We start from the raw sequence: 230686 nt of genomic DNA, 5'->3' as shown, positions 1-230686 counted from the left end.
CAGTCTGTTGCAAAGGCCAGAGGCGCCCATCCGGTCTGCGGACGAAGCTTTTCCTGTCCGACATAATGGGACCAGCCGCCGCCGGATTGTCCAATGCAGCCGCAAAGGATGAGCATGTTCATCACGGCGCGGTAGTTCATGTCCATATGGTACCAGTGGTTCATGCCGGCACCGATAATTACCATGGACTTGCCATTCGTTTTCTCGGCATTGGTGGCAAATCCCCGCGCCGTTGCGATGATATTGTCACGCGGGACCGAGGTGATGGCTTCTGCCCAGGCCGGCGTGTAGGGCGTCATGTCATCATAGGAACTGGCAAGATGTTCGCCGCCATACCCCTGATCCACGCCATAATTGGCCATGAGCAGGTCATAGACACAGGCAACCAGCGTTTCGGTGCCGTCCGCCAGTTTCATTTTCCTGACCGGTACATTCCGGATCAGCACATCCGGATGGTCGGTGGTGGCAAAACCATTGGAGGCCGTATTGGCAAAATAAGGGAAGCGGACCCTTGCCACCTCGTCTTCGGCGCCTTTCAGGCCCAGCCGGAGTTTCGTCTCGGCGCCGCCGCTCTCTTTCTCCTCCAGGTTCCACTTTCCCTTGTCGCCCCACCGGAAGCCAATGGAGCCATTCGGCACCACGACCTTGCCGGTCGTCTCGTCGATCCCGACCGTCTTCCAATCGGGATTGGCATCTTCGCCGAGGGACCTGTCAAAGTCGGAGGCTCGCAGCAGGCGTTCCGGCACGAACCCGTCTTCCTGGGGTACGAGACGGACCAGCAGCGGAAGATCTGTGTACTGGCGCACATAGTCGCGGAAATACGGCACGTCCCTGTCGCGGTGATACTCGGTCAGAATGACATGACCGAAGGCCATGCCGAGGGCAGCATCCGTGCCCTGTTTGGCGGCCAGCCAGAGGTCTGAAAATTTCGAGGCTTCCGAATAGTCTGGACAGATGACGACCGACTTGACTCCCTTGTAGCGCGCTTCGGTATAGAAATGCGCGTCAGGTGTGCGGGTCTGGGGCACGTTCGATCCCCATAGAATCAGGAAATTCGAATTGTACCAGTCTGCGCTTTCGGCAACATCGGTCTGCTCACCCCATGTCTGCGGGCTCGCTGGCGGCAGATCGCAGTACCAGTCATAGAAGGATCCCGTCACTCCCCCAATAAGCTGGAGGTACCGTGCACCCGCTGCGTAGGAGACCATTGACATGGCCGGGATCGGAGAGAAGCCAAACACCCGGTCCGGTCCCCACTGTTTGACAGTATGGGCGTTGGCCGCAGCAATGATCTCATTAACTTCCTCCCATTTCGCCCGGACGAAACCACCCATGCCACGTTTGGAAGTATAATCTTCCCGTTTGGCCGGATCATCCTGAATGGATTTCCACGCGGCGACGGGCGTCAGGGTCTTGCGGGCCTTACGCCATGACTTGAGCAGGCGCGCCCGGATCAGCGGATATTTCACACGATTGGCCGAATAGAGATACCAGCTGTAGCTCGCTCCGCGCGCGCATCCACGTGGTTCGTGGTTGGGAAGATCGTCGCGGGTCCTCGGATAGTCTGTCTGCTGCGTTTCCCAGGTAACGATCCCGCCTTTGACGTAGATTTTCCATGAACACGAACCCGTGCAGTTCACACCATGGGTCGAGCGCACGATCTTGTCATGCCGCCACCGGTTCCTGTACGCCTCCTCCCAGGTCCGGTCCTCATCATTGAGCACCCCATGCTTGTCGGAGAAAGTCTCTGTTTGACGCCGGAAGAAGGTCAATCTGTCGAGTGTATGGCTCATGGGATAATCCTTTTAGGCTGCAGCTGTCGCAGGGTCGGTTCTTTTGCGGTTCTCGATGTCGAAGAGAAGACCGCCGGGCCGCGCATAGACGAACCAGGTTATGAGGAGGCAGGACACATAGAAGGCAAGGAAGCCATAAAGCGCCGGGGCGGCACTCCCCGAAGCCGCGAGCGACATGCCAAAACTCTTTGGAATGAAGAATGCTCCGTAGGCCGCTATTGCACTGGTGAACCCTGTGATGGCGGCACTTTCCTTTTCAGACTGGCGCAGGCGGTCCGACGTACTCATCTGCGGCTCCAGCCGGTCTATCTCCTTGCGCATGATGGCAGGGATCATCTGGAAGGTGGATGCATTTCCGACACCGGTTGCGAAGAAAAGAACGATGAAGGAGGTGAAGAAACCAGCGAAAGCTCCCGGTGCATCCTTGACCGCAAGGGAGTAGAGCACTCCGCCCGTGCCAATCATCATCAGGAGGAATACCACCAGCGTCACACGGGCCCCGCCGAACCGGTCTGCTATCCAGCCGGTAAAGGACCGTGACAATGCGCCGACCAACGGCCCGAGGAAGGCAATCTGCAGGACGTTCACGTCCGGAAACTGTGTCCTTGTCAGCAGCGGGAAGGCCGCCGAGAAGCCGATGAACGACCCGAACGTCCCCGTATAAAGCCAGCACATGATCCAGTTGTGCTTGCGTTTGAAGATGATGGCCTGATCAGAGAAGGATGCTTTCGCACTCGACAGATCGTTCATGCCGAACCACGCGGCAAATGCGCTTGCAATGATGAACGGCACCCAGATGAAACCGGCGTTCTGCAGGAAGAGTTCCTCTCCTTCCCCGGTCAGCTGCGGCTTGCCGCCCAGAAAGCCGAACACGCCGAACGTGATGACCAGCGGCACGATGAACTGCATCGCGCTGACGCCAAGGTTTCCAAGTCCGGCATTCATGGCCAGCGCATTGCCCTTCTCGCGTTTCGGATAGAAGAACCCGATATTGGACATGGAGGATGCGAAGTTTCCGCCTCCGAAGCCGCATAGCAGTGCGAGGGCGAGCATGATCCAGTACGGCGTTTCAGGGTTCTGCACCGCAAAACCGATTCCGAGTGCCGGCGCCAGCAGCGACCAGGTGGTCAGCGTGGTCCAGAGCCGTCCACCAAAGACCGGCACCATGAAACTGTAGAATATGCGCAGCGTTGCGCCTGACAGACCTGGCAGGGCTGCCAGCCAGAACAGCTCGTCAGTCGAATAATCAAATCCGATCTGCGGAAGCTTGGCGACAACGACCGACCAGACCATCCAGACCGCGAAAGACAGAAGCAGCGCCGGGATGGAAAGCCAGAGATTGCGGCTTGCGATCTTCTTGCCCGTCGTGTCCCAGAACTCCGGGTCTTCCGGTCGCCAGTCCTGGATCAGCTTCGGCGCAAGCGCGCGCGCTTCCCGCTCGCCATGGATGGGTTTCATCTCCGGCAATTGCGGTAGCGAGTCGAGTGTCTCGCCAACGGCTTCGCGTTCCATATGACGGATGGCGAGGTGCATCCAGATCAGCGAGGCAGAGACGATCAGGAACAAAAGCATGAAGCAGCTCGTCCAGATCCCGGTCAAATCGTTGAGCAATCCGAACAGAATGGGCAGGATGAATCCGCCAAGTCCGCCCATAAGGCCGACCAGGCCTCCAACAGCCCCAACATCTTTTGGATAGTAGACAGGAATATGTTTGTAGACGGCTGCCTTGCCGAGGCTCATGAAAAATCCGAGCACGAAGATCGCAACGACGAAAGCGACAGGTCCCGTGGCCAGATGAAAGCTGATCGGGCCTTTGACACCTTCGATCACATAGGAGGTTGGCGGGTAGGCCAGGAAAAAGGTCACCGCGACCGAAACCAGGAATGTCCAGTACATGACCGTTCGTGCACCAACCCGATCAGACAATTGCCCTCCATAGATCCGGAAGACGGATGCCGGGATCGAATAGGCTGCGGCCAGCATGCCTGCTGTCTTGATATCGAAGCCGTAAACGCCGATCAGATAGCGCGGCAGCCACAATGCAAGCGCCACAAAAGAACCAAACACGAAGAAGTAATAGAGCGAGAAACGCCACACCTGCACATTGCGCAGAGGCTCAAACTGAGACGCGAAACTGCGCGGCTTGGTGCCAGTGCGCCGCCGTTCGGCGAGCTCCGGATCATCCGAGGTCAGAAAGAAGAAGATAAGCGCAACAATGACAAGACCGATCGCCCAGACATTGGCGACCCCCTTCCAGCCCAACGACGCCATGACGATCGGGGCTGCAAACTTGGTCACGGCCGCGCCGACATTTCCCGCACCGACGATCCCAAGCGCCGACCCTTGCTTGTCCGGTGCGAAGAATTTCGAAACATAGGTGATCGAGACCGAAAATGACCCGCCCGCGATCCCGATACCGAGCGCAGCAACAAGGAATTGCGGATAGGTCGTCGCGAAGGTCAGAAGCCAGGTTGCCAATGCCGACAGCAACATGACCGCAAGATTCACAATACGGCCACCATACTGGTCAGCCCAGATCCCCAGAAACAGTCTGGACAGCGACCCAGTCAGGATAGGCGTGCCGACAAGTAGCCCGAACTGGGTCTCATTCAGTCCGAGTTCCTTCTGGATCTGCAGTCCGAGGATGGCAAATATTGTCCAGACGGCAAAGCAGGCCGTGAAGGCGAAAGTGGTCAGTCCCAATGCGCGATTGGCGCCTCTTACGGACATATCGGTCGATCGTGACATAGTTCGCCCCCCATTCGGGCATCAGTTCATTGGTTAGAGTCACACCGGTGTCATCTGGAACAAAGCTTCGCCTTGATATATGTAAAGCGATCTCTTGCCGGATGTTCGCTGGTGCGCGCTGTTTGAAATCAATCTTCGGCGGACTGACGAAGCTCTGGCTCCGACGTGACGCCTGTAGGTGACAGACCCGACATGAACCGGGCTTTAGCTTGACATTAATCAAGTTGCGATTAAGCCTGACGAGGGATTTCAGCAGAGACCGAGCGACGCTGATTTCAATAAATGACTCAATTTTAGCGTCTCTGGAGGACGCATGGCTATTAGAAACGCTGACGCCGAACGCGTCCGAAACACATCATTTTTCAGAGACGCCGACGACGAGACCTTCAACACGGCAATCAATGGCGCATTCCTCCAGCGATTTCCCGCCAACACGACCTTGTTGATGGAAGGCGACACTGTTGATTTCCTTTACATCCTGCTGGAAGGCTCCGTCGAACTGGGCGCCGGCTGGAAGTCCAAGGACACAACGCTGGCCATCCTTCGGCCCGTCTCAACATTCATTCTCGCAGCCGTGGTGCTCGAGTCCGATGCGCTGATGAGCGCGGTCACGCTGGAACGCTCGGAAATCCTCATGGTGCCAGGCGACTCGCTTCGGCGCGGTATGAAAGAAAATGCGGCCTTCGGATTCGCCGTGTCGGAGGAACTTGCAGGTTGCTACCGCGGCCTGGTCCGGTCGATCAAGAATCACAAACTGCGCGACTCAACAGAGCGCCTTGCCAATTACCTCCTTACGCAGCGAGCCCGGCAGGGCGGCAAGGACGAAATTGTGCTCCCCCATGAAAAGCGGGTGCTCGCTGCCCTTCTCGGCATGACCCCGGAAAACCTGTCCCGCGCCTTTTCGAAACTGTCCGACAAGGGTGTCAGCGTTGACGGAGCCCGGGTTGGCTTCAGCAATGTCACCGTTCTTGAACGTCTGGCACGCCCAAGCCCCCTGATCGACAATCACTATGCGCAGGACCGCAACACACTCGGCAAGGCCTATACCGAGCGCCAGCAAGGTGTGCTCGACCAGGGCTAGACTAACCACCCATCTGGGCCAGATTTCTGATGTCGCCAGGGTCTGAATTGTGCAAACCATGCGCGGCAGGTTTGAATGCCAGAGCGTCAAGAATGCGATCTTTGAGCAGCCCGCTCTGATCATCAGAACAAAGCAGGTCGCGCAAAGGGCGTCCACCTTGGCCGAACAGGCAAAGTCTCAGCTGTCCGCGCGCTGTTACACGCAGGCGATTGCAACCATCACAAAAGCCCGGCGCGTAAGGCGCGATCAGACCGATACGGCCCACATAGTCCGGATGCGAGAACTCGACTGCCGGGCCATCATCCGCCCCGCGGTCTGCCGGTGTCCAGCCATTTGCCTCCAGCCACCGCCGCAACACCTGCCCGCTGACGTGCTGAGCGTCGAAAAACGCCTTGTTGTCGCCGGTCCGCATCAACTCGATGAACCGTACGGAAATCGCACGCTCGCGGACAAACCCGGTCCAGGACGAAAAATCTTCGTCCAGTCCGTCGCGTAGCAGGACCGCATTCACTTTCACCGCGTTTAGGGGAAGCGCTTGTGCGCGCTCCAAGCCGGACAGAACATCATTGAGCCGGTCATGACCGGTGATGCGATGAAAAGCCTCCCGGTCCAGGGCATCCATGCTGACATTGAGATTGGTCAATCCGGCATCGACCCACTCATCCACATGACGGGACAAATTCCAGCCATTCGTTGTCAGGGCGACCTTGTCGATCCCCGTTTGTGCTGAAACACAGGCAATCAATTGGGCGAGGTCCTTGCGGACCGTCGGCTCTCCGCCGGTCAGGCGCACTTTACGGATACCCAGCTGCGCAAACACCCGAACAAGCCGCTCCACCTCTTCAGGTGCCAGAAAATCCATTGGTCCGGATTTGCGATAGCCATCTGGCAGGCAATAGGTGCAGCGGAAATTACAGACTTCAGTGACCGATAGCCGCAAATAGCGGAACCTGCGCCCAAAATTATCCGCCACGGCAGCGCCGTGATTAGTCATCGCATGGCTCCTTTCCAAGCACGGGAGGCGACAGGGTTTCCCCTGTCGCCCTTCGGCCGGACCGCCATGGCGCTTGGGGGAAAGACGCGCTTTAGGCGGAAGGGCTCGGAGCGAATTTATGTCAGCCTATGCCCGATGGGCCTGAGCGTCTTTGATGTGCGCGCCGCCACCGATTGATTGGGGTCAAGTCACTGGTACCGACCGGTCAAGAGCCCCGTCCAGGCCTCGGCGCAGACAATCTCGGACCATAGATGATCGCAAAGAGCGCAAAGGCCCCTGACCAGAGAGCGCTCGCCACATGATTGACATGCATCTGGACCGGCGCCTCAACAAACGGGGCTGCAACACGCGCGAATGCGCCGGAATTCACAAGGATGTAGATCAGCACAGTTCCCCACCCCGCTTTCAGCACATGTCCTGTGTGGCCAAGACTTGCGCGTGTCATGACGGCGAGGGTCATCACCCCGATTGCCCCTGCTCCAGCCGCGTGAATACCTGAAACGCGAGGAACCACGGCTGGAAACAGACCACTCAGACCGAGCAGAAGAAGTGCCAGCGCTGCCCATGCATAGCCCACATGCAAAATGGTGACGAGCGGTTCGGAAAGCGTGCGCTGCACCTGCCACCGCGCAACACGAACCAAATTCAGAAGTCCCGCTCCCGCCAGCAGTCCGGAGGCGGCAGACGTATCGGCAAATATCGACCATGCCACCAGTGCGGCGAGAGACACGATCAGAGTTGCGCCATCATATCGCCCGAAAGGCACCGGCATCGCTCCGCCCTGCTTGCCAAGCCAGTTGCGCGTGAAACTTGGAGTAATTCTGCCTCCAATGACCAGAATGAGGAATATTAGCGCCGCAAGCCCAGTCCGAATGGCGACTTGCGGCAAGCCTCCCACTGTAATGTTCGCCCAGTGAAAGCCGATATTGGCAAATGCCAGTACACTGACCGCCCCTGCGACCTTCAGATTGCGAGTATTCTTGCCCGCGATCACCTCACGCCACACTAGGCTGGCAAAGGCAACAAGGAATGCGCTTTCAATCGCACCCGGCAGCCAGACAGGCCCCGGCTGGAACAGCATGGCGGCCCGCCCGGTGATCCAGAGTGCCACAAGGAGCATAAGCGGCAGGCCACAAACGGGGAGACGTCCTGTCCAGTTTGGTACTGCCGTGAGGAGGAAGCCGGCGACAATGGCCGAGCCGTAACCGAATACCATTTCATGGATATGGAAGACGAGCCCCGCCTCCACAGGCAGCGCACCCGGTCCGACCGTATAGGTGACGATCCAGAGCGGCACAGCAATTGCCGCCCAGATCGCCCCCAGCAGGAAGAAAGGGCGAAGGCCAAGACTGAACAGGGCTGGTCCCCTATAGGCACGTATTCTTTCAGCACTTGATACCATGGCTCTCGTCTTTCCTGTTTCCTAACCGCATTTGGAATGACCGCAATCAAGACAGGTATCACAACCTTCCTTGCGGATCAGCGCCTTGTGACCGCACTTCGGACAACACGCCGCATCGGAACGGCTGGTTGATATGACGTCCGTGTTTCCAGAATCGCCAAGATGCTCGGCCACAATCCGCCCGATGGCAGCGGGCAATGAGGGCACGTAACGCCCGTCCATGAACGCACCGCCCTGAGGATCGAACACCGCCTGAAGCTCTTCTGCAACGAAACTCACATCGCCGCCGCGCCGGAAGACAGCCGAAATCATACGTGTCAGCGCCAGTGTCCAGGCATAATGATCCATGTTTTTTGAATTGACAAAGATCTCGAAAGGCTGCGGCCCTAGGCCCTCATCGGTATCGTTGATCGTGACATAGACCGCATGGGCACTCGGCGGCCATTTCAGTTTATACGTCGCCCCTTCAAGCCTGCGCGCGCGCGGTATCAGCGGTGTCTCTCCCGGTCCGCCCGTGTCTGGTGCTGCATCTACCGAAAGGACCGAACCCGTGATCGCATTCGGCCGGTAGGTGGTCAGCCCCTTGCACTCCAGCTTATAACCTTCCCGGTAAACATTCTTGAAGTCTTCAAAATCGATATCGGCCGGGCAATTCACCGTCTTGGAGATCGAGCTGTCTATGAAGCGTTGTGCGCATGCCTGCATCCTCAGATGGTCCTGTGGCGCCAGTGTCTGTGCACTGACAAACACATCTTCTGGCGGCATGGCGTCACCGTAAAGGCGTTGCCAGACCCGAAGTGCATAGTCTGTAACAGGCTCTTCGAGACTGGTACCATCCGCCTGACGCACTTTCCGGGAATAGGAGAACGCAAAGACCGGCTCGACGCCGGAAGAGACATTGTCGGCAAGCAAGGAGGTCGTGCCGGTCGGGGCGATTGAGGTCAGGCAGCCATTGCGCAAGCCATGTGTCTCGATCAATGTACGCGTATCTTCGTCGAGTCCCTTGAGATTGGGGCGTTCGAGAATGGCCTTGTCATAGAGGGGATAAGGCCCCTTCTCTGCCGCAAGACCGGCCGAGGCCCGATACGCCGCACGCTTGATTGCGGCCATCCACCGCTCAGTCAAAGAAACCGCAGCGTCGGACCCGTATGCGGCACCGCAGAAAATGAGTGCGTCTGCCAGCCCCGTGATCCCGAGACCGATCCGGCGTTTGGCTCGTGCCTCTTCCGCCTGAGCCTTGAGTGGGAAGCGGGATATGTCGATGACATTATCAAGGAAGCGAATTGCGGTTTCGGTGAGCGTTTCAATTTCGCCCTCGTCGATTCCAGCCCCCTCTTCGAACGGGGACCTGACCAATCGTGCCAGATTGATCGAGCCCAGGAGGCAAGCGCCATATGGCGGCAGCATCTGCTCACCGCAGGGGTTGGATGCAGCTATCGTCTCGATATCTGCCAGGTTGTTAAGCGCATTGACCCGGTCGATGAAGATCACGCCCGGTTCGGCAGCATCATACGTGGCCTGCATCAACCGGTCCCAGAGCTCACATGCCGGAATTGTGCGGTAGGGCTGCCCGTCGAAGGTGAGCACCCAGTCACTCCCGGCTTCCAGCGCTTCCATGAAGGCGTCCGTTACCAGCACGGAAAGATTGAAATTGCGGAACCTTGCGCCATCTCGCTTGGCATCGATGAAAGCTTCGATGTCGGGATGATCGATCTGGAGGCACCCCATCATCGCCCCCCGCCGTTGGCCGGCCGACATGATGGTCCGGCACATCGCATCCCAGGTGTCCATAAAGGAGAGTGGCCCGGAGGCCTGCGCGCCCACGCCCATGACCGGAGCGCCTGACGGGCGGATCGTGGAAAAATCCATACCGACCCCGCCGCCCTGCTGCATGGTTATGGCGGCTTCCCGGAGATGGTCAAAAATGCCCGGCAGGCTGTCGGGGACAGTTCCCATGACGAAACAATTGAACAGGGTAACATTGCGTGCCGTACCGGCTCCGGCAAGGATCCGACCGGCCGGAATGAAACGGAAATCGGTTAGCGCCTCACGGAACCTGGTACGCCAGATCTTGCGGTTCCTTGGCTTTTCAGCCTTGGCCACTGCGTCTGCAACACGGTCGAGCGTGGCGGCAAGGTCGGCGTCTTCGCTGGCCTCGGAGCGGAAACGATACTTCTTGTCCCAGATTTCTTCAGCGAGCGGCGTGTCAAAGGGCATGGCAATCATCCTTGTCGTTTGTGTTCGGAAGGACGGTCAGGTTCTGTGATTCGGTGCGGCATGACGCAGGGTGCGCAGTATTCCCGGGTGTTCCGACATCTGCCGCATCCGGATTTGACAAGGATCAATCAGCAGCCGTTCACGAAGCCTTCGATACGCCGCTTGTATAGGTCGCCAAATCGAAATAATCCCGCCAGAGACTAATCTTGCCGTCACGCATTTCGAAGATACCGCAACAGGGCAGATCAACGGCACGATCTCCAAGTTTCGTTCGGTCCAGCCGCTCTGCCACCACGACATCTCCAGCGCTGACCAGGGTCAGGATATCCCACTCGGTTCCTGTCCAGTCCCTTATGAAATTCGAAATGAAGTCTTTCAGGGCCGCATGTCCCCTGACCGGTTTGAACGGCATATTGTGATAAACGCCATCTGCCGCAAAATAACTGACGATTTCACCGACATCGAGCCGCGACCAGGCAGCTATAAAGTTCCGTATGGTCCGTTCATTTTCTGTCATCGGAATCTCCTTGTTTTGAAAATCTCAGAACACCATGAACGCGACCATTGCACCGGCTGGCTCCGCTTTTGCGCCCGGCCGTCTGCGAATAAGCGCATCTGAGACGGCCAGTGACCTCTGGCTGCTGGAGTCCTGCGAATCTGCCAGGACGAGACCATGGTCAGCCCGTCGCGCACGCAGGAAGGTCTCACGATCCCCACAAGCCGGGAGCGGATCTGCGCAAATGCCTTGCTTGAACGTCATGGCTTTCGTCACATCGCCGCCGCCAAGTCCCCGAAGCAGTGGCGCAAGAAACAATCGCGCGGTCACAAGCGCCGAAGTCGGGTTTCCCGGCAGTCCCATCACCAGGCGATCGCTCACATGGGCCAGCCAGACAGGCTTGCCCGGTTTGATCGCAACTTTCGGGAACACATAATCAGGCGGCGCGGCAAAAACGGAACGGGAAAAATCACGTTCTCCGACAGACGCGCCGCCGATCATGACAACAAGGTCAGCCTCCTCCAGCGCGCGTGCGGCAGCTTTTGCCAAGACATCCGGCTCATCCGGCAATCGTTCACGGCGGACGAGGTGACCACCTTGCTGGCGCACGAAGGCGGCGATGCCCGGCGAAACGCTCTCCGGAATGGCACCTGCACGGGCATGGGCCTCTCCCGGAGCGGCGAGTTCATCGCCCGTGGCGAGGATGACAACACGCGGTTGGCGATACACGCACAGTTCCGCCCGATCGGCCGCGGCCGCCGTCGTCAGCGCCCGCCAATCGAGCTCCACACCCGCCGGAACAAGCACATCTCCGGCCTGGAAATCTGAACCGGCTGTCCGAATGTTCCGGCCGCGTCCGTGAGGGCGGACAAATGTCACACGTTCAGCGTCTCGCTCGGTGTTCTCCTGAACGATGACGCGATCTGCCCCTTCTGGCACCGGCGCACCAGTAAAAATGCGATATGCGCTGCCCTCCGGCAGAGCCTGCCCGGGCGGGGCGCCCGCTGCGCTCTCCCCTGCAACCGGCAGACTGAACGGAAGGTCCCCGAGATCGCTCTCCCGAACGGCATATCCATCCATCGCGGATACATTTGTGCGCGGCATACGAAAGCGGGCGGTGACCGGCTCGGCCAGAATCCGCCCCGGCGCCTGCCCGAATGGAACGATCTCGGAACCCAGTGGACGCGCAGCTGCTTTGACCCTGGCCAGGGCCTCCTCGAACCCAATCATGAGACTGTGCCTCCTGCAGCCCAGTCGCCGGACTTGCCGCCACTCTTCTCTTCCAGACGGATCGTCTCGATGACGATCCCCTTATCGACCGCTTTCAACATGTCGTAGAGTGTCAGTGCCGCGACACTGACCGCCGTCAGTGCCTCCATCTCGACACCTGTTTGCCCGGTCAGGCGCGCCTCAGCTGTCAGCCGAAATCCTGGCAAGTCATCATTCATTTCGATGATGACCGCGACCTTGCTAAGCGCGAGCGGGTGGCAGAGCGGGATCAGCTCATGCGTACGTTTCGCTGCCATGATGCCTGCAAGTTCGGCTGTTGTGATCACCGCGCCCTTGGGCGTGCGCCCCTCACGGACCATTGCGAGGGTCGCAGCCTGACACCGCACGCGTCCGCTTGCGACAGCGCGGCGTACGCTTGCGGCCTTGTTGCCGACATCTACCATTTGCACCCGTCCTTCTGCGTCAAGATGAGTCAGCTCAGTCATGGGCAGATCCCCCGATAACGTTCGATCTGGCCAACCAGTGAACACGGCCTGAACCGGCTGTCGAACTCCAGCGCGAACACGTTGTCCCAGGCGTCCCGGCAAGCCCCTGTTGAGCCCGGCACACAGAAAATGAAGGTCTCTCCTGCCTGTCCGGCGAAAGCGCGCGACTGCAATGTTGATACGCCGACAGTGCCAAGACTGACCTGGTGGAAAACGATCGAGAAGCCGTCCATTTCGCGCCGGAAAAGAGGCCGGATCGCTTCCGGCGTCACATCCCGTGGGGAGAATCCAGTTCCGCCGGTCGTCAACACCACATCGATCCCCGGATCAGCGATCCATCGCGTGACGACCGCACGAATGTCGGAGACCTCGTCTTTCACAATGGCCCGGTCAACAAGGGTGTGACCGGACTCTTTGGCGCGCTCGATCAGCAGCCCACCGGACGTGTCGGTCTCTTCAGTCCGCGAATCTGACACCGTCAATACGGCAATGTTCAACGGGTAAAATTCAAGGCTTTCATCAATGCCCGGTTTTCTCTTCATTCCATCTCTCCCGGTCTTCGGTGTCTCTTTGTGTCGGTTCAATCCAGCGCTCTCCGAACGGACCCTGTTCGCGCTTCCAGAAAACGGCCTCGGTTTTCAGCCGGTCCATCAGGTAATCGGCACACTGGAACGCAGCCCGGCGATGATCACTTGCTACGGCGACCAGCACGATAATCTCGCCGGGTGCCATGGCACCGGCCCGGTGCACCACCGAGAGCGCACATATATCGAACCGCGCTGCCCCTTCCCTCGCAATCCTTTCGAGCGAAGACACGGTCATACGCGGATGGTGGTCCAGAATCAGCCGGTCCAGCGGCTCGCCCTGCTTGGTGACCGGACGCACAACGCCCTCAAAGGAAACCAGCGCACCATACCCCATCGCGCGTTGACGTAACTCCTGCAACCGGGCTGCAGACTCTATGCTTGTGAAGGCAAGTTCGGCGCAAACCACCGCCCCTGTCGGAATGTCATTCATGCGTGGCTCCTTCAATAGAGTGCGCCATGGGCGCCCAGAACCGATGCCATCACTGTGACCAGGCTGAGTGCCAGCAGGACAAGGTGACCGCGCCAGACAAGCTTCATCGCTTCTGCGGGCCTGCGCCGCGCCTGCTCGGCAAACCAGCGATGCAGGAAAAGCGGTTCGAACACAAACAGAACCAATGTAAATATAAGCCAGACCGCGACCATTGAATGCATCCACCAGAAGGCAGGATCAAGAAAGCGGTTCCATGCCGCGAGGCGGTGGGTCATGTATAAGCCTGACAGCCCGGCAAGTGTTACGGAGATCTTCGCCTGCCAGGAAAACGCGCCTTCGATCTGTTCGAACAGAACCGCTCTCTCCTCCGGCGCCGCCAGCTTGCGTACACCCGGCAAAAGCACCAGCGTCACGAAGGACACGCCTCCGATCCAGTGGACAATCGCGGTCACATGTATCGCACGAGCAAGGGTCAGATCATCCATGGGGTGTCTCAACCGCCCGAAACGGGGCTCATGAACTCAACCGTATCAACCGGATACACCATATGTGTATCAAGAACGATTTCGTCATTCACGGCAGCTCGCACCGTTCGCTCAAGGATCGCTTCGGCTTCATAGCGCGCCGCCAGGAGGCGACGCAGCGTCGTGACGCTCACGCCCTCCTCCGGAACGGAAATTTCTGCCGGACCGCCAAACGGTCTTTCAATCTGTCCGTAAAATGCAATTTTCATGACTTCCTCCGATATATGGTTCAGGCTGGCAAACGCGCATTGTTGCGAGGTGACGGTAAATCACCCGGAACGCCTCCTCGCAGAATAGCCTGGCAAATAGCCTCCAGTTCAGCGAACCTCGGCGACGAACTCATGACCGGCCGTTCCATGATAGAATCCATTGCTGAAAGGCGCCGTACCACAAAGATCCCGCAAAGACGCGCCTGCCTCTTCCGCCGGCATGGCGCCATCGAGGACAGCCCGGAACGCCTGCGCCACCGCTACCATATCGATCGCTTGCGGCATGAGCCGAAGGTGAGAGACGCCGTCTGCCGCGAGCTGCCCTGTCTCGGCCAGCAGGCAGACATAACTCTCTGACTGGGTCTGAATGCCATTCACCCTCAGGATTGGTTTCCCGTCCACTGTGCCCAATGGCATACCGTCCATATCAAGCTCGCAAACAAACTGGCAATTGTCCTTGGTGCGGCCATGCGCGCGTGCGTGATAACAGCGCGCCGACACCGCGAGCGAGGCGCGGCCAAACACTTGAACTTCAACACCAAGCCCAAGTTCGCGAGCCACCTGCGCCGCAATCCGGATGGACTGGACAGGTAATTCAGTAGGCAGACAGATATGCCTCGCTCCTCTCCCGGCCATCCAGGTGATCGCCGCCTCATTATAAGCGTTCATGAATGGCCCGATACGGTGAGGACACTTACCCCGTGCGAGCAGGCCTGCCGCATTGTTGATTTCAATTTCGTGACTTTCCAGTGCCACCAGATCCTCAGTCGCCTTGCGCTCACGCTTCAGCATGACCTCCGCAAGCGAAGAGAGTACGACTTTCTTGCCGCCCCGCTCCAGGCGTGCGATCGTATCTGGCAGGTCAGGCTCGTGGAACGGTGCACGTTTTGAACAGATCACCTCTCCAAGATAGACCTCGTCCAGCGGCGCCTCATCGGCAATGCGCGCATAGAAATCACGGCGCGTTTCGGCAGACCAGTGATAAGCGATCGGGCCAAGTGTCAGTTTCGTCATGCTGCTCACCGCCATTTCTTTGATGCGAATGCGCCCTGGGTCTGTTTCTGCCCCTCCGTCAAGGCGACAAGGTCGGTGATGTTCGCAGGCCGTCCCGCACGAATGTCATCCACCGCAGTGCGGAATGCCGATACCACACTACGCACATAACTCTTCGATCTCTGCCGGCCTTCGATCTTGAAAGCATGCACGCCTGCATCGATCAATTCAGGCAGGAGCCGCGCAAGATTGAGACTCACCGGTTCCTCAAAGGCGTAATAGGGATCGGAACGATGTGGTGCCGTGTATCGGCCCTTGCAGATAGTCGGGTAGCCAGCCTTTTCACCGCAGCCGAAACAATCAATCGAAAATCCCGCAAGCCTGGATGACATGGTCCCATCACCGTGGCGAATAAATTCCACATCGGAGGCCGGCGAGCAGACCCCGTCCATATTTGTCGACTGTCCGGTCAGGTAATTGGTGAGGCTGCACCTTCCCTCAACCATCAGGCCGTGATTTCCGAAGATGAATGTCTCGATCTCGCAGGGGATTTCTTTGCGGATTGCCCGGATCTCGGGAATTGTCAGAATACGGGGGAGCACAACCCGCTTCACTCCGAAATTTTCACAATAGTAGCGGATCGCCTCCGGACTCGAAGCGGCCGCCTGCACCGAAAGATGTAACCTCATATCTGGATATGTACGTGCAATAAAATCGGCCACCCCCATGTCGGCGACAATGAAGGCATCAACACCCAACCGTGCGCCAGTATCGGCCGCCGACCGCCACAGATCCACCTTCCCCGCGGGCGGATAGGTGTTGAGCGCCAGAAGCACCTTGGCAGCTTTTGAGTGGGCATAGGCCACCGCACTGGCCAATTCGTCAGGCGTGAAGTTCAGGCCCGGAAAGTTTCGCGCATTCGTGGCATTCTGGAAGCCGCAGTAGACTGCGTCAGCGCCTGCATCCACGGCGGTGCGCAATGCTGCAGGTGTACCTGCAGGACAGATCAGTTCTCCGGGACTCATGCCTGCTGTCCCCCCTTTGCTTCACTTTTATAAGCGCGCCTGAGCCGGGCCAGAATCGCGCGGCCTGGCGCCCCCAGAACTCCAGCTGCTTCTTCCGCGATCGACCCTTCAACATCATCGAGTGCATTTCGGAGGCGCACCACGGCTTCAGTATCGCCGGAGACATCCAGATCGCGCGAGAAGAAAGCGGCGTCACCATCCCGTTCGGAGTCCACCAGTTCCAGCAGCAGCATGAACCGGCCCCGGATCCTGGCTTCAGCATGGGGCGCGCGATCACGTGGGACAGCCCGGAATGCGAGGGCTTTTGGATCGGGGCACAAATGAAGTGCGAATGGCAACTCAACCGCATCGATCAGGAAGGCACTCTGTTTGTACGACCCGAGCCGCGCGAAGACAGACGGGTGTCTGTCGCCAATCCGCCGGACAACATAAGAAAGAAGCGGCTGAATAAGCACGCAGGATAAACGCGAACCCGCGCCTCGGACGAACTTCGCCCCCTTCGGATCAAGATTGGCCCTCCAGTGCATGGTCGGCTCTTTCACTCTGTTCGTGCCGGATCTCCACCGGCGGAATAGTGTTTAGAACCCAAGCGCTTTGGAACGCATGATATTGATCAGGCCAGGTGCAGGTATTTTTAGACCGCCGGTGCAATTTTTTTCGTATGAAACGACTGAGGGCGCATCTAGCATTTGGCTATTGCCAGAAAAATCGAAGCTTTTGGTGTTATGCCCCCGCTCCTGATCGCCGCCTTCCTGATCACGGCCCTTCTTTATGCAAGCGTCGGCTTTGGCGGCGGCTCCACGTACAACGCCTTGCTGGTCTTGAGTGGAGCAGATTACCGCGTCATGCCGTTGATTGCATTGGTCTGCAATATGATCGTCGTCTGCGGCGGCATCTGGCGTTTTGCGCGCACCGGCGATCTCTCAGCAAGGCGGCTGCTGCCCTTCCTGGCCGCATCTGTCCCTGCTGCATGGATCGGCGGCCGTACCCCGATCAGTGAGACCTTTTTTGTCGGTGTTCTCGGCGGAGCGCTTCTGTTGTCAGGAATACGCCTCACCTTCCAGAAACGTGAAAGCGAGCCGGTACCGCGGCATGACAGCACACGCCGGATCCATCCGATCCTTTCGACCAGTCTTGGCGGCGCAATCGGCCTGCTCTCAGGCCTTGTCGGAATTGGTGGTGGAATCTTTCTCGCCCCGGTTCTCTATTTCATGCGTTGGGGAACACCTCGCCAGATTGCGGCCGCAAGCAGCCTGTTCATTCTGGTAAACTCGTTCTCCGGGCTCGCAGGCCAACTCATGAAGCTGCAGGATATGGCACTATTATCCGAAGCCGCACCGTACTGGAGCTTACCCATCGCAGTCCTTATCGGCGGCCAGGCAGGTTCCTGGCTTGCGAGCTATAAACTCAAACCCGACCTGATCCGGCGGCTGACGGCTCTGCTCATACTCTATGTGGCCGCACGTCTCCTCTGGAGATGGACCGGGATGATCTGAGCAATGGCACGAGCCAGGTTCTTGATGGTTCGTATACCACCTGATTACTATTCCGATGTTGGAAGGACTCGAACGAACACTCGGCCTTGCGGAAACGGTCCCTGAGCCAATCGCAAATAGTACCATCCTGTAAAATTTGTGCGGCGCTTTGGCAGCGAGCTTGTCTCCGCGCCTGACACTTCGTTACATCTGGGTGCTTATCTTCAATACCAGGCATGCACCTGCGAAGGTTTCCGAAGACAGCCTCTGACGCAGAGGTCATACCGGCACATTGAGACCTGAAACGCCATCATAACCCACTCCGCGGCCCGACGCCTTTGATGAATATGCGCGGCGCAAAAACTCCATCGCGCCGTCATATGAACTCGGGAAGGTGCACAATCCTCCACCAGACTGGCATTCGAGAGCAATCCCGCACAAAAGAGCTCGGATCGTTGCCGCCGCGCTCTTGATATCGGTTCCGGAGCGAAGCGAACCATCTGCGCTCGCCTGGCTCAATAATGCAGTGATTTCGTCCAGATATACCTGTCTCGCCGTCAGCACCGCCGTCTCGAGATCCGGCATGGAAGGAAGCGGTCCGGATGCAAATCGGAAGAATGCTCTCATCTTCACATGATGAGCGAGCGCATCGAGATGCAGGCGGCAATGTGAAACCAGCCTGTCGACCCCATTGGCTCCACGCCGACGCAAAGACCGGGCAAACCGGGCCCGCTCGGCGGACACATGTCTGACGGCCGCCACAAGTAACCCCTCCTTCGAGCCAAACCGCTGATAGGTCTGCCCCCGGCTATACCCTGCACGTTTTCCGACATCCTCGCAGGTGAGCGCTGATATTCCACTTTCCGATATGATCCGGTAGGCCGCCGTCAGAAGCTTGCGATCTGCCGTTGCGCGCCGCTCCGCCTGGGATTTTCTGACCACATACATACCGGTCCCCTCCGAGACGCCGTTACGGATGTACCCGCTGGCACCGCCGCCCTGAAGACAGCTGGCTGACATTACGAGTCGCCGCCAAAGCGAAGCACTCCTGCAACAGGAAGTGTTCGCAATGCATGCCCTTAAGCAAACGCGCACTTTCCGCTCGTTAATTCATTGCTGCTCCTTATACGGATTCTCACGGTACTTCCATCTCCCCGGATTTGCACTATGCAAAAATGACGCATCCGTCATTTTCCGTATATATCGCCCTGCCGCCAGATGCTATTCATGTATGAACCAAGACCTGCGCGTACAGGCTCGCAGGCTGGCGATGCATAGGGAGGAAAACCAAATGAAAGTACGTCTCGTCGATAGTCCGCCAACACAGCCCCGTACGTTCGAAGACCCCGGTGAACTGGCCGACAGGCTGACGCCCGAAGACGTCGAAATCGTCCGGGAAATCTTCAACACACCACTGACCGGCTCCTACAATTGGGATTATGAAAGCGCGAACGTCAAAATCCGGCGGCTCTATGAACTCGGAAAGCGGTTCAATTGGAATGCCGAACTGGACGTCGACTGGGACGTGTATTTCGACAAGTCGGAAGGCCCCTCGCAAGCCGGTCTGAACCCATTCCACGATCACCCGATCTATCTCGCCATGAGCGAGGAACAGCGCAACGAGTATGCCTGGCGCTCGCTGGCACAGGTGCTGTCGCAGTTCCTGCATGGCGAACAAGGTGCAATGATGGTCGCTTCGCAACTCGTTTCCTGCGCGCCGACCTATGACGCCAAGCTCTACGCCGCCTCGCAGACCTTCGATGAGGCGCGCCATGTGGAAGTGTTCAACAAATACCTGCGCACACGCTGCAATGTCGAATACCCGGTCAATCCCAGCCTCAAACTGTTGCTGGACAAAATCCTGACCGACCCGCGCTGGGACCTGAAATTCATCGGCATGCAGGTTTTGATCGAAGGGCTGGCACTCGCCGCCTTCCAGACGATGTCGCAGACAACGCGCGACCCGCTTCTGCGCCAGATCCTGCACCTGGTCATGCGCGACGAGGGCCGGCATGTCGCCTTCGGCGTCAATTACCTGGAAGACTGGATCAAGGCGCTGAGCGAAGAAGAAATCGAGGAACGCGCCCAGTTCGCCTATGAGGCCTGCGCCATCATGCGCGAACGCCTGTTCTCAACCGTGGTGGAAGAGGAGTTCGGCTTCGACGGCGAGGAAGCCCGCCGCATGTCGATCGACTCAAGTGGCGGACAGGCTTTCCGAAACTTCCTCTTTGAACGGATGATTCCGAACCTGAAACGCGCTGGCCTGCTGACCGAAAGCGTGAAGCCGAAATTCGAGGCGCTGGGCGTGCTGCAGTACGAACACGCGGCAACTGACGCCGAAATAGATTGGGCAGCCCTGGAGCGGCCCCTCGAGACAGGACAGATTGATCTTGCTGCAGCGGAATAACCGCGTCTGTCCTTCAGGAGCGCCGGTCCGCTTTTCCCCCAAAAGGTGACCGGTGCTCCTACCGCCCCTCCAGGAGGTGAATCCTCGCTTTGAAACGGGACTTTCCGAATTCCCGTGACAGGATGCATGGCCGGTTCAGGCAGTCTGGCACCGTCCAGTGTTGCCGTCACATTCTGCTTTCCTCGCATACGGGTCGATGGCTTGGTTTGACCGCCGAGCCGAACTTCTTTCTACGCGATTCAGGCGCTTTTGTTCACTTCGCAAAGAGACCATCACCCCATTGACGGAATTGCCACAAGACGTGTGTCACTATCTGGTTCGAGAGAACCAATCGTACCGAATGCCTCACAAGTAGTGGCCGCCCCGGAGCGCAAATGACCGCACGGATGCCCCGCATTCCTGTGGATCCGCACACTTCAAACCAACACACTTTCAGAAGTCTGGTCCCTCACGCAGGACAGTTCCGAAGCGTTGGAAATCATCGTGTCGTGGTCACAGCCCGATGCCTCTCCGCGCAAAGGCAATCGTGAACGGTACCAGGATCGTCCCCCAGAACAACATGTTGATCAAAGACCGGAAGATACCCCCATCCTCCTCAAGCGTAATGCCAACCATTCGAATGGCGGTATCCCCTGGTAGTAGGAAAACATAGAGTAAAAACTTCAAAATCTTCATGGAGGCACCCCGGTATCCAGTACGTGCCCTTCATGGAGAGATCACGCTTTCTAAAGGAGATGATCTATATTAGGCGCGGCTGTCCAAATCAATATTTAAAATATATATTTAGACACTCGCAAGATACCGGCTCGCACACCGGGCCGCCCGGCACCCATATGAAGACCGTCCCTTTATCTGCGACAACCGCCTACTGACGACCTCCGAAATGGTCATTCGTCGCCAATTTCAGAAAAGCCCTGATGAAACTCATGGACATGCCATGCAGCCGGCTTCGACCTCAAGAGACCGTGCCTGCATGGCACTTCACGTCGTTGAACACCCCGGGTTCACAGTCAGACCAGATCGAAGGTTTCACCAGGATCGGGTACACAGACACCGGATTCCCATTTCCCCCCAAGGCTGCGCCGCATGGCTTCAGCAGCAGCAGGCTCACCATGGGTTATAAAAGTACGCTTCGGGCACTCCCTGAATCCATCGGCCCACCCCAACAAGGCGGTTCTGTCCGCATGAGCCGAAAATCCGCTGATACTCCGGATATCTGCATTCACAGGCACCCTGTCCCCAAATATGTTCACATTCGAAGCCCCCTCGACCAAACGCCGCCCCAGCGTGCCGCTCGCCTGATACCCGGCAATCAGCACCGTATTTTGTGGTTTTGGTAACCCATGCCGCAAATGGTGAAGAATACGGCCTGCAGTACACATACCACTTGCAGAAAGTATGATCGCGCCCGACCTTATCAGATTGAGACTCATCGAGTCTTCGACTGACTCAGTGAATTTCAGCAGGACCGAAGACTTGCCTGCAGCATGCCAATTGGCAAGCTTTCTCGCCTCGGCATCAAAGAGATCGAGATGGCGCATGGTCAGCCGTGTGACAGCCTGGGCCATTGGCGAGTCAAGGAAGATGTTGAGATTCTTCAAGTGCCCCTGACAGGTCAGATGCTGGAAATAGTAGATCAGCTCCTGCGACCGGCCGAGCGCAAAGGCCGGAATGATCAAATTACCTCTCTTCTCCTCCAGCGTATGCCGTGCAATTTCGAGCAGATCGTACAGAGAAGGCTCAAGCGCTTTATGGTCCCTGTCTCCATAAGTCGATTCAATTACCAGATAGTCTGCCGTTTCGACTTTCTGAGGATCGCGAATGATTGGGCGGCCAGGTTGTCCCAGATCCCCGGAGAACACGAGCTTGCGTTCGATGCCTGCCTCTATCACCCAGATTTCGAGTATCGCCGATCCCAGAATATGTCCGGCGTCACGCAACCTGATGCGCACGTTTTCAGCCGGAGAAAATGCCTCATCATATTCATGGCCGACAGTTTGACTGATCGCCGTGTCGGCGTCTTCGATTGTATAGAGCGGCGTCACTTGCCCCCTTTGTTTTCTGCGTACTTTCCCGTTGGAACGGTTGGCACGCTCAGCGTCTCGCTCATGAATATGTGCGCTGTCCTTGAGCATGATTTCCAGAAGTTCGGTGGTCGCAGTGCTGGTGTGTATCGGGCCGGAAAATCCGTCTCGGCAGAGCTTTGGCAACAGTCCGCTATGGTCGATATGCGCATGGGTCAGAACAACAAAATCCAGCGACGCCGGATCAAACGGAAACGCTCGGCGGTTCTTCTCGTCAGCCTCCCGCCCTCCCTGAAACATGCCGCAATCAACGAGAAAACGAACGCCATCAGCTTCAACAAGATAGGCTGAGCCGGTCACTTCACCGGCAGCTCCGTGGAATGTCAGCTTCACGTCAATCTTCCTTTCGTATCGCCGGCGCTTTCCTCAGACTGGCGGCGTCTCATTGTAGAACTCGCAGATGACATGAATGGCTTCGGCTGCGGTATCGACGATCCGGAACAGCTCGACATCACCTGGGTCAACGAATCCTTCGTCAACCAGGAACCTGAAATCCACCACACGCTGCCAATAGGATTGGCCAATGAGGATGATCGGAATGGGATTGATCTTGCCAGTCTGAACGAGGGTCAACACATCGAACACTTCGTCGAGCGTCCCAAAACCACCCGGGAACGCAACGAGGGCTTTGGCGCGCAGCAGAAAGTGCATCTTTCGAATGCCGAAATAGCGGAACTGGAAACAGAGTTCGGGAGAGATGTAGGGGTTCGGCAGCTGCTCCATTGGCAGCTGAATATTGAGGCCAATCGAGCGCGCCCCCGCTTCATCTGCACCGCGATTCGCAGCTTCCATGATGCCAGGTCCTCCGCCCGTCACCACAACAAAGTCTGTCCGTCCCTCCGCTTGAAATCTCCGCGATACGATTCCCGAAAATCGCCGGGCTTCCTCATAGTAGGCAGACTGACGTTGCTGGCTTTCCAGATGCTCTTGAGCGGCGGCTGAGCGATCCTCCGCACTCCCGGATGCAAGTTCGGCTTCGACTTCCGCCGCAGACCTCACACGCGCACTGCCAAAAACGACAACCGTCGACTGAATACCTTCGTCCTGTTGCAGCAGGTCGGGCTTTAGAAATTCCAGTTGCAGGCGGACCGCACGTAGCGTGTCCCGCTCAAGCAAATCGGGGTCCTTCGATGCCAACCGATAGGCCGGGCTGTTAGCGAGACGATCGATACGCCCCTCTGAATCGGACTGAGATTCCGCGTCCAATCTGCCACCTTTTATCACAGACAGTCCTCGCCATTAAGAGAAAGCTACTCACACCAGATCTAATACACTCGTATCATTTTCCAATACACAAATGACATCTGATAAGGATCCTTTGCCGATAATCCGATAGAGACCCAAAACTCCCTCAATGTTGTCGGTACAATAGGTACAATTACCCCTTGAAAGATAATTTGTACACTTGTATTATTTTTATGTGATCAACACCACTCCCGCTTGGGAACGCCAATACGTCATCTTGAAAGTTGCCGCATGAAACGGTTCGTCATTTTCGCTGCAATTTTGTTTGCCCTCCTCATCGCAGGGCGCTTCGTTGTATGGCCGCGCGTCAACCCGGCCGGAAGCGACACCGACGGCGCACTAACGCTCTATGGCAATGTCGAAATCCGTCAGGTGGAACTGGCTTTCCGAGTCTCTGGCCGTCTCGAAGCAGTCAATTTTGAAGAAGGTGATGCAATTTCAGCAGGCGATGAAATTGCGAGTCTGGACACAGCTCCGCTGCGTGATGCCGTCACACAAGCCAGGGCCGAAGCGTCTGTGCGTCAGGCCGAACTGGCACGATTGAAGGCGGGAAGCCGGTCTCAGGAGATCGACAGGGCCCGCGCTCGCGTCGAAGAACTTGAGGCGACGGTTTTGGCAGCCCAGCAAGTATTTGACCGGCAGGCAAACCTGCTCAAACAAGGGTTTGCGACCCAGCAAGTCGTTGATACAGCACGCGCCGCGCTCGACACTGCGGAAAAGCGACTTGTTGCCGGGCAAAAGGAACTGGCACTCGTGCAAATCGGGCCGCGCGCTGAAGAGATCGCTGCAAGCGTGGCCGGGGTTGAGGCGGCCGAAGCATCTGTTGCACAAGCTGAATTGAGGCTCGATGACACAATCCTGCGTGCGCCTTCAGATGGGGTTTTGTTGGCACGCGTGCGCGAACCAGGCTCCATCATCAATGCTGGTACACCCGTGGCAACGCTGGCTCTGACCCGGCCGGTTTGGGTGCGCGCCTATGTGGATGAGACCGACCTCGGGATCGTCGCTCCCGGCAAGCTCGCTCAGGTTTTTACCGACAGCGCGCCGGATCGCGCCTATTCGGGACAGGTCGGTTTTGTTTCTCCTGTTGCAGAATTCACTCCCCGGACTGTTCAGACCCCCGACTTGCGCACCGATCTCGTTTATCAAGTCCGTATCATTGTCGACACGCCAGACAGCGGTTTGCGCCAGGGTATGCCGGCAACCGTGAAGCTCAGCCGATCAGCTCCAGCAGAGTGAGACAGGTGATGCTTGACAAGCCGATCCATCAGTCCGGGGGGCAGCTGTTCGTTCAGATAAGGGAGGTCACCAAACACTTCAGCGCGAAAGGCCCACCAGCGCTGGAGACCGTTTCAGGCACGATAGAAACCGGAAAAATCACAGGCCTGGTCGGACCCGATGGAGCGGGCAAGACAACATTGATCCGTTTGCTGACGGGCCTGAGCCGCCCAAGCAAGGGAGCCGTGCTCATTGAAGGTGAGGACGCATACGCATCCCAGCATTATCTACACCAGATGCTTGGCTATATGCCGCAACGTTTTGGCCTGTATGAGGACCTCAGCGTTATGGAAAACCTGGTTTTATTTGCAGACCTCAAAGGCCTGTCAGGGCCCCAGCGAGACGAAACGTTCTCTCACCTTCTGAAGTTTACCGATCTGGCCCGTTTTACCGAACGTCTGGCCGGAGCCTTATCCGGAGGGATGAAGCAGAAACTTGGCCTCGCCTGCGCCCTGCTCACACGTCCGCGACTGCTTTTGCTTGATGAGCCTTCCGTGGGCGTCGATCCGATATCACGCCGGGAGCTGTGGTCCATGGTAAGCAAGCTTGTTGATAAAAGCATGGCAGTCGTTTGGGCGACAGCCTACCTCGACGAGGCTGAAAAATGCGACAAAGTCCTGCTACTCAGTGATGGGAAGCTGTTGTACTCCGGCTCGCCCGCCAACTTGACGGACACCATGACAGGCCGTGTCTACCTGGCCCGTTTGCCGCAGGCAAAGCGGCGTGAGACAATCGCACCGCTACTGGCAGACGCGTCGGTCGCCGACGCGATCCTGCATGGAGATGCTATACGTCTGCTGACACAGAAGAGTGCAGATCTTGCGCATATACAGGGTCTCGTCGACGGAGAGCTGGTTCCTGCCGCGCCGCGCTTCGAGGATGCCTTTGTCGACCGGTTAGGCGGCGGACCCGACGGGCGTTCGCCCCTGGTTGATGCGATGAAGACCCATACCGATACAGGTGAGGCCGTCGTCGAAGCGCGCGGTCTCACAAAACGCTACGGCAGCTTTGCTGCAGCCTCGAACATCACCTTCAGCCAGAAGCGCGGGGAAATCCTTGGGCTGCTTGGTCCCAATGGCGCGGGCAAATCGACGACGTTCAAAATGCTTTGTGGTCTGACTGCGCCAAGCGAAGGCGAAGGACGGGTTGCCGGGTATGATTTGCGGACCGCAGCAGCCGATGCGCGCGGGCGACTCGGCTATATGGCGCAGAAATTTTCCCTGTATGGGGACATTTCTGTTGCACAAAATCTTTCCTTCTTTGCAGGCGTGTATGGTCTTGGTCACCGCCGCGCGAAAGAGCGAATCGACGCCATGCTCGAAGCCTTTGATCTGACGGCTTATCGAGGCACGACTGCCGGGCAATTGCCGCTTGGCTTCAAGCAGCGCCTTGCGCTCGCTGCCGCGCTCCTGCATGAGCCTGAAGTCCTGTTTCTCGACGAACCAACGTCCGGGGTCGATCCCATTACCCGGCGAGAGTTCTGGTCGCACATCAATGCCCTCACCGCGAAAAATGTTGCCGTCCTGGTTACTACCCATTTCATGGAGGAAGCCGAGTATTGTGATCGGATCAATCTGATCTATCGCGGCAAGACGATTGCCGAAGGAACCCCGGACGCACTCAAGGCAAGTTGTGCAGGGGCTGACAAATCCGCCGTCACCATGGAAGACGCGTTTATTGCGCTCGTGGCACGATCTGAACAGGCGGAGAAGGAGACCGCCGCATGACCGGGCCGATTCTTCCCGCGCCCGTCCGGCGGACCCTTTCGCTTGCGCGCAAGGAAACCTTTCAGATCATCCGCGATCCGTCATCCATCCTGATCGCGTTCATTCTGCCTTTGATCCTGCTCTTCTTGTTCGGGTTCGGTATCTCGCTCGATGCCAACTCTATCCGCATTGGTATTGTGGTCCAGGACGGACGCGCGGATGCACGCAGTCTCATACAGGCATTCGAGGCCTCCAGCTATTTTGACGTCGTCACGGCATTTGACCAGGCCGAGCTGGAGCCGGTTTTGGTGTCCGGAAAATTGCGCGGCCTTGTCATCATTCCATCCGACTTCTCCGAGCGCCTGCGTGCGCGCGATCCGACCCCGATTGAAATCCTGACGGATGGGTCTCAACCGAATACAGCGCAGTTTGTCACAAACTATGCACAGGGAGTCTTCGGCGTATGGCAGGCAAGGCTGTTCGGCGACGCTGCTGCTAAACCATCCGCGGCAATCACGCCGCAACCGCGATTCTGGTTCAACGCCGAACTGACCAGTCGCTACAATCTTGTACCAGGCTCGACGGCCGTCGTGATGACGATCATCGGGACGTTGCTGACCGCACTGGTGATAGCGCGCGAATGGGAACGCGGCACGATGGAGGCTGTGTTGGCCACACCGGTCAGCCGCATAGAATTGTTGTTATCGAAGATCCTGCCCTATTTTCTTCTCGGCATGAGTTCGCTTGTGCTGTGCGCCATTGCAGCGGTCTTTGTATTTGATGTTCCATTCCGGGGATCCGTATTTGCCCTCGTTGCGGTCGCAGCTGCTTTCCTGGTGCCCGCCCTCGGTCAGGGTTTGCTGATTTCTGCCGTGACAAAAAACCAGTTTGTGGCAGCCCAGCTTGCGCTCTTCACTGGCTTCCTTCCCGCAACGCTGCTGTCTGGGTTTATCTTCGAAATCAGCGCCATGCCTTTGCCGATCCGCACCGTCACCACGGTGATCCCGGCACGCTATTTCGTAACGAGTTTGCAAACACTCTTTCTGGCGGGCGATGTCTGGTCCGTGCTCTTGCCCGCGATAACCAGAATGTTGGCTGTCGGAACCTTCTTTCTGACATTTACCTGGCTTGCCACACCGAAGCGGATCGCCTGACATGTGGCGCCGCATCGTGTCTCTCATCATCAAGGAAATGCTTGCTATCTGGCGCGACCCCAAGGGACGGGCTGTGATTCTGGTTCCACCCCTTCTGCAACTCGTGATCTTTGCATTCGCAATGACGATGGAAGTCCGCAATCTCGATATCGCTGTTCTCAATCTCGACACCGGGAACCGGGGCAGAGAGGTCGAAGCTGGCATTCTCGGCGCGTCGCCTTTTGATGACGTAATTCGCTTGCAATCGGTTAACCAGATCAGGGAGATGATCGACGGTCAGCGCGTCATTGCCGTTGTTCATATTGGCCAGGACTTCACCCGTCGGATAGAGGCCGGCGAGTCGGCAGACGTACAGATCATTCTGGACGGCAGAAAGTCCAATGCGTCGCAGATTGTGAATTCATACCTTTCATCGATTATTTCGCGAGTATCGGCGGCGGCGTATGCGGGACATGAAACGCCTGACGTCTTGCGCGTCCGGCACTGGTTCAATCCCAATCTTGAATATACATGGTTCACACTCCCCGGACTGGTCGCGACCATTACGCTGCTGACCACGATCATTGTGACGGCCCTGTCGGTCGCTCGGGAGCGCGAGCTTGGAACCTTCGACCAGTTGCTGGTCTCCCCCCTCAGGCCGCTTGAGATCGTCGTAGGTAAGTCTGCCCCGGGCCTGATCTTCGGCTATCTGCACGGGACTTTCTTTATCCTTGTTGCAGTATTCGGATTCAAAATCCCTTTTGCGGGGTCATTGTTTGCGCTCTATGGGTCGATGTTCTTCTATTTGCTCGCAGTGATCGGAATTGGACTTTTCATCTCGGCGATTTCTGCCACGCAACAACAGGCGATATTGGGCGCATTTGTTTTCGCGTCGCCCGCCGTCCTGCTGTCAGGCTTCATGTCTCCAGTTGAAAACATGCCGGACTGGATGCAACTGGCGACGCAGATAAATCCGCTCCGTCATTTTCTTGTCGTCGCACAGGGCGTCTTCCTGAAAGACCTTCCTCTCTTTGAAGTGGCTCGCAACACATTTCCACTTGTGCTGATAGCAACCATAACGCTTCCGGCATCGGCTTGGCTGCTCAGAAAAAAGGTTTCATGAATGTCCAAACCCGACGACTCCAGAAGCATCGAAACACGCGACCAGCTAGTTCAGGCCGCCATCGAATTATTCGGTCTTGCAGGCTATGATGGAACGTCCACGCGCGCCATTTCAAGCAAGGCAGGCGCATCGCTCGGCGCAATTCCATACCATTTCAAGACCAAGGAAAATCTCTATCTCGCCGCTGCAGAAACAATTGCAGAGCAAGTGTCCAGGAAACTTGGCCCGGCACTCGATGCTTTCGAAACCCAAATCTACAGCGACAAACTTTCCCGCAAACGCGCCATCTCGCTGCTCGAAGAGATATTCACGCCCTTTGTCATGATGCTCGCCAGCAATGATAGTGAAACCTGGGCCCGTTTTACATTACGCGAGCAGGCCGTCCCAACCAAAGCATTTGAGATCCTGTACGCCAGCGATATTGGTCGCTTCTTCCGGGCGGTAGTTCATCTAACGGCAATCGCGAGCGGTGACGACGCTGCGTCCCAAACCGCGCGCATCAGAGGACTGACTCTGGTTGGCCAGGCGCTGGCTTTTCGCGCGGCCAGGGCGCTCTCCCTGCGAACACTTGAACGGGAAGACCTGGGTGCTCAGGAGATAGCCCTGATCACGACTGCAATCCGTGAAAATATCCGTTTACTGCAATATCTGTAGTCACTCGTGCATCACACTTTTCCGCGGTTCGGCATTATTCGCTCTACGAACCATTTCACTCCAAAAGATCACGCCATCGCAAGAACCTCGCAAATCACCAGGGTCGGAAAAATATTTCGGCACCCACCACATTGTCTGCCCGCACACTGCCGATGACCGGTCCTGCAAGTTTGAGGGCCTTTGGTTGAACGCGAGGCGAGTGTCCGGGAAGACCTGTCATTCTTCACCAACGCCAGTCTGAACAAATCGTTCATGACACACACCCCGTTCATATGTCGGCCCCCACCGGACTGCCAAATGTCAATAGCTCCCCGATCGGCTATTCCGGTCCTACTCCAATGTTCAAGTGGAATTTGATCGCTTTTGACGATATGAGGGAGATCAGTATCTGGCACGTATTTAGCCGATATCAATCTAATTTGGTCCGGGTCGCCTAGGATGGCCGGATGAAGCAACGGGGGGGTAAAATTCAAGTGATCAAACATGCCTTTTTTGTTGGAGCACTGGCGCTTGCTCCTTTCAGTCTTACGTCTTGTGCGCCAGCCGCACCTGTTTCACAGGAAGACATGGCAAGTCCGGACACGCTCGGCCCGAGGGTCGCACCAGCCTTTGGGTCGATCCTTTCGCTGGATTCCGCAAACCGGACCATAGAGATCACTCACACTCCGGTCAACGAAACCGGCTGGCCGATCATGCAGATGAACTTTTCCGTCGCGCACCATGTCGATGTCAGCGGATTTGCACCTGGCGACCCGGTCGAGTTCATTTTCGATTACTCGAATGAAGATGTTCCCGAGATTGTTGCCATAAGGCGCGTCAGCGCTCGCGAAGTAATCGAGGCACTGGTCCCCGACGACGAAGAGTCCTCCGGCAATGAGCCGAACTGAGTCAGACCTGAGGGTCTTGCTGCGCGAATGCGTAACAGTAGCCAACACGAATTGTTGGATACCGATATGCTTTCAAGACGACATCTGCTGCACTACACGCTGGGAGCAGGCGCTGCTCTCGGGGTAGCTGGTATGCTTCCAGCGTGGGCCCGCTCCTCCAGTGACGGAAACCTGGGAATTACTTCGGCCTCAGGTACCGCCTTCGATCTGGAGATTGCAGAGTTTCCGGTACGCATCAACGGTAAGACCGGAAAGGCCGTCGGCATCAATGGACAGCTGCCGGGCCCGCTGCTTCGCTTTCGCGAAGGCGAGACGGTGACGTTGAATGTCACCAACAAGCTTCAGGAAGACACGTCTGTTCATTGGCACGGCCTGCTTGTCCCGTTCCAGATGGATGGTGTACCGGGTGTTACGTTTCCAGGCATAAAACCTGGCAAGACATACCGCTACCAGTTTCCGGTCCGACAGAATGGCACGTACTGGTATCATTCCCATTCCGGCCTGCAGGAACAACTAGGGCATTATGGCCCGATCATCATCGAACCGTCAGAGAGGGATCCCATCGCCTACGACCGGGAATACGTTCTGGTGCTCAGTGACTGGTCCTTCACAGACCCGCACCGGATTTATGCAAAGCTCAAGAATAATGCCGAAAGCCTGAACTTCCAGCGCAGGACCCTTCCCGACTTTTTGAGGGATGCCGCCAATAGCGGATTCAGTGACACGCTGAAAGATCGCGCCATGTGGGGCAAAATGCGTATGTCCCCGCGCGATCTCGCAGACGTTGGGGCACCGACCTACACCTATCTCATAAACGGTCATTCCACCGCTGAGAATTTCAATATCGTGTTCCATCCCGGCGAGCGCGTCAGACTGCGGATTATCAATGCATCAGCCATGTCGCTCTTCAATGTGCGCATTCCGGGTCTTCCAATGACCGTTGTGCAATCCGACGGTCTGAATATTCAGCCAATCGAGACGGACGAGTTCCAGATGGGCGTCGCAGAGACTTATGATGTTATCGTTGCTCCTGAAGATGATCAGACCTACGCCTTCGTCGCCGAGTCAATTGACCGTTCTGGTCAAGCCGTCGCCACCCTCGGCCCTCGACCCGGCCTGCGTGCGGCGGTTCCGGACCTGCGGCCTGTCCCATCACTGACGATGAAGGACATGGGCATGAGCCATAAGAGCATGGCCGGCATGAGCGATATGGAAAACAGGCCCACCATGTCCGACATGTCTGGTATGTCGAGCATGGATCACATGACACATGGGGATATGCCACTTACGGCTATGGGCCCGGATCCGCACGGCCCTCCAACGCAACTGGCGAGTGTTGAAGCGTCTCTCAAAAAGGGACCTGGCGTTGCAAACATTGCGGCCATGCCCTCAAGCCGGCTTAATGAGCCGGGCATTGGATTATCCGATCAGCCGCACCGTACACTGACCTATTCTCAGCTTCGCAGCCTCGAGCCGAATCCCGACTCCCGATCACCGCAGAGAGAAGTCGTCATACACCTCACCTCCAATATGGAACGCTATATGTGGTCATTCGACGGCGTGAAGTTTTCAGAAGTCACGCAGTCCATCCGGTTTCGCGAAGGCGAACGTGTCCGATTGACCCTCATCAACGATACAATGATGCCACACCCGATCCATCTCCATGGGATGTTCTTCGACCTCGTCAACGGAGGAGGAGATCATAAGCCGCGCAAGCATACCGTGGTCGTCAAACCCGCAGAAAAGCTGAGCGTTGACGTTTCGGCAGAACATGTCGGCGACTGGGCCTTTCACTGCCACCTGCTCTACCACATGCATGCCGGCATGATGCAGGTCGTGTCCGTCCTGCCGTCCACGGACAAGATGCCAATGGACCATGACATGATGGGGCATGACATGCCTATGGAGCACGAAATGCCGATGGATCACGATATGATGGACCACTCCGCCATGGGCCATGACAAGCCTGAGGAGATGAAGTGATGCGCAAGGTGATGTTCGCAGCGCTCGCCGCAATCGCCGTTACGACAAGCGCATCAGCGCAAGCACATGATGATCAGCCGCCGTCTTCTTCTGAAAAGCCCTGGTCACAGGCCGACGCCTATTTCGGAAAGGAAACAATGGCTGATGCCCGCAGGGCGGTTCAGGCCGGAGGCGGCGCACAGAATTCCTTTTATGTTCTGTTCAACCAGCTCGAAGCGCAGTTTTCTGACGAATCGGAATCCCTGTACTGGAACGGCCAGGCCAGTTGGGGCGATGATATCAACAAGCTCTGGATAAAGTCCGAGGGACGTACTTCCCTGAATGGCGACGGTACCGAAGACGCCGAGCTCCAGGCGCTGTATTCCCGCGCAATCTCTCCCTATTGGAACCTTCAAGCCGGCGTGCGGCATGATTTCGAACCCCATGGCCTGACCCATGGCGTACTGGCGCTCCAAGGATTGGCACCCTACTGGTTCGAGATCGATGCCTCGGCTTTTCTCAGTGAAAAAGGTGACCTGACAGCCCGCTTCGAAGCAGAATACGAGTTTCTGCTGACGCAGCGTCTGATTCTGCAGCCCCGCATCGAGGCGAACTTCTCCGCGCAGGACATTGCCGAACGCGAGACCGGCTCGGGCCTGAATTCGATCGATGCAGGCCTGAGGTTACGATATGAATTCGTCCGGGAACTGGCGCCTTATGTAGGCGTCGAGTGGCAATCTGAATTTGGCGGTTCCCGAGACTATACCAGAGTAGCTGGCGGAGACCCGGACCAGGTGGTCGTGGTGGGCGGTATCCGCACTTGGTTCTGAAGCAGACCGGAGGATCGGATGGCAAACATGAATCACTGGATGCCCGGCGGTGTCGGCGGCCTCATCGTCTGGGGCGGAATCATTCTTTTTGCCGGTCTCCTGCTTCGCTCGCTCCCAGGCCGGAGGCGCGATCCCCCGTCTGATCCGGAAACACCGCTTGAAATTCTCAAACGCCGTTACGCCAGGGGCGAGATCGACCAGGACGAGTTCGAAAGGCGCAAACGCGAGCTCGATGATGCCGGGTGAGCCGGTTTCGAGGGACATGTGCATCCGGCGCGTATCACCTGCCAGAATGAATGGGTTGCCGGCCGCATGCCGAAAGCCCTGACGACCCGGCAACAAGACAGGAGCCCTTCTTGGACGGCCTCATAGAACCGAATATTCACCCCATCCTGGTCCATTTTGCCTACGCCCTCAGCATGACGGCCGCCGCATCCTACCTCCTGTGTCGCGTGTTCCCTTCCGGCCGCTGGACCCAATCCTTGCGGCCCGCGGCAGACTGGTTGCTTGCTTTTGCGGCCGCTTCGATCGTGGTGACCATCGCCGCGGGCTTCCAGGCCTATTATTCGGTCGATCATGATGAGCCGTCGCACATTGCCATGACGACACACCGCAACTGGGCGGTGCCGTCGGGATCGGCCATTCTGCTCCTTGCGGTATGGCGCTGGCGAACCCGCGCAAAATCTGCGTCGGTCCTGTTTGTCGGCGCACTTTCTGCCGCCGCCCTCGCGCTGACCGCGACAGCCTGGTGGGGCGGGAAGATCGTTTACGGATATGGACTTGGCGTGAGGAGTCTGCCCGAGGTCACAGGCCAAGGCCACGATCATCATCATGGTGGCAAGACAGATGAGGCGGCCATCGCTGCCGGGCATGATGAAATGGCGTCTGCGCCAGGCCATGAGCACTCCGATGACGAGATGGACGACGGGCACCATGACGAGATGGCGGAAGGCGGCCACATGGACGGTCCCGGCAGCAATCATGAGGCAGATGCCGGGAGGGTGTCCGGGGCAGCCCAGACCGGCCCGCCCGAATTCGTGGCCGATGCCTTCTCGGCCGCCTTGCGGTCAGGTGATGAAGATGGCTTGCGCGCCATGATGGCACCGGACGCGGTCATCGCGGAGGGCGGACAGGCCGAGCTGTCCTTCGAGGAATATGCCGGCCATCACATGAAATCCGACATGTCCTTCATGACCATGATGAATGTTCAGCTACAGGACCGGAAAGTCTTCCAGGCAGGCGACATGGCGACCGTCATTTCGCAATCGGAGATGAACGGTACATACAAGGGTGAGGCCGTCCACCTCCGGTCCATGGAAACCATGGTTCTTATGCGGAATGAGGACGGTTGGAAAATCACGCATATCCATTGGTCTTCCAGCCCCCTGGATGAAAGCCATGCGCACTGACAGGAACTCAACTCGGGGCAACCTGCCGTATCACAAGAGCTGACCCCGGAAAACTCCCATTGGGAACGGGACGAGGGCCACACGTCATGGAAGGAATGCCACAGGTGTTCCAAAGAAAGAGAAGGAGACAGCCATGAAAATCAAACCACTGGGGCATACCCTATCCATATTCCTGGCCATGACATTTACCCTATGTATTGCCTGGGGCCTCGTCACACCTGCAAGCCTTCACATGCATGCTGCATGGGAATCCCTGCTGCCCGGATTTTCCTTTATTTCCGTTCCGGGTTTCTTCCTTGGACTGATCGAGTCCTATCTCTATGGCTGGTATATCGCGCTGGTTTTTGTCCCGCTCTACAATTATTTCAATCGCGGCAATGTGCGTTCCGGCTGAGAACAACTGCGGAGACCGGAAAGATACGACACCCGTATTGCTTCCCGGTTCGAAAGACAGAGCGTGGCCATTCGCCGCCGCCTCGATTTTCTTTGGGAACACTGTAGTGTTGCGCCAAGAGAGGGTTTGAAAGGATGACGTCATGAAAAAATGGATGGGGGGCCTGTTGGGCGCCACGCTGGTTGCGCTGATTTCGGGACTGGCATGGCTGGCCATTAGCTCCGGGACCGCCAGGGCCGAAACGATGACCGTCTACAAGACACCCTGGTGCGGCTGCTGCACAGCCTGGGTCAAACATCTCCAGCGGGACGGATTCGAAGTGCGTGTAATCGAGCGGGAGGATCTCGCCCCCGTCCGCGCGTCGCTGAGCGTGCCGGACCGGCTTGCCTCCTGCCATACGGCGGAAATTGCCGGATATGCGATCGAAGGACATGTGCCGGCTGCGGACATCAGGCGCCTGATGTCAGAGCGCCCCGATGCAGCCGGCCTGTCGGTTCCCGGTATGCCTCTGGGCTCTCCCGGCATGGAAATGCAGGGCCCTCCAGATGCCTATGATGTTATTCTGTTCGGAAGCGGAACTACCCGCACCTATTCGAGCTATGTCGGACGATTCCCGGCCAGCGAGGCCAGCGAGCCATGACACCGGAGACTTATAAGGAAGGGTCGCTCAGCCTGGCCGGAACCGTTGCCATGGGCACCGGTGTGATGATCGGCGCAGGCATATTTGCCCTGACCGGACAGGTCGCCCAATATTCCGGCCCGGCCTTTCCGCTCGCCTTCCTCCTTGCGGCGGTCATCAGCGGGTTCAGCGCTTACACTTATATCAAGATGTCGGACAAATATCCCTCGTCCGGCGGCATCGCCATGATCCTGCAGAAAGCCTACGGGCCTACAACGGTCGCGGCCGCCAGCGCGCTCCTCATGACGATGTCGATGATCATCAATGAAAGCCTTGTCGCCCGGACCTTCGGCGCCTATTCGCTGCAATTGTTCGACATCGAAAATACGGACACGCTCGTCCCGGTCCTTGCCGTCGGGTTGATCGCGGTTGCATTTCTCGTCAATATTGCCGGAAATAGGATCATTGGCGGCGTCTCGAAGATTGCAGCCGTCCTGAAGGTTGGCGGCATACTGATATTTTCCGGTGCCGCCCTCTGGGCGTCTGGATTTTCCTTCGAAGCCGCGAGCTCTGCGACGGAAGACGGGACCGGTCCCGCCGGCTTCCTCGCCGGTGTCGCACTGGCGGTCCTTGCCTTCAAGGGATTTACGACAATCACCAATAGCGGTGCGGAAGTCAGGAACCCCGGCAGGAATGTCGGACGCGCCATCATGTGGTCTCTGGCGATTTGTCTTGTCGTCTATATGTCCGTCGCCTTTGCTGTGGGGTCGTCGCTGACGCTGGAAGAAATCGTCGCCGCAAAAGATTTCTCGCTCGCCGAAGCCTCACGTCCCGCCTTTGGTGATCTCGGGGTGGGTTTCACCGTGATTATCGCAATTATCGCGACGGCATCGGGCCTGCTCGCCAGCGTGTTCGCGGTTTCCCGCATGCTGGCAATGCTGACCGACATGAAACTCATTCCTCACAGGCACTTCGGCATGCCGGGCGGGATTCAGAAACACATGCTGGTCTACACCGTTGTTATCGCGGCCATTCTTGCCGCCTTCTTCGACCTCGGCCGGATCGCATCACTTGGGGCGATCTATTATCTTGTCATGGACATTATTATTCACTTTGGCGTGTTGCGCCATCTGCGCGCGGATGTTGGTGCGCGGGCCTGGATCCTTGTCTCGGCAATCCTGTTCGATGCGGCAGCGCTCGGCGCTTTCATCTTTATAAAGGCGACAAGTGATCCCGCGATTATCCTCATTGCCATCGGATCCATGACGGCGATCTTTGCCCTGGAGGCTCTCTATCTTGGCAAGGTCCGCAACAAGGAAGTATCAGGTCATGAAAGTTCGCATGCCCATTAAGCCAGCCTGCCTTTTTGATGTATTCTCCCCATGATGTTGGCCATCTTTCTTACGGCCGCAACATTTATCCTGTCCGGCGCCCTTCACTACTGGATCATGTCCCGCTCCATCCGGCATGCTGACCGCATAACGCTTTTTCCTGGCGGCAGGCTCGTGCTCGTGCTCTGTATCTCGGGAATTGCACATCTTTCAGTCGTTGCACTTTATGCGGCCACCTATGGGGCTGGACTGGCGCTGCACCTTGGCAGCTTTGCCGAACTCAAGCCCTTGCGCGCGATGGATGTGTTCTATTTTTCACTCGTCAGCTATACCTCACTCGGTCTTGGCGACATCGTCCCAACCGGTCACCTTCGGCTGGTAGCCGGCGTAGAGGCCTTGAACGGCTTTCTACTGATCAGTTGCTCGGCCGCCTACCTGTTCCTGTTCATGAGCCATCAGGGCAAGGATGGCGCCAGATGATATCCGGGATTTCATCCGCCCTGACCACGGATAAGGAAAAAATGGTCGCAGCCCGGTCTTTCCGTCTGGGGCCGCAATTGCCCCCGGATCGTACCAGGCTTGCACAGGTTTCAGGATGCCTCGTTGTCGTGAGGACGATCCAGTACCCGTTCACTCCCCAGGCGTACAGCAATCGCCGTAGGCGCTGATGGCAGATACAGTCGAAATTCGAGTAACGGCTTTTGTCAATGACGATGTGGATCGCAGTTCGCGAAGAGTTGTAAGGAAGAGTTAGATATGTGCCTGTCACCAGAAGTCAGTTTCGTCGCCGCAGCCGGCCTGATTCCCGCAGGCATGGTCAGTATGCGTCAGGCGTGGCGCACGGACCGCCATTATCTTCCGCTTGCAACCTTGCCGCTCCTCTTTGGTATTCAGCAATTGGCTGAAGGGGTAGTCTGGGTTGCCGGCGCTGGCCAGAACACGGACCTTATCCTGAACGCCTCACTCGTCTACATGTTCTTTTCCTGGCTCGCCTGGCCTGTCTGGATTCCCGTGTCGACGTTCACACTGGAGCCGCCGCGCCGGAAGCCCTTGTTCCTCATCTTCGTCATTGTCGGCGCAATGCTCGGAGCATTGCAATATGTGCCTTACTTCGCACATGATGGCTGGCTCCACACACGCTTCCTGCCACATGTGATCGTTTATGAAGGCACCGAACTTCTGGATTTTGTCGGGCGGCGCGAATTCACTTATGTTGTCTATATTTCCGTCGTCATCCTGCCGCTTCTGATCTCGTCCATCCGCGGTGTCCGGATCTTCGGTCTGCTGGCGCTCGGTGTCCTGATTACGACGTATACCTTCTTCTCCTACGCCTATGTGTCGGTGTTCTGCTTCGGCGGCGCCGTCATGTCGGCCTACCTGGTCTGGATGATGTTCAAGGGCGATGGGTCCCGGCCATGGCCTCCCGCACTCCATCCGGTATCGTAGACAAGGGACCGGCCGTGGAAGACCCACCTGTGATCATCGCGGGGGCCGGGATTGCCGGCCTGACCTGCGCGATCATCCTTGCCCGGGCGGGCCGCCAGGTAATCGTCCGGGAGTGGCACAATTCTGTCGGCCATCGCTTCCACGGGGACTTCCAGGGGCTCGAAAACTGGAGTCGCAGCGAGGACGCGATCGACTGGTTCGCGCAGACAGGGATTGAACGGAATTTCAGCACCCACGCAGTTCATGAAGGTGTAGCATTCGACGCCCAGGCAACGGCCTATCCCATTCGAAGCGCCCGCCCGCTTTACTATCTGGTTCGGCGCGGAAGCGAGCCGGGCTGTCTTGATCATGGACTGTTGCAACAGGCCCTGATGGCGGGTGTGGATGTCCGGTTTGGCGACCGGGTCACGGATGCCGGCGGCCAGGACGTGCTTGCGATCGGACCGCGGCGCGCCGATGTCATCGCTGCCGGCTATGTTTTCGAAACCGATTGCCCGGATGGCAACTACATTGCGCTCAACAATTCCCTCGCACCCGGCGGATACGCCTATCTCCTGATACGTCAGGGTCGCGGCACGCTCGCCAGTTGCATGTTTAGCGGGTTCAAGCAGCAGGCTGAATATGTTGCGCGAACGGCAGCGTTCTTTGCCGAAGCCACCGGCCTTGATATGCGCAATGCCCGCCCGTTTGGCGGGTTCGGCAATATAAGGGTTGCGCGCACCGCGATGCAGGGCAAGCGCCCCGTTATTGGCGAGCAAGCCGGATTCCAGGACGCGTTGGCCGGATTCGGCATGGGATATGCGCTTCGCTCCGGACAACTCGCCGCTCAAAGCATCCTCACCGGAGCTACTTATCGGACGCTCTGGCGCCGCGACCTTCGGCCCATGCTGCGAACAGGTATCTCCAATCGCTGCCTGTACGAACTGGCAAACGAGCGCCTGCGCCGCTGGGCCCTGAACCGGCTCAGCAGGACAGACGCCGGGCGCAAACTCGGATCGCTCTACAGGCCCTCCCTCCTGACACAGCTTGTCTATCCCGTCGCAAGATGGCGGCTCGGCAAAGCGCTGAACGATCCGAGCTGCGATCACGAGAACTGCACTTGTGTCTGGTGCCAGCATGGGCTGGGTTAGCGTTCCGGCAGATTGCAGGCTGGCCAATTGAACGCACCGCCCGGCGGTCGGCGACGCGAGTACAGCGATCCCTGTCGCAATCACGCCGCAGACAAGGTTTCATTCAGCTCCCCCTGGGGGCTGACTTAATGTCTGCGCCGTAAAATGTGATCGTGCGCCTCGGCTGCATTGAGCTCCCGCGTTGAATTACCCAGACGGACGAAATATTTCGATGTATCCGACAGAAGCAGGAAGACCGGCGTGTCCGAACGCTCAACCAGAACCCAGCAGATCGTCTTTCCGTCGATCGTCAGAAACCTGCTGCGCACGAGTGGACAGACAGCGCTGCCGAGATAGGTCCTGACGATCCCGATCAGGGCACGTTCGAATTCATCCGCCGTAGGGTTCCGAAGTGTATTCAGATCCGGATCAATCCCGAGAAGTTCGCCGTCATCCGCAACACCTATGAGCAAACGTCCGCCTTCATGATTCATGAAGCCCGCAATGGTTTTGGCGATCACCTGCTCGAGGCTTCTGTTCGTTCGCGATTCCCGGATATCCCAGCGCAAGGTCGACTTGAATTCCGTCCGTTCGTTCTCGCCTCCGGCAATCACACCGGGCAGAGCCATCTGAAGGTCTTCCAGCAAGGCTTCGGTCGTGCGCGCCTGCCGTGAAAGCGCAAGGGTCAGCACCGAAAATACGAGCCCCATAATTGCGCCCAGGGCAGCAAAAATGACATTCATGGCCATGAGGTGGAGCAAGGGCGCGCCGCTGACACGTTCCCAGGCGAACTGGCCGAACCCGGAATACCTGCCTGAAAACAGGGAAGCATACTCCATCCAGACCACGAGCGAGTTTACCGGATGCAGGACCAGAACACCGATGATCCCGCCAAGGGCGGCATAGATCACCAGGTGACGGATTTGCCGGGCTTTCTGGCTCATCCTCTCGTCCTTGAGTGATAGCGGTTCATGCGTCCTCCTTGCCGAAACAGGGATGAGGTTCCTGCAGCATGAAACTGCCGCCTGTGTGTTCCCGGACCCGGGCGCGCAACCGCCTCAATCGGAACATGCGAGGATGGCAGGCTGGCTGTGTTTTCCATGCACACCCCCGGCTTCCAGGTGAATGTCTGGCGTTGCCTGCTGATACGGCCCTGACCGCGCGCGCCCTCAATAGAAACTCCAAGCCGGTGAATTTCATGCAGGCGTGTAACGTCTCGGCATCATTCCCGTCTGTTGACCTGGCACGTACCGGGGCGACCAGGCCTGGCCTTGCCGAAAGGGTCATCGAGCAATGAGGGAACAGATGAACGAACGTCCGGATCGCACGCCCGCCCCTGCGCGGAATACACCGGAAGGCCGCAAGGGGCCTCCCCCGCCCTTCTTCGGGATATTGTCCACAGTCGCCGCATTCGGACTCGGCATGGGTGTCGCCAGCTATCTCAGGGACATCGCGCTCCTGGTCGTCCTGCTCGCCCTGACCGCGACCGTCATCGCGCTGGCGAGAATCACTCGCAGGAGCTCTCCGCGCCCCTTGTGGATGGACGGGATCTACTGGACGAGCTGGCTCATACTGGCGGGCCTCGTCATTCTGATCGCAAGAAGTATCCTGACCTGATCCGTTTGCGGTGCACTACCGGGCCAGCCGGTCGAGCCTCTGTCCCGGATTATCGATCACGACGGCCGGGTCGACCGCAGCGACTGTCTTGTCCGTCTCCGGACAGTCGATGGACCGGATAATATGTCCGAGGACGTTCAGCCTTGCTGCACGCTTGTCATCTGTACGGACCACATACCATGGCGCATGCTCGAAATCCGTCTTCAGGAACATCTCGTCGCGCGCGTTCGTATATTCATCCCATTTTTGCAGGGCCACCGCGTCGATCGGACTCTTCTTCCATTGTTTGAGCGGGTCCCGGTCGCGGTCTTCCAGCCGGGTCTCCTGCTCGGTCCGGCTTATGTCGAGATAGTATTTGAGGATTTGCATCCCGTCATGGACGAGCATCTGCTCGAACGCGCCGACCGTCTCCAGAAACGCAGCCACCTCGGCCTTCCGCGCGAATTTCATCACGCGTTCCACACCCGCTCTGTTGTACCAGGAGCGGTTGAACAAGGCGATCTCTCCATCGGCCGGCAGATGCGGCACATAGCGTTGGAAATACCAGCTCCTCGTGTCCCGGTCGGAGGGCTTGCCAAGGGCAACAACCCGCGTATCCCGCGGGCTGAGATGCTCTGAAATCCGCTTGATGACGCCATCCTTGCCGGCTGCATCGCGCCCTTCGAAAAGAATGAGGATACGATGCCCGTGCCGGATCGCCCGCCTCTGGATCTTGACCAGCTCTACTTGCAACGCCCGGAGATCATGCTTGTAGGCTTTTTTTGACACGCCCCTGGCGTCCTGTTCGTCATCGGACATTCTGGTGGCGCCTTTCCTCATTCAGGCAGGATTTCGTTCGCTTTGAAACAGGTATCGGATCTGGCTGATACAGGTAATCCCGCGTCAGCGGAACCGACTCCTGTCGCTTGCCGAGCTGGAGCTGAAACACATTGTGGACACCGTGCCGGAATGAAAGCTCGCTGCATACCAGGTAGAATTCCCACATCCGTACAAAGCGCGCATCGTGCAAGGCTTCGGCCTCAGCAGCGCGCGCCAGAAAGCGCGCCCGCCAGGCTTTCAGCGTTTCGGCATAGTGAAGGCGGAGGACTTCGATGTCGAGCACCGTCAGACCCGCTTGCTCGATTGCCGGCAGGATCTCCGACAGGGCCGGAATGTAACCGCCCGGAAAGATGTGCCTTGCGATCCAGGGATTGGTTGCACCCGGCCTGCCCGCTCGGCCGATCGTATGGACAAGGGCAACCCCGTCCGGGCTCAGGCGCGCTGCAATCTGTCTGAAATATTCCTGATAGTGGGGCACTCCGACATGCTCGAACATTCCCACCGAGACGATCCTGTCATACTCATCCGTAAGAGACCGGTAATCCTCGATCCGGAACGTGGCCTGGTCGCCGAGCCCTTGATCCGCTGCACGCTTGCGAGCTAACTCGTATTGCTCGCAGGAAAGCGTCACGCCTTCCACGCGAACGTCCTCCGACCGGCAAAGATGCAGGGCCAGGCCGCCCCAGCCGCAACCGATGTCCAGCACCCGGTCGCCAGGTCTGAGGCAAAGCTTGCGGGCGATATGTTCTTTCTTGAGTTCCTGGGCCTGCTCCAGCGTGACCTCAGCATCCGGGAAATAGGCGCAGGAATATTGCATGTCCTCATCCAGGAAGAGGCGATAGAGATCATTCCCGATGTCATAGTGATGAGCTACATTGCGCGCGGATCGCTCTTGCGGATTGAATTGCGCAATCAATCGGGCGCTCTTCCTGAACAGCGCCGGCAACCGTGCTGCCGGAAGTCCGTCTGCCAGGAAGTTCACCCAGAAGAGATCCAGCAGGTCGTAAAGGTCGCCGAATTCAATGGTCAGGCCGCCTGCCATGTAAGCCTCGCCGACCTGCAGTTCCGGATCCAGAAGGATCCGCCGAAGCCAGGCATTCGAGGCGATAGCGATCCGGACCGGCCGGACGCGATAGGATCCGTATCTCGCTGTTTTTCCATCCGGAAACCTGACCTCGATGCATCCCTTGCGGATCGCCCGTTCCAGCCTGTTTCTTGCGATCGCGCCTATGAGTGCCATGCCAGATCTCCGTTGGAGTCCACCTGCCGGTCGCCAGGCGGAACTTATTGACTGATACGGAGAAGACGCCCCGCTCCCTCAACCGTTACAGTCGGGCGGGCGCCACGGACGCCCGATAAGGGGCATGCCGGCCGGATGCGTATGAATATGCAGACTGCCCGCCGATCCCGCGAAAGGAACCAAGGGATGACATCTGACAAGGCGCCATCAAGGCAGCGCAGGCGGGCCGTTGAAGCCGCTCTGACCGAGTCGCACCAGGACCTTTACCGCTTCCTGAAACGGAAGATCGGCAATGACGCGGATGCCAGGGACGTGTTGCAGGACTTCTACGTGAAAGCCCTGACGCGCTTTTCCGACCTGAAGGATGAAGACCGCTTGCGCGGCTGGCTCTCTCAGGTTCTGCGCTCGACAATCGCGGACCATTTCCGTGACAGGAAACGTACCAGCGATTTGCTGGCCAGCTATGCTGCCAATGCGGAGCTTCTCTTCGGCGAAGAGGAACTGGACTTCGTGATCTGTGCCTGTCTCTATAAGATGCTTCCGACGCTCAGTCCCGGCTATGCAGACCTAATCTGGCGGGCAGATCTCATCGGAGAAGAAAGATCCGCCATCGCTGAAGACCTCGGCCTCAGCGAAGCCGCCCTTCGGGTGAAGCTGCACCGGGCCCGCCGGGCTATGCGCGAACGCCTTGAACAGACCTGCCATACCTGCCTCGAACACGGATACTTCCAGTGCGCCTGTCAGGGATCCGGCAGCAAGGTGCACAGGTAGGGCCTCGGCGCCTGGACCGATCATGCGCCTCCCGGTGCTGGCAACCGCCCACAAGTCCGGGCAATCGGCTTTTGAGGGGTCAGCATCGCCGACACGTATTTCTGAAAAGCAATCCGGCAACCGCCCTGCACGGGGAAACAAAGCGCATGCAGCGAAGGAAGACCATGATCATTGATCCTGAGATGTCCACACGCACCAAGCCAGGATGCAGGATTGCAACCCGCGCCTGCCGACCCTGTCCCATTACGGAAAAATAGTCAGAATCATGGACCACTCGACCCACACGCATCAGGCAGCCGCCTCTCCCGAAACGGCTAATCCTCACAGCCATCACGCTCACAATGGCGCAGGGCATGCCCATGAGGGTCACAATCACGAGGGCATGATCGCCGATTACCGCCGCAGGTTCTGGATCGTCCTGATCCTGACCGTGCCGATACTGGCTCTGGCTCCGATGATACAGACCTGGCTCGGTCTTCAGGACAGTTTACGCTTTTCCGGTGACCGGATCCTTCTCGCCGCGCTCTCAAGCCTTGTCTTCTTCATCGGCGGCTGGCCCTTCCTGAAAGGATTCTGGCAGGAAATAACCGGGCGCGGGATCGGAATGATGACCCTGATTTCGGTCGCGATCACCACCGCTTATGCCTATTCAGTCGGCATGGTCGCGATCGGCAGCGACGAGACCTTTTTCTGGGAACTTGCCACGCTGATCGCTGTCATGCTGCTGGGGCACTGGATCGAAATGAAATCGGTTCTCGGTGCCGGGCGCGCGCTCGAGAAGCTCGCCAGCCTCATGCCGGATGAAGCCCACCTCCTCGCCGACGACGGCTCTGTCAGGGACGTATCCGTGTCGACACTGCGCGGCGGCGAACAGCTGCTGATCAAGCCTGGCGAAAAGGTTCCGGCGGACGGCATCATCGTTCATGGCGACTCTTCGCTGAACGAATCCATGCTGACGGGCGAATCGAAGCCTGTATCCAAGAGCATTGATGACCGGGTGATTGGCGGGTCCATCAATGGAGAAGGCTCGCTGACCATCCGGGTCGACAAGACCGGAGACGAGACATTCCTGTCGAGCGTGATCAAGCTCGTCAAGGAAGCCCAGGCCAGCAAGTCCCGGACACAGGACCTCGCCAACTCGGCAGCGAAATGGCTCACCTTCATCGCACTCGGCGGAGGCCTGTCGACCTTCCTGTTCTGGACATTTTTTACCGGACAGGGTTTCGGGTTCGCCATGGCCCGCGCTGTCACGGTCATGGTGATTGCCTGTCCGCACGCGCTCGGCCTTGCTGTGCCGCTGGTCGTTGCGCGCTCGACGGCCATCGCCGCAGGCAATGGGCTGCTCATCCGTGACCGGACGGCGTTCGAGGAGGCCCGCAACATAGATGCCATCATATTCGACAAGACAGGCACACTGACCCGGGGCGAGTTCGGAATCACCGATACGCTCGTCTTCGATACCACCCATTCCGAAGAAGAAATCGTCGCCTATGCCGCTTCGATCGAGGCGCATTCCGAGCACCCGATCGCCCAGGGGATTGTCCGCGACTCAAAACAGGCCTGGCCGGTCGAAAAATTCCGGGCGATCCCCGGCAAGGGGGCCTCCGGCGAGGTGAAAGGACACGAGGTAAAAGTCGTCAGTCCCGGCTACCTGCGTGACCAGGGCATCGGCATGGAAGACCCGCGCTTTGAGGAACTGAGCCGGCAGGGAAAGACCGTCGTCTTTGTCCTGATTGACGACCGGCTCGCCGGGGCCATCGCGCTGGCCGATATCGTTCGCGAGGAATCCCGCGAGGCCATCCGGCACCTTCGGGACATGGGCATCAGATGTATCATGCTGACAGGGGACAACCGGCAGGTGGCTGAATGGGTTGGCCGCGAGATCGGGCTGGACGAAGTCATTGCCGAAGTCCTGCCGGAAGAAAAAGCCGCAAAGGTCCGGGAAGTTCAGTCGCGTGGCCTGATCGTGGCCATGACGGGTGATGGGGTCAACGACGCCCCTGCCCTCGCTCAGGCAAATGTCGGCATTGCAATCGGCGCCGGAACAGACGTTGCCATCGAGACGGCAGACATCATTCTCGTGCGTTCAAGTCCTGCAGACGTCGTCGCCATCATCGAACTTGCACGGGCGACCTACAGGAAAATGATGCAGAACCTCGCCTGGGCAACCGGATACAATACGTTCGCCATTCCGGCAGCCGCAGGCCTTTTCTTCCCGTGGGGCGTGATCCTGACCCCAGCAATCGGCGCCGTGTTCATGTCCGCCAGCACGGTAATCTGCGCCGTCAATGCCCAGCTCCTCAAACTGAACCGGCAGCGGGCAGGCACATGACCCAATTATTCCAGGCGATATCGCGTCGAACCGGCCGCACGCGGTCCAGTGCGCAGTCCTGATGGCAGAGGAGAAACGCCATGCAGAAGGATAATAGATCATTTCGGAACCATCACCCCCGGGGCGGACGCCTCTGGTTGCCGATTATCGCCTTTGGCGGCCTGATCGCCTTCTTCCTGCTCTATGAACACCGGGCGCACATCCCGGCCAACGCGGTCTTCTTTCTGGGGTTCCTGCTCTTCTGCGGCGTGATGCACATGTTCATGCATGGCGGACACGCCGGGCACGGAGCCGGCCATGGCCGGCATGAAGATCGTTTCCTGCCCCCATCAGACAACCAGGAAGGACCCGGCCAATGAACCCGTCCATGGCACAGTCCGAATACGGGCTCTGGTTTCTCGCCGTCCTGAACTCTTTGGTCTTCATTATCTTCGCTTTCAGTTTCGCCAAACCGTCGAGATCCAGGGACTGGACCTCTTTCGGCGCCTTCAGTGCCTTCATCATCGCGCTGTTTACGGAAATGTACGGCTTCCCGCTTTCGATCTACTTTCTTGCGCCCTGGCTTGAATCGAAATTTCCCGACATCAACTGGTTCGCCCACGAGTCCGGACATTTCTGGGAGATGATATTTGGCTGGAAGAGCAATCCGCACTTCGGCCCATTCCACTGGGCGAGCCTCGGTCTCATATTTCTGGGCTTTAGCGTCCTGTCTGCCGCATGGCCTGTCCTGCACGGCGCGCTGCGCTCTGGCACACTCGCGCAAACAGGTATCTATGCCCGTATGCGGCACCCGCAATATGCAGGCTTCGTGCTGATCATGTTCGGTTTCCTCCTGCAGTGGCCAACCGTCCTGACCCTGATCATGTTCCCCATTCTCGTATTCATGTATGTCCGCCTGGCATTGAGGGAAGAACGCGATGCCGAAGCGCAATTCGGAGAGATGTACAGCGCCTATGCGGCTGTTACACCCCGCTTCTGGCCACGCTGGGGACACCTGCAGGACATCGAGCGTGCCCGGCACGAATAAGTGTTGATCACGGCAGGCGCGAATTCATGCTTTTCGCGAAGGGACGGCGTATCAAATGGAAATCGTGACGATATTGCCGTTTTGATAGATATATTCCGGAACGGGAAGGTTGAGAGGCGCCGGTCCCTTCCGGATTCGGCCGGACGTATCATAATGTGACCCATGACAGGGACAATACCATCCGCCATAGTCTCCGACATTTCCCTGATTGGGACCAAGCGGAACGCAGCCAAGATGTGTGCAGACGCCAGAAGTTATCAGAATGGCGGGATTGAGGCCCCCATCCTGATTGGGACGCAGGCGCTCTTCGTCGGTCTCCGGGTCGCGAAGCCGCGAAATATTGACCGCACGGGCTTCGGCGATTTCAACTTCCGTCCTGTGCCGGACGAAAAATGGCTTGCCGCCGATCAGGACCCTCAGCTCGCTACCGACCCTTATCTTTGAAATATCGACATCCAGGGAACTGGAGGCTCGCGTATCCCCGGCGGGGTTCATCTGGTCGACCAGCGGCCAGGCCGCCATCGCGGCCCCACCAAACGCGACAGCACCGGTCGCCACAAAAATGAAGTTCCGCCGCTCGTCGCTTGCAGGCATCTCGTCGGTCATTCGGACCACTCCCTTATCCGGCCCGCAGACCCCTTTGCGGTGGCAGGCCTCAGGTCTTCACGATCCCGATCTCGGTTATGCTTTGCCCCGGAGGGGACGGTCCTGCAATGCACCGGGATCGTGGGGGGAAGGACGCACGGGAACATTGCAGGACCTGACGGCAATGTGTGGGACCATTGCCGCTGTCTCTGTTTTTGCGCCAAACGGTGCCTCATCTCTTGAGGACGAGGTCCGGAGCGGACGCAAGATTGCGGTCTGTTGGCCGGGCCTATTGAGTCCCGTCACCGCCCCCCTGACCCTCAGTCTTCGGACAGTGATCGGCGGGGTCATGTTCCTTTGCTTCATGCTTGGCATCGCAATCATCGGCGCCCATCTGGTTCATCTTCGTACCATCCTGGCCCATCATCATGCCATCGCCGTCCATTTTCATGCCGTCATGGTCCATCATCATGCCGTCGCCGCCCATTTTCATGGCGCCGTGATCCATCATGTTGCCGCCTTGCGTCATCATCTGGCCACCGGTCATCTGGCTCTCCATACCGGCCTTGCAATCAGGCATGCCTTCATGGCCTGTCATGCAGGAAGCTCCGCCAGCAGCACCGGATTCGGCGGCGGGCTTGTCGCCATGATCGTGAGAATCGTGACCGCCCTGAGCCAGTGCCACGGGCGATAGGGCGAGCATTGCAGCCGCTATCCAGACAGGTTTCATGAGTAAACTCCTTTTCAAACCTCGGGAACGCAAGGGGATGTGCGCTCCTGAAACGTATTACGTCGCATCTGCGTGCGCCCCTCAGGCAGACAGCCTTGCGCACTGCAAATATGTTTCCTGACCGAGCAAGGGGTTCCATGACCGGCCCACACGCGCTTGCCATCCTCGTTATGCTCCTCTGGGCCGGTTGTTATCCGTTTATCGCAATGGGCCTGTCTGATGCGCCTCATCTGACGTTCGCCGCCTTGCGCGCCCTTCTTGCAGGAGGCGGCCTTCTTGCCATTGCCGGTGCACGGAAATGCCGCCTTCCTTCCAGCGCGGCGGAATGGGGGTGGATCTGCCTGACGGGGCTCAGCATGACCAGTCTTGGCTATTTCGGCATGTTCCACGCCTCCGAATTCGTGTCTCCGGGGCTGGCCACCATGATCGAAAGCCTGCAGCCCATGATGGCGGCTATACTCGCCTTCCTGTTTCTCGGGGAGCGCCCCCGCCTCGTGAACTGGACGGGCCTCGTTCTGGGGGCTGTCGGTGTTTCCCTGGTCGCTGCCCCGAAAATCCTTGCTGCAGGGGGTGACCAGGCCCTGAACGGCATGGGCTTCGTCATGATTGCCACAGGCGGTGTGGCGGCAGGCAATATCGCGATCAAGAATGTGTCCGCCAGCGTCGATGCATCCATGGCCATGGGATTGCAGCTCGTGATTGGCGCCGTGCCTCTGGCCCTGCTTGCAGCATTCGGCCCGGACCCGCTCGCCATCACCTGGTCCGCACGCTTTGCGCTCTCCCTGACAGTCCTGGCACTTCCCGGTACCGCACTGGCCTACTGGCTCTGGCACAAGGTCCTGCAATCGCTGGACGTCTCAGAAGCGGCCAGTTTCAGCTTCCTGGTACCGCTGATCGGCGTCAGCGCCGGCGCAGCCTTCTTCGGGGAAACCATCGGAGGAAATGTCGCGCTTGGTGCGATGCTGGCCGCGCTTGGACTATATCTCGCGTCCAGCCGGAACCCACGGACGTCACCGTTACCTGGGCGGCGCGATCACTGATCGGCGGACTCGACCTGCGCCTGGAGGATTTTTCTTGCCCGGTAGACGCGCGTCTCGACGGTTTTGACCGATACGCCGAGAATATCTGCGACCTCGATCTGCGGCAGGTCCTGCAGGACCTGCAGCGTGAACGCCACCCTCAGCTTCTCCGGCAATTCGTCGATCATGGCGGACACGCGTCTCAGCTCATCGTGAATTTCAAAACCGCCCGGGATGTCCGCCCCGTGGTCCGCGATATCCGGACGGTCCGGAACGTCGAGCGGCGCGGCCTGGAAGAAGAAACTCCTTACCGCACGTTTCCTTCCGTGATCGCGCACCTTGTTGAGGGCGATATGATAGATCCATGTCGAAAACTTGCGTGACGGATCATAGCGATCGATTGACCGCCAGGCGGCCGTGAATGCGTCCTGGAGCACGTCATACGCGTCCTCATCCCCACGCATGGACCGGTGAATATAGCGATAGAGCGGCTCCTTGTAGCGGCGCATAAGCTCGGTGAAGGCGCGCTCCTCGCCTCCCGCCGCCGCAACGGCAAGTTCCGCGTCTGTTCGCTCATTATGGGCCACGCGACTATGTCTATTGCTCCTTCAGTGCCCGAACGATTTCCTTGTCGAACGCCTTAGCCTGCTCCTCATCCAGTATCTCGCGCATCTCGAACACATGCTCGATGGTGAGCTTCTGCAGCTCCCCCATGGCCTCGTGAAAATCATCAATCGCCGCCTGGACAGCGGGGGAATTCGCCTTGTCGGTCTCGATCGCGTCGGCGAGCGCGAGATTGGCCGCTCGCAACCTTGCTTCAAGCTCCTTCTTGCGCGCCGCGAACTTGCGTTCAACGACTTCAAGGCGCTGCTCCTGTGCGTCGGAGAGCTCGAGGTCCTTGTGGATCAGATCATGTAGACCTGAAGCCCGCTGGACCTCCGGCGCCGGGGACCAGTTTCCGGCAAGAAAAACGCCGGTCATGCCTGCACACAGCGCAACAAAGGCAACGATGATCCAGTGTTCAAGCCGCATAAGCTTTCCTAGCGCAATAATCCGGAAGGTCCGTACGACGCCTCAACCGAAAACACCGAAAGCTCGTTCGGTCCGGAAGTTCTGGGAACAGAGATCACCCCGACGAAGAGACCGACCGCAAGCGCAACGGCAATGCTGCGGGAGAGCACAGGCATGGCGGAAACCTGGCCATTGGTTGCAACGCCGAAAAGGCCTCCCCTTTGTGTTCCCGTGGCCCGTGCATCGACCCGGGCCCAGACTTCGGGCTCGATATGGCTGAGGTCGCGATCGGCCGGCAGGGCCTTGATCCCCGCGATGAGGGCGTCGAGATCCTTGTTCATGGCGCTCTCCTTTCAGATAGCAAGATTAGGGAGGATTACGTATTGCCCTGTACGCGGCAGTTTCAACACCCCCTCATGAATCTACTGCTAATAATTGGTATGCATCGATAAGCGTCCTTGCAATCAGCTGACTGCACGGGCTGTACCGAACCGCCAGATTGCCTGTTTGCAGGAATTTCGTCGCTTGGCGAGAGGGAGACATGACGCAAATAAGGAAAAAAATCACAGAACTCGACCCGGCCCGCAGGCCACTGCGATTTGCCCTCTCCTATGTCCTCGTCCTGACTGTCGTCAATCTCGTCTGGGAAATCGCGCAATTGCCGCTTTATACCCTCTGGACCGAAGCCTCGTTGGCCGAAAAGACTTTCGCGATCCTTCATTGCACGATCGGGGACGGGCTGATCGGATCAGCAACGCTTGCCCTGGCTCGGCTTGCCTTCGGCGGGCGGCGCTGGCCCGCGCAGCACTACTGGCGCGTTGCGCTGGCAGCGACGCTTCTGGGGATTGCCTATCTCATTTTTAGTGAGTGGCTGAATGTCAGCCTGCGCGGCAGCTGGGCCTATCGGGACGCCATGCCGACGGTCGGTCCCCTGGCCACAGGCCTTGCCCCGCTCCTGCAATGGGTCATCCTGCCACCATTGGTTTTCCTGCTGACGCGCAAGGCGCGGCTTTTCTGAACGACTGACGGTCTGCACAAGCGGCTGTTGCCTGGGAATTGCCCTGTTTTGGACCGGTACGGGCGGGATCTGGTCCGGAAGCCTTTTGCTACCCGGCATGAGGGGAAGAGGGAGACACGGCGTATGTGTGATTGTTGGCGGCGCATGAGGCGCACAAGGCAACCGGAGCCCGGTAAATCATGACAGCACATTGGCAGGACGGATATGGCCTGATCGTCCACACGGACGAAACCCGTCAGCGCCTTGCAGACATTCTGCATTCGGCCCGGCGCGGCGAGCTGGCCCTGACCGAGCCGCAGGCAGAAAGCGTGCTGGCAGCAACTGACCGCCTGGCAAATGCGGCGATGTGGCTCGTCGCGCACATGACTTACGCCTGCCGGGTCGATCTGTCCGGAACCCCTCTTTCTGCCGAGGACTTCAAGCCGTCTCCCGAAGGCCACACCGGCGGCTCCCTGAACATGGCGATCGCCTTTGCGGGCTACCTTGCAGCCAACGCCCTGAGCGGACACACACGTGCCTGGACACTTGGCCAGGGCCATTGCGTGGCCGCGATCGAAGCGGTCAACACACTCACGGGCGATGTATCCGCTTCGCAGCGCGGCCGGTATGACCGCAGCGAAGCCGGACTGACCCGGCTCGTCCGCGATTTTTACAGCTATGCCATGACGTCCGATGGAAAGCCGGCCGTTCCCCTTGGAAGCCACGTTAATCCAAATACGGCCGGCGGCCTCTCGGAAGGCGGGTACCTCGGCTTTGCAAGCCTGCAATATATCCATATGCCGTTGCCTGGGGAACGCCTGGTGGCCTTTCTGAGCGATGGCGCGTTCGAGGAGCAGCGCGGATCCGACTGGGCACCGAGATGGTGGCGCGCCTCCGACAGCGGCTTTGCCATTCCGGCGATGGTCCTCAATGGGAGGCGGATCGAACAACGAACGGAAATCTCCCAGGAAGGCGGTCTCGACTGGCTGGTTCGCCACCTTGAACTGGGCGGGTTTGACCCGATCATCCTGGATGGTCACGATCCCCTGTCCTATGCCTGGGGCATCCTTGAAGCCGAAAAGCGGCTGGTCGGACTCTCAGAGGCTGACGGCCCCTATCCGGCAAGGCTCCCCTATCTCATTGCGCCGTGCGTAAAGGGCTACGGTTTCCCGGGCGCTGGGACCAACCGGGCCCATAACCTCCCTCTCGCCGGCAACCCCCATACCGACCCCGCAGCGCGAGCGGCCTTCAATGAAGGGGCAAGGGCACTCTTCACACCACATGACGTTCTGGATAACGCAATCCGTTCACTGAGCACCCACAAGGCGCAAGGGCGAGTGCTGGAAAGCCGGAACGCCTGCGCCGTTCGGAATGTACCGGGCCCGCACCTTCCTCCACACGCGGCGGCAGGGTCTGGAAGCGAGCCCCCGGCCTGCGCCATGGACGGCATCGACCGGTGTTTCGCCGGCATTGCGCGCGCCAATCCGCACCTGCGCATCCGGGTTGCGAACCCCGACGAGCTTCGCTCGAATCACATGCCGCTCACGCTGGAACTGCTGAAACACCGGGTCAACGTCCCCGAACCCGGCACGCCGGAAGACATCAATGGCTCGATCATTACCGCGTTGAACGAAGAAGCCGTCATCTCGGCTGTGCTCGGCAACAAGGCCGGACTGAACCTGGCGGTCAGTTATGAAGCCTTCGCCATGAAAATGCTTGGCGCCCTGCGGCAGGAAATCATCTTTGCGCGCCGCCAGAAGGAACTCGGCCAGCCCCCCGGCTGGATCAGTGTCCCCCTGATCGCGACATCCCACACCTGGGAGAACGCCAAGAACGAGCAATCTCATCAGGATCCGACCCTGCCCGAAGCCCTGCTCGGCGAGATGTCCGATACGGCGCGCGTCATCTTTCCGGTCGACGCAAACAGCGCCGCGGAAGCCCTCCACAGTGTCTATCGCGGACGTGGCGAAATCGCCTGTCTTGTCATTCCCAAACGACAGGTCGGCGAGCTCCTAACCCAGGAAGAGGCCGCCGATGCTCTCAGGATCGGCGCCATCCGGATTGCCGGAGACCTCGAATCCGCACGCGTCCAGTTCGTCGCCATCGGCGCCTACCAGGCGGTCGAGGCGCTTGCGGCCCATGACCGGCTGGCCGGGCGCGGCGTGGCCTCCTGCGTCACCCTGGTGCTTGAACCCGGTCGGTTCCGTTCCGGCCGGGACCCGATCGAAACGGCCAGCACCGCACCGGATCATATTGTCCGCGCCCTGTTCCCGGCCGGCCTGCCCCGCATACTCCTGACCCATACCCGGCCGGAACCCATGACCGGCCTGCTCAGACGTATCGACGAAGGCCCCGGCCGGCTGCGGGCGCTCGGATATATCTCACGAGGCGGTACACTGGATGTACCAGGAATGCTGTTTGCCAATCGCTGTACCTGGGCCCACGCGGTCGACGCGGCCATGACGATCGCCGGTCTCCGGCAGACCGGCCTGCTCACGGAAGATGAGCGCCGCGCCATTGAAGGTAACGGCGACCCGTCCGTGCTGAAACAGGTTTTACCCATCCACCGAACGGAGACCGTGCAATGACTCTGACCCTGACGAGCCTTGGGGGAGCGGGAACCGTTACAGGTTCGCGCCACCTTCTCGAACATGACGGACAGCGCCTGCTGATCGATTGCGGCCTGTTCCAGGGATTCAAGGGCTTGCGGGAGCGCAACTGGGCGCCCTTCCCCGTCGACCCGTCCTCGATCGACGCCATTGTCCTGACGCACGCCCATATCGACCATAGCGGCTATCTGCCAAAACTGGTCAGGGAAGGCTATCGTGGCCCGATCTACTGTTCCGGGGCGACGAAGGACCTTTGCGAAATTCTTCTGCGCGACAGCGCATATATATCCGAGCGGGACGCCGAACGCGCAAACCGCTATCGCTACACAAAGCATGAGCCGGCAAAGCCGCTTTACACGGTGGCGGATGCCGAAGCTGCAATCGCGCAATTGGTGCCGGTTGCGTTCCATACAGATATCGCGCTCGACATCGGAGCCCGCGTCTACATGCGGCGCGCAGGCCATATTCTCGGCGCCTCCACGCTGGAAGTGAAATGGGGCGGGAAGACGATTGTCTTTTCCGGGGACCTCGGACGATATGATGACCCGTTCATGTTCGATCCCGAACCCGTCCGCAAGGCCGACTATGTCGTTATCGAGTCCACCTATGGGGACCGGACCCACCCGAAGACCGACCCCATGGAGCAGCTTGGCGAGGTCATCGGCCGTACCGTCAGCCGCGGCGGGACGGTCGTCATTCCGGCTTTTGCCGTCGGACGCGCCCAGCTGCTTCTCTATCATATCTGGATGCTGAAGAAGGCCGGACGCTTTGCAAACGTCGCGATCTATCTCGACAGCCCCATGGCCATCAACGCGACCGAGCTTCTTTGCGCCCACCTCGATGATCACAGATTTACACCCGATGTGTGCATGGAGACCTGCAACATTGCCAGTTATGCGCGTGACGTCGAAGCCTCCAAGGCGATCACAAGCGACCGCATGCCAAAGGTGGTGATCGCAGCGAGCGGCATGATGACCGGCGGCCGGGTCCTGCATCATGTCGAAGCCTTTGGCGGGGACCGGAAGAACACGATCCTGTTCGCGGGCTACCAGGCGGCCGGGACGCGCGGCGCAAAGATCCTCGAAGGTGCCAGGTCAGTTCGCATGTTCGGCAAGGAAGTTGAGATCAGAGCGGAAATCGCCAGCCTCCCCGCCTTGTCAGCCCATGCCGATGCCGATGAACTGATGAAATGGCTGGATGGCTTTGCGGCCCCGCCAGCCAGGACATTTATCGTTCACGGGGAACCGGAAGCCTCCAGCCATTTCCATGACAGGATACAGGAGGACCTGGGCTGGCCCAGCGATGTTGTCCGCATAGATCATACCTACGATCTCGCAGGAGGCGCTTGATCGTGCCCGGCGATCATGTTCCCGGCGGCCAGCCCCTGAAGGCCCGGCGCCTGAAATGGCACACCCAGGACGATGCCATCATCCTCATGCGCACCGACTGTCCGGTCTGCCGCGCCGAGGGCCTGACATCACGTTCCAGAATCCTTGTCACCTGTGGCACAAGATCGGTGATCGCCACGCTGCATCAGATCGAGGACGACTGGCTACCTATTTCTGAGGCGGGGCTTTCGGAAGCCGCCTGGAAGCGGCTCGGCGCTGTCCCGGGTGCAGACCTCAGCATTGCCCACGCACCGACGCTCCCATCCCTGTCCGATGTCCGCCAGCGGATGACCGGAAGACGGCTTGGCGCGGACGCTTTCGACAGGATCATCTCGGATATCGCATCGGGGAAATATTCCGATGTGCACCTAGCCGCTTTCATATCCGCCTGCTCCACCCTGAAGCTCGATCTCGGGGAAATGAAAGCCCTGACACATGCCATGGTCGGGGCGGGCGAACGGCTGAGCTGGGATGCGGACCTGGTAATCGACAAGCATTGCATCGGAGGCCTGCCCGGCAATCGGACAACGCCGATCGTTGTGGCGATCCTTGCCAGTCAGGGCCTGACAATACCGAAGACCTCGTCGAGAGCCATCACGTCTCCAGCCGGAACCGCCGACACAATGGAAACTCTCACTCGCGTCGATCTGTCGATGTCCGAGATCCGCCGGGTTGTCGAAGCAGAGGGTGGATGCCTTGCCTGGGGCGGCGCCGTCCAGCTGAGCCCCGCCGACGACGTGCTTATCCGGATCGAGAGAGCTCTCGATATCGATGCCGAAGGCCAGCTGATCGCGTCCGTCCTGTCGAAGAAGATCGCTGCGGGCGCAACCCATGTCGTACTCGACCTGCCGGTTGGGCCGACCGCCAAATTGAGAAGCCGGCCGGATGCTGAAGCATTGATCGAACACATGACGGCGGTCGCCGGGGGGTTCGGCCTGCAGACCCGGTTTGTATTGAGCGACGGCAACCAGCCCGTCGGCCGCGGGATCGGTCCGGCCTTGGAAGCATGGGATGTCCTGCACGTCCTCCAGCGGCAACCGGCCGCGCCTCTCGACCTGCGGGCGCGCGCGATTACCCTTGCCGGGGCAGCGCTTGAACTTGCAGGCCGCGTGGCGGAAGGCCAGGGCGGAGACGTAGCCCGCGAGGCGCTTGATGACGGATCGGCCTGGTCGAAATTCCAGGCCATATGCGAAGCGCAGGGCGGGCTTCGGGTCCCCCCTGTCGCGGACCACTCAGCCCCTCTCCTCCCCCGCCTTGCTGGCAGGCTGACGCGCATCGACAACCGCAAGCTTGCAAGACTCGCAAAACTTGCCGGCGCGCCGGAACGTCCTGCCGCCGGCGTTACCCTTCACAAGCGCCTTGGAGACTGGCTGAACCGGGACGAACCCATTGCCACCATCCATGCCGAGGCGCCGGGCGAACTTGCCTATGCCAGGGATTATGCCCGCAGCCACACCGACATGTTCACCATTGAAAGCTCTCCAGAATGACGCTCTATATTCCCCTTCCAGGCAACACCGCCATGGCCAGCGAGCTCGCCCGGCTGACGGGGGGTGAACTGGGCACTCTTGCGGTCCGCCGGTTTCCCGATGAAGAAACCTATGTCCGCATTGAAACCGATGTCAGAGGAAAGCATGTCGATCTGGTCTGCACGCTTGCGCGCCCCGACCCTCAGTTGACCGGGCTCCTCTTTGCCGCCGCGACGGCCCGCGAGCTCGGCGCAGAATCCGTCGGACTGATTGCTCCCTATCTCGCTTACATGCGCCAGGACCGGCGATTTTCCGAAGGAGAGTCCGTGTCAGCACGGCATTTTGCCCGGATGCTGTCGAGCGTTTTCGACCGGCTGGTCACCGTGGATCCGCATTTGCACCGGATACATGATCTGGGAGAAATCTTCCCGATCGCCACACGGGTTGTCCATGCAGCACCTGCCCTTGCCGACTGGATCTGGCAGAATGTTGAAAACCCCCTCGTGATCGGACCCGATTCCGAAAGCGAGCAATGGGTGTCCGATGTAGCTTCCCGGGCGGGCGCGCCTTACCTGGTCCTTTCCAAGACACGCCACGGAGACCGTGATGTCGAAATCGCGGCGCCTGGCCTCGCCGATTGGGCCGGACGGCAGCCTGTCCTGATCGATGACATCGTCTCTTCCGGACGGACGATGATCGAGGCCGCACGGCATTTCCAGTCGGCCGGATTTCCGAAACCCGTCTGCGTCGTGGTGCATGCGATCTTCGCCGATCAATCCTATGCGACCCTCCAAACCGTCGCCTCCCGGATCGTCTCCACCAACAGCGTCCGTCATCCGTCTGCTGAAATCTCCATCGCGCCCCTCCTGGTTGAGGCCGGCAAGGCAAACGCAGGCGCCTTCGGGTCGCACTGAAGACCGGCAGGAATTGCTGGCGGTGTCCCCCAAGGGAACGAAGCCTCGCATATGTGGAAGCTCCAGCGAGGGCGAGACGGTCCGCCGGAACGGCAAGGCGGATTGCACCAGCCATGCCGGCCGTTCGGCCGCCGCGGGCCGGGCTCTTCCGGTGGAAGGCTCTCCGCACTTTTTTTGAGGGGTCATGCCGGTAAGTGCGTAGTGGAGGCAGGTGATAACAACCTGCATTGAGGGGGTGAACCATGACCTGCGCCAAATACCGATCCATGGTCCTTGCAACAGTGGCCCTGATCGGACTGCCGGCACTTGCCCAGGAAACACAGGAGCAATCACCTCCCGATCCGCAGACAGCTGCGCTCCTGGAACGAATCGAACAGCTGGAGGCCGAGCTTGCGGATCTGCGCGGCGAGGTCCTGCAATCGGCCGAGACGGCCAGCAAGGCGGAAGCCACGGCCCAGGACGCAGTCGACCGGATTGCCGAGGTACAGGATCAGACATCTCCCGGTCCGGCCTATGCCGTCTCTCCCGGCATGCCCGACACGAAGTGGCACCTTGCCGGTTATGCCGATGTCGGGTTCGTCGGCGGTGACACGTCCGGACCGGACAGTTTTGTCAGCGGCAAGTTCAACCCCTCGTTTCATTTCCAGTACAAGGATTTCCTCCTCTTTGAAGGAGAATTCGAATACGCGACGACTGGTGATGGCGAAACGGAATCGGAACTCGAGTACTCTCAGATCGATCTTGTATTGAATGACCATGCCGTCCTGGTAGTTGGTAAGTACTTAAGCCCGATCGGCCAATTTCAGGAACGGCTTCATCCAAGCTGGATCAACAAGGTACAAGGCGCACCCGCCGGGTTCGGTCATGATGGCGTTCAGCCGGCGAGCGACACCGGTGTCCAGCTGCGGGGCTCGATCCCGGCCGGCGTCACCCGCCTGACTTACGCTCTGGCTGTCGGCAACGGTCCCCGCACAACGTCTGAGGGCGGTGTCGAACTCATGGGGATGGGGAGCGACGACAATTCAAACAAATCGATCGGTGGACGGATCGGATTTTTCCCGATGCCGGCCCTGGAGGTCGGCGGCTCCTACCTGACCGCACGCGTCGATGGCATCATGAACCCCGACATGCCTGTTCCTTCCGGCTCCGGACTTCCGCTCGATGCCCGCTTTCAATTGTGGGGCGTTGACGCGGCCTATACGAAGGGACCGCTTGCAGCCCGTTTCGAATACCTGAAATCCGAACGCGGCAAACTCTTCACGGCAACAGATGAAGAGCCTGACGGTGTCCTGTTGCCGGATCTGGAAATGGAGGCCTGGTATGGGCAAGTGTCATACCGACTGTCCGGCTTCAGTGACTCCGAAATCATCCACAGGCTGGAACCTGTCGTCCGGTACGGGGAATTCAGCATCAGCGGGCACCCCGAACTTGAGGAAGAAAACGCCCAGAACCGCCTGAACGCCGGACTGAACTACTGGCTGGCACCGACCATTGTCGCCAAAGCGGGCCTGGAGTGGCGGGATTACACGGTGCCCGGCGTCCCGGACGAAACGCTCATCCAGTTCCAGCTTGGTTACGGGTTCTGATCCCGAAGAAAGGAGGACATGATGAAGTCCTGCATATTTCCCGCCTTTACCCTGGCAACCATCCTCCTGACAGGTGGGCCAGCGGCGATCGCCCAGTCAGGGCCCGAAGAAACGCCCGCGGCGGAGAGCGCGGCCGACACCGATCCAATGCAGGATCCGATGCAGATCGTACGCGGTGCGAAAGCCTGGAACGAAACCTGTTCGCGTTGCCACAATCTTCGCTCACCCAGCGAGCTGACGGACGAGGAATGGGACGTTTCGGTCACGCATATGCGGGTGCGCGGCAACCTTCCCGCCTCCGACGTGCGGGACATCCTGGCCTTTCTGCAAGCCAGCAACAATCAATAATCCCTTCTCTTAAAGGATGCGTCTCATGCCCTTCCCCAAAAAGACCGCCCGTTTCGGCCTGTCCGCCCTGATGGCTGTCATGGTCCTTGCGGCGCAAGCAAGCGCGCAGGAAGACCCCGATCCCGCGCGTGGCAAGAGGGTCTATCGCGGGACCTGTATTGCCTGCCACGGCCCTACGGGCAAGGGCGGCATCCCGGGAACCCCCGACTTCACGAAGGGCAATGGCGTCCTGTCACAGGATGACAGTGTTCTGACCGATCACATCCGGAACGGATTCCGGAGCAAGGGGTCGACCATGCCCATGCCGGCAAAGGGCGGAAATCCGAAACTGACCGATCAGGATATCCAGAATGTCCTGGCTTACCTGCACGAGGAGTTCGGCGAGGAGAATTGATATGCGCCGGCGCGGCCTTTCCAGCGGCAAGCCGATCGCATCCGCGGCCCCGGATCTCCGGGTCCTGTCGCCGACCGGACCTATCCTCTGCCTCTGACGCTCGAGATCGTCCGTACAGAAACCCGAAAACCGGAGAAAAGGCCCCGTGAATTACAGACACCTGCTTGCAGCGCTCCTTCTGGGCAGTGCGATAGCCTTTCCAACCGGCGGCCTTGCACTTGCCCAAGCGCCCCTGACCCTCCCGGAAGCTGTCGACATCGCGCTCGGTGCCGATGATCCGAGCGTCGCAAGGCTGGAACAGGAAGCGCTTGCCTTTGACGACAAGGCGGTCGCCGAGAGCCAGTTGCCCGATCCGGTTGTCAGCGCCCAGATCGCCAATGTCCCGTTTCCCAGCCTCGACTATGACCGGGAACCGATGACGCAGCTGAAATTCGGCGTGCGCCAGGCGCTTCCAAAAGGTGAGACGCTTGCCCTGGCGCGTGAAAAACAGACGGCTCAGGCACGAAGCGCACGGTTTCACAAATCCCTGCAGGAACAGCAAATTGCTCTTGAAGTGCGCCAGACCTGGCTTGAGCTCTCTTACTGGCGAGATGCCCGCAGACTCACGCTTGAAAGCCAGCGCAAGGTCAGTGAACTTGGCGGCGTTGCCCAGGCCGACTATGCCAGCGGGCGGTCTTCCCTGCAGAATGTCCTTCGCATTGATCTGGAAACCTCTTCGCTGGACGCGCGGCTTGTCGACATCCAGCGCAATGAGGACCGGGCCAGGGCAGACTTGATCCGGCTGATCGGCCCCCTGGAAGGGGCGAGGCCGCTTGCATCAGGCGCCCCCATTCTCCCCCCGGTCACCGGTGAAGATCTCATTCGGGAACGCCTTGCCAGCCATCCCTCGCTCCGGGCTCTTGATGCCAGCGTCACATCGAAGAGCCGGGACGTCGACATTGCTGCGGAACAATACAAGCCGGGTATCAGTTTCGATGCCCAATACGGCATCCGGGACTCGCGGTCGGACTTCGGATCCGTCGGGGTCGCCGTCTCGCTCCCCCTCTTTTCGAAAAAGAACAAGGATTATGCCCTGCGCGCGACAAAGCGGCTGCGCGAAGCGGAGAGACTGGCGCGGGACACACAGGCCCTGGAACTCGAACGTGCGCTGCGCCGGGACTGGGCGCAATATACGCGCCTGGGCGAACAGATAGAGGTCTATGAAACCGATGTCCTCGATCGTGCCCGGGACACCCGCGAAGCAGCCATGGCCGCCTACGGCAACAATCTTGCCGATTTTGCCGAACTCGTCCGCGCAGAACTCGCCGTTCTGGATACGGAACTGACTCTCAGCCGGCTGAGAGTCGACCGGCTGCAGGCGCAGGCAAACCTTCTGTTCCTGAGTGGAGACTAGCATGCGCAACACAAAGCTTATCCTGCTCGCGGCCACATTCGGTCTCGGGCTTGGCGCCGGAGCCGTGGTCATGAGCCTGGCCAGCGGCAGCGCCGGTCAGACATCCGGGAAGCAGCCTTCAGCAGAAAGGAAGCCCCTCTACTGGGCCGCGCCAATGGACAAAAGTTACCGCAGCGACTCTCCCGGCCTGTCGCCCATGGGGATGGAGCTTATTCCGGTTTATGCCGATGACGAGAGTGAGGGCGACGATCGCAACCTCGTCAGGATCAATCCGGCAGTCGAGAACAATATCGGGGTCAGGACAGCGATTGTCGCCACCAGCGAAGCACTTCCCGCTGTCGAAACCGTCGGCACGGTCCAGATCGATGACGACAATACTTCCGTTGTGGACGTTCGGACCGAAGGCTGGATCGAAAACATGCCCGTCAAGGCGATCGGCGATGAGGTCAGAAAGGGACAATTGCTGTTCCAGATCTATTCGCGCCCCCTCGTCAGTGCGCAGGACGAGTATCTGCAGGCGACGCGCATGGGCAACCAGAACCTGATCACGGCCACAAAATCACGGCTGGTTTCCCTCGGCATGAGTAACCGCGCCATCGAGAGCCTGAAGGAGAGCGGCCAGTCCGAGCGCCTGCTGAATGTCTATTCTCCGAGAAGCGGCATCGTCACGCAGATGGGCGCTGGCGAAGGTGGGTTCGTCAAACCCGGCATGAACGTGCTCAAGATCGCCGACCTCAGAACGGTCTGGGCAATTGCCGATGTCTATGAAGACCAGGTCCACCAGGTCCGTCCCGGTCAGGAAGTCACCATGCGGATGAGTGGGATGCCCGGCCGCGAATGGAAAGGCCTCGTTGAATATATTTACCCGACCGTCAACGCCCGGGCTCGGACCGTTCAGGTCCGGATCAGCTTTGACAACAAGGACGGGCTGCTGAGACCGGACATGTTTGTGCGTCTCAGGATCGAAACCAGCTCCGACGTTCCGTCCGCAGACGCATCGGACAAGGTCGTCATTCCGCGCGAAGCGCTCATCCGGACCGGACGCACCGAACGCGTCATCCTGGCGCTGGGAGATGGCAGGTACCAACCGGCCCAGGTGGTGTCCGGCCGTGAAATCGGGGACGATATCGAAATCTTGTCCGGTCTGGCCGCCGGGGAAAGAATTGTCGTCTCATCGCAATTCCTGCTCGACTCTGAAGCAAGCCTGCGCGGAACCATGCTGAGGCTGACGGCCGGCCAGGACGAAAGTGCGTCCATGGATATGGGTTCGTCATCCGAAATGCGGCAGGAAGGCGCGCCAGAAACACAGCCCGCCGATACGGCGCAGACTCGCGGCATGGTCGTATCTGTCATGCAGGCGCATGGCATGGTGACCATCGAGCACGCCCCGGTCGAAGCCCTGGGCTGGCCGTCCATGACCATGGCGTTTGTGACAGATCCGGCTCTGCTGAAAGACATCGGCAAGGGAGACAATGTCGACATTACGGTCAAGGCCGCGCCGGACGACAATGGAAATTACGTCCTCTCCGACATCCGCAAGATCTCGCCGGCCCGGGTGGACGCACAATGATTGCAAGTCTTGTCCGCTGGTCCATCGGGAACCGGGTCCTGATCCTCCTGCTCGCCGCACTCCTGGCCGTCTGGGGCGGGTACACCCTTAAAAAGACGCCCCTGGATGCCATTCCGGACCTCTCCGATGTTCAGGTCATTATCAAGACCACCTATCCGGGCCAGGCGCCCCAGGTCGTGGAAGACCAGGTGACCTATCCGCTGACGACGGCCATGCTGGCCGTGCCCGGCGCGGTCACGGTCCGCGGGTACTCGTTCTTCAATGACAGTTTCGTCTATGTCATCTTCGAGGACGGAACCGATCTCTACTGGGCCCGCTCGCGGGTTCTTGAATACCTCTCCCAGGTCGCACCGACATTGCCAGCGGCCTCCCGCTCCGCGCTGGGTCCGGACGCAACCGGGGTCGGCTGGGTCTATCAGTATGCGCTGGTCGACCGGACCGGCCGGCACGACCTCTCCCAGCTCCGCTCCATACAGGACTGGTTCCTGAAATACGAATTGCAGACGATCGACGGGGTATCCGAAGTCGCAACGATCGGGGGCATGGTCAAACAATACCAAGTCGTCGTTGACCCGGAAAAGCTCCGCACCTACGACATTCCGCTGGACAAGGTCCGTTCCGAGATCATGCGCGGCAATCAGGAAACGGGTGGCCGCGTCATCGAAATGGCCGAGGCCGAGTACATGGTTCGCGCGTCCGGCTACATCAAGGGCATCAAGGACCTCGAATCCATTCCCTTGGCGGTGACCGACAAGGGCACCCCGATCCTTCTGCGGGATGTTGCCCAGATCCGCCTCGGCCCGGAACTCAGGCGCGGAATCGGCGAACTCAATGGTGAAGGCGAAGCGGTCGGCGGCGTGATCATCATGCGCTACGGCGAAAACGCCATGCGCACGATCGACCTCGTGAAAGAGAAACTGGAAACCCTGAAGGAGAGCCTGCCTGAAGGTGTCGAGATCGTGACGACCTATGACCGGTCTTCCCTGATCGAGCGGGCGGTCGATACGTTGAAGGAGAAGCTCGTCGAGGAATTTATCGTCGTGCTCCTGGTCTGCGCCCTGTTCCTGTTCCACGTTCGCAGCGCGGTTGTCATCCTGCTCAGCCTGCCGCTCGGAATACTGGCGGCGTTCATCGTGATGGACGCTCAGGGCATTAATGCCAACATCATGTCGCTCGGAGGGATCGCCATCGCCATCGGTGCTATGGTCGATGCCGCGATCGTCATGATCGAAAACATGCACAAGCACATCGAGCGAACGCCTCTGACGAATGAAAACCGCTGGGCGGTCGTGACCCAGGCGGCAATCGAGGTCGGCCCTGCGCTTTTCTTCTCCCTGCTGATCATTACATTCAGCTTTCTCCCGATCTTTGCACTGGAGGCTCAGGAAGGACGGCTCTTCCATCCACTGGCTTTCACCAAGACCTATGCGATGGCCGGCGCGGCGATCCTGTCCGTTACGCTTGTGCCCGTACTCATGGGCTATTTCATCCGGGGCCGGGTTCTGCCCGAGCACAAGAACCCGGTGAACCGGCTGCTGATGGGGGTCTACCAACCCTTCATCAACATGGTTCTCAGAGCGCCGGTTCTGATGATCGTGATCGCATTTGCGGTCATGGCCAGCGCGATCATCCCGCTCAGCCGGATGGGGTCGGAGTTCATGCCGGATCTCGACGAAGGCGATCTGCTCTATATGCCGAGCGCATTCCCGGCGGTCTCGGCCGGGAAAATGTCCCAGATATTACAGCAAACCGACAAGCTGATCATGACCGTTCCTGAAGTCGAGACAGTCTACGCCAAGGCGGGACGGGCAGAGACGGCGACCGACCCTGCACCGCTCACCATGGTCGAGACCACAATCCGCCTGAAGCCAAAAGAGGACTGGCGGCCCGGCATGACAACCGCAAAACTGAAAAAAGAGCTGGATTCTATTGTCCAGGTGCCCAGTCTCACCAATGTCTGGATCATGCCGATCAAGAACCGGATCGACATGCTTGCCACCGGCATCAAGACCCCGATCGGGATCAAGGTTGCCGGTCCTGATCTCCAGGTCATCGGCGATGTCGCCCAGCAGATTGAAACGGTGATCAAGGACGTTCCCGGAACATCTTCGGTTTATGCCGAACGGGTGACCGGCGGACGCTTCGTGGATGTTGATATCGAGCGTGAGGAAGCGGCCCGGTTCGGGCTGAATGTGGCAGATGTGCAGGACCTGGTGAAGACCGCCATCGGCGGCATGACCGTCACCCAGTCCGTCGAGGGACTGGAGCGCTATCCTGTGAATGTGCGCTATCCCCGGGAATATCGTGACTCTCTGGAACGGCTGGAAAACCTCCCGGTCGTGACGAAGACCGGAGCACAGATACCCCTCTCGCGCCTTGTCGACATTTCCATTTCCGGCGGGCCGGGCGTCATCAGGAGCGAGAATGCCCGCCTGAACGGATGGATCTATGTGGACATATCCGATGTCGACATCGGAACCTATGTCAGGAATGCCAAGAAGGCGGTCGAACAAATCGACCTGCCCGCAGGTTATTCCCTGTCCTGGTCGGGCCAGTATGAATACATGCAGCGCGCCAAGCAGCGCCTCAGCCTCGTCGTTCCGCTGACCCTGGTCATTATCCTTCTGCTGCTCTTCCTCAATTTCAGGCGGCTTGTGCCAGTCTTCATCATCATGGGGACCCTGCCCCTGGCGCTCGTCGGCGGGCTCTGGTTCCTGGACATGCTGGGTTACAACATGTCGGTTGCAGTCGGTGTCGGATTCATTGCGCTCGCCGGGGTATCCGTCGAGATCGGCGTTCTGATGATGGTGTATCTGGAGCATGCTCTGGAGGCCAGAATCGAGCAGGCGCGGGCCGAAAAGCGCGATCTGACCAGGTCTGACCTTCGCGCGGCGGTCATTGAGGGAGCATTGCTTCGCGTCCGCCCCATCATGATGACGGTCGCGGTCGTGATTGCCGGCCTCCTCCCGATCATGCTGGGTTCCGGAACCGGCTCTGAAGTCATGCGCCGCATTGCCGCCCCGATGGTCGGCGGAATGACCAGCGCAACCGTACTGACATTGCTCGTCATCCCCGCCGCATTCCTGATCTGGCAGACACTTGCCCTTAAACTCCCGAAAGAGACATTGGGGACAGAATGAACCTGGGCCATCTGCCACATTGGCCGGTCAAAGGCCTGGAAGAGGTTCTGGGCGGCCACCTTGAGCTCCCGGCCCTCGCCGTCGGTCATATCGCCCTGCACCTGCGAGGGAGGCGCCAGCAGACATAATCTTCTCGCCCCTCCCGCCTCGCCGCGCATTCTCGCCGCTACTGCGCCCTCATGCGCAATATATTGCCATGACAAGCAGCGTTCCGGGTTTGTCCGTGCCCAGATGTATGGTCAGCCCGATACCTGGCCGTTCGTGGTCGTTTTGACCTTGAGCCATCCGGCCCTGAACGCCCTTCTGCGCTGAATTCTTGGGCAATTCGCACGGCGCAGCGCACCAGTTTTTGGCAGGGACAATTTCGAGACAAAAAAATCCAAATCCCGGACTTGCAAGCTGTATAGACAGGTCTATAGTTTTCGAACAAGGTCCAAGAAACGGGGAAAGGGAATAATCAATGTCTCCAGCAAAAAATCGCATTCTGATGGGTGCCGCCATCGCGCCGATCGTTTTGTGGCTCTATGCCCAGCCTGCCGCTGCACAGGAGTCCTCCGGCGAGGACGGCGCGAAAGTCGAAGAAACAGTCACAGTCACCGGCAGCCGCATCAAACGAAAAGACCTGACCAGCGTCGGCCCTGTCACGGTCCTCGACAGCGTCCAGATCGAACAGACCGGCATTTCGAACCTCGAAACGCTGCTCCAGCGTCTTCCGTCCTCTGCCGGATTTGGAGGTAACTCCAACAGCGCCTATTGGGTCTCCAATGGCTGGGGCACGCCCCAGATCAACCTGCGCGGCCTTGGCGTCAACAGGACCCTGGTCCTTCTGAATGGCCGCAGGCTTGTCTATGGCGGAACCGGGGCGAACAGCGCGGTGGATCTCTCCATGATACCCATGTCGCTCGTATCCCGCGTCGAAGTGCTGAAGGACGGCGCGTCGGCAACCTATGGCGCAGACGCCGTTGCCGGCGTGATCAACTTGATCACCAAGGAAGGGTATGACGGGTTCGAAGCATCGGCCAAGTATGGCATGACCGATGAAGGGGACGGCGAGGAAACCCTCCTGGAAATGAGCTGGGGCAACTCAACGCCCGCCGGCGACATCATGTTCAATGTCAGCTATCAGGACAATGGAGCCGCCCCTCTCTGGGACAAGAGCCGCGCGCCTTGCCCCGGTACGCCGACGCCAAACGGCTTTGTATGCGACGGGCTGAGCTCGTCGACGATCGGCGGCCGCGGTACAGTTCCGGCCGGATATGTCATGCCGGATGGCACGGTCCTGACCGGACCGACACGGATCAATTTCAACCAGGACCCGAATGGAGATGGCGACTCTTTCCATATCTATGACGGTGCGCTGGACGGGTTCAACTACAACCGCTACTTCAATGCGTCCAATCCGCTGGAACGCCTGAGCTTTGCGACCTTTGGCACCTATCACCTGACCGAGCATGCCGACCTGTTTGCCGAACTGCTCTATACGAAGCGCTGGTCAAGCCAGCCGGCCTCTCCGGCGACGCTGGTGAATGTTGCATTCGATGCCTCTCACCCGACCAATCCAACCGGGATCGATTTTGTTCTCGAACGCCGCCGTCTGCTCGAAAATGGCGCGCGGACGTTCGAGCAGGAAACCGATACGTTCCGTATCGTTACAGGTGTCAGGGGCTCGCTCGGTGGCTCCTGGAGCTATGAGGCCGCCCTGAACTGGGGCCGCAATACCGGTTCGGACTCCATTCTCAACAATATCAATACCGGCAGACTCGCCCAGACACTCGATCCCGCAACCTGCGGAACCGGGGGCATTCCGTGTGCTGACCTGTTCGGATACGGAGACGTCACCCAGGACGTGCTGGACTATATCGTGTTCACCCAAACTGGTCTTGGCGGAAATGAGCAAAAGGCAATCAGCGCGAGCATGAGCGGCGAGGCCTTCCAGCTTCCGGCCGGACCTGTCGGCGTCGCGTTCGGTGCTGACTGGCGGGAAGACAAGGGTTGGCGCAATCCCGACTCTCTCGCGGTTGCCGGCCTGGCGCTCGGAAATCAGGAGGACCCCATCTCCGGATCCACCAAGGCAACCGAGGTCTTCGCCGAAATCGACGTGCCCCTGTTGAAGGACAAACCCTTCATCGAGGCGCTCGATTTTGACGGTGCGATCCGCTACTCCGACTATGACCTGTTCGGAAGCGACACCAATTACAAGGCCGGATTGAACTGGCGGATCAATCCCGCGCTCAAGTTCCGCGGTACCTATACAACTGCCTTCCGTATCCCCAACATACCGGAACTCTTTGGCGGGGTTTCCGAAGGCAACCTGACGACGGTCGATCCGTGCTCGAACTGGTCATCCCTGTCTCCGTCAAGCAACATTTACCAGAACTGCCAGGCTGCCGGGGTACCGACCAATTATGTCCAGCTCGGCAATACGGTCCTGACAGACGCCGGCGGCAACCCGGATCTCCAGCCGGAGTCGGCAGAATCCTTCACCCTGGGGACGGTCTTCCAGCCAATCGAAGGTCTGTCTCTGACACTCGACTATTTTGACATCCAGATCGACAATGCGATCCGGACCACGCCAGGTTCCACCAAGCTCCTGTTGTGCTACGAATCCGTCAACCTGTCGCACGAGTTCTGTGGCCCGCAGCATCACACCCGCAACCCGCTCAATGGTGACGTCAATTATCTCTCCACGCAGAACGCCAATACCGGTAGCGAGACGATGAAGGGCCTGGACATTGGCGTCGTCTACTCTTTCGAGAAGTTTGGCCTCGACCACGCGCTTGATCTGAAAGCGACCTATCTCTCCGAATATGAGACGGTCGCGTTTGATGGCGACACACCGACGGTCATCGACGGCCATATCGGCGGCGGGAATGGCGGCTATCCGAACTGGCGCGCTGTCGGATCGTGGACGACCACGGCCCGGAAATGGAGCGGAACCTATTCCGTTCAGATGATCGGCGAAGGCGATGATTTCTATGCCACCTCCGGTCCGGGCTCCAGTATTCCCGCCCAGTTCTACCACAATGCACAGCTGTCATATGATCTCAGCGACGCGCTTCGCCTGAGTGTCGGGATTGACAATATCTTCCAGAATGACCCGCCCTTCGTGGCCAGCTGGACGGACGGCAATACCGATACGATGACCTATGACCTGCTCGGTCGGCGCGGTTATCTGCGTGTGACCTACAGACGATAGCGCAGGCTTTCAGGACCCCCATCGGCAGGCTGCCTACCGATGGGGGTCCGGTTTTCCCCTTCCCATACCGGATCAATGTGAGGTGCCGGCCATGGCCAGAGCAATCGCCTTCAATGTACGCCAGTGGCACAAGTGGGTTTCGCTGTTTGTCGGAATACAGGCCATGCTCTGGCTGGCATCCGGCCTCTACATGGTGATCATCAACCTGAACTTCATTCATGGTGATCATCTCGTCCGCAACATGTCCGATACGCTACCGCCGGGCTACACGCCGGGCTTCGGATTCGAAGAGGTCATGTCAAGCTATCCGCAAGCTGAACTGATTTCCCTCGAAACATGGCTCGGCAAGCCGTATTACCGTGTCCAGACGATTGATGGCCGGGTCCTTGTTGATGCGCAGACCGGAATCCAGCGGTCTCCTCTCGACCGGACCGACGCGATCGCCGTTGCCCAATACCACTATGCCCGCCCGGGCGAGGCAAAATCCGCGCAGTTGCTCGTGGATCAGGCCAATGCGCCAAGCGAAATACAGGGCCGAAAGCTGCCTCTGTGGAGAATCGATTTCGAGGACCCGGGCAGGACGTCCTTCTACGTCTCACCGGACGATGGGGCGCTTGTTACCCGGCGGCACGATTATTGGCGGATTTTCGATTTCGTATGGATGCTGCACATCATGGACTACAAGGACAGGGCCGATGTGAACAACACACTCCTGCGCGCATTTGCCGGTCTTGGACTCATCCTCTCGATTGCAGGTATCTGGTTGCTCTGGTTCAGCTTCAAACACCGCCGCGGAGTCCGTTGACCCATGACAATCATTCGGGAAGTTCATAAATGGATTGGCCTTCTGCTCGGACTGCAGTTGCTGCTGTGGATGTTCAGTGGTCTGGGCATGGCCATTCTGCCGCACGCGAAGGTCGCCGGCGACCATCACAGGGTGGATTCAGAACCAGGCCTGCTTCTGGCGGAGGTTACTGAGCAGATCGCTGCGCCACTATCCGGCAGTGCTTCGGATGTCCGCCGGGTGGAATTGCGCCTCTTCTCAGATCGAGCCGTCTTCCAGGTCGATACCGGAGGGGGGGCATACCTTTTGGACGCAGCAAGCGGATCCCCGATTGCGATCGATGAAAGCGGTGCCCGGCAAATTGCGGCGCGCGATTATTCCGGCGATGCAGGAATCTCGACCGTCAGATATCTCGAACATCCGACGCTGGAGATCAGGGACCATGCCGGCCCCGCCTGGCAGGTCAACTTCAGTGATCCGGAACGTACAAGCCTCTATGTGTCTGCCGAAACGGGCGACATACTTGAAAGGCGGAACAATTACTGGCGAACATTCGATACGCTCTGGATGCTCCACATCATGGACTATTCCAATAGGTCGAACTTCAACAATCCACTCGTCATCCTGTCGGCCCTTATCCTTTTCTGGCTCGGCCTGAGCGGCCTTGTGCTCTGGTGGGACAGCTTCCACCGGGAGGATTTCCGCGCCATCGTCTCCCGCTTGACCGGCAAGAAACCGGTCCTCCTGTCCGTGGCAAGCCCGAGCGGGGACCTGCTGAAGACTGTCCGAACTCCGGGACACCAGACCCTTTACGCCGCACTGGAGGCTGAAGGCTATGCACTTCCCTCTTCGTGTGGAGGGGGCGGGTCCTGCGGGCTCTGCAAGATCAAGACGAGTCCTGATTCGCCGGCAACAGCCGCCGATCGCAGGCAGATACCGGAAGCGGATCTTGACCGGGGTGTCCGGCTGGCCTGCCAGCATCGTCTGTCATCTGACGTGTCCGTCACGCTTCCCGACGGCCTGCTTGACGCGAGACGCCTTGACGGCGAAGTCGTCTCTTCCAGACGTCTCACGCCGGACATGTTTGAAATTCGCATCGCCCTTCCGGCGACCCTGGGATTTCGCTCTGGCAGCTATATCGAAGTGGAAATTCCGCCCTACAGTACGGACCTGGACCAGATCAACCTTCCGGATTCGGTCAAATCGCTGTGGCGGACATCCGGAACGGGCGAGCGCATCCAGTCCGCTCGTCCGCTCGTTCGCACCTATTCCCTTGCCAATGCGCCAGGCGAGACCGGCAGCGAAGTGACGCTGATTGTCCGCCTCGTTCTGGCAGGTCCCGAACATGCCGGAGCGCCCGTCGGTCTCGGATCGGCCTATATGACCTCGCGCCGACCGGGCGATACCCTTTCCCTGAGGGGCCCGCTCGGAGATTTCCATGTGGGCGAGCACGAGGAAGAGCGTGTCTTTATCGGCGGCGGTGCCGGCATTGCCCCCCTGCGCTCGATGATCCGGGACCAGTTGCTCAACAAGGGTTCGACGTCCCGGATGTGGCTCTGGTACGGCGCAAGAACCCCGGAGGCGCTGGCATACCGGGAGGAATTCGAGCAATTGGCCACGGACTTCGACAATTTTTCATGGCAAGCCGCACTCTCGCATCTGGAGCCTCACCAGGAATGGGAAGGGCACAAGGGGTGGATCCACGAGATCTTCCGGGACAATTTTCTCGCTACACACCCGGACCCCGGGCGCTGCAGCTTCTACGTATGCGGACCGCCGCCTATGCTGGAGGCCGTTCTCAACCTGCTGCGAGGAGCGGGAATCAGGGAAGAAAAGATTGCATTTGATGATTTTGGCATCTGATCCGGCTCACTCTCCAGCCCGGGGCGGCAATATTTCGGCCCTGCAACTCCCGCAGCCCGCAGCGCCGGATTAGCCCGGCCCGACAACACATGACAGATAGCCCTGGCCTCTTCCGCGCGTGCGATCATGGCGCCTTGTGCCTGAAAGCACTTGAATCCTGACGCTCTTGGATGGAAAGGACACCTGCACTGGACACCGCGGAGGCTGTACTTGTCACATTCTTTGCTCCTGCCTGCCACCCGAAGTGTTCCCTGTCACCCGCACGCCGACGTCGATCAGCCGGCCCTTTTGAAGAACCTGGATAATACAGATGTCACCTGCCCCACTTTATGAACAGATCAAGCAGCATATCACTGATCTGATCGAAACCGGTGAACTGGGCCCGAATGACCGCCTGCCGTCCGAGACGGATCTGGCAGCGGAATTTCAGGTCGCCCGGATGACCGTTCACCGCGCCATCAAGGAACTCAAGGATTCAGGGGTCGTGACCCGAATCGCAGGTGTGGGCACATTTGTCGCTGAAACCCAGTCGAGCGGGCAATTGATTGCGGTCAACAACATTGCCGATGAGATCCGCTCACGGAACAGCGCCTACTCAGCCGTGATGGTTCAGAATGCAAGAGAGCGGGCCTCTAGAGCCGTTGCGCAACAACTGGAGATCGACCCGGGCTCACCGGTATTCCACTCGATCGTTGTCCACATGGAGAACGGGACTCCCCTTCAGCTGGAAGAGCGTTTCGTGCCGCAATGCCTGTTGCCAGGATATGGCGATGTGGATTTCAGCCGGACAACGCCAAACGAATATCTGATGAAACATGCCCCGCTCCAGAAATTCGAGCACAGGGTCAAATCCGTACTAGCCGAACCGGACGTGCGCAAACTTCTGAGGATCAACAAGGATGAACCCTGCCTAGTCCTGTTGCGCCGTACATGGAGCCGTCGGCGAGTCGTCTCCTTTGCCCGCATGACGTATCCAGGTTCGCGCTACGAATTTCTCGATCGTGTCGCCTCCGCCTGAAAGGGCTGAAGGCGATCCATCGCCGTCGTTGAGGGACCGAACCGGGCAGGCCTGCCGGGCCCGTTCAGCCCCTCCTTGCATGCCGCTTCCCGACCTGGCCGCCAAGAGTGATTGCCTACAGGATGCCAGGAAGGTCCAGCTCATACTCGCGCGCGCAGTCGAGGGCGGACTGGTAACCGGCATCGGCATGACGCATCACGCCGGTCGCCGGGTCGTTCCACAGGACGCGGGCAATCCGCCGGTCGGCGCTTTCCGTGCCGTCGCAACAGACCACCATGCCCGCATGTTGCGAAAAGCCCATGCCCACACCGCCGCCATGATGCAGCGAGACCCAGGTCGCCCCGGATGCGGTATTGAGGAGCGCATTCAGAAGCGGCCAGTCGGATACAGCATCCGATCCATCCCGCATGCCTTCCGTTTCCCGGTTCGGTGACGCGACAGAGCCGGAATCCAGATGGTCGCGGCCGATAACGATGGGGGCGGACAATTCTCCCTTTCGCACCATCTCGTTGAAGGCAAGACCTAGTCTGTGCCTGACCCCAAGCCCGACCCAGCAGATCCGCGCTGGCAGCCCCTGGAACGAAATGCGGCTTCGCGCCATGTCGAGCCAGTTGTGCAGGTGCGGATCATTGACAAGTTCCCGAACTTTCGCGTCGGTCTTGTAGATATCTTCCGGATCCCCCGACAGGGCGCACCAGCGGAAGGGCCCGATGCCACGGCAGAAGAGAGGCCGGATATAGGCAGGTACAAATCCGGGGAAGTCGAATGCAGTGGAAAGCCCCTCTTCCTTTGCGACCTGCCGGATATTGTTGCCATAGTCGAACGTCGGGACACCGGCATCCCAGAAATTCACCATGGCCTCCACATGGACCTTCATACTCGCACGTGCGGCAAGTTCGACGGCCTTCGGATCGCTTTCCTGACGTTCACGCCACTCGGCAACACTCCATCCCTGCGGCAGATAGCCATGAACCGGATCATGCGCGCTGGTCTGATCGGTTACCATGTCCGGTCGGACACCGCGGTCGAATATTTCCTGGAATATGTCGGCGGCGTTACCAATCAGGCCGACCGACTTCGCTTCACCGGCCGCTGTCCATTTCGCAATCAGGTCGAGCGCCTCATCGAGCGAATGAGTCTTGTGGTCGACATACCCCGTTCTCAGGCGAAAATCGACACGCGTCTCGTCGCATTCCACAGCCAGGCAAGAGGCGCCCGCCATGACCGCGGCCAGGGGTTGGGCGCCCCCCATGCCTCCAAGACCGCCCGTCAGGATCCAGCGCCCCGACAGCTCGCCGCCATAATGCTGGCGGCCCGCCTCCATGAAGGTTTCGTACGTACCCTGCACGATCCCCTGGGACCCGATATAGATCCACGAGCCAGCCGTCATCTGGCCGTACATGGCCAGCCCCTTCCGGTCCAGTTCGTTGAAATGATCCCAATTGGCCCAGTGGGGCACCAGGTTCGAATTCGCGATCAAGACGCGCGGTGCGTCCTCATGCGTCCGGAAAACGCCGACAGGCTTGCCGGACTGAACAAGGAGCGTTTCATTGTCTTCAAGACGCTGGAGCGTCTCGACAATGCGGTCAAAATCCTTCCATGTCCGGGCAGCCCGCCCAATCCCGCCATAGACGACAAGTTCGTGCGGGTTTTCTGCCACATCGGGATGAAGATTGTTCATCAGCATGCGCATTGGTGCTTCCGTCTGCCAGCTTCTTGCGGTGATCTCCTTTCCCGTGGGCGGAAATACATCGCGCTGATTGTGCCGGTTATTATTCATGGCTTTGTCCCATTTCGGTCGTTGCATCTTCAATGGCTCTGAGTATCCCTCTCAGATGACTGCGCAGGCGTTCCGCCTTCGCAGAGTCATATTCAAATGGCGCGCACTCGCTTTCGAGATAGTTTGACTGGGCCAGTTCGATCTGGATCGCATGGACCCCTTTGCCGGGGCGGCCATAATGGCGCGTTGTCCATCCGCCCCGGAACCGCCCGTCGCGCACAAATGTGTAGTCCCCCCCGTTCCTGCACGCATTCACGGCCGTTGCAGCAATGCGCTCGTCGCACGAAGTCCCGAGATTTGTACCAAGATTGACATCGGGGAGCACCCCCTCGAAGAGGAAGGGAATCCGGGACCGGATCGAGTGGCAGTCCACCAGGACAGCGAGACCGTGCTTTTGATGCACCCGCCCCAGTTCTCCGGCCAGCGCTGCGTGATACGGATGGTGCCAGGACACAAGGCGGCTTTCGATATCTGTGTGCCCTGGCGCCTCCGACCAGATCGCGTTCCCGTCAAAATCGGTCTTCGGAACAAGGTCGGTCGTGTTTGCGCCTTCATAGAGCCGGCTTCCGCCTGGATCCCTGTTCGCGTCGATCACGTATCTGTGAAAATTGGCTCTGACGAGTGTCACATCCGGCAAGAGATCCGCATACAGCCTATCTGCATGCCAATCGGTATCGGCAAGGGTGCGGGCCTGAGGAAGCAGGTTTGCGTAGATATCAGGCGGCAGGTAAGTCCCGCTGTGCGGTACGCCAAGTACGATCACGCCTTGCCCGGACTTGATATCGAAGGCTTTCACGCAGCAACCTCGTCGACATTTTCAGGAAGTCCTGCTGCCTGCGACAGGGCTGCGTCACGCACAAGGGTGTTCATCTCTGCAAGATCCGGCGCCAGGAACCGGTCTTCCTCCAGTCTCGGAACCCTCGCCCGGATTGCAGCGAGAACATCCCTCAATGCGGGGCTGGTCCTCAGCGGTTCGCGAAACTCCACGCTTTGCGCCGCGCAGAGAAATTCCACCGACAGGATCATGCTGAGATTCCGGTTCATCCTGCCAAGCCGGCGCGCGCCATGGGCCGCCATGGACACGTGGTCCTCCTGGTTTGCGGAAGTGGGCGTGGAATCGGTCGAACACGGATTTGCGATGTGCTTGTTTTCGCTCATGAGAGCTGCTGACGTGACCTCGGCGATCATCATGCCGGAATTCAGCCCGGGAGCCCGGGTCAGGAATGGCGGCAAGTGGAAGGACAGGGCCGGGTCGACCATGACTGCGATCCGCCGCTGCGCGATGGCGCCGATTTCGGCGATCGCCAATGCGATCATGTCCGCCGCGAACGCGACCGGTTCGGCATGGAAGTTTCCGCCCGAAACGATTTCGTTCCGCTCGACCAGGACAAGCGGATTGTCGGATACGGCGTTGGCTTCGATCTCCAGCGTCCGTCCCGCCATATCGAGAAGGTCCAGCGCGGCGCCAGTCACCTGCGGCTGGCATCGGATGCAATAGGGATCCTGGACTCGTCCATCCCCTTCGCGATGGCTGTCCCGGATTTCCGACCCCTCAATGATGTCACGGATCGCCCGCGCAACGCGCTTTTGTCCGGGATGGCCCCGCAACTCGTGTATTTCCGCAAGGAATGGCGCTGTCGACCCCATGACCGCATCTGTCGAGAGCGCGGAGGAAACAAGGGATTGCAGCAGGTTCCGTTTGGCATCGAACAATCCCGCAAGCGCGCAGGCCGTTGAAAACTGCGTTCCATTGATCAGGCCCAGGCCTTCCTTGGCACCGAATTCCACGGGCGACAGGCCCGCTGCCTCCAGGCCCACCCTGGCCGGCATCCGGCGCCCCTGAAAGAAGACTTCCCCCTCTCCCATCATCGCCGCCGCCATATGTGCCAGAGGGGCGAGATCCCCCGACGCGCCCACTGATCCCTGTTCCGGAATCACTGGCAAGACGCCTTTGCTGACCATGTCTTCGATCAACGCCACGACCTGCCACGATACGCCTGACGCCCCGCGTCCGATCGAAAGGAGCTTTAGCGCCATCATCAGCCTGACGGTGGCAGGCTCAAGAAGATCACCGACACCGCAGCAATGAGACAGAACGAGATTGCGTTGCAGTTTGGCTGTATCGGACAGCGCGATCTTGATGTTGGCAAGTTTTCCAAAACCAGTATTCACACCATATATGGCTTGATCGCCTTCGGCTGCACGTGCGACTACGCCTGCGGCACGGTCGACGGCTTTCCTGGCTCGTCCGGCAAGCCTCACTGGTTCGTCGGTGCGCCAGATCCATTCCAGGTCAGACAGGCTGCTTGCGCCCGGCTCCAGAACAATCATGTGATTTCTCCGGAATAAATGCGTTTGTACAAGGGATTGAAACCAATCCTGCTGGACAGTTCCGCTGGATGTTCCGCATCCCAGACCGCAAAATCCGCGGCCTGCCCGGCCCTCATGCGCCCGACATCCTCCAGGCCAAGCGCCATTGCGCCATTCCGGGTAACGCCGCGCAGCACCTCCTCAGGTGTCAGACGAAACAGAACGCAAGCCATGTTCATTGCGCTCAGAAGCGAGGTCATTGGCGATGACCCGGGATTGCAATCAGTCGCAATCGCCATGGGCACGCCATGTACGCGGAAGGCCGCAATGGGCGGCAGCTTTGTTTCCCTGAGAAAATAAAAGGCGCCGGGAAGCAGAACAGCGACACTCCCCTGGCGCCCCATCGCTTCAGCATCTTCCCGCGTCGCATGTTCCAGGTGGTCGCAAGACAGCGCAGAATACTCAGCCGCCAGTTGCGCACCGCCCAACCAGGACAATTGCTCGGCATGCAGCTTTACAGGTAAATTGAGCGACTGGGCCTTATCGAAAACGATCCGGATGCTTTCCGGAGCAAAGGCAATGGTCTCGCAAAACCCGTCAACCGCATCGACTAGACCTTCCACCTTGGCCGCTTCCATTGCCGGCAGGCAGACATCTGTCAGGTAAGCGTCCTGCCGGCCTTGATACTCATGCGGCAAGGCATGGGCCCCGAGGAAACTGGTCCGGATCCGGACTGGACGTATCGATGCAACCTGCCTGGCAACACGAAGCATCTTCAACTCGGCCTCTATATCCAGTCCGTATCCGGATTTTATTTCAAGTGTCGTCACTCCTTCCGCAATCAGGGCGTCCACACGCGTCAGGGCTGACCCTAAAAGTTCTTCCTGGCTTGCCGCTCGGGTTGCAGAAACTGTCGAAATGATGCCACCTCCTGACCGGGAAATCTCTTCATATGAGGCCCCGTTGAGCCGCGCCTCAAATTCCGCGGCCCGGTTTCCCCCATGAACAATATGAGTATGGCAATCCACAAGGCCGGGTGTAACCAGGCGGCCCTCAAGGTCCAGGGACTCATCTTGTCTGGCCGCTTTCGGGATACCCGCCAGGCTCCCGACCCATTGCAGACGCCCGCCCTTCATCCAGACAGCCCCATCCGGAATGAGTCCATAAGACTCACTTCCTTCGAGCGTCGCGAGATTTGCGTGCGTAAGAAGCATGATTTCCTGTTGCCTGTGAATACGGTGTGCTACATATGTATATACATAATATTTGATCAGGAAAGAAGCAATGGCGGTCATTTGGGCAAAAAAGGCGCTCTTGTCAGAGGGATGGGCTGAGGCTGTCCTCATTGAAACCAGCCCGGAAGGAACCATTCGTTCCGTCTGTTCAGACCGGCCTCCGGAAGGTTACAGAACCGGTCTGCTGCTGCCTTCGCCAGCCAACATTCATTCGCACGCCTTCCAGCGCTCAATGGCCGGGCTTACCGAGCGCCGCGGACCTGACAAGAAGGATAATTTCTGGACCTGGCGCAGCCTAATGTTTCGGTTTCTGGACCGTCTGACCCCCGGGCACATCGAAGACATCGCCGCTTTTGTCCAGATGGAAATGCTGGAAGCTGGTTACGCCGCGAGCGTCGAATTCCACTACCTCCATCACCAAGCCGATGGCACGCCTTATGACAGATTGTCGGAAATGTCCGAACGCATCGTGGCGGCGGCCGCCACGACCGGGGCCGGGCTCACGCTCCTGCCGGTTCTCTATCAGTATGGCGGGTGCGACCGGCGTCCTCTGGGGCCAGGGCAGATCCGGTTTGGGAACGACTTTGAGCGGTTCGCGCGGCTTGTTGAAGAAGTGGGAAGCAACATGGGCGGTCTGCCGGCGGATTGCCGGCTGGGCGTTGCTCCTCACAGCCTGCGGGCAGTTGCTCAAGAGGACATTGAAAGGCTCGAACGACTCGCTCCATCCGGCCCGATCCACATGCATCTGGCTGAGCAACAGGAAGAGGTCGATGAGGTGCTCGAATGCCATGGCGCGCGCCCGGTCACCTGGTTCCTCGACAATTGTCATGTCAGCCCCAGGTGGTGCCTTGTTCACTGCACACGGATGGATAAACAAGAAGCTGCTCGCCTGGCGGGGACTGGGGCTGTCGCCGGTCTTTGCCCCGTCACCGAAGCTAATCTCGGAGATGGCATCTTTGAAGCGCAACATTGGTTCGGGAACAGAGGCGCGATCGCAATCGGTTCGGATTCGAATATACGGATCTCTCTGACGGAAGAATTGAGGGCCCTGGAATACTCCCAGCGTCTCAGGGACCGCGCCCGCGCCGTGCTTTCCCAACCCGACCGGTCAACAGGAAGGTTTCTCTTCGAGGCAATATCGAAAGGCGGGGCAACGGCAGCCAAGCGGACCAGCGGCCGGATAGAGGAAGGTGTATTGGCAGACCTTCTCGCGCTCGACATTGATAGCCTCTGTCTGGCCGGTCTTGCTGGTGATAGTCTGCTGGATAGCTATATTTTTACAGGCGACGACCGTCTTGTTACGGATGTCTGGGCCGCCGGGCGTCACCTTGTGAGAAACGGACAACACGTCAAACGGGATCAGATTGTGGAGAAATATCGCCAGACAATGAGTGAGCTCAGGGACGCGTTATGACTGACACGCGGTTCAAAAGCTGGCAGTCGGTCCAGGAGGAGGTGCTGGCCCGGATACATTCGCGGAAATGGAAACCCGGCGACTTCATCCCGAACGAAGCAGATCTCGCTCAGGAGTTCGGTTGCGCCCGGGCCACCGTGAATCGTGCTTTGCAGAATCTGGCAGATGAAGGATTGCTCGACCGGCGCCGGAAGGCCGGCACACGGGTTGCGACCCACCCGGTCCGCAAAGCGACCATGTACATTCCCATCATACGTCAGGAGATAAGGGACAGAGGACTGGAATATGGCTACGAACTGATCCGCTCCGAAAAGGTCATGCCACCCCGGGAAATCGGCAAATCAATGGGGTCGGGAAAACGCATCGACGTTCTCCACATTGTCTGTCTGCACACTGCCGACGGCCGGCCCTACGTGCTTGAGGACCGCTGGTTGAACCCGAAATGGGTGTCCCGGGAAGACTTTTCAATCTTCAGTGACACCAGTCCGAATGAATGGCTCGTGACACATGTCCCTTTCACAGAAGGCAACATCGTCTTTTCTGCCATTTCTGCAGGCAAGACTGAAGCTGAGCTGCTTTCCTGCAAAGAAGGCGACGCACTATTTGTCATCGACCGCACGACGCGCGACAAGCAGGAAACGATTACGTCAGTCAGACTGACCTTCTTTCCGGGATACCGGATCGAGACAACCATCTGATTCGGCATGATCTGGTGAAAGTGGTCCGGAAAGTGTATTAGTTTTCTGGCGGATTTCCAGAAGGAGGAGTTTCGACATGAAGAAGAAACGCTATCCCATAGAATAATTCGTATCGGCTCTCAAGCAGGCTGAAGTGGGAGTGTAATATAGACCAATCAACGAGACACCTGACAGTAGGGTTATAGCCGTTCCCGGAGCGCCTCGTAAGATGTTTTTCCGCCGAATGCTCCATGTGGTCTGGCGAAGTTATAGAAACGCTCTCATTCATCGAGCTTCGCCTCCAGATCAACATCGTCTTTGCACGACGATAATTGTTAGAACTCCTGCTGGTCTGATAATCATCCCATTTTTAAGCGGCTTGGTTCCTGGACTTCACGCGGCAAGCTTCAGTTTCATGGCTGGAGTAATTCCGCCAATGCCCATGTTCGGGCATTGGTTATTGTAAATTGACCTGAGACCCTCGCGTCCCTCATTCATTTCGAGAGTCTAGCCCTTTCTGCTCTGAGACCCATGTCTGGACCACTGCCGGTTAGAGTTTTCCGGACTTTCACGATGGCGGACTGGTTACGCCTGCGTGATTGATCAGTGCGGCCGGGGGTTTGTTTCCGATCGCGCTATGAGGTCTTACCGTATTGTAGTCTCCACGCCAACACTCCAGCTTTTCGCGCGCATCTGACAGGCTCATGAACCAGTTTGCAGACAGGCATTCGGCGCGTAATCGACCATTGAACGCTTCTATAAACGCGTTATCCGTCGGCTTTCCCGGCCTTGAGAAGTCCAGTGTGACGCCGTTCGCGTAGGCCCAAAGGTCGAGATCGCGAGAGATGAACTCCGAGCCCTGGTCCACGCGGATCATCTTTGGATAACCAGTCTGAGCGCAGATCCGCTCCATCGTCTGAACGACATCTTCGCCGCGATAGCTGTATCTCGCGTCGATGGCAGGAACATATTTGGACCATGTGTCGACGACCGTCAGGATGCGGAACTTACGACCGGTCGCGAGCTGGTCATGAACAAAATCCATCGCCCAGACTTCCAGTGGCGATACAGCCTCTTTTCGGTCCCGGATGAGCTTGGCCCTGACCTTTCGCTTCGGGTGTTTGTTTCTCAGTTGCAGGCCCAATTCGTTGTAAAGTCTTCGAACTTTCTTCTGGTTCACAAACCATCCCTCCCGTCTCAGCATGACGTGGACGCGCCTGTATCCGTACCGCACGCGTGTCTCGCAGATATCCTTGATGCGCTCTTTCAACGCGGCCTGATCGGGTCGCCGAGAGCGGTAGTGGAAGGTGGACGTGTCGAGCAGCAGGTTGCTGCAGGCCCTCCGGATCGACATGCCCCATTCCTGAACCGCCTCTTTGACAAGCTCCCGCTTGCGACCAGGCCTTACGTCTTTCGTTTCAGGACGTCCTGCAGCATCTCCTTGTCGAGGGACAAGTCGGCGACAATCCGCTTCAGACGTGCATTCTCGTCTTCCAGCTCTTTCAGCCGCCGCATCTCCGACGGCATCAGACCGCCATAACGCTTCTTCCAGTTGAAGTAGGTCGCCTGGCTGATCCCCGCCTTTCGACAGATCTCTGCCACCGGAATCCCGGCTTCACCCTGCTTGATAATGAACGCCTTTTGCGCGTCCGTGAACTTCGATGCTCGCATCGTGTCGTCTCCGCCCAGCCAGGTTCCAGAATACCGGAAACTCTAACCGAAAACGATCCAGTTTCTTGGGAGCAGAGCACGTTGCGACAGACTCTCCATTCAAATGCGGGACCATTTGGGGCTCAGGTCAGCTTAAGTCGAGCAACTCGTTCCATCGTCCGACAAGACCTAGGGGGCAATACTATCGTGGTGACTGTACCCATTCCCGCAACTTTACTGGGATTGGAGGGGCTTGTCACAGCACACGAAGGATCGACTCTCTTTGTGGTTGTGAATGCTTTGCGCTTGTTGACGTATAGATATACGGAACTGATTTTATAGACAGCGATCACAATTCTGCATTGTTGATAAATACTGGGTGTGTCACATTACCTCTGCGAAGACTGCCATTCTGGAAGTGTTAGAATAAGACTTGGGCTATTGGCAGCGGTATTGCACAATAGGTCTCCACCTTCGGCCTCAATAATACAAAACGCAATAAAAAGCCTTGTCAGTGCTGACCCGCCAAATGCTTTGTTGGAAGGGAGATCAAAATCCATGAACTTTTGGATTGCGTCCAAAGTGGATTGGATGTTGCCGGATTCTATTGTGAAACAAGCACCAGGACCTACTGTGACATTTACATTCGCGCCTTCCGGACAGTTGCTAAGCAAATCGGCGACCAACAAACTTAGCGCGGCAGAAATCGCTTTATTTGAGCCAGAAAACGGGATTGGATTGTCGACTGCCAACGAAATAGATTTGCCTGTCTGTATTGCAGTCGGTGCAAGTTCGGCAACCACCTGTCGTGCAAGTGCATCGATATGCGTTGGCTGGAATCTTAGGGGCTGGTCAGATGCATAGCTACGAGAAAGCAGCAATGAGCGATCAACTTTTTCTGACAGTACACTAATCAATTTCCGTAGGAGGCGGGATTCGCTGCCTGGCAGTTGATCTATTGATAGCGAGAGAATCGCGAGAGCGTTTTTTAATCCATGGCTGGCATCGTCAGCGAAGGCTTCCTGTCGGTGGGCATATGTTGCTAGCTTCGATGTGAGATCATTGACGACGCCAGCCAACGGTCTGATTTCACAAGGAGTAAGATCTTGGGGCAGATGGAAGCGAGACGTATTGTAAAGACCATGAAAGAATAAACTATCTGTCGCCCGCAGTTGCTTGGCAATGCTACTGATTGCCAGAGCGGTGCCCGAAGCAAATAAAGTAACGAATACGAATGTTGGAAGAAGGATGTGTCGTATTAATTCTTCAGGTGGATGTTCGTATGGAAGAGGGGAATTCCCGAGCAAGCCAAATTGCCGGACAAGATCAATACAAAGGGCAGCCCCGGCTATTGCTCCGGAACCTCCCATTCCTATGATCAGCTTTGCGGTGATGGACCTCATTTGCGCTGCTACTCTGCCACTGTCCAAGAAAGCCAAGAGCGTATCATAATATACCGCGCGTTTCTATGCGTTCTGCAAGCAGGTGACGAGTGCTGCCACCTGGGGCGAACAGAATAGACCTCTTTTCAGCGGGACAAATTGCTCTGCAGCGAAGTATCATACCCCAGTAGCCGCAAAGCATTCGCAACGACAGCGAGAGTCGAGCCTTCATGAACAGCCACAGCTGGTCCAATCCCCAGCCCAAGCAAGGTTGCCGGAATCAGGAGTCCAACCACACCGAGGCTGACGAACAGGTTCTGACGAATTATTCGGCTGGTCGAACGGCTGAGACCAACCGCGAAGGGTAACCTCTCGAGATCGTCCGCCATCAGTGCGACATCGGCGGTCTCAAGCGCCACATCAGAACCTGCGGCGCCCATTGTAATTCCGACAGTTGCATTTGCGAGCGCCGGGGCATCATTGACCCCATCTCCCACCATGGCAACGCCCCCGCTTTTGCTGATCTCGGCAATCCTGACCACTTTGTCCTCCGGCATCAGATTGCCAAATGCCTCATCGAGCCCGATTTCTCCTGCGACAGCATCTGCGACCCGTTGATTGTCACCGGAAATCATCATCATCCTTTTGATTCCAAGCTCTCTCAGCCTTGCAATGACAGGCTTGGCGGCCTTGCGGGGCGTATCCATCAAGCCGATCACACCGAGATAGCGATCGCCGTGGCGAACAATCATTGTCGTCCGCCCTCTATCCACCAGGTCCTTCGAGCAAGCATCCAGATCCGCCGGAATGGGAACACCCGGGATTTCGGCGAACAGGTCAGACTTGCCTATGTGGACGGGCTTGCCATCCACAACCGCCGACACGCCGCGTCCTGTCAGGCTGGAAAACTCTGTGGCGGGACTCACCCGCGCACCAAGGCGGCGAGAGGCATCACGCACGACAGCTTCTGCCAGGGGGTGATCGCTAAGTGACTCCACGGCCGCAGCGACGGAAAGCAACTCTTCCTCACTGCTGCCTTCGTTTGAAACGATATCGACAAGCTTCGGTGTACCCTCAGTAAGGGTACCGGTCTTGTCAAAGGCCACCGCCTTAACGCGCCCCAGGGCTTCAAGGGGCGCGCCGCCCTTGATCAAAACGCCTCCGCGCGCTGCTCTCGCGACCCCTGACAATACAGCGCTCGGTGTTGCGATCGCCAGCGCGCATGGGCTTGCAGCCACAAGAACCGCCATCGCGCGGTAAAAACTGTCCGCTGCAGTTTCATCAAGGAAGAGAAACGAAAGTGATGTTGCTATTGCGAGTCCGATTACCAGGGGGACAAAGATGCGCTCAAACTTGCGGGTGAAGCTCTGTGTGGGGGACTGACGGGTCTCTGCCGAATTTACCATTTCGATCACGCGCGCTAGCGTCGTATCAGTTGAAAGACGAGACACTTCGATCTCCAGGCTCCCCGAACCGTTGATAGAGCCCGCAAACACGTGGTGCTCTGCGCTTACCTTTTCCGGATATGCCCTGGTCGCTGCGAAGTTTTCGACAGGTCGTTTGTTGACCGGTGTGCTCTCTCCAGTGATCGGAGCCTGATTGACGACGCTTGTTCCATTTGTGACAAAACCATCGGTTGGAATACGTTCATTGGAACGAACGACCACGATGTCGCCGATGTTCACGGCATCGAGGGCTACCTCCTGGATGTCGTCACCGCACTTCACCCTCGCCACGTCCGGCGCCAGGTCGCCCAGCGCAGCAATTGACTCCTTTGCCCGCGTCATGGCGTACTGTTCCAGGGCGTGGCCTATCGCAAACAGGAAAAGCAGGAACGCCCCTTCTGCCCACTCCCCTAGGGCGGCGGCACCGACAGCCGCTACGATCATCAAAAAATCTATCTGGAAAACCCCTGAGACGATCTTTGCGATGGCCTCCCGCAACGCAAAGTATCCCCCGAAGAGATAGGCTGCCAGCAGAAAAAAGAAGGCGGTACTGTCTGACATGAGACCGACTTTTGGGCACAGCCAGCCAACGGCCAGAGCCAATCCACAAACCAGCGCAAAAGTAAGTTCCGCCTGATGGCCGAACAAACGGTGCACGACACCATCGTGTGAATACCCGCCGCGGGCGCGCGCGGTTTTGGTTGGCTGCTCTCGTTCTGACACTGTATGGTTTCCTCCAAGGTTGGGTGAACTACCATTGACTTTTACGTTGCTCTCTTCGAAGAGAATTCCCGACGACCTGATCAATCGTCTGAGACCAAGAAGGATGTGTCGCGCTATCCAGCCTGGCCCTCAATTACTTGCCTCCATATCGTCGGCAGGCGATGGTTGTGATGCGCTCACAAATTTTCTCCTCTCGTATCTCCCCATGCGATTATGGTGATTTACGCTACGATTTCTCCGAATTTCCTTGGTCGGCTTTATCAAGAGCGATCGACCTAGCAGATAGAATGGCAAGCCCCATTGCAGCTGAAAGACACGACCCAATAATAACGCTTAAGTTTATACTCAGAATTAGGCCCGCCTGGCTAAATGCGAGACCGACGACGAATAGGCCCATCGTGAATCCCACTCCGGTCAGCACCGCTGCGCCGTACATTTGATACCAGTCGCACCCTGCAGGTAACTTAGAGAGTCCCAATCGCACCGCAATAAGCACTCCAAGCATCACCCCCACCTGCTTACCTACAAACAACCCAATAATCACACCGACACTTACTGGGCTTAGAATTTTTTCCGTAGTCAGATTGCTAATACTAATTCCAGAATTGAAGAACGCGAATATTGGGACTACTAAGATCGCGACCCAGGGCGCCAGCGCTTGCTCGATTCGCTCAAGAATCGGCTTATCACCCGCACTGATCGGGATCAAAAAAGCTATCAGTACACCTGCAATCGTCGCATGGACACCAGACTCTAGAATCGCCAGCCAGATGAAGAGACCTATCGCCAAATGGAGCCTGACGCGAAATATCCCAAATCTATTCAAAACTGCGAGCACGCCCAATCCCCCGCCCGCCAAGACCAGAGAAAGTGCACTCAACCCATGTGAATAGAACCCAGCGATCACAATAAGCGTACCAAGGTCATCAAATACAGCAAGCGCAGTCAAAAATATTTTTAAAGAGAGCGGGATCCTGTTCTCCAATACCGCCAGTAACGCCAAGACGAGGACGATGTCGGTTGCGACAGGAATAGCCCAGCCCCGCATCGCTTCCTGGTCTTCTTGGTTGAAATATAGGTACACCAGAGCAGGCACTAACATACCTCCAAATGCTCCGAATGCAGGTAGAGCGATCTGCGACAGCGACGAAAGTTGTCCTGTGAGGATCTCTCTTTTTATTTCCAGGCCAACCAAAAAGAAGAATATAACCATTAGGCCTTCATTGATCCACGAGATCATCGGCTTTCCAAGCTCGTAGTCCCCTATACTGACAGACACTTGAGCATGGTGAATCAACTCGTAAGAAGCTGCGAAGGGTGAATTCACCCACACAAAGGCCATCATCATTGCGGCGAGCAGGACGCCCCCTGCACCCTTAGCTGAATTCAGAAAGCCAATAACTTTATCCTTCATGACACGTTCTCTTTATGGAATGTCGTTTCGTCTAACGAATACTCAATCACATCACATCGACCTCCTTCATCCGTATGGGGATTTTTCTAGAACACACCGGAAGGTCGTGAAGAATTTACTGTCCCAGCCTAAGATGTCACAAGCGCCAGCTCACCCTAAGAGAGAACGCTCAGGCCGCGTGTTTTGATCGAACATCACGGGCTCACTCATCGCAGCTGGTCGGTGGTATCACTCCCGCAACCAGCGTGGCAGCGGGAGTGATATGAATGGGATCAAGCGCTAGTTAGAAGTCGGATGCATATGCGCAGCCTCCAACATAGAATGATGCGCATCGGGCTTGGGAGCAAACCAGCGGTGCAGAGCCGGTAGCACAAGAAGTGTCAACGCTGTTGACGAAACAAGACCGCCCATAACGACTGTCGCAAGCGGGCGCTGAACCTCCGCCCCAACCCCGGTTGCAAACAATAGTGGCGCCAGTCCAAGCGCTGTCGTCATGGCTGTCATCAGTACAGGTCTGGCCCGGAGCCCTGCCGCCTCGATGGCAAGTTCATCGCGGTCACGCCCAGCCCTTGCAAAGTCATCCATGAAGCTGACGAGCACCATTCCATTGCCCAAAGCAATACCGAACAAGGCAATGAAGCCGACAGTAGCAGGAACAGAAACCGGAAGCCCGCTGATCCAGAGTGCCATCGCGCCGCCCGTTAGGGCCAGTGGAATATTCAGCAAGATCAGGACTGCCGATTTCATTCGTCCGAATGTTATTAGAAGAATCAGGAAGACGATACCGAGCGTGACGGGTATCACGACGGCAAAGCGCCGGTTTGCTTCTTGTTGAAGTTCAAATTGGCCTCCCCATTCGATCCGATATCCAGGCGGCAGATTCAGCTGCGAAGCCACCACTGCCTGGGCATCAGCGACATAGCTGCCGATATCTCGTCCACGGACATTGAGCTGAACAGTGATAAACCGCTCACCATTCTCTCGCGTGATCTGACGCGGACCCACTAGTTCCTGAATATTTGAAACACTTTCCAGCGGAACTCGCGCTCCGCTTGCGGACTCCAGGATGATACGCCCTATAGCCTCCGGTGTGTTTCTGTCCTGTTCCGTATAGCGTACAACGACCGGAAACTGGCGCACCCCCTCAAAGACCGCGCCCGCCTCGGCTCCGCCGACACCGGATCGCAGTGCATCCAGCGCTTCTTCGATACTCAACCCATATCGTCCAAGCGCCGATCGGTTTAGTGAAACTATCAACTGGGGCGCACCGGTGATCTGATCGGCTTGAACATCAGCTGCTCCCGGGACGGATTGCAGAACAGATTGCAATTGCTGAGAGCTGTCCAGCAAAACCTCCGTATCAGGCCCAAAGATCTTCACGGCAAGCTGGGCTTTGGTACCTGTCACGAGCTCATCAATGGACATGGCAATCGGCTGGCCGACGTTCACGCGAATGCCGGGGAAAGTCGCAAGATTGTCGGAGATTGCAGCCCTGAGTTCATCCGGTCCAAGTCCTTCCCGCCATTCATTTCTCGGTTTGAGCGCGACGAAAGCCTCAATACTGTTGACCGGGTCAGCATGAGCACCGACTTCGCCTCGACCAATCCGACTGACAACCGAACTGATTTCAGAGAAGCTTTCCAGCAGGCGACGCTCAACTCTGGTGGAGGTTTCCCTCGCCTCACTCAGCGATATCGAGGGTGCCATAGTAACCCGGAGCAGAACATCGCCTTCCTCCAGCGCGGGAGTGAACTCCGAACCCAGCCGGGTTGCAGAAACACCGCCTGCAAGAAGCAGCATGAATGCCAGTCCAATGGCAACCATACGCCTTCGGATAAAAAACGCGGCCAGTGGCCGTATAATACGGGTTAGCCGATTATCTTCAGACGGCTCAGTTCGATTGGGCGGCCTCATCAAACCCAGCGCCATCGCTGGTGCGATGAGCGCTGCGTAAATCAATGAACCAGTCATTGCGAGCGCGGCTGATGCCGCAAGAGGACGAAAGGTCTTGCCTTCGGTACCCTGTAGCGAGAAGAGCGGCAGGAAAACTATAATGACAACAGCGACCGCCGCTATAAGCGGAGCGATCACTTCTGCGCTGGCGCGAGCAACTGTGCTTCTGTCATCTTCTCCCTGATCTCGCTCCCTGAAGCCGCGTTCCACATTTTCAGCAATGACAATTGCCCCATCGACCATCATTCCGATCGCAATTGCGATACCGCCCAATGTCATGAGATTGGCGCCTATGCCGAGGACATTCATCGAAATGAATGCAAATCCAACGGAAAATGGAATTGACAGCACAACGACCAGGCTGGGGCGCCAACCGCCTAAAAGCAGGAAGACAACAACCGCAACAAGCAACGCACCTTGCCACAAGGCCGTCGTAACCGTTGCCGCAGCCTTCTCGACCAGCGTTCCCTGATCATAGTATGGCACGGCCCTGACACCTTCAGGCAGGGATTCATTGATTTGATCGAAGCGCGACTTTGCAGCCTTGATCACTTCAGACGTATTGGAGCCATACAGTTTCAGGACCAGCCCTGCGACCGCCTCTCCTTCCCCGTTGGCCGTAGCCATGCCTTGGCGGACTCCGCCACCGATGGCGACATCACCCAAATCACTTACTCTGACCGTGCGTCCGTCGACAGACTTGACTGGCGTTTCCCGCAAATCGTCCAGCGTTCGGGCGAGACCGACTCCGCGGACTGTATATTGCTCGGCACCGACTTCAATAAACTGCGCGCCCGCTGTCTTATTGGCCGCTTCGAGCGCAGTTATGACATCAGACACGTTCAGCCGATAAGACGTGAGCTGATTTGGGTCCAGATGAATCTGGTATTGCTTTTCAAAGCCGCCCAGCGACAGAACTTCCGTCACGCCTTCAACTGACTGAAGCGGGTATTTGATCATCCAGTCGGCGATTTCCCGCAATTCCACCAGCGAACGTGTGCCGGTTTCATCGATCAAGCGATAATACATTATGATCCCGAGGCCGGTCGATATCGGCCCCATTTTGGGTGTTCCGAACCCTTGCGGTATTGCATCGCCCGCCTCGCCGAGGCGTTCGCCAACTACCTGCCTAGCAAAATATACATCGGTTCCATCTTTGAAGTATATGTTGACGACGGAAAGGCCGAAGTTTGAAGTCGAACGGATTTGCTCGACCTTTGGCAGGCCGGACATGGCAGTTTCGATTGGATATGTAACGTACCGTTCGACCTCTTCCGGAGAGAGCCCCTCTGTCTCAGTGAAGACCTGGACCAGAGACGGGGACGGATCGGGAAATGCGTCAACAGGAAGATTGCGGAATGCGAACAGTCCTCCAATTGACAGGGCAAGGGCGGCGATGGCGGCAAGCAGCCGCCCACCCGCGAGTCGGTGCATCAGGTTAAACATCTTGCTTTTCTCCTAGTGGGCGTGGCCGTCGCCAAAGGCGTCTTTTTCCAACTGGGCTTTCAGGGTGAAGGCCCCGTTTGAGACAAAACGCTCCCCTTCGGCCAACCCGGAACGGATCTCGCTAAATCCACGCGCACTCGCGCCAGCCTCCACCTGACGCGGCTCAAAACCGTCATCAGTTGGAACGAATACCGATGGGTTGCCCTCGACAATCACAATGGCATCTGAAGGCACACGAACAACAGATCTTGTCGCGCCGGTGGCAAGCCTCGCCGTCACAAACTGACCAGGCTTCATCCTGTGTTCAGCATTTTCAACAATAACTCGCGCGGTTGCTGTCCGGGACGTCTCGTTTATTACCGGCAAAACCGTCCAGATCTCGCCAGTCGCCAGCACCCCTCCATCGTCGCGCATTAGTTCCACGTCCATGCCCGAATCCACCTTGGACAGATCCTCTTTGTACACCGCAATATCAGCCCAGACGACCGAGTCATCGACAATCACGAATAAAGGGTCAGCATCCATCGACACCGTCTCGCCCAACGAAATATTGCGCTGTATGACTTTTCCAGAAATTGGTGAAGTGACAACAGCTTGGGAAAATGAGCCGTCCTCGGCCTCATCCAGGGCATCGAGTAATCTGTGACTTACGCCAACGGCATGCAGCCGATTCTCGGTTGCCTGTCTGGTCGCCTTGGCCGCGGTATATTCCGCCCTTGCTGACTGCACATCCGCGTCTGAAGTAATCTTCTGTTCCCAGAGTTGCTCTTCTCTATCAAGTTCAGCTCTCGATAACCGTTCTGCACTCAGCGCATTGAGATAATCTGCCTTTAAGCCGGCGAGCTCCCTGCTGGTCAGAAGTGCCAATGCCGATCCGGCGCCAACACTGTCTCCTTCGCCAACGTACAATCGCGAAACAATTCCCTCCACTTTGGATGAGACCCGTGCAACACGGTCTGCATCGAAGCGGATTTCTGCAGGTAACTCCAATGGAACGGACACATCGCCTCGTTCTGCCTCGGCAATGACAATTCCGGACGCAACTACTTCGTCAGCACTCAGTTCGACATGCTCACTCTCACCGCGGTGCTCCTCATTGTCTTCCTCATCGTGTCCCGCGTGATTTTCGTCTGATAAAACCGACGTTTCAGCCATGGCACCATTGGCCGTCCTATCGGCGCCGCATGCGGCCGAGAGCAACAGACCGGGCGCAAGCAACGCCACGTACAATAGATTCTTTTTCATTGGGAAACTCCTTCGAAGGGTGCAGCGCCTATCAGAGCGCTTAGCCGGAGCATTTCGGTTTCGAGTGCGAGCCGGGCTTCAATGACTGCAGCACGTGTCTCTATCAGGCTCCGACGCGCATCGAGCGTCGCGGTAAGGTCGAACTTTCCGACCCTGTATCCTTCTGCTGCCGCAAAATAGGCTTGCTCGGCGAGAGGAAGTGCTTCCCCTTCAAGACGGTCAAGTCGCGACGCAAAAGCCCGGCTGCGCGCCACGAGGCTTGCCTGCTGCGCCCGCAGCCTGGTTTCAACAACCTGAGCGTTCAGTTCGGCCCCCTGATATCTCAGTCGCGCCGCACGCGTTGCGTCCTGATTGCGATCGAACAGGGGCAGCGGAACGCTTACCCCCGCAAGAAACGCGTGGTCACCAGTCTGTTCGAACCTGCGGAAACCTGCAGAGAGTGTCATATTCGGCCAGGCACCAGCGCGCGCAAGATCCGTGGCCGCGCTGCGCGCCGCCGAACCGGCCTTTGCCTCTGCCAGTTTCGGGTGAGACATTCGGGCTGCATCCGTTTTCATCTCCATCCGGTCGGGCGTCTCTCCAACGGAATCGGGCAATCCAAAATCGACCCGCCCTTGTCCCCAAACAGAAGCAAGGGCAAGTGCTCTGGCCTCAACCTCACCACGTGCCGCATCTGCAGCTGCCTGAAGAATGGCTTCTTCAGCGCGTGACCGGACGAGTTCAGGAGGCGCAGAAGCGCCCGCCTCCACTCTGCGAGCGACAACGTTTGAGAATTCTCCTGCCAACGTCGCCGCTTCAGTTGCAACTTTCGCCATCTCGGTAGCCGCCTGCAGATCGAGAAACAATTCTCCAGCGAGTGTCTGGACCTCCAGACGCTGCGCCTCGCACGTAGCACTTGCCAGGGCGGCCTCAGCCCTGGCAGACCGCTGCAAAAGGCGCCGCTTGTCACCGAGCTGGAAGGTTTGCTCAATCGTGAGAGTGCTCTCAGAAGTATTGAAGCCCTTCAACGGACCTGTCCCGGAAAAATTTTCTGTCTCGATCGCGACGGACGGATTGAGCCAACGCCCTGCCTGGTCTGCGTCAGCGGAGGAGGCTCTTGCCTCCAGGGCCGCCATCAGGACTTCGGGGGTCGCATAACCGGCCCTTCGGACCGCCGCTTCAAGTGTCAGCGGGGTATTTGGGTCAGGATTTTCGGATTGGATGGGGGTAGAACCACATCCATCGGCTAGGGCTTGCCCGGCCAGAATTGGCAGAGCGAGCGCGGCAAGCATGCCGCGGGATAAGGGTTTCATTGAGTGTAATGTCCTCGGATAGATTCACTGACGGCGCAGTGGAGACTGCGCACTCCGGTTGCGGATGTCGTGATCTAGGCTCGAGGCGGTCTGTAAGGTCCGTCCGGACCGGATTGTTCCAGTACTGTCCGGTTCGGAACCGGTCGAAGCAATGAGGTCGCGCTGGCGATCAGCCTTTCACCACCTGTTTCGCCCATTATGTGATTGTGGCAGCTCCCGCAGTGATGGAACGGGTGGTCCGAACCTTCTTGCGAAGTATCGCCGGAAGGCATTTCGCCAGAATCACTGGTATCGACCGAGACTTTATGGATATCGTCGCAGGCAACAGAGATGTCGGCAATCGCACTCATCGGGGACGCCAGACAGGCCCAAACCATCAATGCGATGATGAGCTTTGAAAGATGCGTGTTGATCCGGACGAGATACATATCCCACATTGTCTATATAAGACGGCTTGCGCTAAAGTTAATTCACCTTTGCAATCTTCTACTATTTCCAGTCCACATCAGGTCAAGTGGAAATGTCATCTGAAGCTTTGGTTCCAGCTTTCTTTGTGTTCAATTTGCCGCGCGGCGCTGACCAATGCGCTGGAACGGACCGTCAAATAATAATCCGGATTCACTCTATTATTGGCGCGATAGACAAGAGCATGCTAGCCGGTCTTCTGCTTCACTCAGGCTTGCCCGGTCTCAACTCCGGCTTGACTCACCCGGCGTCTACTCCCGGCCAGCTTGGTGTATACCGTAAGCTTCTGACAGACAGAATCCCGGCCAGGGTTTCGGCCATACAATTGGATAATCTTCGGAAAACAGCCGGTCGCCTTTCATGAGGCGACCGGACAATCCGACCTGTGGGATGGCGCCCGGCCGGTCGAAATAGCGCACCTCATCCCCGCAATATCGGAACGAGACAGCCCGCCGCCAGTTACCGGAACGATTTCCTCCGGCTCCGTGAACCGTCATGACATGATGGATAAGTACGTCACCGGGTTCGACGTCGAAGGAGATGATATCATATTGGTCCGGGTTCGCCTCAATATCCGGGCAACGCTTTTCAGGAGACGACTGGATCGGCGTCTGAGAAATAAAGACATTCGGCGCATAGGTCTCGCCCCTTTTGTGAGACCCGCGGACATATTGCATGGTTCCGTTGGAGCGGCTCACTGGATCCAGAGGAATCCAGATGATGACGCACTGGTCGCCCTCAATCTGGAAATAAGCGAGGTCCTGGTGGAAGGCCGTCTTCTGGCGCGTATGCGGTGCTTTCACGAAGGTCGTGTCCTCCCAGAAATTGAGATAGTTCGCGCCAAGCAGTTCCGCCGCAATTCCAGGCAACGCCGAGTCGAAGGCCACTTTGCGCACACCCGAATCCCACTTCCAGGCGGCGACATCGTAGAAGAACAGGCCCTGCGAATTCGCCTCGTCTTCTTCCATGAGCGGCCGCGCGGCCGCATCGCCGCGCACCAGATCTTTCATCGCCTGCATGTCGAAGCGGTTCGCCGCGCCGGTCTCAACCGGCTCTGATCGGTCCCAGACCTGCCGGGCGAGCGCCTCGAAGTCGTAACCGGTCGCAGACTTTCCCAGCTGGTTCATCTGTTTTTCTACGGCCATTCGGAGATGATCGACTTCCTCCGATGTCAGGACATTCCTCAGACAGACGATACCATCGCGTTCAAACGTCCTGATATCTTCGGCGGAAACCGTTTCAGATCGCCCCTGCGTCATGCCGAAGCCCTAAGCTTCGGCACAAGGTACTCTGCAACGATCGCTTCTGCATCCCGGTACCGGTCCATCTGGCGGTCTAGCGTGGCCTTGTCGATTTTGGACACCGCCGGAATCCAGGCCCAGTCATCCCCGTCCCTGCGCGGAAGTCCGAGCGGCTCGGTCGACCAGACCCTCTGGACGAGGTTGTAGAATTTCTGGTGGGTGAGCCAGCTGAGACGCGAAACACCATGATCGAGGCACCAGACGGTGAGCCCCAGCCCAAGGCGGCACCTTGTCCGGAAATCCTCGACCGGATCTCGCATGCGCTTCCGGTCCGTCACGAAGCGGGAGCATTCCCAGACATCTGATCCGACCGGATAGGACTGGAGATCGCAATAGTCAGCGAAGAGTTCGCTCATCATGTGCGGGCGGGTCGTCGGGTTAAGCCGGGACGATGCCAACACGTCGCCATCGCGGGAGAGGACCAGGACGTAAACGGTCGCGTCCGTATCGAACTGGTCCTTGTCGTAGCCGACCCGAATGCCGGGAATGTGCCAGCCCCATTCTTCGACGACGATCCGGTAGCGCATCTCATGCATCGCGTGGATGAGATCGCGGTATTCTCCCCGATTATCTGGCGTGATGATCTTGAACATGGAACCTCCTGCCGTGCCTGATTGCAGGCGGAGGATGGATCGGCACGACCTCATCGTCATGTCCACATAAGGGGGCTTGTCAGGGAAAGATCTGGCCATGCGCGATGGCCGAGGAGACGAGATGCGCGCGATTGACGGCATCAAGTTTCCGGCAGGCCCGCTGTAGCGTTTTCTTCACGGAATCTTCCCGGATCCCCAGAATGTGCGCGATCTCCCAGTTCGACTTGCCGGCCGCAGCGAACTGGACGCATTCTGCTTCCCGCGGCGAGAGTTCTGCGAGCTTCTGGTAGGGAAACGGGCCCATCAGCTCTTCAAGGTGGTAATAGGCCGTCTGGCAGACGATCTCGAGTTCGGCGATCTGGGTTCGCGACAGGTCCGGCATCCTGTCTCCGCCGAGCGAGACGCCGCCCGATATGCTGGCAAGCGCATGCATCGGGAACATCATGCCGTCCGTGATGCCATAGTCATGCACCATGTCGACGACCATGCGCCCGATCCGCGACGCATGCGCATGTGCTTCGGCCCAGCTGAACGGGCGCTTCGAGCGGATGGCACAAAGCGCGATCGGGTCATGCAGGATGGCGAGACGGCTCAGTCGTCTCGTTTTCAGCTCTTCGGGCCAATTCGAGAGGTAGAGAATATCCTTGAGCGGAACATTGAGCGGATTGACGAGTTGACCCAAGAAGACACGGTTAAATCCATAGGGCTCGCTGAACTCGGCGAGCCGTTCGATCGCATCCGTGCCCGTCGTCGTCGCCTGTATGTCGCGGATGGCTTCCAGAACCGCTGCGCCATCATAATTGCTCATGGCCTGCCGTCTCCAAATACGTTCCGTACCAGCACTGCCGGTACCCGTACGACGTTCCTGCCCGCCCGGTCGGCCAACCCGGACTCGCTGGTTGCATCGCTCGTCTTTCTTCGCATCCTTTCGATGCGCCGGGATACAATTACCACTTATTATTGTTTTTTGTTACTCTTTATGGTTTAATATTTTCTTGCACGGGTTGGCGATGACTGCCCGCCCCGTCTTCTTGCCACGCCTTACCCGCGAGCGCCTGATCATGCCTGAGTTCCATGACAGAGACATTGCTATCGCAAGTGCGTATTTCAGGCGCGGCGAGGCTGACGCGGCCCGCGAAGTATTTGAACGGGTTCTCGGAAGCGACCCCTGCAATGTGGCGGCGTTACACGGCATTGGCCTTTGCCTGCACGCTCGTGGCGAACGAGACAGGGCGATCGCCTCTTACCTGCAGGCTGTAGCCCTTGAACCTTCCGCATGGACGTCCTGGCAGTCGATTGCCGATCTGACGCCAGATGAGCAAGAACGGCGATGTGCCATTGATCAGGTGGCAGATAGTCTAATGGCCGCCAGCCAGACAGGCACCCCCTCGACCAGAACAATCCGGAATAGCGTCCGAGCCCTGGTTTGCGCAGGTCGCAGTCAGCAAGCGGTTCAGTTGCTTCACAAGAGCCTCGGCGGCTTTGACGATAAGAATGAGGCCCATGCGCTGCTGGCCAGTATACTTTACGCCCTTGGACAATTCGAAGCCGCTGCGCATCACCAATTCCTTTCCCTCCCGAAAGGACCTGCCGCGACACCAGCTTCCCGCAAGTCGTCCTTTGAACCGGGCCACGCAATGGGCGCTCTCCTGAAACTTTGCTCCCTGCTCGAAACAGGCGGATTCAGGCCCTTCCTCGTCGCGGGAACACTGCTTGGCCTTGTCCGGTCCGGCAGTCTCCTGGCACACGACCGCGACATCGATATCGGTCTCCTGCGCGGCGACAATGGCGGCAAGGATATGGTCGATTTCATCCGGACCCATCCAGACCTGATGCTCCCTCATTCAGCAAGACCGGGTGACCGGTATGTCGGCCTGACCGTGAATGGGATCGCCGCCGACATATTTGTGTTCGACCAGACGCCTTCCGGCATGGTGTGCGGCTTTTCGAACCTGCCGGGCGACATCCAGTGGCGCCATACTCCGTTCCAGCTACATAACACACGTCTTGCCAGGGGTATGTTCTGCATCCCAACCCCCACGGAGACCTATCTCTCCGAATGTTACGGCCCTGGCTGGCGCAAGCCGGATCCCGACTTTGCTTCTGCCATCAGTTCCCCGGCGCTACACAACACCAGCCCATATGCCATCGCCTATCTAGCGCTCGCCCGCGCACGCACATGCCTGCTCGCCGGAAATGCGACGAAGGCAGCGGCGCTGCTTCAGCAACTGCCGCGAATAGACCTGCCGCAACCGGGTTCCGTGGCCCGCGAGGCAATGGCTCACACCATACCTGCCATCAAGCGGCAAACCTGAGCCCGGGGGCATTCCCCCGGCACATATACAATTCGCCAAGCGTTCCTCATCAAAAGGAGCGCAGCTGACAATTTTGCGCAACACCCTGTTTCTATTTAATTTTTAATGTTTCATCGCGTTGACTCAACCATTTTTAGATTCAATATTCTACCTGCCGTTGTTTTTGACGGCGTTCAAAACGGAAAGGAAAACACCATGACCCCGAAAGTCGAAAACCATCAGCCTATGGACGAATTCGACCCGATCGAACTCGGTTCCGTTTCTTCGGAAACCAAGGGCGCAGCTGAGGGCCCGGCCGAGCTCTCAGGCTCGCAGAATTCCCGCCCCGGAATTGGTTGAGCACCAATGTGAACAGGAGAACGAGGGCGCCAATGCGCGCCCTCGTTCTTCCTTCTCAGCGTTTACCGCAGGCCTCACGGAGAAACTCCCCCCAATGCCAGCCTTTCATCTCGCTCCGGAGATCTATTTCTGTGCGTCCGACGGGGCGTACATCTTTCTCGATGCACGCGCGGATCGTTACTTTGCCTATACCGGTGAGACTGCGCGGCTGTTCCCGGAGATCATTTCTACAGACCGGACCGAACAACTCTCTCAGGATGCAGAGCGATTTGCGGACCATCTCCTGCGCATCGGGGTACTCCTGCGTCCCGCTGCAGAAACCCGGCCATTAAAGGCCTGCACTGCAGCCCGCCCCGATACCTCCCGCTTCGAACAGGCCTGCCTGCTCGCCGCCGATGCGAAATACTCTGAATGGTCCAACATGTTGACGGCTCTTGCCCGCAGCTGGTCTCTCAAACGAATGCATTCCCTGCGCGGTGTTATTTCAGGCGCACGCCGCTGGAAGCAGAATGTCCCGTCAGGAAACGGAAGAACACTGGAGGAAGCGACGGAGCGGACGGCGCAATTTCTCTCGCTTGCCCCCTTCCTGTTCACGACAAAGGATGCGTGCCTCTTCCGCAGTCTCTTCCTGATGCGGTTCCTGGCGGGCCACGGGATCACGGCGACCTGGACGTTCGGCGTACGGCTCGCCCCTTTTGGTGCCCATTGCTGGGTCGAATATGACGGCGCCGTCCTCAACGACCATCTCGAACATGTGGGCGGGTTTGCGCCCATCCTGACGATCTGAAGGAGCGGAAAATGCCCGCAGCCTTCTTCGCCATGAGCTGGAACCCGGAAGACGAGCAAGCCGAGCAGCAGGCAGCCCGGATCCAGACGCGCCTGATGGAGGCCCCAGCGACGTCCATCCTTGTGGAGACATCCGGCTTCCTGCTTGCAGATCTCAGCCAACCAGGCTCTGCCAGCCCACCCATTATTGAAATCAGGCGCACGGACGGTCAGTTTGGCGGAGCTATCTTGGGCACGCTTTTTCCACAGAACGGTTACCTGCGCTTGACGGAGATCCGTCACGCCGCAGCCACCATGCTGCTCGATAGAGGTGGGGGCAATCTCTACAATGACTATTGGGGAAGCTATGTCGCCTTTTTCCACACGGGCGATAATCTGGCTGTCTATACCGATCCGGTCTCCTCCATCCCCTGCTTCTATTCGGCCGATGGCGGCGTCACTTGTTTCTACTCCAATCTCGAACTCTGCCCCTTCCTGGACAGGAGCCGCTTCAGCCTCAATCGCCGCTTCATCTCCACACTCATGGCCTATGACAAGATCCAGAATGGTGAGACCGGCCTCAATGAGGTGAAGGAACTGTTTGGTGGCCAGCGCCTAATGGCTCGGACGCCTGATGCTCTGCCTGAAACCCTGTGGGACCCTCGCGACTTTGCGCGCGACGTGCTGGAACCGGATCCGGAAGCAGGAGCTCGTCTCCTTCGGGAGACGGTGCAGCAGGTGGTCAGCGCCTGGGCGACCTCGGTCCCCGCACCCGCCGTCGACCTTTCCGGCGGTCTGGATTCCTCGATTGTCCTTGCCTGCCTTGCCGAGAGCGATGCACCTCTCCCACACCTTGCCGTCCACCATATCGTTGAGTCCGGAGACCCGACAGAAGCGCACTTTGCGAGAGCGGCGGCCGCCTTTCTCGGCGCCGACATTGCGGAAATCCGGTTCAGCCCTTCCAGACAATTGCCGGACGTCACGAGCCATCCCGCCTCGGCGCGGCCCTATCGGCAATTCCTTTCCCGGGACTTCAACGCCCAGCTTTCAGAAGCCACCGACAGGATGGAGCGGACCTACCTTACCGGTCAGGGCGGAGATCATCTCTTTCACGCAGCGGAAACAGCTCTCGGATTTCCGGACTATCTGCGCCGGCACGGAATGGGACCGCATCTGATTTCGGAGCTCTCCAACTCCGCTCGGCTCTCGAACTTGTCTGTCTGGCGGGTGCTCCGGGAAGCTCTTCCCAAAGCGTTTGGAAAGATACAAACATCCTCGCTCCTTGGCGCCATCGCGGCACGGCGCACGCCCCTCAATACCGCTGCGCTCGATATATTTGACCCGGTCTACGCTTTTCCGGACTGGGCCCGAACGCCAGGAGGAGTGCCTCCCGGAAAGTTCGACCAGGTGAGCGGCATCCTGCACATGATACAGGTGCAAGAACGCCTGTTTGCGGAAGATGCAAGGGAAGTTGTGAATCCACTAATGTCCCAACCGCTTATTGAACTCTGCCTGCGCCTGCCGGTCTACCTTCTGTCCCTCGCCGGTGTCAGCCGCGGCCTTGCCCGCAAGGCCTTCGAGGGACGTCTTCCAGACCTAGTTCGCCTGCGGATGACGAAAGGCGAAGCGACGCGGTATTTTGTCGACCAGCTTCGCCTCAACCTGTCCATGGTCCGGGATTGCCTGATGGATGGAGAGCTGGTTGCTCATGGGATAGTACAGCGCAGGGATGTCGAAACGTTTCTCAGAGAAGACCAGTTCCTCACCCATCCGGCCGGACGGATGATCCTTGTTTATTATGCGATCGAGGCATGGTTGCGGACGTGGAAGACACTTCGTACCAGCATGTGAGCAGAGCGCATGATAAGCAATAATATCTGGACTTCCCCTTTATCATTTGCGGTCGTGCGGCATGAGCTCACCAGGTCATACAGCGCGGAACGATCCATCCAGACATCCTGGAGTCAGCGCAGGCTTATGAGTGTGCGAAGCTCTTCGTCTCCAAATGGCCTGACCGCGGTTATGGCGATTGTCCCATATTTCTGCACATCAAAAAAAGTGGGATAAATACTTCAAATTCAATACCTGAATGCTCAATCAGTCGCTTCCCGCCGGCAGATATGTGACGCCGTACCGACATTTCCACAGGACCTCGATACCGAACCTATTCAGGTGTCGATCCAGCCACAGCTGGCATAACGCCCACATCCTCCATGAAGGCATCGAAGCGGGTCCACATGTCCCGGATATTGGCTGGGCTCGAAGGTCCGTGCCCCTCCCCCCAATAGCGGACATAGCGGGCATCCTTTCCTGCACGCAGGAGCGCTGAATACATCTCGTCGAACTGTTCCATGGAGAAGCTGTCCATGTCTGAATGCATCAGGAGGACTGGCGCATTTATATCTGGCGCGAGCAGGACCGGACTGTTGCGATAGAATATTCCCGGATCCTCGAATGGGGAACCTCCAAGGCTGAACTCGCTCCCCGCCCCGGCTTCGTAGCGGATGAACTCACTGCCAAAATAATCCGGGTCCAGAATGGAGTAGATCCCCGGCGGCCCAAAATAGTGACTGGTCAGGTCCGCCCAGCCATTCCGGGCGATGATTGCCGCGAACCGGTGGGAATGGGCCGCCACATAGAGCGCCGACACGGCCCCCTGGCTGAACCCGCTGAGGACAATCTTGTCCGGATCGACATGCCCGGTCGCAAGAAGCGCGTCGAGGCCTGCGTCTACGGCTTCGTCCATTCCCGCGATCGGGCCGTCTTCCGTTCCGATATAGTCGCGCGGCAGGGCAATGCGCGCATAAGCATAGCCCCTGCCTGCCCAGAGATAAGGAGAGTTTGGATTGGGATAAGAGAGAATGGGTGTTCGGGGCTCGCAGCGCGGCACGGTGCCGGGATAGACCTCGACAATCAGGGGCAAGGGCACCTCTGTCGTATTGGGTGGCAGCAGCAGGCAGGAGGCGACATCTTGGGCAACGCTGGCGTCGCCCGGATGTTCGAGCCGGTAGGAGACGCTATGCCAGGTCCCGAATGCGACGTCCTGTAGATGGTCGTTGATGCGCGCGAGTGGCCGGCCACGGGTGTCCGCCCCCTCCCGGACAAGAAGCAGTTCCGCCCCCGCCCTGGATCCTACGCGGAAGAGTGCGGCCGCACCTTTAAGGCTTCCAGCGATCGGGGCGGCGCCCTTTGCGGGCGATTTGACGCTCATGGTCTCCGGCAGGCCTCTTGTGGCCGGACCGATCAGGATTGCGGCTGACGCCTCGCCCTTGCTCGCTTCCACGAGCGCGCCGCCCCCCGGATCAGGACGGCTGAGCGCACCATAGGTCGAATAGGACCCGGCCGGAACAAAGCGCAGATCACCAGATGCAGAACTGATCAGCTGTTTCCGACGTCTGTCAGACCCCATGCAGTAGAGCCCCTGCCCGGCCTGTATGAGGAAGCAATCCCGCCCTGTCTCAAGCGGGACACCTGAGACATGATCTAGATCGCCGGTCAGCGCTTCATGTGTGCCGTCTGCCGACAGACGGTACCAGTCGGACCGGGCGAGCCCAGCCTCACCGATATCTTTCGGCGTGAACAGCGCTTCGCTTTCATGACCTGTCGGAACTGGCCGCGCGAAGATGGCAATGTCCTTGCCGAGGAACACCGCCCGTTCGGGACGCATGGCGAAACCCCGTTCTCGCTCGGACGCGAGATCTAGCCCGGAATGTGTATAGGTCGTCAGTTTACCGGTCGCAGTGTCGATGACACGGAACCGCCCGCTCGAAGGACCGCTGCCATCCTCCCAGGCAAAGCCGAGCAATCCATCGCCTTCTGGCGCCCAGGCGAGCGTGTAGGCGGCAAAATCCTTTCCGTCTGCGAGCTGTTCTTGTGTGCCAGCTTCCAGATCGAAGAGGACAAGCCGGTGCCGGCGCGGAATCGCCGCCTGAAGCCTGCCCGGATCGAGCGGGAGTGGTCCGGAGACGGCAAGCGCTGCCAGCTGCGTCCCGTCCGGTGACGGGCGGAGATCGGCGAAGCGTCCCTCCGCCATGATGTCTGTTTCTCCGGTCCTGGCATCTACCCGCACCAATTGCCCGGCAACGGACTCGGAAGATGTGACCGGCGGACGTGTGCGGACCTCGTCGGACGTGACCGTGTCTCCGCGCCAGGCCGCCGCCCAGGTTTTGGTGAGCCATGCACCTGTTGCCGCCCGGAGACTGGCCTGCGCCATTTCCTGTCCTGCCGGCAGCGCCGTATAGACGAGCTGATCTTCCGATACCCAGACCGGGCGGTATTCCCCGGTCCAGTCGGTCCGGGGAACTGGTTCGAACGCTTTGCACGCGCCGGTTTCCATCTCGCACGCCGAGAGAGACAACCTGCTCGCCCTATACTGCGTGACGGCAAGGCGGGTTCCGTCCGGTGAGAAACTTTCGATCCAGGCATGCGCCGATGGATCGATACCGGGCATGAGCTCCGGATCAGTCCCGGCCTGCAGGTCCACCCGCCACACCTGGTGCCCGCTGCTCCGGAAGGCATGCGTCCGGTAGCTGTAATCCGGATAAGCGTCATAGGGCCGGATCCGTTCAAATACGAGCCACCGCCCGGTGGGATCGAACCTTGCCTCGCCCAGCCCCTCCATTTTCAGAAGCGCGTCTAGGGTCAGGCCCTTCGAACGTTCCTGCGGACTGGCTGCCGCAGGCGATAAAGCCAGCGAACAGGCGGAAAGGACCAGGAGGACAGTTGCGGGCAGCAGCCGGCGAACCAGGCTCAGACATGAGCGGCAGGCCACAAGCGTCCGGGTAACGGGCCTTGCGCGACCGGGCGAAGAGGCAGCCGCCCGGATGAGGACAGGAGAAACACGCAAGGCCCGTCTCCCTCAGAAGGCCTTGCGGACTTCAAACGTGACGAACCGGCCGAGCGGCGATGCATTCGTCGGGTCGTATGCTGTCATGCTGTAGCCACCATTCGAAGGTGCGGCGGGCGGCGCCGCGTCAAAGAGATTGGTGACGGAAAGTCCGAGGCCCACGCCCCTGAGCCAGCCTGCCCCGCGAGCGTCAAAGTCATAGGAGAGCGTGGCATCCACTGTGGTCCAGGATGAAATCCCGTCCGCCCCTTCTGTCCGGTCGACCTGGTAGCTGTCGATATAGTTGACGAATGTACTCGCTGTGAGACCACCCCGGGACAGGCTCGCATGACCGCGCAGGGTAAGGTCCACCGGGTTCAGGTATGTGTTCAGGGTTTCGACTGCCGCTGTGCCGGCGGACGCCTGCTGGGTGAAGTCCAGGATATGGTTCGCATTGATCCCGGCATCGAAGTGCCCAAGCGGCGTGTCGGTTCCGTAGTCCAGCTGGAGGTCGAGCCCGCTCGTGTCGGTACGCGCGAGATTGCGGACAACATTCACATTGTTGATGACGCCGACATTATCGAGCGTCGCCCCGAAGAAGAGTGCGATCGGTATGTCAAAGCTTGCGAGCAGGTCGTCAATTTCCTGAGCCGTCGGGAAGAAGACAATACTTCCGGCCGGAAAGGCACCCGGATCGTTCCAGGCAATGCCGGGGGCCGCGATATCCAACTGCCCCTGCGGGATCGGTGTCGCCCCAAGGCGACCCTCGAAGGAAATATCGTAATATGTCGCGCTCACTGTCCAGTCATGACCTCCGCGCGACCAGGTCGCGTCCACACCTGCGGTGAACGTCTCGGAGGTTTCCGGATCGAGATCCTTGGCCGTGCCAAACACCTGGATATATCCCGTCCCGCTCAGAGACGGATCCGGCGCCTCTTGTTCAATATATTCCAGCATGAAATCATAAGGCAGCAATTGCCCGGTCCGCCCCAGGGAAAAGGCCCGCCCGAGCGGTGGCGGCGCAAAGCTCGTGCTGTAGGAACCTCGGACATTGACCCCATCCGCCGGAGACCAGAGAAGTCCTACTTTCGGATTGGAACTTGTTCCGAAGTCGGAATAATCGTCCACCCGGCCGGAAAGGTTGAGTTCGAGCCGCCGGACACCCGGTAGCGCATTTTCTTCGCCGATCAGTGGCACCTGCATCTCGGCATAGAGGGCAGAGACGTCCCGGTCGCCATCGGCCGTGATCTGCTGACCAAGAATATCATTGGTAAACGCCTCTTTTCGCAGGTGTCCGCCGATCGCGGCCTTCACCGGTCCGCCGGGAAGTCGGAAAAGGTCTCCGTCCAGCTTCAGGTCGAGAGACCAGAGGTCGGACTCCGTCCGGACATCATCTACCGGATCATCCGGCCGGATACCGTCCTCAATCCTGAAGCGCCCTTCCTTGTTCCGAATCTGGCCATAAGAGGCATCGAAGCTCGCAGCCCAGGAGGCGCCGAGTTCATAATCGACCCCAAAGGCGAGCGTCAGGCCTTCAGATTCAGTCTCATAGACATCGATCGACGTGTTCCGGTTGAACCGGGTCCGCTCGGTATCGCGCTTCGAATAGAGCGCCGAAGCCGACAGGCTGAGCTTCGGGTTCACCTGCTGGCTGCCTGAGAGGAGGAGGCTGTGACGCTCCTGCGCCGGAAGCAGGTCCAGGAAACGCGCGTCCGGCAGGATGTCCCCTTCCACCCGAGGCGCGAACAGGCCTATCTCCGGACGGTCAGCCAGGGTCAGATTGTCCCGGCTAGCATATTCATAAGTGCCGAGCAGATTACCGCTTTCCCAGGCAGACCCCAGCGTCTGGCTGAACCGGTATTCTTCCATCCCGCCTTCGGTCACACTGCCATAGCTAGCCGTGGTCTCTGCGCCTTCGAAATCGTCACGCAGGATGAAGTTGATGACCCCGGCCACAGCATCGCCGCCATAGATGGAGGACGCCCCGTCCGTGAGGACCTCGACCCGCTCGATCGCCGCCATGGGGATCAGGGACAGGTCGACAAAATCGCCGATCTCAGACGTCGGCGCCATACGGTTGCCATTGATCAGAACAAGCGTACCGCGCGAGCCCAGGCCGCGAAGGTTCGCGCTCGCCCCGGATGTGTTGTTCTGTCTGGAATTGCTGTCATTCGGCAGGCCGATTGTCGTGAACTCGGTCGAGCCGCCGCCGAAATTCTGCGGCAGGGTGCGGATGAACTGGTCGAGCGAAGTGGCGCCGGAGCCCAGCACTTCGTCCCTGCCATAGACCTGCAAGGGCGAACTCTCCGGGGCAAGACCACGCAGACTGGTCCCCGTGACAGTCACCTTGTCTGCGCGCAACACGCTGTCAGGGCTATCTTCTTTCAGCGGCTTGACCTGTGAGGGCGCTGCCTTCTCGCTTTGTTCCTTGCTAAGCGGAGGCTGCCGGCTGGAGCTCCCGGAGCTTGCAGGCACCTCGCGTATGATACGCGCACCGCCCGGCGCAGCGACCGCCTCCAGCCCACTGCCATTGAGAAGTTGCTTGAGTCCGGCATCCGGGCTGAACACACCCTCCAGGCCGGGCGCTGGCTTTCCGGAAACGACATCCTCGGAGAACAGGATCGGCGTTCCGGACTGCCTGCTGAACAGACGCAACGCATCTCCCATACCCTGCGAAGGGATGGCGAACTGACTGACCTGTTCTTCGGATTGCGGATCCGCAAATGCTGTATACGGAGCCAGAACTGGCGCGAATGAAAGTGCCGCTGCGCTGAGTAGCGCGCGTTTGAAAGATTCCTTGATTTGCATGATCCCCTCTGGAATTGACCGTGAGTCCGGCCGCGACCGTGAAGTCCGCGCGGCTCAACAGGATCAACAAGTCAGTTGTCGGATCGGGTGGAAATTATCCGGAGATGCCCCGTAAACGAAGCCTGCCGACTTACATGGGCATCCCGATCCGGGTTGTGATGAGCCAGCTCTTGACCCTCCAGCAATGGGAAGGTTTAGAAGGAATGCGTCAGACCAGGAAAGGAGCCAGGCCATGAATATTGGCGAAGCCTCGAAAGCCACCGGCATTTCCGTCAAGATGCTGCGCTACTATGAAGAGATCGGCCTCGTCCAGCCCGCGCAACGGACAGAATCGGGCTACCGCATCTATTCAGACAAGAATATTGCAACGCTCCGCTTCGTGCGGCGCGCCCGCGATCTCGGTTTCCAGGTCAAACAGATCGGCGCGCTGCTCGATCTCTGGGAAAACGGCAGCCGGGCAAGCGCGGACGTGAAATCGCTGGCGCTTGCCCATGTCAGCGAACTCGAACAGCGCCGGCGTGAACTTGATGAGATGATCGCCACACTGAACCATCTGGCGCGGAACTGCCATGGGGATGACCGCCCGGACTGTCCGATCCTGACCAGCCTCGGCGCGGACAGCGATGCTCCGGCGCCCCGCACCCCGCGCAAAAAGCGGTCCCGGAAGGGATTTGCCTCAGCGAGGTAGGCCCGGCGGGCGCTCCCGGCAGCCGGGCACCGCGCTCACCCCGGCCAGAGTCCCATCTCCCGCAGCTTCGCTTCGATGCGAGGCTTCTGATCCTCGAACGTCCCATAGGCAAACCAGTCGCCGATCTCGGTGATGGGGGCGATGCGGACGCCGAAACGCCGGCGCGCGTCTTCCATGACCGCCTCATCAGTCAGGTCCCGTTCGGTATAGGCGATGCCCTCCCGCTTCAGCCATGACTTCAGGCTGCGGCAATCCGGGCAGGTCGGCGTCGAATAGATGGTGACCGCCGCTTTCATTTAAGCACTCCCTGGTCAGATGAAGAAAAGGGCCGGGAGGCCCGGCGTAGCCGGACCTGCGGCAGGGATCAGGTCGCCGGACCGGCGCGCTCGGTCATTGGGGCCGCGAAGCGGCGCAGCCTCAGTGCATTGCCGAGCACGAAGACAGAGGAAAGCGCCATCGCGCCGGCCGCAAAGACTGGAGAGAGCAGAACCCCCGACACCGGCCAGAGCACACCGGCGGCAACCGGGATGAGGGCCGCATTGTAGGCAAAGGCCCAGAAGAGATTCTGGCGGATGTTCCGCATGGTGGCCCGGCTGAGCGCAATCGCGTTCGGCACCGCTTTCAGGTTGCCAGACATGAGGACCACATCCGCCGCCTCGATCGCCACGTCCGTGCCGGTGCCGATCGCCAGGCCGACATCCGCCTCCGCCAGCGCCGGCGCATCATTGATACCATCTCCGACAAAGGCGACCGGACCGATCTCCTTCAGGCGCCGGACCGCAGCCACCTTGCCGTCCGGCAACACTTCCGCAATCACCTCATCGATCCCCAGAGGCCGGGCAATCGCCTCGGCTGTGCGCCGGTTGTCTCCCGTGATCATCGCCACCTTCAGCCCCAGGCGATGCAGGGCGGCGATGGCCTCCGGCGTCGTCTCCTTGACCGGATCCGCCACGGCGATGATGGCGGCAAGCCTGCCACCGACGGCCGCATAGATCGGGGATTTTCCTTCACCGGCGAGACGTTCGGCCGTGCCGCTCAGGGCTTCCAGGTCATGGCCAAGCTGCGCCATGAACCGATCGGCCCCGATCTGAACAAGATCGCCGCCCGCCACCGCGCTCACGCCAAAGCCGGTGACGCTTCCGAAATCGCGAACCTCGGGCAGGACCAGGCCTTCAGCCTCAGCCGCCGCAACGATCGCGCGGGCGACCGGGTGTTCGGACTTCGCCTCGACAGCGGCGACCCGGGCAAGGACTTCGTCCCGTTCGTAACCGGGAACGGTCACCAGGTCGGTCAGGCGCGGCCGTCCTTCCGTCAGGGTGCCGGTCTTGTCCAGCGCAACGACGCGGGCATCCTGCAGGGCCTGGAGCGCATCGCCCTTGCGGAACAGGACGCCGAGTTCTGCGCCCCGTCCCGTTCCCACCATGATCGAGGTTGGCGTCGCGAGCCCCATCGCGCAGGGACAGGCGATGATCAGGACCGCCACGGCGTTGACCAGGCCGAATGTCAGGGCCGGGTCCGGCCCGAACAGGAACCACACTCCGAACGTCAGAGCGGCCAGTATCATCACGACCGGTACGAACCACATGGTGATCCGGTCCACGAGCCCCTGGATTGGCAGTTTCGATCCCTGCGCCTCCTCGACCATCCGGATGATCTGCGAGAGCATCGTATCGCTGCCGACCGCAGTGGCGCGGAAGGCAAAGGCGCCCGTCTGGTTGATCGTGCCGCCTGTGACGGTTGCGCCGATTGCTTTCGCGACCGGCAGCGGTTCGCCGGTGATCATGCTCTCATCGATCCAGCTTTCACCCTCGATGACCTCGCCATCCACCGGAATGCGCTCGCCCGGCCGGACCTCGACAATGTCGCCTTCAATGACATTCGCAACGTCGATCTCGGCAAGGGCGGCGCCGCGCCGCACACGGGCTGTCTTCGGCCGCAGGCCAATGAGACGCTGAATCGCCTCCGAGGTCCTGCCCTTGGCCCGGGCTTCGAGCACGCGTCCGAGAATGATCAGGGTAATGATGACAGCCGCCGCCTCGTAATAGACGTTGACAGCGCCCTCCGGCAACAGGGCCGGGGCGAATGTCGCGACCAGGGAATAAGTATAGGCTGCAAGCGTGCCCACCGCGACAAGACTGTTCATGTCAGGTGCCCCGCGCAGGAGCGCGGGTATGCCCTTCCGGTAAAACCTTGCCCCGGGGATGACCAGAACCAGCGTTGTTAATACGAACTGGAGAAGCCAGCTCGCAGTCATGCCGATGGTCGATGCGATCAGCTCATGAAATCCCGGAATGAGATGGCTTCCCATTTCGAGCCCGAAAACCGGCAATGTAAGGCCGGCCGCCAGCAGCAGGTCACGGATGAGGACGCGGCGTTCCTGTTCCTTGCGCAGATCGGCCCCGGCCGATGCATGACGGCCCGGATCTACCGCATGGGCCTGATAACCTGCCTCGCTGACAGCCGCGACCAGGTCCGCAATGTCGGCGCGGCCGGTTATGGTCGCGCGCTCGGTGGCAAGGTTGACAGACGCGCCGGTCACGCCCGGGACCGCTTTCAGAGCACGCTTAACGCGGCCGACACAGGACGCACAGCTCATACCCTCGATCGCGAGTTCGACAGCCGGCGACGAGACGGCATAGCCGGCATCCTCGATCGCGCGGATCGCTTCGGCCCGGACGTCAGGATCGGAAATGCGGATCTCGGCGCGCTCAGTCGCCAGGTTGACGCTGGCGTCGAGAACGCCGCGAACCTGCTTCAGCGCACGTTCCACGCGTCCGACGCAGGAGGCACAGCTCATGCCCTCAATCGGAAGAGAGAGGGTTTCAGGGATGGGTCCGGGGTGCGCAGTCATGGCAGGAATCCTTCAAAATCGGTCTGATGCGCCAGAATATGGGATCTCCCATGATGGGAGGGTCAAGCGCTGCTGTTCCGAAACATCAGTAAGGCTTTCTTCCCTTTTAGATACCTGCCGGCAAAGACCGGTAATTTCCGGTCGTTCAGATTGGCGCGCGGAAGATTTGATTTCTGGCACACTTGACCCTCCAACGCTGGGAGAGACCATCTCTCTGACTGCCACACATGAAAAGGAGGGCAGAATGCAATTGCACATCGAAAACATGACCTGCTCCGGCTGCGTCCGGACCGTGACCCGGGCGATCCACTCGGTTGACCCCGGCGCGACGGTCAATGCCGACCCCGAACACCACACGGTCGAGGTCGGGACGTCTGCGCCGCGGGCAGGAATTGAGGCAGCGCTCGCAGCTGCCGGCTATCCTGCAGCTCGCGAAACCCCCTGACCCGCCAGGGTGTTGAGCCCCCGCTCTCCTCGTTCGCCGGAGCAGTGACCCCGGCGAATGAGGCCCCTCTTCACGGCAGGGATTCAGGCCCAGCCGGTTCGTATTGCCTGCCGAGCAAGCGTGAAGTCCGAGTGTGCGCTGGCTATTACCCATAGCCAAGGATGAAAGGTAAACACACAAGACCTGCTGGCTGTTTCCAGAATTTGAGGATCGGCACACTTCAGGAGCCGACAGCGTTACCCGGAACAGGGGATCCTATTCCGCCCTGACTCGCAAAGAAGGCGTAGCAAGTCTTTGAGCTGACATTTCAATTTCATGCACTAGCTATGCCTCGCGCGGTCCCCAAAGCAGAATAGAAGCTCCGCTCAAACAGAGCGCGGCACCAATCACATCCCATCTGTCAGGTGTCCGGCCTTCCACTCCCCAAAGCCACAGAATTGATGACGCAATATAAATGCCGCCATAAGCCGCATAGGCCCTGCCCGCGTAGTCGCTATCAACTCGGGTTAACAGATAGGCGAATACCATCAGGCTGACAATTCCGGGGACGAACCAAAATATACTGCGGCCAAGACGGAAATACGCCCAGAACGCAAAGCAACCGCCGATCTCGGCGATAGCCGCACCGATGTATACCGCGACCGTAGAGATCACGATGCCAGCGTCTCCAGCACGGGGCACTCCGGCACCTCTCCGCCCGAGCACTGTGCTGCCGTGGCGGCAAGCACCTTCTCGATTTGCTTGAGATCTGCGATCTTGGTCCGCACCTCCGCAAGATGCTGCTCCGTCATGGTTTTGACTTCCGCGCAGGTCTGGGTGCCCCGATCAACGAGACGCAGCAATTCGCGCAGCTCGTCGAGGGAAAAGCCGAGTTCCCGGCCACGCAGGATGAAGCGCAAGCGGGCGACGTGCCGCTCGTCATAGACGCGATAGCGGGACGCGGTGCGCGGCGGCTCCGGCATGATGCCGATCTTTTCGTAGTAACGGATGGTTTCCAGATTGCAGCCCGTCCGCCGCGCCAGGTCCGCGCGCTTCAATCCCTTCCCGGAAACGTGATCGCCCATAACGTCATAAATCCTTTGAGTCTGTAGTTACTACAGACCTTATCACAAGGTGAGAACGAAATCGAGGATGATGGCGTATGAGCCCAACCGAAGCAGAAACCCAGCCAATGCAGGCCGTGGACGGCGCGGACGACCGGAAGCGGAAACTCTTTGCGGCAGGCGGCGTGATCGGCGCCATTCTGGCCTCGACCTGCTGCGTGGTGCCGCTGCTGTTCGTCACGCTCGGGATTTCAGGGGCGTGGATCGGCAACCTGACCGCCCTTGAGCCCTACAAGCCGTATTTCACAGGCATTGCGCTCATCTTCATCGGCCTCGGCTTCCGGCAGGTCTACTTCAAGGCCAAGCCCGCCTGCGTGGAGGGCAGCTACTGCGCCAAGCCGCAGTCGGCCGTCATCGCCAAAACTGCGCTTTGGCTTTCCACTGTCATCGTCCTGCTCGCGCTGACCATCAGCTGGTGGGCGCCGCTTTTCTATTGAACCCGAACACAGGAGCAACCGTTATGAAACGACCCCTTATCCTCGCCGCTGCCCTGCTGGCACTCAGTGGACTCGGCTGGGCAATCGCACCCGCTGTGACCCCGGCCGTCGCGCAGTCCGCTTCTCAACAGGTGGCATCCGCCCAGACCCGGACCTTCGTCATCCAGAACATGACCTGCGCCTTGTGCCCCGTCACGGTGAAGAAAGCGATGGAAGGCGTTGCGGGCGTCACATCGGTGGCGGTGAATTTCGACGCCAAGACGGCGACGGTTATCTTCGATCCGGCGGTGACGAATGCGGACGCCGTTGCCGCGGCCTCCACCAATGCGGGTTATCCGGCCTCGGTTAAAGGCTGAGCCAGACGAAGGACGGCACGATCCTGAAGACCGGCACCGTTCGCTGCCGTATGCTGCGCGCCGCCCGTGCTGGTCATTGCCCTCGGTACGCCCGGCCTGTCGGCCTGGGTCGATGGGCTGGACTACGTGCTGCTGCGCGGGCTCGCCGTCTTCCTCGGCCTGACAGACTACGCCTTGTGGCGGCGGAACCGCGCGGTGGCCTGTTGCGGTATGAGCATTCAGACAAACAAGGAAAGAGACTGACATGGCGGACTGCTGCGCCCCGACCAAATCATCGAAAACGACCTTCGACGTCGCCGTTATTGGCGCTGGCTCGGCGGGCTTCTCCGCCGCCATCACGGCCGCCGAACAAGGCGCAAACGTGGCGCTGATCGGCCATGGGACCATTGGCGGCACTTGCGTCAATGTCGGCTGCGTGCCGTCCAAGACCATGATCCGGGCCGCCGAGGCACTACATGGTGCTCGCGCAGCTGATCGCTTCCCGGGTCTGACGGGCGAAGCGCAAGTGAACGACTGGCGGCGCCTGAGCGCCGCCAAGGATGACCTTGTCTCGACGCTCAGGCAGAAGAAATACGCGAATCTCCTGCCCGAATACGACACCGTCGCCTATCTGGAAGGTGAGGCCCGACTAAACGGGGCGGGTGTCATCGTGAATGGCACCGCCATCGCCGCCGGCAAGACCATCATCGCCACGGGCGGGCGGCCCGCCGTGACGCCGATTCCCGGAATCGATAGCGTGCACTACCTGACGAGCACAACGCTTCTGGAACTGGAAGACCTGCCCGAAAGTCTGATCGTCATCGGTGGCGGTTATATAGGGGCCGAGCTCGCGCAGATGATGGCCCGCATGGGTGTCAGGGTGACGGTGGTCTGCCGCTCCCGGTTATTGCCGCAGATCGAGCCGGAAGTTTCAGCAGCCCTGGCGGAAGTGTTCCGCAACGAGGGCATCACCCTCCATTGCGGCATCGCCTATGATGCCTGCCGTGAAGATGAGACGGGTGTAACCGTCTGCGTCAGGGAAGAGGGCAGACTGATCGAGCTGAAGGCCGAGCGGCTGCTGGTCGCAACAGGGCGCACGCCCAATACCGAAGCGCTGGGCCTCGCCGACGCCGGCATCGAACAGGACAGTCGCGGCGCCATCGTCATCGATGACCGGATGCGCACGTCGATGTCCGGCGTCTACGCCGCCGGTGACGTGACCGACCGCGACCAATTCGTCTACATGGCGGCCTATGGGGCCAAACTCGCCGCCCTCAATGCGCTCAATGGCGACAGTCTCGCCTACGACAACAGCGCCATGCCGTGGGTCGTGTTCACCGACCCGCAGGTGGCGGGCGTGGGCCTGACCGAAGCGGCGGCGAAGGCTGCCGGTCATACGGTCAAGACCTCCGTCCTGCTGCTTGATGCCGTACCACGAGCGCTGGCTGCCCGCGACACGCGGGGGCTGATCAAGCTGGTGGCCGACGCCAGCACCGACCGCCTACTCGGCGGCCAGATACTCGCACCGGAGGGCGCGGACAGCATCCAGACACTGGCCATGGCGCTCAAATTCGGCATGACCACCAAGGCACTCGGCGAAACCATTTTTCCCTACCTGACAACGGTCGAAGGGCTGAAGCTAGCGGCACAAACCTTCGACAAGGATGTTGCAAAGCTCTCGTGTTGTGCAGGTTGATCACACCTGACCAACCCTCCGGAACAGATGGAAAATTGCCCGCCGCCCCTTCGGGCACGGAACCAGTCGAAAATGCAGCGGCGTGGAAACTTGCCGCTTGTTATGAGAATGACTTGCAGTTACACGCACGATTGATAATCATTCTCAACAAGGACAGAGCCTTGAAGACTTCGACCCGCCTGTTTCTCGCTGCCGGACTGACCGCCGGTATGGCCACCCCCTGCGCCCTCGCCCAGACACCTCCCCCCGGCGAGGAAGAACGCGTCCTCGACACGGTCATCGTCAAGGATTCCTCCCAGGTTGAGCTCACCCGCGAATATGCGGGCGGCCAGGTGGCGCGGGGCGGACGGGCGGGCCTGCTCGGTAATCTCGACTTCCTGGATGCACCGTTCTCTGGCACGGCCTATACATCGGACCTGATCCTCACCCAGCAATCCGACAGCGTCGGCGATGTCCTGCAGAACGACCCGGTGGTTCGTGTGGCCAAGGGATTCGGAAACTTCCAGGAAGTCTATGTCCTGCGCGGATTTCCCGTCTATTCCGACGACATCACGCTCAACGGGGTCTACGGCATCCTGCCCCGCCAGTTTGTCGCGGCCGAACTGCTTGAGCGAGTCGAAGTCTTCCGGGGCGCAAACGCCTTCATCAACGGCGCCGCACCCGGCGGAAGCGGCGTCGGCGGCACGATCAACCTGGTTCCGAAACGCGCCCCTGCAGACGGCGTACGCCGCGCGACTCTCGGCTATGAAACTTCCGGCCAGGCCTATGGCGCACTGGATATCGGAGACCGGTTCGGTCCGGCACAGGAATGGGGTGTCCGCTTCAATGCCGTGCTCCGCGATGGCGAGACGGCTGTCGAGGACCAGGACCGCGCCTTGTCGGTGTTCTCACTCGGAACGGACTATGCCGGCGAACGGTTCCGCTTCTCTGCCGATGCCGGCTACCAGGACAACCGGATCGATGCGCCCCGCCCACAGGTGACGCCGCTCGCCGGCGTGCCCGCAACACCGGATACCGATACAAACTTTGCCCAGCCCTGGACCTATACCGACGAAAAGCAGCTCTTCGGCGTGGTTCGCGGTGAATACGACATCAGTGATGCCGTGACCGTCTGGCTTGGCGCGGGCGCGCGCAATGGTGAAGAAGCCAATGTTCTCGCCAATCCCAGCGCGGCCGCAGACGGCAGCCTGACCGCTTATCGCTTCGACAATACGCGCGAAGACGATGTCGTCTCGTTCGATACCGGCCTCAGCGCCGAATTCCGGACCGGGCCGGTCGGTCACCGAGTCGTCGTGTCGGCCTCTTCCGTCAGCCTGGAATCGAAGAATGCCTACGCCTTCTCAAGCTTCTTCACCCCCTTCGCGACAGATCTTTATAGCCCGGTCGCCGTGGCCGCCCCGGCGGCGGATTTCTTTGTTGGCGGCAACCTCGCCAGCCCGCTGAAGACCGAAGAGGTCACCAACACCTCTTTTGCCATTGCCGACACATTGTCCTTCATCGACGGACGCCTGCTGGCAACGATCGGCCTTCGCCAGCAGGAGATCGACACGGCAAGCTTCGACTATAATACCGGCGCGAAACTCTCCGGATATGAAGACGACAAGATCACCCCGGCCTTCGGCCTCGTCTACAAGGCGACGGACGAGGTCTCCCTCTATGCCAATTATGCCGAAAGCCTCCAGCCGGGCCAGATCGCCCCGGCGACCAGCGGCGGCGTGACCATCCTCAATTCAGGCGAGGTGCTCGAACCCTTCACCGGTGAACAGGTCGAGGCCGGTGTCAAATATGATGGCGGCGATTTTGGCGCTACGGCCGCAATCTTCCGCCTGACCCGCCCGAATGCGATTGTTGCAGAACAGGTGTTTTCCGCCTCCGGCGAGCAGGAAAATACCGGTCTCGAACTCACTCTCTTCGGAGAACCCATGGATGGCCTGCGCCTGATCGGCGGCGCAACCTTCCTCGATTCAGAACTTGCCAGGACAGAGGGCGGTCTTGACCAAGGCAACACTCCGATCGGCGTGCCCGAGATCCAGGCCAATCTCAACGCGGAATGGGATGTCGCAGCGATCGACGGACTGACCCTCGACGGACGGATTGTCTATACGGGCGAGCAATATGTGAACACGGCCAACACGACCGAGCTCGACAGCTGGACGCGTCTCGATATTGGCGCCCGCTACTCGCTCGATATTTCCGACCGCCCCGTCACCCTGCGGGCACGGATCGAAAACCTCACCGATGAATCCTACTGGGCTTCGACAGGCGGCTTCCCGGGGGCTAACTATCTGATCCTTGGCAATCCCCGGACGTTCAGCGTCTCGGCCTCGATCGACTTCTAGGAACCCGGCGCAAGATGATGCAGGCAGGAACAATCAGGGCGTGGAGCTGGGTCCATAAATGGACAAGCCTCATCTCGACCTTGTTGCTGCTCATGCTCTGCCTGACCGGGCTGCCGCTCATCTTCCATGACGAGATCGACAGCGCGCTCAATCCGGAAAGCTGGCAGCCGGCACATCCCGGCGGGGCGCCCCTTACGCTTGACGAAATCCTCGACATTTCGCTCGAACACCGTCCGGGCGAGGTGCCGATCTTCATGAGTTTCGACATTGACCGGCCGGTCGTGAACGTCACCACAGGCCCAGCCGGAGACGCGCCGGGGCATGACATGCACTTTGCCTCCTTCGATTTGACGAGCGGCGATCTCGTGCCGCCCGCAGATCGTGGCGAGAGCGTCATGGAATTCATTCTCCAGCTGCACACGGACATGTTCCTCGGATTACCGGGCATGTTGTTCCTTGGCGCAATGGGATGTCTTTTCATTGCCGCGATCGTCTCGGGCATCGTCCTTTATGCGCCCTTCATGCGCAAACTCGATTTTGGCACGGTGCGCCGGCGCCAGTCCCCGCGCCTGAAATGGCTCGACTACCACAATCTCCTCGGCATCGTGACGCTCGCCTGGGTCCTGGTCGTGGGCATAACGGGTGTCATCAACACGCTGGAAACACCCATTATAGATACGTGGCGCACGAACGAACTGGCAGACCTTGTTGCCGGCAACGAAGCGGCTTTGCTTGCAGGACCGCGCGCCTCACTTGATGACGCTGTCCGGGAAGCGGTCAGACTGGCGCCGGATATGGAACTCCAGTTTGTGGCCTTTCCCGGCAGCGGCTTTTCGACAGGCGCGCACTATGCCGTGTTCCTTCATGGTGACACGCCCCTGACGGAGAACATCATCACGCCTGTTCTGATCCATGCCGGCACGGGCGAGGTCACCGGACTCCGGCAGATGCCGTGGTATACAAAAGCCCTCTCCCTCTCCCGGCCATTGCATTTCGGGGACTATGGAGGTCTGCTCCTGAAACTCGTCTGGCTGGTCCTCGATCTCGTCACGATCATCGTTCTGGCAAGCGGGCTCTATCTCTGGCTCACCAAGCGGGAATCGCCGCGCCGCCGGACAGCCCTGTCTCATGCATCCGGAGCAGGTTCGGTATGACCGGACGTGGCGCAAACAGGGAGAGGCAGCGCGGCCTTGCCGCCATGTTCGCCGTGCCTGCAGCGCTCTTTGCGGTCAGTCTCACGGGCCTGATCGCGGCGCTCCTGCTGGATGGCGGACTGGATACCCTGTTCGCACTGGCAGCCGGCTCCGGAATTCTGGCGCTCGCATGGGCCTTTTTCGGGAAACGCAACTGAGCGTGAGTGCCACGGCGCTGAACAGCGCGCGTTTGCACGTATTGCTGATTTACATGATCCCCTCTGGGGTTGCCCCCGAGCCTCGCCGAGACTTCAACGCCGCGGTGCTCTAAGGGGTCAACAAGTCAGTAGCCGGACCAGACGGAATTTGTTTTCGGGCATCAGACAACGCAGGAAGACACCGGTGGGCTACACGGCGATCTCAATGCCAATGCCTGCTTCGACGCTGGTCTGGATCGGTGTGTGAAGGTCGACCTCCACGTCTGGTGCGCTCAGCGTGACGACCAGCGCATAACGCCCCGTCCTGCTGCAATTCTTCGCAGAATCTCTCCACCAGCCCATGACCGGCTTTACACAGACGACATTCCGCGCGGCAAGCTGGACGGCCGGCCCAACCCATTCGTCGCAATGCAGGGACCCGGAAGACATGCTGTTGGATCCGAACGTCCAGCCAAAATTGTCACCCCCATCGGGTCCGCCGGCTAATGGATCGTCCCGCTCCAGGGCATTCACACGCTCCACGAAATTCTGTTCGGTCTCCGCACGGCGCTTCAGATCGAACCTCAGGCCGAAAGACTGGTATCGCTGTGGGTCGATCGCGGCGAACCGGCCCGGATTTGGCTCGATGAAGTATGACAACGTGAGCTTGAGCCGCACATCCTGCTCGCCCAGTCCTTCAAGGACATCTGTCGGCCAGGGCAGCTTGTAATAGTGGCAATCGCCGAACTTCTTGTGCTTCTTCCCGTTTTCATCCCTGACCATTCGAAATGGTTGAATTTCATTCTCGGCAATCAGCGCCAGGTGATTGGTGGCAGACGCAGAGGCGCGCGCAAAATCCGGGACCCCGTGTCCGAACCGCCTCAGGAGAGGATACCGGGCCGTTTTCCCATTGGCCGCCTGCAACTGTGCTTTCATGTGCGGGGTCCATTCGGCACTATGGACAATGAGTGCGCGAATTGTTTCGGGCCAGAGACCGGAATGGGCAGCGCCTATCTGCGCCGCAAGCCGCGCAGCCTGGGCGGCCGCAGCGCTCGTCGCCGCAAATGGCACCAGGGGGTGCGTTGCCACGTCATCTCCGGTAGAAAGGGGGGCAAGCGAATCGAGGCTCAGGACTTCGGTCCCCAACGGGCTGGACGCCCTGTTTCCAGCCTCCATCACAATGTCTGGCTTGATCGGTGCCCGCCCCTGAGGCCAGGTCACCGAAGTCCGCGTGAACGGGCTGATATCTCCGGCTGCCTTGAGCGGCGTCCAGTCCTCATATCCCACGTCACCGATAGCTGTCTTGTTGGTGTAGCCCCCGACCGTCAGGGCGTTCCATGCCTGGGCCGGATCCTCGACGGGCAGCTCATCGGCGTCCAGAATATTGGCAGGCTCGATTTCAGGCGGTGCATTCCCCGCAGAGATCACAAACAACCGGCGAGGTGCATCGTTCTCGTCGCCAGCCATCTTGCCGATGGCCGCTTGGTCGATGGCGGCGCTCCAGGTCGTGGCCCGCGCCCCCGATACATTCTCATTGGTGACGGCCAGGCAGAAGAAGCGGTCGCGCTCGGAATTATTGATCTCGCTGATGGCGACGCCGGACTGCGTAATGGAACCATATGATTCCGGCTGGTTTGCGGGAAAGCCATTCGGAGGAAGGATCTTGACCGACTCCAGGCGGTGCGACAGGTCAATCTCGCCCGCATCTTCGAGCCTGGGTGTGAGGTCTCCGAACAGCGCCAGTCCGGCCATGCCGGTCCCGTGCCCGTGATGATCATCACCGCCCCAATCCGGATTGATCATCAGGAGGTCTCCGGCCGAGAGCGACGGCTCGATGAGCATATGCGCCCGGTTGACACCCGTATCCAGCAGGCAGACGGCGGGCGCGTCGCCCGCCGGCCAGCGTACGCGCTCCGCCAGGTCTTCAGTCCACTGCAATTGTTCTTCTGTGTCCTGGTCCAGGAAAAAGGCGGGCGTCGTGCTTGCTCGCCTGAGTTCTGAAACCCCCGCTGTCGCGAACAGGAGGAGTTCAATCGTCGCGCGCGTGGTTTTGACCGGGATGACGACGGCTTCCGGAAAGCTCAGCCAGTAATGCGCCTCCGCAATCAGGCAACCGAGCCTGCCGGCTGCGTCTGCGACCCGGTTGTCCATGCCAGGGAAGCACCAGACCTCCCACCAGATTGTGTCCTGGGCTCCCTGCGGCATGGCCTCCGCATTGTCGGTCCAGAACGTCTCGAGGCGCGCCCGGCGAATGGCCTCGATCGGTTCAATCTTTTTATGGTTGGGCGCCGCGCCATTGTTGTTGAGATTGCCTTCGCGGTAATCGCGAACGATTTCCTCGAGGACCGGCCGTGCCTCATCGGGAACATAGAGGGCGATCCGGAGGTCGCCATTTTCCTGCGGTTTTGCCGCTCCCGGCAGGACGCCGTCCCGTTTCCGCTGCAGCACCTTTTCGGGATTGCTGCCTCTCCTGAGATCGACCTCGATGTAGACGCCCTCAGCCGCATCGACACGGTCGTCTTCCGGGCGGTTTTCATCGGCGTCCCTGAAGGCTGCCTCGAATTGCGCCGCAATCATGGCACCGTGTTCGGCACGGATCCGGGGCGCGCCGCCCCCTCCGATATTCTGTCTTGGGGCCTGGTACTGGGTTCTGTTTACACGCGCGCTGATGTCGATATGCGGCTTGTCGAATTCAGGCATTGCGGATCAACCCTATTTCGCCGCCTGCGAAAAGACTTCCCGCATTTCCCTTCGGCCATCCAGGTAGCGAAGCACATCATCCGTCTTCAGCGTGTCCCGCTCGTCCAGGATGGCGCATTTCACAGCGTCTTCTGCGGCTCTCACGATTTCAGACTGGCTGAGGCCATGGGCCGCCTTGATGATTTTCTGCCAGCCGAGCCTCGGGAATTTCAGAGGGTGCAAATTTTTCGAGATCAGGTCCCTGATCTGGTCATCGGAAGGCGGGTCGAATTGCAGGACGAGGTCAAACCGCCGCAACAAGGCCCGGTCCAGGATTTCCGGATGGTTGGTCGCGCCGAGAAGCACGCTGTCCGTGGCATTCGGTTCTTCCATCAGCTGCAGGAACGAATTCAGCACACGCCGCATTTCGGCAACATCATTGGTTGCCGCCCGCTGACCGCCGATCGCGTCGAACTCGTCAAACAGGTAGACGCCGCGGCGCTTCAGGGTTTCATCGAAAACCAGGCGGAGCTTGGCGGCCGTTTCGCCCATGAACCTCGTGATCAGGGATTCCAGGCGGATCACGAACAAGGGCAGATGAAGCTCGCCCGCGAGCGCTTCAGCCGACATCGTCTTTCCGGATCCCGGAGGACCGATAAACAGCACGCAACGGTTTGGCGTTTTTCCGTGTTCCCGCAGCCAGTCCCGCTTCCTTTGCTGGCGGATGAGGTCTTCGAGTTTCTCCCGCACGCCGTCGTGAAGCACGACGTCCTTGAGTTTCAGCTTCGGTTCGCGAAGATCGATCAGGGCTTCAAGTTCGCCGCGCGGCTGTGAGAACTGTATCGGGACGGCAGCCCCGCGTGATTTCGTGCTTCGTGCCTGGTCGACGGCACTGCGGAGCTCTTCGGCAGTGGATCGATGTCCGCGGCGCGCTTCTGCAGCGGCGACTTGCAGGGCGATGGAGTAGAATTGCTCATCATCCCCAGCCGCCTGGCTCTTCAGCATCGCCAGAATTTGTTTCGTGTTGGACATCCCGGTTCCGTATCGCTCGCCTCTCGGGCAACGTTTAGTTGATTGCCCTAAGAATTGGTATACCCGCCCTTCTTTGCCTTGTTTTTGTTTCTGAATAATTTGTACGCAGGGCGCGCGACTCTACCATGTGCTGCCGAATCGCATCCCGCGTCCGTGGACCGGAAAAACGCTCGACCTGCATAATGTACGCTCGCCGTCCGCCACTTTCCAGACCGGGATTGGCGCACCGCCTCATCATGAAGAGTTGCAGTCTGGCGCTATGAAGCCCGCACCTCGTCCGGCCTGTCCTTCAATCCTCCTGGGATTGTTTCAGCAGGGTCAGCATGGCGGACGGGAGGCTGGTCTCTCGCAGGCGCTTGAAGAAAGCTTCCGCGGTCACCTCCCCTCCGACACGGCGGGCAATCGCCGCATGGATCCACGTATTGATGGAGACCCCATCGGCTTGTGCCAGGCGCGCCACTTCCTTCTTGAGCGACCTTGAGATTCTGAGTGAAAATCTTTGGCCGCCTGCCATGCCTATTCTTTCCTTGTTGTGATGAGGAGAGCGTCTGCCCGATTGTCGACGTCCACGGGCAGATAAAGCTTCAGGGTCTCGGCGAACTCCTCCTGCTTGCCGGCAGGAAAGGTTCCGCTGATGCGTTCCGCTGCGAGCATCTCGTCATCGATGTGTAGTTTTGTGATCGAATAGCGGTTCATTTCGGCCATGGCCTCGGCGAGCGTCACATTGTCGAACTGGAGGAGGCCTTCGCGCCATTGCGCGGCGCGGGCGGGGTCGATGGTGGAGAGGATGGGCTTGGTGCCGGGTGTGATCTTCAGCCGTTCGCCGGGCTTGAGGACGATGCTCTCCTGTTGGCTCTCTTCAGGTATCGCGCCCGCCTGCCCTGCGCTGGGGCCTCGGTCGCTTGTGGTCACGCGGACCGAGCCCTTGATGATCGTGACGGAGACCGTGTCCCGTTCCGCATGCACGTCGAATTCCGTGCCGAGAGCGCGCGTGACCGTGCCGCCGGCTTTGACGAGGAAAGGACGGTCAGCATGTTCGACGTCGAACAGGGCTTCGCCCTGTTCGAGGCGTATGAGACGTTCCGTTTCGGAATAGCGGACGCTGAGCTTCGTGTTCGTGTTGAGCGTGAGGATGGACCCGTCCTCCAGCGTGACGGTCTCCTGCTCACCGATCGCCGTGGCATAGATCCGCAGGACAGGATCGGGTTTCGGGGCCTGAAGGGTCAGGGCAACGGCGCCGATGAGGAATGCGGCGGCTGCGGCGGCAAGCGCCAGGACAACGGGTTTGCGGCTCCTGCCCGGCTCGGATCGGTGATTTTTATCCGGCCGGGAAAGACTTGTCCGGTCAATGACGCCGATCGCGGCCTCGATCTCGCGATAGGCGGCCGCATTGGCAGGATCCGATTCCCATTCGAGGAAGGACTCCCACATGGCGGGGCTGACATCAGGCGCCTGCAGCTCTGTATACCAGAACGCGGCGGTTTCCCGCCGGGTTGCCTCGTCCTCTCTGTCGGTCATTTTCCCGCTCACTCATCCCGTCCCGGAGTGCGTTTTGCAGCTCCGGAAAGGCTTTCGGCGATCTCGGCGACCGCCTCTGCGATATCCGTTTTGACCGTTGTGGCCGAAACTGACAAGCGCCGGGCAATCTCGTCATAGGTGAGGCCCTCATAGCGGTGGAGGCGGAGCGCGTTCCGCTTGCGGGGTTTCATGGCGGCGATGGTTTGCTCTGCAATGGCGAGTCTTTGTGCGTCCATGACCATTTGCTCCGGGGTCGGTGTGCGCTGGCAGGCAAGCCGGCCCGCGACCTCTCCGATCTCGTCCGACTGCCTGGCCTGCCGGATGCGGCCGGATTTGAGATAATTGACACTGAGGTTGCGGACCGTGGTGAAGAGGAGCGCGCGGAGGTCCTCTTCGGGCTTGTCGGCATAGGCGCGGCGGATTGAGAGGAATGCGTCCTGGACGAGATCTTCGGCATCGGCCGGATTGGTGATCCTGGCGCGGCAGAAACGGACGAGCTGGTCGTACTGGTGGCGGAAGACATGGCTGAGGGGGTCTGGGCTGCGGAGGGGGATGGGTTCGCTGGCATTGTCCACCTTGGGGACAAGGCGGGAGGGTTTTGGCTCAGGCCGGACTTGCTTGGACCAGTCGCGGTCACCGATCCCGGACTTCGGGTGTGGTGGAATCGAGAGTGGCTGAGTCTGATCTGGCAATTTGGACACTCTCTTGTTGGGGCGTTGCTAATGCGACAGCCGCTCCCACATTTCGCTACCAACACGAGCGATTCATCACTTTTGATTCGCTGTGGACTTTAGGTTTTTTCGATATTTCGCTGCCAACTTTAAGTGGAGTTCACTTCTCAGTCAAAACATAAAGTCCACTTTATGGTGTTTTGGTTTGCTAAAGTGAACTTGGGGCATGACCGATGCCCAGAGAGAACAGATCGCGGCGGCAATAAGAGCCGCACGTCGCTCGAAAGGGCTCACTCAAGAGGCATTGGCAGACCGCATCAACAGAACGCCGGCGAGCTTGAGCAACCTCGAACGAGCGCAAGCAATTCCATCATTGGATACGCTATTGTTAATCGCTGAAGCTCTTAGCGTCCCGGTCACGGATTTCTTGGAATTCGCTACTGTCGGACGCAAGTCACGATCCCGGATCCGCGAAGAGTCCGAAATCGTCGACCTGATCCGTTCTTTGTCGGCAGAACAGTTGCGAATTGCTCGAATGCAAATTGAAGCTCTCAAATCGCTGAAGAAATGATCGAGCAATCTCCACACTGATTAGAAGACTTTCTCCCAGCCTAATCTAGCGGTCCAAACCACAGCAAAGGCCGCTACTCCTGCTGTGACATTGCCTTGAGGACCCGTGCCATCTGTCGGAGGGTTTCCTTGGAACTGGCGCGGTCTATCCACATCTGGCATTCGCGGCGGGCGGTTTCGAGCGGGTTTTTTTTTGGTGTTTTCTGGTTGCTTGTGCCAATGAAGAGATCCTCAATACCGATATTGAGGACTTCGGTGATGGCCAGGACCATGGAGGCGCTGATCCGGCTGTCACCGGTTTCATACTTCTGGACCTGCTGCTGGCTGACGCCTAGCTGATCTGCCAGCTCGTTCAGCGTCATGTGCATGTCTTTCCGGTAGCGCCGGACATTGCGTCCGACCTGCTTGTCGACCTCTGTCGCTGACCTTGAATTTTTCCGGGGCACCGCCTGTCGCTTCCTTGTCATTCCCCCCACCTCTTTTTGACAGTAGTTCTGCCAACAAGTTGAAAACAAGGATAGAGGTGGAATCGTCGGAATCTGGCTCGTAATCGGCTTACCGGTGCCGAGGGTCTGTTCGATGCAGAGAATCAGTCACCCATACTCTGACAACCGCAATTCTCTTTTTGGTTGTTTTTGGAATCCATCTTGCAGGGATTTTCGCAAGGGGGACCAAACCATGACGAATTGCCCTGTTTTGTTACAATCTGTGCTTGATCGCTATGATTACGCACGGGCACTGTCCCGGAGCCGGTGGGCTTGGGAATTCCTCCGGCGCAATGAGGATTTCGTGGCGGAGGCCGCGCTTCATGGGACCGGCGAGATCTCGGTCCGGACCGCCTGCCATGGGATTACGCTGATCCGGCCGCGGATCGACCAGATGGCGGCCGAGCGCTGGGGGCTCGCCTTCTTCCCGGACCCGCGCCATGACGGATTTACCGCAAACGCGTTCTGGTCTTCGGCGCTGTTTCCGCGGCAGGTTCAAGTCCAGGTCAGCCCGGCCGGTTCGGATCTCGCCTGCCCCATCTACGACAAAACGGTGAAACAGTGCGAGATCGTCCATCTGGTCGATACCGCCGGACGGGAGCACATGCTGATCAAGGGCAACGGACACGTTGTGCAGGTTCAGTGTACGGGCATGTCCATGCTGTCGCCCGAACCGGTTCGTCTCGGCTTCCTGATACGGGGAACGGCCAACATCAACGCGCGCTGGCGCATGCTGAAGCAAGCGCAGAAGGTGTACGAACGGGATACAGGCGATAGCAAACCCGCCGTCTGGAGCCGGACCAGCCTCGCGTTCCGCAATGCGCTGATTGCCCATGATTGCGAAACAGCTGGCCTGTCCATCCGGGAGACTGCCGAGATCATTTATGGCAAGGCACGGGTAGATGACGCCTGGGCAGGCCCCGGCCGGTCGATGAAGGATGAAATCCGCCGGGCGCGGGCACGTGGCCGGGACTTGGTTTCAGGCGGCTACCGGACGCTCTTGTCCTGACCCTGATCGCCCTGGGCCCAGGCCGTATTCGGGTTGAAATAATCGACAGCATATGAATGCTAACCAACCGGGAAACGTGTGGGAGTAAGCGATTATGCCGAGCTGGCTTCAGGCCGCAGTGGACCACGCAATGAATCCAATTGTGAATGGCATTGCCTCTGCTTTCATTGCGGTTGTTGCCGGGCTGGTCATCTTCGCCCTGTTCCGTCTCGTTGGACAGCCCCTTCTCAACCTGGTTCTCCTGCCTCTCTTGAGAGCCGTTGATCATGTCCTGGTGCGCATCATAGCTCCCCTAACCGGCATCAAGTTTGGGCGGCCGGTTTATCGATGGATGTGCTTTATCGGCGTCTTCCTAGCGCTTGCAGGCGTCGCTGTCTTCGCGCCCGTTTTCGTCGCCATCGGCGCCGTATTCGCCGGCATCGTCACCGTGCTATCGATCTATCGCGCCTGGGAACAGGATGAGCTGGAGCGGCAGGTTGCAGAAGACAACGGCCGGGATCACCAACAAGAAAACGATTACGGTAATGAAATTCTGGCAGGTCTGCTGTTCCTGATCGTCTTTTTCACCCTCGGCTTTGTCAGATTGTCCGAACAGGAGACCATCTATCGCGGCCAGGCCGTAGTACCGATTGCCACCACGGCTGCCTTCGTCTGGGGCGAAATCCTGAAGGGTGTCCCGCTCGTCGACGCCTCTGAAGTCTACGGCCTCGGAAATGTGAGCGGCCTGGAGGCAGACGGAGGGTTGGGCCGTGGGCTGACATTCGTTTTCCGCGTATTCCTCGACCTGGTCTTGATTGCCAGCTTGCTGCGCCTGGTGACCATCATAAATCGCAGGGCGGCAGGTCAGGACCTGCGGGATGTCCGCGCCCAGTATGCAAGTTCGGATGCTGGGAGGATCAATGCGGCATTGGACCAGCTCCTGGAATTCGCCCTGCGCGGTGGCCTCAACGCCCAGGTCGAAATCGAACGGATCGCGCTGAGGGAAAGAGATGTCCCGGCCTTGAAGGACCCGAAGATCCTGCTTCGTGCGGGCGACATGCTGCAGGACCTGTCAGACAAGTTTGGCGGCATGAAATTCCTGCTTCCGGCAGTCGAGGCCTACAAGGCCGCACTGGAAGCCACTCCACGCGAGACCGCGCCCGAAGACTGGGGGCTGGCCCAGAACAATCTCGGCACCGCTCTGGCGACTCTCGGAGGGATTTCCGGGGATGTCCCGCGCCTTCAGGAGGCGGCCGATGCCTTTCGGACCCTGCTGGAGGTCCGTACACGCGAGGCAACCCCCGCTGGCTGGGCCCTGACCCAGGCCAATTTGGGCAGTTCACTTGAGAAGATTGGCAGGATCACCGGAAATGTCCCCTGCCTTGAGGAAGCGGTCGAGGCCTTCAAAGCCGCCCTGAAAGTGCGGTCGCGCGAGGCTATGCCGTCCGACTGGGCCGGGTCCCAGAGTGATCTCGGGCTTGCGCTGGAAACGCTCGGGAGGGTCACCGGTGATGTCCCGCGTCTGGAAAATGCGGTCCAAGCCTACAAAGCCGCCCTCTCGGTGTTCAGCCGCGCGTCCTCCCCCGCCGAATGGGCCACAACCCAGGCCGGTCTCGGCGCCGCGCTGATGAGTCTCGGTGAAATCGCCGGCGACCCGCCTCGCCTTGAGGAGGCGGTCGAAGCCTACCGGGCCGCGCTGGATGTGCGCACACGCGAGGCCATGCCGGCTGCCTGGGCCGAAGTCCAGAACAATCTCGGACTTGTACTGGCAACGCTCGGGTCGATCACAGAGAAAGTCACGTATCTCGAAGAGGCAATCTGCGCCCATACGAACGCACTGGAGGTGCGGACTCGCGAAGCTGTGCCCGCAGACTGGGCCATGACGCAGAACAATCTCGGTGCAGCCCTTGAAACACTTGGCGCAATCACCGGAAATATCCAGCACATGGAAGAAGCGGTCGAGGCCTATAAAGCCGCATTGGAAGTGCGGTCACGTAAGACCACCCCCGCTGACTGGGCCGCGACCCAGAACAATCTCGCGCTCGTGCTGGCAAGGCTGGGCGAGACCACCGGAGACGTGCCGCGCCTTGAGGAGGCGATCGAGACCTACCGCGGCGCGCTGGAAGTACATACCCGCAAGGCCATGCCCGCAGCTTGGGCCACAACCCTGAACAATCTCGGCGGCGTGCTTGAGACGCTCGGCGGGATGACCGGGAATACCGCGCACATGCAGGAGGCCGTCGACGCCTTTACTTCTGCGCTGGAAGTGCGGACACGCGAGGCTATGCCCGCCGACTGGGCTGCAACCCGGATCAATCTCGGCTTTGCTCTGACCAGGCTCGGCGGGATGACCGGGAACGCCCAGCAAATCGAGAGAGCGATCAATGGATTTGAGAAAATCCTTCAGGTGCATACTCGCCAAGCAATGCCCGTTACCTGGGCGACGACCCAGGCCGGGCTCGGCACAGCCCTGGTGACGCTCGGAGGCATGACTGGCGATCCCGCACGAGTGCGGACAGGGATCGAGGTGCTCCAGACAGCACTGGAAGTGCGAACACGCGATGCCACGCCGGAGAACTGGGCTGACACCCAGGTCGGTCTCGGCGCGGCCTTGATGACACTCGGGCGGCTCCAAAACGACAGCGCGCATCTGGAGCACGCCATCCGTCTCTGGAATGAAACGCTGGAGTACTATGATGACACAGGCAACACCCAGACGACGGAGCAGATCAACCTGCTCCTTCAGCAAGCGAAGAACCTGCTCGCCCAGCTAAAATCGGGATAGGCTCATCGCCGCATGTTGCCTCTTTAAACTGGTACTGACCAGCCGCAGGAATCCTTCGCTTCAGGCATCGCCCTCCCCCGGCCCGCTTGCGCGGGGCTGTCCAGGTGGCGAGAGCCCATTTGGTAAATGGATGGTCTTGCTGGCCCGGCTCGTCTCCGGTCCCCGGACCGCCCGGCCGGACGGTCCGGCGCTGCGGGGGCTCGCCGGCCGGGGCCGCACCGCGCGCTTCCCACTGGCCTTACAGCCAGAGGGGTCGCGGGTGCGTGATATCTCTATTGTATCAAGAAGCTTTCCGGGCTGATGACTCTGACGGGGCTTTCAGCCATTTGCCATAGACAGTCACCTGTTGGCGCTCGAAGCCAATGGATTCATAGAATTTGGCGGCGCGGTCGTTGCCATCACGTACCATGAGTTCGAGTTTCGGGGCGCCGCGCGACGTAAGCCAGAGGCCTGCCTCTTCCATCAGCTCCCGGCCTGCGCCGCGTCCCTGATGCGCCGGATCGAGCGCAAGGTAATAGACCCATCCGCGGTGGCCATCATGCCCTGCCATCACGCTTCCGATCAGCTGGTCTCCGCGATAGCCAACAAGAATGGTCGCTTCCCGGGCTGAGACAGCCCGGTCGATGTCGTCATTCGGGTCGTTCCAGGGCCGGGTCAGCCCGCAGGCCTCCCAGAGCGCGGTCAGCGCGGGCCGGTCGGTTTCGCGGAAATCTCTTACATGCATCGTCATGACGGTTCGAGACTGGAAGATTCGGCGGACCGATACCAGCCCCGGCAGTCAGGCCGTCGGAATCACTTGCTTCAGAGGTTCAATATAGCCAGCCGGGACCGCACACCCCCTGCAATACTGTTGATCAGCGCCTCAGGAATAGTGTTTCCGGCAAGTTCACCCAGCGTGTCCAACGCAGGTGGGATCGCCGCGTTCAGTTCGGCCTGGACCATGTCTAATGTGCCTTTGGGCAAGCCGGCAGCAGCCGCTGTCTGCTCGAAATGCCTACGGGCGATCTGGTTGACCTGGTAGCGGTTGTTGTCACCCACCGACATGGCCAGCTTGAACCGGTTCTGGCCTATCCGCCGATCATCCACGACAAGCTGCACGGTCAGGACATCGTAGAGTTTCGTCATCCAGAAACCGCCGCCGGGCTGGAGTGCGATCGAGAAATTCTTCGCATGTCCGTCCGTCGCTCCCAGCAGCCAGTATATGACTTGCGCCTTGAAGAAGGCATACCGGTCTTCATTGGCCCGGTCGCTCTCCTTCAGACGTTCCAGAATTTGCAGCATGCCCGGGCCATCTTCCTTCTGGTATTTGCGCGTCGACGGTACGGACAAGGCCTGGCAGAAATCCTCCTGCGGCAGGCGCAGCAACCTGCCATCTCCGGTCCACATCCGGTCAAACCGCGTCACGCTCAAAGCCATCTGGTCTTCGAATGTGACGATTTCTGCCTCCGCCACATCGAGGCCGAGCAAGGCGCAGAGTCTCAGGCAAGCATATTCATTCTGTACACTGTCCGTCAGGTCGATGCCGTTCTGGACAACCCCGATTGCCGGTTTCAGGATATGCGTTGTTGCCGTCGTACCGATGGGACGATGCCAGACACCGTCCTTTTTCAACAAGGCGGTCTTGTCCTGGGCGCCGGCAATGGAAATCCGGAAATCGCCATTGTCCGGATCAAGCCCCAGAGGATTGATCCGCAATTGCCGGATGAGGCCCGCAATCTCTGCCTCATTCATTGCAGTTCCGTTCACCTCGCCAGCCGTGCCGGGTACATCTTCGGGCGGCAGGAATTGCAGCGCGCCGACACAGTCTCGCCCCGTCACGGCCAATAGGGAAAAAGCGTCCGTCCCATCGGCGCCCAGCCGTTCGGCAACATTTCGCCGGACCCGTTCGGCGTCCGGTAGCAGGTTTTCAAAGACATTGATAACCTGCGCGCCGCGGTACACCTGTGTCGACATCGGCATCGAGATCGACACGGGCATCGCGCCCGGCCAGCCTAGCCAGTCCGGATCATAGCGAAAGGACACCGCCCCGGTGCCCGCTTTTTCGAGCCGTCCGACAAGCCGCGCATTGAGATAGACGTTCAGCCGCTGCGTCCGGGGCCGGCGTGCCATTAGAAGAGATCTCCAAAGTCTGCCTTGCTGCCACGCTTTGCAACAACGAGCTCGAGCCCCAGGGCCGTCAACGCATCAAAGAAAACCGCCATTCGGGTCGCAGGCTCTCCGGATTCCAGCTTGGAGACCGTGGCTTGGCGCACACGCATCCGTTCGGCAAGCTCAGCCTGCGACAAGCCAGCCGCCAGGCGCGCCTTTCGTACCAATTCCCCCGCCATGCGCGGGCTCCGGACAAGATCAGACAATGCACCAACTCCTTATACGCATTCGCGCATGAACTCAATATATACGCAAACTCGTATAATTCAAGTTAATACGCTTTCCCGTATAATAGCGGGTCTGATCGGTTCATCGTTTCTCACCGGACCGTACAGCCCGCAATCTCGGCAAATGCCTGCTGATGCGAGTCAGGCGGCTTCGGCTCTGCCATCACGGCAGGAAATCAGCGTTTCAGCTGCCGCGTTCAGAACCAAAGCTTCGTCTTGAGGAGGGATCGCCGAAATCTCGATCCGGCCCTCATGAAGGCGGATGTTCAGAGCGGGAAAGGCCTGCCTCAGCCGGATAGCCGCATCATGGGCGGCCCGGCTCTGTTCGAAACCGAATGGGAACCAGACAGACATGGGCTGTCCTCCAATCAGGAATACTCCGAATTCGATGGGAAGGAATCTCCGATTCGGGCCGGGCAGCAAGTTCCGGCATTACAAGCGGGTCTGAGAGCCCGGCTCTCCCCCTGACGCCTCGAAGGCTCATCGCACGGCGGGTGTGGGCGGACGGCACGTCTGGCCGGGCGCGCCGCACGCGCAAGGCGACGGAGATCAATCGTATTTTGCGTCTAAAGGTCTCCTACCTTCCCGCCTTGCGCATGCCGCTTGTCCGCCCGGCCTGCCGGCCTTTTCCGCCGCCCACCCCCGCCTGTCGCGGGAAGGACGCGGCTGAAGAAGGAGACCCGACATGCCCTGCAACACCGCAACCCCTCCACCCCTTGGAACAGCTACCGCACCCCCATCTGAAGATGCCCCCCGCATCTATGTGGCCTGCCTTGCGGCCTACAATAATGGCTGCCTGCATGGGCGCTGGATCGACGCCACCACACCTGACGAAATCATGGGCCAGGTACGCGCCATGCTGGCGGCATCGCCGCTGCCCGGCGCAGAGGAATGGGCGATCCACGATTATGAGGGCTTCGAAGGCGCGAGCCTGTCGGAATACGCCTCGTTCGAGACCGTGTGCGCATTGGCGGACTTCATCTCCGAACACGGACGCCTCGGGGCGAAAGTCCACCGCCACTACGACGACGACCTAGAGCAGGCCCGCGCTGCCTTCGATGACTATGCGGGCGAATACCGCTCGATCGCAGAATTTGCCGAAGAACTGACCCGCGAGTGCGGCACCGAAATCCCGGCCTCCCTCCAATACTACATTGATTGGGACGCGATGGGCCGGGATATGGCGCTGAACGGCGACATCTTCACCGTCGAGACCGGATTCGATCAGGTCCACATCTTCTGGTCGCGGTGATCGTCATGGCCAGATACCAGACCAGACCGCGCGAAGATGGCCGTGGCCAGTATCGCTGGGCACATGTCGTGAAGACCCCGGCAGGGTTCGCGCAGGGCAGCATCTATCGGCAGGCAGGTGACGAACTTGATGACAGCGAGGCGCTCAAGCTGCGTGGCATCTGCGATCAGAATGGCTTCGAGCTTCGGAGGGTGTCATGAGCTTTTCCGAACGCTTTGCCACCTTCGTCTGTGCAGGTGACACGATCACCTGCGAAGTGGACGGGTTCACAATCATGGCAGCCATTGTCCAGGACGATTGTCCGGATGCCCCCGACCAGCGCAACGATGGATTCTGGCCGTCGCTCTATAAGGACGCCCCCGGATTTATTGGCCCCGGAAACGGATTCCGGGAGCGCTTCGCCAAGGCGCAGGCCGAGGCCGAAGCTGTCATGGAAGGATGGCGAAAGGGCGACTGGTTCTATTGCGGGATTGTGCTCTCCGTCACACTCGAAGGCGTCACGCTGGACTCTCACGCCGCCAGCCTCTGGGGCGTCGAAGCGAACTATCCGGGATCGGATAATGCCTACCTGACTGAAGTGGCAGACGAACTTCTGCCGGAGGCCTTGGACACCGCCCGCGCCGTGCTGGCGCGCCTCCGTGCAGCCCCGGCGGGTGAGGCGCAGACATGAGCCGCGCCCTTACCGAAGCCGAGCGGGTTCTGGGTCCGCGACCTCAGATGACGCTAGTCGTCGAAGACGCGCGCATCGTCGAAATCTGGGTCGCAGGCCGCGCGCCGCGCATCCGCGTCCGCGACTATGACTGGGGCCGGACTGACCCGGTCCCGGCCTTCGACCGGGACGGCTTTCCCTATTGCGACATTCACTGGAGCGGCCCGGCATGGGCGCTGGGCCTCTCCCTTTACCCGCCAGAAAAGGAGACCCCGATGGCACAGCCCGAACTCACCCACATTCCGCTCGACCAGCTGAACGTTTCCAAACTCAACATGCGGCACGGGCGCAAGAAGCCGGACGTGTCCGACATCCTGCCGTCGATCCGCGAAAAGGGCATCCGCCAGACGCTCCTCGTCCGCCGCGAAGGCGAAGGCTACGGCGTCATCGCAGGCCGCCGCCGTTACTTTGCGCTGCTCGAACTCGCCAAGGAAACCGGCACCAATCCGCTCGTCCCGTGCGCCGTGATGAGCGAGGAGGATGCGGCCTCCGCTATCGAGGCGTCCATCATCGAGAATGTCGCCCGGCTGCCTGCGACGGAAATGGAACAATATGTGGCGTTCAGGAAGCTCGCAGACGAAGGCAAAGCCCCGGAAGACATCGCAACTTTCTTCGGCGTGACAGAGCTTCTTGTGCGCCGCGTCCTCGCCCTTGCGGGCCTCGCCGCGCCGATCCGCAAGCTCTATGCCGACGATGAAATCGACCGGGAAACAATCCGCGCGCTGACGCTTGCGACACCAGCCCAACAGGCCGAGTGGCTGAAACTCTGGGAGAGTGAAACTGAACGGGCGCCGTTCGGGCGGGCCTGCAAGGCATGGGTGACAGGCGGCACCGCGATCACCACCGACAAGGCCCTGTTTGACCTTGACCAGTACACTGGCGCGGTGACGGCGGACCTCTTCGGAGAGCGCGCTGTCTTTGCGGACGCTGAGGCTTTCTGGGCCGCTCAGGCAGCGGAAGTTTCCGCCCGGATCGAGCAATACCTGGCCCGCGGCTGGGCCGATGTCATCGGTCTCGAGCGGGGGGCCTACTTCCAGCGCTGGGAATACGTCCAGACCACGAAGAAGAAGGGTGGAAAGGTCTATGTGGAGCAGCGCCATGACGGGACGGTGACGTTCCATGAAGGCTGGCTGAAGGCTTCGGAAGCGCGACGGACGAAGCGCCAGACAGAGGACGGAGATGCGCCCACACCTGCCGACATCAAGCCCGAAATGTCCGGCCCGATGGCAGAATATGTCGGCCTTCACCGGCACGGCGCAGCCGCCGCCAGCCTGATTGGCGCGCCCGCCATTGCGCTCCGCCTGATGGTGGCCCACGCGACAACGGGGTCGTCGCTCTGGAACGTTCGCCCGCATGTATGCGGGGCGCGCAAGAACGAGACGCATGAGAGTGTGGCGACCTCTGTTGCACGGGCTGAAATCGCGGCGGCCTCTGAACAGGTCGAGACGCTGTTCACCGCGCTCGGAACCATGGCGCCGCGCGCCAATGGCGATGCCTATTCGCTCTGCGAAACCTTCTCCGCTCTGCTCGCCATGTCGGACGAAGAAGTCATGCAGGTCCTTGCGCTCACGATGGCCGAAACACTCGAAGCGGGAGGGCCAGTGGTCGAAGCCGTGCTGCATGTCTGCGGCACCAACCTTGGCAGATACTGGTCGCCGGACGATGCCTTCTTCGAGCTGCTCCGCGACAAGCGGGCGATCCATGCGATGGTCGCGAACATTGCGTCTCCGAGCGTAGCGGAGAGCGTCGTCAAGGAGACCGGCAAGGTGCAGAAGGCGCTGATCCGGAACCGGATCGAGGGTGTGGATTGCACTGCCAATCCCGGCTGGCGTCCCGGCTGGATGCAGGTGCCACCGACACGCCTAGTCGAGGGCGCAGGCTGCGCGACTGTCGAAGCGTGGGAACGGATTGCGGGCGTGTTCAAGGGTGAGGATGAAGACATGTCCCAGCCCGAAGCGGAGCCTTGCGAAGACGCCGCTGCCTGAAGTTTGTCTCCACCTCTCAGGCAATGTGCGAGCCGTCCGGTGCCTGGCATCGGGCGGCTTTTCGCATTCGAGTTTAGCAATGCAAACAGCAGTGCAATTGCGGTTCGTCATGGCGAAAATGCCTCCCGAAAAATCGCCCGTCTCAAGGTCTCGTGAGGCATATCAGAGCGCATGCGGGAGTGGGTTACTCCCTTCCATTGGCAGCGGTCTTCGGCCCCCTTGTTCCCGTCTCTTGCCGTATGACCTGGACGCGCCGACCCGGCCTTGAAACCGGACGAACGAAGAATTTTCCTCTGCGTGTTCCACGCATTCACCGCGAAGCAAAATTCCCCGCCCGTCCGGTGCTCCACTGCGTTGCGCCCCGCCTCGCGTCTCGCCCGAAAAGTGGTCCCCACTTTTCGGATAAGTGAGCGCGCAAGAGAGCGGGTTCAGGCCCGTGTCAGCCCGTCCTCACGGTCCGGCGTCGACGGGGACAAGGGGTCCCCGGAGACAGAGCCAAAGGAACGAAAAGGAGAACCCCAATGGCAAACGCACTCGGATATGTCAGCGAGACCAAGGCCGGCTTCGAAGGCACCCTCGCAATGATGAACCTCAATGCGGCCATCCGCATCGAGAAGAATGGCGAGAAAGCCTCTGAAGGCCAACCGGACTACCGCATCTTCGCCGGAGACACCTCGACCGAAATCGGCGGCGGCTGGATGCGCAAGGCGAAGTCTTCGGGACGCGAATATGTCTCGCTGACCCTCGCGGACCCGCAAATCGGTCCCCGCCGGATCTATGCGAACCTTGCCCCGGTCAAGGGCAAGAAAGGCCGCCACGTGATCCTCTGGAACCCCAGGGACTAGGTTCCGGCATCACATCCCATCGAAGCCGCTCCGGAGAACTCCTCCGGGGTGGCTTATCCCTGTTTGAAGTTCTCAAAACACCAGGAAGTATGGACCCGCTGCCATGGGCAGCGGGACATCGAAAATCTTGGTTACCTGCAGAGTGACTTCGGGTTCACAGCGACTTCGACCCTGCCAATTAATATCTGCCTCTGCTTCCCTCCGGATGTACCGGGAGCAAAGCAATGAGCGAACCGAATACTCCGCAGAGCCCGTTCCTGACGACACAGGAAGCCGCCGAATATCTTCGTATATCCACGCGCACGATGGAGAACTGGCGCTGGTCGAATGATGGTCCGGAATACCGCAAGCATGGCGGAACCGTCGTCTATCACCTGGACGATCTCAACGCGTTTTCGACGGTCTGGAACAAGTCGCGGAAGCCTCGCCATGGATCATAACCGGGTCAATTCCAAACGTACGAACCGAGGGTTTCGGCAAGTGTACTGGTGCACGCTTTCAGTCCTCGGATTGGTACTGATTGCGTTTCCTGCAACAGGGCTCCTACCATCCATTTTGCTCTATAATCCGAGCGAAAGCGCACCGCAGGGGTGGTATCGGATCGAGGCCCTTGAACACGTTTCGCGCGGTGATCAGGTTGTCTCGAACCTGCCCCAGGAAGCAGCAGAGTTTGCATCGCAGCGGCGCTACTTGCCGCTTGGAATCCCCGTCATCAAGACGGTTGCCGCGCTCGAAGGCGATATAGTCTGTAATACCGGCGGTGTCCTGGCGATTAATGACGCGCCAATCGTCCGCATGCACGCTGCAGACAAGACAGGACGACCGCTCCCTTCGCCCTGGCGGACTTGCCGGCGCCTCCTTCCTGACGAAGTCCTGCTCCTGTCGAACCGAACGCAGGACTCCTTCGATGGGCGGTATTTTGGTGCCGTACGGAAGACCGACATCATCGGCCGGGCTGTCTGGATGGGCTCCGCAGACCAAGCGCGATCAGGGGGAATGAGAGGGCAAGTAGGGGGCAGAACGGAATGCAAGATAAAAGCTCATGGAGCCAATGAGGGGTCATCGCCTTGTCTGCACATCGATTTTTATGGCTCTATCCCTGAAAACATAGCTCCGTCGACTGAGCGAATGTTCAATGAAAACTACAGAATCGGGTGGCTCCATTCAGGAGAACTGGCCTGTTTCCCGCCGGAGCAGCCGGAATGAGCACGCCGCCGGACAATCCGTTCACGCCCAGACCTGGCAGGATTCGGTCCGCCGGATCAGGGGGACGTGTGAAGACTTATCTCACGCGGATGACGAAAGCCCTGTCCTCCGCCGGCGGCATTCGCCGCACTGCCCTGCCCGCTCGGCCACGTCCTGCCCCGCGTGGCGGACAGAGGCGCGTCATCGTCAAGGCGCGGATTGTGCGCATGTCGGCATCCAGCGCGGCAGCGCTCGCCGCGCATATCGGATACATCCGCCGGGACGCCGCGCTTGAAGAAAAGGATCGCGGCAAGCTCTTCGACGCCATGAGCGAAGATGCCAACGTCTTCGATCTCACCAAGTCCATTGCCGATGACCGGCATCATTTCCGGTTCATCGTTTCGCCGGAGGACGGCGCGGAAATGGCAGACCTCAAGCCCTTTGTCCGCGATCTCGTTTCGCAGATGGAAACTGACCTCGGCACACGGCTGGAATGGGTCGGCGCAGTCCACCATGACACGGGTCGGCCGCATGCTCACTTGGTCATCCGGGGACGCCGTGACGATGGTTCTGATCTTATCATGCCGCGGGCGTACATTTCGCATGGGATCCGCGAGCGTGCGGAGGATTTGGTCACGCTGGAACTTGGTCCGGAAACCCGGCTTGAACAGGAGCGAAAGCTGGGTGCCGAAGTCGCGGCTGAACGCGTGACCCGGATCGACCATTTCATCGCACGGCAGATCAATCTTGAGGGGGAGTTCCTGTTGAAAGACAGTCCCTCGCATTATCGCACCTTGCATGCCGCCCGGCTCAGGACACTGGAACGGCTCGGGCTTGCCCAGAAACTCGGCGCCGGACGTTGGCAGATGCGGGAGAGTTTCCGGAACGTCCTGCGTGACCTGTCCGAGCGCCATGACATCATCAAAACGATGAACCGCGCCCTCGCCGGACGAGGAGACCGGCGGCTGGATGCGGATGCGATCTTCGACAAATCCGATTCGGATGGGCGGAGTGTGACCGGCGCCGTGCTGCAGACAGGCCTCACGGGCGAAGCACATGACCGGGCCTACGCCATCATCGACAGTCTGGAAGGCCGCGCTGTCTTTGTCGAACTCGGCGTTGCTGGCGAGGTCGAGGAGTTGAAGCGCGGAGCGATCGTCACCGTGTCACCGCCGAACCTCGAGCCGAAACCTTCAGACATCACGATCGACCGGATCGCACGCGCGAATGGCGGGACCTATTCCGCGAGCCTGCATCAGGCGAATGATCCTCGATCGGCACCGGAATTTGTCGCGGCGCATGTGAGAAGGCTGGAAGCCTTGCGGCGCGCTGGTCATGTGGAGCGGACGGCTGAGGCGGACTGGAAAATCCCACCGGACTATCTGGATCGCGCGAAGGACTACGAACGGGTGCAAGCACGGTTCAGGTCGGCGCAATTGCTCGTGCGATCTGAGCTTGGGCTGAAGGATCAGGAAGCAGCGCTGGGCGTTACCTGGCTGGACGAGGCGCCTCTTCCATCCGGTGTGCCGCTTGGGTTCGGCCGGGAGGTTGCTGAGGCGCAGGTGAAACGGCGCGCGTTTCTGGCGAGTTTGGGAATGAGGATGGACTCAGGCACAGGGCTATCTGCGGCACAGAAATCTGAGCTGTTGAAGCGCGACCTGGCCCAGGCAGGACGGTCTCTGAGTGACGAGATTGGAAAGCCCTTTTCACCAGCACCGGATCGGGGCCATGTGGACGGTACCTACCGCGAGCCGGTCTCGCGTGTGAGCGGGAAGTTTGCGGTCATTGAACGGCAGAGGGATTTTACGATTGTACCCTGGCGACAGGTGCTGGAACAGAGGCGCGGGATGGCAGTGTCCGGCGTCGTGCGCGGGGGAAGGATTTCGTGGGCGTTGGGGCGCGGGATTGGGACGCCTGAATGATCCCGGAAGCACACGAAGGCTGCCATGCCGGGAACTCAGCAAAGCAACCGCCCGACCGCATCATAATACAGCCCTCCCCAAAAAGCGGTCGCCTGTTCATACTGCGGAACGCAATCAAGGGCGCGTCCTGGCATAGATTGTTTGAGTACTAACCAATAAAAAAGCAGATCAACAACGCCGCTTGTTGCGCTGGGATAGTTTGGCATCAATGTTACTTCGCCGGTGCTTCTACCCGGCGAAGTACCAACCGGCCTGCGGTGTTGAGCCCCTTATCACTTACACGGTCAGTCCAGTATCTACCGTTGAGCGTTTTCCCGTCATCACTAAGTGTAAGCTCCGCCGAGCCGAGATGCGACTCCCTATCCGTGGGAGCTATGTCCAGGCCCTCATCAAACTGGCGATAGATATAGCGCAGCCTTGGCGACCCGGTTTCTGTGCGATCCAATTTTGCGTTGAGTGTTTCACTTCGACGGGTCGTGCCGTCCATGCACATCGTCATCTTGAAGTCCAGAAATCCGGACTCGATGATGGCCGTTACCTCAATTGGTGGGTCCCAATCGAACTGTCCCAGATCGTCATTCAATGGGTCGAACGGTCCAGACTGCTCGCCTCTGGAAATAGCGAGCATTTTTCTGACAAGGGGCCAGTTGGATCTTATCTCTCCGCGCCACTCGCCATCCAAAACTGGAAAAACGTACTTCTCGGCTCTGATCAACCGATAGAGTCCATGGAACCATTTCTTATTGTACAGAGGCAGAAGAAGTAGAGTGACTATCAGCGTGATGACACCGGCCTTCATTACAAGCCCGAAGGGTCCCTTCACCCAGCCCGTCAGCAGCACAAGCGCGCAGACTATGACCGACAGGCTGGCGATCAGCCGGACCGAAGTTTCGAATTTCAGGACCGACAGCATGCCGTTCACTCCGTCTGGAAGTTCATGACTTGTTCTGTAGCCCGACTCGATGTAGAGGGAAAGCGAGGGAGGTATGTGCAGACAATTTATGAAGGGCCACGGCCATGACCGAACTGCTAAACCTCCATGCCTTGCTGGGTGATTCTTCCGGATATCTTGACGCCTTGCGTGTGCCTGATGCAGACGAGCGGGCCCTTTCTTTGGCGCGGGAGAAAATACGCTCCACCTTGCGCGACGCATTCCGGCAACCTTCGAATTTCGTGGCAAAACGCGCTCTCTTTGAAGATCGCGCGCCAGTCGATACCGAAAGTGCCAAGCTGAGAGCTCCGAAGTTCCGGCTTCAGGGCAGTTTCCAATACGGCACCGCAAACGACTGCCAGATCACCCCGCCGCAGGAAATCGATCAGGATGACGGCGTTTTCCTGCCCATCAGTTTCTTTCGAACCCAGTTTGGAGACCGGCCCGTCATTGCGTCAGAGGCCTATTTCCTACTTGTCGAAAAAGCCCTCCAGCCGCTTGTCGAGCGCGAAGGCTGGAGCCTGGATACGAGCAAGGACACCTGTGTTCGCATCAGACTATCAAAGCGCCTGCATATGGACCTGCCGCTGTATGTGATCCAGGATAGCGCGTTTACGCATCTGGCCAAGGCCGATGCCCAAGCAAGATTCCTCGACGAAGCAAGCCTGCGCCATGAGACTGAATTGGCCGAGGCCGTTTATCGAGGTCTATCCGAGGATCAGATCTTGCTGGCTCACCGCAAGAAGCGCTGGATGTCTTCTGATCCGCGTACCCTGGAAAACTGGTTTGCAAATGCAATTGGCGTGCACGGATCAATCCTGCGCCGGCTCTCCCGCGCGTACAAAGGCATGCGCGACGCGCATGAAATGGACGACGAGCTCGGCTCCATCTGCATCATGGTGGGTGCGGTTGAGGCGTATGGGAATATTGGCAAGCCGCCGCAGGGACGTGAAGATATCGCCCTCCGCGATGTCGCCCGGGAAATGTCCCACCTGTTTCAGAACCCGGTCTACAATCCGGCGTTCCCGGGTGATGATGAACACTGCCTATGCATCGACTGGGATGCCGATACGCGGCAGCGGATTTGCACCCTATTCGCAGAGGCGGCCGATCACCTCGACTATGCGACGACGGGAACCACAGACAAAAGCATGGCATTGCACCGCGCCCGGCTCGCGTTCGGAGACCGTGTTCCCGATGACGTTTCACTGATCAAGCAGGTCGGTCAAGCCGCGCTCATCCGCAGCCAGGAGCCGAGACGTCAGCCGGCTCCCCTGGCACCGCGCACGCGTTCAGGATGAGCGCCGAAACGGCGCGGCAGGATCTTGTCAATTGCTTGAGGCGCGCTGGTTTCGTCGCCCGCCCCACCCCGTCTCATATCGATTTTACCGGCACCCTGAAAGTTCGTGGCCAGATTTTGGACGCTGTTTTGCGCTTCGACAATGCCGACTTTACCGAAGCGCCCCAACTCCTTCTGCCCAATCCGTCCCTGCTCGGACGATTTGTCGTTCCCCATCTCGACGAGAAAGGTGAATTGTGCGTTTTCGATCGGCGCCGATACCTGTTTGATCCCTACCGCGCGGCGGCATGCTGTCTCGGCATCCTGCAGAAGGCCGCCACTGATCTTGAAAAGAATTGCGGCGAGGCGGCCGAAGCCGAAATTGCCCGGGAGCTGCCGCAGCATTTCGGCGGCAAAACCGTCTCCACGTCGTTCGGCACGCATGAAGGTCCGCTCTCGGTGATTACCGATCGTACGCGCGTGGACACAAGACTCGAACCGCTGTCGGGAAAACCTGCACGCGCAGGCGCTTTCGCAATGTCTTCCTCGTCTGAGCTGAGTTTTACCTCGGACCAGGATCGCCCTTCAACGCTCGGGGAGTTTCTGGACTGGGTGGACTATTGGGACCCCGGACTGGCTGCAAGAATCCTGACCCAGCTCTCAAAAAGCGTGACTGGGAAACTCGATCTGATCGGCATGGTCTGCGCAGCGAATGGACAGGTCGGGTTCCAAATACAACCGGAAGCCCTGCCCCCGGCCCAAAAGCAGGTTTACGCGCAAATGTCCTGGGGCAAGCTCGCCGCCCTGCAGCAGATTCGCGGTTGGCCAATTAAGCGGCTCCAGGGACGACGGAGCGACCTCGCTTATATCCTGTCGCGGAATGGAGGCGACATGGGCCCCCTGAGTGGGCGAAACGTGCTGCTTGTTGGATGCGGCGCGATCGGCGGATATGTAGCATTGTCGCTGTCCCAGCTTGGGGCTGGCGCCGGCATTGGCAGCCTGACGCTTGTCGATCCAGACATACTGCGCGCAACCAATACGTCACGGCACATTCTCGGTGCCAATGAAGTCGGCCGCTGGAAGGCTGACAGCATAAAGAAGCATATTGATGAGCATCTGCCAGGCCTCAACACCGTTGCAGTTTCGCGGGCTGTGGAGACGCTTGAGGATCACATCCTGTCTTATGACCTGATTGTGGATGCGACGGGTGAACATCATGTGGGCGAATGGCTGAACCGCCATGCCCTGAAGCAAGGCGATGGAAGCCAGCCAAAGCTGTTTCATGCCTGGATCGAAGGTCAGGGTGCTGCGGTACGCTCCTTTTTGAACGCGGCACCAGGATTGGGTTGCTTCCGGTGCCTCCAAACAGACCTTGAATCCGGCAAGAGCCGCTACTGGGTCCTGAAACCAGAAGCCGTGGTCGAAACGGTCCAGCCTTGCGGGGACGATGCTTTTATACCCTACGGTCCCTCCGCCCCTATGGCTGCGGCAGCCCTCCTGAGCGCCCATGTTACGGACTGGGCATCAGGAAAGCCCGTCAAGCACCTGCTGACCCAACAGCTTGATTTTGAGGTGACCCGTCAGGTGAAGCCCGCGACGCCGACCAGGCTTGAGACCTGTCCAGCATGCGGGAATGCCCCTTGACGGAGTCGCGCGTGTTGGTTCAGCGGGCCATCCTTGAACGGATTGAACAAGAGCGCCGCACCGCCCACCCGCTTGAAACGGGCGGCTTTCTGGAAGGATACAGGCGCGGACGCGACATTGAGATTACGGGCTTGACGGTGGCCAGCTCGCATGATCGCGCATCGCCGGTCAGTTTTGAACGCTGCTCTCTCCATCACCAGCAGCATCTGCTGGCTTCTTGGCGCCGGTCATCTGGCCTGATTTCACTGGTCGGCGACTGGCATTCGCATCCAGCAGGCCAGGGCGCCCCCTCCTGGACCGACAGGCGGGCATGGGCACGGCTAATCCGCTCGATGCATGGTGACGGGGTCGCCCTTATTGCAACCGCGCAAGGCGTTCGTATCTTTTTCCTCACTGCCCTCGTAAAACATAAGATGGCTTCAGAACTCCTTCCAATTGAAGAAACCGAACATGATTGCGTTTTTGCAAGGAGCTGATGTGTCCGGTTTCACGGGATCTCCATCTAGTATTTGTCTTGGGAAATCCGGCTTACTGAAGACTGGCGTGCTCGAAGGCTCGAACCTTTTTTTCGTCTTCTTTTTCGCCCATGGCAGACGTCAGGTGCCAAAGGTCATATGACGCCTATCGGCGACGTTCTGCCTTTCAGAAACCTCCCTGCCAATGTCCGCTTCCGGGATCTTATTGACCCTACGGAATTTTCCCGGAACTTCACCTGCGCCTCCCCTTTCTTCCTGATGCTTCAGAACACTCCACAGATTCCCCCCAATTCCCTCTCTGGAGACTGAGGGGTTGATTGGTCAGGTTCAGTGTCATGAAACATGGCACGAACCTCTTCTGGCAGATCATCCTCGTCTTGCTTGTCGTCCTGGTGGCGCTCTGGTGCGCGACGGAATGGACGGCCTGGTCGCTTGGCTGGTCGCCGCGCCTTGGCGAGCCGCTCTTCGTCATCCTGGACATGCCGGTCTATGTGCCGTGGGCCTTCTTCGGCTGGTGGTATTCATACGATGCCTATGCGCCGGATGTGTTCGACCGGGGCGGGCTGATTGCCGGCTCTGGCGGCGTTGCCGCTATCGTGATCGCGGTGACGGGATCGATCCTCCGGGCACGGTGGGACAAGCGGGTCTCGACCTTTGGTTCGGCGCGGTGGGCGGAAGGCAAGGATCTGCGCAAGTCCGGCCTATTGAAGCCCACCGGAGTGTTCCTTGGCCAGGCACATGGCTCCTATCTCCGCCATGACGGCCCCGATCATGTCATGGCCTTTGCGCCGACGCGCTCGGGCAAAGGTGTGGGGCTTGTCGTCCCAACCCTACTCTCCTGGCCGCATTCGGTGCTCGTGCATGACATCAAGGGCGAGAACTGGCAGCTGACTTCCGGTTGGCGTTCAGAATTCTCGCACTGCCTGCGGTTCGATCCGACTGACATTGCGTCGGCTCATTTCAATCCCCTGATGGAGGTCCGGCGGGGACATTGCGAAGTGCGCGATGTCCAGAACATTGCTGACATTCTCGTGGATCCGCAGGGCAAGCTGGGCGATCTCGGGCACTGGGTCGACAAGGCGAACTCGCTGCTGGTCGGGGTCATCCTGCACGTCCTCTATGCCGAACGGGAGAAGACGCTGGCGCGGGTGGCGAGTTTCCTGGCCGATCCGGACCGGACGTTCCGCACGACGCTGTCAATCATGCTCCGCACCAATCATCTCGGCACGGGCGAGGCACCGAAGGTTCACCCCGTGGTCGCCGAGACGGCCCGCGAACTGATGAACCAGTCGGAGAATGAACTTTCCGGCGTGCTGTCGACTGCGCTGCGCTTCCTGTCGCTCTATCGAGATCCAGTGATTGCAGAAGTGACCTCGCGCAGCGATTTCCGGATCGAGGATTTGGTGTCGGGCGATCGACCGCTCTCGCTCTATCTGGTCGTACCGCCGTCGGACCTCTCGCGCACGAAACCTCTTATGCGCCTCATCCTGAACCAGGTCGGAAGGCGGCTGACGGAACACCTTGATGCTCGTCCATCTGTGTTGGCGCGCGGTAGGTCGCTGGCGCTGAACATCCTCGGAGCTTGCGGACTGCTGGCGCCGCAGCTGTCTTCTGCTGAACCGAAGACCCGGCGCCGTGTCCTGTTCATGTTGGATGAGTTCCCTGCCCTTGGCCGGCTCGACTTCTTCGAGAGCGCCCTCGCTTATATGGCCGGCTATGGGCTGAAAGCCTTCCTGATCGCGCAGTCCCTCAACCAGATCGAAAAGGCCTACGGCCCTTCCAACGCGATCCTCGACAATTGTCATGTGCGGGTGGCGTTCGCAACCAATGACGAGCGGACGGCCAAGCGGATATCCGATGCGCTCGGGACCAAGACCGAACAGCGGGCGATGAAGAACTATGCCGGCCACAGGCTCGCACCCTGGCTCTCGCACAAGATGGTGTCCCGTCAGGAAACCGCCCGCCAGCTCCTGACGCCCGGCGAAGTGATGCAGCTACCCGCGGATCAGGAACTTGTCCTCGTTGCAGGCTCTCCGCCCGTGCGCGCAATGAAGCTGCGCTACTATGAAGACCGGAACTTCACCGAACGGCTGAAAGCTGCACCCGACTTTGCGACCTGCATTCCAGACGCCCGGGCGGATGATTGGGGCACGGAAATCCGGTCGATCCATGAAGGCCTGATGCAGGCTTTGGAGATCGAGCCCGATGGCGAGGGCCTCGGTCCCCAGAAGGCGCGGGATGCCGCGAGGGATCGTGCGCAGGTCTCCGCGCCCACCAGGACAGGCAGGTCTCGAGCTGCGTCGCACGGCGCTCCTCAGCCCAGCCTCTTCGAGGCGCTCGTGCAGGCTGACAGCCTCGAACAGGCAACCGGCATTGACCTGACGGGGAATGGCCAATGAAACCCCGTATCCAGCCCTATATCTCGCCCGAGACCCATCACCGGCTCCAGGCCATGGCGAAACGCCCGGGCCTCTCCGAAAGCGCGATCGTCGACCGGGCGCTGGTGGCATATTTCTCCGGCGAGGCAGACAATCAGCGCGAGGCTGCCATCAATCGCCGGCTCGACCGGCTGACGCGGCAGTTCGGACGGATCGAACGGGACAATCTCGTGCTTGCCGAAACGCTCGCGACCTTCGTGCATTATTTCCTGACGGTGACGCCGCCGGTGCCGGCGAACCAGGTGGAAGCGGCGCGCGCCAAGGGCGATCTCCGATTCGATCTATTCGTACGTCAGGTCGCCGAGGCGCTCCGGTCAGGGCAGCGCATTCTCCAGAACGCGGTCGAGGATGTGACGGCCGAAGCGACGAGCTTCGAAAGCGATCCCGAGCATTTGAGCGGGGAGCGGGCCGATGCGTGACGCCGCAAGCCTTGGGCGGACCCGCGCCATGCTGGTGACGGCGCTCGGGAACGAGATTGTCGCGGCGCTGGATGATCCGTCCGTGGTCGAGATCATGATCAATCCCGATGGAAAGCTCTGGGTCGAACGGCACGGCAGCGGGCGCGTTGAACTTGGTTTGGTTTCTCCCGCCGACACCGAGCGCGTCATCCGCCTGGTTGCCAGCCATATGGGACGGCGCGCGGATGCGGCCTCTCCCATCGTGTCGGCTGAACTGCCGATGGGTGGAGAACGGTTCGAAGGTGTGTTGCCGCCGGTATCGCCGGGACCGTGTTTCTCGATCCGCAAGCCTGCAGGCCGGGTTATCGCTTTGGATGACTATGTCACCTCTGGCGTCATGGCAGCTCATCATGCCGAGGCCCTGCGGCGCGCCGTATTGGACCGCGAGAACATCCTCGTCGTGGGAGGCACGGGCTCCGGCAAGACGACACTTGCCAATGCGCTCCTTGCGGAAATCGCCCGGACGGGCGACCGGCTCGTCATTCTTGAAGATACACGCGAGCTTGTCTCGGCAGCTGAGGATTCCGTGCAGCTGCGCACACAGCCGGGATCGGTCTCGCTTGCCGACCTTGTCCGCTCGACGCTGCGTCTCCGCCCCGACCGGATCATCATCGGCGAAGTGCGGGGCGCAGAAGCGCTCGACATGCTGAAGGCCTGGAATACCGGACATCCGGGCGGGATCGCCACCCTGCATGCAAACTCTGCCCTGGGCGGTCTCTCCCGGCTCGAACAGCTGATCGGCGAGACCTCCGCCCAGGTGCCGCACGACCTGATCGCCGAGACGATCGACTGCGTCGTCTACATCTCGCGGAGCGCCGGCCGGCACCGCGTCGAGACGGTCGCGCGCATGAATGGCCTCGGACGGGGCGGCTACGACCTCATGCCCGTCCAGCCGGACCTGCAGCTCGTCCTGCCGAGCCTGCCTTTTTCTGAACCGCTTCTCTCAACCGCACCTGAAAGGACACCAACCCAATGAACAGAGACATGATCAAGGGCATCAGCCTGAGTTTGCTAGTCGCGGCAATTGCCTTCCCCGCCCATGCGGCCGGGTCCGGCATGCCCTGGGAAGCCCCGCTGCAATCGATCCTCGAATCCATCGAGGGCCCGGTCGCCAAGATCCTTGCGACCATCGTCATCATCCTGACCGGCCTTGGCCTCGCCTTCGGCGAGAGCGGCGGCGGCATGCGGAAGCTCCTGCAGATCGTGTTCGGCCTGTCGATCGCCTTTGCTGCGACCTCATTCTTCCTCTCCTTCTTCTCCTTCGGCGGCGGGGCAACGCTCTGATGGCTGAGGCAACGCCCCTCCCGCCCGGCTACAGCGTGCCGGTGCATCGTTCGCTGACGGCGCCGATCCTGCTCGCCGGTGCGCCAAGGCTTGCGACCATTACAAACGGCACGCTGGCAGGCGCGCTCGGGCTGGGCCTCCAGCTCTGGGTCGTGGGGCTCGTTTTCTGGATCGTCGCGCAGGGGATCTGCGTCTTCGCTGCAAGGCGCGATCCGCAATTCACAGACGTGCTGATCCGGCACATCCGCCAGAAGGCGTATTACGCATGCTGAACCTTCGTGAATACCGCGCCCGCCCGGCCTCGCTTGCAGACCATCTCAAATGGGCCTGCCTGATCGCACCCGGCATTGTCCTCAACAAGGAAGGCAGCCTGCAGCGCACGATTGCGTATCGGGGGCCAGATCTTGAAAGTTCGACGGCAGAGGAACTGGTCGCCGTCACCGCGCGGATGAACAATCTCCTTCGCCGGTTCGGCTCCGGATGGGCGCTGCATATCGAAGCCGACCGCAGGCCGTCCGTCATCTATCCCGAAAGTTCGTGGCGCGATCCGGCTGCCTGGCTGGTCGACGAGGAACGCCGCGCAGCCTTCGAGGAAGCTGGACGGCATTTCGAGACCGATTGCTACCTCACCCTCACCTGGATGCCGCCCGCCGACCGGACCGCAAGGATCGAACAGCTCTTCATCGAGGATCCGGCCGACGCCCCGGCGGCCTTCTGGAGCGAGCACCTCGCTTATTTTGAAACCGAGACGTCCCGGGCCCGCGACATGATGGCGGACCTGATGCCGGAGGCGCGGTTCCTCTCTGACGATGAGACCCTCACCTATCTCCATGCCTGTATTTCGACAGCGCGGCAGGAGGTGCGGGCGCCGTCCATACCGATGTGTCTCGATGCGCTCCTGGTCGACACACCGCTGACCGGTGGCCTCTCACCCCGCCTTGGTGACGAGACACTGAAGGTCCTGACGATCAACGGGTTCCCGTCGTCGGGCGAGCCGGGACTCCTGTCAGAACTCGACCAGCTCGGCTTCGCCTCTCGCTGGGTGACGCGCTTCCTGCCGCTCGACAAGGGGCAAGCCGAGCAGACGCTGAACGCATATGTCCGCAACTGGTTTGCCAAGCGCCGGTCCCTCACCTCCTACCTGCGAGAAATCCTCACCAATGAGCCGGCAACCCTGCTCAACACAGATGCAGACAACCAGGCCGCCGATGCGGACGAGGCCTTACAAGCGCTCGGTGCCGGCCATGTCGCATTCGGATATTGCACGACGGCGATTGTGGTCCGGCATGAGGATGCCGGCATCGCCGAAGACCAGATCCGCGCCGTCGAACGCGTGATCCGCGGGCGCGGGTTCACCTGCGTTACTGAAAGCGTGAACGCCATCGAGGCCTGGCTCGGCACGCTACCGGGCGAAGCCTATGCCAATGTCCGCCAGCCGCTGCTGAACACGATCAATCTTGCCCATATGGCGCCGCTCTCTTCGCTCTGGGCAGGACCCGAGCGCAATACGCATCTGGATGGCCCGCCGCTCCTCATGGCCCGCTCGGCGAGTTCGACGCCGTTCCGGCTCGTCACGCATCAGGGCGATGTCGGCCACATGATGGTCGTGGGGCCGACCGGGGCCGGAAAGTCGGTTTTGCTGTCGCTCCTGGCGCTGCAGTTCCGCCGCTATGATCAGGCGCAGGTCTTCATTTTCGACAAGGGCGCTTCGGCGCGCTGCGCGACGCTCGCGCTGGGCGGCATCTGGTATGAGCTTGGGCTCGACGGCGATCTTGCGTTCCAGCCCTTGAGGGATGTCGACAGCGAAGGCGGGCTCGCTGCGGCGCAGGCCTGGGTACAGGGACTGATCGAGCAGGAAGGTGTCGCGGTGACGCCGGAGGTGAAGCAGGCCGTCTGGACAGCGCTGCAGAGCCTTGGCGCGGCACCGGTCGCGCAGCGCACGCTGACGGGTCTCGCGGCACTCCTCCAGATACCGGACCTTCGGCAGGCACTGGAGCCTTATACGCTTGCCGGGCCCTATGGCGCCCTGCTCGATGCCGATGAGGATACTCTCGAAACCGCCGACATGCTCTGTTTCGAGATGGACGCGCTGATGCAGGACAAGCGGCTCGCCGCGCCGGTGCTGGCGCACCTGTTCGCGAAACTGGAAGCCCGGTTCGATGGAAGGCCGACAATGCTCATCCTCGACGAGGCCTGGCTGTTTCTCGATCATCCGATGTTTGCCGGGCGCCTGCGCGACTGGCTTAAGACACTCCGCAAGAAGAATGTGTCCGTCGTGTTCGCAACGCAGAGCCTGTCGGACATTGCGGCAAGTACCATTGCGCCCAGCCTCATTGAAAGCGCACCGACCCGCATTTTCCTTGCCAATGCGCGGGCCGAGGAGCCTTCGCAGCGCGCAGCGTATGAAGGGTTCGGGCTCAATACCCGACAGGTCGAACTGATCGCGCGGGCCACGCCGAAACGGGACTATTATGTTCAGACGCCGGACGGCAACCGGCTATTCGATCTCGACCTTGGTCCGGTTGCGCTCGCCTTCTGTGCTGCCGGGTCGAAGGCCGACCAGAAACTGATTTCCGAAATACTTGCTTCAGTCGGTCCGGAGGGCTTTGCGCCGGCCTGGCTTGCAGCCCGCAGGCTTCACTGGGCCGCAGACCTCATCGGAACCGAAGGAGAGATGCCATGCGCCGCCGAATGATTGCCCTTCTGCTGGGGTCTGTTTCTACATTTGGACTGGCCGCACCTCCAGCCAATGCCCTGCTCGGCGTCGGCGACGTCGTGCTCGACCCGACCAATCTCGTCCAGAACATCCTGACGGCCACGCATACGCTCGAGCAGATCAACAACCAGATCCAGCAGCTCCAGCATGAAGCACAGATGCTGGTGAACCAGGCCGAGGATCTGAAGCGCCTCGATTATGCCTCGATCGAGCATCTGAAACGCCTGCTGGAACGGATCGACACGCTGATGCGGGAAGCGGGCGAGGTCACTTACGAAGTCGAACAATCCGAGCGCCAGTACCGCGACGCCTTCCCTGACACCTATGAAGACCTCTCCAATGAGGAAATCGTCGCCGAAGCCGCCGACCAGTGGCGGATCAGCCGCGACGCATTCCGCGCCTCGATCCAGGTCCAGTCGGGGATTGTGACCTCGATTGCGGACGCACGAGAAACCTTGACCGACCTTGTCGGCGAAAGCCAGTCGGCGACCGGGAACCTGTCAGTAGCGCAGGCCGGCAACCAGCTCGTCGCCCTCTCGGTCGAGCAACAGATGCAGATGCAGCAGCTGATGGCGGCGCAATACCGAATGGTGACGCTTGAGGCGTCCCGCCGGGCGGCCATCGAGGAGCAGGCCCGCATCCGTCACAAGCGCTTTGTCGGCGACGGCGTCGCCTATTCGAGGGACTAGAGCAATGGAAGACCTCGGCGTCATCGACCAATTTGTCGCAACCTTCTCCGCTTATATCGACAGCGGGTTCGGCCTGCTGCAGCCGGATGTCGCCTTCCTGACCTCCGCGCTCATTGCCATCGACATCACGCTGGCGGGTCTTTTCTGGGCCATGGGTCCGGACACGGACATTGTCGGCCGGTTCCTCAAGAAAGTGCTCTATGTCGGCGCGTTCGCGCTGATCCTCGGCAATTTCGCGCTCCTGTCGGACATTGTGTTCACGAGCTTTGCGCAGCTTGGCCTCAATGCGACCGGCGGCACGATCACGGCCGAGGACATCATGAAGCCGGGCTTCGTCGCGGCGACCGGGTTCGACGCCGCCCTGCCCCTGCTCGACGAGATCGAGAAGCTCACCGGCCCCATCGCCTTCTTCGAGAATTTCGTGATCATCGCGGTCCTGTTCCTTGCCTGGATCATCACGCTGCTGGCGTTCTTCTTCCTCGCGATCCAGCTCTTCGTCACCATCATCGAGTTCAAGCTGACGACGCTCGCCGGCTTCGTGCTGATTCCGTTCGCGCTCTGGAACAAGACCTCGTTCCTCGCCGAGAAAGTCCTCGGCAATGTCATCGCCTCCGGCATCAAGCTCATGGTGCTGGCGATCATTGTCGGCATCGGCTCGACCATCTTTTCCTCCATCACCTCCACGTTCCAGCCTGACGAGGTGACACTCGAACAGGCTGCTTCCGTTATCCTCGGATCTCTTTCGCTGCTGGCGCTTGGCCTGTTCGGGCCTGGCATCGCGACAGGGCTTGTTTCCGGTGCGCCGCAGCTGGGCGCCGGGGCTGCCATCGGCACGGCCGCCGGTGTGACCGCAGGCACCGTCGCGGGTGGCAGTCTTGCGAAATCGGCCGTTGGCGCCGCGGCCGGCGGGGCGCGCAGCGCCGTCGGTGCGGCGGCGTCCATGACGGGCGGCGCCCGCACGGCCTACCAGATGAATGCGGCCGCTTCTGGCAAGACTGGCACCGGTGCTGCTGCGGCGGGCATGAGCGGAGTCGCAGGCGCAGGCGTCCGCGCGGCGGCGTCCGGTGCACGGAACCTCGCCGGGCGCATGTTTGGCAATCCCCGGGATAGCCATCAGGCCGGCGCGCAAGCTGCTTTCGCCGCAACCGGCGGCACAGGTCCTGCGGGTCCCCCGCCTCCCCGCGGACCGGACTCGTCCCCGGACTGGGCCCGGCGCATCAAGCGGGACCAGCATGTGCGCGACGCCGGCATGATGGCCGCCTCCGCCGTGCGCGACAGTGACCGGCCGGGTGGCGGCACATCGATCGAACTCAGGAAAGACGAGGACTAAGCAATGCTCTGGAAGCGCAATTCTACCCGCTATGGCGAGACCACGGCGCCCGTGACGCCTTACCAGCGTGCGGCGCAGGCCTGGGACGACCGGATCGGATCGGCCCGCGTCCAGGCAGCTAATTGGCGGTTCGCAGCGCTAGGAAGTCTGGCCCTGTCCTTCGTGCTCGCAGGCGGCCTTGTCTGGCGCTCGACCCAATCGATCGTGACGCCCTATGTCGTCGAACTGACCGGCGAAGGCGCGGTACGCGCCGTCGGCCCTGCCGACGGACGCTATGAGCCGACCGATGCGCAGATCGCCTATCACCTCGCCGAGTTCGTGAAGAATACGCGCTCCATCTCAATTGATCCGGTCGTCGTCCGCCAGAACTGGCTGAAGGCCTATGCCTATGCAACCGACCGGGCCGCGGCGACACTCAACGATTATGCCCGCGACAATGATCCGTTTACGGAGGTCGGCAGGCGCTCTGTTTCGGTGGATGTGACGAGCGTCGTGCGCGCCTCGGATGACAGTTTCACCGTCCGCTGGCGCGAAACCGCCTTCCGGAACGGGGCCGAGACCGGCCAGTCGACCCACACGGGCATCTTCTCGATCGTCATCGACCCGCCCCGCACCGAAGAGGCCCTGCGGGCCAATCCTCTCGGCCTCTACGTCCACGGTCTCAACTGGTCAAAAGACCATCAATAGGAGCATAACCCCATGAAACGCCTTGCCCCGATCCTGCTTGCCTCCTCGGCGCTTGCCGCCTGCGAGACGTTGCCGGCGTCTCGCGGTCCCGACATCACCCTCGATGAGCCAGACTATGTCGAAGACCTCTATCTCGCACCGGATGTGGAGGAGACAGAGGCCGCGGACGCCGAGCCAGCCCCAGAACCGGTCGTCTACCGCACCTACACGCCGACCATCGTGTCAGGCGCGGTGCCCGGCCAGCTGAAACCCATGCCGACGAAGACGGAAGCGCCTTCCCTCAAACCCTATCAGGCCATCGAGGCGGCGAACGGCCAGGCGGCGATCGAACCCTCGCTCGACAACTACATGAACGCGATCCAGGTCTATCCCTACACCGTGGGTGCGCTTTACCAGGTCTATTGCGCACCGGAACAGGTCACCGATATCGTCCTCCAGCCCGGCGAGGAACTCGTCTCGGTCTCGGCCGGCGACACGGTCCGCTGGGTCCTGGGAGACACGGTCTCCGGCACCGGCGCAGAGGCCCAGGCCCATATCCTGATCAAGCCGACCCAGGCCGGCCTCAAGACGAACCTCATCATCACGACGAGCTTGAGAGCCTACCACCTGGAACTCCGCGCGTTCGAGGAAACCTATATGGCGGCCGTCTCCTGGCGCTATGCCGACCAGCAATTGGTGACGCGGGTGGCGAGTTCAGGCACGGCGCGCGCATCGGCACCCTCCTCGCCCGCCGGACTGCAGCTCGACCGGCTGAAGTTCCGGTACGACATCGACGGCGATGCGCCGCACTGGCGGCCGGATCGCGTCTTCGACGATGGCCGCAAAGTCTACATCCAGTTCCCGGCCCGGCTCGACCAGGGCGAGGCCCCTGCCCTGTTCGTCATCGGCCGGGACGGCAAGTCCCAGCTCGTGAACTATCGCATGTCGGGCGACTATTATGTCGTCGACCGCCTGTTCGCCCGCGCTGAACTGCGCCTCGGCGAAAAGCGCCAGGACGTCGTGAAGATCGCGCGCAATGATCTTGGCAGCACAAAACCATGACGGAAGCGGCCTCCTCTTCTCCCCAGCCATTGGAAATCCGCGGGCGACCGCGGCCCGTCAAACGGTTCTCCAAGCGGGCCCTGATGGTGCTTGTCGGCACAGGCAGCGCGATCGTCCTCGGCTCTCTGGCGTTTGCCCTGCAGACCCCGAAGGACGACGATGGTGGTCCTGCGCGCGAGCTTTACAATACCGGGCATAATCCGGAAGCGGACGGATTGGCCACGCTTCCGAAATCTTATGGCGAACTGCCGCCGAAGGAAGATATGCTCGGGCCGCCACTGCCTGGCGACCTTGGCCCGCCGATCCTGAAGGCGCAGCGTGAAGGGCGTATGGGCCTGCCGGAGGAAGATGCGCCAGAGGTGGACTCGATGAAGGAGCAGCTGGCGGCGCTGGAAGAGAAACTCAGGGCACGCGAGGCAGCACTTACGGATGCAGCGCGCGGGAGCGGCGTGTTTTTCCAAGTGGGCTCAGGTGCAGGGTCGAAGACTGTTTTTGGGAGTGGTGCATCATCTGCGCCGAGTTCGGTGAGTTTTCCGGACCTGTCGGCCTTTGCGCCATCTCGCGAAGGAGCTTTCGGATCGTCTCTCAGCGAGGATCCGAACCGGCAGGTGCGGAAACTGGATTTCCTGGGCGAAGAGCCCGATCCCTCGATCTACAATCCGCACCGGCTCGAGACGCCTGTTTCGCCTTACCAGTTGATGGCAGGCACGATCATCCCGGCGACGCTTTTGACGGGTGTGAACTCCGATCTTCCGGGCCAGGTTATCGCGCAGGTGACGAGCCCGGTCTATGACACGGTGACCGGCGAGACCGTGCTCGTGCCGCAGGGCGCGCGCCTGATCGGACGCTATGACAGTGTCATCGCATTTGGCCAATCACGGGCCCTCCTTGTCTGGAGCCGGATCGTCATGCCCGACGGATCTTCCATCCGGATCGACAATCTCGCCGGCGTCGACGCGCGCGGCTATGCCGGACTCGAGGACAAGGTCGACTATCACTCCTGGAAGTTGCTGCAGGGCGTCGCCCTCTCGACATTGCTTGGCGTCGGCGCCGAACTCGGCACTGACGATGAAAGCGATATTGCCCGGGCGCTCCGCCGCTCGGCGCAGACCGGCGCCAATGAAGCCGGTCAGGAAATCGTGCGCCGAAACCTCGGCGTCCAGCCCACGATCACGATCCGGCCCGGCTGGCGGCTCGGCGTGCTCGCGAACAAGGACATCGTTCTGAAACCCTATGAAGAAGGACACCCACAATGAGCAAGACCAGCCTGAAGATCGGGCCGCTGCCGGACCGCACTCCACAGAAACTGACCGTCCAGATCGACCCCTCACTTGTTGCTGAACTGGAAGATTATTCCCAGGTTCATAGCCAGCTGCATGGAGAGGAGGTGAACATCGCAGTTCTGGTCCCGCATATGCTCGAAGCATTTCTGGCAAGCGATGCCGGGTTCCGGAAAGCCCGCAAGGTCCTGAAGGCCAGTCAGAAGGGCTGATTGGCAGGACGCAAGACCATGCACGAAGTCGACGAAACCGTCCGGCAGATGTCCAGTGAAATCGGGTTGCCGGTCTACCAGCGCTACTCAGAAGAAGAGGCTGCCCGGCATCTCGGCATGTCGAAACAGACCCTGAAAAGGCTGAGGGATGCAGGCCGGATCGCATACGTACGGATTTCGAAGCGCAAGCTCTCCTTCTTCGGGTTTCAGCTTGCCGAATACCTGTTGAACGCAATTGAGGAGACGACATGGCAAGATACGCAGCCAGAGTCAGATACCAGGTCGGCAAATATTGGCTCGGCCAGCGCTCAGGCAGCCCGGCCTGGTACCGGATGTGGATCGACCCCAAGACTCGCAGGACCGGACGCGCTAGCCTCGGCACAACGGATTTTGAAGAAGCAAAGGCCATCCTGAACGACTGGTTCGTTCTCAACCAATCCAAGACACAGGAAGCTCCGGACGAGACCACGCTGGCCGAAGTTTTCGCCCGGTTCTACGAACACCATGGCCAGCACCTGCGATCCGCCGTCGATATCCGCCGAACCCTTCGCTACTGGCTGGAATTTCACGGTGAAGCGACAATCAAGCAAGCGCTCCACCAGGATCAGCAGCTGAAATTCCGAAATTGGCTGTCAGCTGAAAAGAAGCTTTCGCAAAGCTCGGTCCGCAATGCGCTCATGATCGGGAAGTCTGCGCTCAACTGGGCCTGGAAACGAGGTGACATCGCTTCAGTGCCTTATGTCCAGCTGGTCAATCCCCCCAAGCCGGAACCCAAAGGCCGGCCCCTCGAAATAGAGGAGGTTGCCAAACTCCTCAAAGCTGCCAGGGAACAACATGTCCGTGTCTTGATCGCCTTCTTGATAGGAACTGCCGCCCGCACTGGCGCCATTCTTGACTTGCACCTGTCACAGATTGATCTGGAGCACAGGCTGATCGACTTGAACCCCAAAGGCCGCGAACAGACCAAGAAATACCGCCCCACTGTGAAGCTCCCGGAACAACTCGCGGCCTATATTGAGGTGCGCAAGCAGGCGTCCGGAACCGAAGCGCTTGTCCGTTATGAAGGCTCCGCCGTCGAAAGCGTAAAACGAAGCTGGGCGTCAACCCGCGCAGCTGCAGGCTTGTCCGGAAACGTCCAGACTTATTCCTTTCGGCATACGATCGCCCGCTGGCTCCGAATGCAAAGCGTTCCAGCATGGGAGGTTGCGGCACAACTCGGCCACAAGGCACCGGATTACTCGACAACGGAAATCTATGCACCCTTCGATCCTGCATACCTGACGAAGGCCACAGATGCGATCGACCTCTTTTTGTGCCAGGTCGCGCGCCAATTGGACGCCGATACGGTCTCAGAGTTCCTGCTGGAATCAATCTAAACTGTCTTATTGTCCCCGCTACGATGGGGAGTTTCATATGTCGTCGTAGACAATTCAGCATCGACGGATACCTTACACTGATCATATTTTCCGGCACTTTTGAATGAGTTACTCTTGATGTGATTATTCCCTGATATACAACACTTGAATGCCGCTCGCAGGTAAGATCTGAATCCGGACGAATTGTCAGGTTCAGAGCGCACATGATGTGCAGCGTCCGCTGCCATTCTTCATCAATCCTGTTTCTGTGGCGTACGAGTTCAGAAAAAGTCCTGAGCTTGAATGCCTTGTAAAGAGAACTCCCGGCGCAGCCGGTCCAGGCCCTTGTTGCGCAATTGTCGAATACGTTCTTTTGAAACGCCATAGTCGGCTGCCAGACTCTCAAGCGTACGCCGGGGCTCGATCATCACGTTCAGCAGAACGATCTTTCGTTCCCGACAGGGCAGTTTGGCCAGAGAACTGGATAGAACGCTCTTTATTCGTTCCTGATCAATTTTCTGGCTGACCCGAAGCTCAACCAATTCCGATTTATCAATGAGATAAGGAGATCCAAAGGCGCCTTGTCCTTCTCCCGGTTGGATATCCAGTGATTTGTCCGCCCCGGAAAACTGCGTTCGCAGGACATTCAGTCTTTGCCGCGTAATTCCAAGGTTCGATGCGATTGTCTTGTCGATCTCAGTCGGGTCGGAATCCTTTAATCGGGTCATTTCCGTTTCGACACGCCCGAGCTGGAAGAATGCCTTGCGGGCATGTGTCGACGTTCCTCGCCGCACCAACGACCAGTTGTTGAGTTTGAAGGTTTGTATTTCGGCTCTGACCCACCAGGCGGCATAGGTTGAAAGTCGAAATCCCCTTTCCGGGTCAAACCGGTCAATCGCCTTCAGAAGTCCGATATGGGCTTCCTGAATGAAGTCAGACCTCTGGCTCTCGTTTCGATCCTGCAGGAGCCGCGCCGCCATAGCTTCAGCCAGAGGCGTATACGCAACGACGAGTTTGTTTCTCGCTTTCAGGTCACGCTCATTCTGCCAGGCGCGAGCAAGGGTCTTTTCTTCTTCGGCGCTTAGCCAGTTTGCGGTCCGTTTACTCTTGGATCTCGGACGAGTTCTGGAGTCGCTGATCATCGTCTGGGGTTCCGTACATATAATATCGATTCGAAACTATCTGGTGGCGGTATATTGTCAATTTGATTTCGTTTCGATAGTAAAAGGCATGAGCGAAATTGACGCAGACAGCGCGGAGCTAGCAGAACTTCTCGTCCATGTCGGACGGGTCTTGCGAAGTGATAGCAGCGCGTCACCGCTCACAGCGGCTCAATGGACCTGTCTTCGATTCTTTTCCCGTGCTGGAAAGGAAGCGAACACTTCCTCCGCCTTTGCGGATTTTCACGGAACGTCACGCGGAACGGCTTCCCAGATCATCAAAAGCCTCCACGATAAAGGACTTCTGACAAAAATCCGCTCTAAGCAGGATGCTCGAAGCCACATATTCAAATTGTCCACACTTGGCTTGAAGATGCTGGATCAGGACCCGCTGCAGTCACTGGTTTCGGCAGTAGATTATTTGGGGCCTAAGAACCGGGAACAATTGCAGAAACTCTGCTACTCGCTTCTGGAAAATGTCAGGCAGATACGAAACAAACGCCCGTTTGGCACTTGTAGTCATTGCACGTACTACGCGACCCATTCCGGCTCCCCGGAACGGTCGCATTGCAAGTTCGATCAGAAGGATTTGGCGCCCGAGATGGTTGGCAACTGGTGTTGTGACTTCTCTCTTTCCTGAGCGACTTAAGGCCTGAATATTGATAGTTTTTCCGTCATCAGCCAGCCCGATAACATGCCGCAAATCTGCTGGACACGGCTAACGAAATTTCGTCACGTCATCACTTCCCGCGAATTGATGCCGCTTACATGCCAGATACTATCCGAAGGCGATCTCCGGACGCGGATCCGGGTTCTATGGGCGGAGACGAGCAAGCCTGCCGCACCTGCCAGAGCCGTTAGCTCAATCAGAAAGCCCCCGCCTTCCGACGTCCACCCGAATCCGGGAATGACAAAGGATGCCAGGCTCACGTACGGGATGGCCAGCGTGCAAGCTGCAGCAAACAGCTGGAGCTCTACAGCGCCCCTGGCAGTACCGCGAAGGAAGGCCCATCCAACTGCCCCGAGAAACGTCAGATAGTAGATCCAACTGTGCAAAGGCGCGATGTCGCTCGTGAAAGAGGGAAGCACTTTTGCAGCGGCGATCGTGACGGATATGCCTGCGATACAGCCCAACGATACCCCGACCGTCAGGGCACCGAGCACTTTCGTCTTCAGAGGCTGCACAGGATCCGTCTGGGTTTTCCGCGCCTTCTTCCGCCGTGACTCGATCCAGAGCAGGTTACCGGAGTAAAACAGGAAAGCGCCAGCAAGACCGAGGAAGAAATACCCCCACCGCACCGGCACGCCGCCAAAATTCCCGAAGTGGAGCGCGAAAAAGCCGGTGACGGTTGCGATGATGGGTTCCTGATGTCCAGGCAGGTAGTCCTTGGACATGACATCCCCCGTATAGGCATTCACAGCCACGATCCCGAAATCAGGCCCGCGATGACCGTAGCGTGGATCTACGCCATTCACCATTGTCTCGATGGTTCCGTCACGTTGGAAGATGTAACGGATATCTTTCACCTGAAATCCTGGGGCCTGTTCGCCAAGGCGTGCCATCAGCAAGTCCGGTGAAAGGAACACCTTCCTCTCCTCCGGATGGACATGGTGCTCAGGTTCATTCGCCTCGAACATGGCACTGAGCTGGCCGTCATAGGCGACTTTGTTCTGCACGCCGTAAAACTGGTCATGGAAGGCAAAGACAATTGCGGTCAGAGCCATGATGATATGGAAAGGCAGACTGAAAATGCCGAGCACATTGTGCACGTCGAGCCACATCCGTTTGAGATTCTTCCCGATTCTCAGGGCGAAGAGGTCCTTTGCGAACCCCGGTAGAAATACGATGACCCCTGAGATGAGCGCGATGGCGTAGAGCAAGCAGATAGCACCCATGATGGGCATTGCGATCTCATGATCGAACGGCAGCCCCACTTGCTGGTGCAGCACGTCCACAAACTGCGCGACCGGGCTGGTCGTATCCTTGCTCACTTCCAGATCCCCATTGGTATCCAGCGCGGAGTACCAGGTCTCCTGCGGCGCACCGCGTGAGCGGCCTTCGGGCCAAACCGTCCAGCTCATCCGGGCCGGACGATCCGCACTGGTCGCCACATGAATGGTATAGCCATTGCCGGCGTCGGGATGCTGCTCAATCGTCTTGCTGACGAGTTCAGCCGTCCGCTCCAGCGGCACCGGCGTGGAGAGCGCAGGCGGAGGAGACGCCCAGCGCTTCAGCTGCCCTTCGAACATGGTGATCGCCCCGGCATAGAAGGCGATGAACAAGGCAAGCCCCGAAACGATGCCCACCCAAGTGTGAACATCCTTGTACATCTTCACAATGTCGGCGCGGATCATGCTGCCCCCCCGAGAAAAGCTTTAACGGCGAACAATACGGCAAAGGAAAGGAGCGTCGCGCCGCCCAGCCACAGCCAGGCCCGCAGGCCCGTCCGGAACAAAAAACAGAAGCCGAGCACCAACGCCCAGATGGGCGACATCAACCACATATTCAGCTGTGTCTTGCCCGAGGAGTGCATCAGCCCGCCCGGCCATAGCCAGGCAAACAGCCCGGTCAGCGACAGGGCCAGCGCAAACCCCAGGATCAGCCCGGCCGAAGCCTTGCCGAACCAGCTCCGGCTGGAATAGCGGAACGTGTCGTTACTCATGTCCGTCGACTCCGGCCCGGTTTCACCACCGTCATCAGGAAGGGCAAGCCTGACCACGCCCCCATAATCACGGTCATCAGGATAAAGACTGATGCCGCCGGTCCGCAGACCTGCAAATACAGCACAAGAGAGATCACTGTGAGCACACCGCCTGCACCGAGAGAAACCGGCAGGGCCAGCCGCCGCTCCAGCAGCCTCTGGCTCGGGGCGCCGAGATAGAAGGCAACAGAGGCCGCCAGGCCAAGGACCGTCGCAGACAATATGAGAAACAGGGTCACAACGGGCCTCCAGCAAAGGTATAGGCAACGGCGCTGCCCAGTGCAGGCAAAAGTGCAGACCCATGGGTTTCGCCGGTGAGTGTGCGGTGGTGAACCGTCAGACCCTCAATACCGGTAAGCCGTGATGCGAGCGCCTCTGCTTCCGCCCGGAGACTGCCGACGCCACTGCCAGCGAGTGCGGGAGGAATATGATCCTCACCATCGCCGGCAGTCAGCACCAATGTGCGCGGGGACAGGCCCACAAGCTTGCCAGACAGTTCAGCCTCATTTCGTAACACCGCCCGAGTGCCGAACCAGATCGAGGGACTCGCAGCGACATAGGTCTGAAACAAGGAGGGATCTGCGAAAAAAGTGTCCAGCACGAACAGGCCGCCATAGCTGTGCCCGAACAAGGTTTGCCGGGAAGTATCTACCGGGAAATCCGCCTCAATCGCCGGGCGCAGGTCCGAGACGATGAACTCCCGGAAGGCACCTGCCCCGCCCACCGGGCGGCCGCGGGCATCGGCGGTCAGGTCCGTCTCCGGCGTGTAATCCAAAGACCGCCGGCTTTCTTCCGCATAACCAATCCCAACGATCAGGCCGGCTTCGAAACCATGGTCACGCGCATATTTGGCATAACGATCCGCCGTTGCGGCAGCGACAGCGAAATTATCCTCGCCATCGAGTATGTAGAGAACGGGATACCCTGCTTCCGGAGCGGGCCCTTCCGGCGTCTGGATGAAAATCCGGTAAGCGCCGCCGGTGGCCGACACAATGTCCCGCACTTCCGTCCGTTCCATGACGTAGGCAGCAGATGGCGTCTGCGGCAGGGCCGGAGCCGCGCCGCAGACAAAACAGGTCAGGATCAAAAGGAACCTGGCGATCATGGATATCCTACCACCGGTACTGGAGTCGGGCAGTCACAACGCGGCCCTGACCGTAGAAGCAGGATGCAACTGAGGAACACGTCGTCACATAGCGCTCATTGGCGACGTTCCGGACATTCAGTGAAATGTCGACACCTTCGGCAGCTGGTCCGAGTGCCCCCAGGTCATAACGGACGAACAGATCGAACAAGGTATAATCTTCGATCTCGAACACGTTATTGGAATCGCCAAAGCTTTCGCCCGTATAGCGGATGCCACCCCCAAAGCCGGTGCCTTTGAATGTCCCGTTTTCGACTTCCTGGTTGATGAAGAAAGAGGCGAGCACCTCCGGCACTTGCGCCAGCGTGTTGCCTTCAATGCCATCATTCGACTTCGTGACTTCTGCATCCTGCGTGGACGCAGACAGAATGAAGGTCGTGCCGGTATCAAGTGACGCGCGGCCTTCAAATTCGATCCCTTTGACTTCAGCCTCACCGGTCTGGATCTGGCAGACCCGGGTGCCGCACAAGGTGCCGCCGGGATCAGAAGTGGACACGTTTTCCTGAATGATGTCATAGGCGCCGAGCGTCAGATAGATGTTGCGTCCCCCTTGGTACCGGACACCAGCTTCGAACTGTTGCCCCGTCGTCGGATCGAACAACACCCCGCCTAATGTGGACGACGGGTCAACCACTTGCGGCAGGAAGGATTCCGAATAGCTAACATAAGGCGCAAAGCCATTGTCGAACAGGTACACCGCTCCGGCGCGCCAGGTAAACTTGTCCGCATCCGTATCATACTGGTAATCATTCAGAAGGTTGCTGCTTTCGTCTTCAGACCAGTCCTGACGTCCGCCCAGCGTAAAGCGCCAGTTCCCGAGGCTCGCCTGATCCTGAATGTAGAGACCGGTTTGCTTGCTGACCGCCGATCCGTATATCTGTGGATTGAGGTTTTCGTAATACGCCTCAGACCCGCGCGGCACAGGATTGAAGATGTCCCACAGAGGGTTGACCTGACCACCCGGCTGGCCCGGCAGGCTGACCAGATCGCGGAAATGCTCCCATTCGGTGTGGAAATAGTCGATGCCGCCCAGAAGCGTGTGCTCCAGCTCGCCCGTCGTGAATTTGTACTGCAGCTGCGTGTCGATCGCGAAGCCATCGCTTTCCCCATCGCCCTGAACAGCGCGCCGGCGGATCGTCTGCCCCGGAATACAGGCCGCATTCTCCGCCGGATCTGTGAACACGGAGCAATCAGTCACTGTACCGCCAGCGAGGACACCCACACGGTACAGGGTTTCCACATGCGTGTAGCGCAGATTGTTCCGAAGGGTCAGCTTGTCGGAGAAATCATGCTCGAAGAAGGAAGCCAGCAGCAGCTGGTCGCGATCGAATGCGTTCCAGTCCGGCTCGCCGATATTGGCATCATTCTCGATGTAGCCGCCATTCGTCGACTCATAGGTGCCCACGGCCGGAAGGAATTGGAAGGTCGCCCCGCCCTCGTCGCGCTGATACTGGCCAAGGAAAGTCCAGCGCGTATCGTCCGTAGGCGCCCATGTAAGGCTTGGGCTGATATAATAGCGTCCGTTCTCCACATCGTTGATTGCCGTGTCGCCATAGCGGACAAGTCCGACCAGGCGGCCGAGTAGTTTGCCATCATCGGTCAGCGCGCCGCTTCCGTCTGCAGCTGCCTGCCAGGTCCAATTTTCAAGATCGGTATAGCCAGTCGCCTGGAGCTGGGCGTTAAACTGCTTCGCTTCGGTCGGACGCTTCGAGACGATGTTGACAATGCCGCCCGGTGCCGCCTGACCGTACAGTACAGACGACGGGCCTTTCAACACTTCGATCTGCTGCAAACCGTACGGGTCAAAGCCAAAGCGCGTCCACTGGCCGCCGGCCGGCAGGCGAAGCCCGTCGACGAAATTGTTGTTTGAAGAGAACCCCCCCGCCCCGAATCCACGGACCGAAATTTCATCGGTCCGGCTGTCGATGCCCGAGGGCTCGGCCTGAACACCCGCGGAGTAGGAGAGTGCGTCGGCGATCGTGCTGACGGCGCGGAGATCGATTTCCTCGCGGCTGATCACCGAGATGCTTTGCGGCGACTCAATGATCGGGGAATCCGTCTTTGTCGTGGAGGTCGCGCTCGACAGTCCCGTCGCGACAACGACAACTGTCTCTTCAACCCGTTCTGCATCCTCCTGAGGCGCCTGGGCCATGGCGCCCCCTGACAACATGGCTGCTGAACACACACCCGCAAACAAAACTCTTCTCATGACCGCTTTCCCGCATGACCAAATCATTAGTCACCGCCTGATAGTGCAAGTCATTCTCATTCGCAATGCGCGTTGTCGAAATTGTCGCACCTATTTTAGGTTGGGACAGGCATAGGGATTTTCCGGCGAAAGATGGCCAGACCACGCCATCAGGTCAGTCGGTTCTTTGTCTTCGGATCTCTCTAAAATCAGACGCCAAATTTCAAAGCTTGAGCCAATGAAATGCTACTCAAAGCGCTCCGGCGCAGAAAGTCACCGCGCAACTTGGTCAAAACGCACCGGCCTACTCGACCACAAAGGTCAGTATGCCTTTTGATCCTGCATATCGGACCGTGGCGGCAGAGGCGATCTGCTTGCTTTTTCTCGGGTGCGCGCCAATTGCGCGCCAGTTAGATCTCAACTTTCACGTGTGATCAGGTCTAAGCCCTTGTTTCCTATGGTGCCGGCTGCAGGACTCGAACCCGCGACCCTCTGATTACAAATCAGATGCTCTACCAGCTGAGCTAAGCCGGCCCATGAGGAAACCCGTCACTAATGGGAAGTCCGCCCGGATGCAAGCAGGTGCTCCACTCCGGATGCACGAGGCACGCCTTTCTGGCCTTGTGACAGGCCACCTCTTGCCCCGGAGGTGCCACATTTGAGCGGAAATTTCCCCTGATGCGCGAGACAAGGGTCGCTCTCCCATAGCCAAAACACTGTTATGTTTAGGCTTTCCCTCCGCCCGTCAGAATTCATCCAAATTCCTTGGCACCGCCTCATTCGCCCCGGTGGCTGCACATTTCGGCCTCAAACCGCGCCTATCCCATAGTTCATGAAGAGGCACAGGAACCGGAAGAGTTCCCAGGGATTGATGGAGCAAGAAATGAGCACGAAGGAGACAATCATGAAACGCACGCTGTTCGCTGCCGCCGGGCTGGGCCTTGTTGGCGCCCTCGTTGCGCTGCCGGCCGTTTCCGACGCGCCCAAGCCGCCGCCGGCCGAGCCTGTCTATGTCGCCCGCAAACCTGTTTGCGAGGACATGAAACTGTCCATCTATTTTCCGGCTTATGAGACCATGCTGTCTTCCTATTCAGTCCGGGCACTGAATGCTGCCACTGACAGCCTCGACGGCTGCGCTGTGACCGACATCGATGTTGCCGTGGTGTCTGAAGAGGCCCACACCGATTCCGAAATGGCGCAATTGTCGGAAGCCCGCGCCGCCGCCGTGCTGCAGGCACTTTCCGACCGGGGGATTTACGCCCCGCGCATCGAAACGAATTTCAGCCAGGTGAACGCCAATGCCGCTTCCGCTGAAGTTCAGGCTGAGCCGATGGCCCGCCGTGTCGACATCAATCTCGATGTGAAGCCGCTCTACGGCCTCTGATTCCGTTTCCTCTAAAGACCGGTGCAGGTCAGATCACCGCGCCTGCACCGCTGACTGCCCCGGACCGGCCTCGCCGTTCCGGGGCCTTTCTTTGCGGCCAGGGCGGGCAAAGGCCCTGACGCAATACAGGTTTTTTGTCTGTTCGAATTCTTTCATTTCCGTCACGCCGCGCTAAAAGACACGCTCAATCGGGGCCGCAAGGCCTGAATCGCGGTCCTGAAGGCCCTAAAACGGAAAAGACTGGAACCCAATGACGCAAACCCGGCGCATCCTCGTCACCTCTGCCCTGCCGTACATCAACGGCGTCAAGCATCTCGGCAACCTTGCCGGCTCGATGCTTCCGGCTGACGTGTACTCCCGCGTGATGCGCCTGCTGGGCCATGAGGTGACCTATATCTGTGCCACGGACGAGCATGGCACGCCGGCTGAGCTGGCCGCACAGGCCGCGGGCATCAGCGTGCAGGAATATTGCGACGAGCAATATGAGATCCAGCGTGCGGCCGGCGAAGGCTTCAGCCTGTCCTTCGACTGGTTCGGCCGCACGTCACGTCCGGCAAACCACGCTGTGACCCAGCATCTCGCCCAGGCGCTGGAAAAGCAGGGCCTGATCGAGGAGCGGACGTCAAAACAGGTCTATTCCGTCGATGACGGGCGCTTCCTGCCGGACCGCTATGTCGAGGGCACCTGCCCGACCTGCGGCTTCGAAAAGGCCCGCGGCGACCAGTGCGACAATTGCGGGCGCCTGCTGGACCCGGTCGACCTGATCGATCCGTACTCGTCGGTTTCTGGCAGCCGGAACATCGAGATCCGCGACACGAACCATCTCTACCTGCTGCAGGGGCAGATGCAGGACCGGATCCGCGAATGGGTGAAGAGCAAAGGCGCCCAGTGGCCGAGCCTTGCGGTTTCCATCGCCAACAAGTGGCTGGACGAAGGCCTTATCGCCCGCTCCATCACCCGCGACCTCAGCTGGGGCGTCAAAGTCACCGATGCAGAGGGCAACCCTCGCCCCGGATACGAGGACAAGGTCTTCTATGTGTGGTTCGATGCCCCGATCGGCTACATCTCCGCCACGCAGGAATGGGCCGAGGCCACGGGCAATGACTGGGAAACCCTCTGGAAAACCGACAAGGGCGCCGATGAGGTCGAGTACGTCCAGTTCATGGGCAAGGACAATGTCGCCTTCCACACCGTGTCCTTCCCGGTCACGCTGCTCGGCTGCGGCGAACCATGGAAAACCGTCGACAAGCTGAAAGCCTTCAACTGGGTCACCTGGTATGGCGGCAAGTTCTCCACATCGATGAAGCGCGGCGTCTTTATGGACCAGGCGCTGGAGCTGCTGCCGGCGGATTACTGGCGCTGGTACCTGATCTCCAACGCGCCGGAAGGCTCCGATGCCGCCTTCACCTGGGAAGGCTTCCAGTCGGCCGTGAATTCAGACCTCGCCAACGTCCTCGGCAATTTCGTGAACCGGATCACGAAGTACACCGCGTCCAAGTTCGACGGTCAGGTGCCGGATGCCGGCACCCCGGGCGACGCCGAAGCGTGGATGGTCAATGAGCTGAAGGAGCGCCTGCCCCGCCTGATCGAGCATTATGAGGCGATGGAGTTCCGCAAAGCCGCCGCAGAGACCCGCGCCATCTGGGCCGCCGGGAACGAGTATCTCACCAAGGCCGAGCCGTGGGTGAAGTACAAATCGGATGTCGATGCGGCAGCCATTGGCGTACGCGCAGGCCTCAACCTGGCGGCGCTGTTCGGTATCATCGCCCAGCCCATCATACCGGGCGCTGCGAAGAAGATTCTCGATGCCCTGAATATCCCGGAAGAGAACCGGAATTTCCCGGCAGCAGACGCGGACTTTGCCGGCCTGCTGGATGCCCTGCCGCACGGCATGGCGATCTCCCCGCCGGACGTCCTGTTCCAGAAGATCGAGGATGCGCAGGTCGAAGAGTGGACCGAGCGCTTCGGCGGCGGAACCGAAAGCTAGGACTATTCGGAAGAGGCGTTGCCGGTCTGGTCACCGGACGCGTCTTCCGATGCGGTCTCTTCTTTCAGGTCTGCCCTGAGGGCGTGCAGCCTTTCCCGGTAGTGTTCGGCATCGCCATATTCCGAGAACCCGGCATAGCGCGCATGCGTGCCGATCACGCGGCGTGCCTGCTTGATCGGGCACCAGTATTGTTCCGTGCGTGCCGCCACTTCGCGTACATAGGCGATGACGCCGTTCGCGTAGGAGCAATAGGCGCAGTTCAGCTTCTCCATCGCATTGAGGTAAGCGAGGCTTTTGCGATCAAACACGAGATAATCCCGGCGTTTGACCTGCGGGATGCCGTACACGCGAAAGCAAATGGCCTGGTACAAGGACACCCAGAGGTCCAGCACGACGAAGGCCACGATCAGGGAATAGATGACCGGCGCCGTCACAACGACCCAGAAACGTGCGCTCAACAGGTAGGGGATCAGAGCCTTCCGCAGCTCGAGGTGCCGACGGATGACTTCCTGATCGAACAGGACCCGGCCACGCTCCATCCCGAAGCGGAACCCTGCCCGCTTCTTGGCAAATTCCGCTTCGAGCTCCAGTTCAAGCTCATGGATCCTGCCAAGTATCCGGTCTGTGTGGTCTGACATGCTTCCCGATGCTCCCAGCTGATGGTGTTTATGATCGGGCCCGCTCAGGTCACGACCGCCTGAATATAACTGACAGATTATTCGCCGGCATGTCGATCACCGCCTTAAGGCTCAGCCCTGCGGCTTCCGCCAGTGGCACGATCTGCGCATCGAGATCACGCACTCCCCAGGCCGGATCACGTGATTTCAGATTCTCGCTGAATGCTGCATTCGAGGGCGCAATCTCGCCATTGCGGGCGTAAGGCCCATAGAGGAACAGATGCCCGCCAGGCTTCAGCAGGCGTCCCGCCCCACGTAGCAGGCCTTCCGTCGCCTCGAAGGGCGAGATGTGGATCATGTTCACGGACACGATCAGGTCCCAGGCTTGGCCTTCCACCTCGCCCCAATTGTCAGTCGAAGCATCAATCACCAGCGGACCAGACAAGCGGCCGTGCTCTGCCGCATCGCGCCAGGCCTGCTGGCTTGCACGGCCGGCGGCATCTATGTCGGAATAGGTCCAGTGCAGGCCAGAAAAGGCCTCCGTCAGGTATGCGCCGTGCTCGCCCGTACCGGAGGCAATCTCCAGTACATTTCCCGCCGTCAGCCCCTGTTCAGCAAACACATCACGGATCGGTTCCCGATTGCGGGCAGTTGAGGGGGCAAAGTGCCTGCCATCCCCTCTATCTGCACGAGGTTCCAGCGCTACGGGCTTTTCGTCAGCCATCCGCCCGCTCGAAGTCGTACATCTCGGTTGTGACAGACGCCTGCCCCATCGCGTTGTAGCGCGGCCCGACGGCTCGTTCCGGGGCAAAATGCGCATCAAGACGCGCTACCTGGTCCGATGTCAGGGTGACCTCCGCCGCGCGGAAGTTTTCCTCCAGATGTTTCAGATTGGTCGTGCCGGGGATGGGCAACACATTGGGCCCTTTGGCCAGAGTCCAGGCAATCGCCAGCTCTGCGACCGAGCAGCCCACCTCCTCTGCCATGGCTTTTGCAGCATCCAACAGCGGCAGGTTGCCGGCATAGTTCTCGGCTTTGAAGCGCGGGAAGATGCTAAGGCGCATGTCCGTTTCATGGAATGTCGCGGGGTCTGCCGGTGGATCGGCAAGGAAGCCGCGTCCGACCGGCGAGAAGGCCACAAGCGCAGTACCCAACTCCTCGCAGGCCTGCATGACGGCAATCTCCGGATTGCGGACCCAGAGAGAGTATTCCGACTGCATCGCCGTGATCGGATGCACCGCAGCGCCGCGGCGCAACTGCTCTGCGCCCATTTCCGACAGGCCCGCGAACCGGATCTTGCCTTCGGAGACAAGATCCGCCAGCGCCCCGACCGAGTCCTCGATCGGCACGTTCGGATCAGGCCGGTGCAGGTAGTAGAGGTCAATCACGTCCGTCTTCAGACGTTTCAGGCTCGCCTCGCAGGCCGCCTTGATCACTTCCGGCCGGCCATCCAGGATGCGTTTGCCATCCCGGAAGCCCAGCACGCATTTGCTGGCGAGGAATAAGTCCTGCCGGTGGGCGCCGAGCGCCTCGCCGATCAGTTCCTCACTCCGGCCGAAGCCGTACAACGTCGCCGTGTCGAAGAAATCGTATCCGAGATCAAAGGCCTTCACGAGCAGCGCTCTGGCCTCGTCCTCAGGAAGCGGCGGCCCATAGGCATGACAGATGTTCATGCATCCAAGGCCAACCGGATAGACCTCCCGGTCTCCGATCTTGCGACGTTGTACGTTCATTCAATTATCCCCTTGGTGTGAATTGCTCCCGCAATTCCTTTTTCAGGATCTTGCCGTTTGCGTTGCGCGGCAGAGGTTGGTCCATGAAATGGATCTCGACCGGCACCTTGAAGGCTGCCAGCTGATTGGCGACGTGGGCACGCAGTTCGTCCTCGGTGACGCTCATGCCGGGTTTCAGCTGGACGACGGCGCCAACCTCTTCGCCCAGCACCTTGTGGGGAATACCGACAACGGCCGCGTCCATCACAGCCGGATGGTCGTAAAGCGCGCTTTCCACTTCGATGCTGTAGATGTTCTCGCCGCCGCGGATCAGCATGTCCTTTGCGCGGTCGACCAGGAACAGGAAGCCCTCTTCGTCGAGACGCGCAAGGTCTCCGGTCACGACCCAGCCATTGCGGAATGTCTCAGCCGTGGCATCCGGACGGTTCCAGTAGAGCTTGCAGTTCGACGGGCTCTTGCACCACAGTTCGCCGACTTCACCGGCGGGCATTTCCTTGCCATCCGGATCACAAATCTTCAGCTCCACGGCGGACGGTGGCGCGCCCGCGCTGGTCGGACGGTTCACATAGTCTTCGCCGATATTCAGCGTTACGGTCGCGCAGGTTTCCGTCATGCCCCAGCCATTGCCGGGGGCTGCGTTTGGCAGGCGGCGCTTGATGGTGGAGACGAGCTCCGGCGCGGACGGGGCACCGCCATAGGAAACGACCTCAATCGAGGACAGGTCATACTTGTCGCGGTCCGGATGCTCCAGCACCTGCCAGGCGATTGCCGGCACGCCGCCGATGCTGGTGATGCGCTCGCGCTCGATGATCGGCAGGGCTTCCGATGCGTCCCATTTGTACATGGTCACGATCTTGTCGCCGCGCAGGGCAGTCGGGATCAGGATCGCGAAGGAACCGGTCGCGTGGAAGAACGGGATCGACATGAGCGTCGCACGCGTCACGTTCGGATCGGGTTCCGGAACGGCCTCGCCTTTGCGCAAATACATCCGCGCGGTGCAGGTCAGCGAGTTGAACATGTTCGCAATCACGGCGCGGTGGGTTGCCAGGGCGCCTTTCGGTTTACCCGTCGTGCCCGACGTATACATGATCGTGGCGTCGTCATCCGGACCGATCTCAACATCCGGCATGCCGATGTCTGCGAGGTCCGCCCAGCTATTTGCCGGGCCGATCGCATCTTCCATAGAGCTGACGGAGGGATGATTATGCTCGTCACCCGGTTCGCGCGCGATAATGACGTGCTTCAGGTCCGGCAGGTCGCCCAGATGCTCATGGATGCGCTCGAAGATCTGGGGATCGACAACCGCTGCCTTCACGCCTGCGAAGGAGAGACCGTATTCCAGCTCTTCGCCGGTCCACCAGGAGTTCATGGGCGTGGCGATCGCACCGAGGCTGAGCGCGGCATAGAACGCCACCGGCCATTGCGGATAGTTCCGCATGATCACGGCCACGCGGTCGCCCTTGGTGATGCCATACTTGTCGCGCAGCGTGGCAGCGAAATGCTCCACGGCGCGAAGCATCGCCTTATAGGTCACCCGTTCATCCTTGTAGACGATATAGTCCCGCTCCGGATGGGTCATCGCGGCGAGGAACAGGATCGAATGAATGTTCGGCGGCGCGTTCGTGTAGCCCTTCGACGGGACACCATCAATCACGGTATCTTCTACCTGAACCGGAGAACCGGGTGCCGCCAAAGCGGCGTTGGCCTCAGCGATGGACATGGCGGGCCAATTGGGGGGAAGCAGCTCAGATGACATGGGTTTCCTCGGGCAGGTTATGTGGTTCGCGCCACACAACCACGCCGAGGGCCGGGTTTGAAGAGGCCGTAGAGCCGCGGATCAGGGATTCTGCGCCCTTACCTTGCGGAAAGAACTGCGGAAATATCCCCGAACCGGGCGTGCGGGCTGCAATAGATCCTACAGCCTCAGAGGATTTACTTGCCGAAATCGCAGAAGCGGAGCTCGTGATAGGTTCCGTCGGGCTCGGTGACATCATAGGCGCGTCCGGTCAGGGCATCGCCCTCACACAGATAGCCGATCTGGTACATGGCCAGCAGGGCCTGATTGTCCGGCGTCAGGTCGTTGGCGATCATCAGGTCGATGGCATCGTCGTGACGGCCAAGCTCCATGAGGATATTGAACTTCTGTGTCCGGGTCGTTTCCGGCTGGGCAAGCAGCGCGTTCAGCGACGTCGCCTTGCCACGGGCACTGTCCAGCATCGAGGCAGCGGCTGTGCTCCACTCGGTATCGCTAAAGTCCGCCAGGACCTCTTCAAAGTCCTCGATGGCGCCCATCGTGTCATACCCGTTCTCGCCAAGACGCAGCTCGCCACGGCGATAGAGCACTTCCGCCATCTGCTCGCGGCTGAGTGACGGGTCGCCCGTCAGCTGCGTCAGCCGGTCGATGGCAGCCTGGGTGTTTCCTGCGGTGACCAGCTCCTCAACAGTCTGCATCGCCAGTTCGTAAGGCGACATAACAGGTGTCGCCGAAACCGCAGCAGCAGTGTCGGTAGCGGGCGCGGGCGTGGAGCTGCAGGCTGCTAGAACAAGCGCGGATGCGGCGGCGGAGAGGCTGAGGCGAATCATGATCGGAAGCTCCGTACAGGCAGGTTGAGGCAATGACCCTGTTGTTAGACGTGCAACACGTACGGCGGCAGGGCCGGATTGTGAATTTTGTGTGGTCTTTACGACCCGGGGTCCGCTGCGCCTGCCCCGATTTCGACCGGCTGCGGCAGCGGGCTGCACCATGTAAGACCTTCCAGCCAGGCGCGAGACTCGCCGGCGCCCTGCACCGGCCCGCCTTCCCCTTCGGCGCCACAGATATAGCCGGCATCTTTCAGCTTTTGCGTCTGTTCCTCATTCGGGCTGAGGCCTGCGCGGTGATAGCGGCGGGCGGGCACGTCCCGTTCGCCCAGAGCCCAGGAGACATCGAACCATTGCGGCAGGGTCAGCATGTAATTGAGGCGTGGCTCCAGCGCTTCCAGATCTGAGCGGGCGAGATCCAGCTCGATCTCTGCCTGTCCGGCACGCGGATGGTCCGGAGCGAGCGCCAGCATGGCTTCGAAATCAGCCACGGCGCCACGCCGGTTATCCCCTGCCAATCGGCGCAGGCTGGCACGCTGGTATAGCGCCTCAGCACGCTGCTCCGGTTTCAGCTGCGGATCGGCCAGTAGCTGCGTCAGCGCAGCATCCTCCTGATAGGGGTTACCCGCCGCCTTCGCCGCAGCAATGCGGTCAGCAAAAGGGATGGCCGGCTCTGGCGCTGAGGCACATGCAGCAGCGGCGACAAGCATCAGCGCCGCCAGAAAGGAACGATATGAACGCATGAAGGCACCTAACCGGGCTTCGCCCGGACCCGCAAATTGCATTTCAGTTAGGCGCAGAAATCAGGCCGGGATAAGGCCCGGATCAGGCTCTGGCGAGGCGCTCGATCTCGGCAATATCGCCCCGTCCCAGCGCCTCGATGGCGCGGGCGGCGATGTGCCGGGCATTCAGGCCTGCTGCCTCGTACATGTTGTAGGGCGTGTCCTGATCCTGGAACACATCCGGCAGGGTCATCGGCCGGATCTTCAGACCACTGTCGAGTCCGCCGCTGCGGGCGAGGTATTCCAGCACGAAGCTGCCGAAGCCGCCGGTGGCGCCTTCCTCGATCGTGATCAGCACTTCATGCTCTTTCGCGAGGCGGTCGACCAGCTCGGTGTCCAGTGGCTTGGCAAAGCGGGCATCGGCCACTGTTGCCGACAGGCCTTGTGCCGCCAGCATGTCCGCCGCCTTCATCGCCTCACCAAGGCGCGCGCCATAGGACAGGATCGCAATCGCCGTGCCTTCACGGATCACCCGGCCCTTGCCGATTTCCAGCGGCGTCAGGATCTCCGGCATGTCAACGCCAGCGCCTTCCCCGCGCGGATAGCGGAAGGAACTCGGCCGGTCGTCGATTTCCAGCGAGGTCAGCACCATGCGGGCCAGCTCCGCCTCGTCTCCGGCCGCCATGCAGATCAGGCCCGGCAGCGCGCCGAGATAACCGATGTCGAAGCTTCCGGCATGGGTCGCGCCGTCGGCGCCGACAAGGCCTGCCCGGTCGATGGCAAAGCGCACCGGCAGTTTCTGGATCGCCACATCATGCACGACCTGATCGTAACCGCGCTGAAGGAAGGTCGAATAGATCGCGCAGAACGGCTTCAACCCGTCTGCGGCGAGGCCTGCCGCAAAGGTGACCGCATGCTGCTCGGCAATGCCGACATCGAAATGACGGTCAGGATACTTCGCAGCGAAGATGTCTGTGGACGTGCCCGACGGCATGGCCGCCGTGATCGCGCAGATCTTGTCGTCTTTCTCCGCCAGCTGCGTCAGCGTCTGGCCGAAGACCTTCTGATAGGCCGGGGCCTTCGGTTTCGGCTTGGATTGTTCGCCGGTGACGACCGAGAATTTCGAGACGCCGTGATACTTGTCGGCGGAGTTCTCAGCCGGGGCGTAGCCTTTGCCCTTCTGCGTGACGACGTGGATCAGGATTGGCCCGTCCCGCATCGCCTGCACGTTTTCGAGGATCGGGATCAGCACATCCAGGTCATGCCCGTCGATCGGGCCGACATAATAGAAACCCAGTTCCTCAAACAGCGTACCGCCCATGGCGAAGCCGCGCAGGAATTCCTCGGCGCGGCGGGCCGGGCTTTCAAGGCCCATCGGCGCCACGACCTTCTTGGCGATCCGGCGCAGGCCCCGGTAAGGCCGCGAGGAAACGAGTTGCGAAAGATGGTTGCTCATCGCGCCGACCGGCGGAGCGATGGACATGTCATTGTCGTTGAGGATGACGATCAGGCGCGACTTGTCTGCGCCGGCATTGTTCATCGCCTCATAGGCCATGCCGGCAGACATTGAGCCGTCGCCGATCACGGCGATGACGCTGGAATCCTCATCCTGAATATCCCGCGCCTTGGCAAAGCCCAGCCCGGCCGAGATCGACGTCGCCGCATGCGCGGCACCGAACGGATCGTACTCGCTTTCGGAGCGCTTGGTGAAGCCGGAAAGGCCGCCGCCCTGGCGCAGGGTGCGCATCTGGTCGCGCCGACCGGTCAGGATCTTGTGCGGATAGCACTGGTGGCCGACATCCCAGATCAGCTTGTCCTTCGGCGTGTTGAACACCGAATGGATCGCCACGGTCAGTTCGACCACGCCGAGGCCGGAGCCGAGGTGTCCGCCGGTAACCGAAACCACGTCGATCACCTCTTCGCGCACTTCATTCGCGATCTGTTTCAGCTCCGCCCGGGAACGCCCTTTCAGGTCGTCGGGGGAGTCGATCGCGTCGAGCAGGCGGTTGGGTCGGATGTCGGTCATCGTTCTGTCGGACCTTTTGGGTGACGGCTTTCTGTCTGTCTAGTGTGTTCTATCAAGAACAAAATCGACTGATTGCAGCAGTATATTGGCCTTTTCGCGGAAAATAGCGAGGTGTTCCTTCGCCTGCTCGGCCAATAGCCGCACCCTCTGGCGGGCGCCATCAATGCCCAAAATCGTAACGAAATTAGCCTTTCCGGCCTCTTCATCCTTGGCCAGGGCCTTGCCGACAGACTCCTCATCGCCGGTCGCGTCGAGCAGGTCGTCGGCGATCTGGTAGGCCAGGCCGAGGTCGTTGGAAAAGCCAGCCAGTGCGCTGCGTTCGTGCTCGCGGGCATGCCCGATGATTCCCGCCGCCTCGGTGGCGTAGGAGATCAACGCGCCGGTTTTCAGGCGCTGCATGCGGGTAATCGTGTTCAGGTCGCGCGGGCTGTCGCTTTCCAGCATGTCGATCATCTGGCCGCCCACCATGCCCCGCGCGCCGGACGCATCCGCCAGCCGCTCGATCAGCAGGGCGCGCACTTCGGCATCGTCATGCGTCTCCCGCGAGGCGAGGATCTTGAAGGCCAGGGTCAGCAGCGCATCGCCCGCCAGAACGGCGGTGGCCTCATCGAAGGCCTTGTGCACCGTCGGCTGGCCGCGGCGGAAATCGTCATCGTCCATGCAGGGCAGATCGTCATGCACCAGCGAGTAGCAGTGCACGCATTCCAGCGCCGCCGCCGCCCGCAGGAGCGACTTTTCCGGCGCATCGAACATGGCGCCGGCCTCCAGCAGGAAGAAGGGCCGCATGCGTTTGCCATTTGCGAGGGCGGCATGGCGCATCGCGCGCATCAGGTCCGCTTCCGGGCCCGACGCAGGCGGGATCAGATGGTCCAGCGCCACGGTTACCTTGTCGGCAACTTCCTTCAGGCGAAGGTCGAAGTCGATCACCTCTGTCATGAGGGCCTAGTCGAAACTGGCGGGTTCCGTGGTCGTGCCACCTGCCCCCTGCACGATCTGCTCGACCTTCAGCTCCGCCGATTTCAGCCGCGCTTCGCAATGCGCCTTCAGGGCCGCGCCGCGCTCATAGATCGCGATCGACTTCTCCAGCTCGACCTCACCAGCCTCCAGCTGGCGCACGATGCCTTCCAGTTCCGCAAGCGCCTCTTCGAAGCTCATCTTGTCGACGGGTTTTTCCTTCGGGTCTGCCATGTCGCCTCACGTTTCGGATGGACCGGACACTAGAGCGGTGCCGGGCCCATCACAACCTTTTCCAATTCGAATTCGAACCCGGAATTACCGGTATTCGTAGACGCGGAAACTCCAATAGGAATCGCCGCCGTCGCGCACGCATTTCCAGCCGAGCTTCTTCAGCTCCGGCCTGAGCATGCGATTGAACCACCCATGCGCCGCCAGATAGACTTTCGCATCCTCGGATGCTTCGTGCAGTTTCTGCGCTGCGTCCATCGCCCGCAGGCGGGCCTGCACAACGCTTTCCCCATCCAGCGCGTGGCCGTTCAGCCAGGCTGCACGGGCGAGGATGTTCCAGGTCTTCGGCAGGTAGCGCACCCTGGGCAGCATTGGCGGCGGCAGGGGCGCCTCATTGAAGACCGGGTCATATTCGGCCTGCATGTGCGGTGCGGCGCGGGCAGCTGTCTCCTGCGCGCGGATGCGTCCGGATGCAAAGACGAGGTCTGCATCCTTCACGGCTTCCATCAGGGCGGGAGGCGCGACCTGGCCTTCGGCGAGCGGGCTTTCCTCGTACCGGGCCCACCAGTCCTTGTACTCGCGCCAGTCAAGCCTCGGCCCGGCCGTGCGGTCCAGCGCCGGCTTGCCATGACGCGAGACCACGATGGGGCCGCGCCGGTTTGCTGTCGATGTCGTTTCTGGCATCGCCATCCGGTCCGTTCGTTCTAGTCCGATAGGGTCAGATGCCCCGCGAACTTCCAGCCACTAGCGAGGTTGGCCGGAAGCGACAAGGCAGGAATCCCGGCTTTTGGACCCCTACAGGCCCTTCCACACACGTTTCGGGCATTTCTCGCCGTCCATGAGCTTGCAGCGATAGAAGCTCATCAGCACCGTATCGGCCCGCCCCATCAGGTGATCCATGGGCACGAAGCCGACCGAAGCCTCCTTCGGGTCAACGGCCAGCTCGCATCCAGCACGATCCACAACATTGCCGACCGGCGGGCAGTGACCGGACAGGAACCGGCTATCCAGCGAGTTGTCGCGGTTATCGCCCATCATGAAGAGATAGCCCTTGGGCACGATGAACAGCACGGTGTTATCGCCCCGGTCACCGGCTTCCTGACGATTGGTCATCCAGCTCTTGCCGTCTTCGGCCGTCTCGCGCCACTCGTGCGCGGTCGTCACCCAATTGGTGCCGTGGGGCACATAGCGGACGGTCCGGACATATTCGCTCGGGAGCGGTTCGCCGTTGATATAGACCTGCTCATTGATCATCTGGATCTGATCGCCCGGCAGGCCGATCACGCGCTTGATCATCACCTTGCCGGCATGCGGATGCTCAAACACGACCACGTCGCCGCGCTTCGGATCACGCGCAAAGATGCGGCCCTTCGGCAGCGGCAGGTAGCGGCCCAGGCTGAAGGGCAGCGAGTACCGGTCATAGCCATAGGCGAACTTGGCGACGGCCACACGGTCAGACACTTGCAGCGTCGGCACCATGCTTTCAGAAGGAATCACCCGCTGCTCGTAGACGAGGCCGGAGAACAGCATGAACAGCGGAACAAACACGGCCAGCGTGGCGCCCCATTCCTTCAGTTCCTGCTTGACCTTGTCGGCAAGTGTTTCGGGTGCCTCATCGGTGCCCTGCGCGGCCTTTTCGCCATCTCGTGCCATCGAGGCCTCGCTCTTGTCTTTCAACAGGGGCCTTTCTTAGACGAAACCCCGGCTGATTGCGAAGCCGAAAACTGCCAATAGGCTGCAAATGAGGTCAGGTCGCCAGACTATAGAGCGTCACGCCATCATGACCCAGTTCAGCCTTCACCTCGCCGCGATAGATCAGGCAGTTCAGATGCGCCAGCGCTTCGCCGGTCGCCATGCCCTGCTCGTCCAGGGCGATCTTGCGGCCGAAAATGGCAGCGAACGTGTCCAGCACCTTGCGCGGCTTTTCTCCAAGGCGCTGTTTCAGGCGCGTCAGGGCGACTTCATGCCCGTCGATCAGATGCCGCAACCTTTTGTGGGCGCCCCGGAACGGCTCGTTATGCGCAGGCAGGACCAGCACGTCTGCCGGCAGGTGCGCCAGCAGCTTCTCACAGCTCGACATCCAGTCCAGCAGCGGATTGGCCGCCGGCTCGGTCGGATGAACGGACACATTGGATGAGATGCGCGGCAGCAGCTGGTCGCCGGAAATGACAATGTTTTCAGCCGGGCAGAACAGGCAGGCATGTTCCGGCGAGTGGCCGTTTCCGGTGATCACTTCCCAGGTTTCGCCGCCCATTTCGAACGTGTCGCCATCGCTGAGACGGAAGAAACTGTCCGGCATTTTCGACACGCCGCGCCCGAAACCGCCGAAGCGGGACCGGTAATTCTCAAGCGCCTCTTCATCCCAGCCGGCCTTGCGATAGAAGCTGATCCCGGCCTCCGGCGCCTCGCGGCCCGTGTCCGAAATGAGCATCCGGCAGGTCGTGTATTCCAGCCGGCTCATCCAGAGCTCTGCGCCGTATTTGTAGCAGAGCCAGCCTGCGCAGCCGACATGATCCGGGTGCATGTGCGTGACGATCACCCGCTTCAGCGGCTTGTCTGCCGTGACGCGCGTGTCGAGGATCGCTGTCCACGCGTCCCGCGTCTCTTTCAGCGGCATCCCCGTGTCGACGATCGTCCAGCCATCGTCATCTTCGATCAGCCAGACATTGATGAATTTCAGGGAGAATGGCAGCGACATCCGGATCCACTGGATGCGCGGCGTGATCTCCATCATCTCGCCATGACCGGGCGCGGCTTCGCCGTGCAGATAGTCCAGCCCGGGGCGTTTGGGTGTCTTTGTCGTGAAACCGTCCATGGCGCCAGAATAGGCCGGGCGAGCAAGGCGCCAAGCCGTCACGCAGGGTCAGCTATTTGATCGGTGTGCGCTTGCGGGGGCCAAGCTTTGTCCGCTTGAACTTCGCGCCGCGCATCGGATTGACGGGCTTTTCTTCCTGGCTGTCCGGCTTGCGGTCGCCGCGCAGCGGGCCGCCTTTTCCGCCCGGTTTGCCGGAGAACTTGCCAGCTGGCTTGCCTGAACGCGGGGGGCGGTCTGGCCGCTCACCACGGGGCGGACGCTCACCGCGCGGGGGCCTGTCCTGCGCGTCGCGCGGCGGACGTTCCCGTTCTTCCCGCGGCTTGCGGGGCCGGGGCGCTGCACCGCTCAGCAGGGCTTCGCGCTCACGCGCGCTAATCGGACGCCACTTGCCTTCCGGCAGGCCTGCCAGTTCCAGCGAGCCGATACGTACGCGCATCAGGTCCACCACGCGCAGCTCGACCAGCTGGCACATGCGGCGGACCTGACGGTTGCGGCCCTCATGCAGCACGAAGCGCAGCTCGTGCGCCTTCACCTGCTCCACCTCAGCCGGTTTCAGCTTGCGCCCGTCCAGCTCCAGGCCATGGCGCAGCAGGGCCAGTTTCTCGGGCGTCACATCGCCCTTCACCTTGACCACATATTCCTTGTCGACCGTGCTCTCCGGCCCGATCAGCGCCTTCGCCAGCACGCCATCCTCTGAAAGGACGAGCAGGCCGCGGCTGTCCTTGTCGAGGCGGCCGAGCGGCGCGAGCTTGTTGTAGCGGCCGGGGATCGCGTGCGCCTTGCCGGAGAGCGTCTTCTCCGTAATCAGGCGCACCGCGGGGATCTCGCCGGGTTCCGGCGTGCCGGAGACGATGCCTTCCGGCTTGTGGAAGATCAGCGACAGTTTGTTGTCCAGCTGGCGCGTCGCCTTCTGCAGCAGGGTCAGCGTCTGGCCCGCTTCGATCTTCTGGCCTGCGACAGCTGCCTCGCCGTCGACCTTGATCAGGCCTTTCAGGATCAGCGCGTCGGCCTCGCGGCGCGAACAGACGCCTTCCTCGGCCAGCCATTTGTTGATGCGCAGCGGCTCGGCGCCTTCATATGTCTTGGTCCAGGCCATGATGTGTCGGTTTCCTGCCGCTTCCGGTGCCCCTCATATCGGCCCTGCGGCTCACCGGCAACCAGCGCGCTCACTGTTGGATAAGCGGCCCTTCAGGCAATAAAGAACACCATATATACACCGTATATGGACCATATATACGACCGGCGCGGCCCGAATTGCGCTCCGTCACAAAAGTGCGGTCGACAGGCGGGCCGGTTTCGCGGATAAGCCCGCCTCCATGAAAACCGCCGCCGCCCCCTCGCTCGCCTTCGCGCTGCTGCTGCTCGGCACGACCCTCGGTCTTGCCGGGACAGACCTTGTGCTGCCCGCGGTGCCGGACCTGCCGGACGTACTCGGCGGTAGCGCAGCGATGGCTCAGCTGGTGCTGGCCGCCTTTGTCGCGGGCGGCTGCATCGGCCTGATCCTGTTCGGAGAACTTGGCGCGCGGGCCGACCAGCGCCGCCTGCTCGTCGGCAGCCTGATCGCCTACGCCCTCGTCTCCCTCGCCTGCGCGCTGGCGCCGTCCCTGCCCGCCCTTGTCGGCCTGCGCTTCCTGCACGGGCTGAGCGGCGCGGCGGCCGCCGTGTTCGCACCGGGCATGATCCGCGCCATGTTCAGCGAGGCAGGCGCCGTGCGCGCGCTGGGCCTGATGGGCAGCGTCGAGTCGCTGGTGCCAGCGCTCGCCCCGGTCGCCGGTGTCTGGCTGCTGGCGGCGTTCGGCTGGACCAGCTCCTTCTATCTCATCGCCGTGCTCAGCCTGATCGTGGCCGTGCTCGTCCGTGCCCTCGGCTCCAGCCTGCCCGTCCCGCCCCCCACGCGCAGCCAGGGCAGCTATATCCGCCTGCTGAAGAACCCGACCTATATGCGCTACGCGCTCAGCCAGGCCTGTACGCTGGGCGGGCTGCTGATCTTCGTCTTCGGCGCCCCGGCCATGATGACCAAGGCACTGGGTCTCAGCCTTAACGCCTTCATTCTCATGCAGGTGACCGGTATCGCCTTCTTCATCCTGGCTTCAAACATCGCCGGGCGCCTGGCAGACATGTTCGGCGCCGAGCGAATGATCCTCGCCGGATCGGGCATATCGGCGCTCGGCCTGATGGGGCTGTCCATGTACGGCAACGCAGGCGGAACCGACCCGCTGATGATCACAGCCCTGTTCGTGCCGGTGAACCTTGGCCTCGGCCTGCGCGGCCCGCCGGGCTTCTTCCACGCCATCCTCGCCTCCGACGGGGATGACGCCCGCGGCGCGGCACTGGTGATCCTGTTTATCCTGTCAATGACGGCGACCGGCACCGCCATTGCCGCCCCTCTGGTGACTGCCGGCCTTTCCCCGCTGGCAGGGGTGGCAGCGTCGTTCTCCTGTATTTCGATTATACTGCTTGCATCCCTGCGGCCTCTGAAGGCCCGGTAAACCCGGCAAATTTTCAGCAATCTGAATATTGTTTTCCGGGTAAAAGCAGGCTTGCCCTTGTAAAGCGGCAGAAACCCCTTAGATGAGCGCTTCGACTTTTCGCCGGACGATCAGGCATCGACTGTCAGGGCCTCGCCCTGCCACTTTATCAGAGACCTCCCAGACAAAACTCGAACTTCCGCGAGCCCGCATGTCGCAGGCACGCATTTATACAGGAGTGTCCCATGACCAGTGGCACCGTAAAATTCTACAACGACCAAAAAGGCTTCGGCTTTATCGCTCCGGACGATGGCGGCACCGATGTGTTCGTCCACGCAACCGCGCTTGAGCGCGCCGGAATGCGCATGCTGAACGAAGGCCAGAAGGTTTCCTACACCACGGCCGTCGACAAGCGTAACGGCAAAACTGCCGTCGACACGATCGAAGCCGAATAGTCCTTCCGGACTATCAGGTTCAGAAAGGCCGCTTCCCCCGGGAGGCGGCCTTTTTTTTTGCGACAGAAAGATGGGCTCCCAGCCCCTTTCACCTCTACAGCAGAGGCAGCACCCGGCTACCTGTAGCTGCCCACACCTTCATCTCCCGGTTCATTGTTTCCGGATAGGAACTGTGATTGCGTGATGACCGGTCGGAGACGCAGCTTTCTGCCATCGGAGACGCCATCGCATTCCGCCTGGCGCCTTCCTTCTCCGATCAAGGAGGAAACAACATGAAGACGTTGAAGCTCGCCGCCGGGATTTCCATTCTGGCAACTGCAGCAATGATGCTGCCGTCGACGGCAACAGCCGCGCCGGACAAACCCATAAACGCCGCCACCACAGACAGCGGAACGCTTTGTATCGTGCATGAGGCCGATGGCGCGCCTTATGTGGTCGACACCGAATGCAGCTGGCATACGGTCACCAAACTCGACAAGGACGGCAATCCGAAATCCTTCACCTATCAGGACAAGGGAAATTTGCAGGAAGGCCAGACAGCCCCTGACGCAGCTGTGAAGATTGCCATTGAGGGCATGTCTGTCTCGGGACTCGCCTGCACCGGCACGGAAGTCGTGACGCCAAGCGGTCAGTACTCGTCTGACCTGAAGTGCAAGTAGAAGACACTTGCCGTACAAGAAAGCGCCGCCTCCCTCAGGAGGCGGCCTTTTTTTAGGTTCTTTGTTGGGCCCGGCCAGTGGGCCTATTCCATATCTTCCTGCGCCGGTTCCATCACCAGCGACACTGAGCCGACCCGCAGGCCAAACCAGCCGACCGTCGCCGTGTTCAGCACCCGGCCATCGCCGTCTTTCGCCAGAACGTCCCGGAAGCGGACCTTGCGGCCCTTACCATTCTCCGAAGGCAGGACGACGTCATATTCCAGCCGGAAGGCCCGCCCGTCCTGGTAGCCGCGCGCCGTGCCAACCACGTCTTCGCGGGTGCCGCTGTATTCACCCGGCGCGACACGTTGGAGCTTCCAAGTTTTCTTGTCCTTTTCGCCATCGTCATAGACGAAATCTTCGACCAGGATGAAGGTCTCACCGTCCCATGTGCCGGTTAGCTGCGCGGTAAACGTGCGGTGCACGCCGGTGATCGACTTGAACTCGCCGCGCGCCACATGGGCGCCGGCAAGATCGCGTTCGATGACAAAGGCATCGCCCCCGGCATCGTCCGGCACAGGCGGCCGGGTGGCGCAGGCGGCAACAAGGGACAGGGCGAGAGCTGCGGGGAGTTGTTTCTTCATGGCCCTTGGTACGGACCTCACCTGCGTTCGGATGACTTGGCTTATGAAACCAATCCGCACCCTGTTTCGTATTCACTGCAGCCCCATCGTGCAGCCCGCGGAAAGACCCAGCCAATCACCGACCTTGTTTTCATTCTGGGCGATCAGCTTTCGCCATCCATTTCTTCCCTGAAGGCCACAAGCCGGGATGACGCGCGCATCCTGATGGCCGAAGTGATGGAAGAGGCGTCCTATGTACCGCACCACAAGAAGAAGATCGCTTTCCTGTTTTCCGCCATGCGCCACTTCGCCGAAAGCCTTCGGGCGGATGGCTGGAGGGTCGATTATGTCCGCCTCGATGATGACGGCAATTCCGGCAGTTTCACCGGCGAACTGAAGCGCGCCATAGAGCGCCACAGCGCAGACCGCGTTCTCGTCACCGAACCCGGCGAATGGCGCGTGCGGCAGGATATGGAAACCTGGGAAGACGAGACCGGCCTACCCGTCGAGATCCTTGAAGATGATCGTTTCCTCTGCTCGCATGAGGAATTCCGGGACTGGGCCGAGGGCCGCAAGGCATTGCGGATGGAGTATTTCTATCGCGAAATGCGCCGCAAGACCGGCCTTCTCATGGAAGACGACGAACCGGCAGGCGGCAAGTGGAACTTTGATGCGGAGAACCGCAAACCGGCCAAGGCAAGCCTCTTCATGCCGAAGCCACACTGCGTGAAGCCTGATCCGATCACGGAAGAGGTGCTCACCCTCGTCTCCGATCGTTTCGCCGATAATTTCGGAGACCTTGACCCCTTCTGGTTCGCCGTTACAGCCGAGCAGGCGGAAGCCGCGCGTGACCACTTCATCGCCGAGGCCCTCCCGGACTTCGGAGACTATCAGGACGCGATGCTGGCCGGGGAGAAGTTCCTCTACCATTCGCTCCTCTCCTTCTACATCAATGCCGGCCTGCTGGACCCGCTGGAGACCTGCCGCATGGCAGAGGAAGCATGGAAAGCGGGCGATGCGCCGCTGAATGCGGTGGAGGGCTTCATCCGCCAGATCATCGGCTGGCGCGAATATGTGCGCGGTATCTACTGGCTGAAAATGCCGGACTATCTGGAGCTCAACTTCCTCGACGCCGACCGGCCCCTGCCGGACTTCTACTGGACCGGCGAGACGGACATGGCTTGCCTCCGCGCGGCAATCACACAGACAAAGGAAGAGGCCTACGCCCACCACATCCAGCGCCTGATGATCACGGGGAATTTCGCGCTACTGGCGGGCATCGCCCCGAAGACCGTGCATGAATGGTATCTGGCGGTCTATGCCGACGCCTATGAATGGGTGGAACTGCCCAACACGCTCGGCATGAGTCAGTATGCGGATGGGGGCTTGCTGGGCACCAAGCCCTATGCCGCCGGCGGCAACTATATCAGCAAGATGTCGGACTATTGCGACGGGTGCCGGTATGACGTGAAGCAGAAAACCGGGCCGGACGCCTGCCCGTTCAATTCGCTCTACTGGGATTTCGTCAGCCGCAACGCAGACAAGCTGCGCGGCAATCCGCGTATGGCCCGCGTCTATTCCACCTGGGACCGGATGAAAGACGACCGGCAAGGCGAGTATCTCGAGACAGCGGAAGACTTCCTGGCCTCGCTCGACGGCGAATGAGGCCAGGGGCGCAATGTCCGGTCAGATTCCGAACAGGGCTTCGCTGCCTTCGAGGAAAGTCTGGCCGCCTTCGGTGATGCCGGGCACGCGGCCCGGCGCTTCGGCGAGGGCCGTCTCGGCGAAGAAACCGGCAAGGGCGAGGTTGCGGGCGCGGGTGGCCGTATCGCTGGAGCGTGCGGCGGTGGCGGCGCGCGTCAGGAAGTGGCCGCCGATCACATCGCCTGCCAGCGCAAGATAAGCCGTCGCCCCGGCGAGCGCCTTGTCCTGATCGCGCTCTTTCATGGCCGTCAGCATCCAGCCGGTCGCTTCACGCAGCGCATCGGCCCCGGCGCGCAGGCGGTCGGCGATCTGGACGAGCTGCGGCTCGTTCGTGGCGCGGGCTTCGCGGATCGTGGCGTCGATGTCGCCAAGGATCAGCCGCATGGACTCGCCATTCGTGCCGGACAGTTTGCGTCCCACAAGGTCGATCGCCTGAATGCCGTTCGTGCCTTCATAGATGGGTGCGATCCGGGCATCGCGGTAAAGCTGTGCGGCGAGTGTCTCGTTCATGAAGCCCATCCCGCCATGGATCTGCAGGCCGAGGCTCGCGACCTCGACGCCCATGTCCGTGGACCAGGCCTTGGCGATGGGTGTCAGCAGGTCCTCGCGCAGCTTGGCAGCATGGCGCGCCTGCTCGTCGGTTGCGGCGTCGGCGAGGTCTGCCGCCACGCCGCAGGCGTAACAGATGGCGCGGGCTGCGGCGACGCGGGCGCGCATGGTCGTCAGGGTACGGCGCACATCGGCATGGTGGAGGATCGGGGCGGGGCCATCGACGCCCTGCACTTTGCCCTGCTTGCGCTCCTGCGCGTATTCGAATGCGGTCTGGTAAGCTGCCTCACCCACGGCCACACCTTCGAGGCCGACATTCAGGCGCGCCGAGTTCATCATCGTGAACATGCAGGCGAGGCCCTTGTTCGCCTCGCCGATCAGCCAGCCTGTCGCGCCATCATACTCCATGACGCAGGTGGGGGAGGCGTGGATGCCGATCTTCTTCTCAAGGCCGATGCATTTCAGGCTGTTGCGCGCGCCCAGGCTGCCATCCTCATTGACGAGGAATTTCGGTACCAGGAACAGCGACACACCGCGCGACCCGGCCGGGGCATCCGGCAGGCGGGCAAGGACGAGGTGGATGATGTTCTCGGCGATGTCATGGTCGCCCCAGGTGATGAAGATCTTCTGGCCTGAAATAGCGTACGAGCCGTCCTCGTTCGGCACGGCCTTGGTTTTCAGCGCGCCAACGTCAGAGCCAGCCTGCGGTTCGGTCAAATTCATCGTGCCGGTCCAGTTCCCGGCGACGAGGTTTGGCAGATAGGTCTGCTTCTGTGCGTCGGTGCCGTGGTGCAGCAATGCCTCGATGGCGCCGAAGCTCAGCAGCGGGCAAAGGCCGAACGACATGTTCGCGGCGTGGATCATCTCCATGACGGCCAGCGCGAGCGCCTTTGGCAGGCCCTGGCCGCCCCACTCCTCCGGCACCGACAGGCCCATCCAGCCGCCTTCACGGAACTGGGCATAGGCCTCGGCAAAGCCCGGTGCGGCCTTGACGCCATCCTCGGTGAGCTGGGCCCCGGCCGCATCGCCGGACTGGTTCAGCGGGGCCAGCACATCGCGCGCCAGTTTCCCGGCCTCTTCCAGGATCGGCGCGATCAGATCGGCATCATAAGCCTCGAAACCCGGCAGGCCTTCCAGCTTCGGCAGGCCAGCGACAGCCTGCAGCGTGAAGGCCATGTCGTTGATCGGGGCTTCGTAGGCCATCAATTTGTCTCCGATAATGCATAAGTGATATTGGCCGCAGGCTTTAGCGCGCCTGTGGCGACTGTCCAGCGGAGCACTATACTGTGCGTCAACCTGACCAACAAAAGGCTCTAACATCCATGCGCACATTCCTCCTTTCCGTTTCTGCAATTGCCCTTGCCAGCTCCCTGGCTGCCTGCGGCGCCCCGTCCGCCAGCGAAGCGGCACCGGCTGCCCCGGAAACCAGCACCGCTGAAACCACTGCAGGCCCAGCAGACGCCCCGGCGCCGGAACTCGGCCCGGCCGGCCTCTATGAGCTCGATCTCAGCCATGCCTCGCTGACCTGGAAGGTCAGCCATTTCGGCCTGTCCAACTACACCGCCCGCTTTACCGGTATTTCCGGGACGCTGGACTTCGATCCGGAAGACCTGTCGGCCAGCGAGTTGGACATCACGGTCGACCCGACTTCTGTCGAGACCGATTACCCGTTTGATTTCAAGGCCGGCCACCCGGATAGCCCGTTCGACACGTTCGACCAGGAAATCTCCGAGAGTGAAACCTACTTCAACGCCTCGGCATTCCCGGAAATCACGTTCAAGTCCACCGACGTCACCGCGACCGGCCCCAATACCGGCACCGTCACCGGCGACCTGACGTTCCGCGGTGTCACCAAGCCGGTGACTCTGGACGTGATCTATAACGGCACCGCCACCTTCCCGTGGGCACCGGATTCGCCGCGTCTGGGCTTCTCTGCGACCGGCTCGCTGAAGCGGTCCGATTTCGGCCTGGACTTCATGGTGCCGAACCTTGGCGATGAAGTGGACTTGCTGATCGAAGCAGAATTCGCGAAGCCTGCGGACGCTACCGAATCCGAATAAGGTCACACACATGCATGCTCCATCCTCCAACCGGTACACCGCAGTCGCGATTCTCCTGCACTGGGCGATCGCAGGCCTGATCCTGTTCATGATCTGGCTGGGATGGAACATGGAAGACAATGAAGCCCGCTTTCAGCTGCACAAATCGATCGGGATCGCGATCCTGTTCCTGAGTGTGGCGCGGGTGATGTGGCGGTGGCTGAACCCGCCGCCGCCACTGCCGGACGATATGACGGCGTGGGAGAAACGCCTCTCCCACGCGGTCCATATCGGCTTCTACGCCCTGATGATCGGCCTGCCACTGCTCGGCTGGCTGCTCGTCTCCACCTCCAAATTCCAGGTTTCGACCGTCCTGTTCGGCACAGTCAGCTGGCCCCACCTTCCGTTCACAGAAGGCATGCGGGGCGGGGTGGTACACGAGATTGTGGAATTCCTGCACTCCAAGGGTGCCTGGGTCCTGATTGTGCTGCTGGGCCTGCACGTTGCCGGCGCCATCAAGCATGAGGTCGCCGCAGAGCAAGGCGTGTTCAAGCGGATGATCCCGGGCCTCTTCGGCCGCGCCCATGCACCCGGTCCGGCCAGGGGCTACGTCACCGCTTTTGGCGCGGCTCTGCTTCTGTTCGCAATCATCGCTGCAGTGCCGCTGATGAAGTCAGCACCGCCTGCACCGGCTGGCCCCGGCGCAACCGGCGCCGTCCCGGCCGAGACCGGCAACTGGGAGATCGATCCGGCAACGTCCGAAATCGCCTTTTCCGGCACCTATCAGAACAAGCCCTTCTCCGGCACGTTTGAACGCTGGGATGCAAATGTCCTCTTCGATCCGGAAGATCTGGAAGGCTCGGCTGTCGAGGTGAAAGTCTATCCCGCCACGGCGCGCACGGGCACCAAGCTCTATGACGACACGCTGCAGGGCGGGGAATGGTTCGATACCAACACGTTCCAGTCGGTGAAGGTCAGCCTGCTCAATTTCGCGGCCTCGCCGGATGGCGGCTACACGGCGGAGGCCTCGCTGCTGGTCAAGGATACGGCCGTGAATGTGCCCTTCGATTTCAGCCTCATCATAGAGGGTGACAGCGCCACGTTCGAAGGCACGGCCACGCTTTCCCGCAAGGCGCTGAACCTCGGCCAGCAATCAGACCCCGGCGCAGACTGGGTCGCAGACGAGGTCACGGTCACCGTCAAAGGCACCGCCACCCGCAAGGAATAATGCGCCTGCGGCTTCCGGCCGGGCGGGACGGGTGCTAAGGCGCCGGTCATGACTGCCATCGTGCCCATCCAGCCGGGAACGCTCAGCCTCGCCGCCATGCATTTGCGCGGCGGCGGCCTTGTCGCCATGCCGACCGAGACCGTCTACGGCCTCGCCTGCTATGCCGCGAACCCGGACGCCGTGGTGCGCCTCTATGAGGCCAAGGGCCGCCCGCGCTTCAATCCGCTGATTGCGCATGTCGCAAACATGGAAATGGCGGAGCAGGAGGCTGTGTTCTCTCCACTGGCCCGCGAGATCGCAGCGAAGTTCTGGCCAGGGCCCCTGACCATGGTCCTGCCCGTCGCGCCCACCGGCACCGTCAGCGACATCGCCCGCGCAGGCCTCGACACGATTGCCCTGCGCATGCCCGCCCATCCGGGCGCGCTCGCCCTGCTGCGTACCTTTGGCAAGCCGCTGGTGGCGCCATCGGCCAACCGGTCCGGCCATGTCAGCCCGACAACCGCGCAGCACGTCAAAGAGGATCTGGACGGGAAGGTCGACCTGATCCTAGACGGCGGCCCCTGCGAGCGCGGAATCGAGTCGACCATCGTCAGCTTCGTCGGTGAGCGCCCTGTCCTGCTCCGTGCTGGCGCGCTGGAAACCTCCGCGCTGGAAGAAGCGCTCGGGCAGCCGCTTGTCGCCCGCGAGGAAGCGGACGGAATCTCCGCCCCCGGACAGCTGAAAAGCCACTACGCCCCGAACGCCCGCGTGCGCCTCAATGCCGATGCGCCGGAGCCGGGCGAGGGATGGCTCGCCTTTGGTGAGACGCCCTACCCGGGTCTCAATCTTTCCGAAGCCGGAGACCTGCGCGAAGCGGCAAAGAACCTCTTCGCCGCCCTGCGCACGCTCGACACGCAGTTCGACCGCATCGCTGTCGCCCGCATCCCGAATGAAGGCCTCGGCGAAGCCATCAACGACCGCCTCGCCCGCGCGGCGCACCGGGACTAGGATCAGGCCATGCACCCTGCCCGCCGTTTCCACGTTTCTGACCCGGCGATCCTTCGCCAGCGCATCCTCGAATATCCGTTCGCAGTGATCAGTGCGGTGAGCGATGGCCAGCCCATTGCGGCACACGCCCCTGTTCTCCCCTCCGGGGAAGGGGAGACTCTGTCCCTGCGCTTTCACCTCTCGGTCGCCAACGCCGTGACGAAGGCGCTGCTGGCCGGCAGCCCGGCGCTTGCAGTCTTCACGGGTCCACACGCCTATGTCTCCCCGGACTGGTACGGCATCGAAGACCAGGTGCCGACCTGGAACTATATCTCTGTCGAGGCCTCTGGCCCGGTCACACGGCTGGACGATGCGGCGATGCGCCAGCTGATCGACGACATTTCCGATCATTTCGAAGCGGGCCTTGCGCCGAAGCCCGTCTGGAAGACGGCCAAGATGACGCCCGCCCGGCTGGAGGCGCTGTATCGCGGCCTCGTGGCGTTTGAACTCCGCCCGGAGCGCTTCGAAGGCATCGCCAAGCTGAACCAGGACAAGCCGGCCAGTGCCCGCGCCAGTGTCATCGAAGCTCTGGATGCGACGGAAAGCGGCTTCGCACTTGCCGCGGAAATGCGTAAACTGGAGCCATGACCCAGACGCTCTCCCCGGAATTCCTCGACGCCCTCAAGGACACGCTCGGCCCGCAAGGCTGGAGCGAAGACCCGGATGTCCTGTCCGAACACGCGCAGGCCTGGCGCGGCGTGCTGCAGGGCGAGACACCCATCGTCGCCAAGCCCGGTAGCACGGAAGAAGCCGCCGCGCTCGTGAAACTCTGCAGCCAGCATGGCGTGGCAATCTGCCCTCAGGGCGGCAATACGGGCCTTGTCGATGCAGGTGTGCCGCATGGCGAGATCTGCGTCTCCATGCGCCGCATGAACAAGGTGCGCAGCGTGGATGTGTTCAACAATTCCATGGTGGTCGAAGCCGGCGCCCCGCTGGTCACGGCGCAGCAGGCAGCGGAAGACGTGAACCGTCTGTTCCCGCTGTCGCTCGGCTCCGAAGGCACCGCCACGATTGGCGGACTGATCTCCACGAATGCGGGCGGCGTCGCCGTGCTGCGTTATGGCATGATGCGGGACCTGCTGCTGGGCATGGAAGTCGTGCTGCCATCCGGCGAGATCTGGGACGGCCTGTCGGGCCTGCGCAAGAACAATACCGGCTATGACCTGAAGCACCTATTTGCTGGCGCCGAAGGTACGCTGGGCCTCGTCACCGCTGCGACGCTGAAAATGTTCCCGAAGGTGCAGCGCGCGACGGCGTGGGTGACGGTGGAGTCCACGCAGAACGTCATCGCGCTGCTCGCCCATGTGCGCGAGATGGCAGGCGACACGGTCACCAGTTTCGAAATGATCCCGGCCAATGCGGTGGATATGGTGCTCGCCGACATAGAGGGCACGCGCGATCCGCTGCCGTCGAACCTTGCCTGGCGCGTACTAATGGAAGTGTCCTTCTCGGACGAGGCTATGGCTCGCAAGACGCTGGAAACGGCGCTGGAAACAGCCTTCGAGAAAGGCCTGATCCAGGATGCCGCGATTGCTGAAAGCCTCGCCCAGGCGAAAGCCATGTGGATGGTACGCGAGACGATCCCACTGTCCAAACGCGCCTATGGCAATTCGCTGAACCAGGACATCTCCGTGCCGGTCAGCAAGATTCCCGCCTTCATGGACACCTGCAATGCCCGCATCGTCGACAAGCTGCCGACGGCAGACTTCGTCATCTTCGGCCATGTCGGCGACGGAAACCTGCATTACTCCGTGATCGAAGCACCGGGGAAGACCGGCCTCAAAGAAAACTTCAACGCCCTGACGCGCATCATCTATGACACGGTGATGGAGTTCGACGGCTCGATCTCTGCCGAGCATGGCGTTGGCCGGCTGAAGCGCGATGAGCTGGCGAAACTGCGCCCGCAGGCCGCCACCGACACGATGCGCGCCATCAAGAAGGCGCTCGATCCGAAAGGCATCATGAACCCGAACCGAGTCGTCAGCGTGTAAGCACCTGTCCGGCTGCCCACACAGCAGGCTCGAACCAGGTATTCACCGTGCGGTGCAGTTCGGATCGCGGGAAATCCTGCCCGGAACCGGTGATCGCATAGGCGATTTCCGCGTCCAGATCCGGCGCATGCCAGGCCCCGGAATAGAGGCCATACGCCTCGCCATGATGACCGATCAGTTTCATGCCCGGCACAGGCGAGTCCGAAGCCGGATGAATCTGCGGCCCCTCGCCATATGCAGAGAAATACCCGTCATCCGTGTCGCCATTCTCAGCGGCAGGATCATAGACCCAGGCAGGGCTGGCTGCGACCGGATGGGCCGCCACCGTCCGCACCAGCGGACAGAGCTCTTCCAGGCTCGCCCGCAGCCCACCTTGCGGGCTGAACAGCGTGCCGTTCGTGCCGACAGCATAGTCTTCGAGGTCAAATCCCGGCGCCTTCAGCACGGCCGGACCGCTGCCTTCCAGCACGTCCGGTGCATCGGCCTGCGCCACCCATTCGTCACCGATCTTCTGGCTGAGCGTGGCGCCCGCACGGCGCTCAGCCTCCGGCACGCCGGACCAGTTGAAACCTGCTGTCACCCCCAGCGGGCCAAGTGTGATCCGGTCTGCGAGCAGGTCGAAGCGCTCACCCACCTGCCGCTCCAGCACGGTGGCGAGAATGCCCCAACCGAAATTGCAATAGGTGAAGTAGCCGCCGGGCGGACTGGGCAGCCACATGTCCGGCGTGAACAGGTCCTCGATCTTTCCCGGCGCTGCCTGCCAGTAAACTTCCGGATCTTTAAGGCCGGACGTGTGGCTCATCAGGTGGCGCAGCGGAATCTCCACATCCGGATAATCCGGATGGCGCAGGGCATCGCCGAACCATGTCGACAGCGGCGCGTCGAGGTCCAGCTCGCCCCGCTCAGCCAGACGATGGGCCGTCAGTGCCACAGCCAGTTTCGAGACGGAGGCGACCCGCATTTTTGTATCCGTCCGGAAGGCGCGGCCCCCATTCGCGATGCCGGCACCGTGGCTGAAGATCGTCTTGCCGCCCTTGCGCACAACCAGTCCCGCCGCCGGGGCAAAGCCATTTGCGACGATGCTGTCGATCATTTCAGCCGGCGATGGTCCATCGCTGACATCCGGTTTCCCGCCACGTCCGCAGGCGCCCAGAGCAGACAGGCCGAGCGTGATGAAAAGGCGCCGGTCCATCAACTGCGAAGCCTCAGCAGTGTTTCGTCGAGATCGGCCAGACGCGGCACACCGAGCAGGCCAAGACCGCGCTCTACATCATCCTTCAAAATACGGATCGCACGATTGACACCCGCTTCGCCGCCCGCGGCAAGCCCGTAAAGATAGGCCCGGCCGATCGCCACGCTGGTCGCACCGCGCGCGATCAGCTTCAGCACATGGCTGCCCCGGCGTACGCCACCATCGGCAATGATCTCGATCTTCGGGCTCACGGCCGCGCGCATCTCCGGTAGCAGGTCGATCACCGGTACGGATGTGTCGATCTGGCGCCCACCATGGTTCGAGACCCAGACGGCGCTCGCACCATGGTCCACCGCGCGGACGGCATCTTCAGCGGTCGCCACGCCCTTGATGGCGAACGGGCCGCCCCATTCATTGGCCATCCATTCGGCGTCTTTCCAGGTCATGGTGCGGTCGAACAGCTCATTGATGACATTCATCACGCCGCGCCCGCCGGTATCGAGTCCCTCGAAATTGACAGGGCCGATCTTTGGCGAGGTGAACATGTCCATCAGATAGCCCGGCCGGGCCAGCGCCTGCGATACGGTCTTGCGGTTGAGACGCGGCGGCACGGTGAAACGGTTACGCGGGTCACGTTCACGCGCGCCAGCCACAATCGTGTCCACGGTCAGGACGCAGCCGGTGAACCCGGCCTCCTTCGCACGGTCCAGCAGCTCCTTCACGATGCCCCGGTCTTTCCAGACATAAATCTGGATGATCTTCGGCACGTCCGGCGCGGCAGCAGAAATGTCGGCCAGCTTCTGGCTGGCCAGCGTGGAAGCGGAGTAGGCAATGCCCGCCTTCTGGGCCGCGCGTGCCACGGCCAGTTCACCTTCCTTCGGATGGAACAGGCGCGACGCGGCGGTCGGCGCAATGAAAAACGGCAAGGGTGATGGCTGCCCAAACACGGTGGTCGTGGTGTCGATCTTCGAAATATCGACCAGTGAATTCCACTGCAGCTCGTAATCTGCATACCGATCAACTGACCGCCGCAGGGTGATCTCGTCTTCCGCGCCGCCGTCGATATAGTCGAACACCATCCGCGGCAGCCGGGCCTTCGCCAGCGTGCGCAGGTCGTCGATATTGATTGCCCTGGATGCCTTGCTCATGCCGGAAACCCTAATCCGCTTTGCAGGGAGCGGCAATTCCAAAGCCTTGTCTTGCCAGCGGCCCGGCAGCGGTTACCCTGCAGACCCAAGGAGATTCCGCCATGAAAGCTGTTACCGGCCTCGCCCTCGCCTTCACCCTGACCGGGCTTGCCGCCTGTAACCCTGTCGGCCCCGGCCCGATTGTCGGCGGCCCGTGCAGCTATGAGACCTCCATCATCGAAGGCATTGTCACGGAAGTAGACGAAAACGGCGCCCTCTTCATGGGGGAAGAGGGGGAGTTCTGGGTCTCGGATGAGTATCTCGGTACACTCCCCGCCGTGGGCGACACGATCCGGTTCCAGCGCGAACGCATCACCGAAGGCACCTGTACGCCGGAAATCTATACCGTCATGACCGACGCCGGAGACTAGCCTGATCAGGCAACCGGAAGCGGCACCCATCTTGCATCCTCCGGGCGAAGCGAGGAGCCTGCAATGAAACCACCCATGAGCGTCGAAGCCCTGTCAGAATTCGGTCGTATCCGGCTGTCCGACAGCTTCTTCATGCGGGATGTTCTGTTCTCAGACATCGCGGCCATTCATGGCCTGTCAAATGTGCCCGACGATCCGGATCTCGCCATCGCCGCTGGCACGAAGCTGTGCACCGAATTGCTTGAACCTCTTCAGGATGTGTTCGGCCGCATTGCCATCCGCTCGGCCTACCGGTCCTCCGAGGTTAACGGTTTTGGCAACCAGATGCAGCGCGAGAACAAGAAAGGTTACAATTGCGGTTCCAACGAAAGCAACCACGCCGCCCATATCTGGGACCGGCGCGATGCGGACGGGAACATGGGCGCAACAGCCTGCATCATTGTTCCGGCCTTTTATGATGCGTTTCACGAAGAAGGCGACTGGCAGAAGCTTGCCTGGTGGATCCACGACCACCTGCCATATTCCAAACTGTACTTCTTCCCGAAATACTGGGCCTTCAATATCCAGTGGCGTGAAAACCCCGAGCGCAAGATCAACAGCTATACCAGACCCACGGGCCAGCTGACCGCGCCGGGAAAGCCGAATTTCGGAGGCTCCCACGAAGCGGAATGGGCCCCGCTGAAGGATGTGTTCCCGAAAGCCTGAACCGGATCAGCCGGCGAGTGCGGCGGCGATGTCCCGGTGCGAGGCGAACACGCCATGGGCGCCCGCTTCAGTGAGACGCCCGGCGAGGCCCGCATCTGCGTGGCCGCCGCCGGTGAAGCCCCAAGCCGTCATGCCGGCGGCGAGGGCGGCCTTCACCCCGTTCACGCTGTCTTCGATCACAACGCAGGTTTCCGGGCGCGCGCCGATGCGGTCTGCCGCCAGCAGGAACAGGTCTGGCGCAGGTTTACCGTTCGCGACAAGGTCTGACGAATAGACATGGGGGGCGAAAGTGTCGTGCAGGCCGGTCAGTTCCAGCTTGCGGACCAGCTTGTCGGCTTCGGACGATGATGCCACCGCCTGCAGCCCGGAGAAGGCAGCGGCGACTTCCAGCACGCCGTCAATCGCCGTCAGCTCCGCTTCGAACCGCTTCCAGTGATTGGCGTGCAGCGCTGTGCGGAAATCGTCCGGCAATTCCAGTCCGGCTGTCTGTGCATCGGCGGCGATGGCATTATGGAAGTCCCGGTTATGCAAGCCGACAAAGCGCTGCACGAAGGCCTCGAACGCATAGTCCAGCCCCCATCCCGCAAGGATTTCCCGCTCGCACTGGATGGCAATGACTTCGGAGTCGACGAGCACACCGTCGCAGTCGAAGATCAGGGCGTCGAATTTTGCCATGCGTCAGCGGCGTCCGAACAGTTTTTCGATGTCGGCGAGCTTCAGCTCGACATAGGTCGGGCGGCCATGATTGCACTGGCCGGAATGGGGCGTCGCCTCCATCTGGCGGAGCAGCGCGTTCATCTCCTCGCCATTCAGGCGCCGGCCAGAGCGGACCGAACCGCGGCAGGCCATGTTGCCCATCACTTCCTCGAACCGTTCCTTGAGGACGAGACCTGCATCATATTCGGCAAAGTCGTCGGCCAGGTCACGGATAAGACCGGCGGCATCCATCTCCCCAAACAGGGCCGGGGTGGCGCGCACGCAGACAGCGCCGGAACCGAACGGTTCGATTTCAAGACCAAGCTCGGCCAGCTCATCGGCGCGCTCCACCACGCGGGCAGCTTCGTCTTCGGTCAGTTCCACGACATCCGGGATGAGCAGCGCCTGCCGCTTGACGCCGCCGGCTGCCATCTGGCGCTTCATGTCCTCATAGACGAGGCGTTCATGCGCAGCGTGCTGGTCGACGATCACGATGCCATCGCGCGTCTGGGCGATAACATAGGTCTCATGCAGCTGGGCCCGGGCAACGCCGAGCGGGAAGTCCTCCGTGGCCTGCGTTTCCGGCTCCACCCGGGCACTCGGCGCGACATCCCGTTCGTAAGTCTCTGGCGCATAAGAGGCTGCGGGCTCTGCCCATCCACCGGGCGGCGGCGCGGGTTCAAAGCTGGAAGGCGGCCTGACCGGCGAAATACTGGCGGGATTATAAGCTGGCCGGGAGGCGAACAGCGCCCCGGTCGGCGCACCTTCCGGGCGCACCTTGCCCAACGCATACCCCGCCACCGTAGTCGACGCCCTGTGTCCGGCATCGGCCAGCGAGTGCCGCAACGCACCGATCATCAGGCCACGTACATTTCCGGCATCGCGGAAGCGGACTTCCGTCTTGGCCGGGTGGACGTTCACGTCGACATATTCCGGGTCCAGTTCCACGAACAGGGCCGCAAGCGGGTGGCGGTCTCGCGCCAGGAAATCCTGATAGGCCGCGCGGATCACGCCGTTCAGCATCCGGTCTTTGACGGGACGCCCGTTGACGAACAGGAACTGCATCTGCGCATTGCCGCGGTTCAGCGTCGGCAGACCGGCGAACCCTGTCAGCGTCACGCCTTCGCGTTCGGCCTCGATCGGCACAGCGTTGTCACGGAAGTCCCGTCCCATGATGGCGCCGAGTCGTGCCAGGCGGCCGGCTTCGCCCTCGGCCTCCGCCGCATAGCGCAACACGTTACGGCCATTGTTCTCCAGGCTGAAGGAGACATGCGGATTGGCCATGGCGAGACGTTTGACGACATCGGTCACCGCCATGCTTTCAGAGCGTTCGCCCTTCATGAATTTGAGACGCGCAGGCGTCGCGTGGAAGAGGTCACGTACTTCGATCCGCGTGCCGGTCTCGCCGCGTCCGGTGAACGCCGCGGGCCGGGGGCCTTCGATCCGGCCGGCTTCGATGAAGACTTCGGCGGCCTCTTCGCCAGCTGCGCGCGAGGTGATCGTCATGCGGCTGACCGAGGCGATGGACGGCAATGCCTCACCGCGAAAGCCCATCGTGTGGATGTTCAGCAAGTCCACCCGGCCATCATTGCCGGGGGTGAGTTTGGACGTGGCGTGCCGGTCGAGCGCCAGGAGCAGATCGTCCGCGCTCATGCCGCAGCCGTCATCCTCGATCGTGATCCGCTTCAGGCCGCCCGCTTCGATGGCGATGGCGATCCGGGTGGCACCCGCATCCAACGCATTTTCGGCCAGTTCCTTTACAGCCGCCGCCGGGCGCTCCACGACCTCGCCCGCCGCGATCCGGTTGACGACATCGGGCGGTAATTTGCGGATCTGGGGACGGGGACGAACGGAATCAGCCATGCGCCGAACTTACCGCGCCAGCAGGGTTTTGTCCCCCGGCACAGGGCAGGCCCCGCGCCCTGCCCACCCCTGCGGCAATAAGCCAAAATTTGTTTAAAAACAAAGTGATGATGGTTTTTCCAGCCTCCGGAACGTTACCTGGAGCGCGACCCCACACCCGCCCTATCCTTTGTTTTATAAGGTTTTTTCTTCTATCTTCGCGCTGCAGCAAAGGCGTTTGCATTGTTGCGCGGGAAAGACCAGTATGTAGCTGAATTCACAGTCCGGGGCCTTGATTCTATGCGACTTTCTCTCGTTTCCGCTTCTCTTATCGTTCTTGCCGGCATGACCGCAGCCTGCGGCGGCTCCGGCGACAGTTCCGCACCTGCAGCACCTGCTGCCGAAACGCCGGCCGCGACCCCGGCACCGGAAGCTGCACCAGACGCTGCGCCGAAGGCGGAAGCACCAGCCGCCGAAACACCGGCAGAATCTGTGGCTGAACCCACCTCAGCGCCGCCTGACGAAGCCTCCGCCAGCGAAGGCTCGCCGGAATTCGCAAGCCTGCCTGCACCGTACAACACAGCAGACTATGCCCGCGGCCGCCGCACATTCAAACTCTGCCAGGCCTGCCACACGACCGCTGAAGGCGCTGGCGCCCTCGTCGGCCCGAACCTGTACGGGATTTTCGGCCGCGAAGCCGGCACATCCGAAGGCTTTGCCTATTCCCAGGCCCTTCAGGACGCAGACTTCATCTGGACGCCTGACAAGGTCGACCACTGGCTGGAAAATCCGCAGACCTTTCTGAAAGGCAACCGGATGACCTTTGCCGGTGTCCGCAAGCCGGAAGACCGCATCGCCGTCATCGCCTATCTGATGACCGAAACCGGCTACACAGGCCAGTAAGCCCTCTGAGCATTCAGCGGCGCACAGTCACGGCGAGCAGGATGGCCTGCTCGTCGAACTCGCCGCCGAGCTCTTCCCGGTACCCTATCGACACATCCGCAAGAGGGAAGTGGTAGCCAAGTTGCGTCTCGGTCTTGATCGAGTCCGCTGACTGACTGCCGTATTCCAGCCAGATCTGTTCGGTGGAGAAGAAATTTCCACCAAGGTCTGTGCCATAGCCAAACTCGAATCTCTGCCGGTCGCAGCCGCCCTCCTGATGGATCCAGGCGGCGTCAGCAAAGAAGTAGTAGTTGCGCGCCTTGTAGACACCGCTGCGGCCAACGGAGGCCCGCGCCTCACCGCCATACCCGTCGCAACCGAACACGCCCGCCAGTGTCGTGCCGCGCAAGGCAGCGCCCTCGACACCGAGACTCCATCCCTTGTCGTTCGACCAGAGCTGCTTGCGTGCAGAGATGCGATAGGAATCTGCGTCCGCCGTTCCGCCGTCATAGCGGACGGTCTCGACCTTGCCGGTAATCATCCAGCCGCGCCCCAGGCCATATTCGCCGTATGCATCACCGCGCCAGCCATCTTCACCGTCCAGCTGTTCAAAAGACACATTCGACCGCGCATAGATGTCGCCCGGCTGCTGAGACCATGGCCCGGCCTCAGCAGAACCGGCGGCAACAAGCGCGCCAATACATATTCCCCTCAATCCCCGCATAAGTCATGACTAGCGGGGATTGAGGGAAGTGCCCAGCAGAATCTCCTGAGGGTTGACGCGCTAGAGGTCCCAGGATGCGTTCTGCAGGACAATGCGGTACCCATCCGGGTCTTCAAAAGTCACGCCCTTGTCGTCCCAATAGGCATTGAAAGCGGGCACAGGATGGAACCCGGCAGCCCGCAGGCGGCGGTGTGCCGCGTCGAAGCGATTGCGCTCCGGCAGGTAAAAGACGAGCAGATTGTCTTCGGTCGGCGCCCGGCCGGCAATGTGTCCATGCGCGACAGTGAACTCCAGATGATAAGGCGCTCCCGGATGGCCGAGCATGACGCCGTCGAAACTGTCGTGTCCCCGGAATTCGTAAAGCACCCTGAATCCCAGGCCATCGCGGTAGAATGGCAGGAGGGCGTCCAGGTCGTCCGTGGGCCGCGCAATCCGGATTGTGGCTTGTTCGAGGGTCATGAAGGTAACTCCCTGTTCATGTCAGGGCGGCCTTGTCGGACCTCAACCAAGGTTTAGGTCAAGCCGGAATGTGCAAATCGCGCAAACAAAAACCCCCGCACGAGGCGGGGGTTTTCTCCCAGGGTATTTACCGAACCGCTCTTAGAGGCGGAAACGGATCTGGTCGGACCAGAAGCGCTCGAGGCGCGTGATGGTCTTGTTCAGCTGCGAGAGGTCGTCCGGACGCACGCTGGCCGTCGGCTCAAGCGCATTGGCCTGCTTCTCGAAGAGTTTCGCGACACGGGCGCGGACTTTCAGGCCGCGTTCGGTCAGGCGCAGCGTCACGGTGCGCTTGTCATCTTCGGAACGGGTCTGGATCAGATAACCGCCTTCCTGAAGCTTCTTGACGTTGTAGGACAGGCTGGTGCCGGCAAAAGCGCCGCGGGCACGCAGCACGGAAGCCGGGGCCTCGCCTTCGCCAATTTCGTAGAGCAGCAGCGCCTGCACACCCGTCAGCGAGCGTTCGCCGCCACGTTCCAGATCGTCTTTGACAACATCGTGAAGACGACGGTGCGCTTGTTCAAGAAGAGAGAGAGACTTCAGGAAAGACTCGCCCAGGCTCAGTTCTGCAGTTTCCTGCAATTCAGCAATCATCATTTCAACCACCACTCAACTTTTGTTGTAGTTTGAACAGAACTACACGAGCCATCCTAATAAACTGATAAGCATGTTGGTGTTGGGCAAGTCGTTCGTTAATATTCGTCCGTTTTGATTAACCGTTACTTTTACGAAACAATTTTACTTCTGATTCACGATTTCGGCCCGCGCAGGTTACCCTGCACGCATCTTCCGTCGTTTACGGCTGTCGTCAGATAAAGGCGTCGGCGGACGGATCGTATTTCGGGCTGGGGCCATGCACATTGGGCTCAGGCCGGGAGTCGATCAGCATAAAGACAAAGATCACCAGCCATCCGATATAGGGCACCCAGGTGATCAGATAGAGCCAGCCGGACAAGTCCTGATCGTGCAGGCGCCGGACCGTCACCGCTATCGACGGAATGATCTGGTAGAGGAACCAGAGCAGCGTGAGCAGCGGCACAAAGTCATCGCCGCCATAGACAATGGCGCTCAGGATAATGTCCAGGATGAAGACAACGACATAGGCCAGCACGTTGAAAAGCGTGTAGCCCCAGTATTCCTGCCGCCGCGCGCGGCCTGTGAACCTGAAATAGTTCTTCGTGATCCCGCGGATGAAATAGGTCCACACGCCATCACCCGCTAGCGGTTGTGGCTTGCTACCATAGGCCGGTGGCGCGCTCCGCGTCTGTACCGGCGCTTGTCTCTGGGAATATGAAGGCTGAACGGCTGCCGCGGGTGCCGCCGCCACGAAAGGATCTGGCGCTGGCGCTTCCGCCTGTGGTGCGGGCCCCAGTGCATAGATGTCGCGTGCCTCATCACCAAGGCCGATAAAGTCCACCTTCTGGCCGCGCGCGAGCGCACTGTCGCCGCGAACCTGCCCTTGTGTGTAGGTATAGCGGGCCCCATCGTCGCCGAGGATCAGCCCCGGCCCGTCTGTGCCATCCGGTTTCAGAACCTGCCCGCGCATCTTCTCACCTTCAAATACAGTTTCGCGAAGACTATCGGGAATACTTGGCGGACTTGTCCAGTCTTTTGAAGCCGCCTCAGAATGTCAGTTCGTCATCACCAAGCGGTTCGAAATACTTGTCGACCATCTCTGCCGGCACATCCTCGATTGTTGCGGGCGACCATGAAGGCGCATTGTCCTTGTCGACAATGACCGCGCGGACCCCTTCCTGGAAGTCGTGGCTCTGCACCTTCCGCCAGCCGATGCGGTATTCCATCTGCATGTTCTCGCGGAAGCTCGTCAGGCGTCCGCCTTCGCGAAGCTGGCGCAGGGCCACCTTGATCGTTTCCGGAGACTTCGACCGGAGTGTCTTCACCTGCGCAATCGCCCAGTCGCTGCCATCGGCTTCCAGCGCGGCAACAATCTCTTCGGCTGTATCGAAGGCAAAACATGCGTCGATCACGGCGCGGTGTTCCTCAAAACTGCCTGCCGGGATGGAGTGGGTCAGCGATCGCAGGATCTCGTTCAGCATCTCCGCCGCACCGACGGAAAAGTCTGCCGCGGCGATCTGCTTCATCAGGTTCGCCACGAGTTCCGACGGCAGGAAGTGCGTCGCCACGCGCGCGGCCGCCACGTCCACCCCCTTCAGCCGGTCGCCGGTCAGGGCCAGCCATGTGCCGAGTTCTCCGGCAAGGCGCGGCAGGAACCAGCCGCCGCCGACATCCGGGAACAGGCCGATGCCGGTCTCCGGCATGGCGAACAGGGTCCGCTCGGTCGCCACCCGGTGAGACCCATGCACCGACAGGCCGACCCCACCGCCCATGGTCACGCCGTCCATGATGGCCAGCACCGGCTTCGGGAACTCATCCAGCGCGACATTCATCCGGTATTCGGTGGCGAAGAATTCCCGCGCCTCGCTGGCATCGCCAGCGCCGCTCTCCGCCAGCATGCGGATGTCGCCGCCGGCGCAAAAGCCGCGCGTGCCTTCCTGATGGTCGATCACCACAAGGTTTACGGCATCGTCGCCGGCCCAGTCCTGCAGCGCGCTCAGGATGGCAGCGCACATGGGCGTATTCAGCGCGTGCAGCGCCGACGGGCGGGTCAGCGTAATATGGCCAACGCCACCTTCGATCCGGATGGAAACGTCTTCAGTCATCAAATCCCCTCACTCAACCCTGAAATTTTACAAATGAACTGCGCGGGCTGTTAACCCGATTCTGGCATCTAAGCGGGGTTTCGCTCAGAGGGGGAGTCTGGCGAATGTATGCGTTTGAGGTGGAAGCCCTCGATCGCAGGGAAGTCCGTCGCCAGGTTGAGGCGGCCGGTCGTCTCCGCATCGGGTGGCGTAAATGGGTGACTTGCGAGATCCGTGACATCTCGTGCGGCGGTGCGCGCATCGCTGTAGCGGAAGGTGTGGACCTTCCGGAGCAATTCGTGTTGACGTCCTGCCTGTTCGAGGGCGAGCGCATTTGCCTGCGCCGCTGGGAGTTCGGCAGCGAGACCGGCGTCGAATTCCTCTGACCGGCCACGCCTCTCATCTTCAATTGAGAGCACAGCCTTCCAGCGTGATCCGGTGCATGATGCGCCGGTGGCTGTGATAGTCGTTCATGGCCCAGTGCCAGGTCGAGCGATTGTCCCAGAACGCGACCGATCCCGGCTGCCACTGGAAGCGATAGGCGTGCGCCTTGTCCATGGCATGCGCATAGAGACGCGAGAGCAAGGCTTGTGACTGCTCGTCCGTCTTGCCGACGATTTTCACGGTGAAGGCCGGGTTCACATAGAGCGCCTTCTTGCCGCTCAGCGGATGCTTGATCACCACCGGATGCGTCACGTCGGCCAGCACGTCAGCAGCCGCTGAGTTGCCGATCCGGTTCCCGCCTGCATCCGTGGTGTTGTAGTAGGTCTGCCCGCTGGAACCGAAGATGTGCTTGGCGGAGTGGACAGCCTGCAGGCCGTCAATCTCCTGCTTCGTCGCATCATCCAGCGTCTCGTAGGCACGGTACATGGAGGCAAACATCGTATCACCGCCGCTTTCCGGCAGTTCCCGTGCGACAAGAATGGAGCCCATGGCAGGTTCCACATCATAGGAGTGGTCCGTGTGCCAACCGCCACCGATATTGTCTTTCTGGTCCTTTTCCTTCGCGACCATGGCGATTTGGGGATAGTCCGGATGGGCCGCAAAGAAGCGGTTCACATTGATCGGCGCCCAGCGCTCGGCGAAGGCGATATGATCCTCCTCGGACAGGTCCTGATCGCGAAAGAAGATCACACCGTGATCGGCATAAGCCTGCCGGATCGCGGCGAACTCGACCGCCGACAAATTCTTCAGGTCAATTCCGGTAATTTCGGCGCCCACGCCGGGCAATGTCTCGATCTGCATGGCTTCCTCCCAGTGCGCCGTCTTCCGGCATCTTGGGTGCCACTATACCGCCTGAAGACGCGCCGGAAAGCGGTTTCCTTGGCTGAACGGAATCATACCGCCGGTATGGCCCGCTCGATCAGGCGGCCCTGGTCCACATCCGGTGAGACGTCGCCATAGAGAAGACCGTTGCGATCGCTGGCGAGCCGCTGGGCACAGAAGGCGTCGAAAACGAAGTCCGGCGCCATTTCGTGCAACGCCGCCCCCTGCAGCGCGAGCGCCGCATCACGGGCAAAGCCGCGCGCCGTGCCTTCATGCAGGTTTCCGGGCGTCAGATAGTCCGCGAGACGGCCGACATGCGCGTCATAAGCATGATGCCGGCCGAGCGGCTTTTTCAGCTCTGCCTGTACCGCCTCCAGACTGTCCGGCTCCCGCGAGAGGGCGCGCAGCACGTCCAGCGCGATGACATTGCCGCTGCCTTCCCAGATCGCGTTCAGCGGTGACTGGCGGTAGAGGCGCGGCATCGGGCCTTCCTCCACATAGCCTGCCCCGCCATGACATTCGAGCGCCTCATAGACAAAGCCCGGCTGGCGCTTGCAAACCCAGTATTTCGCGAGCGGGGTGGCGAGGCGCATGAAGGCGGCCTCGTGCTCATCCGTCGCCATCCGGTCGAGGCTGGCACCGACGCGCATGGCGATGGCGGTCGCCGCTTCGCTTTCAATCACGAGATCGGCGAGCACGGCGCGCATGGCCGGCTGGTCGATCAACGCCTTCTGGAAAGCCCGGCGCTGGGACGTGTGCCACAGCGCCTGCACCAGCGCCGCGCGGATGCCGCCGGTCGAACCGAGGATGCAGTCATAGCGCGTGTGCTGGACCATATCGATGATGGTCCGCACGCCCCGGCCTTCCTCACCCAGCCGTTCTGCCCAGGCACCATGATATTCAATCTCGGAAGAAGCATTGGACTTGTCGCCCATCTTGTCTTTCAGGCGCATGACATGGATACCGTTGCGCGTGCCGTCCGGCTTCCAGCGCGGCACGAGGAAACAGGTCAGCCCTTCATCCGTATACGCAAGAGTCAGGAAAGCGTCAGACATCGGCGCGGAACAGAACCATTTGTGCCCGGTGAGGATATAGCCACCCTGCCCGTCCGGTACCGCGCGGGTTGTGTTGGCGCGCACATCGCTGCCGCCCTGCTTCTCCGTCATCGCCATGCCGATGGTGACGCCGGTTTTCCGGTCTGCCGGAATGAAGTTCGGATCATAGGACGACGCCTGAACGCGCGGTATCCATGCGTCCGCGATCTCCGGCGTGGACTGCAGCGCGGGTACACAGGCATAGGTCATCGACATCGGACAGGTCACGCCCGCATCCGCCTGGTTCATCAGGATCATCATGGCGCCATGCAGCACATGGCCCGCCTCACCTTCATTCCACGCAGATGCCGAGAGTCCGCTATCCAGCCCCAGCGACATGAGATTGTGGTAAGCCGGGTGAAACTCCACCTCGTCCAGACGGTGGCCGAACCGGTCAAAGCTCTTCAGCTTCGGCAGATTTTCCTGCGCCTGCCGGGACCAGTCCTGCGTCTCGAACGCACCGCAACGCTTGCCGAATTCCGACAGCTTCGCCGCATGGACGCCGCCGCCCGCCTTCTCCACCGCGCCTTTCAGCGCCTTGTCCGAGGCAAACAGATCAACGTCACCGAAGGCTTTCGGCTGGTTGGAGACGGTGTGCGTCTCAAGCTCTGACTGGGGTGCGTAATGTGGCATGGCGAGGCCCTCCGCCTTGTGGTTCAGGCCTCACCATAAGTCGCCGCCCGCACCCCCGGAAGGGGGCGGGGCGTCACATTCCTATTGCGCGAAGACCAGATCGTCGAACCAGCCCATTTCGCCTGCTCCGGCGCCGATAGGACTGCCCGGTGGAACATCGACTTCCGTTACCCCCGGCGCGATGGCGGGGGCCGGACGGTCCAGATGCGTAGCGATGCGGCGCTGCAGGTCTTCACGCGCAGCGGCATCGACCGGATCTGTCCGGCGCGTTGGTTTCAGCCGCTGGCTCATTCCTTTCAGGAAGGCCTCGGCCCGCATCGTGACACCCGGTGACGTGGTCGGGTCGCTGGCAAGTGCAATCAGCGAGGAAACGAAGCGCGCCTGCTGGCGGCGGCGGATTTCTGCCTGACGCGGTGTCGGCGCAGGCGTGAAGACTTCCCGCTCCAGTCCGGCCAGTACTTCCTCGAATGACAGCGCCGATGGGTCGCGGCGGCTTGTTTCCACAAGCCGCGCGGCTCGGGCCGGGTGCAGCAATGCGTCGATCGTCGTCTGCGAGGCCGTATCGGCGGCCGTCAGCAGGTCGAACATTGGACCAGTGTTGCCGGGGAAATATTCCGCCCCACCTGTATTGTAGGAGAAGGCTGCGAGCGGCGGGGTCAGCTGGTTCAGCACGCCATCCGGCAGGTCCAGCGAGGTCGGCTCCAGCGTGACGAGCAGTGCCGCAAGCGCAGCCCGCTGGCGTTGCGGAGCGACCGCGTGCGCCATGCCACCGCCATCGCCCCGCCGGGAATAATAGAACTCATACCCGCCGACAGATTTTGCCGCCGCAGCCACCTGGTAGCGGTGATAAAGATAGACCGGCACCAGTGTCTGGCGCAGGCGGGACGTGTCCGCCCCCTGCTCAATTACGTCGAGGCCGAAGCGGTCGAGCGCAATCTTCCGTACACGCAATGTATTGTAGAGCTCGGCGATCGCGTCTTCGCCATTGTCCCACACGCTACCATAGGGATGGGCCGTACCGGTGCCGCGCGCTTCCGGATCGTCGACAAAGCGCAGGCCGCTGCCATAGGCGGCGCGCAGCAGCTTGTCGCCTTCGGCGTCTTCGTCGACGCCTTCCGGATATTGTGCATAGAGCCAGGTCGCGGCGACCTTGTCCCACTCGCCAATGCCCACATCATAAGCTTCGGAAAAGTCGAGCTGGCCGTTCTCGCTGACCTTCACCCAAGGCGCCGGATAATCCATCACCGAAGCGCGGTCATTCGTGGAGGCGGCAAAATTGTGCGCGAAACCCAGCGTGTGGCCGACTTCATGCGCGGCCAGCTGGCGGATACGTGCCAGCGCCACCTGTACCGGATCGTCCGCATCACCTGTGCCCGTCTTCGACGCGCCTGCAAGACCCTCGAAGATCATCCGATCCTGCCGCACGCGCTGGCTGCCGAGGATGACATTGGCTTTCAGCATCTCGCCCGTACGCGGGTCATAAACCCCGCCGCCATAGGACCAGCCGCGCGTCTGGCGGTGGACCCACTGGATCACGTTGTATCGGATGTCGAGCGGATGCGCGCCCTCCGGCAGGACTTCCACGCGATAGGAGTCCGGAAAACCCGCTGCTGCAAACGCATCGGCCCACCAGGATGCGCCTTCGATAAGCGCATCGCGGATCTCAGGCGGGGCGCCGGAGTCGACATAGAAGACAAGCGGCTCTTTCGCCGGGCTGGAAGCGGCGGCGGGGTCCTGCTTCTCCAGCCGGAACCGGCGGGCGTAGGACTTGCGCACCTGGCCTTCCAGTGGCGCGGAGAAGTCATAATAAGGCACATCAATCGTGCCACTGCGCACATCGAAGGCGCGCGGCGTGTAGCCGTCGTCCGGCAGGCGCACCAGCGAGACATGCTGGACCAGCGTGATCGCCCGGCCATCGGCGGCGGTTGCCAGAACTTCAGCTTTCGGCTCGTCGCTGGTCAGCGTGAGAAAGGCATCGAACTCGACATTGTCGGGAAAGGCGAGCGCGGCGGAGGCATCCGGCATGGACCGGTCTTCCGCGAGAGAGAAGCTGCCGCCCTTCGGATTGTTCTTGAGCGCGGCTTTCACATCCAGCGCGTCGCGCGTGAGATAGCCGGAAATGTCGACCAGAAGCTCGCCGCGCGGGCTTTCCGCGATCACATCGCCGGACCAGAGGAAGGAACTGGCAAAGGACTGGCGCACGGCCTTCTTTTCCAGGGGGTTGTCCGCACTGGCGACATAACTCCAGTTTTCCTGCTCCGCGATCAGCTTCTTGCCGACACGCCGGAACGCGATCAGCGAGCCGCCATCGAACAGGCCCCGGTCCAGCCCGATCGGGTTGGAGCCGAGCCCGGCCGTCAGCCCGGTCGCCTGAATGGCGCGCAGCGAGACACCGTCTTGATCTGGCTTCGGGAAGGCCGCGAGAATGCGTCCGCCCTTCGCATCGGCATAGTAAGGCAGGAAGCCATCAGCGCGCGTCAGGCCGCTCGTCGTCTCGCCCCAGCTCTTCGGATCGTCCGCCGCGGCCGCTCCCGCCCAGACCATTGCCAGAACCGTAAACAGGAAAGCCGCCAACCCGCGCATACCGAAACTCCATTCGCCCGAAACTGGCCGCACGGTGCCGCAACTGGCCGCGAGACGCAATTGCGCCTATGAGGGAAAGCCTGTTTTCCAGCGGATCGCATACTCTATGGCAGACAATGACAAAATCGGCCTTCGCGAGGCTGTCTCGATCGGCATCGGCGGCATGGTGGGCGGCGGCATCTTTGCTGTGCTGGGCCTCGCAGCGGATCTCGCACAGGGTGGCACCCCTGTCGCCTTCCTGTTCGCCGGGCTGATCGCGCTCGTCACCTCTTATTCCTATGTCCACCTCTCGCGCACCTATCCGGACCGGGGCGGCACGGTGCGCTTCGTCAATGAAGGCTTCGGACGCGGCGTGTTCAGCGGCGGCGTGAACAATCTGCTCTGGGTCAGCTACATCATCATGCTGGCGCTCTATGCCTCCGCCTTCGGATCATATGCACCGAACCTGATGCCGGTCACGGGCGACAAGGACATCGATCCGCACATCTATGCCAGCGGCATCATTCTGATCGCAACCGCAATCAACTATTACAGCATCAAAGTGGTCGGCGCGATTGAGTCCTATGCCGTGATCGTGAAGCTGCTCATCCTGCTCGGCTTTGTCGGTATCGGCGCCTTCGGCCTGATCGGGAACGACAATCTGGGCCAGCTCAATGTGGCGCACTGGGAATCCCCGCTGACGCTGGTCACCGCCGGCATGATCATCTTCGTCGCCTATGAAGGGTTCGAGCTGATCGCCAATGCCGCACCGGACATCAAGTCGCCCGAGAAGAACATTCCCCGCGCCTACTATATCTCGGTCGGCTTCGTGATCCTGCTTTACCTCGCCATCGCGGTGATCACGGTCGGCTCCCTGCCTTTCGGCCAGATCAAGGATGCTCAGGACTATGTGCTGGCAGAAGCGGCAAAGCCCATGCTGGGCCAGATCGGCTTTACGATCATCACAGTAGCGGCGCTGATCTCGACCTTCTCGGCGATCAATGCCTCCCTCTATGGCGGCAGCCGGGTCAGCTATGAAATTGCGGAAGACGATGAACTTTCCAGCGAGTTCACGCACCAGTTCTGGAACCAGCCCCTCGGCCTGATATTCACGGCCGCCGCCACGCTTGTCCTGGTCAACACGCTGGAACTGGAGAGCATCTCGACGACAGGCAGCGTCGGCTTCCTGTTGGTCTTTGCCGTGGTCAATATGGCAGCCGTCCGCAAGGCATCCGAGGTGAAGGGGTCCAAATGGATCACCGGCCTTGGCGTAGTGCTCTGCCTTGCTGCGCTTGCGGCCCTCATGTTCCACACGCTGCAGACCAATCTGCTGAACCTGTTGATCGCCTGCGGGATCATCGCGGCCTGCTTCCTGGGGGAGTTCCTGTACCAGCGCCGCGAAAGCAAGGCGGGCTGACGCGCTCAGCCATTACAGGTCTGCGTGTTTTTCTGGATACCGATCTGGCTGACCTTGCCGGTCTCGTTGTCGACTTCAAAGTAGACGTCATTGTAATCGTAGACGGTAATGTCACCGCGTGTAACCACACATCTGGGCGTGCCATAGACGCCTCGCGCGAAAATCTGCTCACTGCCTAATGCCACGCCAGCCGGTGTGCGATAGCGGGCATCGCGGGCGATGATCCAGTAGACCTTGTCATCGGCACCGACGGTCAGCCCCGGATAATTATAGCTGGTCGCTTCCGTGCCCGCGATGGGGATGGTTTTGTGTGGCGCGCCCTTCACGGCGAACAGCTCCGCCAGAGACATGCCAAGCTCGACATTGCCGACCCGTTCGCCGGGGATGATCATGTCGTCATTGAGATTGGGCGGCGCACTGGCACAGGCGCCGAAAGCGAGGATGGACAGGGTTGCGAAAGTTGCGCGGACAACCGTCATGACGGATCCCTCATGGCTAGCGTGGACATCGCACTGACGGTCAGATCAGCGCTTCCCCAGCCACAAAGAGGAAACTAAGGCATAATTTGTGACCTGCGCCACTCAGGCTGGCCACAATTTTTTGTAATGTTCAGCTGGCCTTATCCGGCCATCTTAATCCTTCAGCATATCCCGGCTGATGATGACGCGCATGATCTCATTCGTGCCTTCGAGGATCTGGTGCACTCTCAGGTCACGGACGATACGCTCGACACCATAATCGGCGAGATAGCCATAGCCGCCATGGATCTGTAGCGCCTCGTTGGCCACCTTGAACGCCGTGTCGGTCACAAAGCGCTTCGCCATCGCGCACCAGCGGGTGGCGGCCGGGTCTTTCCGGTCCAGCCGGCCGGCGGCTTCGTACAGCATCACGCGCGCAGCTTGCAGCTCGGTCTCCATGTCAGCCAGCTTGAACTGGGTGGCCTGGAAGTCCGCAATCGCCTTGCCGAACTGGGACCGCTCCTTCGCATAGGCGAGCGCCTTGTCGAGCGCGAGCTGCGCGCCGCCGAGCGCGGACGCGGCTATGTTCAGACGCCCGCCGTCGAGGCCCGCCATCGCGAATTTGAAGCCGTGGCCTTCCTCGCCCACGCGGTTTGCCGCCGGGACGCGCACGCCGTCCAGGATCACCTGCCGGGTCGGCTGGCTCTTCCAGCCCATCTTGCGTTCGTTGGCCCCGAAGCTGAGCCCCGGCGCGTCCTTCGGGATGATGAAGGTCGACACACCTTTTGCGCCATCGTCAGAGGTGCGCGCCATAAGGACGTAGACGTCGGACGTTCCCGCGCCAGAGATGAATTGTTTCGAACCCGTGATGACATACTCATCGCCTTCACGGACGGCCTTTGTCTTGAGGCTGGCGGCGTCAGATCCGGCACCCGGCTCGGTCAGGCAATAGGAGGCGATCAGCTCCATGCTGGTCAGGCGCGGCAGCCATTCCTGACGCTGCGCATCGGAGCCGAACGTGTCGATCATCCAGCTCGCCATATTGTGGATGGAGATGAAGGCGGCCGTGGAAACGTCGCCATAGGCAAGCTGCTCGAAAATCAGCGCTGCGTCGGTGCGCGTCAGCCCTGCGCCGCCGACATCTTCCTTTACATAAATGCTGGCAAAGCCGAGCTCTGCCGCCTTGCGGATTACGTCTACCGGAAAGTGGCTGGTCTGGTCCCATTCCTCGGAATTCGGCAGCAGTTCCTCTTCCGCGAACTTCCGCGCCATATCGCGAATCATCAATTGTTCGTCGGAAAACAACGTGCTCATGGGTTCCACCTTTTGACTTTATCCACTAATGAGACGGGGATTCCCCTTAGTTACAGGTATTGTCAATGCGCCGGCGCCCGTCTGACTACGTGATCTCCCCGGCCCGGCCGGAGGATGTTGCCAGCCTGATTGCGCTTGACCTTGCGGCGGGCCAGCTGTTCGCGCCAACGGGGCTTCTGACCGAAGAGGCCCTGGGCGACCATGTGCCCGAAACCGTGATGCAGCAGGCGATGGAAACCGGTGACCTGCTGAAGATCGCCCCGGCCGAGGGCGAACCGGCGGGCTTTGCTCTCGTGTCCCATCGCGGCGGCACGCTCTATCTCGACCAGATCAGCGTGCACCCCGATCACGGGCGCCGCGGGCTCGGGGCGACACTGATGCGTCAGGTGTTTCAGGTCGCCAGGCAGCGCCGGCTGAAAACCGTCACCCTTTCTACTTTCCGGGACGTGCCGTGGAACGGGCCATTTTACCGCAAGCTCGGATTCCGCGAGATCCCCCGCGAAGAGATGGCGGACTGGATGCTGGCCCTGGAGAAGATCCAGGCCGAAAGCCTCGATGTCTCCCAGCGCTGTTTCATGGTGCGTAAGATTGGCTGGTTGTAAGCGGCCGGTTTTTGGCGCACTCACTGGGGCATGACACAGTTTCCCCAATCCTTCCCGAACACCCGTATGCGCCGCCTGCGCCAGTCGCCTTGGGTCCGCAGCCTTGTGGCCGAGAACACGCTCACCCCGGCAGACCTTGTCTGGGCCGTCTTCATCCATGACGGCGAAGGCCGCGTGCCGGTTGGCAGCCTGCCGGGCATCGACCGGCTGAGCGTTGAAGAGGCAGCAAAGACGGCCAAGCGCGCCGAAAGCCTCGGTATCCCCGCGATTGCGCTGTTCCCCTATATCGGCCCAGAAGGCAAAGACGAGGAAGGCACCGGGGCGCTGGATCCGGACGGTCTCGTGCCGCGCGCCCTCCGCGCCATGAAGGACGCCGCCCCCGGCGTCGGGCTGATCACCGATGTTGCGCTGGATGCCTATACCAGCCACGGCCATGACGGCCTGCTGGACCCAGACGGCACGATCCCGAACGATGCGACGGTGGAGCGCCTCGTCCGCCAGTCGCTGGCCCATGCGGCCGCGGGCGCGGATGTCGTCGCCCCGTCTGACATGATGGACGGCCGCATTGGCGCCATCCGCCAGGCCTTCGACGAGGAAGGCTTCACAAACATGATGATCCTCTCCTACGCCGCGAAATACGCCTCCGGCTTCTATGGCCCCTATCGCGATGCCATCGGCTCGGCCCAGGCCCTCTCGGGCGACAAGAAGACCTACCAGCAGGACCCGGCCAATTCCGACGAAGCCCTGCGCGAAGTTGCCCTCGACCTTGCCGAAGGTGCCGACATGGTGATGGTGAAACCCGGTCTTCCGTATCTGGACATTGTGCAGCGCGTCTCCTCGACCTTCGGTGTACCGACGCTGGCCTACCAGGTCTCCGGCGAATACGCCCAGATCATGGCCGCCGCCCAGAACGGCTGGATCGACGGCGACCGTGTCATCATGGAAAGCCTGATGTGCTTCAAGCGCGCCGGCGCCAGCGGGATCATCACCTACTTCGCGGAGAAGGCGGCGGAGGCGTTAGGGTAAATATAGGACGGGGACATGATCGGAAAGCACATTAAACGCGCAAGTATTTGCGCCGCAGCCATCGCTCTCTGGCAGGCGCCAGCGTTAGCCGAGTGCCCCGACAGCGCCCTGCAATCGACCGCCGACAGCTTTAACGCGCTCAGCCAGCCGGGCACAGATGTCGCCGAAACCCTGGAGACCGTGGACAGCCTGATCGAGGTCTGCCCGAACGATCCGCACGTGCTGAAAATCGCCGCGATAACCTATGCGAGCGCACCCTCTCCTGATGCGGAGACCTCTGTTGGCCGTCTAACCACTTCGCTGAACCTGATCTATCGCATGTGGGATAACCTTGATGGCAATCCTACACGATACGCCACCGACCAAAACGGCAAGAAAGTGCTGATCGGCTTTCTCGACCTTTACGAAATTGAGAAGCAGATGCTGAACGGGCTATTGCAGGCCGAACAGATCTCGGGCGTTCAGTCCACCTTCACCCATCCTCAGGAGGAGGAAGACGCTGGCGCAGAATGCAAGCCCATGGACACGACAATGGTTTCCCTCGCCTCCACATGGATCCAGCAACAGGGCGACCATCCGGGCGCCTACAGCCTGATGGACCACATGATTGCCAAATGCGAGGCCGATCTCGCCGACCCCCGCTACACTAAGATGCTGGGTTATCGCGCGAAGGCCATGCTGGCCTCCATCCAGCGCGATCCGGGCCAGGACGGCGCGCTTGAGAAAGCCGCCCAGGCCAAGGTGGATTCCGAACGGTTCGTCGAATTGTTCGGCGGCTACGACAATGTGGGTTGGCTGAAGAGCAATGACCTGGCTCTGGAACAGGCAACCGCCGCCGCTGTCATGGCGAACCAGACATTTACTCTGTCCAGGGAGCTGTTCCTGCCGCCACAGCTGGGCAGCCCTGAGGCAAAACATGCACTCGCACTGATGTTTGACAAGGCCTGGGCGGATGATGCGGAAGACGGGCTGTCCGGTGGCTATAAATCCTACCGCGAACTTGTCAGCACCGCTTACGACCTGACCAAGTCACTGGACGCCCCTGCCCCGGCGCGCCAGATGCTCTTCGAAGCTGCCAAAGCCCATGCCGACGGCGAGGTCCGCGCCCCCGGAAACGAATCCCTCGAACCGCCGCCCGATTTTCTCTACAAGTGGGTCAAATCGGCAGAGCTGGAATAGTTCAGGCGAGTAGCAGAAGGTCGCGCCGGGCGTGACGCTGAGCAGAATCATGTCTCCGGCGAGGTTTTCGGGCATGCTCTTGGCGTTTCCGTCGCATAGGCCGGGCACCTGTCGCTTCTTCACGCCTCCCGCACCTCTGCCGGTGCCGCCTTCTGGCGGACCAGCAGGATCAGCGCGGCGATGGCACTGCCGAGCACCACTGTCGCCCAGACGCGGCTGAGCTCAAGTCCGCCTTGCGCGAGGGGCTTGTCCAGGAAGTCGCCCACGACGGCCCCAAGCGGGCGCGTCAGGATGAAGGCCGCCCAGAACAGAGCCACCCGGTCAATCGAAGTGCGGAACCAGGCCAGCGCGATGAGCACGAGCAACGAACCGAATATGACGGCTGAACCCAGATAGCCGAGCGGTCCGTCCGCGATCCAGTCACCCAGCGCCGTGCCGAGTGTCTGGGAAAACGTGATCGTCAGCCAGTAGAACACCTCTGCCCGCGGCTCGTGCACCGAGCTGACAGACACCGTGCCCAGCACCTGGCGCCAGACCAGCAATGATCCAAGCACGGCCGCCAGCAAGACCAACGCGCCCCCCGGATAGCCGATGCCCATCGAGCGCGTGGCAAAGTCGGCCATGGTTGTGCCCGCTGTGGTCGAGGCGATTATGGTCGCCCAGTAGAGCCATGCATTGAACCGGCTCGCGTGAATTTGCGCATACACAAGAACCGCCAGAACGAAGCCGAACAGGCCCGTGCCGATCAGATAGCCGTTTTGCCAGAATGACGTGGACGCGCTGGCCGTCGTCTCGCCCAGCCACGACATCGAGACACTGTCCCCCGCCGTCTCGCCGAACGTGGTCGCCAGAATCTTGATGATCCAGAACCCGAAAGTGATTGCGGGCACCTTGGTCAGTACGTCTTTTTCGGTTTGGGTCACGCCTCAGCTCCTTGGTTGATCGAAATCCGGTGCCGCTGCTAAACCCGGCGCGTGGCAAAGCCCATAAGCGGGCGCTTAAAGCGCTCAAACTAAGCGGATGTCCTATGAAAAATGCTCCCCAAGGCAGCGGCCGCCGCGCGGCGCGGCTTCCGGAATGGTCACTGCTGCTTCCGGTGGGGCTCATGGCGTTGCAGGTCGTGGCGGCGGGCTTCTTTGTTGCCGACGGGTTCGAAGACTGGCTCGTGGCGAGCTCGAATGGACTGAAGCTCGAACTGGCGATGGAATGCTTGATCGCCGTCGCATTGCTGACGGGCGTCATCCTCAGTTCCCGAAACATCGTTCGCCTCACCCGGGATCTGCGCAGGAAAGAGCAGGCTCTGGCGCGGGCGCGAGGCGCGTTTGCCGAGCACATCGATCTGCGCTTCCGGGAATGGGGCCTTACAAAGGGCGAAGGTGAGGTCGCGCTCTTCGCTCTCAAGGGATGCGACGTGGCAGAGATTGCCCGGCTTCGCGGCGCGGCCGCAGGAACGATCCGGTCGCAGCTCAGCCAGGTTTACGCCAAGGCCGGTGTGAACAGCCAGGCGATGCTGGTCTCCGTTTTCATCGACGACCTGCTGGACGAACCGGCTGTATCCGCTAGCGAACCGCCCCGGTCCTGACCCTTTCAGATACTCGTCACTCCGCCAGCCGCTGGAAGTTCGCCAGCAGCATCTGAAGCGTCAGTTCCCGCGCCCGCCCCTCCGGCTTGCCGATCAGTTTGCCGAGTGAGGGGCCGAACAGGCCGACGCCGACTGCAAGGGTGACGCTGAGCAGGATCATGTCTTCGGCGAGGTCTTCCGGCACGCCGGCGCTGGAGATCTTCTTCTGTGCCACTTCCTGCACCGCCTCGCGCACGACGGTCAGGCGGCTCGTCTCATCCGTCAGTTCCAGCCAGGCAGCGAGGCGCGCCACGCCGGGTGTTTCCAGTGCGTCGAACAGTGTCTTCAGGCCGACGGCGCGGGCCTCCACCGGCGCATCCACGGGAATTTCTATTGCCATGATGCTGTCGACCAGTTGGCCGATCATCTGTTCCATCAGGGCGGTGTGGACGGCGCTGATGGAGCCGAAATGGTGCAGCACGGTGGCATTGGCGACGCCTGCCGCCTTCGCCACATCCGCCAGCCGCAGGGATTGCGGCCCCTGTTCCACCAATAACTGCTCTGCCGCGGCCAGGATATTGGCGCGGGATTCCTCCGGCGTGCGCCGGATTCTCGGAGTGTCGTTACTCTTTATTGACATTTTTGTCAGTAGTGTTATTTGTCAGCATAAGACTGTTGTCCAGACATTTCCTCAAGGTTCCTAGCACCATGACGTCCAAGCGCACCCCCGAAGATGTAACGATTCTGCCGCGTGACCTGCATTTCGATATGGCCGCCGCCGATAACGGCCCCTGGCTGGACGGCGATCCGGTCGCAACGGCCGTCTTCAACGCCATGTCGCTGACCTTCCCGGATGGCGAGCGCATGTTCATCGACGCGGTCAAGGCCTACAAGGACGATGTCTCCGGCAAGCTGGCGCAGGACGTGAAGGATTTCATCCGGCAGGAAGCCATCCACTCGCGCGAGCATCACCTGCTGAACAACAAGATCGACCGGACGAAATATCCTGTCGATGCCATCGAGGCGCGCATCCGCGAGAAGGTGAAGTTTGCCTATGACGGCGGCAAGTTCCGCATGCTGATGGCAACGATCTGCCTCGAGCACTTCACCGCCATGATGGCGGACCTGATGATGGATTTGGAAACCGATTACGGCCAGCTGTTCAGCAAGACCGATCCGGCGCTGGAACAGTTGTGGCGCTGGCACGCCATGGAAGAGACCGAGCACAAGGCAGTCGCCTATGACGTCTTCCTGGAGGCCACGAAAGACTGGTCGCCGCTGAAGCGCTACTATCGCCGCTGCATGTCCATGCTGATCATCACCAGCAATTTCACGAAAAATATTGCCGGCTATGCCGCTGACCTGCTGAAAGCCGATGGCTATTCGCAGGAAGAGGCTGACCGCGCGGTGAAGGCTTTCCTCTGGAAGAAGCCGTCCCTGTTCGGCAAGGGATGGAAAACCTGGCTGTCCTGGTTCAAGCCGGGCTTCCACCCGTGGGACCATGACAACCGCGAAGAAATGCTGGCATGGAAAGACGAATTCACGGCCGTTCCAGCGGAGTAATGGCGGGGGCTGAACAAGCCCCCACTTGCGCGCTTACTCTCCGGCCACGCGGTACTGTTTCTTTAGCTTGATCGCTGGCAGGAAGTCCGGCTTCGCCTCGAGCGTCTTCAGAATATAATGATAGGCCTGCGCATATTCTCCCAGATCATGATGGGCGAGCGCGAGGTTATGATAATACCGGTATTGCAGGCCCGGCGCGGGCAGAGGCGCGTCCTCCAACACGCCGACAGCCGCGCGCGGCTTTCCGGCATTGATGTATACCGCTGCGCACGTCACCGCCGTACCCGGATGATCTGGCACCATCGCAAGGGCGCGGCTGCAATCCTTCAGGGCAGACCGCACATCACCGGCGTAACGATAGAGTAGCGCACGGTTCGTCAGGCTGGCGGCCTTTGTGTCTGTCCTGCGCCCGGCATCCCAGATTGCCGCCGTGCAGGCAGCGATTCCAGCCTTGGTATCGCGCCGGGCATGCATGGCAGCCTCTGCGCAACGCTCTGCAACCGGAACACCTCCGTCAATCCTGCGCACGTAAGTGCCGGCCGGCCCGGCTGTGGCGGGGGCCGCCAACAGCACACACAAACCTCCGAAAGCCGCCAGCTGGCGCATCGGGGCATTGCAGATCTTTGACATCGTCATCGGAATTACTCCTCGCGGTCTTCATGGATGACGCGAAGCTAGGGATTTGCGTTTCTCATCGGAATTGGCGATAATGCCAATGTCTGGTCGATTTTCGCCAAACCCGGCTTCGTAACAGGGAGGCCATCCTGCCCGATACGACTTTCGCCCCTCGCCACCGCGTCGTTGCGCTTGTCTATGACCGGCTTTGGCCGCTGGAATTCGGAATCGCTGCGGAGATTTTTGGCTGGGAGCGGCCGGAACTCGGCGTGGACTGGTACGATTTCCGTGTCGCAGCCCCGCCTGGCACGAACCGGGCCATGGGCGGCTTTTCCATCTCATCGGACCATGGGCTGGAGGCCCTGCGTGATGCCGACACAATCATTATCCCGGGCTGGCGCGACGTCGCGGATACACCGCCAGATGACCTGCTGGATGCGCTGACCGCCGCCCATGCCCGCGGCGCGCGGCTCATGTCCTACTGCACCGGCGCCTTCGTTCTGGCACATGCCGGCCTGCTGAACGGCCGGAAGGCCACGACGCACTGGAACTATCTGGCTCGCATGCAGCAGCGTTTCCCGCAGGTCCACCTGGTGGAGGATGTGCTCTATGTCGATGACGGGAACATCATTACCTCGGCAGGCAGCAGCGCCGCCATTGATGCCAGCCTGCATGTGATCCGGCAGGATTATGGCTCCGGCACCGCCAACAAGGTCGCCCGCAGCCTGGTCGCCCCGCCCCATCGCGACGGCGGCCAGTCGCAATATATCGAAGCGCCGGTCCAGGAACGCCCCGGCCGCTCCATTGCCGGCGTGCTGGACGAAGTCCGCGCACAATTGGACCGCCCGCTGACAATCACCTGTCTTGCCAGTCTCGCCGGGATGAGCGAGCGCACCTTCCTGCGGCGGTTCCGGGAGGGCACCGGCACCACGCCCCTCAAATGGCTGCGCCGGGAGCGGGTGTTCCGCGCCATGAACCTGCTGGAGACCACACGGCTGGACATTGCCGATGTCGCCAGCCAGTCGGGCTTCGCCTCGATCGAGACCTTTCGCACCGCTTTCCGCCAGATTGCCGGCACGTCGCCCCACGCCTACCGCAAACGGTTCGAAGCGGTGGACAGCTGAACGGAGCTCATAACCTCTTGCCGGACAGGCAGGACCTGCTACCGATGGGTGAACACATCCAGGAGCCCCGCATGATCCGTTCCCTCGCCGCAGCCAGCCTCGCGATCGTCTTCACTGCTATCTCGGCACAGGCCGAGACCGAGTCTCAGGTGCTGGCTGCCTGCATGATCGAGCATTCGACCGAAACGGATGTCGCCGCCATGAAGAGCGTCATGCTTCACGCCCTGCAGGATCAAGAGGATGAAGCAACCGCTTCCCTGCTGAAGTTCGCTTTCAGTGCCACCAGCATCGCCACCAGTGATTGCGGTATGAGCCTGTCAGACCTCGACACACCGCTCTTCGAGGACGCCATGCAGATCTATGGCGAACACTTCGGCACGGTGATCATGGAGCGCGCACTCTCCTTCCTCGGCGAATTCGGGGAATAGGCGCAAGGCATCATCAACCTTCTGCCAACGGAAGATATGGAAGCCTGAGCCAGCAGACGGCGCCATCCACTTACCATTCAAAAACATGGCCCGCGGCATCTCTGCACGCGGGCCATATTCTGTTCTGCCAGCGAATCGCTACGTCAGGCAGCCGGTTTGATGTCGACCAGTTCGATGGCGAAGGTCAGGTCCTGACCGGCCAGCGGGTGGTTGGCATCCAGCGTCACCGTGGTTTCGTTCGCATCGACCACGACAACCGGGATGACCTGGCCGTTCTGGGCCTGCATCTGTAGGCGGGTACCGACTTCGGTCGGGATCTCTGCCGGGATTTCAGTGCGCTGAACCTGCTGGCGCATGTCCGGATTGACCGGGCCATAAGCCTGGTCGCACGGCACGTTGACGGTTTTCTTGTCGCCGACAGCCATGCCCGGAAGGGCCGTGTCGAGCCCGGGGATGATCTGGCCGGAACCGACCTGGAAGGCCAGCGGATCACGGCCTTCGGAGCTGTCGAAGGTCGTGCCGTCGTTCAGCGTCCCGGTATAGTGAATGCTGACGGTGTCACCGTTTTTGACCTGCGTCATGATAAATCCAATCTTTTCGGGTGTGTGGGTCATCAAAGGCCGCGTCGCTCTCGCGGGTGCTTTGGGGGTCTCGCCCTACAACCTAGAAGCTCAGGCCCGGATGTAAACCCGCCGGGCCGGCCTGCTTACAGCGCCTTGCGCATATGGATCACGGTATTGCGCTCGCCATTGGCGCCGGTGTGGTGCTCGGTGAAGTAGGCTTCATAGCCGCGCGCCTCATAGAGCGGACGCCCGGGAACGGTGGATCCAAGCTCGATCGTGGAGAACCCCGCCTCCCGCGCCGCGCCCTCGCCCAGCTCCAGCAACAGGGTGCCCAGCCCCTGACGCGTCCAGTCAGGATGGGTGTACATGGCGCGGATGCGGGCCGCATCTTTTGCCGGATCGGACAGGCTGTCGTCCCGGCCCGGCGAGTGGTCGCCGCCATAAAGCGTGCGCCGCTTGCCCCAGCCGCCACAGGCGACCATCACGGGGCTGCCGTCGACATCGGTCTCGATCACAAAATAGGTGCCGTCCGCGATCAGGCTGCGGTCAACGCCCATTGTTTCCTGGGCTGCCTTGATCTCCGCTTCGGAGAGGAAGGCCCGCATATTGACGGCGATGGAAGCGCGCATCAGCTCGGTAATGGCTGGAATATCGTCTTCGCTTGCGATCCGTGAACGGAATCGGGATGGCTCGGTCATGCAGGTCTCTGTTCCGTTTTATCCGATCGACACTTTGTCACCGAGATCGAGATAAAGTATCAGCGCCACCGAAGCGATCAGGACGAGGCCCGACAAGACCGCGTTCAGCAAAACCGCGCGGTTCGCGTTCTTCTGCTCGATCCACGAGCGCGGCCGGATGCGGCGAAGGCGGAAAACGATCAGGGCCGACAGGATCAGCGCGGCCACGTTCAGGGCCAGCAACAGGCAGGCACGCAGGGCCAGCGCCCATTCCCCCGCCCCCATGAACAGGCCAACGGCCGCACCCGGCGGCAGGAGCGCCGCCGCGACCATCACGCCGACAAGGGCCGAGGCCTGACTGCTCGTCAGCGACAGGGCCGCGGCCCCGCCCGCTGCCATGGCGAGCGCCAGCCCGTCGAGCCGGACCTCCGCGCGCGACATCAGCTCCCGGCTCTCCAGATCGATCGGCAACACGAAGGACAGGAGCAGCGAACAGGCGAGCGCCGTGCCGATACCAGCCGCCAGCGTCACGCTCGCCCGTTTCAGCAAGGCATCGTCGCCAAGCGCAGCGCCCATGGAAAAGCCCAGCACAGGCCCCAGCAGCGGCGCGATCACCATCGCTCCGATCACGGCCGCAACGCCATCGGAATTCAGGCCGATCGCGGCCACGATGGTGGAGAGGACCACCATGACGAAGAAGTTCCGGTCAAACCGGGCCCCTGTCGCCACATCGGAATAGATTTCCTCGCGCGTCGCCTGCGTCGCCTTCTGCTGCTTGCCTTGTCTGGCTTCCTCCAGTTTCGGAGCCGTTGCTTCAATCGGCAGGATCGAGATACGCCAGCCATTCGCGCCTTCCAGCGCTGTCTGGACATTGTCCATCAGCGTCTGCTCCATGCCCTCCCGGATGAAGACGGAGATCAGCTTCCGGTCTTTCCGTTCGGTATCGAGGATATAATAGTCCACCGGTTCGGAGGCCTTGATGGCACGCTGGACGGTATCAAACCGTTCGTCCGCCGCCAGATGAATGTCGAGACGCCTCACCTGCCGGGCCTCAGCGCTTCAGCCGGGCCAGCAGGCTGGACGTATCCCAGCGATTGCCGCCCATGGCCTGCACGTCGGCATAGAACTGATCGACCAGCGCGGTGACCGGCAGCGTCGCGCCATTGGCACGCGCCGCCTCCAGCGTGATGCGCAGATCCTTGCGCATCCAGTCGACGGCAAAACCGTGCGTGTAATGATCTTCCACCATGGTCTTCCAGCGATTCTCCATCTGCCAGCTCTGGGCCGCGCCGCCGCTGATCGCTTCGATCACCGCTGCCGCATCGAGCCCGGCTTTTTCGGCGAAGTGCAATCCTTCGGCCAGGCCCTGCACGATACCGGCAATGCAGATCTGGTTGACCGACTTGGCGAGCTGGCCGGAGCCGGCGCAGCCGATATGGGTCATCCGCTTGCCATAAGCCGCCATGACGGGCTGGGCCTGTTCGAAGGTCGGGTCGTCGCCGCCGCACATGATGGTGAGGGCACCATTGCGCGCCCCGGCCTCCCCGCCGGAGATCGGCGCATCCAGGAAATGTGCGCCTTTCGCCTTGCACCGGGCATAGAGATCGCGGGCAAGGTCCGCCGAGGCGGTCGTGTGGTCCACCACGACCATGCCAGCCGCAACGCTCGGCTCCATAGCCGCAAAGACTTCTGCCACGTCCGGATCGTCGCCGAGGCAGAGAAAGACATATTCGGCGCCGAAGGCTGCGGCGGCCGGGTCTTTCGCCACTTCGCCCTTGTGCTGGGTGGCCCAGTTCTCGGCTTTCGAGTGGGTCCGGTTCCACACCACGACCTCATGGCCTTTGGCGGCCAGATGGCCCGCCATGTGAAATCCCATCACCCCGAGGCCCAGAAATGCCGTGCGTGCCATATCGATTCTCCAATTACGCTTGTTCCAGATAGATCGAATTTCATCGAAATCCCACCGTCTCGCGTGACCTGACCTTCACCAAGGCCTGCTAATACAGGCAGACCACTCAGAAGGAGAGGGTCCGAGCGAGCAGATGGCTTATGCCACTTACTCTTCACGAAGCGCGGGCAGAATGCCCGTTGCGCCCGCCCGCAAGGCAGGCACCTGGAAGCTGGCTTATGCCGACTTCCTGACCGCCCTCATGGCATTTTTCCTGCTCATGTGGCTGGTCAGCGGCGTTTCAGCCGACGACCGGGCAGAGATTGCCGACTATTTCCACAACCGCACACCGGACGCCGCCACCGCTGTCGCTATGCAGTCCGGCCCTTCGACGGCAGACCGTATATTCAGCGCGCTCAGCGAAAATCCGGCCCTGGTCGCTGCGGGGTCCAGCGTGGTGCTGGCGAAGCAGGCGGACGGCATCCGGATCGACCTTGTGGACACGGCCGAGCGCCCGCTGTTCGACCGCGCCGATGGGCATTTCACCGAAACCGGCCTCGCCCTCGCCCGCGACACGGCCGCGGCACTGGCCGGCACGGAGGGCACCCTGACCCTTGAAGGCCATACCGATGCCTTCCCCAGCCTTGTGCCCGGCTATTCCAACTGGGAGCTGTCATCCGACCGGGCAAACGAGGCGCGCCGCGTTTTCGAAGCCGAAGGTATCGCAGCGGAACGCATCCGCGGCGTGACCGGCCTCGCCGATACGCGACCTTTGTTAGCAGCACAGCCCCACTTGCCCGTTAACCGGCGGGTCAGCATACTGGTCCAAGTAGAGGGTTAACGCCCTCCGGTTTCCGGGGGCTACACCAGCAAAGTCCCGGAGCGCTGATGCTCGCACAATTCCTGTCAGATTGGCCCATGTGGGCGAGCCTCGGCGTCGTCATCGCGGCCATTTGCTTTTACATGCTCGACCGCTGGTCGATGGAGCTGGTCTCCGTTTGCGTGATCGCGGCGTTGCTTGTCCTGTTCACCCTGCCCGGGGCGCATGGCGAGGACGGCACGCCCATCAGCGCGCAGGACCTGCTCTCAGGATTCGGCAATCCGGCCCTGATCACCATCATGGCGCTGCTGGTCGTCGGACAGGGCCTGTTCCAGACCGGCGCGCTCGAAGGCCCGACCAAGGTGCTCCTGTCCGGCTATGACCGGCGCCCCAGGCTGACATTGCTGCTCGCTTTCCTCGCCGTGTTCGGCATCAGCGCCTTCGTCAACAATACGCCGATCGTGATCATGTTCCTGCCGGTGATGAGCGCCATCGCCCACCGGATGAAATCCTCAGCGTCGAAACTGATGATGCCGCTCAGCTTCATTTCCATCTTTGCGGGCATGACCACGCTGATCGGGACCTCGACCAACCTGCTGGCCGCCGAAGCCTTTGACCGGATCGAGGGGCGCCAGCTCGGTTTCTTCGAACAGTCCCCGATGGGCCTCGTCCTCGCCGCGGCCGGCATGGTCTACCTGCTGGTCTTCTCGCGCTTCCTGCTGCCAGTCCGGGAGGGCCTGACGGAAGACATCGCGCCGACATCGTCCAAGCAGTTCCTGGCGCAGATCGAAGTCACGCAGGGCCACTTCCTGGAAGGCAAGAAGCCCGTCGCCGGCATGTTCACCGACCTGCCCGACATGACGGTCCGCATGATCCAGCGCGGCGAGCGCGCCTTTCTGCCGCCCTATGAAGACATCACGCTGCGCCCCGGCGACCTTGTCATCGTCGCCGCCACGCGCGCGGCGCTCCAGAACGTGCTGTCCCGCCAGCCGGACTTCCTCCAGCAGGTCTGGCAGTCTGCCGGCGGGGACCTGGACGACAGCGGCAAGCCGCGCCGCTTGTCGCTGACCGAAGCCGTTATCGCGCCCGGCTCGCGCATGGTGGGCCGCACGGTCGAGATGCTGGGCTTCCGCCGCCTGACCCGCGCCGTCACGCTCGGCATTCAGCGCCGCAGCCGCATGATCCGCACCAAACTTGGCGAGATCCGGCTGGAATCCGGCGACACGCTGCTGCTCTGCGGCCCGCCGGATGCCTTCCTGGAAATGCGCCAGAGCCGGGACCTGATCCTGCTGGAATGGTCGCAGACCGAAATCCCGCTGACCACGAAGACGCTGGCCGCCCGGGCCATCGCCCTCGGCCTCGTCATTTCCGCCGCCTCCGGCCTGCTGTCGATCCTGCACGCCTCGGTGCTGGGCGCCGTGGCGATGCTGGTCACGGGCTGCCTCAACTACCGGCAGGCCAGCCGTTCGCTGGATCTTCGTATCTTCCTCGTCATCGGCGCGGCCCTCGCCATGGGCATGGCGCTGGAGAAGACCGGCGCGGCCTCCGCGATCGCACACATGGTGGTCAATGTCGCCTCGCCTTATGGCACACTGGCCGTCCTGTCGTCGCTGTTCCTCGCGGTGGCCATCCTGACCAACCTGCTTTCGAACGCGGCCACGGCCATCCTGTTCTCGCCGATTGCCCTGTCGGCGGCGCACGAGCTCAACGCGTCAGACCCCCTGCCTTTCCTGCTGGCGGTGATCTATGGCGCCAATTGCAGTTTCGCGACGCCGATCGCCTATCAGACGAACATGCTGGTCATGGGGCCCGGTCATTACCGGTTCAGCGACTTTGTCCGCTTCGGCGGACCGCTCGTTTTTGTGCTTTGGTGCGTGTTTACGCTCTTCGCCCCTTGGCGGTTTGATCTGTAAGTGTAGTGTCAGAGACATGAAATTTACGGACTCGAAGATCCTGCCCCCCGGTCTGGAGCGTTCGTTGCGTTTTTACGTAACGAATCCGAGCCCTTGTCCGTATCTGCCAGGCCGGCGCGAGCGCAAGGCGTTCACGAATCTCTCGATTACCGAATCAGATCTCGTCCACAATCTGCTCAGCCAGTCGGGGTTCCGGCGCAGCCAGACCATCGCCTACCGGCCGGCCTGCCCGCGCTGTAATGCCTGCCGCAGTGTCCGGGTGCCGACGCGGGACTTTTTCCCCTCACGCAATGACCGGCGCGCCATGCAGCGCAATGCCGGTCTCGTCCGCCACAAGGTCAAGGCAGAGCCGACGCGCGAGCAATATGCCCTGCTCAAATCCTATGTGACCACCCGCCACGATGGCGGGGGCATGTCGGACATGTCCTATCGTGACTATGCCGCAATGGTGGGCGACAGCCCGGTCAAAAGCTTCATCTATGAATACCGCGACGGGCCGGAAGACGACGCGCCGCTGGTCGCCTGTTCGATCACCGACGAGCTGAATGACGGCTTCTCGATGGTCTACACCTTCTTCGACCCGGATCAGGAAAGCCGCGGCCTCGGCCACTTCATGATCCTGGACCATATCCGGCATGCGCAGGACCTGGGCCTGCCGCACGTCTATCTGGGCTATTGGGTCAAGGGCAGCCCGAAAATGGATTACAAACGCCGTTACAAACCGCTCGAAGTGCTCGACGGAGACCGCTGGAGGCTGCTCCGCGACGACGAATAGGTCCGTGAAGAGACCGGGTCCGGGGCGCCCAGACGGGTAATGGGGGAAGGAAACGCATGATCAACAGACGCAACCTCGTTGGCGCGGGTGTGCTTGGCCTTGGCGGCGCGGCAGCCGCCTTTGCCAATCCGAGCACGACGCCGCTGGCCGGCACCCCGGCGATCACCCGCAACCGCCGCCGGCTGAACATGGTCACCACCTGGCCGAAAGGCCTGCCCGGCCTTGGCGAAGCAGCAGAGCGCGTCGCCCGCCGCATCATGGCGGAGACAGACAATGTCATCGAGGTGAAGGTCTTTGCCGCGGGCGAACTGGTCCCGGCTTTCGAATGTTTCGACGCCGTCGCGAACGGCTCGGCCGACATGTATCACGGCGCCGAATATTACTGGACGGCCAAATCCTCCGCCTACCCGTTCTTCACCGCCGTGCCCTTTGGCATGACCGCACAGGAGATCATGGGCTGGATCGATTTCGGCGGCGGGCAGGAACTCTGGGACGAGCTGTCCGGCCAGTTCGGCGTGAAATCCTTCCAGGCAGCAAATTCCGGCCACCAGATGGGCGGCTGGTTCCGCAAGGAGATCAACAGCCTCGACGATCTGGTCGGCCTCAAGATGCGCATTCCGGGACAGGGCGGCGACGTGCTGCGCGCGCTCGGCGGGTCTTCCATCGCCATTCCGGGCGGGGAGATCTACCAGTCGCTGCAGACCGGCGCCATCGACGCGACCGAATGGGTCGGCCCGTGGAACGACTATTATCTCGGCTTCTACCGGGAAGCGCCCTATTATTACGGCCCCGGCTTCCACGAGCCGGGCTCCAGCCTCGCCTGCGGCATCAACCGCCGTGTGTGGGACAATTTCTCGCCCGGCGAACAGGCCGTCATCAAGGCCGCCTGCGAAAGCGTGAACCACACTTCGCTCGGCGAATTCACCTATCAGAACTCGGTCCATCTCGACCTTCTGGTCAATGAGCACAATGTGCAGCTGCGCAGCTTCCCGCCGGAAGTCGTCAGCGCCATGGCCGAAGCAGCGTGGGACGTGCGCGCCGCCTCCGGTAAGGACGGGATCGAGAAGCGTATCTACGAAAGCTTCGAGAAATCGCTGAAGCTGATGCGCGGCTGGTCGACCATTTCGGACGGCGCCTATTACGCCGCCCGCGACGCCAACAAATAGCCGGTCAGCCCGTCATGGATCCGGCCTTCTTCCTTCACCTCGGCGCCATCCTGAAATGGGTTGGCATCGCCCTGTTGCCCGTCTTCCTGCTGCCCCTGATCACGCTCGTTGTGCCGGGTCTGGTCGAGGGCCTGTCGAAACGCGTCAGCGCCACCATCGATGCGATCAGCGGCATCGCCCTCGGCGGCGCGATTGCCAGCGCGCTCCTGCTGGTCCTGTTCCAGCTGTCCGTGGTCGTGCTGAGATACACCTATGGCATCAGCTTCACATGGCTGAATGAGCTGGTGATCTATGCCTTCGCGGCGATGTTCATGCTCGGATCGGCGGCGACGCTGCGCGATGACGGACACGTCCGCGTCGACATCCTGCGCCCGCGCTTCGGCGCTGACGGCCGCAACTGGATCGAGCTGGCGGGCATCTATTTCTTCCTCTTCCCGATCTGTATCCGCATTCTCACCACCGGCGAGCAGGGCCTCGCCCGCGCCTGGTCGCTGTTCGAAGGCTCCAGCGAGTCCGATGGCCTGCCCTTCCTGTACCTGTTCAAGACGCTGGTGCCGGCCTTTGCCGTGCTGATGCTGGCGCAGGGCCTGTCGGAAGCGCTGAAGGCGGCGCTGCGCCTGACCGGCAAGCTGGAGAACGAAGCCCCGGCCACCTCCACGACGGAGAGCGCCCATGGAGCTTGAGATCATCCTCGCTTTGCTCATGTTCGCCAGCGCCATCGGCGCGCTGCTGATGGGCTATTCCGTGGCGCTGACGCTGGGCGGTGTCGCGCTGATCTTCGCCCTGATCGGAATCGGCCTCGGTGTTTTCCCGGAACCGCTGCTGCGCTCCCTGCCGAGCCGGATACAAGGCGGCTCGATCATGCAGAACACGACGCTGATCGCCGTGCCCCTGTTCGTGCTGATGGGCGTGATCCTCGAACGCTCGCGCGTCGCCGAAGACCTGCTGCATATTGCCAGCCGCCTTCTGGGCAAGCTGAATGGCGGGCTTGGCTATGCCGTGGTCCTCGTCGGTGCCCTGCTCGCCGCGTCCACCGGCATTGTCGGCGCGACCGTCATCACCATGACGCTGATCGCCCTGCCCTCCATGCTGAAGCAGGGTTATGACCCGCGCCTTGCCAGCGGCACGATCGCAGCCTCCGGCACGCTGGGCCAGATCATCCCGCCCTCCATCGTACTGATCCTGCTGGCCGATGCCGTCTCCAACGCGGCCAGCCAGGCCAGCCTCTCCAGCGGCGGCAAATCGCTCGTCGTCTCGGTGGGAGACCTGTTCGCAGGCGCGCTGATCCCCGGCATCCTGCTGGTCGGGCTCTACCTCGCCTGGATCGCCTTCAACGCCATCACCCGCCCTGCCCGCTGCCCGGCCGTGACCGTGGATGAAGACACCGCTCCGCTCAATTTCAAGGAAGTTGCCTTCGGCTTCGGCGCGCCGCTCGCCCTGATCTTCGCCGTGCTCGGCGCCATTCTCGGCGGCGTGGCTCCGCCGACGGAGGCCGCAGCCATCGGGGCCTCGGGCGCCATCCTGCTGGCAGGGCTGCGCCTTGCCCGCGAAGCCGGCAGCCGCCTCGCCCCGGTCATCCTGGCGGGCCTCGCCAGCCTGATCCTCGTCCTCATCGTGCGCAACACGATGGACCTGCGCCTCGGCGTCGAACAGATGAGCGCGGCCAACATGGCAGGCGTGACCCTCACCCTGCTGGCCAGCTTCATCTTCTTCGCCGCCATCGCTGCGGGCCTCCTCGTGCTGCGCCGCATGCGCCAGCTGATGCCCGCCCTGAAGAGTGCCACACATATCACGAGCATGGTCTTCCTCATCCTGATCGGCGCGTCCCTCTTCAGCCTCGTCTTCCGTGGCTTCGGCGGCGACGACATCGTGAAGGACGTGCTGCACGCCATGCCGGGCGGCCGCTGGGGCGCCCTGCTGATGACCATGATCGTCATGTTCGTACTGGGCTTCTTCCTCGACTTTATCGAGATCGTGTTCGTGGTTGTGCCGCTGGTCGCTCCGCCGCTGATCCTGCTCGGCTTCGACCCGGTCTGGCTGGCCATCCTGATGGCGCTGAACCTGCAGACCAGTTTCCTGACGCCGCCCTTCGGCTTCGCCCTGTTCTATCTGCGCGGCGCCGCCCCGCCGGAGGTCAGCACAATGCAGATCTGGCGCGGGGCGATTCCGTTCATCATGCTCCAGCTGATCCTGATCGCGCTGGTCGCCCTCCTGCCGGGTCTCGCCACCTGGCTCCCCTCCCTCGTCGCAAAATAATTCACCACGAAACAGGTCTCCCATGGGACAAGACATCGATCCGTTCCGCGCGATCACGATTTCCAAACGCGCGCATGAGCTGAAGGAAGAGGGCCGCCGCATCCTGCATATGGAGTTCGGCCAGCCCTCCACGCCCGCGCCAAAGGCCGCCATCGCACGCAGCCATGAGGTGCTGGATACAGACCCGATGGGATACTGGGAAAGCCAGCCCCTGAAAGCGCGTATCTGCCAGCACTACAAGGACATGTATGGCGTGGACATCACGCCCGGCCGTATCGTCATCACCAACGGCGCCTCGCCCGCGCTCGTACTGGCGCTGGCCACGGCCTTCTCACCGGGCGACCGGATCGCCTTTGCCCGGCCGGGCTATGTCGCCTATCGCAACACGGTCCGTGCCCTGAACTTTGAAGGCGTCGAGATCCCTTGCGGCGAGGACACACGCTACCAGATCTCGGCTGCCGCGCTCGACGCGCTGGACCCGGTCCCGCAGGGCGTCATCATTGCCAGCCCGGCAAACCCGACCGGCACGATTATCCCGGCGGCCGAACTCGCCGCCATCGCCGAGGTCGCCAAAGCGAAGGGCATCCGCATCATTTCAGACGAGATCTATCATGGCCTGTCCTTCGGGCCGGAGATCCATTCCATGCTGGAATATGCGCCGGACGCCTATATCGTGAACTCTTTCTCGAAATACTTTTCCATGGCGCCGTGGCGGCTCGGCTGGCTGGTCTCCCCGCCGGACATGGCGCGGCGCACCGGCGCCTATATCGGCAACCTGTTCCTGACGGCGCCGTCGCTGTCGCAGCATGCCGGCCTCGCCGCCATGGACGCGCGCGAGGAACTGGAAGGCCATGTCGAGGTCTACCGCCGCAACCGCGAACTGATGCTGGAGGCGCTGCCAAAGCTCGGCCTTGAAAAGATCGCCCCGCCGGATGGGGCTTTCTATATCTATGCGGACGTTTCCCGCTACACAGACGACAGCCTCGCTTTCTGCCTGAAGCTGCTGGAAGAGACCGGCGTCGCCACAGCCCCCGGCGTCGATTTCGACCCCGTGGACGGCAACCGCTTCATGCGCTTCTCCTTCGCGCTCTCCACGCCTCAGATCGAAGAAGCGATCGAGCGGCTGGTGCCGTGGTTCGGCGCACTCGAAGTCCGACATAGTCACTTATAGTCCGGTATGGTCATGACTGGTCATGCAAGGTCATGGCGTAGGCGTATGTAATCCTCCGCCAGTCATGCTTCGACTTCGCTCAGCATGAGTCCCGTTCTCGTGAGCGCTCGTCACTTCCCACGCGCGTCACGCCCGATGGCCAACGGCCATCTGGGCGCCCATCCCTGAACGAGACGGCAAGTGCGTCATGACATGACGTATCCGAGGCAGCGTTCAGAGATGGATCCCCAGACCGCTGCGCGGCCGGGGATGACGCGAGTGGAGGGGCCTATCCGCCACCTGACGCGCCCCATCCTGCTGCAATCATTGCCGCAAAGACAAACTTATCCGACACCTCCGTCCCCTG

The 230686-nt window shown here is 60.4% G+C and carries 212 protein-coding genes, 1 tRNA gene, 3 pseudogenes and 1 riboswitch (1 of these 217 cut by a window edge); of the genes and pseudogenes, 114 read left to right on the top strand and 102 right to left on the bottom strand.

Annotated elements, in window-relative coordinates; all coding sequences use genetic code 11:
* Together HJA_RS03890 and HJA_RS03885 are read right to left on the bottom strand one after the other, a co-directional pair.
* Positions 1–1793 carry the 5' portion of a nitrate reductase subunit alpha gene (locus tag HJA_RS03890; protein ID WP_035578459.1) on the bottom strand. The gene continues 1942 nt to the left of window position 1, outside the view, so the window shows 1793 of its 3735 coding nt (coding positions 1–1793); it begins with the start codon at positions 1791–1793; its stop codon lies beyond the left edge, outside the window.
* 12 nt (positions 1794–1805) lie between these two features.
* On the bottom strand, positions 1806–4541 hold the full coding sequence (locus HJA_RS03885; RefSeq protein WP_051597330.1) for a nitrate/nitrite transporter: 2736 nt from the start codon (positions 4539–4541) through the stop codon (positions 1806–1808).
* Between the two features lie 313 nt (positions 4542–4854).
* Here HJA_RS03885 and HJA_RS03880 point away from each other — a divergent pair, with 313 nt between their 5' ends.
* Positions 4855–5622 carry a cyclic nucleotide-binding domain-containing protein gene (locus tag HJA_RS03880; protein ID WP_035578453.1) on the top strand — a complete coding sequence of 256 codons (768 nt, stop codon included), beginning with the start codon at positions 4855–4857 and terminating at the stop codon, positions 5620–5622.
* A gap of 1 nt (position 5623) precedes the next feature.
* On the opposite strand, the gene moaA is transcribed toward HJA_RS03880, so the two are convergent.
* From moaA to ubiT, 13 genes are all read right to left on the bottom strand, one after another.
* Complete coding sequence (gene moaA, locus HJA_RS03875) at positions 5624–6616, bottom strand: GTP 3',8-cyclase MoaA (protein ID WP_035578449.1); 993 nt, start codon at positions 6614–6616, stop codon at positions 5624–5626.
* Positions 6608–6739: riboswitch (molybdenum cofactor riboswitch) on the bottom strand. (Overlaps the previous gene by 9 nt.)
* 82 nt (positions 6740–6821) lie before the next feature.
* A complete protein-coding gene (locus tag HJA_RS03870; RefSeq protein ID WP_035578446.1) occupies positions 6822–8018 on the bottom strand; it encodes an NnrS family protein in 1197 nt (398 codons plus the stop codon).
* A gap of 21 nt (positions 8019–8039) precedes the next feature.
* A complete protein-coding gene (locus tag HJA_RS03865) occupies positions 8040–10235 on the bottom strand; it encodes an adenosylcobalamin-dependent ribonucleoside-diphosphate reductase (protein ID WP_035578897.1) in 2196 nt (731 codons plus the stop codon).
* A gap of 139 nt (positions 10236–10374) precedes the next feature.
* A complete protein-coding gene (locus HJA_RS03860) occupies positions 10375–10752 on the bottom strand; it encodes a limonene-1,2-epoxide hydrolase family protein (RefSeq protein ID WP_035578443.1) in 378 nt (125 codons plus the stop codon).
* Positions 10753–10776: 24 nt separating this feature from the next.
* A complete protein-coding gene (locus HJA_RS03855) occupies positions 10777–11961 on the bottom strand; it encodes a molybdopterin molybdotransferase MoeA (protein ID WP_035578440.1) in 1185 nt (394 codons plus the stop codon).
* Positions 11958–12446 carry a cyclic pyranopterin monophosphate synthase MoaC gene (gene moaC, locus HJA_RS03850; protein WP_035578437.1) on the bottom strand — a complete coding sequence of 163 codons (489 nt, stop codon included), beginning with the start codon at positions 12444–12446 and terminating at the stop codon, positions 11958–11960. Before moaC ends, HJA_RS03855 begins: the two co-directional genes overlap by 4 nt.
* Complete coding sequence (gene moaB, locus HJA_RS03845; protein ID WP_035578435.1) at positions 12443–12988, bottom strand: molybdenum cofactor biosynthesis protein B; 546 nt, start codon at positions 12986–12988, stop codon at positions 12443–12445. The genes moaC and moaB overlap by 4 nt, the downstream gene beginning before the upstream one ends.
* A complete protein-coding gene (locus tag HJA_RS03840; protein ID WP_051597329.1) occupies positions 12966–13463 on the bottom strand; it encodes a molybdenum cofactor biosynthesis protein MoaE in 498 nt (165 codons plus the stop codon). The genes moaB and HJA_RS03840 overlap by 23 nt, the downstream gene beginning before the upstream one ends.
* Before the next feature lie 11 nt (positions 13464–13474).
* On the bottom strand, positions 13475–13948 hold the full coding sequence (locus HJA_RS03835) for a membrane protein (RefSeq protein ID WP_035578429.1): 474 nt from the start codon (positions 13946–13948) through the stop codon (positions 13475–13477).
* A gap of 8 nt (positions 13949–13956) precedes the next feature.
* Entirely contained in the window at positions 13957–14196 is a 240-nt protein-coding gene (locus tag HJA_RS03830; protein ID WP_035578426.1) for a MoaD/ThiS family protein, read from the bottom strand.
* Positions 14197–14304: 108 nt separating this feature from the next.
* Complete coding sequence (ubiV, locus tag HJA_RS03825) at positions 14305–15210, bottom strand: ubiquinone anaerobic biosynthesis protein UbiV (protein WP_206741664.1); 906 nt, start codon at positions 15208–15210, stop codon at positions 14305–14307.
* Between the two features lie 5 nt (positions 15211–15215).
* A complete protein-coding gene (ubiU, locus tag HJA_RS03820) occupies positions 15216–16214 on the bottom strand; it encodes a ubiquinone anaerobic biosynthesis protein UbiU (protein WP_035578424.1) in 999 nt (332 codons plus the stop codon).
* Positions 16211–16756: a ubiquinone anaerobic biosynthesis accessory factor UbiT gene (gene ubiT / locus HJA_RS18330; protein ID WP_206741663.1), complete on the bottom strand. Its 546-nt coding sequence runs from the start codon at positions 16754–16756 to the stop codon at positions 16211–16213. The genes ubiU and ubiT overlap by 4 nt, the downstream gene beginning before the upstream one ends.
* A gap of 147 nt (positions 16757–16903) precedes the next feature.
* Between ubiT and HJA_RS03805 the strand changes: the two genes are divergently transcribed.
* Positions 16904–17710: a sulfite exporter TauE/SafE family protein gene (locus HJA_RS03805; RefSeq protein ID WP_241764286.1), complete on the top strand. Its 807-nt coding sequence runs from the start codon at positions 16904–16906 to the stop codon at positions 17708–17710.
* 258 nt (positions 17711–17968) lie between these two features.
* Here HJA_RS03805 and HJA_RS17820 read toward each other — a convergent pair whose 3' ends face one another.
* On the bottom strand, positions 17969–18637 hold the full coding sequence (locus HJA_RS17820; protein WP_162177025.1) for a TetR/AcrR family transcriptional regulator: 669 nt from the start codon (positions 18635–18637) through the stop codon (positions 17969–17971).
* Positions 18638–18980: 343 nt separating this feature from the next.
* Between HJA_RS17820 and HJA_RS03795 the strand changes: the two genes are divergently transcribed.
* Positions 18981–20096: a ferritin-like domain-containing protein gene (locus tag HJA_RS03795; RefSeq protein ID WP_035578414.1), complete on the top strand. Its 1116-nt coding sequence runs from the start codon at positions 18981–18983 to the stop codon at positions 20094–20096.
* A 1010-nt stretch (positions 20097–21106) separates the two neighbouring features.
* On the opposite strand, the gene HJA_RS03785 is transcribed toward HJA_RS03795, so the two are convergent.
* Positions 21107–22513 (bottom strand): MBL fold metallo-hydrolase, encoded by a 1407-nt coding sequence (locus HJA_RS03785; protein WP_035578409.1) that lies wholly within the window; start codon positions 22511–22513, stop codon positions 21107–21109.
* 33 nt (positions 22514–22546) lie between these two features.
* Positions 22547–23386 (bottom strand): LOG family protein, encoded by an 840-nt coding sequence (locus HJA_RS03780; protein WP_035578407.1) that lies wholly within the window; start codon positions 23384–23386, stop codon positions 22547–22549.
* Between the two features lie 270 nt (positions 23387–23656).
* On the opposite strand from HJA_RS03780, the gene hlyD reads away from it, so the two are divergent.
* The 16 genes from hlyD (at position 23657) to HJA_RS03695 (ending at position 39327) form a co-directional block, all read left to right on the top strand.
* A complete protein-coding gene (hlyD, locus tag HJA_RS03775; protein ID WP_035578404.1) occupies positions 23657–24664 on the top strand; it encodes a secretion protein HlyD in 1008 nt (335 codons plus the stop codon).
* Between the two features lie 8 nt (positions 24665–24672).
* Entirely contained in the window at positions 24673–26430 is a 1758-nt protein-coding gene (locus tag HJA_RS03770; RefSeq protein ID WP_051597326.1) for an ATP-binding cassette domain-containing protein, read from the top strand.
* Positions 26427–27563 carry an ABC transporter permease gene (locus HJA_RS03765; RefSeq protein WP_035578402.1) on the top strand — a complete coding sequence of 379 codons (1137 nt, stop codon included), beginning with the start codon at positions 26427–26429 and terminating at the stop codon, positions 27561–27563. The genes HJA_RS03770 and HJA_RS03765 overlap by 4 nt, the downstream gene beginning before the upstream one ends.
* A 1-nt stretch (position 27564) precedes the next feature.
* On the top strand, positions 27565–28665 hold the full coding sequence (locus HJA_RS03760; protein ID WP_035578399.1) for an ABC transporter permease: 1101 nt from the start codon (positions 27565–27567) through the stop codon (positions 28663–28665).
* Positions 28666–29319 (top strand): CerR family C-terminal domain-containing protein, encoded by a 654-nt coding sequence (locus tag HJA_RS03755; RefSeq protein WP_035578396.1) that lies wholly within the window; start codon positions 28666–28668, stop codon positions 29317–29319.
* A 566-nt stretch (positions 29320–29885) separates the two neighbouring features.
* Positions 29886–30206, top strand: a complete 321-nt coding sequence (locus tag HJA_RS03750; protein ID WP_035578393.1) for a copper-binding protein — start codon at positions 29886–29888, stop codon at positions 30204–30206.
* Between the two features lie 66 nt (positions 30207–30272).
* Positions 30273–32189, top strand: coding sequence for a copper resistance system multicopper oxidase (locus tag HJA_RS03745; protein ID WP_035578391.1), 1917 nt, complete (start codon positions 30273–30275; stop codon positions 32187–32189).
* Entirely contained in the window at positions 32189–32998 is an 810-nt protein-coding gene (locus tag HJA_RS03740) for a copper resistance protein B (RefSeq protein WP_051597325.1), read from the top strand. Before HJA_RS03745 ends, HJA_RS03740 begins: the two co-directional genes overlap by 1 nt.
* 18 nt (positions 32999–33016) lie before the next feature.
* A complete protein-coding gene (locus tag HJA_RS03735) occupies positions 33017–33244 on the top strand; it encodes an SHOCT domain-containing protein (protein WP_035578389.1) in 228 nt (75 codons plus the stop codon).
* Between the two features lie 110 nt (positions 33245–33354).
* Positions 33355–34407, top strand: coding sequence for a nuclear transport factor 2 family protein (locus HJA_RS17815; protein ID WP_146740200.1), 1053 nt, complete (start codon positions 33355–33357; stop codon positions 34405–34407).
* Between the two features lie 133 nt (positions 34408–34540).
* Positions 34541–34801, top strand: coding sequence for a DUF5676 family membrane protein (locus tag HJA_RS03720; protein WP_035578386.1), 261 nt, complete (start codon positions 34541–34543; stop codon positions 34799–34801).
* A 142-nt stretch (positions 34802–34943) separates the two neighbouring features.
* Positions 34944–35441 (top strand): DUF411 domain-containing protein, encoded by a 498-nt coding sequence (locus HJA_RS03715; protein ID WP_035578383.1) that lies wholly within the window; start codon positions 34944–34946, stop codon positions 35439–35441.
* Entirely contained in the window at positions 35438–36772 is a 1335-nt protein-coding gene (locus tag HJA_RS03710) for an APC family permease (RefSeq protein ID WP_035578380.1), read from the top strand. Before HJA_RS03715 ends, HJA_RS03710 begins: the two co-directional genes overlap by 4 nt.
* A 30-nt stretch (positions 36773–36802) precedes the next feature.
* Positions 36803–37231: a potassium channel family protein gene (locus tag HJA_RS03705; RefSeq protein ID WP_035578377.1), complete on the top strand. Its 429-nt coding sequence runs from the start codon at positions 36803–36805 to the stop codon at positions 37229–37231.
* 276 nt (positions 37232–37507) lie between these two features.
* Positions 37508–38197 (top strand): DUF6629 family protein, encoded by a 690-nt coding sequence (locus tag HJA_RS03700; RefSeq protein WP_051597323.1) that lies wholly within the window; start codon positions 37508–37510, stop codon positions 38195–38197.
* Positions 38167–39327, top strand: coding sequence for an NAD(P)/FAD-dependent oxidoreductase (locus tag HJA_RS03695; protein ID WP_112061273.1), 1161 nt, complete (start codon positions 38167–38169; stop codon positions 39325–39327). The genes HJA_RS03700 and HJA_RS03695 overlap by 31 nt, the downstream gene beginning before the upstream one ends.
* 125 nt (positions 39328–39452) lie before the next feature.
* Here HJA_RS03695 and HJA_RS03690 read toward each other — a convergent pair whose 3' ends face one another.
* Positions 39453–40250 carry an AlbA family DNA-binding domain-containing protein gene (locus HJA_RS03690; protein ID WP_035578372.1) on the bottom strand — a complete coding sequence of 266 codons (798 nt, stop codon included), beginning with the start codon at positions 40248–40250 and terminating at the stop codon, positions 39453–39455.
* 361 nt (positions 40251–40611) lie between these two features.
* Between HJA_RS03690 and HJA_RS03685 the strand changes: the two genes are divergently transcribed.
* A complete protein-coding gene (locus HJA_RS03685; RefSeq protein ID WP_035578370.1) occupies positions 40612–40923 on the top strand; it encodes a hypothetical protein in 312 nt (103 codons plus the stop codon).
* A 15-nt stretch (positions 40924–40938) separates the two neighbouring features.
* Here HJA_RS03685 and ppk2 read toward each other — a convergent pair whose 3' ends face one another.
* A complete protein-coding gene (gene ppk2, locus HJA_RS03680; RefSeq protein ID WP_051597322.1) occupies positions 40939–41721 on the bottom strand; it encodes a polyphosphate kinase 2 in 783 nt (260 codons plus the stop codon).
* Positions 41711–42982: an SAM-dependent methyltransferase gene (locus HJA_RS03675; RefSeq protein WP_051597321.1), complete on the bottom strand. Its 1272-nt coding sequence runs from the start codon at positions 42980–42982 to the stop codon at positions 41711–41713. The genes ppk2 and HJA_RS03675 overlap by 11 nt, the downstream gene beginning before the upstream one ends.
* Before the next feature lie 186 nt (positions 42983–43168).
* On the opposite strand from HJA_RS03675, the gene HJA_RS03670 reads away from it, so the two are divergent.
* The 4 genes from HJA_RS03670 (at position 43169) to HJA_RS03655 (ending at position 47112) form a co-directional block, all read left to right on the top strand.
* The gene (locus HJA_RS03670) at positions 43169–43753 is read left to right on the top strand and encodes a sigma-70 family RNA polymerase sigma factor (RefSeq protein WP_034767304.1); all 585 of its coding nucleotides are present in this window, start codon (positions 43169–43171) and stop codon (positions 43751–43753) included.
* Positions 43754–44018: 265 nt separating this feature from the next.
* Complete coding sequence (locus HJA_RS03665; protein WP_034767306.1) at positions 44019–46085, top strand: copper-translocating P-type ATPase; 2067 nt, start codon at positions 44019–44021, stop codon at positions 46083–46085.
* Positions 46086–46165: 80 nt separating this feature from the next.
* Positions 46166–46444 carry a DUF2933 domain-containing protein gene (locus HJA_RS03660; protein WP_081814501.1) on the top strand — a complete coding sequence of 93 codons (279 nt, stop codon included), beginning with the start codon at positions 46166–46168 and terminating at the stop codon, positions 46442–46444.
* Between the two features lie 8 nt (positions 46445–46452).
* A complete protein-coding gene (locus tag HJA_RS03655) occupies positions 46453–47112 on the top strand; it encodes a methyltransferase family protein (RefSeq protein WP_035578881.1) in 660 nt (219 codons plus the stop codon).
* A 51-nt stretch (positions 47113–47163) separates the two neighbouring features.
* Here HJA_RS03655 and petA read toward each other — a convergent pair whose 3' ends face one another.
* Both petA and HJA_RS03645 read right to left on the bottom strand, forming a co-directional pair.
* A complete protein-coding gene (gene petA, locus HJA_RS03650) occupies positions 47164–47718 on the bottom strand; it encodes a ubiquinol-cytochrome c reductase iron-sulfur subunit (RefSeq protein ID WP_035578363.1) in 555 nt (184 codons plus the stop codon).
* Positions 47719–47986: 268 nt separating this feature from the next.
* Positions 47987–48427 (bottom strand): hypothetical protein, encoded by a 441-nt coding sequence (locus tag HJA_RS03645; protein ID WP_035578359.1) that lies wholly within the window; start codon positions 48425–48427, stop codon positions 47987–47989.
* Between the two features lie 137 nt (positions 48428–48564).
* Here HJA_RS03645 and HJA_RS03640 point away from each other — a divergent pair, with 137 nt between their 5' ends.
* Positions 48565–49467 (top strand): DMT family transporter, encoded by a 903-nt coding sequence (locus tag HJA_RS03640; protein WP_035578356.1) that lies wholly within the window; start codon positions 48565–48567, stop codon positions 49465–49467.
* On the opposite strand, the gene HJA_RS03635 is transcribed toward HJA_RS03640, so the two are convergent.
* The 3 genes from HJA_RS03635 to HJA_RS03625 are packed head-to-tail and all read right to left on the bottom strand — an operon-like array spanning position 49461 to position 50798.
* A complete protein-coding gene (locus HJA_RS03635) occupies positions 49461–50033 on the bottom strand; it encodes an RNA polymerase sigma factor (RefSeq protein WP_034767315.1) in 573 nt (190 codons plus the stop codon). The two genes, HJA_RS03640 and HJA_RS03635, sit on opposite strands and share 7 nt — an antisense overlap.
* Positions 50034–50043: 10 nt before the next feature.
* Complete coding sequence (locus tag HJA_RS03630; RefSeq protein ID WP_035578353.1) at positions 50044–50478, bottom strand: Spy/CpxP family protein refolding chaperone; 435 nt, start codon at positions 50476–50478, stop codon at positions 50044–50046.
* Between the two features lie 8 nt (positions 50479–50486).
* The gene (locus tag HJA_RS03625) at positions 50487–50798 is read right to left on the bottom strand and encodes a hypothetical protein (RefSeq protein ID WP_034767320.1); all 312 of its coding nucleotides are present in this window, start codon (positions 50796–50798) and stop codon (positions 50487–50489) included.
* A gap of 200 nt (positions 50799–50998) precedes the next feature.
* Between HJA_RS03625 and HJA_RS03620 the strand changes: the two genes are divergently transcribed.
* From HJA_RS03620 to hutC, 15 genes are all read left to right on the top strand, one after another.
* The gene (locus HJA_RS03620; protein ID WP_206741661.1) at positions 50999–51475 is read left to right on the top strand and encodes a hypothetical protein; all 477 of its coding nucleotides are present in this window, start codon (positions 50999–51001) and stop codon (positions 51473–51475) included.
* A gap of 179 nt (positions 51476–51654) precedes the next feature.
* The gene (locus tag HJA_RS03615; RefSeq protein WP_051597319.1) at positions 51655–54042 is read left to right on the top strand and encodes a phosphoketolase family protein; all 2388 of its coding nucleotides are present in this window, start codon (positions 51655–51657) and stop codon (positions 54040–54042) included.
* The gene (locus HJA_RS03610; protein WP_035578350.1) at positions 54039–55412 is read left to right on the top strand and encodes an MBL fold metallo-hydrolase RNA specificity domain-containing protein; all 1374 of its coding nucleotides are present in this window, start codon (positions 54039–54041) and stop codon (positions 55410–55412) included. The genes HJA_RS03615 and HJA_RS03610 overlap by 4 nt, the downstream gene beginning before the upstream one ends.
* Before the next feature lie 2 nt (positions 55413–55414).
* Positions 55415–56941, top strand: coding sequence for a thymidine phosphorylase family protein (locus HJA_RS03605; RefSeq protein ID WP_035578874.1), 1527 nt, complete (start codon positions 55415–55417; stop codon positions 56939–56941).
* Positions 56938–57834, top strand: coding sequence for a ribose-phosphate pyrophosphokinase (locus tag HJA_RS03600; protein ID WP_035578347.1), 897 nt, complete (start codon positions 56938–56940; stop codon positions 57832–57834). The genes HJA_RS03605 and HJA_RS03600 overlap by 4 nt, the downstream gene beginning before the upstream one ends.
* A 242-nt stretch (positions 57835–58076) precedes the next feature.
* Positions 58077–59420 (top strand): porin, encoded by a 1344-nt coding sequence (locus HJA_RS17810; RefSeq protein WP_051597318.1) that lies wholly within the window; start codon positions 58077–58079, stop codon positions 59418–59420.
* A gap of 21 nt (positions 59421–59441) precedes the next feature.
* The gene (locus tag HJA_RS03590) at positions 59442–59768 is read left to right on the top strand and encodes a cytochrome c (protein ID WP_162177024.1); all 327 of its coding nucleotides are present in this window, start codon (positions 59442–59444) and stop codon (positions 59766–59768) included.
* A gap of 25 nt (positions 59769–59793) precedes the next feature.
* Entirely contained in the window at positions 59794–60162 is a 369-nt protein-coding gene (locus HJA_RS03585) for a c-type cytochrome (protein ID WP_158531453.1), read from the top strand.
* Positions 60163–60307: 145 nt separating this feature from the next.
* Positions 60308–61555, top strand: coding sequence for a TolC family protein (locus tag HJA_RS03580; RefSeq protein WP_035578342.1), 1248 nt, complete (start codon positions 60308–60310; stop codon positions 61553–61555).
* A 1-nt stretch (position 61556) separates the two neighbouring features.
* Entirely contained in the window at positions 61557–63125 is a 1569-nt protein-coding gene (locus HJA_RS03575; RefSeq protein WP_051597316.1) for an efflux RND transporter periplasmic adaptor subunit, read from the top strand.
* A complete protein-coding gene (locus tag HJA_RS03570) occupies positions 63122–66265 on the top strand; it encodes an efflux RND transporter permease subunit (RefSeq protein ID WP_035578340.1) in 3144 nt (1047 codons plus the stop codon). The genes HJA_RS03575 and HJA_RS03570 overlap by 4 nt, the downstream gene beginning before the upstream one ends.
* Before the next feature lie 460 nt (positions 66266–66725).
* Positions 66726–69461 (top strand): TonB-dependent receptor, encoded by a 2736-nt coding sequence (locus HJA_RS03565; RefSeq protein WP_081813149.1) that lies wholly within the window; start codon positions 66726–66728, stop codon positions 69459–69461.
* 91 nt (positions 69462–69552) lie between these two features.
* Complete coding sequence (locus HJA_RS03560) at positions 69553–70266, top strand: PepSY domain-containing protein (protein WP_034767330.1); 714 nt, start codon at positions 69553–69555, stop codon at positions 70264–70266.
* A gap of 3 nt (positions 70267–70269) precedes the next feature.
* A complete protein-coding gene (locus HJA_RS03555) occupies positions 70270–72108 on the top strand; it encodes a PepSY domain-containing protein (protein ID WP_035578337.1) in 1839 nt (612 codons plus the stop codon).
* 310 nt (positions 72109–72418) lie between these two features.
* Positions 72419–73126 (top strand): histidine utilization repressor, encoded by a 708-nt coding sequence (gene hutC, locus HJA_RS03550; RefSeq protein ID WP_034767335.1) that lies wholly within the window; start codon positions 72419–72421, stop codon positions 73124–73126.
* A 115-nt stretch (positions 73127–73241) separates the two neighbouring features.
* On the opposite strand, the gene hutU is transcribed toward hutC, so the two are convergent.
* Genes hutU through hutI form a run of 4 tightly spaced genes read right to left on the bottom strand, consistent with a single transcriptional unit; the run spans position 73242 to position 78430 of the window.
* A complete protein-coding gene (hutU, locus tag HJA_RS03545) occupies positions 73242–74906 on the bottom strand; it encodes a urocanate hydratase (protein WP_035578334.1) in 1665 nt (554 codons plus the stop codon).
* Positions 74899–75702 carry an N-formylglutamate deformylase gene (gene hutG, locus HJA_RS03540; protein ID WP_035578331.1) on the bottom strand — a complete coding sequence of 268 codons (804 nt, stop codon included), beginning with the start codon at positions 75700–75702 and terminating at the stop codon, positions 74899–74901. The genes hutU and hutG overlap by 8 nt, the downstream gene beginning before the upstream one ends.
* The gene (hutH, locus tag HJA_RS03535) at positions 75699–77237 is read right to left on the bottom strand and encodes a histidine ammonia-lyase (RefSeq protein ID WP_035578328.1); all 1539 of its coding nucleotides are present in this window, start codon (positions 77235–77237) and stop codon (positions 75699–75701) included. The genes hutG and hutH overlap by 4 nt, the downstream gene beginning before the upstream one ends.
* Complete coding sequence (gene hutI, locus HJA_RS03530; protein WP_035578863.1) at positions 77234–78430, bottom strand: imidazolonepropionase; 1197 nt, start codon at positions 78428–78430, stop codon at positions 77234–77236. The genes hutH and hutI overlap by 4 nt, the downstream gene beginning before the upstream one ends.
* A 70-nt stretch (positions 78431–78500) precedes the next feature.
* Here hutI and HJA_RS03525 point away from each other — a divergent pair, with 70 nt between their 5' ends.
* A complete protein-coding gene (locus HJA_RS03525) occupies positions 78501–79865 on the top strand; it encodes a formimidoylglutamate deiminase (protein ID WP_035578325.1) in 1365 nt (454 codons plus the stop codon).
* Entirely contained in the window at positions 79862–80563 is a 702-nt protein-coding gene (locus tag HJA_RS03520) for a GntR family transcriptional regulator (protein WP_035578323.1), read from the top strand. The genes HJA_RS03525 and HJA_RS03520 overlap by 4 nt, the downstream gene beginning before the upstream one ends.
* A 179-nt stretch (positions 80564–80742) precedes the next feature.
* Here HJA_RS03520 and HJA_RS18325 read toward each other — a convergent pair.
* From HJA_RS18325 to HJA_RS03470, 12 genes and pseudogenes are all read right to left on the bottom strand, one after another.
* Positions 80743–80898: pseudogene (locus HJA_RS18325) on the bottom strand (IS481 family transposase); the annotation flags it as partial.
* 37 nt (positions 80899–80935) lie between these two features.
* A pseudogene (locus tag HJA_RS18835) lies at positions 80936–81118 on the bottom strand (hypothetical protein); the annotation flags it as partial.
* A protein-coding gene (locus tag HJA_RS03515) for an IS3 family transposase (protein WP_155839853.1) occupies positions 81111–82213 on the bottom strand; the annotation gives its coding sequence in 2 pieces (ribosomal slippage) (positions 81111–81952 and positions 81952–82213; 1104 coding nt in all). The pseudogene HJA_RS18835 and the gene HJA_RS03515, both read right to left, overlap by 8 nt.
* A 368-nt stretch (positions 82214–82581) precedes the next feature.
* Entirely contained in the window at positions 82582–83595 is a 1014-nt protein-coding gene (locus HJA_RS18500; protein ID WP_155839852.1) for a sensor histidine kinase family protein, read from the bottom strand.
* Between the two features lie 125 nt (positions 83596–83720).
* Complete coding sequence (locus tag HJA_RS03505) at positions 83721–85742, bottom strand: heavy metal translocating P-type ATPase (RefSeq protein WP_051597315.1); 2022 nt, start codon at positions 85740–85742, stop codon at positions 83721–83723.
* Between the two features lie 226 nt (positions 85743–85968).
* A complete protein-coding gene (gene nhaA, locus HJA_RS03500) occupies positions 85969–87156 on the bottom strand; it encodes a Na+/H+ antiporter NhaA (protein ID WP_051597314.1) in 1188 nt (395 codons plus the stop codon).
* 279 nt (positions 87157–87435) lie between these two features.
* Positions 87436–90555 (bottom strand): efflux RND transporter permease subunit, encoded by a 3120-nt coding sequence (locus HJA_RS03495; protein WP_035578313.1) that lies wholly within the window; start codon positions 90553–90555, stop codon positions 87436–87438.
* A 12-nt stretch (positions 90556–90567) separates the two neighbouring features.
* Entirely contained in the window at positions 90568–91800 is a 1233-nt protein-coding gene (locus HJA_RS03490) for an efflux RND transporter periplasmic adaptor subunit (protein WP_035578312.1), read from the bottom strand.
* Complete coding sequence (locus HJA_RS03485) at positions 91797–93071, bottom strand: TolC family protein (protein WP_162177023.1); 1275 nt, start codon at positions 93069–93071, stop codon at positions 91797–91799. Before HJA_RS03485 ends, HJA_RS03490 begins: the two co-directional genes overlap by 4 nt.
* 737 nt (positions 93072–93808) lie before the next feature.
* Positions 93809–94816 (bottom strand): phytanoyl-CoA dioxygenase family protein, encoded by a 1008-nt coding sequence (locus HJA_RS17805; RefSeq protein ID WP_051597313.1) that lies wholly within the window; start codon positions 94814–94816, stop codon positions 93809–93811.
* Positions 94813–95451, bottom strand: coding sequence for an acyl-homoserine-lactone synthase (locus HJA_RS03475; RefSeq protein ID WP_035578306.1), 639 nt, complete (start codon positions 95449–95451; stop codon positions 94813–94815). The genes HJA_RS17805 and HJA_RS03475 overlap by 4 nt, the downstream gene beginning before the upstream one ends.
* 79 nt (positions 95452–95530) lie before the next feature.
* Complete coding sequence (locus HJA_RS03470; RefSeq protein WP_035578303.1) at positions 95531–96259, bottom strand: helix-turn-helix transcriptional regulator; 729 nt, start codon at positions 96257–96259, stop codon at positions 95531–95533.
* Positions 96260–96461: 202 nt separating this feature from the next.
* On the opposite strand from HJA_RS03470, the gene HJA_RS18320 reads away from it, so the two are divergent.
* The 4 genes from HJA_RS18320 (at position 96462) to HJA_RS03450 (ending at position 100721) form a co-directional block, all read left to right on the top strand.
* Positions 96462–97766, top strand: coding sequence for a tetratricopeptide repeat protein (locus HJA_RS18320; protein ID WP_112062204.1), 1305 nt, complete (start codon positions 96462–96464; stop codon positions 97764–97766).
* A 195-nt stretch (positions 97767–97961) separates the two neighbouring features.
* Entirely contained in the window at positions 97962–98105 is a 144-nt protein-coding gene (locus HJA_RS18495) for a hypothetical protein (RefSeq protein ID WP_155839851.1), read from the top strand.
* Between the two features lie 94 nt (positions 98106–98199).
* Positions 98200–98892, top strand: coding sequence for a lasso peptide biosynthesis B2 protein (locus tag HJA_RS03455; protein ID WP_035578294.1), 693 nt, complete (start codon positions 98200–98202; stop codon positions 98890–98892).
* 11 nt (positions 98893–98903) lie between these two features.
* Positions 98904–100721 carry an asparagine synthase-related protein gene (locus HJA_RS03450; RefSeq protein ID WP_035578292.1) on the top strand — a complete coding sequence of 606 codons (1818 nt, stop codon included), beginning with the start codon at positions 98904–98906 and terminating at the stop codon, positions 100719–100721.
* A gap of 313 nt (positions 100722–101034) precedes the next feature.
* Here HJA_RS03450 and HJA_RS03445 read toward each other — a convergent pair whose 3' ends face one another.
* Together HJA_RS03445 and HJA_RS03440 are read right to left on the bottom strand one after the other, a co-directional pair.
* Complete coding sequence (locus HJA_RS03445; RefSeq protein ID WP_155839850.1) at positions 101035–103716, bottom strand: S9 family peptidase; 2682 nt, start codon at positions 103714–103716, stop codon at positions 101035–101037.
* A gap of 12 nt (positions 103717–103728) precedes the next feature.
* Positions 103729–106503 (bottom strand): TonB-dependent receptor, encoded by a 2775-nt coding sequence (locus HJA_RS03440; RefSeq protein WP_035578286.1) that lies wholly within the window; start codon positions 106501–106503, stop codon positions 103729–103731.
* A 232-nt stretch (positions 106504–106735) separates the two neighbouring features.
* Between HJA_RS03440 and cueR the strand changes: the two genes are divergently transcribed.
* Entirely contained in the window at positions 106736–107191 is a 456-nt protein-coding gene (gene cueR / locus HJA_RS03435) for a Cu(I)-responsive transcriptional regulator (RefSeq protein ID WP_034767368.1), read from the top strand.
* Between the two features lie 35 nt (positions 107192–107226).
* On the opposite strand, the gene HJA_RS03430 is transcribed toward cueR, so the two are convergent.
* A complete protein-coding gene (locus tag HJA_RS03430; RefSeq protein ID WP_034767370.1) occupies positions 107227–107487 on the bottom strand; it encodes a glutaredoxin family protein in 261 nt (86 codons plus the stop codon).
* Positions 107488–107555: 68 nt separating this feature from the next.
* Positions 107556–110042, bottom strand: a complete 2487-nt coding sequence (locus HJA_RS03425) for a heavy metal translocating P-type ATPase (RefSeq protein WP_035578282.1) — start codon at positions 110040–110042, stop codon at positions 107556–107558.
* 244 nt (positions 110043–110286) lie between these two features.
* On the opposite strand from HJA_RS03425, the gene HJA_RS03420 reads away from it, so the two are divergent.
* Positions 110287–110487 (top strand): heavy-metal-associated domain-containing protein, encoded by a 201-nt coding sequence (locus HJA_RS03420; protein WP_035578279.1) that lies wholly within the window; start codon positions 110287–110289, stop codon positions 110485–110487.
* Positions 110488–110811: 324 nt separating this feature from the next.
* Here HJA_RS03420 and HJA_RS03415 read toward each other — a convergent pair whose 3' ends face one another.
* Entirely contained in the window at positions 110812–111138 is a 327-nt protein-coding gene (locus tag HJA_RS03415; RefSeq protein ID WP_035578852.1) for a YnfA family protein, read from the bottom strand.
* Positions 111138–111551, bottom strand: a complete 414-nt coding sequence (locus HJA_RS03410) for a MerR family transcriptional regulator (RefSeq protein ID WP_035578277.1) — start codon at positions 111549–111551, stop codon at positions 111138–111140. The genes HJA_RS03415 and HJA_RS03410 overlap by 1 nt, the downstream gene beginning before the upstream one ends.
* 107 nt (positions 111552–111658) lie before the next feature.
* Between HJA_RS03410 and HJA_RS03405 the strand changes: the two genes are divergently transcribed.
* The 7 genes from HJA_RS03405 (at position 111659) to HJA_RS03375 (ending at position 117748) form a co-directional block, all read left to right on the top strand.
* Positions 111659–112027: a mercuric transporter MerT family protein gene (locus tag HJA_RS03405; RefSeq protein ID WP_035578848.1), complete on the top strand. Its 369-nt coding sequence runs from the start codon at positions 111659–111661 to the stop codon at positions 112025–112027.
* A gap of 23 nt (positions 112028–112050) precedes the next feature.
* Positions 112051–112383 (top strand): heavy-metal-associated domain-containing protein, encoded by a 333-nt coding sequence (locus HJA_RS03400; RefSeq protein ID WP_035578274.1) that lies wholly within the window; start codon positions 112051–112053, stop codon positions 112381–112383.
* Positions 112384–112449: 66 nt separating this feature from the next.
* Positions 112450–112626: a mercury resistance system transport protein MerF gene (locus HJA_RS18315; protein WP_081814496.1), complete on the top strand. Its 177-nt coding sequence runs from the start codon at positions 112450–112452 to the stop codon at positions 112624–112626.
* Between the two features lies 1 nt (position 112627).
* Positions 112628–114058 carry a mercury(II) reductase gene (merA, locus tag HJA_RS03390; RefSeq protein ID WP_035578271.1) on the top strand — a complete coding sequence of 477 codons (1431 nt, stop codon included), beginning with the start codon at positions 112628–112630 and terminating at the stop codon, positions 114056–114058.
* Between the two features lie 209 nt (positions 114059–114267).
* Positions 114268–116397 (top strand): TonB-dependent receptor, encoded by a 2130-nt coding sequence (locus tag HJA_RS03385; protein WP_051597365.1) that lies wholly within the window; start codon positions 114268–114270, stop codon positions 116395–116397.
* Between the two features lie 17 nt (positions 116398–116414).
* On the top strand, positions 116415–117551 hold the full coding sequence (locus tag HJA_RS03380; RefSeq protein WP_035578268.1) for a PepSY-associated TM helix domain-containing protein: 1137 nt from the start codon (positions 116415–116417) through the stop codon (positions 117549–117551).
* The gene (locus tag HJA_RS03375; protein ID WP_035578265.1) at positions 117548–117748 is read left to right on the top strand and encodes a hypothetical protein; all 201 of its coding nucleotides are present in this window, start codon (positions 117548–117550) and stop codon (positions 117746–117748) included. Before HJA_RS03380 ends, HJA_RS03375 begins: the two co-directional genes overlap by 4 nt.
* A 189-nt stretch (positions 117749–117937) precedes the next feature.
* On the opposite strand, the gene HJA_RS03370 is transcribed toward HJA_RS03375, so the two are convergent.
* The 5 genes from HJA_RS03370 to HJA_RS03350 all read right to left on the bottom strand — a co-directional run bounded on the left by HJA_RS03370 (position 117938) and on the right by HJA_RS03350 (position 123648).
* Positions 117938–120427, bottom strand: a complete 2490-nt coding sequence (locus tag HJA_RS03370) for a S8 family peptidase (RefSeq protein ID WP_035578262.1) — start codon at positions 120425–120427, stop codon at positions 117938–117940.
* A gap of 12 nt (positions 120428–120439) precedes the next feature.
* A complete protein-coding gene (locus HJA_RS03365) occupies positions 120440–121438 on the bottom strand; it encodes an AAA family ATPase (RefSeq protein WP_035578260.1) in 999 nt (332 codons plus the stop codon).
* A 289-nt stretch (positions 121439–121727) separates the two neighbouring features.
* A complete protein-coding gene (locus tag HJA_RS03360) occupies positions 121728–121952 on the bottom strand; it encodes a toxin-antitoxin system HicB family antitoxin (protein WP_035578257.1) in 225 nt (74 codons plus the stop codon).
* Between the two features lie 2 nt (positions 121953–121954).
* Positions 121955–122956, bottom strand: coding sequence for a FecR family protein (locus HJA_RS03355; RefSeq protein ID WP_035578255.1), 1002 nt, complete (start codon positions 122954–122956; stop codon positions 121955–121957).
* Between the two features lie 8 nt (positions 122957–122964).
* Positions 122965–123648, bottom strand: a complete 684-nt coding sequence (locus HJA_RS03350) for an RNA polymerase sigma factor (RefSeq protein ID WP_162177022.1) — start codon at positions 123646–123648, stop codon at positions 122965–122967.
* Between the two features lie 205 nt (positions 123649–123853).
* On the opposite strand from HJA_RS03350, the gene HJA_RS03345 reads away from it, so the two are divergent.
* Positions 123854–124198, top strand: a complete 345-nt coding sequence (locus HJA_RS03345) for a helix-turn-helix domain-containing protein (protein WP_035578252.1) — start codon at positions 123854–123856, stop codon at positions 124196–124198.
* Between the two features lie 73 nt (positions 124199–124271).
* Here HJA_RS03345 and HJA_RS17800 read toward each other — a convergent pair whose 3' ends face one another.
* Positions 124272–124664, bottom strand: coding sequence for a helix-turn-helix domain-containing protein (locus tag HJA_RS17800; RefSeq protein WP_051597311.1), 393 nt, complete (start codon positions 124662–124664; stop codon positions 124272–124274).
* Between the two features lie 211 nt (positions 124665–124875).
* Here HJA_RS17800 and HJA_RS03335 point away from each other — a divergent pair, with 211 nt between their 5' ends.
* A complete protein-coding gene (locus tag HJA_RS03335) occupies positions 124876–125691 on the top strand; it encodes a DNA -binding domain-containing protein (RefSeq protein ID WP_081814494.1) in 816 nt (271 codons plus the stop codon).
* Between the two features lie 94 nt (positions 125692–125785).
* Entirely contained in the window at positions 125786–128455 is a 2670-nt protein-coding gene (locus HJA_RS17795; RefSeq protein WP_051597310.1) for a tetratricopeptide repeat protein, read from the top strand.
* Between the two features lie 280 nt (positions 128456–128735).
* Here the strand turns inward: HJA_RS17795 and HJA_RS03325 are convergent, their stop codons facing one another.
* The 4 genes from HJA_RS03325 to HJA_RS03310 all read right to left on the bottom strand — a co-directional run bounded on the left by HJA_RS03325 (position 128736) and on the right by HJA_RS03310 (position 131184).
* Positions 128736–129185: a GNAT family acetyltransferase gene (locus tag HJA_RS03325; protein ID WP_035578247.1), complete on the bottom strand. Its 450-nt coding sequence runs from the start codon at positions 129183–129185 to the stop codon at positions 128736–128738.
* A 71-nt stretch (positions 129186–129256) separates the two neighbouring features.
* Positions 129257–130564 (bottom strand): type II toxin-antitoxin system HipA family toxin, encoded by a 1308-nt coding sequence (locus tag HJA_RS03320; protein ID WP_035578244.1) that lies wholly within the window; start codon positions 130562–130564, stop codon positions 129257–129259.
* Positions 130564–130809 carry a helix-turn-helix domain-containing protein gene (locus HJA_RS03315; protein WP_155839849.1) on the bottom strand — a complete coding sequence of 82 codons (246 nt, stop codon included), beginning with the start codon at positions 130807–130809 and terminating at the stop codon, positions 130564–130566. The genes HJA_RS03320 and HJA_RS03315 overlap by 1 nt, the downstream gene beginning before the upstream one ends.
* Before the next feature lie 162 nt (positions 130810–130971).
* Positions 130972–131184 (bottom strand): hypothetical protein, encoded by a 213-nt coding sequence (locus HJA_RS03310; protein WP_035578239.1) that lies wholly within the window; start codon positions 131182–131184, stop codon positions 130972–130974.
* 331 nt (positions 131185–131515) lie between these two features.
* Between HJA_RS03310 and HJA_RS03305 the strand changes: the two genes are divergently transcribed.
* From HJA_RS03305 to HJA_RS03270, 8 genes are all read left to right on the top strand, one after another.
* The gene (locus tag HJA_RS03305; protein ID WP_081814493.1) at positions 131516–132082 is read left to right on the top strand and encodes an antirestriction protein ArdA; all 567 of its coding nucleotides are present in this window, start codon (positions 131516–131518) and stop codon (positions 132080–132082) included.
* A gap of 5 nt (positions 132083–132087) precedes the next feature.
* Complete coding sequence (locus tag HJA_RS03300; protein WP_035578831.1) at positions 132088–132282, top strand: hypothetical protein; 195 nt, start codon at positions 132088–132090, stop codon at positions 132280–132282.
* Complete coding sequence (locus HJA_RS03295) at positions 132279–132752, top strand: hypothetical protein (RefSeq protein ID WP_035578236.1); 474 nt, start codon at positions 132279–132281, stop codon at positions 132750–132752. The genes HJA_RS03300 and HJA_RS03295 overlap by 4 nt, the downstream gene beginning before the upstream one ends.
* On the top strand, positions 132749–134776 hold the full coding sequence (locus HJA_RS03290) for a ParB/RepB/Spo0J family partition protein (RefSeq protein WP_051597308.1): 2028 nt from the start codon (positions 132749–132751) through the stop codon (positions 134774–134776). The genes HJA_RS03295 and HJA_RS03290 overlap by 4 nt, the downstream gene beginning before the upstream one ends.
* Before the next feature lie 521 nt (positions 134777–135297).
* The gene (locus tag HJA_RS03285; protein ID WP_035578234.1) at positions 135298–135621 is read left to right on the top strand and encodes a DUF736 domain-containing protein; all 324 of its coding nucleotides are present in this window, start codon (positions 135298–135300) and stop codon (positions 135619–135621) included.
* 224 nt (positions 135622–135845) lie between these two features.
* Positions 135846–136061, top strand: coding sequence for a helix-turn-helix domain-containing protein (locus HJA_RS03280; RefSeq protein ID WP_035578231.1), 216 nt, complete (start codon positions 135846–135848; stop codon positions 136059–136061).
* Entirely contained in the window at positions 135973–136827 is an 855-nt protein-coding gene (locus HJA_RS18830) for a S26 family signal peptidase (RefSeq protein ID WP_422119961.1), read from the top strand. Before HJA_RS03280 ends, HJA_RS18830 begins: the two co-directional genes overlap by 89 nt.
* A gap of 68 nt (positions 136828–136895) precedes the next feature.
* Complete coding sequence (locus HJA_RS03270; RefSeq protein ID WP_162177020.1) at positions 136896–138728, top strand: DUF3363 domain-containing protein; 1833 nt, start codon at positions 136896–136898, stop codon at positions 138726–138728.
* Between the two features lie 211 nt (positions 138729–138939).
* Here HJA_RS03270 and HJA_RS03265 read toward each other — a convergent pair whose 3' ends face one another.
* A complete protein-coding gene (locus HJA_RS03265) occupies positions 138940–139641 on the bottom strand; it encodes a hypothetical protein (RefSeq protein ID WP_035578218.1) in 702 nt (233 codons plus the stop codon).
* A gap of 104 nt (positions 139642–139745) precedes the next feature.
* Between HJA_RS03265 and HJA_RS03260 the strand changes: the two genes are divergently transcribed.
* The 17 genes from HJA_RS03260 (at position 139746) to HJA_RS03185 (ending at position 156569) form a co-directional block, all read left to right on the top strand.
* The gene (locus tag HJA_RS03260; protein ID WP_051597305.1) at positions 139746–140960 is read left to right on the top strand and encodes a CBASS cGAMP synthase; all 1215 of its coding nucleotides are present in this window, start codon (positions 139746–139748) and stop codon (positions 140958–140960) included.
* Positions 140957–142582 (top strand): HesA/MoeB/ThiF family protein, encoded by a 1626-nt coding sequence (locus HJA_RS03255; RefSeq protein ID WP_035578216.1) that lies wholly within the window; start codon positions 140957–140959, stop codon positions 142580–142582. Before HJA_RS03260 ends, HJA_RS03255 begins: the two co-directional genes overlap by 4 nt.
* Complete coding sequence (locus HJA_RS17785) at positions 142579–143058, top strand: Mov34/MPN/PAD-1 family protein (protein ID WP_162177019.1); 480 nt, start codon at positions 142579–142581, stop codon at positions 143056–143058. Before HJA_RS03255 ends, HJA_RS17785 begins: the two co-directional genes overlap by 4 nt.
* 335 nt (positions 143059–143393) lie before the next feature.
* Positions 143394–145457 (top strand): IncP-type conjugal transfer protein TraG, encoded by a 2064-nt coding sequence (gene traG, locus HJA_RS03245; protein ID WP_051597303.1) that lies wholly within the window; start codon positions 143394–143396, stop codon positions 145455–145457.
* The gene (locus HJA_RS03240) at positions 145454–145915 is read left to right on the top strand and encodes a hypothetical protein (RefSeq protein ID WP_051597302.1); all 462 of its coding nucleotides are present in this window, start codon (positions 145454–145456) and stop codon (positions 145913–145915) included. Before traG ends, HJA_RS03240 begins: the two co-directional genes overlap by 4 nt.
* Complete coding sequence (gene trbB, locus HJA_RS03235; protein ID WP_051597301.1) at positions 145908–146930, top strand: P-type conjugative transfer ATPase TrbB; 1023 nt, start codon at positions 145908–145910, stop codon at positions 146928–146930. Before HJA_RS03240 ends, trbB begins: the two co-directional genes overlap by 8 nt.
* Entirely contained in the window at positions 146927–147238 is a 312-nt protein-coding gene (locus tag HJA_RS03230; RefSeq protein WP_035578215.1) for a TrbC/VirB2 family type IV secretion system protein, read from the top strand. Before trbB ends, HJA_RS03230 begins: the two co-directional genes overlap by 4 nt.
* The gene (locus HJA_RS03225) at positions 147238–147510 is read left to right on the top strand and encodes a VirB3 family type IV secretion system protein (protein WP_035578214.1); all 273 of its coding nucleotides are present in this window, start codon (positions 147238–147240) and stop codon (positions 147508–147510) included. The genes HJA_RS03230 and HJA_RS03225 overlap by 1 nt, the downstream gene beginning before the upstream one ends.
* Complete coding sequence (gene trbE, locus HJA_RS03220; protein WP_035578213.1) at positions 147504–149933, top strand: conjugal transfer protein TrbE; 2430 nt, start codon at positions 147504–147506, stop codon at positions 149931–149933. The genes HJA_RS03225 and trbE overlap by 7 nt, the downstream gene beginning before the upstream one ends.
* A complete protein-coding gene (gene trbJ / locus HJA_RS03215; RefSeq protein WP_035578212.1) occupies positions 149918–150643 on the top strand; it encodes a P-type conjugative transfer protein TrbJ in 726 nt (241 codons plus the stop codon). The genes trbE and trbJ overlap by 16 nt, the downstream gene beginning before the upstream one ends.
* 4 nt (positions 150644–150647) lie before the next feature.
* On the top strand, positions 150648–151973 hold the full coding sequence (trbL, locus tag HJA_RS03210; protein ID WP_035578211.1) for a P-type conjugative transfer protein TrbL: 1326 nt from the start codon (positions 150648–150650) through the stop codon (positions 151971–151973).
* A 3-nt stretch (positions 151974–151976) separates the two neighbouring features.
* On the top strand, positions 151977–152660 hold the full coding sequence (trbF, locus tag HJA_RS03205) for a conjugal transfer protein TrbF (RefSeq protein WP_035578208.1): 684 nt from the start codon (positions 151977–151979) through the stop codon (positions 152658–152660).
* A 12-nt stretch (positions 152661–152672) separates the two neighbouring features.
* Positions 152673–153701, top strand: coding sequence for a P-type conjugative transfer protein TrbG (trbG, locus tag HJA_RS03200; RefSeq protein WP_035578206.1), 1029 nt, complete (start codon positions 152673–152675; stop codon positions 153699–153701).
* On the top strand, positions 153698–154957 hold the full coding sequence (locus HJA_RS03195; protein ID WP_035578204.1) for a TraB/TrbI/VirB10 family type IV secretion system protein: 1260 nt from the start codon (positions 153698–153700) through the stop codon (positions 154955–154957). Before trbG ends, HJA_RS03195 begins: the two co-directional genes overlap by 4 nt.
* On the top strand, positions 154954–155193 hold the full coding sequence (locus HJA_RS03190; RefSeq protein ID WP_035578202.1) for a DUF2274 domain-containing protein: 240 nt from the start codon (positions 154954–154956) through the stop codon (positions 155191–155193). Before HJA_RS03195 ends, HJA_RS03190 begins: the two co-directional genes overlap by 4 nt.
* Before the next feature lie 18 nt (positions 155194–155211).
* Positions 155212–155607, top strand: coding sequence for a helix-turn-helix domain-containing protein (locus HJA_RS18490; protein ID WP_155839848.1), 396 nt, complete (start codon positions 155212–155214; stop codon positions 155605–155607).
* Entirely contained in the window at positions 155526–156569 is a 1044-nt protein-coding gene (locus HJA_RS03185; protein ID WP_155839847.1) for a tyrosine-type recombinase/integrase, read from the top strand. The genes HJA_RS18490 and HJA_RS03185 overlap by 82 nt, the downstream gene beginning before the upstream one ends.
* A 260-nt stretch (positions 156570–156829) precedes the next feature.
* On the opposite strand, the gene HJA_RS03180 is transcribed toward HJA_RS03185, so the two are convergent.
* The gene (locus HJA_RS03180) at positions 156830–157690 is read right to left on the bottom strand and encodes a sigma-70 family RNA polymerase sigma factor (RefSeq protein WP_035578199.1); all 861 of its coding nucleotides are present in this window, start codon (positions 157688–157690) and stop codon (positions 156830–156832) included.
* A gap of 88 nt (positions 157691–157778) precedes the next feature.
* On the opposite strand from HJA_RS03180, the gene HJA_RS18310 reads away from it, so the two are divergent.
* Complete coding sequence (locus tag HJA_RS18310; RefSeq protein WP_162177018.1) at positions 157779–158348, top strand: MarR family winged helix-turn-helix transcriptional regulator; 570 nt, start codon at positions 157779–157781, stop codon at positions 158346–158348.
* Between the two features lie 92 nt (positions 158349–158440).
* On the opposite strand, the gene HJA_RS03175 is transcribed toward HJA_RS18310, so the two are convergent.
* The 6 genes from HJA_RS03175 to HJA_RS03150 all read right to left on the bottom strand — a co-directional run bounded on the left by HJA_RS03175 (position 158441) and on the right by HJA_RS03150 (position 164276).
* Positions 158441–160063, bottom strand: coding sequence for a PepSY-associated TM helix domain-containing protein (locus HJA_RS03175; RefSeq protein ID WP_035578197.1), 1623 nt, complete (start codon positions 160061–160063; stop codon positions 158441–158443).
* A complete protein-coding gene (locus HJA_RS03170; protein WP_035578194.1) occupies positions 160060–160371 on the bottom strand; it encodes a hypothetical protein in 312 nt (103 codons plus the stop codon). Before HJA_RS03170 ends, HJA_RS03175 begins: the two co-directional genes overlap by 4 nt.
* The gene (locus HJA_RS03165) at positions 160368–160649 is read right to left on the bottom strand and encodes a hypothetical protein (RefSeq protein ID WP_035578192.1); all 282 of its coding nucleotides are present in this window, start codon (positions 160647–160649) and stop codon (positions 160368–160370) included. The genes HJA_RS03170 and HJA_RS03165 overlap by 4 nt, the downstream gene beginning before the upstream one ends.
* Positions 160646–161515: an alpha/beta hydrolase gene (locus HJA_RS03160; RefSeq protein ID WP_051597300.1), complete on the bottom strand. Its 870-nt coding sequence runs from the start codon at positions 161513–161515 to the stop codon at positions 160646–160648. The genes HJA_RS03165 and HJA_RS03160 overlap by 4 nt, the downstream gene beginning before the upstream one ends.
* Before the next feature lie 7 nt (positions 161516–161522).
* On the bottom strand, positions 161523–163706 hold the full coding sequence (locus HJA_RS03155; RefSeq protein WP_206741660.1) for a TonB-dependent siderophore receptor: 2184 nt from the start codon (positions 163704–163706) through the stop codon (positions 161523–161525).
* Positions 163707–164200: 494 nt separating this feature from the next.
* Positions 164201–164276, bottom strand: a tRNA-Thr gene (locus HJA_RS03150).
* A 370-nt stretch (positions 164277–164646) separates the two neighbouring features.
* Here HJA_RS03150 and HJA_RS03145 point away from each other — a divergent pair.
* Both HJA_RS03145 and metG read left to right on the top strand, forming a co-directional pair.
* Positions 164647–165126 (top strand): OmpA family protein, encoded by a 480-nt coding sequence (locus HJA_RS03145; protein ID WP_155839846.1) that lies wholly within the window; start codon positions 164647–164649, stop codon positions 165124–165126.
* 250 nt (positions 165127–165376) lie between these two features.
* On the top strand, positions 165377–167113 hold the full coding sequence (gene metG / locus HJA_RS03140) for a methionine--tRNA ligase (RefSeq protein WP_035578186.1): 1737 nt from the start codon (positions 165377–165379) through the stop codon (positions 167111–167113).
* Positions 167114–167115: 2 nt separating this feature from the next.
* On the opposite strand, the gene HJA_RS03135 is transcribed toward metG, so the two are convergent.
* The 13 genes and pseudogenes from HJA_RS03135 to HJA_RS03075 form a co-directional block, all read right to left on the bottom strand.
* Positions 167116–167751, bottom strand: coding sequence for a hypothetical protein (locus HJA_RS03135; protein ID WP_051597299.1), 636 nt, complete (start codon positions 167749–167751; stop codon positions 167116–167118).
* A gap of 49 nt (positions 167752–167800) precedes the next feature.
* A complete protein-coding gene (locus HJA_RS03130; protein WP_081814491.1) occupies positions 167801–168454 on the bottom strand; it encodes a DUF938 domain-containing protein in 654 nt (217 codons plus the stop codon).
* Positions 168447–169463 carry an aldo/keto reductase gene (locus HJA_RS03125; protein WP_035578184.1) on the bottom strand — a complete coding sequence of 339 codons (1017 nt, stop codon included), beginning with the start codon at positions 169461–169463 and terminating at the stop codon, positions 168447–168449. The genes HJA_RS03130 and HJA_RS03125 overlap by 8 nt, the downstream gene beginning before the upstream one ends.
* A 4-nt stretch (positions 169464–169467) precedes the next feature.
* Positions 169468–171219 (bottom strand): class I adenylate-forming enzyme family protein, encoded by a 1752-nt coding sequence (locus HJA_RS03120; RefSeq protein ID WP_035578182.1) that lies wholly within the window; start codon positions 171217–171219, stop codon positions 169468–169470.
* Between the two features lie 176 nt (positions 171220–171395).
* Complete coding sequence (locus HJA_RS03115; RefSeq protein ID WP_155839845.1) at positions 171396–172046, bottom strand: tetratricopeptide repeat protein; 651 nt, start codon at positions 172044–172046, stop codon at positions 171396–171398.
* A 98-nt stretch (positions 172047–172144) separates the two neighbouring features.
* Complete coding sequence (locus tag HJA_RS03110) at positions 172145–172786, bottom strand: hypothetical protein (protein ID WP_035578178.1); 642 nt, start codon at positions 172784–172786, stop codon at positions 172145–172147.
* 82 nt (positions 172787–172868) lie between these two features.
* The gene (dxs, locus tag HJA_RS03105; protein ID WP_035578176.1) at positions 172869–174791 is read right to left on the bottom strand and encodes a 1-deoxy-D-xylulose-5-phosphate synthase; all 1923 of its coding nucleotides are present in this window, start codon (positions 174789–174791) and stop codon (positions 172869–172871) included.
* A 39-nt stretch (positions 174792–174830) separates the two neighbouring features.
* Positions 174831–175727, bottom strand: coding sequence for a polyprenyl synthetase family protein (locus tag HJA_RS03100; protein ID WP_035578173.1), 897 nt, complete (start codon positions 175725–175727; stop codon positions 174831–174833).
* A gap of 6 nt (positions 175728–175733) precedes the next feature.
* On the bottom strand, positions 175734–175979 hold the full coding sequence (locus HJA_RS03095; RefSeq protein ID WP_035578171.1) for an exodeoxyribonuclease VII small subunit: 246 nt from the start codon (positions 175977–175979) through the stop codon (positions 175734–175736).
* 84 nt (positions 175980–176063) lie between these two features.
* Positions 176064–176660, bottom strand: coding sequence for a histidine phosphatase family protein (locus HJA_RS03090; protein ID WP_035578795.1), 597 nt, complete (start codon positions 176658–176660; stop codon positions 176064–176066).
* A gap of 111 nt (positions 176661–176771) precedes the next feature.
* Complete coding sequence (gene lepB, locus HJA_RS03085) at positions 176772–177653, bottom strand: signal peptidase I (protein WP_241764284.1); 882 nt, start codon at positions 177651–177653, stop codon at positions 176772–176774.
* Between the two features lie 70 nt (positions 177654–177723).
* Complete coding sequence (locus tag HJA_RS03080) at positions 177724–178833, bottom strand: MBL fold metallo-hydrolase (protein ID WP_241764283.1); 1110 nt, start codon at positions 178831–178833, stop codon at positions 177724–177726.
* A 298-nt stretch (positions 178834–179131) separates the two neighbouring features.
* Positions 179132–179887, bottom strand: a pseudogene (locus tag HJA_RS03075) (pseudouridine synthase); the annotation flags it as partial.
* 220 nt (positions 179888–180107) lie between these two features.
* Between HJA_RS03075 and HJA_RS03070 the strand changes: the two are divergent.
* The 3 genes from HJA_RS03070 to HJA_RS03060 all read left to right on the top strand — a co-directional run bounded on the left by HJA_RS03070 (position 180108) and on the right by HJA_RS03060 (position 182373).
* A complete protein-coding gene (locus tag HJA_RS03070) occupies positions 180108–181280 on the top strand; it encodes an MFS transporter (protein ID WP_035578169.1) in 1173 nt (390 codons plus the stop codon).
* Between the two features lie 224 nt (positions 181281–181504).
* On the top strand, positions 181505–181714 hold the full coding sequence (locus HJA_RS03065) for a cold-shock protein (RefSeq protein WP_035578167.1): 210 nt from the start codon (positions 181505–181507) through the stop codon (positions 181712–181714).
* A 272-nt stretch (positions 181715–181986) separates the two neighbouring features.
* Positions 181987–182373, top strand: a complete 387-nt coding sequence (locus tag HJA_RS03060; RefSeq protein WP_155839844.1) for a hypothetical protein — start codon at positions 181987–181989, stop codon at positions 182371–182373.
* A gap of 83 nt (positions 182374–182456) precedes the next feature.
* On the opposite strand, the gene HJA_RS03055 is transcribed toward HJA_RS03060, so the two are convergent.
* Positions 182457–182996 carry a DUF3833 family protein gene (locus HJA_RS03055; protein ID WP_035578162.1) on the bottom strand — a complete coding sequence of 180 codons (540 nt, stop codon included), beginning with the start codon at positions 182994–182996 and terminating at the stop codon, positions 182457–182459.
* Between the two features lie 114 nt (positions 182997–183110).
* Here HJA_RS03055 and HJA_RS03050 point away from each other — a divergent pair, with 114 nt between their 5' ends.
* On the top strand, positions 183111–184640 hold the full coding sequence (locus HJA_RS03050; RefSeq protein WP_035578782.1) for a cryptochrome/photolyase family protein: 1530 nt from the start codon (positions 183111–183113) through the stop codon (positions 184638–184640).
* A gap of 21 nt (positions 184641–184661) precedes the next feature.
* On the opposite strand, the gene HJA_RS03045 is transcribed toward HJA_RS03050, so the two are convergent.
* Positions 184662–186431: an acyl-CoA dehydrogenase gene (locus HJA_RS03045; RefSeq protein ID WP_035578160.1), complete on the bottom strand. Its 1770-nt coding sequence runs from the start codon at positions 186429–186431 to the stop codon at positions 184662–184664.
* 119 nt (positions 186432–186550) lie between these two features.
* Between HJA_RS03045 and HJA_RS03040 the strand changes: the two genes are divergently transcribed.
* Genes HJA_RS03040 through HJA_RS03020 form a run of 5 tightly spaced genes read left to right on the top strand, consistent with a single transcriptional unit; the run spans position 186551 to position 191512 of the window.
* Complete coding sequence (locus HJA_RS03040) at positions 186551–187288, top strand: YceI family protein (protein WP_035578158.1); 738 nt, start codon at positions 186551–186553, stop codon at positions 187286–187288.
* A gap of 10 nt (positions 187289–187298) precedes the next feature.
* Positions 187299–188495, top strand: a complete 1197-nt coding sequence (locus HJA_RS03035; protein ID WP_035578157.1) for a cytochrome b/b6 domain-containing protein — start codon at positions 187299–187301, stop codon at positions 188493–188495.
* Between the two features lie 48 nt (positions 188496–188543).
* Complete coding sequence (locus HJA_RS03030; RefSeq protein WP_035578155.1) at positions 188544–189482, top strand: L-threonylcarbamoyladenylate synthase; 939 nt, start codon at positions 188544–188546, stop codon at positions 189480–189482.
* A gap of 9 nt (positions 189483–189491) precedes the next feature.
* Positions 189492–190109 (top strand): FMN-binding negative transcriptional regulator, encoded by a 618-nt coding sequence (locus tag HJA_RS03025; protein ID WP_051597298.1) that lies wholly within the window; start codon positions 189492–189494, stop codon positions 190107–190109.
* On the top strand, positions 190106–191512 hold the full coding sequence (locus tag HJA_RS03020; protein ID WP_035578153.1) for an FAD-binding oxidoreductase: 1407 nt from the start codon (positions 190106–190108) through the stop codon (positions 191510–191512). Before HJA_RS03025 ends, HJA_RS03020 begins: the two co-directional genes overlap by 4 nt.
* Here HJA_RS03020 and HJA_RS17780 read toward each other — a convergent pair.
* Both HJA_RS17780 and HJA_RS03010 read right to left on the bottom strand, forming a co-directional pair.
* Positions 191502–192704 carry a serine hydrolase domain-containing protein gene (locus tag HJA_RS17780; protein WP_051597297.1) on the bottom strand — a complete coding sequence of 401 codons (1203 nt, stop codon included), beginning with the start codon at positions 192702–192704 and terminating at the stop codon, positions 191502–191504. The genes HJA_RS03020 and HJA_RS17780 overlap by 11 nt on opposite strands.
* The gene (locus tag HJA_RS03010; RefSeq protein ID WP_051597296.1) at positions 192704–193852 is read right to left on the bottom strand and encodes an alpha-hydroxy acid oxidase; all 1149 of its coding nucleotides are present in this window, start codon (positions 193850–193852) and stop codon (positions 192704–192706) included. Before HJA_RS03010 ends, HJA_RS17780 begins: the two co-directional genes overlap by 1 nt.
* A gap of 101 nt (positions 193853–193953) precedes the next feature.
* On the opposite strand from HJA_RS03010, the gene HJA_RS03005 reads away from it, so the two are divergent.
* Positions 193954–194262: a hypothetical protein gene (locus tag HJA_RS03005; RefSeq protein ID WP_035578148.1), complete on the top strand. Its 309-nt coding sequence runs from the start codon at positions 193954–193956 to the stop codon at positions 194260–194262.
* A 63-nt stretch (positions 194263–194325) separates the two neighbouring features.
* Complete coding sequence (locus HJA_RS03000; RefSeq protein WP_035578146.1) at positions 194326–194967, top strand: hypothetical protein; 642 nt, start codon at positions 194326–194328, stop codon at positions 194965–194967.
* Positions 194968–194973: 6 nt separating this feature from the next.
* Here the strand turns inward: HJA_RS03000 and HJA_RS02995 are convergent, their stop codons facing one another.
* Positions 194974–195642 (bottom strand): HAD family hydrolase, encoded by a 669-nt coding sequence (locus HJA_RS02995; RefSeq protein ID WP_035578145.1) that lies wholly within the window; start codon positions 195640–195642, stop codon positions 194974–194976.
* Between the two features lie 3 nt (positions 195643–195645).
* On the bottom strand, positions 195646–197526 hold the full coding sequence (gene mutL / locus HJA_RS02990) for a DNA mismatch repair endonuclease MutL (protein WP_035578143.1): 1881 nt from the start codon (positions 197524–197526) through the stop codon (positions 195646–195648).
* A gap of 279 nt (positions 197527–197805) precedes the next feature.
* Here mutL and HJA_RS02985 point away from each other — a divergent pair, with 279 nt between their 5' ends.
* Positions 197806–198408: a c-type cytochrome gene (locus HJA_RS02985; protein WP_035578141.1), complete on the top strand. Its 603-nt coding sequence runs from the start codon at positions 197806–197808 to the stop codon at positions 198406–198408.
* Positions 198409–198421: 13 nt separating this feature from the next.
* Here the strand turns inward: HJA_RS02985 and HJA_RS02980 are convergent, their stop codons facing one another.
* The 5 genes from HJA_RS02980 to HJA_RS02960 form a co-directional block, all read right to left on the bottom strand.
* The gene (locus HJA_RS02980) at positions 198422–199111 is read right to left on the bottom strand and encodes a hypothetical protein (RefSeq protein ID WP_155839843.1); all 690 of its coding nucleotides are present in this window, start codon (positions 199109–199111) and stop codon (positions 198422–198424) included.
* Between the two features lie 60 nt (positions 199112–199171).
* The gene (locus HJA_RS02975; RefSeq protein ID WP_035578138.1) at positions 199172–199570 is read right to left on the bottom strand and encodes a VOC family protein; all 399 of its coding nucleotides are present in this window, start codon (positions 199568–199570) and stop codon (positions 199172–199174) included.
* 141 nt (positions 199571–199711) lie between these two features.
* Positions 199712–200206 (bottom strand): MarR family winged helix-turn-helix transcriptional regulator, encoded by a 495-nt coding sequence (locus HJA_RS02970; RefSeq protein WP_035578134.1) that lies wholly within the window; start codon positions 200204–200206, stop codon positions 199712–199714.
* A 211-nt stretch (positions 200207–200417) separates the two neighbouring features.
* On the bottom strand, positions 200418–201155 hold the full coding sequence (locus tag HJA_RS02965; protein ID WP_035578132.1) for a DUF805 domain-containing protein: 738 nt from the start codon (positions 201153–201155) through the stop codon (positions 200418–200420).
* 76 nt (positions 201156–201231) lie between these two features.
* Positions 201232–202290 (bottom strand): enoyl-CoA hydratase/isomerase family protein, encoded by a 1059-nt coding sequence (locus HJA_RS02960; protein WP_035578130.1) that lies wholly within the window; start codon positions 202288–202290, stop codon positions 201232–201234.
* Between the two features lie 104 nt (positions 202291–202394).
* On the opposite strand from HJA_RS02960, the gene HJA_RS02955 reads away from it, so the two are divergent.
* Positions 202395–202655, top strand: coding sequence for a hypothetical protein (locus HJA_RS02955; protein WP_035578127.1), 261 nt, complete (start codon positions 202395–202397; stop codon positions 202653–202655).
* A 19-nt stretch (positions 202656–202674) separates the two neighbouring features.
* Here the strand turns inward: HJA_RS02955 and HJA_RS02950 are convergent, their stop codons facing one another.
* The 3 genes from HJA_RS02950 to HJA_RS02940 form a co-directional block, all read right to left on the bottom strand.
* Complete coding sequence (locus tag HJA_RS02950) at positions 202675–203514, bottom strand: TauD/TfdA dioxygenase family protein (protein WP_035578125.1); 840 nt, start codon at positions 203512–203514, stop codon at positions 202675–202677.
* A gap of 92 nt (positions 203515–203606) precedes the next feature.
* The gene (locus tag HJA_RS02945) at positions 203607–205262 is read right to left on the bottom strand and encodes an acyl-CoA dehydrogenase family protein (RefSeq protein ID WP_035578124.1); all 1656 of its coding nucleotides are present in this window, start codon (positions 205260–205262) and stop codon (positions 203607–203609) included.
* An 81-nt stretch (positions 205263–205343) separates the two neighbouring features.
* Positions 205344–207845: a zinc-dependent metalloprotease gene (locus HJA_RS02940; protein ID WP_035578121.1), complete on the bottom strand. Its 2502-nt coding sequence runs from the start codon at positions 207843–207845 to the stop codon at positions 205344–205346.
* Between the two features lie 106 nt (positions 207846–207951).
* Here HJA_RS02940 and HJA_RS02935 point away from each other — a divergent pair, with 106 nt between their 5' ends.
* Positions 207952–209241, top strand: a complete 1290-nt coding sequence (locus HJA_RS02935; RefSeq protein ID WP_035578120.1) for an APC family permease — start codon at positions 207952–207954, stop codon at positions 209239–209241.
* A 5-nt stretch (positions 209242–209246) separates the two neighbouring features.
* On the opposite strand, the gene HJA_RS02930 is transcribed toward HJA_RS02935, so the two are convergent.
* Together HJA_RS02930 and HJA_RS02925 are read right to left on the bottom strand one after the other, a co-directional pair.
* A complete protein-coding gene (locus tag HJA_RS02930) occupies positions 209247–209720 on the bottom strand; it encodes a hypothetical protein (RefSeq protein WP_035578118.1) in 474 nt (157 codons plus the stop codon).
* Between the two features lie 153 nt (positions 209721–209873).
* Positions 209874–211013: an isobutyryl-CoA dehydrogenase gene (locus HJA_RS02925; protein ID WP_035578117.1), complete on the bottom strand. Its 1140-nt coding sequence runs from the start codon at positions 211011–211013 to the stop codon at positions 209874–209876.
* A gap of 65 nt (positions 211014–211078) precedes the next feature.
* Between HJA_RS02925 and HJA_RS02920 the strand changes: the two genes are divergently transcribed.
* From HJA_RS02920 to HJA_RS02910, 3 genes are read left to right on the top strand one after another with little or no spacing between them, the layout of a single operon-like run.
* A complete protein-coding gene (locus HJA_RS02920) occupies positions 211079–211615 on the top strand; it encodes a GNAT family N-acetyltransferase (protein ID WP_051597294.1) in 537 nt (178 codons plus the stop codon).
* Positions 211616–211645: 30 nt separating this feature from the next.
* Complete coding sequence (gene hemB, locus HJA_RS02915; protein ID WP_035578115.1) at positions 211646–212641, top strand: porphobilinogen synthase; 996 nt, start codon at positions 211646–211648, stop codon at positions 212639–212641.
* Between the two features lie 15 nt (positions 212642–212656).
* Positions 212657–213820, top strand: coding sequence for a hypothetical protein (locus HJA_RS02910; protein ID WP_035578113.1), 1164 nt, complete (start codon positions 212657–212659; stop codon positions 213818–213820).
* 119 nt (positions 213821–213939) lie between these two features.
* Here the strand turns inward: HJA_RS02910 and HJA_RS02905 are convergent, their stop codons facing one another.
* Entirely contained in the window at positions 213940–214743 is an 804-nt protein-coding gene (locus HJA_RS02905; RefSeq protein WP_035578112.1) for a COG4705 family protein, read from the bottom strand.
* Positions 214744–214847: 104 nt separating this feature from the next.
* Here HJA_RS02905 and HJA_RS02900 point away from each other — a divergent pair, with 104 nt between their 5' ends.
* Entirely contained in the window at positions 214848–215402 is a 555-nt protein-coding gene (locus tag HJA_RS02900) for a helix-turn-helix transcriptional regulator (RefSeq protein WP_081814488.1), read from the top strand.
* Between the two features lie 16 nt (positions 215403–215418).
* On the opposite strand, the gene HJA_RS02895 is transcribed toward HJA_RS02900, so the two are convergent.
* Positions 215419–216021, bottom strand: coding sequence for a TetR/AcrR family transcriptional regulator (locus tag HJA_RS02895; RefSeq protein WP_035578110.1), 603 nt, complete (start codon positions 216019–216021; stop codon positions 215419–215421).
* A gap of 68 nt (positions 216022–216089) precedes the next feature.
* Between HJA_RS02895 and HJA_RS02890 the strand changes: the two genes are divergently transcribed.
* Positions 216090–216944, top strand: a complete 855-nt coding sequence (locus tag HJA_RS02890) for a metal-dependent hydrolase (protein WP_035578108.1) — start codon at positions 216090–216092, stop codon at positions 216942–216944.
* 33 nt (positions 216945–216977) lie between these two features.
* On the opposite strand, the gene HJA_RS02885 is transcribed toward HJA_RS02890, so the two are convergent.
* On the bottom strand, positions 216978–217580 hold the full coding sequence (locus HJA_RS02885) for a tetratricopeptide repeat protein (RefSeq protein ID WP_035578106.1): 603 nt from the start codon (positions 217578–217580) through the stop codon (positions 216978–216980).
* Positions 217581–217705: 125 nt separating this feature from the next.
* Here HJA_RS02885 and ftrA point away from each other — a divergent pair, with 125 nt between their 5' ends.
* Together ftrA and HJA_RS02875 are read left to right on the top strand one after the other, a co-directional pair.
* Entirely contained in the window at positions 217706–218683 is a 978-nt protein-coding gene (ftrA, locus tag HJA_RS02880) for a transcriptional regulator FtrA (protein WP_051597293.1), read from the top strand.
* 71 nt (positions 218684–218754) lie between these two features.
* On the top strand, positions 218755–219111 hold the full coding sequence (locus tag HJA_RS02875) for a hypothetical protein (protein ID WP_155839842.1): 357 nt from the start codon (positions 218755–218757) through the stop codon (positions 219109–219111).
* Positions 219112–219254: 143 nt separating this feature from the next.
* On the opposite strand, the gene HJA_RS02870 is transcribed toward HJA_RS02875, so the two are convergent.
* From HJA_RS02870 to HJA_RS02855, 4 genes are all read right to left on the bottom strand, one after another.
* Positions 219255–219692: an FKBP-type peptidyl-prolyl cis-trans isomerase gene (locus HJA_RS02870; RefSeq protein ID WP_035578768.1), complete on the bottom strand. Its 438-nt coding sequence runs from the start codon at positions 219690–219692 to the stop codon at positions 219255–219257.
* A 125-nt stretch (positions 219693–219817) separates the two neighbouring features.
* A complete protein-coding gene (locus HJA_RS02865) occupies positions 219818–220372 on the bottom strand; it encodes a GNAT family N-acetyltransferase (protein WP_035578099.1) in 555 nt (184 codons plus the stop codon).
* A gap of 18 nt (positions 220373–220390) precedes the next feature.
* Entirely contained in the window at positions 220391–221392 is a 1002-nt protein-coding gene (locus tag HJA_RS02860) for a TIGR00341 family protein (RefSeq protein ID WP_035578097.1), read from the bottom strand.
* Positions 221393–221402: 10 nt separating this feature from the next.
* Positions 221403–222260 carry an NAD(P)-dependent oxidoreductase gene (locus HJA_RS02855; RefSeq protein WP_035578095.1) on the bottom strand — a complete coding sequence of 286 codons (858 nt, stop codon included), beginning with the start codon at positions 222258–222260 and terminating at the stop codon, positions 221403–221405.
* Between the two features lie 172 nt (positions 222261–222432).
* Between HJA_RS02855 and HJA_RS02850 the strand changes: the two genes are divergently transcribed.
* Genes HJA_RS02850 through HJA_RS02820 form a run of 7 tightly spaced genes read left to right on the top strand, consistent with a single transcriptional unit; the run spans position 222433 to position 230340 of the window.
* On the top strand, positions 222433–223080 hold the full coding sequence (locus HJA_RS02850; protein WP_035578093.1) for a flagellar motor protein MotB: 648 nt from the start codon (positions 222433–222435) through the stop codon (positions 223078–223080).
* Between the two features lie 47 nt (positions 223081–223127).
* Positions 223128–224972 (top strand): SLC13 family permease, encoded by a 1845-nt coding sequence (locus HJA_RS02845; RefSeq protein ID WP_035578091.1) that lies wholly within the window; start codon positions 223128–223130, stop codon positions 224970–224972.
* Between the two features lie 16 nt (positions 224973–224988).
* On the top strand, positions 224989–225747 hold the full coding sequence (locus tag HJA_RS02840) for an arginyltransferase (protein WP_051597292.1): 759 nt from the start codon (positions 224989–224991) through the stop codon (positions 225745–225747).
* 56 nt (positions 225748–225803) lie between these two features.
* Entirely contained in the window at positions 225804–226913 is a 1110-nt protein-coding gene (locus HJA_RS02835) for a TRAP transporter substrate-binding protein (protein WP_035578089.1), read from the top strand.
* 14 nt (positions 226914–226927) lie between these two features.
* On the top strand, positions 226928–227596 hold the full coding sequence (locus HJA_RS02830) for a TRAP transporter small permease subunit (protein ID WP_035578087.1): 669 nt from the start codon (positions 226928–226930) through the stop codon (positions 227594–227596).
* The gene (locus HJA_RS02825; RefSeq protein ID WP_035578085.1) at positions 227586–229169 is read left to right on the top strand and encodes a TRAP transporter large permease; all 1584 of its coding nucleotides are present in this window, start codon (positions 227586–227588) and stop codon (positions 229167–229169) included. The genes HJA_RS02830 and HJA_RS02825 overlap by 11 nt, the downstream gene beginning before the upstream one ends.
* A gap of 22 nt (positions 229170–229191) precedes the next feature.
* Entirely contained in the window at positions 229192–230340 is a 1149-nt protein-coding gene (locus HJA_RS02820; RefSeq protein WP_035578083.1) for an aminotransferase class I/II-fold pyridoxal phosphate-dependent enzyme, read from the top strand.
* Positions 230341–230686: the final 346 nt, after the last annotated feature.

Origin of the sequence: Hyphomonas jannaschiana VP2 (genome assembly GCF_000685215.1) — a bacterium.
In the GTDB taxonomy this organism is placed as follows: Bacteria; Pseudomonadota; Alphaproteobacteria; order Caulobacterales; family Hyphomonadaceae; genus Hyphomonas; species Hyphomonas jannaschiana.
The sequence above is the reverse complement of the archived record's forward strand: the minus strand, read 5'-3'. Positions and strand labels throughout refer to the sequence as shown.

Coding starts and splice junctions, on each gene's coding strand:
- HJA_RS03715 (WP_035578383.1), top strand. CDS start 34,944: ATGAAAAAATGGATGGGGGGCCTGTTGGGCGCCACGCTGGTTGCGCTG.
- HJA_RS02940 (WP_035578121.1), bottom strand. CDS start 207,845: ATGCGCGGGTTGGCGGCTTTCCTGTTTACGGTTCTGGCAATGGTCTGG.
- HJA_RS03640 (WP_035578356.1), top strand. CDS start 48,565: ATGACCGGCCCACACGCGCTTGCCATCCTCGTTATGCTCCTCTGGGCC.
- HJA_RS03295 (WP_035578236.1), top strand. CDS start 132,279: ATGAGCTTTTCCGAACGCTTTGCCACCTTCGTCTGTGCAGGTGACACG.
- HJA_RS02895 (WP_035578110.1), bottom strand. CDS start 216,021: ATGTCAATAAAGAGTAACGACACTCCGAGAATCCGGCGCACGCCGGAG.
- HJA_RS02995 (WP_035578145.1), bottom strand. CDS start 195,642: ATGGCAAAATTCGACGCCCTGATCTTCGACTGCGACGGTGTGCTCGTC.
- HJA_RS03030 (WP_035578155.1), top strand. CDS start 188,544: ATGACTGCCATCGTGCCCATCCAGCCGGGAACGCTCAGCCTCGCCGCC.
- HJA_RS03645 (WP_035578359.1), bottom strand. CDS start 48,427: ATGAAACCTGTCTGGATAGCGGCTGCAATGCTCGCCCTATCGCCCGTG.
- HJA_RS03750 (WP_035578393.1), top strand. CDS start 29,886: ATGGCAAGTCCGGACACGCTCGGCCCGAGGGTCGCACCAGCCTTTGGG.
- HJA_RS03705 (WP_035578377.1), top strand. CDS start 36,803: ATGATGTTGGCCATCTTTCTTACGGCCGCAACATTTATCCTGTCCGGC.
- moaC (WP_035578437.1), bottom strand. CDS start 12,446: ATGACTGAGCTGACTCATCTTGACGCAGAAGGACGGGTGCAAATGGTA.
- HJA_RS03040 (WP_035578158.1), top strand. CDS start 186,551: ATGCGCACATTCCTCCTTTCCGTTTCTGCAATTGCCCTTGCCAGCTCC.
- HJA_RS03100 (WP_035578173.1), bottom strand. CDS start 175,727: ATGACAGAGGTGATCGACTTCGACCTTCGCCTGAAGGAAGTTGCCGAC.
- HJA_RS18495 (WP_155839851.1), top strand. CDS start 97,962: ATGACCCCGAAAGTCGAAAACCATCAGCCTATGGACGAATTCGACCCG.
- HJA_RS03450 (WP_035578292.1), top strand. CDS start 98,904: ATGCCCGCAGCCTTCTTCGCCATGAGCTGGAACCCGGAAGACGAGCAA.
- HJA_RS03830 (WP_035578426.1), bottom strand. CDS start 14,196: ATGAAAATTGCATTTTACGGACAGATTGAAAGACCGTTTGGCGGTCCG.
- HJA_RS02910 (WP_035578113.1), top strand. CDS start 212,657: ATGATCGGAAAGCACATTAAACGCGCAAGTATTTGCGCCGCAGCCATC.
- HJA_RS03225 (WP_035578214.1), top strand. CDS start 147,238: ATGGCTGAGGCAACGCCCCTCCCGCCCGGCTACAGCGTGCCGGTGCAT.
- HJA_RS02975 (WP_035578138.1), bottom strand. CDS start 199,570: ATGACCCTCGAACAAGCCACAATCCGGATTGCGCGGCCCACGGACGAC.
- HJA_RS03095 (WP_035578171.1), bottom strand. CDS start 175,979: ATGGCAGACCCGAAGGAAAAACCCGTCGACAAGATGAGCTTCGAAGAG.
- HJA_RS03795 (WP_035578414.1), top strand. CDS start 18,981: ATGAAAGTACGTCTCGTCGATAGTCCGCCAACACAGCCCCGTACGTTC.
- HJA_RS02870 (WP_035578768.1), bottom strand. CDS start 219,692: ATGACGCAGGTCAAAAACGGTGACACCGTCAGCATTCACTATACCGGG.
- ubiV (WP_206741664.1), bottom strand. CDS start 15,210: ATGACGAAACTGACACTTGGCCCGATCGCTTATCACTGGTCTGCCGAA.
- moaB (WP_035578435.1), bottom strand. CDS start 12,988: ATGAAGAGAAAACCGGGCATTGATGAAAGCCTTGAATTTTACCCGTTG.
- petA (WP_035578363.1), bottom strand. CDS start 47,718: ATGACCGACGAGATGCCTGCAAGCGACGAGCGGCGGAACTTCATTTTT.
- HJA_RS03325 (WP_035578247.1), bottom strand. CDS start 129,185: ATGACGATGCATGTAAGAGATTTCCGCGAAACCGACCGGCCCGCGCTG.
- HJA_RS03840 (WP_051597329.1), bottom strand. CDS start 13,463: ATGAATGACATTCCGACAGGGGCGGTGGTTTGCGCCGAACTTGCCTTC.
- HJA_RS03120 (WP_035578182.1), bottom strand. CDS start 171,219: ATGTCATCTGAGCTGCTTCCCCCCAATTGGCCCGCCATGTCCATCGCT.
- HJA_RS03285 (WP_035578234.1), top strand. CDS start 135,298: ATGGCAAACGCACTCGGATATGTCAGCGAGACCAAGGCCGGCTTCGAA.
- HJA_RS03185 (WP_155839847.1), top strand. CDS start 155,526: ATGTGGATCGACCCCAAGACTCGCAGGACCGGACGCGCTAGCCTCGGC.
- HJA_RS03470 (WP_035578303.1), bottom strand. CDS start 96,259: ATGAGCAATTATGATGGCGCAGCGGTTCTGGAAGCCATCCGCGACATA.
- merA (WP_035578271.1), top strand. CDS start 112,628: ATGGCGGACTGCTGCGCCCCGACCAAATCATCGAAAACGACCTTCGAC.
- HJA_RS17795 (WP_051597310.1), top strand. CDS start 125,786: ATGCCGAGCTGGCTTCAGGCCGCAGTGGACCACGCAATGAATCCAATT.
- HJA_RS02955 (WP_035578127.1), top strand. CDS start 202,395: ATGTATGCGTTTGAGGTGGAAGCCCTCGATCGCAGGGAAGTCCGTCGC.
- trbF (WP_035578208.1), top strand. CDS start 151,977: ATGCTCTGGAAGCGCAATTCTACCCGCTATGGCGAGACCACGGCGCCC.
- HJA_RS02820 (WP_035578083.1), top strand. CDS start 229,192: ATGGGACAAGACATCGATCCGTTCCGCGCGATCACGATTTCCAAACGC.
- HJA_RS02980 (WP_155839843.1), bottom strand. CDS start 199,111: ATGCGGGGATTGAGGGGAATATGTATTGGCGCGCTTGTTGCCGCCGGT.
- mutL (WP_035578143.1), bottom strand. CDS start 197,526: ATGGCTGATTCCGTTCGTCCCCGTCCCCAGATCCGCAAATTACCGCCC.
- HJA_RS03870 (WP_035578446.1), bottom strand. CDS start 8,018: ATGGTATCAAGTGCTGAAAGAATACGTGCCTATAGGGGACCAGCCCTG.
- HJA_RS03425 (WP_035578282.1), bottom strand. CDS start 110,042: ATGACTGCGCACCCCGGACCCATCCCTGAAACCCTCTCTCTTCCGATT.
- HJA_RS03345 (WP_035578252.1), top strand. CDS start 123,854: ATGACCGATGCCCAGAGAGAACAGATCGCGGCGGCAATAAGAGCCGCA.
- HJA_RS02945 (WP_035578124.1), bottom strand. CDS start 205,262: ATGCCACATTACGCACCCCAGTCAGAGCTTGAGACGCACACCGTCTCC.
- HJA_RS03865 (WP_035578897.1), bottom strand. CDS start 10,235: ATGCCCTTTGACACGCCGCTCGCTGAAGAAATCTGGGACAAGAAGTAT.
- HJA_RS03255 (WP_035578216.1), top strand. CDS start 140,957: ATGAGCGCCGAAACGGCGCGGCAGGATCTTGTCAATTGCTTGAGGCGC.
- HJA_RS03765 (WP_035578402.1), top strand. CDS start 26,427: ATGACCGGGCCGATTCTTCCCGCGCCCGTCCGGCGGACCCTTTCGCTT.
- HJA_RS03160 (WP_051597300.1), bottom strand. CDS start 161,515: ATGATCGCCAGGTTCCTTTTGATCCTGACCTGTTTTGTCTGCGGCGCG.
- HJA_RS03555 (WP_035578337.1), top strand. CDS start 70,270: ATGACAATCATTCGGGAAGTTCATAAATGGATTGGCCTTCTGCTCGGA.
- HJA_RS03260 (WP_051597305.1), top strand. CDS start 139,746: ATGACCGAACTGCTAAACCTCCATGCCTTGCTGGGTGATTCTTCCGGA.
- HJA_RS02970 (WP_035578134.1), bottom strand. CDS start 200,206: ATGATGATTGCTGAATTGCAGGAAACTGCAGAACTGAGCCTGGGCGAG.
- HJA_RS03620 (WP_206741661.1), top strand. CDS start 50,999: ATGACGCAAATAAGGAAAAAAATCACAGAACTCGACCCGGCCCGCAGG.
- HJA_RS03560 (WP_034767330.1), top strand. CDS start 69,553: ATGGCCAGAGCAATCGCCTTCAATGTACGCCAGTGGCACAAGTGGGTT.
- nhaA (WP_051597314.1), bottom strand. CDS start 87,156: ATGAAGGATAAAGTTATTGGCTTTCTGAATTCAGCTAAGGGTGCAGGG.
- dxs (WP_035578176.1), bottom strand. CDS start 174,791: ATGACCGACATCCGACCCAACCGCCTGCTCGACGCGATCGACTCCCCC.
- hutH (WP_035578328.1), bottom strand. CDS start 77,237: ATGATTGTTCTGGAGCCGGGCGCAAGCAGCCTGTCTGACCTGGAATGG.
- HJA_RS03855 (WP_035578440.1), bottom strand. CDS start 11,961: ATGATTGGGTTCGAGGAGGCCCTGGCCAGGGTCAAAGCAGCTGCGCGT.
- HJA_RS03180 (WP_035578199.1), bottom strand. CDS start 157,690: ATGATCAGCGACTCCAGAACTCGTCCGAGATCCAAGAGTAAACGGACC.
- HJA_RS03355 (WP_035578255.1), bottom strand. CDS start 122,956: ATGACCGACAGAGAGGACGAGGCAACCCGGCGGGAAACCGCCGCGTTC.
- HJA_RS03070 (WP_035578169.1), top strand. CDS start 180,108: ATGAAAACCGCCGCCGCCCCCTCGCTCGCCTTCGCGCTGCTGCTGCTC.
- HJA_RS02925 (WP_035578117.1), bottom strand. CDS start 211,013: ATGAGCACGTTGTTTTCCGACGAACAATTGATGATTCGCGATATGGCG.
- HJA_RS03745 (WP_035578391.1), top strand. CDS start 30,273: ATGCTTTCAAGACGACATCTGCTGCACTACACGCTGGGAGCAGGCGCT.
- HJA_RS02985 (WP_035578141.1), top strand. CDS start 197,806: ATGCGACTTTCTCTCGTTTCCGCTTCTCTTATCGTTCTTGCCGGCATG.
- HJA_RS03700 (WP_051597323.1), top strand. CDS start 37,508: ATGTGCCTGTCACCAGAAGTCAGTTTCGTCGCCGCAGCCGGCCTGATT.
- trbG (WP_035578206.1), top strand. CDS start 152,673: ATGAAACGCCTTGCCCCGATCCTGCTTGCCTCCTCGGCGCTTGCCGCC.
- HJA_RS03280 (WP_035578231.1), top strand. CDS start 135,846: ATGAGCGAACCGAATACTCCGCAGAGCCCGTTCCTGACGACACAGGAA.
- HJA_RS03675 (WP_051597321.1), bottom strand. CDS start 42,982: ATGGCACTCATAGGCGCGATCGCAAGAAACAGGCTGGAACGGGCGATC.
- HJA_RS03375 (WP_035578265.1), top strand. CDS start 117,548: ATGACCGGACGTGGCGCAAACAGGGAGAGGCAGCGCGGCCTTGCCGCC.
- HJA_RS02900 (WP_081814488.1), top strand. CDS start 214,848: ATGAAAAATGCTCCCCAAGGCAGCGGCCGCCGCGCGGCGCGGCTTCCG.
- HJA_RS03155 (WP_206741660.1), bottom strand. CDS start 163,706: ATGGCCCAGGCGCCTCAGGAGGATGCAGAACGGGTTGAAGAGACAGTT.
- HJA_RS03720 (WP_035578386.1), top strand. CDS start 34,541: ATGAAAATCAAACCACTGGGGCATACCCTATCCATATTCCTGGCCATG.
- HJA_RS02855 (WP_035578095.1), bottom strand. CDS start 222,260: ATGGCACGCACGGCATTTCTGGGCCTCGGGGTGATGGGATTTCACATG.
- HJA_RS03055 (WP_035578162.1), bottom strand. CDS start 182,996: ATGAAGAAACAACTCCCCGCAGCTCTCGCCCTGTCCCTTGTTGCCGCC.
- HJA_RS03615 (WP_051597319.1), top strand. CDS start 51,655: ATGACAGCACATTGGCAGGACGGATATGGCCTGATCGTCCACACGGAC.
- HJA_RS03065 (WP_035578167.1), top strand. CDS start 181,505: ATGACCAGTGGCACCGTAAAATTCTACAACGACCAAAAAGGCTTCGGC.
- HJA_RS02885 (WP_035578106.1), bottom strand. CDS start 217,580: ATGACGATGTCAAAGATCTGCAATGCCCCGATGCGCCAGCTGGCGGCT.
- HJA_RS03310 (WP_035578239.1), bottom strand. CDS start 131,184: ATGTCTGTCTGGTTCCCATTCGGTTTCGAACAGAGCCGGGCCGCCCAT.
- HJA_RS03440 (WP_035578286.1), bottom strand. CDS start 106,503: ATGCAAATCAAGGAATCTTTCAAACGCGCGCTACTCAGCGCAGCGGCA.
- hlyD (WP_035578404.1), top strand. CDS start 23,657: ATGAAACGGTTCGTCATTTTCGCTGCAATTTTGTTTGCCCTCCTCATC.
- HJA_RS03190 (WP_035578202.1), top strand. CDS start 154,954: ATGAGCAAGACCAGCCTGAAGATCGGGCCGCTGCCGGACCGCACTCCA.
- ubiU (WP_035578424.1), bottom strand. CDS start 16,214: ATGAGTCCCGGAGAACTGATCTGTCCTGCAGGTACACCTGCAGCATTG.
- HJA_RS03585 (WP_158531453.1), top strand. CDS start 59,794: ATGCCCTTCCCCAAAAAGACCGCCCGTTTCGGCCTGTCCGCCCTGATG.
- HJA_RS03600 (WP_035578347.1), top strand. CDS start 56,938: ATGACGCTCTATATTCCCCTTCCAGGCAACACCGCCATGGCCAGCGAG.
- HJA_RS03060 (WP_155839844.1), top strand. CDS start 181,987: ATGAAGACGTTGAAGCTCGCCGCCGGGATTTCCATTCTGGCAACTGCA.
- HJA_RS03145 (WP_155839846.1), top strand. CDS start 164,647: ATGAAACGCACGCTGTTCGCTGCCGCCGGGCTGGGCCTTGTTGGCGCC.
- HJA_RS03420 (WP_035578279.1), top strand. CDS start 110,287: ATGCAATTGCACATCGAAAACATGACCTGCTCCGGCTGCGTCCGGACC.
- HJA_RS03660 (WP_081814501.1), top strand. CDS start 46,166: ATGCAGAAGGATAATAGATCATTTCGGAACCATCACCCCCGGGGCGGA.
- HJA_RS03575 (WP_051597316.1), top strand. CDS start 61,557: ATGCGCAACACAAAGCTTATCCTGCTCGCGGCCACATTCGGTCTCGGG.
- HJA_RS03300 (WP_035578831.1), top strand. CDS start 132,088: ATGGCCAGATACCAGACCAGACCGCGCGAAGATGGCCGTGGCCAGTAT.
- HJA_RS18320 (WP_112062204.1), top strand. CDS start 96,462: ATGACTGCCCGCCCCGTCTTCTTGCCACGCCTTACCCGCGAGCGCCTG.
- HJA_RS03590 (WP_162177024.1), top strand. CDS start 59,442: ATGAAGTCCTGCATATTTCCCGCCTTTACCCTGGCAACCATCCTCCTG.
- HJA_RS02930 (WP_035578118.1), bottom strand. CDS start 209,720: ATGACGGTTGTCCGCGCAACTTTCGCAACCCTGTCCATCCTCGCTTTC.
- HJA_RS03835 (WP_035578429.1), bottom strand. CDS start 13,948: ATGGATGATCTGACCCTTGCTCGTGCGATACATGTGACCGCGATTGTC.
- HJA_RS17780 (WP_051597297.1), bottom strand. CDS start 192,704: ATGGACCGGCGCCTTTTCATCACGCTCGGCCTGTCTGCTCTGGGCGCC.
- HJA_RS03755 (WP_035578396.1), top strand. CDS start 28,666: ATGTCCAAACCCGACGACTCCAGAAGCATCGAAACACGCGACCAGCTA.
- cueR (WP_034767368.1), top strand. CDS start 106,736: ATGAATATTGGCGAAGCCTCGAAAGCCACCGGCATTTCCGTCAAGATG.
- HJA_RS03000 (WP_035578146.1), top strand. CDS start 194,326: ATGAAACCACCCATGAGCGTCGAAGCCCTGTCAGAATTCGGTCGTATC.
- HJA_RS17805 (WP_051597313.1), bottom strand. CDS start 94,816: ATGACGCAGGGGCGATCTGAAACGGTTTCCGCCGAAGATATCAGGACG.
- HJA_RS03130 (WP_081814491.1), bottom strand. CDS start 168,454: ATGGCTGACGAAAAGCCCGTAGCGCTGGAACCTCGTGCAGATAGAGGG.
- HJA_RS03115 (WP_155839845.1), bottom strand. CDS start 172,046: ATGATTCGCCTCAGCCTCTCCGCCGCCGCATCCGCGCTTGTTCTAGCA.
- hutI (WP_035578863.1), bottom strand. CDS start 78,430: ATGCTTCTTACGCACGCAAATCTCGCGACGCTCGAAGGAAGTGAGTCT.
- trbB (WP_051597301.1), top strand. CDS start 145,908: ATGCGTGACGCCGCAAGCCTTGGGCGGACCCGCGCCATGCTGGTGACG.
- HJA_RS03335 (WP_081814494.1), top strand. CDS start 124,876: ATGACGAATTGCCCTGTTTTGTTACAATCTGTGCTTGATCGCTATGAT.
- HJA_RS03410 (WP_035578277.1), bottom strand. CDS start 111,551: ATGGGCGATCACGTTTCCGGGAAGGGATTGAAGCGCGCGGACCTGGCG.
- HJA_RS03400 (WP_035578274.1), top strand. CDS start 112,051: ATGAAACGACCCCTTATCCTCGCCGCTGCCCTGCTGGCACTCAGTGGA.
- HJA_RS03125 (WP_035578184.1), bottom strand. CDS start 169,463: ATGAACGTACAACGTCGCAAGATCGGAGACCGGGAGGTCTATCCGGTT.
- HJA_RS03430 (WP_034767370.1), bottom strand. CDS start 107,487: ATGAAAGCGGCGGTCACCATCTATTCGACGCCGACCTGCCCGGATTGC.
- HJA_RS03170 (WP_035578194.1), bottom strand. CDS start 160,371: ATGAGTAACGACACGTTCCGCTATTCCAGCCGGAGCTGGTTCGGCAAG.
- HJA_RS18310 (WP_162177018.1), top strand. CDS start 157,779: ATGAGCGAAATTGACGCAGACAGCGCGGAGCTAGCAGAACTTCTCGTC.
- HJA_RS03490 (WP_035578312.1), bottom strand. CDS start 91,800: ATGAAAAAGAATCTATTGTACGTGGCGTTGCTTGCGCCCGGTCTGTTG.
- HJA_RS03010 (WP_051597296.1), bottom strand. CDS start 193,852: ATGAGCAAGGCATCCAGGGCAATCAATATCGACGACCTGCGCACGCTG.
- HJA_RS03365 (WP_035578260.1), bottom strand. CDS start 121,438: ATGTCCAACACGAAACAAATTCTGGCGATGCTGAAGAGCCAGGCGGCT.
- HJA_RS03290 (WP_051597308.1), top strand. CDS start 132,749: ATGAGCCGCGCCCTTACCGAAGCCGAGCGGGTTCTGGGTCCGCGACCT.
- HJA_RS02845 (WP_035578091.1), top strand. CDS start 223,128: ATGCTCGCACAATTCCTGTCAGATTGGCCCATGTGGGCGAGCCTCGGC.
- HJA_RS18490 (WP_155839848.1), top strand. CDS start 155,212: ATGCACGAAGTCGACGAAACCGTCCGGCAGATGTCCAGTGAAATCGGG.
- HJA_RS02965 (WP_035578132.1), bottom strand. CDS start 201,155: ATGCGCGGGCAGGTTCTGAAACCGGATGGCACAGACGGGCCGGGGCTG.
- trbJ (WP_035578212.1), top strand. CDS start 149,918: ATGCGCCGCCGAATGATTGCCCTTCTGCTGGGGTCTGTTTCTACATTT.
- HJA_RS02835 (WP_035578089.1), top strand. CDS start 225,804: ATGATCAACAGACGCAACCTCGTTGGCGCGGGTGTGCTTGGCCTTGGC.
- HJA_RS03740 (WP_051597325.1), top strand. CDS start 32,189: ATGCGCAAGGTGATGTTCGCAGCGCTCGCCGCAATCGCCGTTACGACA.
- HJA_RS03495 (WP_035578313.1), bottom strand. CDS start 90,555: ATGTTTAACCTGATGCACCGACTCGCGGGTGGGCGGCTGCTTGCCGCC.
- HJA_RS03520 (WP_035578323.1), top strand. CDS start 79,862: ATGACTGACACGCGGTTCAAAAGCTGGCAGTCGGTCCAGGAGGAGGTG.
- HJA_RS03760 (WP_035578399.1), top strand. CDS start 27,565: ATGTGGCGCCGCATCGTGTCTCTCATCATCAAGGAAATGCTTGCTATC.
- moaA (WP_035578449.1), bottom strand. CDS start 6,616: ATGACTAATCACGGCGCTGCCGTGGCGGATAATTTTGGGCGCAGGTTC.
- HJA_RS03690 (WP_035578372.1), bottom strand. CDS start 40,250: ATGAGCCAGAAAGCCCGGCAAATCCGTCACCTGGTGATCTATGCCGCC.
- HJA_RS03135 (WP_051597299.1), bottom strand. CDS start 167,751: ATGTCAGACCACACAGACCGGATACTTGGCAGGATCCATGAGCTTGAA.
- HJA_RS03665 (WP_034767306.1), top strand. CDS start 44,019: ATGGACCACTCGACCCACACGCATCAGGCAGCCGCCTCTCCCGAAACG.
- trbE (WP_035578213.1), top strand. CDS start 147,504: ATGCTGAACCTTCGTGAATACCGCGCCCGCCCGGCCTCGCTTGCAGAC.
- HJA_RS03230 (WP_035578215.1), top strand. CDS start 146,927: ATGAACAGAGACATGATCAAGGGCATCAGCCTGAGTTTGCTAGTCGCG.
- HJA_RS03005 (WP_035578148.1), top strand. CDS start 193,954: ATGAAAGCTGTTACCGGCCTCGCCCTCGCCTTCACCCTGACCGGGCTT.
- HJA_RS02950 (WP_035578125.1), bottom strand. CDS start 203,514: ATGCAGATCGAGACATTGCCCGGCGTGGGCGCCGAAATTACCGGAATT.
- HJA_RS03045 (WP_035578160.1), bottom strand. CDS start 186,431: ATGGCCTACGAAGCCCCGATCAACGACATGGCCTTCACGCTGCAGGCT.
- HJA_RS02840 (WP_051597292.1), top strand. CDS start 224,989: ATGAAATTTACGGACTCGAAGATCCTGCCCCCCGGTCTGGAGCGTTCG.
- HJA_RS03685 (WP_035578370.1), top strand. CDS start 40,612: ATGAACGAACGTCCGGATCGCACGCCCGCCCCTGCGCGGAATACACCG.
- HJA_RS03710 (WP_035578380.1), top strand. CDS start 35,438: ATGACACCGGAGACTTATAAGGAAGGGTCGCTCAGCCTGGCCGGAACC.
- HJA_RS03320 (WP_035578244.1), bottom strand. CDS start 130,564: ATGGCACGCCGGCCCCGGACGCAGCGGCTGAACGTCTATCTCAATGCG.
- HJA_RS02960 (WP_035578130.1), bottom strand. CDS start 202,290: ATGACTGAAGACGTTTCCATCCGGATCGAAGGTGGCGTTGGCCATATT.
- HJA_RS02830 (WP_035578087.1), top strand. CDS start 226,928: ATGGATCCGGCCTTCTTCCTTCACCTCGGCGCCATCCTGAAATGGGTT.
- HJA_RS03670 (WP_034767304.1), top strand. CDS start 43,169: ATGACATCTGACAAGGCGCCATCAAGGCAGCGCAGGCGGGCCGTTGAA.
- HJA_RS02890 (WP_035578108.1), top strand. CDS start 216,090: ATGACGTCCAAGCGCACCCCCGAAGATGTAACGATTCTGCCGCGTGAC.
- HJA_RS17820 (WP_162177025.1), bottom strand. CDS start 18,637: ATGTATGTGGTCAGAAAATCCCAGGCGGAGCGGCGCGCAACGGCAGAT.
- HJA_RS02825 (WP_035578085.1), top strand. CDS start 227,586: ATGGAGCTTGAGATCATCCTCGCTTTGCTCATGTTCGCCAGCGCCATC.
- HJA_RS18830 (WP_422119961.1), top strand. CDS start 135,973: ATGGCGGAACCGTCGTCTATCACCTGGACGATCTCAACGCGTTTTCGA.
- HJA_RS03035 (WP_035578157.1), top strand. CDS start 187,299: ATGCATGCTCCATCCTCCAACCGGTACACCGCAGTCGCGATTCTCCTG.
- HJA_RS03485 (WP_162177023.1), bottom strand. CDS start 93,071: ATGCTTGCCGCGCTCGCTCTGCCAATTCTGGCCGGGCAAGCCCTAGCC.
- HJA_RS03110 (WP_035578178.1), bottom strand. CDS start 172,786: ATGCGTTCATATCGTTCCTTTCTGGCGGCGCTGATGCTTGTCGCCGCT.
- HJA_RS02850 (WP_035578093.1), top strand. CDS start 222,433: ATGCCCGTTGCGCCCGCCCGCAAGGCAGGCACCTGGAAGCTGGCTTAT.
- HJA_RS03265 (WP_035578218.1), bottom strand. CDS start 139,641: ATGCTGTCGGTCCTGAAATTCGAAACTTCGGTCCGGCTGATCGCCAGC.
- HJA_RS03630 (WP_035578353.1), bottom strand. CDS start 50,478: ATGCGGCTTGAACACTGGATCATCGTTGCCTTTGTTGCGCTGTGTGCA.
- HJA_RS03455 (WP_035578294.1), top strand. CDS start 98,200: ATGCCAGCCTTTCATCTCGCTCCGGAGATCTATTTCTGTGCGTCCGAC.
- HJA_RS03020 (WP_035578153.1), top strand. CDS start 190,106: ATGACCCAGACGCTCTCCCCGGAATTCCTCGACGCCCTCAAGGACACG.
- traG (WP_051597303.1), top strand. CDS start 143,394: ATGAAACATGGCACGAACCTCTTCTGGCAGATCATCCTCGTCTTGCTT.
- HJA_RS03735 (WP_035578389.1), top strand. CDS start 33,017: ATGGCAAACATGAATCACTGGATGCCCGGCGGTGTCGGCGGCCTCATC.
- HJA_RS03880 (WP_035578453.1), top strand. CDS start 4,855: ATGGCTATTAGAAACGCTGACGCCGAACGCGTCCGAAACACATCATTT.
- ppk2 (WP_051597322.1), bottom strand. CDS start 41,721: ATGTCCGATGACGAACAGGACGCCAGGGGCGTGTCAAAAAAAGCCTAC.
- HJA_RS03655 (WP_035578881.1), top strand. CDS start 46,453: ATGGCACAGTCCGAATACGGGCTCTGGTTTCTCGCCGTCCTGAACTCT.
- HJA_RS03405 (WP_035578848.1), top strand. CDS start 111,659: ATGCAGGCCGTGGACGGCGCGGACGACCGGAAGCGGAAACTCTTTGCG.
- HJA_RS03570 (WP_035578340.1), top strand. CDS start 63,122: ATGATTGCAAGTCTTGTCCGCTGGTCCATCGGGAACCGGGTCCTGATC.
- HJA_RS03025 (WP_051597298.1), top strand. CDS start 189,492: ATGCACCCTGCCCGCCGTTTCCACGTTTCTGACCCGGCGATCCTTCGC.
- HJA_RS03625 (WP_034767320.1), bottom strand. CDS start 50,798: ATGAACAAGGATCTCGACGCCCTCATCGCGGGGATCAAGGCCCTGCCG.
- HJA_RS03695 (WP_112061273.1), top strand. CDS start 38,167: ATGGCCTCCCGCACTCCATCCGGTATCGTAGACAAGGGACCGGCCGTG.
- HJA_RS02920 (WP_051597294.1), top strand. CDS start 211,079: ATGCGCCGGCGCCCGTCTGACTACGTGATCTCCCCGGCCCGGCCGGAG.
- HJA_RS03860 (WP_035578443.1), bottom strand. CDS start 10,752: ATGACAGAAAATGAACGGACCATACGGAACTTTATAGCTGCCTGGTCG.
- HJA_RS03240 (WP_051597302.1), top strand. CDS start 145,454: ATGAAACCCCGTATCCAGCCCTATATCTCGCCCGAGACCCATCACCGG.
- hemB (WP_035578115.1), top strand. CDS start 211,646: ATGACACAGTTTCCCCAATCCTTCCCGAACACCCGTATGCGCCGCCTG.
- HJA_RS03360 (WP_035578257.1), bottom strand. CDS start 121,952: ATGGCAGGCGGCCAAAGATTTTCACTCAGAATCTCAAGGTCGCTCAAG.
- HJA_RS03385 (WP_051597365.1), top strand. CDS start 114,268: ATGGCCACCCCCTGCGCCCTCGCCCAGACACCTCCCCCCGGCGAGGAA.
- HJA_RS03525 (WP_035578325.1), top strand. CDS start 78,501: ATGGCGGTCATTTGGGCAAAAAAGGCGCTCTTGTCAGAGGGATGGGCT.
- hutC (WP_034767335.1), top strand. CDS start 72,419: ATGTCACCTGCCCCACTTTATGAACAGATCAAGCAGCATATCACTGAT.
- trbL (WP_035578211.1), top strand. CDS start 150,648: ATGGAAGACCTCGGCGTCATCGACCAATTTGTCGCAACCTTCTCCGCT.
- hutU (WP_035578334.1), bottom strand. CDS start 74,906: ATGAATAATAACCGGCACAATCAGCGCGATGTATTTCCGCCCACGGGA.
- HJA_RS17800 (WP_051597311.1), bottom strand. CDS start 124,664: ATGACAAGGAAGCGACAGGCGGTGCCCCGGAAAAATTCAAGGTCAGCG.
- HJA_RS03565 (WP_081813149.1), top strand. CDS start 66,726: ATGTCTCCAGCAAAAAATCGCATTCTGATGGGTGCCGCCATCGCGCCG.
- HJA_RS03610 (WP_035578350.1), top strand. CDS start 54,039: ATGACTCTGACCCTGACGAGCCTTGGGGGAGCGGGAACCGTTACAGGT.
- HJA_RS03090 (WP_035578795.1), bottom strand. CDS start 176,660: ATGCCAGAAACGACATCGACAGCAAACCGGCGCGGCCCCATCGTGGTC.
- metG (WP_035578186.1), top strand. CDS start 165,377: ATGACGCAAACCCGGCGCATCCTCGTCACCTCTGCCCTGCCGTACATC.
- HJA_RS03380 (WP_035578268.1), top strand. CDS start 116,415: ATGCAGGCAGGAACAATCAGGGCGTGGAGCTGGGTCCATAAATGGACA.
- HJA_RS17810 (WP_051597318.1), top strand. CDS start 58,077: ATGACCTGCGCCAAATACCGATCCATGGTCCTTGCAACAGTGGCCCTG.
- HJA_RS03175 (WP_035578197.1), bottom strand. CDS start 160,063: ATGATCCGCGCCGACATTGTGAAGATGTACAAGGATGTTCACACTTGG.
- HJA_RS03770 (WP_051597326.1), top strand. CDS start 24,673: ATGCTTGACAAGCCGATCCATCAGTCCGGGGGGCAGCTGTTCGTTCAG.
- HJA_RS03305 (WP_081814493.1), top strand. CDS start 131,516: ATGCCCTGCAACACCGCAACCCCTCCACCCCTTGGAACAGCTACCGCA.
- HJA_RS02865 (WP_035578099.1), bottom strand. CDS start 220,372: ATGACCGAGCCATCCCGATTCCGTTCACGGATCGCAAGCGAAGACGAT.
- HJA_RS18500 (WP_155839852.1), bottom strand. CDS start 83,595: ATGAGGTCCATCACCGCAAAGCTGATCATAGGAATGGGAGGTTCCGGA.
- HJA_RS03885 (WP_051597330.1), bottom strand. CDS start 4,541: ATGTCACGATCGACCGATATGTCCGTAAGAGGCGCCAATCGCGCATTG.
- HJA_RS03475 (WP_035578306.1), bottom strand. CDS start 95,451: ATGTTCAAGATCATCACGCCAGATAATCGGGGAGAATACCGCGATCTC.
- HJA_RS03195 (WP_035578204.1), top strand. CDS start 153,698: ATGACGGAAGCGGCCTCCTCTTCTCCCCAGCCATTGGAAATCCGCGGG.
- HJA_RS03370 (WP_035578262.1), bottom strand. CDS start 120,427: ATGCCTGAATTCGACAAGCCGCATATCGACATCAGCGCGCGTGTAAAC.
- HJA_RS02935 (WP_035578120.1), top strand. CDS start 207,952: ATGGCAGACAATGACAAAATCGGCCTTCGCGAGGCTGTCTCGATCGGC.
- HJA_RS02875 (WP_155839842.1), top strand. CDS start 218,755: ATGATCCGTTCCCTCGCCGCAGCCAGCCTCGCGATCGTCTTCACTGCT.